The sequence below is a fragment of the Empedobacter sedimenti genome (assembly GCF_030005555.1).
Lineage (GTDB): Bacteria > Bacteroidota > Bacteroidia > Flavobacteriales > Weeksellaceae > Empedobacter > Empedobacter sedimenti.
In genome coordinates this window covers 57,672-288,357 of sequence record NZ_JASCQG010000002.1, presented here as the reverse complement: position 1 = coordinate 288,357, position 230,686 = coordinate 57,672, and the positions used below count along the sequence as shown (strand labels likewise).

Here is a 230,686-nt window from a genome sequence, read left to right as displayed (position 1 = left end):
AATTTTTATCTGTAACAACATCTCCAGCTTTATACGTATAAACACCACGCAATTTTTTTGGTAAACCACCATCAAATGGTAACCCAAAACGAGTAGACTTAAGAGGATTGAAAATATTTAGTTTAAAAGTTCCAATAAATAAATTTCCTGCTGCAATAGGATTTCCCATACTCTCTCCCATTTTATCTGTATATACTGTAACCATCTTTACAGCTTTTCCTCCTTTTCTACCTTGCGTTACAGATGTAGGATAATTTTCTGGTGGCGTACTTCCTGCAATTGTAGCGTATCCTTGATTACCACTATCCCATTCATAAATTTTATTTCCATTTGCCCCAACTTCATAAAAACGATAATAGCGGTCTCTATCTGTTAGTTCTGCTTGATTGAAATTATAATAATGGTTAAGATCATCTACTGTAAAATTAACCGAGTATACTTTTGACCAACGCATATCTTCTGCTGTTACAGTAACATATTGTGTTTTACTATAATCCCTTTCCGTTCCATTTACAGGAGAAATTGTTGCATTAGGAGAAATAATAAATATTGGTGATTGTTTTGTCAAATCTATAGTCGATTTTACTTTAAATTCTACAGAAGTATTCGTTATAATCGGCTCTGTTTTTAAATATTCTGAAGGAATCTGAGCTTCTAAAATATCAGCATCAGTATCCGCTGCCTCATCTTTTATACAAGAAGTAAACAAAAGAGATTGAGCTAATAATGTTGATACGAACAATTTCGTATTAAAATACATAAAAATAATTTTTCTTACTTCAAGATTATTAAAACAATTGATCATTGAAGTTATTCTTAAATACTCTAAAAATAATAAAATATAATGTATAAAATCAATATGTTATTTAATTTTTAATTAATTAAAATCAAATATCTATTTATACCAACTACTATACATCAAATAATTATTAGCAATACGTTCTATCTCACCTTCTTTTAGACTCTGAGGAACATCTTTTATTTTCTTTGCCGGAATTCCTGCCCATAATTCACCTTCTTTTACGTGCGTTCCTTTTGTTAAAATTGCACCTGCAGCTATTAACGAGTTAGATTCTACAACACAATCATCCATCACAATTGCGCCCATACCTACCAAAACATTATCGTGTATTGTACAACCATGTACAATCGCATTATGCCCTATCGAAACATTGTTCCCAATAACTGTGGGTGATTTTTGATACGTTGCATGGATTGTTGCATTATCTTGAATATTCACTTTATTTCCCATTTTAATAAAATGTACATCTCCACGAACAACAGCAGAAAACCAAATAGAGCAATCATCTCCCATTTCTACTTCTCCTACAATCACTGCGTTATCCGCTAAAAAGCAGTTATTACCGAACTTCGGTGCATGCCCATTTAATTCTTTAATTATCGCCATAACAAAATCTATAATTCTGATGCTAAAGATACATTTTTATAGTGTATTTTTGTACTATTATGAGAGTACAAGAAGAAATTACACCCAATAATAATGTGATGAAGTTCGTTTGCGACGAGACTTTAACACAAGGTGGTGTAGAATTTGACAAAGATTCTACAGCTGCCGAATCTCCTTTAGCACAAGTTTTATTAACGATACCATTCATCAACAAAATTTTTATCACAGCAAATTTTGTTGCAATCGAAAAAATTGACGGTATTGAATGGGCTGATGTTGTAGAGGATTTGAAAGAGATTATTAACGATCATTTAGAAGAAAACGCAATTTTAGCTCCGATGAAAAAAGCGCCAGTTTCTATTTATGCAGAAATGACGCCAAATCCTGCTGCGATGAAATTTGTTTCGAATACAATGTTAGCGCCAGAGATTATCGAAATAAAATCGAAAGAAAAAGCTGCTGGAGTTCCTTTAGCTGTTGCACTTTACCAAGAATATCCTTTTATCGAAGAGGTTTTTATTGTTGATAATTATGTTTCGGTTACAAAAAACGAATCAGAAGATTGGTCACTTTGGATGATGGATGTTCGATCATTTATTACCAACTATTTACAAGCTGGTGGTCCAGTTTTTGAAGAGTTTTATGAATTTACAACTGAAGCTCCTGAGCATGTTGTTGTAAAATCTGCCGAAGAATTTTCTTCTGTAGAACAACAAATCAAAGCTATTTTAGACGAATACGTTCAACCAGCTGTTGCAAATGATGGTGGAAATATCGAGTTAATCGAATTTGATGAAGAAACTCGCACTGCAAAAATGTTATTACAAGGTGCTTGTTCTGGTTGTCCTTCTTCTACAGCAACATTAAAAAATGGTATTGAAGGAATTTTGAAACAAATGATGCCTGATGTTGTTGACAATGTAGAAGCTGTAAATGGATAAAATTGAAATAATTTTAATCAAAAAAATAAAAGCCTTTCAAAAGAAAGGCTTTTATTTTTTATCATATTACTCATCAAAAAAATCGATAGTATAATCGGCAAAACGAAAAATACATTTTTTCAAAACAAGTTTAATGTATAAATCGCAAAACTTTTTACAAAATTAAAGCCGTTTAAAATAGATTTAAACGGCTTTAATGTTATCCATGTTGAAAGAGTTTATCAGGTAGTTGCTTCTCTACTCAGACGTGTGGTTACGTGCGGATGTCAATACGATAACTTATATATCAATTCCATTTCAACTCTACAAATATAATCAAATAAATCATATAAAGAAGAAACGTAAAAGGCTATTAAACGCAGTCTAATAGCCTTTTCATTAGAATATAGCTGAAGTTTTGGATGTAGGGATTTTCATGTTTGCAACCACGCAGCTTTTAACCCGTTTACTTATACTCAATCACCTTACAAAAATACTCAAAAAATATCACTTTTTTACACTTATTTATTTGGTCAAATCACTATTAATCACTAACTTTATATAGTAATTGGGATGTTATGTTTACAATTCGCTAATAAGGGCTTGAAGTCTTAATTTTAGAAGTGATAAATTCCTTTTCCATTCGATAGGTTCTTGACCTTTCTCATATATTGGATAGGGTTCTTGTTTAAATCTAAATGTTACTTTTTTATCCAATGGATAGATATATCGGTATGTTTTTACACGGAATACTTCCCAATCTTCCAATAAAAAGCCAATATTACCACGTATAAAACGCTTTTTAGATGTGCTATTTGTGAAATTCTGTTCGTGCGAAATTTCACCTGTTATTTTATGTTTTAGAAACCTTGTAAAATGATAGCCATAATACTTAAAGTTTGACGCTTTATATATAGTTCCACAGCCTAACCGTCCATCTGCAAATGATTGAATAGCTACGACATTTTTATCTAATTGTTTTATCATTTTGATGGAATGAGCAATTAAAAGACTCTCTGCATTATGACCTAAACTATCATCTATCCACATTCTATTTAATTCAATCATCCAAGCATCAGGGTTTGGATGAGAAAACAATTTAGCTTTTAAATTCTTCATATATCCATATACAGCACAACCAAGGCATTTTTCAGGATTTTCAAAATCAAAAATCCCAATATTAAAAACTCCAAAACCGCCATCATTCCACTTATGAGAATAATGATTTTTAATAATTAATTCTTTAGCTATTTGTTTTTCAATTGGTTTAATAATTAATTTCCCTAAATTCTTTGTTTCTATTATTTTCTCCATTTTTTTATTAAATTTGTATTCTCACTTTTCAATTATAAAAACCCCTACAAAGAAGGTTTATGTCCTCCGCTGTAGGGGTTTTTATACGCTAAAAATTGAAAGGTGAGATATTTAATTTTTGCGGAGGACTTTTATTTCACTCCAAAAGCGATTACTTTATTTATATAGTTTTTAATTAATATTGTTATCCAAATAAGAAAAATAACCAAACAGAGGACACAACCAATAATCACGTAAATCCAAATTGATATATCTGTTTTATCCTTTTCGGTATTTGATTTAAAATGATCTAAAAACAATTGATCTCGTTGCATTTTATTTTGAGCTAACTCAAATTTTCTGAGACTATCATAAATCAATAAAAATTCTGACTTTGTTAAATTATACGTTTTTTCGGATTGCTCATTATAGTTCGCTTTACCTTTACCTGAAACATTTAACTCAGTACCGTTTTCTGTTCGATTTAAGATAACTTTCAAATCATTACCTTGTTCGCCATCATATTGAACATTAAGAGCTTTTAGAACGCTTTCAAACTCGTTAAAAGTTTGATTCGTTTCAAGTTTAGAAACTTTTGATTTCAATTGGAAAACAGAATCGTTATTTATAAGATTTTCTGTCTTGATTTCCGTTTTCTCGACCTCCTTTGTTTTTCGCTTCGTTGCACACGCAAGAAGTAAAAACACTACACTAAGAAAAATACAAAGCTGCTTCATCTTTTCTACGTTTTACAAGTCCATTAAATTTTTTACCACCAGCATTCACCCATTGCATAAATTCATTTGCAATAGTTGGATCATTTGGATTTTTATTGACTTTTTTTAATAAAGTAGATTTACTCAGATTAGTCGCTCCGAGATTGTATGTAAAACTTACCAACGCATCAAATTGATTTTGATTGATTGGTTTTGTTACCAATAATGCAACTTGGTTCTCATACACTTTCAACATCTGAACTAATAAGTCAGATGCTTCTTTTTCTGTCAACGGCTTATCCTTCATTGTTACTTTTACTTTGTTTGGATAATAAGTCGCACCGTACCCAATGGTTGGGATTCCAATAGGGTCTAAGTAAGGTTTTGCAAAAAAACCTTCGTATTTCTTGATTAGTTCAAGTCCTTTTTTTCCTGTATTCATACCTTAAAATTTTAAATTAGTTATCCTGCTCGTGTAAAACTACACGTGCTTTAAATTGATTTTAAATACTGTTTTAATGTTTATTTTTCTGTGAAGTTGAATGATGAAGCGCCGAAAATTCTCACTCCTAAATAGTAGAGTTGACAAAGGAATAAGAACCAAATTCTACTGAATGTTTTACGGTTATGAAAATATTCATTAACTGCGATTCTCATATTTTTTAATAAAATCAAATCTGCTATTTTTCTATCGATTCTTATTCCTCCAAGATTATACGCTTCATCATGTTGATTGCATTGTACTTTAAAGAATTGGTGATGCGGTGGCTTGAACCAACTCCAAAAGCCATTGCAAGCCCCGCAACCGTTTATGCCGTTAAGTCCCATTTACCATCGTTATCGTTTTCCAAAATATACGCTTTCAACACATCATAGGAAATAGCATTCATACTGTCGAAAACACCCATGATGTAATCAAAAGCAGGTAATAAAATAAAATTACCTTCATCATCCAATACAGGTTCGAAATTCTCATCTCGTTGTTGGATCATTTCGCTATTATTGATGTACCAATCGTATGATGTTTGGTTTTTAAACAAATGCGAAACATCTACACCATCACGAGTGTATGAGATAAAATAATTGACATAAAATTGCTCGTAATTCCCGCCATCTATATGCGCTTGCATTACATTAACCGTACGCTCTATATCTTCAAATCCTACTTCCTTCAGATTTGAAATTTGCTGTTTTAAAAGTATTCTTCCTTTCACGTTATCCATTGGTAGTTTTTTATTAATTAAAATGTTTGATAGGTATTTGTAAATAATAATTCTTGTACAGTTCCATTGATTTGAATTGCACTATCCGCATTACTACCTATGAATGTAGAGTAGAAATACATTTTCTTATTTAATTGTTCAAAAGAGAACGTATTAGTTAGAATCTTACCATCTGCTTTACTATTTACAATTACAGTAGCTAAACCATTTTTAACTACTATATCAATATCATAAACAGTTGGTGCATTTATTATTGGAATATTTAAAGTTTTAGTCCCTACAGTTATAACTCCTCTAAAGAATGATACTAATATTTCAGGAACAATAGTTCCATTAACAGGTTTATCATAACCTAAACCAAAATTAATTGCCGAACGCCAAGTAACATTACCTAATTCAGAGCCAGCAGGTGTAAGTTTATATGTGAAATTTATTCGAAAACCATTGATAACATCTTCCTCTAAAATTATAAAGTGTTTAACTTGTTGTTCCAAAATATTACCTCTGTTAGTTGTATAAGTTTTCTTAATTGAAGTAGGACTAACAATTAAACTTGAAGCATCATAAGGTGTATAAACCTCCCAATTATCTAATACAATAGGTTTTGTTGTTACTTGCGTAGTAACTAAAATGTCAGAAGTACCGATATTTTCAAAACCATTGTGCACTACTTTTACTTTATAATAACCTGTCGGAAATAAACTATAATCAATACCAAATGAAAGAATACTTTGATTTGTTTGATAAACTTGATAGTTATCAATAATATGTGTTTCTTCAGGTATTAATTGATTATTAATATCTTTATATCTAATTATACTAACTGATGCTGTTGAAGGGTTTGAATTATTAACAAATAAATTAAGACCCACTAACGTTACATATTGAATATAATCTTTGGTATTATCAATTACAGGTGGTAATATAGTATCAACACGTGGTTGACCTGTACTATAAGTTTCACCACTTTTTCTACTTGCAATTCTAAAAGCATCTTTCTGTGCATCTGTTGATTTTACCATCGCATTAGTAACAGCGTTTAAACCAACTTTAGCTACATAACCATTGCTATCTACGCCTAATAATTGATTATATGTTGCATCTGCTGATTTATCTAATATTCCTGAATATCGAATACTTGAATTTGCAAAATTCCACGGAATACCTGAAATATCAACACGCCCATTTTCATTGGCTTTTACACCATTAACATACGTAACTGGATATACTTTTTCCTCTACATTTTTTACCAATCTTTTAGGGAATAGAATTTCTTGAAATTTATATGCAGCATCAGGAACCAAGTTATCAACATAAATACTTGTAGTTCCAAAAGTAGCTGTAATACCACCTTTAAAAACTTTAACTCCATTCACATCAACACCAATTGAAGCACCATCAACTTGATGTAAATCAAAACCAGCCTCAACCTCGTTACTTTCAGATTTTCGAACCGCACCTAATTTTACATCTTTATTTTCTTCGGGTTCGATGCCGTCAATCGTATCTACTTTACCAAAATCAGTTGCGTTTCGTCGTGCTGATTTACCTTCGTTATCTATTACAACAACATACGGATGACTATTTTCAGTAGCATCTTCTGTTGGAATTACTACATAATCTAAATCGTTTATTCCTAATTTATTTTGCCATTGTGTAATATTTTGCGCCGTTAACGATGTAGCATCATTTTTTGCGTATTCTGAGTGTGTATGTTCTGTCTCAGCTTTACCATCAATCAAATCACCAAGCCCCGAAATAGAACTAATTGGCAAACTTTCTGACTTATGCCAATAGCTATCAAACCATTCCCAAAATTGCGCTTGTTTTGGTTTATCTAAACGCTTAAACCAATTTTTAAGTGTGGTTTTATCTGTGTAAACTAATTGTGTGTTATTATCTAATGCCATAGTTATTGTATTGGTTTAATGAAGATGACAATGCGGTAAGGATTCATTACATCCAACTCAACACCATTACCAAGATTATCAGTTGTTGCATTTCTATAGAATAATCTGTTATTATCATTATCAGATTTATTCGAACCGAACTTATTTTCACCAACGTAAATAGTTCCATCCAATCCTCCATTTGTTGCATTTTCGATGTAATACGCATCTTTATAGGCGACACCTTCAGCAGGTAAATTGCTTTTATAAATTGCTTTTGTTTTTGAGCCTCCTAAGAAGTTTTCTAAAACTGATGATAAATTTGCATCGTCAGGATTTTGTCCAATTGGCATTCGACCACGTAAGTCTGTTACCTCTTCCCAACCTTCAGGAATTTCATTCGCAGGACGCAGAAATAAAACCGCTCCAAAACCACTCGAAAACGGACGTGCAAAAACTTCGAGCTTTTTTACACGTGTTACAATATTATCTAAAGTTGCTTTTTCAGCTTTTTCGGCTTCTAATTGTTGTAATGTTTTTGGTCGATGAAAGTCAGACCAAGGATAATTCGTTGTTTGTACACTTGATCCAAATGTTGCATAACGTGTACGATAAACTAATTTGTTTTCGCCATTCTCAAAGTTTTTGTTTTGCGTTTCTTCTCGAATAATAACTGTTGCGCCCGCTTGTCCACCACGAAATTCTACTATTTCACCATTGATATATACCACACCATTTGCAACGCTATTTCCTAAAATTTCGCAACCTTTAATAATGGCTAATGGAGCAATGATATTTCCTAATGAATTAAAGATATCATAGGTATTTTGCATTGCATTTAGCGTGTCTGTTTCAAGTGGAAAACCTCCTGTTTGCTGTATATTTATTCTATTCATCTATCCTAAATTTATTACGTTAAATCGTGTCCCTTCTAACTTGTAAAATTTTACCTGTGCTTCTATATCATATATATTCGCACTTACGCCATTCATATCGACGCTAAAATCAAAACTATCATCTCCATAATTAGAACTTGGGCGGATGTAAATTGTACCTAAATATTTAGGCTTCTTTTCGCCTTCTGTATAAATGTATTTTCTTTGGTATTTATCGCATTCGATAATCTTGATTCGTCTTTCCGAAATATCAAATTTATCGTTCAATACAGCTTCTAAATAGCAAACTTGCCAATTATGATCTAACTTATAATGATCATCCAAACGTCGTTGTAAAAATTCGTAATGAATATTAATAACTGGGGCAATTGCCGAACGTAAATAAGCGACGATTTTGGGTTGACGCATAAAAGTCGGCAACAGCAGAACCACGAGCTTATTAAAGTCTATATTATACTTCATAGCTTATTCCGTTATAGTTTTCAATCGTGAAATAGCCACTTTCGGGAATCCTCCGAACATCGATCGTTGTCCAATCGCCGTAATCGTTATTATCAGCATCTATCCAACATGATTGTGCTAAATCAACCGAAACCAAATTAACCCCTGTAATCGCTTCCAACTTATTTGCTAAATCTTGAATCCTTAACTCTCCATTAAATGGAAGCTCTTTCATAAATTCTTGTAACGCTTCTTGTACAGGATATTTAGCTGAAGTAATATCCATTCCATTAGCGTTAATCACCAAAGGATCACGAAATACACGAATATTCAATCTCAAACGATCAGGCAAATAATTGATGATTATGTACGGAACACCTCCTCCTTTTACACGCTTTGTATACTCGTAAATCGCTTCTATTTTATCAGCTTCCAACGGCGATAAAACATTATCTTTTTCAGTAGCTATTTTAATGATGATTTCACGCTCAGTTGAACTTTCGTTGACTGCACAATATTTAATAATTTTTGAAGCTTCGATTTCTTCATCGGTTGCACCAGTATTATCAAACAAATCTTTTTCTTTGATTAATTCAAAACCATATTGAAAATTCAAATACAAACTTTGAATCCACGGCAAACGATGTGTTTTTTGTGTTGATATTTTGACATCAGTTTCGGAGCGATGCAAAGCAAATAATTGTGCAATTTGTTCAACAGAATACGCCATGATGTACAACATCATTCGCCAAATAGACGTTTTGGATGTAGAAGTCAAACCTTCTAAACTTTTATTGGCTTCTTTTGCCAAAATCATTTCTCTTTGATAATTTTCTACACTCATAATTTATTGTACTACAAAATCTACCTCAATCGCCCAGTAATCAATACCGCTTGGCGTTTCTATTTCTTTCTCAATTGTTGTGATGCCTGTTGCAGGTTTCAATCCTTTATTTTGGAAATATTCTGCGATTAATCTTTGTTCAAAATCACTATTTACAGGAACGTTTAATATTTGTCCGACCTCCAAATCGTCCGTTAAACTGATGTCATTCGCAATTGCCAAAGACATTGCTCCAATGGCAGTTCCAAATAGATAAATTGAAATATCTAAAAGCGTTTGATTATGTAGGACTTTGATTTGCATGTTTCGTTTGTTTTTCAAGTTCTGCAATACGTTTTCGCAACTCGATATTTTCAGTTTTTAGCATTTTGATTTTTCGATTTAACATTGAAATTTCTTCTTTCAAAATCTTCTCTTTTGATTGCATCAATGCTTCATATTCTTGATACCTATCTTCATATCGTTGTTTCAAATCGTCTAAGATGTCTTTATAATGATTGGATAGTTTTACGTCATTATCAATTTTAGAAGCTTGTACACTTTCTAAAACTGCTGATACTTCAGCATTAAATTTTCTTCGTTCTAAAAACCAAAAAACTAAACCTCCCGCACCCAATAAGTATCCTAAAATCGTTACGAATATTTGTGTCCAATCCATTAAATTGTAATTTGTGTATTTTCAATACCGTTTGTTGTGTCAATAGTAGGATTCGAGTAATTGTCGTATTCTAATTGTATTCTTAAATCTCTTTCAAATTTGTAAGGAGAAATAGTAGTTTTTAAATAATTTATTGCACCAAATCCAAGCTGTGGAAACTCTTTAAATTCTCCTTTCTGAGCGATGAAAATATCTTCGATATGTTGTTGATCACTTTCATCAATCACAAAGTCACCATTTATGATTTCTAAGTCTTGTTCATCTGTGCGTTTAAAATCTTTCATTATTCTATTTTTCCTTGTCCTGTAAAAGCTCCTTGGTTTGATGTTCCCGTAATTTGAATGACTGATGACATTAAATAATTTTTGATTGCTAGCATCAACTTTTCAGCATACATACGTTTACTTTCTTCGTAATTTTCTGACTGAATCATTTCGTCTTGAATCGAAATAATATCCTGTACTAATTGTTCGTCATTTAAAGCCATTAGAATAAAAGTTTATCAATTTGTTGATTTAAAGATTTGAATTTTTGTTTATTCAAATCAATGAATTTACCAGCTCCACTTGGCGTCTGAATTATTGCATTTTCGAGAGTAGAAAACAAATCGTTTAAAACAGTTTTAAGATTGGTTTCAGCATTTAATATTCTGAATTTTCCATCTTTCATTTCAAAGATTTGTTTATCCATTTTGATAACAATTCGGTCTATTTCTGAGTATTTCAATACAAATAAATCATCCGTATCATTCAATCGTCCATAAATGATTTTAGAACCTATCTTTGGATAAATAGCAATTTTAGAATCTAATTCTGTATCAATTGCGTTTAATCGAATATCATCAACACCATCAGAAGTTGTACAGGTTGTTTCAGTAACCTCTGTAACTGTTTCTGTCATCAATGGGAACCGTTTAACACCTTTTTTATTTGCTTTTTTTACAGCAGATTCAAAGATTTCTCCTAATTCCATAACTACAATTTGTAACTGATTTTTAAACTTCTTTTGATCCCAAATGATTCGTCAATATTGATTGTAACACTTTCAACAAAGTATCGTCCGTCTTGATGTTTATCTTCATAAAAAGGACGCACTAAATCTGCAGCATCACCTTCTTTGATTAATGGATAACACCACGTATCAATCGTTCCTTCAAATCCGTCAAAACTTTTTGATTGATAGTATTTTTTAATAAAATCATTCAGTTCAGTTTTTGAAAGCCCGGGCATTTGAATTGTCATTTCATTTTCGCCTTTTTCTCCAAGAGATTTTTCGATTGTTGAACCATCTTTTTGTAATGATTTAACCGACAAGTAAAGCGATTTACTTTCTTTTCTTTCAAACTTAATATCAGAACCACGGCGTATATTTTCAGAAAAATTTAATTGATGAACTCTTCGAGGTTTAAAATCAACCAACATTCCAACGTTTAATTTTCCATCATAACCAAACCATGCTCTAATCGATGCTTTTTCTTTCAGTTCTTGTAATACTTCATAAGGTGTGGCATCTTCAATTTTCCATTTTCCGATAAAATAATCAGCATCATAAATGACATCATATTTCGCTGGAATAACTGCTTTTAAAATATCTTTTACGCTTCCTGTTTTAAAATATCCTGAATAACGTTTAGCAGATTTAAGCATAAACATTTCATCTTGACATTCAATCTCTAAAGGAGCATCTGCACCTATTTTAGTAATATAACCGACAAATTCTTTAGAGAAATGCCCATCATAACCGAATGAAATTTCGACTTTATCTTTTCGTTTAATGAAATCTAAAATCGATTTTCCATGTAAATCAACTGCGTTTCCGTTTTCATCAATCGCATTTCGATATTCACGAGGTAAAATGATTTTAGCTGTATTTATCAAAGTCTGAACGCTTCTTTCTATTTGGATAGATTGACAACGATAAAACTCAACTCGTTTACCGATTTTGATTTTCAGGTTGATATTGTAATACAAATAATTCATAATCAAAAAACTGTTCCGTCTTCTTGAGATACTTCTACTGATCCGAAATCAAATTTCACATCTGGTTTACCAAGTGTAAAAGAAACTGATTTTATACTATTTGCCTGTGCACTAAATTGTATAGTATCTTGAAATCCTTCTAATGGTGTAAACTCAATACTTTTGAAATAAATAGCATCAATTTGGCGTTCTTCAAATTGTAATCCTGACACTACAATTATTGTATTTTTCGACCAAAATGTATTTAATCTTTTAATTTCATCACTTGGATAAATGCGATTATCCAAATCAATCAACAATCCTTTTATTTCAATATTCCAAGGTTTAGTACCCCAACGTTCAATTACAACTGCATCATCATCGTTAACCTCTGTTTCAATTAATGATTTATCTTGAGAAAAATTAATCATCAATGGAGGTGCGAAAATATTACCTTGTTCACCTTTTAATACAGAAGAAAACTCAAGCTTTTCATCATAACGTTTCCCGTCTTTTTCAGTTAAATTAATTTCGAAACTTACTTTTTCAAAATCTGAACTACGTTCCTGATAATAATCTACGTCATACATTTTTTTTGGTTTCAATTCTTTTTTGACAACGTCAACCAAAGAAGCTACTCCAAAAGCAGCTGCATAACGAGCGGAAAGGTTTATTTGAGTTTTCTTCATTTCTATTCTATTTCTTTTTTACTCAAAGACAAAATGCCTTTATCTGCTAACCATTTCACTTGTGCCCATTTTATCGCCCAAGTATCATCATCCAATTGTTCAGGAAATGGTATGTGTAGAAAATGAGAGATATAAGCATTGATTTTAAAAATTTGATCATACCCATCATCTTCTATCAGTCCTGTACAATCGGTTAATACTTTTCCACTTTAGCAGTTCCCAATGGCATGATCTCAGCAATACCAGCTACAGCAGATAAAAACAATAAATCATCTGATTTAACCAAATCTTTATCTGTAAGCAAGGATTGATTAATCAAGATTTCTTGTGCTTTAGTTGGATTAACATTAGCAAATTTTAAATATTCACCAATGGTTGTTCTACTTGGAACTTTTGCAATTACTTGAACTTCGTTATCATTAGAATCTACTAATGTTAATCGACGTAAATTATTTTCTCCACCTGCTTTTTCAATTTGTTCAGGTGTTAATTCTTTTTGATTTTTTGACATTTTAAAATGTATTTAAAAAGGGTTTAAAACTATGCTTTCATGTTAAGGTCTACTTTCAAAGCAAATAATGGATAATCCATTTTAAGCCCCATTTCGCCTGTAACTTCTCGACCTTCTTTTGTAAATTTTACCAAAAGACGATCTACTACAAGTAAATTGTATTCGTTTGTAAAAGAGACAATCAAATAAAATGGTTTGATGTCTAAAATACTTCTACCAATCATTGCAGTTTCTAATGGTGTAATATCGTGCATCATTACTCCCATAGAAGCGTTAGGCGTTCTTTTACCTGTACTCCAAGAGGTTGCTTCTGATGAACCAAGCGTCCAATTTAATTGATGTTCTTGCTCATTTCCGTATGTTAATGATGTTACTTCAATATCAACACCGTTGATGTTACACTTTACATCAACACTATCGTATGACTTTCCGTTTCGTGTAATTTTTGCCATTATAAACTATTTTTAATGTTAATAGTTCCTGTAATTTCTCCAAGTGTTCCCATTGGTACAATCTTGTAACTTACAAGCAATTCTTTTTTTACGAGTAAATCACTATCAGGGTCAATTGTTGTTTTTCCAAGTGAAAGCTCATTTGCATTTTGCATTTCATCAAAAACATCATCGCCAATTTGTTCTAAAGAAACTAAAGCACGAGTTAATAATTTACCTTCTTCATCAACTGGATAAGTCTTTTTGATTTTAGGTAAAAAAACTGATCGTAATTGTCGAATTGCATCATCCATTACACGTCCATAAGCAATTGTATGCTCATTCATATTACCTTCTTGGTCAACAATAATTGGAGCGCAAACATGATCGTTATTTATACGAATACCTGCTAAACCAGCATAAGACAATCCGAAAATATATCCTTTATCTTCAAAGGTTTGAAGCTGTGAATAGATTTCTGTATTCTTTTTATGATTAGATAATCCTGCAATCATCCAAGCATCTTTTGTTGAGTCGTTCAAATCAAATGCTTCATTGTCGCCAATGTTTTGAGCAATGTTAGCAGATGAACAAACACCTAAAACAGTTCCGACATCAGCAAAATTTTGTGCTAAACCTGTTTTAGAATCTGCATATTTCCAATCTTGACCAATTACTACAGAAACCTTTGTCGCTTCTACATTTTCAATTGCTCGTAAATCCTCCACAACATTTGAATTTCCATCTAATCCGTAACCTTCTAAAAAGATTTGACAAGGCATATTTTGCTCAAATGCCCAAACTGCTAATGCTTGTGCCAATGGAATTGCTTCAATAACATCGGTTGGCATTCCGTCAACAACTGCTGGTGCTTCTGTAGGATTAAGAGCAAATGCAATTTGACGAATTTCATAATCTGCATAAGCCAATAATGTTTTTACGCTTTCAGATTGAACTAACGTTTTAAGGTTTGATGATTGCTCAACTAACATAAAATGTAATTCAGTACCTGCGCCAGCCATTCTGTAGAACTCCGAAATATGACGGTAAACATTAACATTATTTGTTTTGTCAAAATCTGCATCTAAACCATATTGGTCTAAATCTTCAACATTGTAAATGGTTACAGGTGTATTGAACCCTAAACCTGCCAATACAACCGATGCAATAACTAATCCTGAAACAGCACGTTCGTTATTGGTACGATTTGCACCAACTTTTCCTTTTTTAGTAGTAACTCCATTAAGATTGCTCATTTGCTTTATCTTTTGAATCTTCCTTTACTTCTTGTTTTTCAGACGCTTTATCATCACGTTTGAATGAAGTCAATTTTTGACCTTTATTTAAACTCAGTTCAGCAAGATTTTTTGAACTGAAGAACTCTCCTGATGGGTTTGCCCAAAGCTCATCATGTGAGCTTTGAGAAAATATTTTTTTGGCTTGATCTTGTAATTTCATAGTTAAGCTTTTGTAGTTACTAATGCAGCCATTGCACGGTCTTTTTTAGGTGCTACTAAATAATAGTGTCTAAAATTGACTGCTGATGATTGAGTTTGTGTATCAGGTTCATCGAAGTACATTTTCGTTTTACCTTCTGCTCTGAACATATCAGGTGCATAAAATGCAATAGACGCTTTACTGTGAGTAGCATCGTCATAAACAGCTCCGTAACTTGCTTTTGTAGTTCCTGCATAAAAAGGATTGTTTCCGTACGAATACACTTTGAAACCATATAACAACGGCAATAATTGACCAGTAGCTACATTGACATAATTTTTATACAGGTTTGTATCTTCTTTCAGAATATCAAATAAATGCGAATCGTCTAAAACTAAAATTCGTTTACCATCATTTGGTACACCTGCATCAGTCATTGCTTTTGCCAAATCAATAATATCTTTCAAAGTCGCAACTTTTTTTCCAGCTTCTGTTGCACCAGACGTTCCAATTACAGGTGTATCGATTGATTTCGATTTTGGTGCAATTGCATGAATAGCTTTACCAAATTTCTTTGTTAGAATTGCCAAACGATGTTTCTCGTTTACTTTTGCAATTTTATCGTAAGTAATAGCATACAACTCATCATCTGTCACTTTTGTAGCTACTGTTTGATACTTATCTAAATTGAATGCGATGTCGCCATCTTCTAATTCAGAGTAACCGATTGGATAAGCAGTATTGTTAATTAATACCTCAGGATCAGCACCAATATCAACTAAATGAATTACCTCATTTTCTCCATTTCTTGAACTTGTAACAAATTCAGAATAGTCAGTAATGTTGATTAAAAATGATGCGTCAACAAAAGGTCTAAACCCTTCGACTAATTCGCCTGTCCAAATTTCTCTATATACTCCAGCCATTATTTTGTGTATTTAGCGTTAAACAATGTTTTAAATTTTTCAGGATCTGATTTTGCCAAAGCTTCAAAACCTCGTGGGTCTTCTGTTTGCCATTTATCAAAATCCCAACTTGCTCTGTCTAAATTAGCGTCTGTTCCACCGTTAATTTGACCAGCAATAGGTTTACGAGTGTTCATATTTGCAAAAACTGTTTGCAAAGCTTCTATTCCTGATGTTTTACCAATAGCCTCATAAGTTGGCTCATCTTCTTTTTTGATTTTACCAGCTTTTACAGCTTCAGCAATAATAGATGCAACAGCTCCATTTGATTGTTCGTCAAGTTTTGCTTGTAAATCAGCAAGTTCTTTTTTATAATCTTCATCTTTCTTTTCTAAAGCTGAATATCTCGTTACGAGTGCCTGAATTACTGCTGTATCTGAACTGTTTTCGTTCACGCCTTGTAAATTCATAGCTTCAATGACTTCTTTTTTCATTTCGTCTGTTTCAATTTTATTATTAGTAATATTTGGAATATACAAGGCTGCATAACGTGCATAAACCTCGTTTTCGTTTTCTATTTCTGATGGGTCAAATCGGTCAACCTCTGTTTCATTTTCAATAATCCCATCAATTAAGTTTTCTTTCAATGCCTGTTCCGCAGAAAACCAATGATCAGAACCATCTAACCAATTTTCTTGAATCCATTTTGTAGTTTTTCCAGTAGTTGCACTCAAATCATTACAAAAGTTTTTCTCCATTTGTTCCAATAGATTTACCGTTGCTTTTAAATCTTTTGCAGTACCGTTAGCATAGCCCGATGGAGGATGAATCATCATAAATCCATTTCTAACCATATAAACATTTTTGCGAGATTGACTGATTATCGCTCCCATCGATGCAGCTATACCAATAATTTCAAGTCGTTCAATTTTTGTAGATGCATTACATACATTATAAATCAAGTTTCCATCGAAAACACTACCTCCGAAAGTGTGGAGTTTGATAACTATATTATTGTGTAATCGTTCAACTTCATTAAGTACACGTGTGAAGTAAACACCGTCACCTTCCCAAATAATACCTATTGCTCTAATTACATTATCATCTACTGCTAAAATCACTTTTTTGAAATTTTATTGAGCAAATATTTAAAGGTTTTCGGGTCTTTCCTAAATCTTCGGCAAGGCTTTAGGGTTTATTAGATTATCACTTGATTATCAAAGAATTTTGTTAATAAAAGCCAATAAAATGGAGGTAATTAAAGGAGGTGGAAATATCAATAACAAAGCAAAAAAAGAGCTTGCAGAAAAACTATTTATAGAAGATGGACTAACTGCAAAAGAAATATCTCCATTGGTTGGAGTTTCTGAACAAACGCTTTCACGTTGGCGCAAAGAAGGGAACTGGGATAATAAACGAAATGAATTTTTAGCAGCTCCTCATAAGATTAAAGAAGTCTTGATGAAAGAGCTAAAAAGTATTGCAAGTGGAGAAAACTCTACTATTGACGCAGATGCTTTGGCAAAAGTTAGTAAAGTAATTGAAACCCTTTCATCTCGTACCTCTGTACAAGTCATTTTTTCGGTTTTCAAAGAGTTTGATAATTGGATGGCAGACCAAGAACCACGCTTAGCAATTGAATTTACAGAATGGCATAAACGCTTTTTACAATACCGAATTAATCAAGAGGAATAATGACAAAAAGTTTTGAAAAAATACTTAAACAGTATGAGGAACATTGTCGGAAAATTGAGCAATCGGCAACTGTCAACATCAATGAAACGCCAAAAGAAAAAATCAAACGAATCAATGAACTTGAAAAGGATTATGTCGCTTGGTTTGAATATCATTTTCAAATGTATGCTAAATCAAAATGTGCTTGGTTTCATAAGAAGTTAGCCAAGTTAATTATTGATAATCCTGAAGGCTCATTATTAGGTGAAATCTATCGATCAGGTGCTAAATCCGTGCATTTGGATATGGGAATTCCTTTGTATTTGTATTTAGTGAAAAAGGATTTGTTTTTCATGTTATTGATTGGTGAAACCGTTGATAAGGCAAAAAAACTGATTTCAGATATTCAAGCTCAATTACAGCATAATCCAAGATTAATCAATGATTACGGTAAACGCTTTAAGTATGGAGATTGGGCTGAGGGAGATTTTTCTACCATTGACGGTGTTCGTTTTGTTTCTCGTGGTTTTCGTCAGTCGGTTCGTGGACTTCGTGAAGGTGCACAACGTCCAGATTATATTGTGGTTGATGATGTTGACACGAAGAAACTATGTAACAACGAGAAATTATCTCGTAGAGCTTATGAGTGGGTTTGGGAAGATTTACAAGGTACTTTTGATGAAGGTGCGAAAAGAAAACGCTTTGTTGTAGCAAATAACAATTTCCACAAAAACACAATTATCAACCAGCTTAAACAAGAATTTAACCGTATCAACGAAAAAGCAAAACAAGCTGGTCGAAAGGTTAAACATTTTATATTAACAGTTGCAGCTGTAAAATCATTAGTAACATTTGAACCGAATTGGAAAGAAAAAACATCAGCAGAATATTGGCGACAAAAGTATGATAATACACCGTACCGCTCATTTATGCGTGAGTATATGCACAAACATATACAAGATGGTGAAATTTTTAAACCTGAATTTATCCAATACAAAAAACGTTTACGGTTCGATCAGTATGATGCGCTTTGTTTTTATGGCGATTTATCCTACAAAGACGCAGGAGATTACAAAGGAATGGGATTAATTGGGCGAAAAGACAAAGAGTATCATTTAATATTCTGTTTTCTTAGACAATCTACTCGTAAAGCAGTTGCAGAATGGCTTTATGATTTATATGAGAAACATAATCTTTCAAAATACAACATCAAATATTTGATTGAAGGACTTTTCGCAATGGATGAGTTTGTTAACGATTTTGACTTAGTTGGAGAGGAACGAGGTTACTACATTCCTGTAGTTGCTGATAAGAAATCAAAGATTAATAAATATGACCGTATCGAATCGATGGCTGGTTTCTTCGAAAGACTAAATGTATTCTTTAACGAAGAATTTAAAGAGTCCAACGATTACGCTACAATGGAAGATCAATTGTACGCATTCGAAAAAGGTAGTACAGCAAATGATGACGGACCCGATTTTTTACAATCAGGAATGGCAGAAGTTAATAAAGCATCATTTATTGAAAAATTCAAGGCTCGTACTGTTTCAAGAAAAAAGATAAACCAACGCAAAAAAAACAAATTTTAAAATGAGTTTTATTAATGAAGATGATTACAGCGTTTTAATTCGCAAAGAAATCAAAGGAATATTAGTTGAAAATTATTCTGATACAAAATTAGCTGGTGCAGAACAAATGGCGATTGATCAAATCAAAAATTACATCAATGGTTTTTATGATACTGTAAAAATCTTTTCAGCGCAAGGAACAGAAAGAAATTCATTTATTGTAATGATAACGATTGATTGTGCTTTGTATCATTTGTACACAAGTTTAGCTCCTAATAAAATTCCTCAACATCGTTCAGACCGTTATGCTGATGCATTGGAATGGTTAAAATCTATATCAAAAGGAGAAGCAAGTGCAGATTTACCAAAAATTGTTGATGAAGATACAGGCAAGGCTAAATCAAGCATTCGTATTGTGAGCAGATACAAACAACAAAATCATAAGTATTAATAATTGTTTAAACTGTGTTTAAACTCGCTTTTAAGCTATTCTAAAAATTTTAACGATGAAATTATTTAATAATTTATTTAACGCGTCAAAAACGCCTAAAAACATAGCTTCAACTATTCCACGAAAAAGAAGTGGAAAAAACCAAAATATTGATCGTGTAATCGACCAAATTGCAAAATCATTCAAAGATATATCTCGAAAAGATATTGATAAATGGAGACAGTCTTTAATGCTTGTAAGTTTACACGAGCATCCGAGATTTAATACTTACGCCGATTTGATTGATGATTTAGGTATTGATGCAACATTGAAAGCACAAGAACAATTGCGTTATTCTGCAACTTTAAGTACAGGTTATCAAATAAGAAATAAACGAACAGGCGAAATAAACGAACAAGCGACTGAATTATTTCAACAAAAATGGTTTTTTGATTATCTGACTTTATACACAACCGCAATAGTAAGAGGTGCAAAAGTTATCGAATTTCAGAATTTTGATGGACATAAAATTGAATTTAGAGAAATTCCAAAACGAAATACAGCAACTAATTATAAACGTATTTATCCCGATTTAAATTCTCAAACATTTATTGACTACACAGACCCAATGCATAAAAATTGGGTTTTACAATTGGGTGATGATGATTTAGGATTGATTAATAATATAATTCCGAACATCATTTGGAAAAGAAATGTTGCGCAATCATGGGCAGAGTTTTGCGAAAAATTTGGAATGCCATTAGTTTCTGCAACAACTAATCGAAGTGATAACGAGCATTTAGATAAAGTTGAAGAACAATTATTGGCATTAGCAGAAGCAAGTATCGGAGTTTTTCCAGAAGGTACAACCATCAAATTTGATGAAGCCAATAGAACCGATGCTTACAATGTTTATTCAAAATTCATTGAACAAAACAGTAATGAGATTTCTGCTGTAATTGTTGGATCAAATACATTAACAGCAAATGCAGCGAATCGTTCGCAAACAGAAGTACACGAAAGATCGTTAGATTTCAAAATATCACAAGCAGATAGACGTGATATATCTTTCAATGTAAATGATGAGTTAATTCCATTATTAATTGCACAGGGATATTCTGAATTATCTAACGATGATGTTTTAGAATGGATAGAATCGAAAGAGGAAATCGACTTGCAACAATATTGGAATATCGTTCAAGGAATTTTACAAGATCATGAAGTAGACCCTGAATGGCTATCTACAACTTTCAATGTGCCAATTACAGGTAAAAAACAACGCCAAATCATCACTAATCAAAATAATCAACAAGATGAAGAAAACAACAATCCCAAGCAAAAGAATACAGGTAAAACTGTTGCAAGTTGGAAACGTCCCGACTATTCATAATTGTTGTGGAACTCATCCTGTAGCGAATGGCGATGAACCTTCGTTTTTGGATAGACTGAACGAAGAGCTTGCAAAACAAACTTATAACGATGAGGATAGTTTAGGCACACAAGGGCGATTGATTGCAAAAGAAGCCTTGCATTTAGTAGAAGGTTTAAAACAAGGTTACGGCGTTACTTCGGGTTGGAACACTCCCGATACTTTGGCGTATCAAATGATGGAGTTCAATTTGTTTGAATTTGCTGAAAGTAAAACCGAGGCTCGTTTAGCTGCAATGACAGATTTACTCATTGATAAAGAGAAGTTGCAAATCAGGTCATTTGAGGATTTCAAAAAATTAGCTTTAAAAGAAACATCCGAATTTAACGAAGAATGGTTATTAGCTGAATATAATCTGTCTATTTCGGTAGGACAAAACGCAGCTGCATATAATAAATTTATGTCAGAAATAGATGATTTTCCTTTTGTACAATATCAGACTGTTGGAGATTCAAGAGTTAGAAGTCAACATCAAAAATTAGAAGGGTTAGTTTTTAATTTAAGTGATAAAAAAGCAATGAAACTTTTTCCACCGAATGGTTACGGTTGTCGTTGTGAAATGATTCAATTGCCAAGTAAACCAGATCATGTGACATCAGGAAATGAAGCTGTAGAAAAAATGATGCGTTCAGATGGTAAATGGAAGGATTCTCAATTCGCTATAAATAGAGGTGATCTAAGAAAAGTATTTACAACTGAACAATTTTATGCTGATATAAAAGGAATGTCAAAAAAAATCAATGATATGTCTTTTGATAAATATCACTTAGAAGCTTATGATAAGTTTAAAAAAGATTTAAAACCAATTAAACTGGACAAATCAATTACAGAAGATAATGTAAGTGAATTATTCAAAGTAACAGGAAAAACTAAAGGAAATAAAAATTTCATGGGGTTTGAAGATTATTTTGAACGAAAATTAATTCTTCCTGAAGAAGTGTTTAAAAGACATACTAAAGGACATTATATCAAAGAAGAACGTCATCAATTAGTTCCTCATATTAAAAATATAATTTCTAAACCTGATGAAGTTTGGTTAAGTAGAGAAAATAACAAAAAAAATCAAACCTTAAGATACATTAAGTTTTATAAGAATAAAACAATTGTTGTTTTATGTGAAATGAATAATACAAATCTTGAAATAAAAACATGGTTTGAAATGAAAGAGGAAAAAACTACAAGAAGCGGATTATTAATAAAAGAAAAAGGTTAAACCCCAACGGTGAAGACTTTGCAAGCAGTGAGCCTATCGGGTTTAACCTTTTCTTGATACAAATATACAAAATAAATTAATATGGCAGGTAGAAGTAAATTAGAAATATTATTAGAACTATCTGATAGACTGTTTAATAATGCGCTGAGTAGAGCACAAAACAGAATTAATTCTACAGTTAATTCGGCACAACAAAGATTAAACTCGTTACGATTACCAAATATTGATACATCACAAATTGAAAATTTAAACAATAGTTTCAATTTTGGCTTAGGTGCTGGTATAGGTATGGAAGTTATGTCGATGGCTGTTAACGGAATTAAAGAATTGAGTGGCGAAGCTATTGATGCAGTAGATTCATTAACCAAGTTTGAACAAACTATGCAATTTGGTGGGTTCAATTCATCTGCTATTGCAAAAGCTCGTGGCGAAGTAAAAAAGTATGCGGATGATACGGTGTACGATCTGCAAACAATTGCCAATACAACAGCACAATTAGCTGCAAATGGTGTACAAAATTATTCAGCTCTTACACAGGCAGCAGGAAATCTGAATGCGGTTGCTGGAGGAAATGCTGACACCTATAAGTCGGTTGCATTAGTTTTAACCCAAGCCAATGGAGCGGGTAAATTGGTTACTCAAGATTGGAATCAGTTAGCAAATGCTATTCCAGGAGCGAGTGGAAAAATACAAGAAGCTTTACGGAAAAATGGTGCATTTACTGGTAATTTTAGGCAAGCAATGGAAGAAGGTCAAATATCAGCAATCGAATTTAATAAGGCTTTGTTAGATTTAGGAACTGATCCAATTGCTGTAGAGGCTGCTAAATCTACTAAAACATTTGAGGGAGCTCTTGGACAATTAAAAGCAGGTATAGTTGATAGTTTTTCTAATCTTATTCAAGCAATCGGAATGGATAATATAACAGCATCTATAATGTTTTTAGCAGATGTTACAACAGGGATGATACAACCGTTTATTTGGTTTTTTACTGAAATTAGAAATGGAAATCCCTATGTCTCTATTTTAGCAACATTAATTTTAGGTTTGGCTACAGGTATTGGAACTTATAATGCTGTAATGGGAATAGCTACGTTATTAACAAAAGGCTGGGCTACAGCTCAAACTTTACTTAATGTTGCAATGTATGCTAACCCAGTTGGATTGATTATAGCTGCAATTGTTGCTTTAGTTGCTTTGATAGCAATAGCAATTTACAAATATGACGAATGGGGAGCAGCATTGTTACAATTTCTCGGTCCGATTGGTTGGGTTGTAAATGGATTTATGGCTATAAAGAACAATTGGGATAGTATTGTAAATGCTTTTAAAACTGATGGAATAATTGGAGGTTTAAAACGTATAGGTGTTGTTTTAATGGACACATTCTTAAAACCATTGCAACAGATTTTTGAAATGATTTCTGAATTTGATCCAACAGGAATTGCAGATTCAGCTTTGAATAAAATCAAATCGATTAGAGATAATAACAATCTTGTAACAATTGATGAAAAGACGGGAAAAACTAAACCTATGTTGGCAAAAATACTCGAAGATCAACAAAATAGTGCAGGATTTAAAGCATTAGCAGAAAAAGCAAGTTTATATCAACCAAAACCTTTGGGAGGTTCTACTGATGCAAATGGCAAAAAATTAGGTAAAGGTTCTAAGAAAACAAAAGACGATATTAACAAAGTTGCTGGTTCTGCTAATCAAGTGAAGAAAATAGACATCAAAATTGATGCATTTAGCAAAGGTGATGTTCATATTAAAAATGAGAGTGGCAAAGGAATGACAAAAGACCAATTTGAAGCTTGGATGAAGGAAATGTTTATGCGATTGATTATTGATGCTGAAAACGCCTAATTATGTCGGATTATCTAAGAAAATTAAAAGCCTTAGGGAAACTTTACGAGAAGTTTCCCAACATGGTAGCTATCGAAGCGGTTAACTTTTCTAAAGAACGATTTGTACAGAAAAACTGGGTTGACCGCTCTCGTGTAGCATGGAAAAAACGAGAGCGAAAAGACAGAGGTTCGTTAATGACAAAATCAGGACGTTTAAAACGATCTATTCGTAAACTAAGTTATACTCGTAATTCTGTAACCATTGGTACAGATGTCCCGTATGCACAAATACACAATGACGGTGGTACGATTAATAAAACTGTACGAGTTAAATCTCATACACGAAAAGTAACCAAACGTGCAAGAAGCGAACGTACAGGACGTGTACTGAAAAAACGAGTTTCTAATGGGACGACAACTGTTAAGGCACACACTCGTAAAATGAATACGACTTATCCTCAACGTCAATTTTTAGGAGAGTCTGCTTTATTAATGCGAAGAATTGAACGTTTAACACAACGTGAAATCGACAAAATTCTAAATAGTTAAACAATGTTTAAACACCATTTAAAATGAAAGATTTTTATAATAAAATAACTGCAAAATTCGAATCTGAATCAGTTTTAGATGAATTTATAAAAGAAGGTGTTTCGCCACCAAAATACATTGATATTTATGCAGGTCAAGATTTGGACGAAGATAATTTTGATTTGTTTGGAGATAATTCTCTTTTCGTTGATTGGGATATTGATCATACCACAGAACCTCCAACAGCTACTGTAACTTTTCGTTTGGCTTATGAGCAATTACGAGATACATCAAACATTTCTCTTAACCGAGAATTAGGTTTAAAATTCTTGAATTACATCAACCAAGTACATACTGTTTTAGATGGTTTTGAGAGCGAACATACAGGAAAATTAGAATTGACAAAAGAGGGATTTAATAAAATGGATTCGATTGTCGACATCTATATTTTAGAATACGAATGCTCGTATATGGGACGAAAAAACCCTCAAAGAAATATCCATGAGGGTTTGTATGACAAAGTGCGACTTTCAGGTAATTTGGTTGAAAGAATTGATTATGACGTTTAACGTTTATTCAATTTTATTTCATAAGTTTTTTCATCTTTAATTGTAATTGTCTTAACATAAACTGCAAAATTTCCATTTTTATCCTGTTTTGCTTTTTCTACAATTAACTTTTTTAAAACTTCATCAGTAGGTTCTTCTGTAAATTTTATGATAGAACCTACTTTTTTATAAAAAAACATTCCAACGGATTCTTTAGGCATAGATGCTTTAATTTCTATATCTCTAATTGAATCTTGTTTTCTTTTTTCAATTTTATTTTTATAGTACTCTTCGTAATCCTTTTTCTGTTGTATCAGAGCCAATTCATATTCCTTTTTTTCCTTTTCTAATTCTGAATCATAAGCTAATTTATCAACTTTATACTTGTTTTTTCTTATTTCAAAATCATTTTTAAAATCAGATATAGTTTTAAATAAATCATTTTTAATAACAATTTTATTATCATTTAAATTCAAAACTGCACGATCTTGTGCAAAATCTTTACTAAAAGTTTTAGATGTCAATTTGTGTAAATCAACATTATATAAATAAGCAAATAAACTTATTAATGAAGCTTGACTTCCTGTAATTTCAATTGAACTGACTACATATTTACCATAATAAGTAAAAATATTATATTTTACAGATAATTTATCAATTGTACGTCCAGATAATGATTTATATACATCCGTTGATGAACTTTCTTTTAAAATTTGTTCATCATTATTAAATCTTAATTTTAAACGTTTTTCAATCAATCTACGTAAATTATTTGCTACCCAATTCAATTCATAATATGTATTTTGAGTAACTAAATATTTTTCAGTAAACACAGGTAATGTTTGAGGAAAAAAAGCACTAATTGGTTGGTTATAATCGTAATTCCAGTCAGGTTTTTCTTGAGCAAAACTATTTACTGATAAAAAGGCAATTAATATGAGTAGTATTTTTTTCATTTTCAAATTTTTATAAAATTAGATATTATTTTAATTAATTTTCTTACTGTTTCCCGTAAAAACAAAAAACACTCAAATTAATGAGTGTTTTTACATTTAATAAGCTATTCTAAAAACGTCTTTAGATAAACTAGCTTTATTAAATTCTTTAGTATCAGTATTAAACCAAACTACTTCAAGCTCATTTCCTATAATATCGGAAACTACAAATTGAGGGTGATAACCACTTAATGTTGATTTTAATTCTACAACATTTCCAATCTTAAACTCTACATCTGCCATATTAAGTACATTTAAATTTTAATAAAGTTACATTTTTTTTCATAAACTACTTGTTGTATAACAATTGTTGATATACTTTACTGCAATATTTTATTTGGTGCATACAATCAAATAACGGATTGTGTTTTGTACCTACAAAAGGTTCATTTTCTTTGATTGTAGGAATTAAATCTGAAAGTGTACGTACATCTCGCTCGTTGTAAAATTCCCACGGTAATTTCAATTTACAAGCTTTGTAAGCACTTCGTAAAATAACCAAATCAAAGGTTGCTCCATTGCTCCAAACTTTGTCCGTTTCTAAAATAAAATTGGATAAATCTTTTAAAGCATCTTTAATGTTTTTTCTATTTACAGTAGATAAAAACTCTTGTCGTGCTTTATCTTCTTGTTGCATCCACCAATCTACTGTTTCAGGATTCATTTTTAGATTAAAATCAATACAACTTTGTTTATCAACTTTGGTGTAAAAATTATCTTCATCTTTTATTCCTGTACTTATATCAAAACGGACAGCTGCAATGGATAAGATTACAGCGTCAAATTCTGTTGAAAGCGTTTCGATGTCTATCATTATGTTATTCATAATCTAATATTTTATTCGTGTCCAATGAATAATAAAACCCTCATATGATCCGTTTATCATTTTTTGTTTAAAATAGGTTTTAAAGGCTTCTAAACTTTCAAAACCATCGTTAATTGCCAATTGCTCTATTAAAGCATCATTTCGGATAATTCCGTCAATATTTACCGTAAATCCAAAGCCTTCTGGTTCGTCTATCATCCAAATTTGCTGGATTGAATGGACATAAAGTGTCGGCGAAAAAGTAAATTCCTTTGGAGTTCCTTTGTTGATGACTAATTCGAGTTCGCAATCTTCTGTCAACAATCCTGTTTTAGAACGTATTGTATGAAATTTAGGACAACTCAATAAATTATCCTCATCCATATTATCCCATTCTTTGCCAAATTGTAACTGATAACCGTCTAAAAATTGATTGTAATAATAGTCGCATCTTGCAATATTATTACGGAAAAAGCCTTCCCAAATTTTATAAATAAAATAGGAAGGCTTTTCGTTTAATGTTTCTGTGAAATCTATTTTTTGCATATTAAAAATTACATATACAGTTGTCTTCAATAGTTTCAAAATCCATCTCTAAAGTTTGAGGATATTGAGATAATCGAACTAAATCATTTATAGATTTTCGTTCACGAAATGAAGTATTATGATACATTAATTCATGAGTTTTAAACCAATCAATAAATCTTGTCCCATATTTTATTGCTTCAATTAAGTTTTTATCAGATTTTTTCCAACACAACTCACAATTTCCTAGCTTACTATGTAACTCTAATTTGAATGGTTGGAGGTCAAAATAATTATTTAAATCTCTTTGAGAAATCGGCGCATAAAAATCTGTGATTAATGGAAAAATACGTTTTTTATCTTCTAATATTTCAGCCCAACTAATCCTTTTTGGCATATCCTCTTTCCTAAATCCAATTGCTTTAATATAATTGTTTACTCCAAAAATATCATCGCATAGTTTTTTTGATGGAATAGTTTTCATCATATCACTACAATATGGTGCTTCTGAGTTTGGTAAACCTTCATATTTACCTTTGTTTTTATGTTTAATAGCTTCTGAAAATGGCGTAGCATTCATATTTAAATCATTCCATTCGACAATTCTATAACCAACGCCTTTTCCCATTTCTTGAGAATAAATACCTTCTATTTTTATTAAAGGTATTTTCCAAATTGATTCTATTTTTTTTAAGAAATCAATTGTTTCTGGACGCTCCATACCTGTGTTACAAAAAACAAAAATCTTTTCAAAATTTTTATACTTTTCAGAAGTTTGAATATGACGAGCCATCATTGCTGAACTTCGTCCACCTGAAATGGTTACCATTAAATTTTTCATCTTATTTGTAAATTTTGAGTTAAAAACTGATCTAATTCTGCATAGAAATTGAGCACTTTAAGACTTGTATAATTGGAGACTTCCAAAGTGTGCGAAATTTTACCGATTTCATCATGTAATAAATACGCTTCGTGGTATTTTAAAGTCAAATTTTTAAGATTTAAAGCCACCGATTTTTTCGATAACATAACAAATAGATCAGCTTTAACTGATTGTTTAAATTTTTCTTCCTGATTGTCAATGAACGGCGCATTTAGACCGTTAATAGTAATGTTGAGTAACGCTCTTAGGACGTCATAATCAACTTTTAACTTTATTTTTCTCATTCAAACAGCGTTATTTGGTTTGTGTTTTCAATTTCTTCAAACTCTCGGAGCTGTTTTTTAGCATTAACGCCTAAATAATTTTCATAAGTTCTTTGGCAGATATTAAATTGACTTTCAATGTGTAAATGAAATATCTCTTTAAAATATAACCCTTGGGCACGATGCTCAAGGGTTATTTTCTGAACCTTGAGAACTCTTTTTAAATAGTTTTTGCGATTATATGCCATTGTATGAGACGTTTTTTAAAATATCTTTGCCGTGGTCAATGGGGCTTGGGATATGTTGCGTCTCAAGTCTTTTTTAATTCTGACTTAATGGTTGGAACTTATTTTTGTGCATCCACGCTTTTGTTCCTGTTTTATTCGCTGACTTGCGATAATTGGCTTCTAAACCTCTGAATTGTTTGATAAGCTTATCTAATTCGTCTGAATTGTATTTGTGAAGCTCTTTTTTTAGCACACTACTATTCAACATCCAATTATTAAACTTAATCCAACAATCAGCATCTTTGATACCTGTTCTTGTCGCAATCGTCAAAACAATACTCCGTTTGTCTCTCAAATTCATTTGATATTCATAAGTGTTAAACATAATTATATGGTTTTTGGTTTGATTGTTCCTGCCGAGGACTCGAACCTCGGAGTTTGCCGATCAGGATTTGATGATTCTTGTTTTTTTAGAGAACCATTTTTGATTTTGACGCTCGTTTAAACTCGGTTTAAACTCAGTTTTAATACTATTTCTAAGTTTTGATGATACAAATATTCGAGGTTTGAAATTTTCATTAGTTGTAATATAAAAACGTCTGTATGCTCTATTTTTACGTGATTTGTTACGGTAAAGGATTTTCATATCAACTTCAATATTTAACACTTTACTAATGAAAATTGCAACCTCTTTCATCGATTCAAATTTTAGCTTTTCGTTTGTCAAGTCATCAATTACGTATATTTCGGTTAATGTTAATGGCATGAACTTTATTCTTTTCGTTGAACAAATCAGCGTTTAAACGCTGTTTAAATGCGGTTTCTTCCTTTGCATTTAGTTTTTCAATTTGTGGTTTCCATTTAAAATTTTCCAACAACATTGATTTTCCATTTACGATGTACATTTCGCTTGATACTTTTGTAATTTCAACACTCATATTTTGTCATTTGCTTTGTTAGAAAAATAAACCACTACACCAAGGATTGACAGCATTCCTAATGCAAACAATCCGAATAAAATATTTACGATCATAGACTTGAAAAATTTAGCGTTATATCATTCCATTTCTTAGTTTCAGCGTCTTTTGTATATACTCGGATATATTTAGCAGAACCAACCACTTTTTGACAATCTGTTAGTTTATCAAATTCAGAAATCAACTCTTCGTCTCCGATTTCTTTCACTTGTCTGCGTGCTTTTGTCAACAATTTTGGATCATATTCTCCTTTTGAATTTTTCATCAGAATACCATCTAATAAATTGTAAAAAGCTTTGTTTCTTCCTTCAAACTTTTTACGGAAAATATCACGAATTGAGTTGATGTGAACGATTGCTTCATCTGTGAATGAGAACAATTCTTTTTCCTCAACCATTAATCGAACAGTTTCATTTTCTAATTTGAACGATTTAGCGTCTTTTACTGCCTTGTTTTCAATTTCGTACATTAAACGATTGAAGTTTTCGGCGTGTGTAATCGCTTCTTTTTTCAAACTTTTCAAAATGTCTTGTACTTCTTGATATTTAGCTACAACATCGTTCAGAAAGTTGTTTTTATCTGCGAAATAAGCGTCTTTACGCTGTTTTGCTTGTTTCAATTCAGCTTCTTGCTTTTGGTTTGCCAATGCCAATAATTCGTCTACTGACATTTCACTTGCTGGCTTGTTCATTATTGATGCTTCCATACTGTTATTTTATTGTTTTTTACCACCAAAAGCGGGTTTTATCCCGCTTATTTTATTCTATTGTTATTTTTCTACATTTACAGGCTCTTCGCCAATCATATCAAAAGCAAATTGTCCTGTGTAAACTTTTGTTATTCTGCCGTTTTCGTTGCGATAAACAAGCATCATTTTAGATAAATAAAGTGTTCCCATTAGTTTGCAAATAATTCGTTTAACATTTCCGTTGTAATTGGTTCCTCGCTTTTTTCGTGCTCGATTAATACAGCAGTTATGATATTTTCTAATGAACCAAAATCACGAACACGAGCTTTTAACCAGTTCACAACTGTTTTGCGTTCTATACCTACTAATTCGCAAATATTTTCGATGTCCTCTGTAATATCTTGGTTAAAAAATGTCCAACCGAAAGACCAACGACGATTAACCTGTATGAAACCTTGTTTCTCTTTTTTAGCTGCATTAGAAAGCATTTTTTCAACATCAATACCCAACACTACGATTGGAACAACACCTTCTAATTCATCTGCCAAATACTTGATTACAGGGATAATTCCTTTTTTAGAGTTCTCAAACTCATCAATCATCAAAAACGCTTCATCTTTCGACTTTAATTTCTCAACAACTGCTTTCAAAATTTTGTGTTTTGTTCCGAAAGTTGGTACTTCTAATTGTTCTGCAATTGAGATAACAAACTCTTTTGTATTAGCAATTTCATCACATTTTACTAAGGTTACAATTGCTGGATATTTCTTTTTGAAAGCAGTTGCAGCGTACGTTTTTCCAAGACCTGTATTACCATCAATACCTCGACGTTCTTTGTTTTTACGAGCGTTTTCAAACGTTAAAATTGCTTGTTTAAAATTGAACGTATTAAAGTGTTGCCAATAGGCTTTTTCTAACTTCAACCCAATTGCATTCGCAATTTGTTTATAGTATTTATCAGAAATACGAGTATTTCCGTTGAATTCAATACCACGAGAAATTAAATTAACTGTGGCTTTGTTTACACCTGATAATTTTACGATTTCAGGCTGTTTTACACCTCTTTCGTCCAAAAAGCGTTGCATTGCTTGTGGAATGTCGGTTGTTCTCTGAATTTGTGTTAAATTTGTCATACTTATTAAAGATTTAACTAAGACCATTCGCTTTCGTTGAAGTCGCGGTCAACTCGCTGTTTGGTTTTAGTTTGTTTATTATTGATTTTTTTCGTTTCTGTTTCGATTTGAGAGCCGTTGTAACTTTCTTTATTTCCACCAAATGCCATTGATTGGCTATAGCCTAACTCTTGAAAAGCATCATTTAAAGCCATTTCAAACTCATCTATTGCTTTTGTTTGTGATTTTTTTCGTCCTAATTGATGATCTAAACCATTTGCAAATTCATCTGTTAATTCTGCATGAGATTGAACTGATTTCATCGCTGGTAAACAAGTCATAATGTATTTACCATCCAACGTGTATAAATCGGCTTCATTTTCGTCCCAAATCACTTTTACTTTTGCATTATTTGTATAACCTAATGCTTTTGCTATTTGCTCAGTACCATCAGCACCATAATTTGGAATTTCGAACTGATACACTTTAGATTCGTTGTAGCCTTTTGTTTTGTAAACATTTACAAATCCTCTCATGTAACGCAAATCAACTTCAGTACGATTTGCAAATAAGTATCTTAATACTGTATCGCTAATAGGTTGACAATTTGGGTGAATGCTGTGCGCATATCTTTCATTTGGTGTCACCTGATCTCGTAATTTTGTTTCATTCCAACGTTTTATAAGGTTATGCATCATAATACAAGCATCCTCATAGCTTGGTAAATCATCAATTTTGATATAATCTGCATTGGCTTGACCTTCAATTCCTGCATTCCAAGAAGTAGAAATAAAAGATTGTATGTCTTTTAAACTACGTTTAAACAATCTAAACTGCGTTTCTGCTGGATTAGCTTGTGAGTTACCAGCTTCTATGGTTCTAACTCGGTTAAATACCATATTCAAGAAACTTTTACTTTCAGCAGATGTAAATGCTCCGTGATTATCCGAAATGAATTCAAACATCGTTTGTTGCCCTGTATTTTCAATCGCCATTTTCACAGCTTCAATTGTCATTTGTGGCGTTTCTTTGTGTGAACCTTTTATAGATGGAGCCCAACCCACAATTTTTTTACTTGCAACATCTGTAATTAAGATGACGTATAATTTCATCGTGTTTTGTTTTCCTTTTTTATCTACATAAGAGTAGTTAATAGTTCCTGAACCATCGGCACAAAATAAAGAGTGTGAATATTTCAGCTTTTCAGCAGTTACATAGGTTTGAACATTCTTTTTATAATGTTCTACACCGTGTCGTTCTCTTGCTGTTTTTATTTCGTTATTAAAGCGCGATAAGTGGTGGCAAAATGTACGATAAGCAACAGGTTGCATTCCAAATTCTACAATGTCATTGCAATATTTATCCTCCCAAAGAGAGTGTAAATATTCTTTTGATGCAGAACCAGGATTCATGTATAAATTAAACATGATTGCTTGATGGATGTCAAACTGGAATATTTCGCCTGTTTCTTCGCTAAATATTGGATATTTACCAACTACTAAAGCATTTTGATTTCCGTATTTATCCGAAATAAAGAAGTTTAATTGTTCTAAAATATTCTCTTTAGGAAATTTGTACAAAACAGTATTACGTAAGTATTCTGCTGAACTAATTTTGAAACCTTCAAGATTTAAAGGCGATAAAATCTCTGTACAAATAGTAAAGAAATCTTGTTTTTTCGTTATGCCAAGTAATTTGAAATTATCATTTTCCATTTGTTTAGTCATCCAAATACACCAAGCCTTAGCTGTAGCCATTTGTTCTGCCTGTTTACGTGTGAACGTTACAGGAGAATCGTACATATAGTAAAGAACATCATTATTATTAACTGATAATGCTACTTGTCCTATAATACTATTCGTAACTAAATCTTGTTTATTACTTTTATTAGCACTTAGCAGAGCTTCATACGCTTGTAAAAGCTCATGCTTTGTGCCTAATTTACTTCTATAGTGTGTAGGTTTACGATCTGCAATTCTATCATAATCATAATAAAATTGACCTTTTACTTTTGCCCAACGCCACGCTTTGCCTGTGTCAGGTAAAAAATCACCGTATTTGTAACCTTTAGCAATTGAATCTTTAAATAAAGTTCTATTTCTTCTAAAATGTCCTTCTGATATTTGACAAACTTGCATTACAAAACGTTGAGAAACCCAAAGGCTCTCCTCGTCTTTATATTTGCGTATGATTATGTCGTTATTCAGTAAATTCATTTCTATAAGTTTGATTTAAACTTTGTTCCTGCCAAGGACTCGAACCTTGGAGTTTGCCAATCAGGATGATTATTTTTCGTTGTTAATTTCCTTTACTAATTCTTTGAAGAAATCTTTTAATACTAATTCTATATTTAATTGTTGCATGGTTCAAGTATTTCTGCTATTTCATTAAATTTTTTAAGAATCATTTTTGCTCCTTTTGATTTTTTTTCTCGATCTCCAGTTACTACTTTTTTGCAGTAAGAAGAACTAAATCCTGTCGCCTTATGTAATTGATACCAAATCTTATTACTTCGTGCATTTTTTATTATACTGCTCATATTTAATTATTTTGCTTACTTTTGTGATGTTCTAACAGGACAAATATACGCAAAATGCGTAATAAAACAACAAAACGAGTAAATATTTACGCAAAATGAGTAAAGATATTGATAAACGATTCATTTTAAACACTATAAAAGAACTGTATAGCTTTAGTACAGATACTGAGTTTGCTAAATTCTTAGGAATTAAGCCACAAACTTTGTCTTCTTGGTATAGTAGAAATACGTTTGATATAGATTTGCTTTACGCAAAATGCGTATTAGTTTCAGGAGAATTTTTATTAACTGGAGATAAAAACTTTTTAAAACGAAATGTGCAAAATTTGTTACATAACAATAGTGTAACAAATAGTGTAACATTTTCAGAAGAAACGAAAAGTGCAAAAAATGTTACTCTTTCAAAAGAACCAAAAAAAAACTACTTTCATGCTCCAAAAGTTGTAACTGTAGATAAACAAGGAAAGGACAATGTTGTTTTAGTACCCAATAAAGCAGCTGCTGGTTATCTTGGAGGTTACGGGGACGCTGCATTTATAAAGACTTTACCTACTTATAATTTACCTAATATAAGTAATGGTACATTTCGTATGTTTCAAGTTGCAGGAGACTCAATGGAGCCAACAATACAGAATCAATCTTATGTTGTAGGCGAGTGGAAAGAAAATTGGAACGAGGATATAAAAGATGGTAGAGTTTACATTTTTGTTATACAATCGTTTGAATATGAAGGTATTTTAGTAAAAAGAGCATTGAATCGTATTGACAAATACGGAAATGTCCTTTTGAAATCTGATAACAGAATTTATGGAACTAAGACTTTCACGCCTAAAGAAATAAAAGAGGTCTGGGAAGTTAAACTTTATTTATCGTTCAATATTCCAGACCCAGCGACCATTTATGATCGTATGAATGATTTAGAAGCTCGTTTAATTGAATTGGAACAGCCAAAGAAGCGCAAAAATTAAACTTATAAACTTCACAGGTTTAATTTTTGTTAATTTCAATTCAAACCAAATCACGCAAAATTCAATTTATTTTTAATTAAAGCCTTTATTTTAGGTATACTTTTCATTTAGCCCCTCATAATAGAACGTCTGTAATTATATAAAATCAATCTGCGACGAGCTTCCAAATCATTTACTCTAATTGAAGAAACATCATCAATCTTAAAGTATAATGATCCTTCATCCGTACCTTCTGCTCCAACACATTTTAACTCAAAATCTTCTTCTGTTAAATTACGTATAAAACCTGAAAAACGGCTATCATTATTGAGCTGTAATCTCGAAACATATTCTGTTTGATCAGCAATCTGCTTCAAAAATTGATTCATCCAATTTTCCTCAGCTGTTGTAGTAAAAGAAATTGTATTTTCTTTATTTAGTTCTTCTTGATGCTCTTTCAAGTAATTAAGACACTTACAATAATCATCAACATCAATTCGGTTTATCGTAAAAAATGGTTCAATTAAGATTCCATCTTTATGTCCAAATTTTGAAATATGTTGCATTGTAAAAAATTCGTCATTGAAATCAAGAATATAACCTGCCCAAAAATTATTGCTTCCAACATCGTTATAAATTGCAATGATGGATTGATTCTCTTTAGAATGTTGTAGTATTTTATAAAAGTTAGTGTTCATTTTTTGTAGTTAAAAGATTGAAATTACAATTCTTTTGGGATAAAAAAAAGGTTCTTCATTTTCTGAGAACCTTCTTTTAATTTTAATTATTTTTTTTGATCAAAATTGCTTCGTAATTCAATGATTTCCAATCACCTTTTTGTAAATTATCTAATTTTAGTTTCTTTAAAATATTTTCTTCTCCTGCAATAGACATTGTAAATTGAGAACGATCCATTATATTTTTCTCAGACAAAACATAACTAATATCAAATTTTTTCTTTGTTACTTTCTCAATCATCGGACGTAAATATGCATCGATAGCTTCTGGGCTTTTGAATTGCTCATTCTTAGGAAATTGCACATCAAAATAACCTTCATAAGTAAAATCTGGCTCAGTAATAATCAAATTGTAAGGATCTGCAAATAACGCTTGACGTTGCTTTTGATATTCTTTTTCAGATTTAAACGATTTAATTTCCTCCTTATAAATTAACGGATGTTTTTCTGCAAGTGTAGACAACTGATCTGCATTATACGAAAACGCTGCTCCATCATGAAAAACATTGTAAAATGCTGGATTTACCAACCATTGATCTACAATTTTTTTATCTTTTACTATGTAAATCATCAATCCGTTGTCTTGCGCTTGTACATTCGTTACCTGATAACCATACTCTAATAATGGCTTGGCTTGCTGAATTGCAGATGGATTTTCTAATATAAAATTATATTTATCGTAGGTTTTATTTGTATCTGTTAAAGGTGCCATTCCGTAAACTTTTGTGCTTTGATCAACATTTTTATCGTTGATCATAGAAGTTACCTGAGCAGACACTAAAGTTGATAAAGTAATAGTTGCAGTAAGTAAAACTTGTTTTATCATGATATTATTTTCTATTTTTTTAAAATTATAAAGATTTCAAATTTATTGATAAATTTCGATAAATATCTTACCAGATTGTGTAATACTTCCGCGATACATTCCAGCCGTATTAAAAGGGAAACTTGCTTGACCATTTTTATCTAAGACAATCATTCCGCCGTCTCCGCCCATTTCGCCTATCTTTTTGATGACTTCTTTCCCAGCTTCTTGAGAAGAAACTTGTTTATATTTCATTAATGCTGCAACATCATAAGCCGCAATTGCCTTAATAAAATATTCGCCCCAACCTGTGCAAGAAACTCCAACTTCGTTGTTCGCGTAAGTTCCCGCACCAATAATTGGTGAATCTCCTATTCTACCATATCGTTTATTGGTCATTCCACCAGTTGATGTTCCTGCTGTGATATTACCTTTTGCATCTAAAGCTACTGCACCAACTGTTCCAAATTTTTCATCAACAAAATTGAAAGGTACATAGGCTTGCGTCTTTGTATCGTGGTCTAATTCCATTTTTTCTTTGTCTTTTTCAAGCACTTTTTGCAAAGAATTCCAACGATCTTCTGTTCTAAAATAACTAGGATCTACAATTTCTAAACCTTGTTTTATGGCAAATTCTTCTGCTCCTTTGCCAGCCATCATTACATGAGCAGAATTATTCATCACAGCTTTAGCTGCCAAAATAGGATTTTTGATTGTTGTTACACCAGCTACAGCACCGGCTTGCATTGTTTTACCTTTCATGATCGAAGCATCCATTTCATTTTTTCCTTCATGTGTAAAAACAGCGCCTTTACCTGCATTAAACAAAGGCGAGTTCTCCATTACTTTAATTGCTTCTATAACTGCATCTTCACTTTCTCCTCCATTTTTGATGACTTTATAACCATTTTGCAATGCTTCTTGTAGCACTAAACGATACGCTTTCTCTTTTTCTGGAGACATATTTTCTTTTAAGATTGTTCCAGCTCCTCCGTGTATCACCAAAACAACCTTTTCATTCGATTTCTGAGCATTCGCTAACATTGCTAAAAAAATGAAAGCTAAGCCAATTACTTTTCTCATGTGTAAAATTTTAACAACATTAAAAGTAATAAAGAAAGTTGATTAAAAAATATTTTGCAAAAAGTTTAAATAAAATCATAAAATTCACGATTTTTAGCATTGATTTTGATACAAACATAACAATCAATATACGTTATTAATAAACCTAAATAAACAATATGAATAATCATAAACATTACATCTCCAATAATGTCCTATTACAACTTGCTTTTATTGCAATTATTTTGATTGTTTTTGGACTTATCACTAAAAATCTATTAGGTTTTTTCCCTGGCTTTCTTGGTGCAATATGCCTTTACGTTTTGTTACTAAACCCTTTGCAGTGGATGGTAAAAACAAAAAAATGGAACAAACTAGGGAGCGTCATCGGGCTTATGATTGGTAGTGCTATCCTAATTATAGGACCTCTTTATCTATTAATCCAAATGTTGACTAACAAAGTTTTGGTTCTATTAAACGATACTGAACAAATAAAAACGGATGTCAATAAAATTATAGAAATGTTGCAAACAAAGTTTCATATTGACATTTTTAGCGCGACTAACATCGAAAAAATAACACAAGTTGGTGGAAAATTAATTGAAAAAACGTTGAACGCCTCAATGGATATGACGGTACAATTAGGTGTTGCTTTTTTAATTCTTTACTTTATGTTGATGAATCATTACAAATTAGAAAATTGGTTCTACAAAACAATTCCTTTAAGAACAAGTAATCTAAAAAAGATGAATACAGACCTAAAAGATCTTGTCATATCAAACGCAGTGGGTATGCCTTTAACAGCTTTTATACAAGCAATAATTGCCTACATTGGTTATCTTATTTTTGGTGTTGACGATGCATTTACTTGGTTTATATTAACCATATTTGCAGCTATGTTACCTGTAGTTGGAGCAGCACTAATCTACGTTCCTTTAGGCCTATTTTTATTGGCAAAAGGCGAAACTGGACATGCTGTTGGTTTATTAATTTATTGTTTTGTAGTTGTCGGACTTTCTGATAATATTATTCGTTTAGTTTTACAGAAAAAAATGGCTGATGTTCATCCATTAATTACTATTTTTGGTGTAATCGTTGGTCTTAACTTATTCGGATTCATTGGAATTATTTTTGGACCAATCTTATTTTCAGTTTTCTTTTGGTTAGTAAAATTGTATAAATACGAATTTATTGACCCAAATCCTGAGGATCAATCATCAATATAAAAACTATAAAATATGAGCTTAGATAAATTTAAATTCTTCAAAACCTTGGAACCTCGTTGGAGTGATTTTGATCCAATTGGACATGTAAACAATGTCTTTTATTTTGAATATTTTCAGATCGGACGCGCTTATTATATGATGGCTTCTAGCAAAAAATGGCAATGGACAAGACATATGTTTGTTATAGCGCACATAGAGGCTGATTATCAAAAAGAATTACGTCCTAATGCAAACGAGCCTCGCATCGGTGTTCGTGTTTCTAAAATTGGCACAAAAAGTTTTGATTTTGAATACATTGTAACAAGCAAATCAGACGAAGGCGAAGATATTATCCATTGTACAGGAAAAAGTACACAGGTAATGTATGATATGATTGATAAAAAATCGATGGAATTGCCAGATTGGGTAAAAAATGACTTTACGAATTACGAAAAGTCAATTTAATACAATTTAGATTAATCTATAATAGGAGAATTTACCTATTTCGTTTCAATAAAAATTTATCAGTAGTTAAATAAATCAATTCATTTTGATTAAATTTAACTACTGTTTCTTTTTAATTCAGTTAGTATGAAAAATCTATTTTTAATGCGTCATGCAAAAAGTCGTTGGGACGAAAATGTTTCGGATCAATATCGTTCAATTACCGAAAATGGAATTCATAAAACTGAAAAAGTAGCACATTTTCTGAAAAATAATTTACATATTAAGTGCGACAAAATCTATACAAGTAAGGCAACAAGAGCAAAAGAAACTTCACATATTGTTCAGAAAATTGCTTTTCCAAATCATGAAATAGAAATTGTAGATGAGCTTTATACCTTTTCGCATTTTTTATTAGATAATTGGATTCAAAAATTAGATAATCAATTACAAAATGTTCTTATTTTTGGACACAATCCTGCTTTTACTGAAGTTGCAAATGAATTTGGAAACGAATTGATCTACAATCTTCCAACATCTGGTTTTATTTGGATTCAATTCAAATCTGATCATTGGAAAGAGATAAAAAAAGGAGAAACAGTAAAAATTATTTTACCAAAAGAAATCAAATGAAAAAATATATCAACCGAGAAATCAGCTGGTTATCATTTAATGCAAGAGTTTTACAAGAAGCTTCTGATGAAACGGTTCCGCTAATTGATCGTATTCGTTTTTTAGGCATTTATTCTAACAACTTAGACGAATTTTATTCTGTAAGATATTCTACAATTTTACGTTCTATACAGTTGAAAGATGTCGAAAAAGTTTACAATAATATCGATCCCAACCAAACGGACGAAGATTTGATTGACGAAATCAATGAAATTGTACGTCAGCAGCGTGTGCATTACGATGAATTACATAATCAACTATTCAAAGAACTTGAGTTATACAAAATATTCGTAGTTGATGACACTTCTATTCCTGAAAGCTATTTGGAATATATCTCGGAGTATTTTTACAATGAATTTATTCATACTGTTGGTGTTTTTATTTTAGATGATATCAAAAAAGCACCGCCATTGCGAGATGGATCGTTTTATTTGGCTGTAAAAATGCAACTAAAAGACAAAGTGCAATATGCTTTGTTAATTGTACCTACACACTTATTTCAGCGTTTTATTGTTCTACCAAAACGAGACGAAAATACATATGTCATGTATTTAGAAGATATTATTCGATATCATTTGAAAGACATTTTCAAAATGTTTGATTTTGAATCAATTGAAGCTCATTCAATTAAAATTACGCGTGATAGCGAATTAGATTTTGATAATGATCTAGAACATAGTTTATTAGAAAAACTTATTCATAGTCTAGAAGGAAGAAAAAAAGGAGTTCCTGTTCGTTTAGTATACGATGCTGAAATTGCACCTGACACCTTGAAATTCTTTTTAAAGAAATTACGCTTAGACGAATATGATAGTATAAATCCTGGTGGTAAATATCATAATAAACGAGATTTGATGAGTTTTCCTAATTTCGATATTCCAGGTTTAACCTATGAAAAGATAAAACCAATTATACTTAAAACACCATTTAAGTATAAAAGTTATTTTCAGGCATTTACAGAGAATGAAGAAATTATGATGGCACCATATCATGATTATTCTTTATTACTTAAATTTTTACGTGAAGCTGCGATAGATCCTAAAGTAACTAAAATTAAAATTACTATTTATCGCGTTGCAAAAGATTCTCAAATAATGCATTCGTTAATTAATGCTGCAATGAATGGGAAAGAAGTAACAGCAGTTTTAGAACTTCGTGCTCGTTTCGATGAATCGAACAACGCAATGTGGTCAAAAAAATTACAAGAAGCTGGTGTAAATGTAATATTTGGTGTTCCGGGACTTAAAGTGCATTCAAAAATAGGCTATATCGAGCGTAAGCCTGAAGGTAATTTAGCCGAAAAATATGTTTTTGTCAGTACGGGTAATTTTCATGCTGGTACCGCAAAAATATATACAGATTATACTTATTTTACGACTAATCCTGGAATTACTAAAGAAGTTGAACAAATTTTTAAATTTTTCGGAGCCAATTATCTTAACCAAAGTTATAGTCATTTATTGGTTTCACCTTACGGAACGCGCCGTAAAATTGTAAAAATGATTAAACGAGAAATTAAAAATCACCAAGCTGGATTACCTGCTGAAATTAATTTCAAATTAAATAGTTTAAGCGACAAACAAATCATTGATTTGTTGTACAAGGCTTCGCAGAAAGGAGTTAAAGTTCGCTTGGTTATCAGAGGAATTAACTCATTGATACCTGGTGTTAAAGGTCTTTCCGAAAATATTGAATGTGTAAGTGTGATTGATAAATTTCTTGAACATCCACGAATCTATTGGTTCAAAAATGCAGGAGATGACAAAGTTTACATTTCTTCTGCTGATTTGATGGAACGAAATTTAGATAGTCGTGTAGAAGTTGCTTGTCCTATTTACGATCATAAATTACGCAAAATTGTCATGGATACATTTGATATTAGCTTTAATGATAATGTAAAAGGACGCCAAATTACAGCTCAATCTGCCCTAGAATATAAAAGAAATAATGAACCTCCAAATAGATCGCAATACACTACTTACGACTATTTTAAAGAATTAAACGACGAAGAAAATGAAGATTAGAAAACTGGGAGCAATAGACATAGGATCTAACGCTATGCGCTTATTGATAAACTATGTATACGAAGAAGAAGGTAAAGCACCAATTTTTAACAAAACCAGTATTGTGCGTATGCCTATTCGTTTAGGTCATGATGTTTTTATTGATGGAGAAATCTCTGAGAAAAATATTGATCGTATCTGTGATGCTATGTTGTCGTATGCATTAATGATGAAAGTTTATGATGTAGAAATCTATAAAGCTTATGCAACTTCTGCAATGCGCGAAGCAATTAATGGGAAAGAAGTTGTCAAAAAAGTAAAGAAAAAAGCTGGAATTAATATCGAAATTATTGATGGTAAAATGGAAGCCGAATTGCTTTTCAATACCGAGTTAGGCGATTTTATTAAAGATCAAAAAACATATTTATATGTAGACGTTGGTGGTGGTAGTACCGAATTAACATTACTAAAAGATAGTAAAGTTTTTACTTCGAAATCATTTGAGGTAGGAACTGTACGATTATTAGAAAATAAAGTTGAACCGCATACATTTGAAAACATGAAAAAATGGATTCAAGAAAACATTGGTCATGATGAGGTCGAATTAATTGGTTCGGGTGGAAATATTAACCATGTCTACAAATATTCAGGTGTAAAACTTGGTTTACCACTTGGCAGTTTATATGTAAAAAAACATTATCAAATTTTACAAACCATGACTGCAGAAGAACGTATGCAAATATTTAACATGAAGCCTGACAGAGCAGACGTTGTAGTTTATGCGTTAGAGATTTATAGCAATGTGCTAAAATGGTCTCATGCAAAAAAAATCCACGTACCTAAAATAGGTTTATCTGACGGTATTATACGAAAAGTATACGCAGACCTCAATAAATAATATATTTTGTAATTTTGTAGTTAATATTGCTTTAAAATGTTAGGATTAAAATTATTAACAGACCCTCGTTGGGCTGATATTGCGGAAAGAAATTTAGAAGAAATATTAACCGATCATGCTTGGTGCGAGCAAAAAGCGGCAACCAATGCCATTACAATGATTGCGTACAACTCTGAACACGATGAGTTTGTACAAGAAATGTCTGACATTGCGATAGAAGAAATGCAACATTTCAAAATGGTGGTCGAAATTATTCAAAAACGTGGTTATGTTTTAGGACGCGAACGCAAAGATGATTATGTAGGACAACTAATGAAATTCTGTAAAAAAGATGGTTCTCGTAATATGGCTTTCGTAGATCGTTTACTATTTGCTGCAATGATTGAAGCAAGAAGTTGTGAACGATTCAGAACACTTTCTCAAAATATCAATGACGAAGAATTAGCTAAATTTTATTACGATTTGATGGTTTCTGAAGCCAATCATTATACAACTTTCTTAAATTTTGCCCGTAAACTTTCAACTGATGTTGATGTTGACAAACGTTGGAAAGAATGGTTAGATTTCGAAGGGAATCTAATTCAATCATACGGAAATAAAGAAGCTATACACGGCTAAAATGCCTTAAATAATACAAAAGGGTTAATTCGGTTAAATTTGAATTAACTCTTTTTCTTTCATAACCTATGTCAATCCAAATCTAAAATTGTCTTCGTAAATTTGAGTAAATCTAAAATATTATGGAATTAGGAATAGGAATGTTTGGCGATCTACATATTGATCCTAAAACAGGGTATAAACAGACGCCTCAACAACGAATGACAGAAATTATTGAGGAAGTAAAACTGATGGACGAGGTTGGGTTGGATTTCTTTGGAATTGGAGAACACCATCGTCCTGATTATGCCGTTTCTTCTCCAGAAATTGTTCTCGCTGCTTTATCTTCAGTTACCAAAAACATTAAGTTAGGAAGCGCCGTTTCAGTTATCAGTTCTACAGATCCAGTAAAATTATATCAAGATTTTTCTACTGTAGATAATATCTCAAATGGTCGTGCAGAAATAATGGCTGGACGTGGTTCTTTTATTGAGTCTTTTCCACTTTATGGTTATGATCTAAATGATTATGACGCGCTGTTTGATGAAAAACTTCGTTTGCTTTTAACTTTAAATGAAAATGATGTAATCAATTGGCGTGGAAATTTTAGAATGCCGATTATTAACCAAAGCGTTTATCCAAAACCTGTACAAGAAAAACTACCTATTTGGATTGCTGTCGGTGGAACTAAATCTTCTGTAGTTCGTGCTGCTACACTAGGTTTACCAATTATTTTTGCAATTATTGGAGGAAATCCTGCTGATTTTAAATTTCTTTTTGATCTATACAAACAAGTTTATACAGAGAATGGTCATAACATCAATCACATGCAAATAGGTGTACATATGCATTCTTTTTTTGGAGATGATAGCGAACAAATAGCAGAAGACTACTTCCCTATTTATGGAGCACAAATGGATAGAATTGGAGCAAGTAGAGGTTGGCCAAAATATACAAAACCACAATTTGATTATGGACGTTCTACAAACGGACATTTAGTTGTAGGCGATTCTTCTTTAGCTGTTGACAGAATTTTAAAATACCAAGAAATGTTTGGTTTAACACGTTTTTCAGCTCACATGGATGTTGGAGCGCCAGATCATTTAAAAATGATGAAATCTATCGAGATTTTTGGAAAAGATGTTTTGCCAAAAGTAAAGGAAGCAACAAAATAAATTTTAAATATACTGACAAAAGACACGATTCGTTATCGTGTCTTTTTCTATTTTCGTTAAAATGGAAAGTATGAAGAAGATTTTAGCCAGTTTTATTATTTTAACAAGTATCGTTTTACAAGCACAAGAAAGTGATTTCAGAATTTGGAATTCGTTAAATATCAATCAAAAAATCAATCAAGATTGGTCATTTCAATCCGATATTCAATACCGAACATACGAAGATTTGGATCAATTGAATCAATTGTTAATTCGAGCAGGAATTGGATATAACTTAACAGAAAATAACAATACAGTGTTAGCTGGTTACGCTTATATTCAGAACAGAACGCCTTCTGTTGATGATAATTATGCACATAATCACGAACACCGATTATACCAGCAATTTACCACAAAACATACTATAAATCGCTTTAATTTTGCACATCGTTTTCGTACCGAAGAACGATTTTTAGAAAACGATACTCAATTTAGATTCCGATATCAATTAACAGCAACCGTTCCACTAAATAATCCTAAATTAATTAAAAATACATGGTATTTAAAAGCATATGATGAGCTTTTTCTACAGGCTGTTAAAGACAAAACCTTTGATAGAAATCGTTTGGGACTGAGTTTAGGTTATGTTATTTCACCAACATTTAGTTTAGAAGCTGGTTATATGTTACAAAGCCAGAAAAAATCGCATACTGACCAATTGATGATTGGTTTGACGATTAATAATCCGATATAAAAATTGTAGTTAATCTAATGATATGCAATTCTGAAACGAGTTCAGAATGACAATAAAAAAATCCACTCAGTTGAGTGGATTTTTTATTTAAGCTATTTTTTTATTACTAAATTCAATTAAATCTGTTAGTTCAGAATCCGTCATTACTCTTAAATTTTCATTAATTACATATGACTTAAAATCAACTAATAGTTTTGGATATTTGAGATTCCACTCTATAAGTAATGATTTGTGAAATGGGTTATCTTCTTTTATATCTTTCAATAAAATTTTACCATTTTTACCACTTCCTTTAATATTAGATTTAACTTCATTATCATTTATAACAAAGTTCTTTATAGCAAATCTATAAAAACAACCAAGATTACCATTGGTATTTCTTTCTGAATTCACTATTCGTTTTGGTACTAATATTATTGGCTTGCCATTATAGTGGGGTAATAATACTTCTTTCTTAACCCATTTTAAAGTTTTTTCATCAAAAATATCATCTTGAAAAGACATAAACATAGGTATATTATGAATAAAACATTGATTTTGAGTAAAACTAATTAAATCATCTTTAATTAATTTCGTTGTTATATCAGATATTCTATCACTACTTATATCTTTTACAAAAAAATTTATATCTGAAAAATCATTTAAAATCCCTGTTTTAATTGCTTTATTCTCTATAAAAGATTTGATTAATTTTGATTTTAAAATATTAGCTATAGAATTACCATAAGAATCAGAACCATAGCCTAATTTTGTTTCTTTAGGCTCTTTAAATCCAGAAAACATTTTAGTCAAGTCTCTTAAATTATTATTTTTAATAAGTCCTATAATTTTTTTCCAAAAAATAGAAATTTTTATTGAATAATTTAAAAATTCTTCTTGTAAACCAATTAATCTTGGATCTATGAATAGTTTATTATTTCTATTCAAATTAATATCAACGAAATCTAATTCATTTTGGTGTTTATTTAAATTATTATATTGTGAAAACAACATCGTTTAAAAGTATTTTTTATATTAATAAATAGTTATGACCAATCCTTTTAAAAGGTTTGGTAAAATTTAAAATGCTATAATTGAATACTGTTAATAACTTTTTATGTTAATATTATAAATATCTAATAATTTATATATACTTTAGTTAAGAATATTTCCCCAAATATTTAACTAAGTATTTATCTGATTTCTAATCTTCAAGGTAGTAAGCCTCTTGATTCAATAAGATGATAAATAAAAAATATTTTTAAAGTGCTACTAGTAATGGTAGCATTTTTTTTTAAGATAAGACACACTAATCCTAAAGCTAACTATTTGCCAGCTTTAAGATTAATATTATTTTTTCAGATTTACATTAAGCCTCACAAGAAGAACAAGAAACTAAATTAGCCACTAATTCTTTTGATACTGATTGAGAACGCTGATAGTACAATGTTTTAACTCCTAATTGCCACGCTTCGATCATCAAACGGTTAACTTCTTTTACCGGTAAATCTGGTGGAATATTTAAGTTTAATGATTGTGATTGATCCACATATTTTTGACGAATCGCTGCTTGTTGAACAATTTCTAATTGAGAAATTTCTTTAAATGTCTTGAAAACATCTTTCTCTTCTTGCGTTAACTCAGCAACATGTTGTACAGAACCACCATTCAACATAATTCCGCGCCAAACATCTTCATTATCCAAGCCTTTTTCTTGTAATAATTTTGTCAAATATTTGTTTTTACGCATAAAGTTACCTTTCGATAAACCTGCTTTATAATAGTTAGATGCAAATGGCTCAATTCCAGGAGATGTTTGTCCCAAAATAGCCGAAGAAGACGTAGTTGGCGCAATAGCACAAGTTGTTGTATTACGACGTCCGTAACCTTTTAACACTTCTGGCTCACCATAAATACGTGCTAATTCTTCCGTTGCTCTATCTGCTTTTGTCTGAATGTGTTTAAAAATTTCTGTTGTGCGTAATTTCGCTTCCATTCCTTCGAAAGGAATCATGTTGCGTTGTAAATAAGAATGCCAACCTAAAACACCTAAACCTAAGGCACGGTGACGTTTTGCGAAACGATTAGCAGAAGCTAAGTAATGGTTTCCTTCTGTTTTCTCAATAAACTCTTGTAGTACTGCATCTAAGAAGAAAATAGCTAATTTAACAGCTTCAGTATCTTTCCATTCATCATATAACTCTAAATTCATTGATGATAAACAACAGATAAATGATTCGTCCTCATTTGATGGTAGCATAATCTCTGAACAAAGATTAGATGCGTTAATACGCATTCCTAAATCCTTATAAACCTGCGGTTTATTTTTATTCACATTATCTGAGAAGAATAAATAAGGTAACCCTTTTTCTTGACGTGACTCTAATACTTTTGCCCAAACTTGACGTTTATCTGCATCACCATCAATCATTTCTTGCATCCAATAATCTGGTACACAAACTCCGTAAAATAAATTTTGAATAGAACTTCCGATTGATTTAATCTTTAAGAATTCTTCAATATCTGGATGATCAATATCTAAATACGCTGCAAAAGCTCCACGACGTGTAGAACCTTGCGAAACAACATTCATAGCAGAGTTAAACAATTCCATAAAAGATACTGCTCCACTACTCTTTCCATTATCTGTAATTGCTGCACCACGCTCACGTAACTCTCCAAAATAACCAGAAGTTCCACCTCCAATTTTTGTTTGCATAATTACTTCACCTAATTTGTGTGTAATTCCTTCTATACTATCCGGAATATGAACATTGAAACATGAAATTGGTAAACCACGTTCTGTTCCCATATTTGCCCAAATTGGAGAAGACAAACTCATCCAACCTCTTTCAATCATTTCTTTGAAAGACTCTTGTAATTCTGGTTTATATAAACGTTTTGCTGCTGCTGCTGTTATACGGTCAATTGCTCCTTCTACCGTTTCACCTTTTAATAAGTAACCTCTATTCAAAATTTGTTCAGATTCTGAATTCTTCCACCATAATTTAGGTGTTTCTCCGTCAAAAAAAGTATTTTGAACTTCGTCATGTGGTATCGGATTGTCCATAGTTTTAGAATTTATGTGTGTTGTGATATTGTTAAATAATTTATTTTATAGTTGTGCTTTTGATGAAAAGTTTGGTTTTAGAATAAATCGTCAGCCGAAATACTTTTATCGTGTTTTGTATAGTCTACAGGTCTTTTTGCAAAGAAATCGTCTAAACTACTTGCAAAAACTTCTTCTTCAAACCAAGCCATTGGCTTATATTGCTCTTGCGAAATATGAAATATTTTTTTGAAACCAATTTTTGCAATTGCTTCATCAATACGATATTTCATGTAGTTTAATAAATCTTCTTTTGTGTAATAACCAAATTCTCCTTTCTCGAAAATCCAGTTCAACATATTTTCCTCTTGATCAATATAACCTCTAACAGCAGTTTCTACCCAATTTTGGTCTAATTCTGCAGGTAATAAACCTTCTTCTCTAATTTTATTGATTAAATAAATACCTGCGTTTGCGTGAATTTGTTCATCTGTTGATGTCCAAGCAATAATATTCGCAGTATTCTTCATTAATCCATCAAAACGTGTAAAAGCTAAAATGTTAGCAAATTTTGAGAATAATGAGCTATCTTCAATCACCAATGCAAAGAATAATAATTTCTCTACAATAGATTTATTTTGGTCGCGCATTATCTCACCAACAAAGTCATTATAACTTTTGAAGATTGGATTTTGTAAAGCAATACTAAACTCGTCTAAATAGCCATTTACTTCCAAAATTCTTGAGTAAGCTTCACTATGTCTAAATTCACATTCTGCGAAAGTAGCTCCTAAACCATTTAATTCTGGTTTCGGAAAATAGTGATACAAATCTCCCCAAAAACCTTTTACAGTAACCTCAACTTGCGCAATTGATAAAATAGAACGTTTATGAATTTCTCTTTTTACTTCATCTAAATTAGCATGATAGTCTTGAATATCTGAAGTAAAATCAACTTCTCCATGTACCCAATATGCTTTTTGAATAGCTTCCGTGAAAGTTAAAATTTCAGGATATTCAAATGGTTTATAGTTTACTCTTTTATCAAAAATTGACATGTTGTTTTGGTCTTTTAGTATTATTAGTTTTTCGTAAAAAGCAAGTTAAATTGATTTCTAAAGCAAGTTATGCATTTGTAATTTATTTAATAATTGACTCTCAATAGAGTTACAATTTCGCTTTGATTACTTATCGATTCTTTCAAAATTAAGATAAGATTTTACAATTAAAAATTTTGGCCTCTTAAAAATTGAAAAGGTTATTAACAAGGTTATCAACAATTATACAACAACTTAAAAATCATCTAGTTATTTATCAAAAAGTTCATCTATTAATATAATCATTTTTACTAAAAATAACAACCAAATTGGATTATTTTATTGTAAAAAAGAACAAAAAAATAGGCAAGCCTTGTTATAGACTTGCCTAAAGTATATGATTAAATTCTAAATTTTATCTTGCAATATTTACTGCTCGTGTTTCACGAATTACAGTTACACGAACCTGACCTGGATAAGTCATTTCATTCTGAATTTTGTCCGAAATTAAGAAAGATAATTCAGCTGCTTTTGTATCATCAACTTTATCACTTTCTACAATCACACGCAACTCACGACCCGCTTGTATCGCATATGCTTTTTCTACACCATCAAAATTAAGTGCTGTAGCTTCTAAATCTTTTAGACGTTGCATATAAGATTCTACAACCTGGCGACGAGCACCTGGACGAGCACCAGAAATAGCGTCGGCTACTTGTACAATTGGCGAAATTAAAGATGTCATCTCAATTTCATCGTGGTGAGCTCCAATCGCATTAATCACGTCAGGATGCTCTCCATATTTCTCTGCCCATTGCATTCCCAAAATTGCGTGAGGCAATTCTGATTCTTGTTCTGGAACTTTACCAATATCGTGTAATAAACCTGCACGTTTCGCTAACTTAGGATTTAAACCTAACTCCGCAGCCAACGTTCCTGCTAAGTTTGCTACCTCGCGAGAGTGTTGTAATAAATTTTGACCATAAGAAGAACGATATTTCATACGTCCAACAATGCGAACCAAATCTTTGTGTAAACCGTGAATTCCTAAATCTAAGATTGTTTTCTTACCAACTTCGATAATTTCATCCTCAATTTGTTTTGTCGTTTTAGCAACAACTTCCTCGATACGAGCAGGGTGAATACGTCCGTCTGTTACTAAGCGATGTAATGATAAACGAGCGATTTCACGACGAACAGGATCAAAACAAGAAAGGATAATCGCTTCTGGAGTATCATCAACAATTACTTCAACTCCTGTAGCTGCCTCAATTGCACGAATGTTACGTCCTTCACGGCCAATAATACGTCCTTTAATTTCGTCAGACTCAATGTTAAATACAGAAACTGCATTTTCAATAGCTTGCTCTGTACCAATGCGTTGAATAGAAGAAATCACAATTTTACGCGCTTCGTTTTTCGCATCTAACTCAGCTTCTTCCATAATTTCTTGGATATGAGCTTGAGCTTTCGTTCTTGCTTCATCTTTTAAAACTTCTATCAATTCAGCTCGAGCTTCATCTGCAGAATAATTCGAAATTTTTTCAAGGATTTCTACTTGTTTTTTGTGCATCGTATCCACTTCTTTTTGCTTAATATTAAGCTTTTCTGTACGTGCTTGTATATTTCCTTTCTCAGATTTAATCTGATCTTTTTGTTTCTGAATTTCTGATAAATCTGACTTAATGCGTTCTTCGCGTTCTTTTACTTTAAGTTCAGAGTCTGCTACTTTGCGTTCGCGTTGGTTTACGACTTCTTCGTGTTTTGATTTTAACTCTAAAAATTTTTCTTTAGCTTGAAAAATTTTCTCTTTTTTAATGGCTTCACCATCTTTTTCAGCATCATTAATCAATGTCTGTGCTTTGCGAGTTGCCTCATCTATCAGTTCTTGATTTTGCTTATCAACTGATTTTTTAGATAAAAAATATCCCACTGCCGCACCTACGATTAATGTAACAATTGCAACAATTATTGTCATTGGTTCCATAGATTATGTAATGTATATATATAAAAAAACCTACACTAGTAAAGTATGTTTTGAGTTAACTCCTGTAAACAGGATTTGAGTTAGTCCGTCAGTCAAGTATCTGCTGTCAATAAATTGAACCAAAAGGTTGCAGCCCGCTTTCCGAACGGTGTTCACTCGGTAACAAAACTAAATGTTGAGTTAACCAAAATAGCTAGAACTAATGTAGGAATATTGTTAAAGGACAGCTTATTTGCTGCCAGAACTTCTCGTTTTTATTTTGTAATTGATTGATCTATCAATTCTAATAATTTAGAAATGCGCTCTGTTGTCATTTCTTCATTGTCTTTCACTTGTTTTTTCAGTTTTGCTTCACGTAAAGCTAACTGAATTGTCACCATAGCAAGTGCGTCTTGTTTGTCAGAAACAGCGTATTTTTGTTCAAATTGTTTCAAAATCGTATTTATCTCATCTGCACAAGCAAGTAACATTTCTTCCTCGTCAGCATTAATCGTCATTGGATAATGACGTGAAGCAATTTTTATCTCAATTCGTTGAGTTGACATTCTTTTTTAATTATTAGTTTTAATTTGAGCGATGCACGTATCGACTTCTTTTATCAATTTATTCATTCTTTGCTTCATCATTTGTTTATACTCCTGATTTCCGCTCATTGCATTAACGACTTTTAATCGTTTTACCTCTTCATTTAGATTTAAGTTATTCGTTTGCGAATCTCTCAATTTATTTTTCAATCGGGCATTTTCTTCTTTCAAAGTTTCGATCTCTTTTCTCAAAACATCGAATTCTTTTTCAGAATTTTCTGCCAGTCTCAATATATCTTTATTCTTCTCTAATTGGCTTAAAACGCTTAAAACTTTGTTTTCAAGTTCATTAAATTTTACCATTTTTTCCATCTTCAGAGATTTCAATTATTCTAGCTTCTATTGCAAAAATAGCATTTTTTTGTATCTAATCAATATAAAAACCTAAATATTATCAGTTTTTTCTTATCCATTTGACAAACAAACTTTTACTTAAGCTTTTGGTTTAGTTTCTCTGTTTTTCACTAATCTTACAATATACTTCACGATAAAAAACAAAAACAATACCGAAAAAATGGTTGGCAGAAACTGAAAAACAAAGATTAAGAGCGACTTGAAATAATATACGCCATCTTGCCAACTTTTCTTTAACTCATACCCTAAGTTGATTTCGTTATAAACTTTGATTTCATTTTGCGGTAAAATTGACGTTACAATATGTGGTTCTTCTGACAATTGGTAAGCAATCGTTGCATAAGTCGTCGCATCGTTAATCAGTGCTTTATTTACTTTATTCTCTATTTGTTTAGAAATTTTTGTCGATTGATTTTGTTCATTTTTCAGATCATTTTCATATTTCTGAAACGTCATTTCTTCGTTATTAATCAAAATATGATTGATAATAATTCCTTTTTCTACTGCAAATTTGACATGCTCGCGCAAATGTGTTGACGGAACTTTAAGTTCAATAAAATTCGTCTGCTGTATTTTTTCCATTTTCTTTACTTGTTCATCCGAAATAGAAACCTCATCTGCATCTAAAACCACATTATTTAGTTCGCTATTCAAAACAAAACCTTTCAACTCAATTGCATTTTGCTCTATTTGTTGTGCATCTTTCATCACATTAGCAACTTTCATTTCAATCATTGCATTAGATTTGAAAATCTTGCCTTCCACTTCTGGATTTGCAGCATTAGAAACTGCTGCATCAGCACTTGTTTCTGTACTTACTTCAGCTTCATGTTTTCCTTCATACTTACTACAACTTGCAATAAAAATTAGTGTAAGAACGGTAACGATTAATTTTTTCATATTGTTATTTTTTAAAGTTTGATTTAAAATTAGCTTTCACTTTCATAACAATTAAGAACGAACACTTTTCTAACTCTTGTTTTTTATTTTACAATTACAAAATATTTAAAATCAATTATTTATATTTATTTTACAAAGATTTTATTTGAAATAATTTTCAGATATTCAAAAGTTTAAAGAAGTTTGTAAAAGATTTGATTTATTTTTAACAAGTTGCGAAGTAAAATTTTTCTTAATTGTTAGAACTTAATAAATAGAATCATCAACTTTACCTACAAAATACATATAGAAAGAACGAAATAATGAAAGTGATCAAACCAATTTTACTAAACTTAATCCTTACTTCAGTTGCATTTGGACAAAGAGCAGAACAACCAAAACCCGAAACATATCCAAAAAACGCGTTTCAAAATCCTTTAGAAATCACCAATTATTTAGCAGGAAACTTTGGCGAATTACGCGCTAATCATTTTCATGCTGGTTTAGATATAAAAACTCAACAACGTGAAGGCTTGAAAGTAAAAGCTGTTGGAGATGGATACATTTCGAGAATTAATGTTTCTCCTACAGGTTATGGAAATGCTATTTACATTGATCATCCAAATGGCTACACATCTGTATACGCTCATTTGAGAGAGTTTTCTCCAGAGATTCAAGCTTATATCAGAAAAGCTCAATATACTAACGAAACATTTAAAATAGAGGTTAATCCTAAACCATCTGAATTTCCGATCAAAATGGGTGATATTATTGCACTTTCAGGAAATTCTGGAGGATCTGGTGGACCTCATTTACATTTTGAAATTCGAGATACTAAAACAGAAGAACCAATAAATCCTTTTTACTTTGGTTTTGATTTACCTGACACAAGAAAACCTTCTATTTTAGGTTTATACGCGTATCCTATTTATGGTGATGTTAATCAAAAAACAAGTCGAATTGTTGTGGCAAACGGCGGAATACTTTCTGCTTCAGGCGCACTTGGTTTTGGCGTGAAAGCTTATGATAAGCAAAATGGATCTGAAAACAATAATGGTATTCATCAAATTAATATTTACGCCAACGATGAACCAATCTATACATTTACAGCAAATCGTTTTTCATTTGGTGAAGCACGAGCGATAAATGCAACATGTGATTATGGCGATATTCAGAAAAATAATAGTTGGGTATATCAAGGTTTTGTAAAAGAAGGAAACCCGATTAGAGTATTTTCTAACTTAAAGAATAATGGTATTTTAGAAATTAAAGATGGTGAATCGTATAAAATAAGAATTGAAGTAACTGATTACGCAGGAAATTCTTCTACACAATCTTTTACTGTAAATGGAAAAGAATATATAGATTCTGCCAAACTTCCTGAAACAAATCCGATGTTGTGGAACAAAGAAAATCATTTCAAATCTGATGGAATCGAAATCTTTTTCCCAAAAAATATTTTCTACGAAGATTTTGATTTAGCATATAAATTCTCGAATAATAAACATTGGGTTGGCGATTATTATATGCCTATTCATCAATCGTACACCTTAGCAATAGAACCAACTGCTGATATACCGACTGCACAATTAGACAAAGCCATTATTGTTCGTGAATATCAAAAAAGAGGCGCTTGGAAAAAGGATTATTTAACAACAGAGCTCAAAAATGGAAAACTAGTTGCTAATCCAAAAGATTTTGGTGTTTTTTCTATTATGATTGACAATACTAAACCAACAATTACTCCGTTAAATAGCAAAGCAAATAGCCAATTCTCGCAAACGAATGGCATCATTAAATTTACAATTCATGATGAACATTCTGGAATTAATAGCTACAATGCATATATCGATGGAAAATGGGTTTTAGCCGAATATGATCAAAAAATTAAACGATTATCAATTAATCTAAATAAAGAAGAAATTTCGGTTGGCGACCATCAATTAGAATTAAACGTGAAAGATGAAAAAAACAACACAGCAACCTATACTACAACATTCAAAAAGATTTCTTAGTACCATAAGTTTATCTCTTTTGGGTGGAATTTTATATGCTCAAACTGCACAAATTAATGGTAAAGTTGTCGACGAAAATAGAATTCCAATTAGTAAAGCTGAGATTATTGTCAACAATCAATCTTATTTTACGGATCAAAATGGTAATTTCAAAATTGATATTCCATCAAATTCTTCCATTACCGTAACTTTTAACAACAGTGGTTATCATTCGTTTGCACAAACTTTTACGCTAAAAGATAAAAACAAGAAAGAAATTTTTGTTCAATTAGTTCCAGATCAAACCAACGCGATCGAATTAGGTGAAGCAACAATTTCTTTTCAATCCAATAAAAATAAACCTTTGCAAAGTACTGTTTTGAGTGCTGCGCAAATGCAACAAGGACCAAATTTGACTGGCGGAGTTGCTGATCTATTGAAAACATTGCCTTTCGTAAACTCGAATACTGAATTGAGTTCGCAATACATGGTTCGCGGAGGAAATTATGACGAAAATTTAATTTACGTTAACGGAATCGAAGTTTACAAACCTCAATTAATTCGTTCTGGCGAACAAGAAGGTTTAGGCTTTGTAAATCCTGCGATGACGCAATTTATCAACTTTTCTGCTGGTGGTTGGGAAGCCAAATATGGAGACAAAATGTCTTCTGTTTTAGATGTCACTTACAAACGTCCAACAAAATTTGAAGGTCAATTAGAAGCTAGTTTAATGGGCGGAAGCTTGACATTAGGCGGAGGTTCTAAAGACAAAAAACTTTCGGCAATTGTTGGAGCGCGTTATCAAAACAGAAATTTAGTATTAAATACCTTAAAAGGTGATACCAATTTCAATCCTGAATATTACGATGTGCAAGCCAATATCAATTATAAATTAAATGATAAATGGAATGTTGCATTTTTGGGAACAATGTCGCGTTCGCGCTACGAAATGTTTCCTATAAAACGTGAAACTTATATCAATACAATGGATACTCCCTTGTTGCTAACTGTTTTTTATGACGGAAAAGAAGATGATAAATTTGCGACAGAAACAGGAAGTTTATCGTTTACGTATCAACCAAATTCTAAAGTAGATTTAGGGTTAGATGTTTTTGCTTACCATTCGAAAGAACAAGAATATTTTGATATTCAAGGTTCTTATTTTATTTCAGAAGTTGATGCTGACGGAAATACTACTTCTACTAATGATGTTGGAACGCAGACCGATCATGCACGAAATAATTTCGATGCATTAGTTGCCGGAATTCAACACAAAGGAAAATATAAAATAAACGGAAACAATGATATTGAGTGGGGTGCAAAATTTCAACAAGAAGATATTCGTGATTTATTAAGTGAATGGCAAGCAATCGATTCGACAGGATATGTTGTGAATCCAAATCCAGGAAATGGTTTGAATTTAAGTTATTATGTTAACTCTAAAAATAACTTAAAAACCAATCGTATTTCTGGTTATGCACAATACACGAGCAAATTTATGTGGAATGGTGCGAAAGTGATGTTCAATGCTGGTGTACGTGCGGCTTATTGGGATTTCAACGAAGAAACAACAATTTCGCCTCGCGCTCAAATCGCAATCAAACCAGATTGGGAAAGCGATATGTTGTTCCGTTTTTCGACAGGTGTTTATTATCACCCCTCCTTCTATCGCGAAATTCGTCGTTTAGATGGTTCTTTGAATGATAAAGTAAAATCGCAACAATCGATACATTTTATTCTTGGAAACGATTACGAATTTAAATGGATGGATCGTCCGTTCAAATTAACAACTGAGGTTTATTACAAAATCTTAAATGATTTGAATCCGTATTATGTGGACAATGTGAGAATTCGATACACGGCAGACAATAACTCAAAAGGTTATGCGTATGGACTTGATATGCGCTTATTTGGACAGTTTGTTCCTGGTATAGATTCTTGGTTCTCTGCTTCGTATGCGCGCGCTTATCAAAATATTGATAACAAAGGTAATATTCCATTACCAACAGATCCGCGTTTCAAATTATCGGCATTTTTCCAAGATTATATGGAGTTTTTACCATCTTTTAAGGTAAATGTAAATTTGATTTATGCTTCTGGATTACCTAACGGAGCGCCACAATTTGCAGATCCATATCAGTATCAAACAACGCTGACAGATTATAAACGTGTGGATATTGGTTTTGTGAAAGAATTAATCAATCAAAAAGAATTGAAACCATCAAAAGGAACATTTTGGAGTAATTTCAAAGAAATTTCGATTGGTGTAGATGTCTTTAATGTGTTTGATATTAAAAACGAAATCAGTAACTCATGGATTCGCGACGTAAATTCGAGCGCAGTTTATACAATGCCAAATTATTTGACAGGACGTTTCTTGAATGGAAAAATTAATTTTAAGTTTTAAGATAAAACATTATTGAATATGAAATTCAAATACAACTTTATAACATTTTCAATATTTTTCTATTCAATAATAGCTTTGACTTATGGTGTTAATTATGAACCATATTTATTAATAAGAGTTATCCTTCCCTTAATTTTTATTTTTCTCTTTTTGTATAAAAATAAATTTACTTGGATTATTTTAATTTTTTTATTAGCTATAAGTATAATAACATATACATTACCCTGTAGATATCCTATTACTAGTTATATATACAGTTATTTATGTGCTTCAAGACCTTTCGAAGTTTATATTTATTTATCAAGATTTATTCCTTTAGAAGTAACTTCATTTTTTTACAAAATGATTTATTTATTATATTTATTTTCAGCTTTAATAATACTAAGTTTAAAAAAATACAGAAATATGTATGGATTTAAACAAAAGAAAAGTTTTCATAATTTCTTAATGTAAAACTCAAATCAAAAAACTTTATACATTTACCGAAGCACTTCTCGCGACAGAAGTGCTTCTTTTTTATTTAAAATCTGACAAAACGACACATAATGGGCATTGGCAAACTATTTGATTCAATCAGAAACAAAAAAACGAATAAGAATATGTCTGACCAAAATATACACGAAGAATTAGAGAACGAGAATCTTCAAGATCACGTTCAGGAAGCAGAAAATCAATCAGAAGAAACTGTAGATAACAGTGGTAAATCTGAATTAGAAATTGTTAAAGAACAATTAGCAAAAGAAAAAGATCAATATCTACGTTTATTTGCTGAATTTGACAACTATAAAAAACGTACTTCTCGTGAACGTACGGACATTTTCAAGACAGCAAATAAAGAAGTAATCACTTCATTATTACCTGTTTTAGATGATTTTGGACGCGCTTTAAATCAAATTCAAAAAGATGGTGATGATAGTCTTTACCAAGGTGTTGAATTAATTAATAATAAATTAGTTGAAACATTAAGAAGTAAAGGTTTAAAACAAATGGAAATTAAACCTGGTGACGATTTCAACACAGATTTCCACGAAGCAATCACTCAAATTCCTGCACCAACAGAAGACTTAAAAGGTAAAATTGTTGACGTTGTAGAAACAGGTTATTTATTGAATGACGTTGTTGTGCGTTACGCTAAAGTTGTTGTTGGATTATAATTTAGATTAAGAAGATGTCATCAAAAAGAGATTATTATGAAATATTGCAGATAGAAAAATCTGCAACTTCTGAACATATTAAGAAAGCTTACCGTAAACTTGCCATCAAATATCACCCTGACAAAAATCCTGGTGACAAAGAGGCAGAAGACAAATTTAAAGAAGCTGCAGAAGCTTACGAAGTTTTAAGCGACGACAACAAACGTGCACGTTACGATCAATTCGGGCATGCAGGAATGGGTGGAGCTGCTGGCGGAGGATTCGGCGGTGGTGGCGGAATGAATATGGAGGATATTTTCTCTCATTTCGGCGATATCTTTGGAGGCGGAGGATTCGGTGGAGGATTTGGAGGTCAATCTCGTGGTCCACGTCGAATGAAAGGTTCTGATTTGCGTATTCGCGTAAAATTGAACTTAGAAGAAATGGTGAACGGTTGCGAGAAAAAAGTAAAAGTTAAACGTTTCAAACAAGCAGAAGGCGTAACATCTAAAACATGTCCATCTTGTGGCGGTTCAGGACAACAAGTTCGTGTAACCAATACATTTTTAGGACAAATGCAAACAGCTACAACTTGTTCAACTTGTCAAGGAGTAGGAAAAGTTGCAGATAAAATTCCTTCAGGAGCAAATAATCAAGGATTAATCAAAGTTGAGGAAACAATTGATCTTAAAATTCCAGCTGGAGCAAGAGAAGGAATTCAATTGCAAGTTCGCGGAAAAGGTAACGATGCTCCTTTTGATGGTATTCCTGGAGATTTACTTGTTTTGATTGAAGAAGAAGAACATGAAACATTAAAACGTGACGGAAATAATATTCATTTCGATTTATATGTTTCTGTTCCAGATGCTGTTTTAGGTTCTTCTAAAGAAATTCCGACAGTTAACGGAAAAGTTAAAATTAAAATTGACAAAGGAACTCAATCTGGAAAAGTATTACGTTTAAAAGGTCAAGGTTTGCCTGATTTAAATGGTTACGGAAAAGGAGATTTATTTGTTCACGTTAATATTTGGACACCTACTCATCTAAACAAAGAACAAGAAGCTTTCTTTGAGCGAATGAGAGACGATGATCATTTTTCACCAGAACCTTCGAAAAATGAGAAATCATTTTTTGAACGTGTAAAAGATATGTTTCAGTAATTGAAATTTAATAAAAACAAAAAAGTCTTAGATGTAAAAACTTCTAAGACTTTTTTTTATATCTTGTTTTTAACAATCATTACCTTTAACTATCTAAACATGAAATCATCTGTCATCAAACTCTCCTTATCTCTCATTCTTCTTTTTTCAAAAGGATTTTTTAAGAACATTATTTTTGCTCAGGAATTAATTCCTTTTGAAAATGAAAAACTTTATGGATACAAAGATCAAAATGATAAAGTCATTATAAAACCTCAATATCAATACGCAGATAAATTTATCTCGAATTACGCCAGAATTACTCAAAATGATAAAATTGGAATTATTGATAAACAAAATAATCTGATTATTCCACCAAAATATGAATACTTAAAACAAATAACAGAAAATCAATTTGTTTTTGGATTTAGAACTAAATACTACGGAGAATACAAAACAGGAATTATTGATGATAGAAATCAAATTATAATTCCTGCAGAATACTATAGTATAAGTTTTTATAATAATTTTTATTTTGTCAATAAACAATCATATCAAACTACTAATGACAATTCAATTTATGAAGTAAGAGCCGTTACTAATAAATATGGAATTTTTGATAAATCTGGAAAAATAATATTAGAACCTAAATATTCTTACATAAATTCTTTAAATAACGGATATTACAGTATTAATATTGATTTAAATGGTAATCATGCATTGTTTGATGATAAATTTAAAAGATTGACTGATTTCAAATATATGTTTATTGATGATTTTTATGATGATTTAGCTAAAGTAAGAGTAAACAATTTATTTGGTTACATTGATTTAAATGGAAATGAAATCATTAAATGTCTATATGAAATGAATTATAATTTTATAGATGGTCTTGCTCTAGCGAAAAAAAATAATAATTGGGGAATTATTAATACAAAGAATGAAACAATTTTAGACTTTAAATACAATACATTAGGTATTCCATTCAAAAATCAAGTAAATGCTAATTACAATGATAAATGGGGCGTTGTAAATTTAAAAAATGAAATCTTACTTGATTTTATGTTTGACCAAAAAATAAGCGATTCTAAAGGTATTACTGCTTTCAAAAAGGATAGCAAATGGCAAACATGGGATTATGAAAAGAAAAAAATATTCCCAGAAAAATATGATAGTATTATATTAATAAACCGAAATGAATATAATATTCTCACTTTTTATAAAACTCGTTCACCAGAGACGATAAAATTATTAGCGATGGTAAAAAAGGATGACAAATGGGGTTTTATTAACGAAAAAGGCGAAATCACTCTTCCTATAAAATACGATTTAGAAGAACTCTATAATAGAATACCGGATTAAAAAAGGGATTTCAAATTGAAATCCCTTTTTAGTTTTATTAATGTTGATGATTACTATGATCCTCTTCTTTCTTCGGAGAAGTTTCTGTAATATGTTCTCCTTCTGCTTCTTCACGCTCATACAAACAACAAGAATGTAAATTTTCGTACACTTTATCATCTGCACGTTTAGCATTTGTATCATGTCCAACCGCTACTATAGCATCTTCTACAGCATCAACTTTATTTTTAGTTTCGTTCAAAACGATATGTAAATTGTGCGAATCTACATCCCAAGTAGCCACTTTTACACCTTTTACACCATATGCAGCTTTCTCTATACGTTCTTTACATTGCTCACAATTTCCCTTTACATGTAAATCGTGTTTTGCATTTTTATTTTGTGCTTGTGCGCTAATTCCTAAAGTCGCAACCAAAGCAAAGGCTAATAATTTTTTCATTGTTTTATATTTTTATGATTTTTATTTTAAACTAAATCTTAATCCAGCATAATACATTTGTCCAAAAATTGGCGCATATACTACTGAACTATCGAAATTTGAACCAAATGGATCATCCGCTCCTAAAATTACACGATGTTGCTGATAATTCGTTACATTTTCACCTCCGACATACACTTCAAAACGTTTTGAGAAAACACGCGTAATCTGGAAATTCATTGTTCCAAATGGATTCGAATATTCATTCAATTGATTTTCTGGTAAATTATCCGACGTATTTGGCAAACGTTGTTTTCCAATCCAATTGTAAGTTACATCAAAACGCCAATTTCTTCCATTTCTTTCATGTGTTTCATATTCAAGATTGGTAAAGAAACGATGTTTCGCTTGTAATGGACGCTCTAATTTTCCGTTTTCATAATCAGTTGCTATATCATAATATTTGTATGATGCTCTAATTTTGAAATGCGTAAATGGGTTATAATTAAAATCAAATTGGAACGAATTTGCATAAGAATCACCTTCTAAATTATAAAATCTAACCTGACGAGCCGAATAATCGATATCTGTCACGATTTGATTTTGAAAATCTGTTCGATAAAAATCTGCTGTAATATCTGCATTTTTACCAAACAATTTAAATTCTTGCGTTACGCTAAATCCATAATTCCATGCAACTTCTGGATCTAAACCATAAATTTTTCCATTTCCATCGCCCAAAATATTAAATTGACGAGAAGATGCAAATAAATTCTGATTTTCTGCAAATATATTATTGATTCGTTTTCCTCTACCAACCGACGCTTTTATCGTTGTTCCTTTTACAGGCGTGTAACGTGTATGCAAACGCGGCGTTAAGAAAAATCCCATTCGGTTATGATAATCTCCACGAAGCCCAGCAATCATGTTGAAATTCTTCATATTATCATACGTATATTCAAAAAATGCTCCAGCAGAATTATCAATTCGATCATAATTTGCATCAGTTGGTAACGCTACAAATTCCTTGAATTTATCGTACGTAAAACTCGCTCCTGTAGAGAATTTATTTTTTGTATTACTGATAATTGAACTAAAAATATAGTTTGCATAAAAACTTTGTTGTTCGATATCATATTGATTCAATCCGAAGTAAGAATCTTGTTTATGATAACTAAACGCCGTTTGCAAGCCCATTGTTTGGTAAGGCATTTCTGGAAAAACATAGCCAATTTTTGACGAAACATCCACACGATTCGTGTTAATTTCTGATCCCCAATAATTAGTTGTTAATTTATCGCGATCTTTATCAAATTCTACTTGTCCTGCTTGTTTACGATCATTCAAATATCGCGCAGACAAAAATCCAACCCAACCTTTTTCTAAGTTTTGATATTGCCAACGATTCATCACATTAACTTGGTGTCCAAGCGGATTATCCAAGAATCCATCATCGTTCATATCATTTTCCGAAACACGCGCATTTCCGTGTAAAAAAAGAGAAGAACTCCATTTATCATTCAATTTTTTATTCAAATGTACATTTCCTTCGAAACGCGAATCTGTCGAACCATAAAGATTGACAAACAATGGAATATCATCTGCGGGTTTGATTAATTCGGTATTTATTTGCCCCGAAATACTTTCGTAACCGTTAATTACTGTTCCCGCACCTTTCGTCACCTGAATACTTTCCACCCAAGTTCCTGGCGTAAAACTAAGTCCGAAAGCTTGCGAAGCACCACGTACATTTGGAATATTTTCTTCTGCAATCAAGATATAAGGAGAAGTTAAACCCAACATTTTTATCTGTTTATTTCCCGTAACAGCATCCGAAAAATTGACATCGATAGAAGGATTTGTTTCAAAAGATTCGGCTAAATTACAACAAGCGGCTTTCAACAATTCTTTGCCTGTCATTGTCGTCATATTCGTTGCAAACTTCGATTTTTTAAGCGAACTACTTGTATCTTTTACCACAACTTCGCCCAAAGTTGTATCTCCGAAATGATCTTTTACGTTAATTGTTATGTTTTGAAATTCATCTTTTAATTCCTTAAAAGTTGTCGTTTCATTCTCATAAAAAACGCCTAAAATTGATGTTGGTTGATAGTTTTCGATCTCAAAATTTCCCTTTTCATCAGTTATTACAGAAATATCTGACGATTGCCAAAAAACTTCTGCTCCAACAATTGGTTGTTGATTTTGATCTGTAATTTTCCCTTTTAATATAGATTGTGCGTAAGTTAACGCAGCACTTAGTATGAATACTGAAGTGAATATTTTTTTCATTTTTACGATTTAAGGCATAAAGCCTATTTATATTGTGTATTTGTTGATTAGATTTTCATCAAATACTTTAATATTCAAATAATAGCGTTTAGATTTCTGATTGATTTAATCAAAAAAAACGGTATTATCCTTCGTAAAATGTTAATTGAGAATTGAGTATATAATTTGGCGGCGCATTTGAAGCGACATAAAAATCAAGGAAATTTGACTGATTATGCACTTCTTCATTCATCAAAGGAATTTGAATTTGAAGAACTTCTGCAGCAATAAAACTAATCGGAACAATTTTTTGAATCTTAACTGTTTGTTTGTCTACAACCTTGTCCGAATACGAAATATCCTTGCAACAATCGTCTTCTTTCTTATTATCACCTTCTGGAATTTCGCAATGCGTTGGATCTTCTTTTGGAGGACAACAAGATGTAGAAACCTCCATTTCGCACGAATTATTATCCAAATGATTCAACTTTACTTGCTCCACCACGCCTTGACAAAAGTGCATAGAAAATGCGTAGCTAAGATTTGAGAAAATCAAAACCAACGACAAAACATACTTTATGTAATATTGCATTTTCATTTTGACAAAAATAAACAAAAAAAATTAATCAAAACAAACAGAAGATATCTATCATTTTCTCACTCGTTGATAGAGTTTCATTATATCAAATTATCTTTTCGATTGTTTATTGGTTGGTATATTTATAATTCCTGAACCGTCAACTAACGTTTTATTAGTTTCGTTAACAACTTTCACAACGACTTCAAAATCTTGCCAATCTATTCCTTGCAAAGTCACCAAACCCGTTGCTTTATCAATCGATTTTATTTTGAATCCTTTATCAGGAAAATCTTGTCCATCAACAATCGGATCAAAGCCCAAGCCTATTTCAGGTTCTACTTTATAAGCAGAATCTTGCACAAATTTGTATCGATCTTTATAATTTTTTGTCAACAATTCATTTTGCTTAATGTATTCATCCACATTAATTTTACCAGTTGGACTCATAATATATTTACAGTAATTATTTATGAAATCTGCAGAAACTCTATAATTTATTTCAGAATGGTTGATTGAATCATTCGTGTTTTTTGTAACTAAATTATCTTTAGATTCTTTCTTTACAAAATCACAGCTCGTAAAAAGCAATAACATTAATAATGGTATGATGAACTTTTTCATGCGAATTATATTTTTGAATATTCTAAATTAATAAAAATACTAAGGTTTCGAATTCACTATAATCAGTGATTAAAATATTAATAATAACTTTTAATTTTATTAAAAAAAAATAATGAACTTTGATAATTTCTTACTATGGGGTATTTTATTTAATTTAATATTCTATTTAATTATAAAAAATTTATATTTTATTTTTAGATATACAAAACTATCTAAAAACCCTTCTCATATTAATATACTTTATTCTTCTTTATTTCAAGTAGGATCATACTTTATTCCTTACATAGTGATGAGAATGACTTTTGTTAAAAATGATGATTTATTCCTTTATATTCTTTTAGAATATTTTTTTAGTATAATCTATAGTATTTCTTTATTAATTGAATCAATCATATTTTTTGTTAAGAAAAGAAGCGTCAGAATCCTTTTTTCTGATTTATTAGTCCTAGTTATAATTGTAATATTTTCGTGCGGAATGATTATTTATGATGAAAGTCAAAATACAGAATCTTTTAATTTTATTCAATAAATAATTCTTATTTTGATTTCAAAAAATGAATATTCTGAATCAATCCTTTTCTTTAGTCATCAAAAATCACTAAAATTGCACTTTAAATTGAACACACATTTATTATGTCAGAAGATATTTTCAAGAAAGTAATTTCACATGCGAAAGAATATGGTTTTATTTTTCAATCAAGTGAAATTTATGATGGATTATCAGCCGTTTACGATTATGGTCAAAATGGAGCTGAGCTAAAAAATAACATCAAACAATATTGGTGGAAAGCGATGGTACAAATGCACGAAAACATTGTCGGCATTGACTCTGCTATTTTTATGCACCCAACAACTTGGAAAGCTTCGGGCCACGTTGATGCGTTTAATGATCCTTTGATTGATAACAAAGACTCTAAAAAACGTTACCGTGCCGATGTTTTAATTGAAGATCATTGTGCAAAAATTGAAGGTAAAATAGAGAAAGAAGTTGCGAAAGCTGCAAAACGTTTCGGTGATGCTTTTGATAAAGATCAATTTGTTGCAACAAATCCTCGAGTTTTAGAATATCAAACTCAAATCAATACAATTTTAGCTCGCATGGGAAAATCTTTAGAAAACGAAGATTTAGACGATGTAAAAGCTTTGATTGAAGAATTAGAAATTGCTGATCCTGTAACTGGTTCTAAAAACTGGACAGAAGTTCGTCAATTCAATTTGATGTTCGGAACAAAATTAGGAGCAACAGCAGATCAAGCAATGGATTTATATTTGCGCCCAGAAACCGCTCAAGGTATTTTCTTAAACTACTTAAATGTACAGAAAACTGGACGTATGAAATTACCATTCGGAATTGCTCAAATTGGTAAAGCTTTTCGTAATGAGATTGTTGCGCGTCAATTTATTTTCCGTCAACGTGAGTTTGAACAAATGGAAATGCAATTTTTCGTAAAACCAGGAACTGAATTAGATTGGTACGAGAAATGGAAAGAAACGCGTTTACGTTGGCACCAAACATTAGGTTTAGGAAATGACAATTATCGTTTCCATGACCACGAAAAATTAGCACACTACGCAAATGCTGCTGCTGATATTGAGTTTAAATTTCCATTCGGATTCAAAGAATTAGAAGGAATTCACTCACGTACAGATTTCGATTTGAAAGCTCACGAACAACATTCTGGTAAAAAATTACAATATTTTGATAATGAAACAAACGAATCGTACACTCCTTATGTTGTAGAAACATCTGTTGGTTTGGATCGTATGTTCTTAGCAGTTTTCTCAAACTCATTGAAAGAAGAAGTTTTAGAAGATGGATCAGAACGCGTCGTATTAGCTTTACCTGCTGCATTAGCACCAATCAAAGCAGCTATTTTACCATTAGTTAAGAAAGATGGCTTACCAGAATTTGCAGAACAAATTGTAAAAAAATTACGTTTGGATTACAATGTAATTTACGAAGAAAAAGACTCTATCGGAAAACGTTATCGTCGTATGGATGCGATCGGAACTCCTTTCTGTATCACAGTTGACCACGATTCGTTAAACGATAATTCTGTTACGTTACGTCACCGTGATACTATGGAACAAAAACGTGTACATATTGACGAATTAGCTACAATTGTTGATAAAGAGGTAAATATGAAATACCTTTTCGAAAAATTATAATTGTAAAACAATTACATACTTTTTTAAAAGCTTGGTTTTAGCCAAGCTTTTTTTGTGCTATAAACTATGTTAAAAAAAAGTCAATATAAATTACGCAAAAACATTAATTTGGCAGAACTTTTGCAACCTTCAGATTATTAACAAACTTTTAAAATATAATTATTATGGGCTTTATTATTAACCTTCTAGTCTCTGCTCTGGTAGTTTTCGGCTTAGCGAATGTATTGCCAGGTGTATCTGTAAAAGGATATGGATCAGCGATTATAGTTGCAATTGTTATTGGTTTATTAAATGCAATTGTAAAACCAGTACTAAAATTCATCAGTATTCCTGTAACTATTCTTACTCTAGGTTTATTCTCTTTTGTAATTACCGCAATCATTATATTGTTGGCTAGTTCTATTATGGGAGATAGCTTCCGTGTAGATGGTTTTTGGTACGCATTATTATTTGGTGTTGTTTTAGCTATTGTAAACTCTTTAGTTGGAGGAATGATGGGAGATTAATTTTTACAAATTATTATAACATATAAAAGGCTCTTCACAGAGCCTTTTTTTTATTTCTTGTAATTTTCTAACGCTTTTTCTAATCGTGTTTTGATTCTTTTTTTCACTAATCTTGGCGCAAGAATTTCTATTTCTTCTCCAAATCCTAAAAGCTCTCGTTCCAACTCAAAATTATGTACAACTTCTATCGAAAATAAAGTTCCTTCGTCCGTCACTTCCAACACTTTTTGCGTCGCATGAATTGGTTTTGTCACCACATAAGGCGCCAATTTTTTATTCACACGAAAAACAACGCGCTGCTCTCTTTCTTTCACACTTTTCGTTACACCAATCGCATTGTTGTAATATGTATCAAAATTAATTTCTTGCTCATCGACAAACGGTTCATTTGCTAACTCATAGAATTCAACTATTCTATCCAAAGCAAGTGTATACAAATTTTTATCTTTTCTCGATTTAGCCAATAAAAACCAACGATTTCTGTATTCTTTCAACAAATAAGGATAATAAACTTGTTGTTTTGGCTCTTGATTTTTTGCCTTGAATGATTGATATGAAATCAACAAAGGTTGCTTCTTTACAATTGCTTGATACAACCGATTCAAATACTCCAAACCTTTTAATAAAGGATTTTCCTCAAACTGAATATAATTTGGTTGTTGATGAGTTTGTTTGGATAAATTATTTTCGAGACGCGTAATAATCTCATTCATATCATCAAAATAATTAAAACCATTCAATTGTTTCATCACCGAAATCACTTCTTTCATTTTATCTAAATCTGCAGACGAAACAGGCGAATTATGAATCGAATAATCATGCTCTTCATATTCATAAAACTTTTTTTCTCGAACAACAATTGGCGCATTATAACCCAATTTATCACTACGCATCACTTGTAAATCGCCCTGAATTGTACGTTTCGAAACACCAGAAGTTATTCCTTCATATTCATACAAAGCTTCCGAAACTTTTTCTATCAAATCTTCTAAAGTCCATTTTCTGAAATGATTTTGAAGACATTTATCAATCGTTTGATAACGAATTAATGCAATTTTATTGGTTGCCATGGTTGATTTCTTTGTTCAATACTACAAATTTCAATTCAAAGTACGCAATCTATTTGCGTAGAAATTTTTATTTCAAATTTTATTCAAAATATTTTCAATATAAAACCCTCTATTCATCATCCTTTACAAATTATTTTTAAAAAATATTCTATTACGCAATTCATTCGCACACTTCTACTCCAACTTTGTCAAAGGTTTAACAACCAAACGATTTTAATTGTTCCTTGACAAATGTTTCAGTATAGCATTGTAGTAGAAAATGTTTCATTACTTCTATTCTGAATAATTAAAATCTCCAGCGGATGGGTCGTAGGTTCGATTCCTACTTTCAGTAAACTGAAATAGCTCAGTGGGTAGAGCAATTCACACAGACTTTTAATCTGTATTTATCGCCCGAAAGGGCACCATTGGAAACAAAAAGCTAAAAAGTTTTCTTTTCGAATAGAGAATTTATTTCGTAGAGATGAATTTGAAATAAGATTAAAAACTTGCTTAAAACCTGATTTTGAAACTTTAGTTGATGATTGATTTCAAAAGTTTAAACTAAATATCAAGTCAAAATGATTTGATAAAAATTGTAAAAACAAGAAATCAGAATAAGCTGCTCAAACTTCAAATTCCGTTTTGAAAAAGGAAAATGATTTAGCTTTTTTAATTAAAAAATTTAGAAAAAGATTCTTCTACAAAGGAGAAATATATAAAATAGTAAAAACCTATAAAAAATAATAAAATGAAAAAATTAGCAATTAACAACCAAGAAATTGGAATCTATATCAAAAACAACGAAATCGAAAAAGTTTACACAAAAGGAAACTATTGGATTTTGTTCAATAAAAACATCGAAAAATTAAACATCAACGAAATAATTGATGAAAAATATCACACACTGTTTTTAGAAAATGAAACATTGAAATCAATGATAGATTTTATCGAAGTATTACATAACGAAGTGTTGATTATTTACAAAAACAATCAATCATACGATTCATTTTACAATAAAAACGTGATGATTTGGAAAAATTCAGCTCAATTAAAAGCTATAAAGTTTGATTTGAATTCTACTGAAGAAATTAATAATTTAACAAAAAGAGAAATTGATATTTTGAGAAAATCTGGAGCAATTCGTATCATTTCTGTTGCGCCATATTTTGAAGGAATTTTGTTCAAAGACAATGAATTTGATTCAGTTTTAAAAGCTGGTGAATACCAGTTTTACAACAACGAAACAAAAATTTCGATGGTTTCTTTTGATATGCGTCCGCAAACAATTGAAATTTCTGGACAAGAAATTTTAACAAAAGATAAAGCGCAATTGCGAATCAATTTTATGGTAAATTATCAAATTACTGATTTGCTAAATGCTTATCAATCGAACAAAGATTTCGAAAAAATGATTTATCAAGCGATTCAATTAGGTTTGAGAGAATTTATTGGAAACATGAATTTTGATGATTTGATGTCGGATAAAAATTCGGTAACGAATTATATCATTCAAAAATATCAAGCTCAATTCCAAGAAATTGGTCTAAAATTGATTGACGCAGGTATGAAAGACATTATTCTTCCAGGAGAAATAAGAGAAATTATGAACCGCGTTTTGATTGCCGAAAAAACGGCTCAAGCCAATTCCATTACGCGTCGTGAGGAAACTGCTTCTACAAGAAGCTTGTTAAACACTGCGAAATTGATGGAAGAAAACGAAACGTTATGGAAATTGAAAGAAATGGAATACATCGAAAAAATTGCCGATAAAGTGGGAGAAATCTCAATTTCTGGTGGATCAAATGTATTAAATGAACTAAAAACAATGTTTACGAAATGAAACCAGTCATTATAAATAAATTAAAAAAAATAGAAGATAAATATAACATCGAAATTCTTTTTGCTGTAGAATCTGGGAGCCGCGCTTGGGGCTTCCCATCTACTGACAGCGATTACGATGTTCGATTTATTTACAAACGAAAAATCGAAGATTATCTAAAAATTGATTCAATTGATGATTTTATTGATTTAGAAATTGTAGATGAACTGGATTTTAAAGGTTGGGATATTCAAAAGGTTTTGCGCTTAATGTTGAAATCAAATTCGAGTATTAACGAATATTTACAATCTCCGATTCATTATATTTCTAATGAAATTTTCGAAAAAGAATTGTTTGATTTAGCTGCTTCACAATTCAATTCTCAAAAAGTTGCCATGCATTATTTAGGAATTACAACAAAGCGATTGATTGAAATGGAACCTCAAAATGAAATTAAACTAAAAAGTTTGTTTTATGCTTTACGTTCGGTTCTTTCAGCAAAATGGATTGTAGAAAATAAAACAATTCCTCCGATGGAATTTGAAAAATTAAAACATTTAATCGAAGATAAAACAATCGAAAATAAAGTAGATAAATATCTTGCAATCAAAGCTAATGTTGATGAAAGTTTTAAAATTTCGAAGAATGATAAACTTTTCAATTGGTTAATTAATTTGAAATCTGAATTAAAAATTGAATCTGAGAAATTATCGAGAATTGAATTTGATAAAAACAAAATCAATGCATTTTTCATTAAAACCGTAACAAAATGAAACTAACAATAGAAGATCTAAAAAGTCAAAACTTAATATTATTTGAATGTATAAGCGGAAGCAAAGCCTATAATTTGGCAACTAAAAGCTCGGACACCGATATTCGTGGCGTTTTTTATTTGCCTAAAAATGAGTTTTATGGTTTTGAATATCAAGCACAAATTAGCAACGAAACCAATGATATTGTGTATTACGAAATTGGTCGATTCATTGAATTATTATTAAAAAATAATCCAAGTTGTTTAGAAATTTTAGCGACTCCAGAAGAATTTGTTCTATATAAATCGCCTTTGTTAGATGAATTAAATTACAAAGATTTTATCACTTCTGAAGTTGAGAAAACATTTGTTGGATATGCATTGAGTCAAATCAAAAAAGCAAAAGGATTGAACAAGAAATTTCTAAATCCAATAGATGAAACTAGAAAAACAGTTCTTGATTTTTGTTATATTATTGATGACAACAAAACTATTTCTTTCGCTGATTGGACGATTTCAAATTCTTACAAACAAGCGTTTTGCGGACTAAGCAAAATCAATCATTCAAAAGATTTATTTGCGTTTTATTACAACGAAAAATCGAATTACAAAGGAATCGTAAAAGATGAAAATAATGATGATATTCGCTTGAGTGAAATTCCAAAAAATGAAAAACCAATTGCCTATTTCATTTTTCAAAAAGACGAATATTCCAATTATTGCAAGCAATACAAAGAATATTGGGATTGGATGAAATTGCGAAATAAAGATCGTTACACAACAAATATTGCACATGAAAAAAATTACGATAGTAAAAATATGATGCACACGATTCGCCTATTAAAAGTTGCGAAAGAATTAGTGGAAACTGGAAATCTAAATGTAAAGCGAACAGAAGATCGCGACGAATTATTGGCAATAAAAAACGGAGATTTCTCTTATGAAGAAGTAATCGAAAAAGCTGAAAATTTACAACGAGAAATTGAAGAAAAGTCAAAACTAGAATTTCTTCCAACCGAAATAAACTCTTCGAAAATAGAAGAATTTTTAATCAACCTTAGAACTAAATTATATGAAAACAACTGAACAACAAAATAAACCAATCAATGGAAATGATTTGATTACCTTGGGTTATCCTGAGAACGAAATTTTAGGAATCGCCTTAAAAATCAACAAAAAAAGAAATGGTTATACAAAAGCCGAAATGTTGGATAAATATGCGCAAGTTTTATCATCGCCACAAGATTTTTTAGAAGATAAAATTTTCAAAACACTTGCAAAAGGTTTTATCGATGGAATTCATTTACCAAAACAAGATGAAAACTTGATTGAATTAAATGAAAATCCAACCGATTTTAAAATTTATGGTGCGGAAAAAATTGAGGACGGCGCTTTAGAACAAATGAAAGTTGCCATGAAACTTCCTGTTACCGTTGCTGGCGCGATTATGCCAGATGCACATCAAGGTTATGGTTTGCCGATTGATGGAGTTTTAGCAACAAAAAATGCGATTATCCCTTATGGCGTTGGCGTTGATATTGGATGTAGAATGGCTTTATCGATTTATGATTTGCCTGCTTCTCATTATTTTGAACATCACGATTCGTTAAAAGAAACTTTGATAAAAAATACAAAGTTTGGTGCAGGGCATGGTTTTCATGGGCAATACAAAGCTGAACATCAGATTTTGGATGATGCAAAATTCGAGACGAATTCATTTATTCAAAATTTAAAGGATAAAGCGTGGTCGCAATTAGGTTCTTCTGGAGGAGGAAATCATTTTGTAGAATTTGGTTTGATTGATTTCAAGGAAGATGATGAAAAATTGAACATTAAAAAAGGTTCATATTTAGCTTTATTAACGCATTCTGGTTCGAGAGGTTTTGGTGCTACAATTGCTGGACATTATACTAAAATCGCTAAAGAAATTTGTAAACTTCCGTATAAAGCACAAAATTTGGCTTACTTGGATTTGGATTCTGCAGAAGGTCAAGAATATTGGATTGCGATGAATTTGGCTGGTGAATATGCTTCGGCTTGTCACGAAATTATTCATCAAAAAATTGCAAAATCTATCGGTGCTGAAGTTTTAGCAAAGGTAGAAAATCATCATAATTTTGCTTGGAAAGAAATTTACAATGGCGAAGAAGTAATTGTTCATCGAAAAGGTGCAACGCCAGCTTCTAAGGATATAATGGGAATTATTCCAGGTTCTATGACTGCGCCAGGATTTTTAGTTCGAGGTAAAGGAGAAGAAAATTCTATTAATTCTGCTTCGCATGGAGCTGGTCGTCAAATGAGCCGAACACAAGCAATCAAATCATTGTCTCAAAATAAGATAAACGATTATTTGAATGATTTTGGAATTACATTAATCGGTGGTGGAAAAGATGAAGCACCGATGGCGTACAAAGATATTCACGAAGTAATGGCTGCGCAACAAGATTTGGTAGATGTTGTGGCTACTTTTACGCCTAAAATGGTCAGAATGGCTGATGATGGATCGAGAGAAGATTAAAAAAATGCCTGAACAATTGTTCAGGCATTTTATATTTTATTGATTAAATCCAAATCATCTATTGGTTAATAACACTTTATCTTTCTTTACAGTCAATTCGTTATTAATAACTCGATTATTAAAAGATTGAATATAAGCTTTGATAAAAAGCTCCATTTCATTCTTTTTTGAAATATTCTTAAGAGCTAAATTATCTTTTAACAATGGATCAACTTTCCAATTATACAATCCTAAAGATTTTGTACCATCAAAAGCTAAATAATAATCTCCTTTTTCTAAATTATAAATATTATCAAGATAATTTACTACGAAATCTTGATTCGATTTGTAAGACTTTCCATACGATATAATTTTTCCATTAAGTTGTAAATAATCCATCAAACTAGGTAAAATATCAATTTGTTGAAAATTCTTTTCATCCTTTGCAATCATAGTTGGATCATTTGGCACATAAAACATAATCGGTATTCTAAATTTACCAACATTATTCTTGTAATTCGGTTCTTCGCCAGAAGACGAAGTATGATCTGATGTTAAAACAAAGATTGTATTATTGTACCAATTCGTTTTCTTAGCAGATTCAAAAAACTTCTTCAAGGCATAGTCAGAGTATGCAATTGATTCATGAATTTCAGTTGATCCTTTAGGGAATTTACCTTTATACTTTTCTGGAATTGTAAAAGGAGCATGAGATGAAATCGTAAATAATGTTGAAAAAAATGGTTGGTTAAAAGTGCTCAATTTTTTACTGAAATATTGTAAAAAATCTTCGTCAAAAACGCCCCATTTTCCATCAAAAGATGCCGGTCCTTCATATTCGTTTTTCCCATAATATTGATCAAAACCAGCTGCTGTTGTATATTGATCAAATTTCTGACTTCCGTTAAAAGCGCCATGAAAAAAAGAGGTTGTATAACCATTATCTTTCATAATTTTTGGTAAACCATAAATATCATTCAGCGCATAACTTGAAGTAATAAAACTCTTATTCATCAAACTAGGAACACTCGAAATTGTAGATGGAACAGCGTCTATAGATAACTTCCCATTCGCGAAACCATTCTCAAAATAATAACTTTTTGTTATCAAAGAATCTAAAAAAGGTGTTTGTCCTCTTTGAATATTCTCCTTACCAAAACTTTCTAAAATTAAGATGACAACATTCTTTTTATTTGACTTTTGGTAACGAAATTCTTGAACAGGATTGAAAATTTTATTCGCGACCTCTTCATCAAAATAATTTATTTCTTTCAAATCCCCTTTTTTATTTAAAGTCTTCAATACAGTAAATGGCGTATTTAGGACTAAAGCAGAAGTTCCTATCGGACCATACTTTGAAGCGTCAACGATAGAAATTGGTTTTTTGGCTATTCCTCTTCCTCCTAAAAATAATACTATTACCATTACAACTAATGAAACTACTGAAGAAAATGGAGATAATTGTTGAACAGATTTGTATGAAATTTTACGCAACAAATACCAAAAAACACTACATGTTAAAATAATGAGAAGAGGTATTTGCCAATAATCAAAAAGATAAGATTTTATTAAACCTCCGATTTCATTAGTCATTCCTTCTGCTGTAATCATGCTGAATGAACTTCTTCTGCCTACAAATCGAAAATATTCGTAATCAACAAAGTTTAAGCTTAAAAAAAGTCCATTTACAATAAAAAAACTATAGAAAAGAAATTTTTGATACGATTTATTAAGTTGAAATTTCCCCGGAAATAAGTGTAAAACTGCAAAAATCAGATTAACATAACCTATCACTGAAAGGTCAAAAATTAAACCACCTAAAAAAGAAGATGCATTAACTTCTGTAAAAAAAGATTTATTGTAAAAATAAAAACCAATGCGAACAGCTTGATATAAAAGGATTAATAAAATTATTCTCTGAACGAAAATAATCAACTGGTTTTGAGATATTTTCATAAGTGTTAGTTAAACGCGCAAAATTGAATAATTAAAATGATTTAACCAAAACTTAACATTAAAAAAACGACTTCCTAAACTAAGAAGTCGTTTTAAATTTTATATGAATGCTATTTTACAATCTAAACTGCAACATTATGCTCACGCAATGCATCATTTAATGAAGTCTTTTTATCTGTAGACTCTTTACGTGTTCCGATGATTAATGCACAAGGAACTTGATACTCACCTGCAGCAAATTTCTTTGTGTAAGAACCTGGAATAACCACTGAACGAGCAGGAACATAACCTTTAATTTCAATTGGTTCGTCACCTGTTACATCAATAATTTTAGTTGATGCTGTTAACACAACATTCGCTCCTAAAACAGCTTCTTTTCCTACGCGAACTCCTTCTACAACGATACAACGAGAACCGATAAATGCATTATCTTCGATAATTACTGGCGCAGCTTGTAATGGTTCTAAAACACCACCAATTCCTACACCACCAGATAAGTGAACATTTTTACCAATTTGCGCACAAGAACCTACAGTAGCCCAAGTATCAACCATTGTTCCTTCGTCCACATACGCACCAATATTTACATAAGAAGGCATTAAAATAACTCCTGAGGAAATATACGCACCATAACGAGCAACCGCATTCGGAACAACACGAATTCCTTTTTCAGCATAGTTACGTTTCAATTCCATTTTGTCGTGGTATTCAAAAATTCCAGCTTCTAAAGTTTCCATTTTCTGAATTGGGAAATACATTACAACTGCCTTTTTTACCCATTCGTTTACTTGCCAATCCTCTCCTACTGGTTCTGCACAACGTAATTGTCCGTTATCAATTAACTCAATTACTTCGCGAATTGCAGCTTGTGTTGCGTCTTCTTGTAACAATTCTCTATTGTCCCAAGCTTTTTCTATGATTTGTTTTAAATTCTCCATCATTATTAATAATAGCCACAAATATAAAAATTATAATCAAGGGATTTCATAGAGATTATTTATTATTGAATCGTTTTTTTAAATTTGCCAAATGTCAAGAATAGTAGCTTTAGATTACGGAGGAAAAAGAACAGGTGTTGCAGCAACAGATGAAATGCAAATTATCGCTTCACCAGTTGATACAATAGAAACATCTAAATTGATGGATTTCTTGAAACAATATATTGAGAAAGAAAACGTTTCTGACCTTGTTGTCGGATTATCAGTACGTTTTTCAGGTGAATTAAATGAGATTGAAAATCAAATTCAACCTTTTTTGAAAAAGTTTTCTGAACAATTTCCGTTGATTAAAATTCACCGCGAAAACGAAATGTTTACCTCAAAAATGGCTTCTCAAGCTATGTTTGAAGGAGGTATGAAAAAGAAAAAACGTCAAGAAAAAGGAATGGTTGATAAAGTGAGTGCTGTAATAATTTTACAATCATTTTTATCACATAAACTATAACAAATTGTATCTTTGCCGTTAAATTAATAAAAAAAGATCAAAAATGGTATTACCAGTTGTAGCTTACGGAGACCCTGTCTTGCGTAAAGTTTCACAAGAAATAGATCAAGATTATAAAAATTTACAAGAACTGATCGAAAATATGTTCGATACAATGTACGACTCTAACGGAGTTGGTATCGCTGCTCCACAGATCGGAAAAGATATACGTTTATTTATTGTAGATTGCTCGCCTTTTGAAGAAGATGAGGATTATGAAGATGTAAAAGATGAATTGAAAGATTTCAAACGTGTTTTCATTAACCCAAAAAAAATTAGTAGTTCCGAAGGTGATGAATGGGCTTTTACAGAAGGATGTTTGAGTATACCTCACATTCACGAAGATGTAACACGTCCAGAATCGGTAACTTTAGAATATTTTGATGAAAATTGGGTGAAACATACCGAAACTTTTTCGGATATTCGCGCTCGAGTTATTCAACACGAATACGATCATTTGGAAGGAAAGCTTTTTATTGACTATATTTCGAGCTTTAAAAAGAAATTAATAAGTAATAAATTAAAAAATATAACAAAAGGGAAAGTAAACACGAGTTACAAAATGAAATTCCCTTCATAGACCCTTAAACATAATAGAATATGGATTTATCAAGAGTTATCGCAATTTCAGGAAAACCAGGATTATACCGTTTAATTTCTCAAACAAGAGGTGGTTTTGTTGTTGAAGATTTAGAAAAAGGTAAAAAAATCTCAATCGCATCTAACTACAATGTTAGTTTATTAGACAATGTTGCAATTTATGGTGTATCGCAAGAATATCCTTTAGCAGAAGTTTTCTTCAGAATTTACAAAAAAGAAAACGGAGGAGAAACTATCGATCACAAATCTTCTGGAGCAGAATTGCGTAAATATATGGAAGAAGTTTTACCAGAATATGACGATTCAAGAGTTTATGATTCTGATTTAAAAAAATTATTCCAATGGTATAATATCTTACACAAAAACGGATTATTAAACATCGACTTAGCTGCTGTAGAAGCTGCAATGGCTGCTCAACAAGCACAAGAAGCTCCTGTTGCTGAAGTAGAAGCGACAGAAGAAGTTGCTGTGGAAGAAAAACCAAAAAAGAAAGCTCCTGCTAAAAAGGCTGCTGACAAAAAAGACGCTGAAGAAAAACCAGCTAAAAAAACTGCTGCTAAAAAAACAACAGCAAAAAAAGATAAAGACGCTGAATAATTAGAGATGAATACACGTAAAGATCAATTACAGGCTTTCGAAAGATTGTTGGATATAATGGATGAATTACGTGAAAAATGTCCGTGGGATCGTAAACAAACAATGGAAACGTTGCGTACGTTATCTATCGAAGAAATTTATGAACTTTCGGATGCTATTATCGAAAAAGATTCGGATGAAATAAAAAAAGAACTAGGTGATGTTTTTCTTCACCTAGTTTTTTATTCTAAAATCGCATCAGAACAAAACAACTTCGATGTTGCTGATGTTTTAAATGGTATTTGTGACAAATTAATTCATCGTCATCCTCATATTTACGGCGATGTAGAAGCAAATACAGAAGAAAAAGTGCTTCAAAATTGGGAACAAATCAAGCTAAAAGAAGGGAACAAATCTGTACTTTCTGGCGTTCCTACTTCTCTCCCAGCAATGGTAAAAGCGTACCGAATTCAAGACAAAGTAAAAGGTGTTGGATTTGAATTTGAAAATTCTGATCAAGTTTTTGATAAAATTATCGAAGAAATTAATGAGTTTAAAGAAGAACAAAATCCAACAGATAAAGAAATGGAGTTTGGTGATATTTTGTTTTCTTTGATTAATTATGGACGATTTAATGGCATCAATTCTGAAGATGCTTTAGAACGATCGAACAAAAAATTTATCACACGATTTCAGAAACTAGAAGAAATCGCGAAAGAAAATGGTCAAAACTTAACTGATTTAACCATTGCCGAATTAGATAAATTATGGAATATAGCGAAAATTCGCTAGTGTAACATTGACACTATAAAATAAACTTAAACGCTACAAAACGTTTTAATCAATAGGTTTAACACTATTATAGATATCTTTTATCGACACCAATAAAACAAAGTATTATTATTTATTGTGCACGCACAAAAAACCGACCTATATTTGCAATGGTTATAGCGGGCAATAGCTTGTAATAATGGAAGGAAGTTTGTTTACTAAGTAAACAGTTTTCTCATTTTTTTGTGGTTTTGATGAAAAGGTGACTTAAAGTCGCCTTTTTATTTTTTATCAACTTTCCTTATTTCTCCATTCTCAATCTTTCTATTTTTTGTCTTATTTTTTTATAAATTTGTAAGATGCAATTTCAACTAAATTCTGAATTCGAACCAACTGGTGATCAACCAAAAGCTATCCAAGAATTAACGGATGGAATCTCTAATAATGATCGTTATCAAACACTTTTAGGTGTTACCGGTTCTGGTAAAACATTTACTATTGCTAACGTTGTACAAGAAGTTCAACGTCCTACTTTAGTTTTAGCTCACAATAAAACGTTAGCTGCGCAATTGTTTATGGAATTCAAAGAATTTTTTCCGAATAATGCAGTCGAGTATTTCGTTTCATACTACGATTATTACCAACCAGAAGCCTATATTCCTTCTTCTGGAACATATATCGAGAAAGATTTATCTATAAATGAAGAAATTGAAAAACTACGTTTAAGCACAACTTCTTCCCTTCTTTCTGGACGTCGTGATATTTTGGTTGTAGCATCAGTTTCATGTTTATATGGTATTGGAAATCCGAATGAATTTCATAAAAATGTGATTCAGATAGAAAATGGACAAATTATTTCGAGAACAGCATTTTTACATAAGCTAGTTCAAGCTTTATATTCGAGAACAGAAGGAGATTTTCAACGCGGAAATTTCAGAATAAAAGGTGATACATTAGATATTTTCCCAGCTTATGCGGATGATGGAATCAGAATTAATTTCTTTGGTGATGAAATCGAAGAAATCTCTGTTTTTAATGTAGATACTGGTAAAACAACCTCAAAATTAGATAAAATCAATATTTATCCAGCCAATCTTTTTGTAACTTCTAAAGATACATTAAATGGCGCAATTGCTGATATTCAGTTAGATTTAGGAAAACAAGTTGAATATTTTCATGAAATCGGAAAACATCTCGAAGCAAAACGTTTGCAAGAACGTACCGAATTCGATTTGGAAATGATCAAAGAATTGGGATATTGTTCAGGAATCGAGAATTATTCGAGATATTTAGATGGTCGCGATCCAGGAACGCGTCCGTTCTGTTTGTTAGATTATTTTCCTGAAGATTATTTAATGGTAATTGATGAGTCGCACGTTACTGTTTCGCAAGTACATTCGATGTATGGTGGAGACCGCTCGCGTAAAGAAAATTTGGTAGAATATGGTTTCCGACTTCCAGCTGCAATGGATAATCGTCCGTTAAAATTTGAAGAATTTGAAGCTTTACAAAATCAAGTGATTTATGTTTCGGCAACGCCAGCAAATTACGAGTTAGAAAAATCTGAAGGTGTTGTTGTGGAACAAGTTATTCGTCCAACAGGATTATTAGATCCAATTATTGAAATTCGTCCAACACAAAATCAAGTTGATGATTTGATGGAGGAAATCAATAAACGAGTTGAATTAGACGAACGTGTTTTAGTCACAACTTTAACCAAACGAATGGCAGAAGAGTTAACAAAATACCTAACAAAATATGGTGTTCGATGTCGTTACATTCACTCCGATGTTGATACGTTAGAACGTGTTCAGATTATGGCAGATTTACGTGCTGGCTTATTTGACGTTTTGGTTGGGGTTAATCTTTTGAGAGAAGGTTTGGATTTACCAGAAGTTTCTTTGGTTGCAATTTTAGACGCTGATAAAGAAGGTTTCTTGAGAAGTCATCGCTCATTAACACAAACAGTTGGTCGTGCTGCACGTAATGTAAATGGTTTAGCAATAATGTATGCGGATAGAATTACAGACAGTATGCAATTAACGATTGATGAAACAAATCGTCGTCGTGAAATACAAATGCAATACAATAAAGATCATAATAAAGTACCACAAGCACTCAATAAAAAAATCACGAAATTGAGTATGGCCGCAGCAAATTTTGAAGAAAATCCATACGAACAAAAAAGTTTAATAAATCAAGCTGCAGAAATCAACGAAAAATATTCTGTTGAGGATAAAGAAAAATTGGTACAAAAGTTGCAGAAGGAAATGGAAAAAGCAGCAAAAAATTTAGATTTTATCAAAGCTGCTGAATTACGAGATCAAATAAAAATACTAAGCCCTGAATAGACATAAAAGGGTTTTTATCAAATAATGAAATACTATATTACACTAATAATATTACTTTTTATTACTATTGTCGCCTGCAATAATCAGCTACCAAAATCATCTACCAATGACGAATTAATTGATAACGAAAGTTATGAATCGATTATTCATACAAAAGAGTTAAATATTTTTTCCAAATTTAACACGCCTACAAACTACAAACGTTCTACCATTACAACTGATTTTGGTAAATGGTTAAATAATATTTCATTAAAAAACAATAATGTCCCTGTTTATACTTTTGATGGAAAACGTAAGGCGAATCCTAATGTATATGTTGGTGTTTTAGACTTAGAGCAACCCAAAAAAAATGTTCAATTTAATTCAAATGCAGTTCTTAGCTTACGTATAGAATTTTTATATCGCTCAAAAAAATACGCTGAGTTAGATAAATTAGTTGATTTTTATAATAATCTTACGCCTTACACAAAATATGTTAAAGGTGATTATTCCTACTCAAAATACATGGAGTATTTAACTTATTTCTTAGAAAATACTACTCCAAATACCTTAAAAGAATTTTTGAAACCAGTTTCTATAAAAGATATTCAGATTGGAGATGTACTCTTTCAAAGAGGAAATACAAAGAGTCATGCAGTAATTGTGATGGATCTTGCACAAGATGAGATGGGAAATAAAATCATTATTTTAGCACAAAGTTATTACCCTAGTCAGGATATCCAAATCGTTACAAATCCTAGCAATGATTTTATTTCTCCTTGGTATAAAGCTACGGAAGGAGTTATTTTAACACCAGAATGGCGATTCTTATCTTCGGACTTAATGCGTTTTAAATAACAATTTACTTTTTCAATCATTTCATTTTACTTAAATTTGTTGTTCAAAACCTCAATTTAACAACAACACAGTATAAAATAATCGATAATGCAAAGAGTATATTTAGACAATGCAGCAACAACAGCTATTCGTCCTGAAGTAGTAGATGAAATGGCTAATGTGATGAAAAATGTTTTTGGAAATCCATCTTCTACACACGTTTTTGGTAGAGAAGCAAAAGCATTAATTGAGATGTCTAGGAAAAATATTGCTCAACTATTAAACGTTTCTCCTGCAGAAATTTATTTTACTTCTTGTGGTACAGAATCTAACAATACAATTATTCGTTCTTGTGTGAATGATTTAGATGTTACACGTATCATTACAACTGATATGGAACACAAATGCGTACAAGAAAGTGTAAAAGCAGTAGAATATAAAGATAATGTTGAAGTAATCAGATTGAATATCTTTAAAAATGGAAACATTGATTATACTCAATTAGAAGAGCTTTTAAAAGATCAATCTAAAAAAACTTTGGTTACATTGATGCACGCAAATAATGAAATTGGAAATTTAACTGATGTTAAGCACATTTCTCAACTTTGCCAAGCTAACAATGCTTTATTTCATACAGATACAGTGCAAACTGTTGGTCATTACGAATTAGATTTTCAAGATTTAGGGATGGATTTTGCTTCTTGTTCTGCTCATAAAATTCATGGTCCAAAAGGTGCAGGATTTTTATATGCTAAAAAAGCGTCTCACATCAAACCTTTGATTGCTGGAGGTGGACAAGAAAGAGGATTACGTTCGGGAACTGAGAATGTATACGGAATTGTAGGTCTTTCAAAATCGTTAGATTTAGCTTTAGATGAATTAGACACACATATTAATCATATCAAAGAAATTAAACAATATACAATTGATCAATTAAAAGAAGCTATTCCCGGCGTTGCATTTAATGGCTTGTCTGAAGATTTAGACAAAAGTTTATATGCTCTATTAAGCATTAAATTACCTTTTCATGATACATTAATTGGATTCGAATTAGAATTAGCTGGCATCGCTGTTTCACAAGGAAGTGCTTGCAGTTCTGGCGCAGCAAAAGTATCATTAGTAATGCAAACATTGTATACAGAAGAAGAAATTGATCAAATGACTCCATTACGTGTTTCATTCTCATACGAAACAACAAAAGAAGATATTGATGTATTGATTAATACGTTGAAAAAAATCGCTGAAAAGCATCAATTACAAAACGCTTAATGACAGATTTTAATCAACTTGATATTCTAATTTTAATTGCATTAGCGGTTGGTGTAATAAACGGTTTTTTCAAAGGTTTTATCTCTCAATTAATTGGTTTAGTCGGTTTTTTCGTAGCCATTTGGTTAAGTTTTAAATTCTACCAAATCATCGAAGTTTATGTAGACTCATACAATATTGTTGCAGATAGTTTAACCTCTATTGTTTCCTTAATTTTGACTTTTGCAATTGCTTATTTCACAATAAAATTAGCCTCAAGTCTTACTCAAAAAACAGTAGAAGCTGTTGGTTTAGGAATCGTCAATCGATTTGGAGGCGCAGCTTTAGGTTTGGTTATTTCACTTTTATTGTGTTCGAGTATTTTGTATTACGTCGATCCAATTTTAGAGTTAGGTTTTAAAGAAACAAAAGACAAAAGCCAAATTTTACCAATTTTGAATGAAAGTTCGCAAATCATCAAAAATTCTATTTTCGAGACAAAAGATAACTTAAGAAACGAATCGCAAGATTCTATTCAATAAATACAGAAAAGGGTTTACAGATGTAAATCCTTTTTTTATATATTTATTTTATGTTAAAAGTACATTGTATTCCTAATAAAACAAACTCTATAAATGCATATATTATATATGTAGAATTATTAATGAAACTTAAAAAAAATAAGGATTCATTCTTTATAAAACTAACTAGTTTTCTTTCTTTAATATCATTTATTTTAGCTGTATTTTTTAAATCTATTGTTTTAACCGAATTCGGAATTGTATTCTTATTATTAATTCTAGGACTGAATATATATTATTACTTTACAAAAAATAAATTAATTTCTAATTTTAAAAAACATGTTAATTCAATTCCTGAAGAAGAGTTCAAAAAAGAATTCGATATAATTTTCGAAGAAGATGGAATAAAAATTGACACTTATTTATTAAATTACAATGAATTAAGAAATTTTGTTAGATATAAGCATTTATTATTCATTGAAAAAAACGATAATTCTCTTTTTAACGTTATTTTTTCTAATAAAGAAATCGATCATGAAACCTATGATAGAATATTAGATGTCCTTGCTAATAAAGATATTAAAGAATTTAAACATAAATTCACTATTTAAACGACACTTTATGTCGTATAAAATCGTTCCTTTGTTTAAATTTTAAGATTATGAACAGCGCAATCATTCTCACAGCCCTACTTTTCTTTATCATTGGTGCAGTAATTAGTTTTTTGTATTCAAAATCAAAAGCAAACTCTACAAACATCGGAAATGAAATTAAATATCAAGAACTTCAGAAACAATATGATTCATTAAAAAATGAATTTTTAGAAATTAAAGATGATGCTAATTTCAATTTAGATCAATGGCAAAAAGAACGTGAGAAAAATACGGAATTAACTGTTCGTCATCAAGAAGCGATAAAGGCTGTGGAGCAACAAAAGTTATTTATGCACGAAACGAATGAACGATTGAAAGAGCAATTTGAAGCGCTTTCTGCTCAAGTTTTGAAAAATAATAACGAACAATTTCTTGATCTTGCAAAAACAACATTAGATAAACATTTTTCTGATTCGCAAAATGATTTAGAGAAACGTCAACAAGCAATCGATTCGTTGATCAAACCATTGAATGAAAGTCTTTCAAAATTTGATGGAAAAATCTCTGAAATAGAAAAAGCGCGCGAAGGAGCTTATACAGAAATCAAAGTATTTTTGGATGCGATGCGTGGTACAACAGACAAATTGCAAAAAGAAACTAACACATTGGTTTCAGCACTTAAAACTTCACATACACGTGGAAAATACGGGGAAATTGGTTTACGTCGTGTAGTAGAATTTGCAGGAATGTCGCCATTCTGTGATTTTGAAGAACAAACTTCTGTTCAATCAGAAAATGGAATTCTTCGTCCAGATTTAATCGTTAATCTTCCAGGTAAAAGAAAAGTTATCGTAGACTCTAAAGTTCCGTTAAACCAATATATGCAAGCTTTCGAAACTGAAGATGAACAACAACGTCAACATCATTTACAAATGCACGCAAAAGCGGTACGTGAGCACCTAAAGAATTTGAGCTCTAAGGCTTATTGGAATCAATACGCAGATGCGCCAGATTATGTTGTAATGTATTTACAGATTGAAAGTTCTTTTGGTTCTGCACTAGAAATGGATCGAACTTTGATAGAAGATGCACTAAACAATAGAATAATTATTGCAACACCAACTACTTTGATTACGATGCTTCGTACGATTGCATTTAGTTGGCAACAATTAAATGTTGCCGAAAATATATATCAAATGCGCGATGCTGGGATAGAATTATACAATAGAGTAAATGTTTTGATTCAACATTTTGCTTCGGTTGGTCATAATCTAAATCAAGCTACACAAAGCTATAATAAAGCAATTGGTTCGCTGGAAAATCGATTTATTCCTCAAGTAAAAAAACTAAAAGAAATTGGTGGAACCTTGATGGAAAAAGAAATTTCAGAAACTAAGCCAATTGATACAATGATTCGTTCAATAAATCCTTTGGATATTCAATAATCATTCTATATTTGTACAACTTTTAGAGAGAATGAGAACAAGCCTATTTACCTTGATTTTAATGTATTCTCCTGTCATTTTTGGACAGGTAAATTTTGACGAAAAATCAGTTCAGGTAAAACCGAATTTAGAATTAAATAAAATTTATAAATATTCTTTTACAGATCGTAACTTTTCGATTTCTGTAAATGATACTGTGTCTAAAATTATTAATCAATCCGAAAAAACAATGGAATTGATTGATAAAAATGATTTTGCCAACAAATTTGAATTTGTAAATGGTAAAAATGAATCGAATGATCCAGATGATTTTTACAGAGATTTTATTAATAATTCGGACGGAATTAAGTATCAATTTACGACAAATCCTTCTGGCGAATTTTTAGAATTATTAAATACATCCGAAATTGAAGGTAGTTTACTTAAAATCACAGATAAATTAGGTAAGCAGCGCAAAAAGTCTGAAGAATATAAAGCTAATATTACTCACATCGAAGATATGATCAAATCAAAAACATATGTACCGTATGTTTTTGAGCAAGAAGTTCATGTGTTTAATTATTTTAATGGTCAATATTTTAGATTAGGCGAAACATATGAAGGTAAATCTGTACAAGAAAATATTTTTGGATTTCCTATTTCCTCTACAACAAATACATATCTAAAAGAGATTAATCAAGCAAATGGCACTTATACAGTTGTTTCTGATCAGAATTTGAGTAAAGATGATTTCGAAAAATTGTGGGAAGAAATGGCGTATTATATGTTAAATGATGCAAAATTAAATTTATCTCAAGAACAAGTAAAAAAAGAAATCAAGAAATATTCAGAAACTGTTCAACTTAAAGTTTCTTATAAAAATACTTATGATTTGAATTCTATTTTACTAAAATCTGACTATTTTTTCAGTTTAAATATTGGCTCAAAAAAAACAGTTAATCACCTTAGTATAAATTTATTAAATGATTAAACTTTTATTTTCTAACTCAATCAAGCATTAGTTTAAATAATTTAGTCTATTTTTGACTGACAATGTTTGATGATTAATGAAACTTAAGTTTACATATTACCTTTTATATTTATTTTTTTCAGTAAAAGTCTTTGCTCAAACTCTAGCAAAAGACACTATTTCTAAGATTATTGCAAATGACACAATCGCTCATATTGCTGCGGAGGATAGTATTGTTTTTCCTAAAACATATTGGAATATTGGAGATGAAAAACGCTATCAGGTAACTACTAGCGAAATAAAATTAGAAGGAGATACTATTGCAAACCAAGAACAATACACTTATAATGTTATTGTAGAAGTAGAAAACATTTATCAAAATGAAACGGTTATTAAGTGGAATTTTAGAAATGTACAATTCAACTCAAAATCCTTTCTAAACAATCCGTTTGCTTTAGCTAATAATGTTTCGATTTCGTTCAAAATTGACCAAGACGGACGTTTTTTGAATTATACTAATCTTGAACAAACAATCAGACAGCTGCAACTTTCTTCAGAAGATTTAGAAAACAAATATTTAGATAATCCTACTGCAATTGCTACAATCAAAAAGAATGTACAATTCTATGCAAATGCAGAAAACATCATCAAATTATTTGATAAAGATATTCGTCAATTTCATCACTTTTATGGTAAAAGCAATTTTACGTTGACTAGTGATCCTTTTGTTTATCAATCTTATTTAGATAATCTATTTAGCACTTCTCCTACTCCAGCTACAACTGAAATTAAGCTGAATGAAATTGGTTCATCACACACCAACTACATTATGGGGAGCATGCAAGAAGCGGACAAAGAATGGCTTGCAAACTCTTGGTATTCTTATCTGAAAGATTTGGCAACCAAATTAGGAACGGAGCAACCTTCTGAAAGTAAATTGAAAGACGATATAAAGTATTATGTAAAAACGACTTCTCGTATCAAAGACAATGGTTGGATTTCGTATAGTATCGAAACCAAAAAAGTTAAATTTCAAGACACAGATTATACGTTAGAGCGTCGTTTTGAGTTAGTAGACTAAAACTCGCTTCAATACTGATTATTCTTACTATTATTAAATCATAAAAACTTCGTGATTCAAGATTATTTTTCATAATTTTGCATTCATTTTATTAAAAACATATTCACTATGCAATTGTCTGAACAAGAAATTATTCGTAGAGAAAAACTACAACAATTAAGAGACTTAGGCGTTGAGCCTTACCCTGCCGAAGAATTCGTGGTAACTTCTAATTCGAAAGAAATAAAGGAAAAATACGAAGAAGGTAAGGTTGTCAAGCTTGCTGGGCGATTGATGAGTGTTCGTGTAATGGGGAAAGCGTCTTTCGCAGAATTACAAGATAGCGAAGGTCGTATCCAAATTTACGTTTCTAGAGATGATATTTCTTCTTCTGAAGAAGGAGTTGAATACAATACAATTTTCAAAAAATTAATGGATATCGGTGACTTTATCGGTATCGAAGGTTACGAATTCAAAACTAAAGTTGGTGAAATTTCTATTCACGTAACGAAGTTAACAATGTTATCTAAAACATTACGTCCATTACCTATCGTTAAAACTGACGATGAAGGACACGTTTTTGATGCATTTACAGATCCAGAATTACGTTACCGTATGCGTTACGTTGATTTAGTTGTGAATCCTCAAGTTAAAGAAATCTTTATTAAAAGAACAAAATTGTTCACAGCAATGAGAAACTTCTTTAACGACCGTGGTTACATGGAAGTTGAAACACCTGTTTTACAATCTATACCTGGTGGTGCTGCGGCTCGTCCGTTCATTACACATCACAATGCATTAGACATTCCATTATATTTAAGAATCGCAAACGAATTATACTTAAAAAGATTAATCGTTGGAGGTTTTGAAGGTGTTTACGAATTCTCTAAAAACTTCCGTAACGAAGGAATGGATCGTACTCACAATCCAGAATTTACAGCAATGGAAATTTATGTAGCATACAAAGACTACAACTGGATGATGAATTTTACAGAACAATTGTTAGAACATTGTGCAATCGCAGTTAACGGAACTTCTGAAGCAACTTTTGGTGAACACAAAATTGATTTCAAAGCGCCTTACAAACGTGTAACAATGCGTCAATCGATTATAGATTTCACTGGATTTGATATTGATGGTAAATCTGAAGCTGAATTATTTGAGGCTGCTAAAGGTATGGGCATCGAAGTTGATGAGACAATGGGTAAAGGAAAATTAATTGATGAAATTTTTGGTGAAAAATGTGAAGGAAACTACATTCAGCCAACTTTCATTACAGATTATCCAAAAGAAATGTCTCCATTAACAAAACAACATCGTGATAATGCTGATTTAACTGAGCGTTTCGAATTAATGGTTTGTGGTAAAGAAATCGCAAACTCATATTCAGAATTAAATGACCCAATTGATCAACGCGAGCGTTTTGAAGAACAATTAAAATTATCTGCAAAAGGAGATGATGAAGCAGGAGAATTTATTGACGAAGATTTTTTACGTGCTTTAGAATTCGGAATGCCTCCTACAGGTGGTTTAGGAATCGGTATGGACCGTTTGATTATGTTCTTAACGAACAATCCATCAATTCAAGAAGTTTTATTCTTCCCTCAAATGCGTCCAGAGAAATCTGCACCATCTTATGAGTTAACTGAAGAAGAAACTCAAATTATCGAAATTTTAAAAGCAAACGAAAATATTGATTTAAATGAATTAAAATCTCAAGCTGGATTAAGCGGTAAAAAATGGGATAAATCAATGAAAAATTTAGCAAAATATAACTTAACTAAAGTAACTTTAGATGGCGATGCCAAAACAGTTGCATATTTAGGAGAGTAATTTAATACCCTTTCATCTATATTTTAAAAGCTCAACAAATGTTGAGCTTTTATTTTTTCTAAAAAGGATTATTTCCTCTTGTTTTTAACCATCCTGTGATACTATATCGTGGTCGGTTTACTTTTTTTACTTCGTGCGGAATTGTTTTACTATCAAATACAGCTAATCTCCCAGCCAAAGGCAAAACATTCAATTCACTTTCTGTTCCATCATCTTTGGGCAAATAAAGTGCTAATTGTCCTCCGAAATCATCATTCCATTCTTCGTCATTCAAATATAGTACAATTGACAAAGTGCGGCGATCATCATTTTTGAATGCATCTATATGTTTTTGATAAAATGTACCTATTGGATAAATTGCATAATGAAATTCACTTTCTTCAATTCCCATGTAACATGTTTGATTAAGATAATCGATAAAATGATTAATTTTTGAGAAAAAGACTTCTTCTGTTGCTGTTTTTTGACTTTCATCAATCCATCTAATTTTATCTCCACGAACAGATTTTACAATTTGTTCGTTTTGAGCATTTCCGATTGCTGCTTGATGAAAATCTTGACTATTATCTTGTTGAATGATTGATTCGCGAAGTTGTTTTGTTTCTTCTTCAGAGAAAAAAAAATCCGAAATAGAATATTTTTGATTCAATAAATCATCAATTATCTTTTCGTAAATTGGGTTTAATGTAATATTACTCATTCATTGTTATGAAAACTTCAGTAAAAGTAATTTATATTACGAAAAACATAATCATAATTTTAAATTTATTTCAAAAAAAAGACAGAATAAATTCTGTCTTTCCTTAAATATTTTAGCTTTCAGTTATTTAAACCAATTCTCTTTTCTCATTTCATACACAAAATTAAGTTTTGGCTCTTCTCCATAATAAGCAACCAATTCTTCATCTATTTTAGTACAACCTAAGCGCTGAACTGCAATCTGAGAGCGAACATTATCAGCACCAACATGCAAATAAATTTTATCTACAAACTGAAAAATATAATCAAACATCAACTTTTTAACTGAGGGATTGATTCCTTTTCCCCAAGAATCTGTCGAATAAAATGTGTAACCTACAATAATTGAAGCATCTTTTTCATCATAATCATAAAAGCGTGAACTCCCAATGACCTGATTAGTTTCTTTATTAATAATCTTAAAAGCGCCTTTACTCTGAATTGCTCCATCAAAAAAAACCTGGAATACTTCTCTTTTGTAACGATTTTTGTTTGGATGTTGCTCCCAAACTTTAGGATCTGCTGCTGCAGAATACAAATCTTCGAAATCGTTTGTATCTAGTGGTTCTAAAATCACTAAATCATTTTCTAATTGTGTTTGAATATTTATCATCAAATTAATCGTTTAATACAACACTAATTTATCTAAATCTAACAACAAATAATTAATATTTTGATTAATTGTTCGTGTTGCAGATTGCATTTGATTTAACATAGAAGTACGATTATGTAGATCATCTGCTAAATATTCGCCACCATCATGAAAGTTAACAGATTTGTTTGCTTGATCTATATTATTATCAAAATTAAGTTGTAACCAACGTTTCTTTATATTCTCTATGATAGATAAACCACCTGTATAATTCGAAAATTTTTTCTCTGTATACATATACCAAACAAACGGAGGAAAATTTTCTGATTCCAATTTTTGATTCCAAATATCCCGCAAAATGTTACGCTCATGTATAAATTCTACTTTTTTCCCTTTCGGATTAAGTGTTGCAAATCCCAAACCAGCACCCAAAACACCTCCAGTTATATCTACAGCGCTTCCCCAGCCATCACTTTTTATGATTCCGCCAGCAACAGAAGCTGCTGCACCAGCAACAATAGAATAGATTATCAATTTATTGTTCTTATTATCATTTAAGTTATCTACATAATTTGCCATCTGCCCTACTCGTTCGCCTTCGCAATCAAATTCGGCAGCAACAGCATCTAATTCTGTCATTGCAATTGTAATTTTACTATTGATAGAATTTTTAAGTTCTAAAACTTTTACACGAGATTCTAAAGACGAGTCTTTCTTTAATTCAACAATTTTTTCAACCTCATCAATTGTTCCCAATGCATTAAGAATCAAAATACTTTGATCTGAAAACTTATCTTTTAAATCTTTATTCTCATTAATTATAGAATCAGAATTATAAGAAGGTAGCTTTTTATCATAATTATAATGATAAGGAGCTTTGCAGTAACTATTTTTGAGAGAAAGAATGTTTTCTTGTATAACTTTATTATGTTGAGATACACATGAAGTTAAGATTATTGTAACAAATAAGAGATAAAAAATTTTCGTCATTTGAAGATGATTTAGATTAGTTTGTCTACAAATTTAAAGGAAATCACAATTAATATGACTAAATTGAGAAACAAAATAGATAAAGAAATGTTTGTAGATTTTGAAAATAAACAGGATTTGATTGATCGTTTAAATAAATTACCTGTCAATCAAAAAGCGAATTGGGGAATTATGACGCCTCAACATATGGTAGAACATTTGATTGTCTCTACAAAAATGTCAAACGGAGGATTACATATTCCTTGTAGATTACCTGCAGAAATGATACCAAAGTATAGAGCTTATTTGTTAGAATCTGATGGAGAAATGGAACAAGGAATAAAAGCTGGAGGTGTTGATGGATTATTGGATTTGAGATATCCATCACTTGAAGCAGCAATTGAAAAATTAGAAAGTGAAATTGATAAATTTCACGCTTATTTTGAAGCTAATCCTGATGCAAAAATTGAAAATCCGGTATTAGCCGAAATTGGATACGAGGATTGGAAAACTTTTCATAAAAAACATTACACACATCACTTCAAACAATTTGGATTAATTTAACCACACAAAAGGCTTTTCCTTATAAGAAAAGCCTTTTTTTTTAGCAATTCACAGATTTAAATATCTCTACAAACACTCCTAAATAAATAAAACCTTTATTTATTATAATTTTTAACCAAAAATTAAACTACAACAAAAAGGAGTTTATTTAGAATATTATTCATTTATTAAATACTTAACATATTGTAATTATCATTATCTAAATAAAACATAACTATTTTTGCTAAAATCATCTAAAACACATCTCTACCTGTACAAAAAACTTAAAAAAATGTTAAGTTTATACTAATTAATATTAAAATAGGAATTAGATCATAATTAATTAACATTTTAAAAACTCATGAGAAACAAATCTAAAACTCTTTTAGGTTGTATTAAACTAACTACTACTGTCATTTTACTTGTTGGAAGCCAGTCTGCTTTAGCCCAAAATACACCGGAAGAAACAAAAGACTCTATTCAAAATCAAGTACATGAAATTGATGAAGTTGTCGTAATTGGATATGGTACGACGAAGAAAAAGAGCGTGACTGGTGCAGTAACTTCTGTAAAAATGAAAGACTTATCTGCTGCTGCAAATAGTAACTTTGCGCAAGCACTTGCAGGGCAAGCTGCAGGTGTTACAGTAATGCAATCGAGTGGACAACCTGGAGCTGGAATTAATTTACGAATCAGAACTAATGCTTCGAATGCATCTGGAGGTGTATTATATATTGTAGATGGTGTTGTAATCAACGATTCTGCTTATGATCCTTCTGGTAATGGAAACGCAAGATCTGGATTAAACTTTATTAACCCAAATGATATTGAAACGATTGACATCTTAAAAGATGCTTCTGCTACTGCAATTTATGGAGCAAGAGCTGCTGGTGGTGTAGTTTTGATTACAACAAAACGTGGTAAACTAGGTAAACCTACTGTACAATATGATTTTAGTAATTCATTCCAAGAATCAATTGATTGGTATACATTATTAGATACAAAAGATTATATGTTACAACGTAACAAAATCTTATACGAAAAATGGATGTATGATAACAGACAAGGTGTATATGCAACTGTACCAGGAAAACCAACAGTCTCTGTTTATACACCAAAATATACGGATGATCAAATCAATAAACAAGCAATGTTGCCAAGTGCAATAGACGCTATTTTGCGAACTGGTATTACGGAACAACATAATATCTCTGTTGCTGGAGCCGCAGATAAAACACGTTATTTAGTTTCTGGTAATTACTTTAATCAAAAAGGTGTTCTACGTGGAACTGATTATAGACGCTACTCTGTCAGAATGAGTTTGGATCAAGATCTTTCATCTAAAATTAAAGTTGGAGCTAATGTTGTTTTAACAAATGAGTTAGCTAAAAATGGTAACATCGGAACTGGTCAAAATGAAACTTCTGGTATGATTGGAGCTGCTTTTTACCATCCTGCTAATTTACCATTTAAAGATGAAAATGGAAACTGGATTATTAATCCAGACTATAAAAATACGCCAAACCCATTATCTTTTTTAGATGTGAAAGATAATACCAAGAGCTCTAGAATAATGACTTCTGGTTATGCGGAATGGAAAATTATAAGTGGTTTAACAGCAAAAGCTTTATTCTCATATACTCAAGATTCTAGAAAAAGAAGCTATTATCAACCAAAATCCTTTCTATTTGGAGCAAGATCAGAAGGTTCTGCTGGTATATCTCAAGATTCTAACGAAACGATTCAATATGATTATACGTTAAACTATGCCAAAACTTTTGGAGGAAAACACAATGTTAATATTCTTATTGGACATACTTATCAATTAGTTGATAGAAATGGATTTAGTGCTTACAATTCTAAATTTCCTGTAGAAGATTTTGGTTATAACGATCTAGATTTAGGTAACGCAGAAAAACCTACCGCAAGTTCTTATGCAGATCCATATAGAATTTGGAAGTCTTACTTTGCTCGAGTTACGTATGAATTCGATAAAAAATATGTTTTATCAGGAACTTATCGTAGAGATGGTGCATCTCACTTTGGTCCAAATGCAAAATGGGCTAACTTCGTTGGTGCTTCTGGAGCATGGATTATTTCTGAAGAAGAATTTTTAAAAGATTCTCAAACAATTAATTTATTAAAATTAAGAGTAGGTTATGGAGAAGTTGGTAATGCATCATTCTCAGGTGCATATTCTTACTATAGTAGTGGATACAACTTTAACTTTGGAGGAATAAACAATACAGGTGTAAGATTAAGTACATTAGGTAATCCCGATTTAACATGGGAAACACAAGGAGAATCAAATGCAGGACTTGACTTTGGTCTTTTCAAAAACAGAGTTTCTGGATCATTTGATTATTACATTAGAACTTTTTCTAATCTATTAACTTCTACTCCATTACCTATGGACAAACAATTAGGATCTATTGCAGATAATGCAGGAAAAACAAGAAGTAAAGGTTTCGAGTTTAACATTAAAACACTTAACATCGATACGCCAGATTTTACTTGGTCAACAAACATCAACTTTACACACTTTAATAGTCATTGGGTAGAAAGATCTCCTGCATCTTTAAAAACATTAGCTAAATATATAGGATTAAAAGATCCTTTCTTAGTTCGTTATGGATATTTATCTGACGGAATTTATAATCCTAATACTATGACAGCTCCTAGTTGGATGCCAGGTATTTTACCAGGGGAAGTTATCATCAAAGATATTGATGGATATGATGCAAATGGTAACTTAATGGGTAAACCTGATGGAAAAATAACAAGTGCTGATATGCGTATCATTATGAAAAATAGCGAAACTGCCCCAAATACTACATTTGGTATTGGAAATGAATTTAGATACAAAAACTTTGATTTATCAATTTTTGCTTATGGTGCATTCATGAAAAAATTCAACCAAGATTATGCTGGTAATGTTAATGGACATGCTAAAATTGGCTTATTTGGATGGAATTTATTAGATAAAACAAAAGATCGTTGGTCATACGACAACCAAACAGGGAAATATCCACAAGCTTTATCTGGTCCATATCAAAATCAAGGAGCGAGTTCTGATTTCTGGGTAGAAGATGCTAGCTTCTTAAGAGTAAGAGATATTACACTTGGATATACGATTACAAATGATATGATCAAAAATCAAAACGTTTTTAATAAAGTTAGAATTTATGTAAGTGCACAAAATCCTTTTATCATTACAAAATACAAAGGTATTGATCCAGAATTACAAAATTACTACTCATATCCTATTGTAAAATCAATTATCATGGGAGCTAATATTACATTTTAATTAACTGAAAACAAGATGAATACAATTACTAAAAATAAATTTATAAAAAATCATAGTTCAAATAAAACTACGTATTTTTTTAAAGTATTAGCCCTTGCGATGCTAACTACTTTTGCCTCTTGTGAAGAAAACTTGGACGAAATCCCAAAGGATAAATTCGCAGAAACTAATTTCTTCACAAAACCTGAACACGCTTTACTAGCTTTAAACTCAACATATAGATATTTAAGTCCAGATGGAAGTACAGTATGGGGAGCAGCATATACTGGTATTGTAGCTCAATCAAGTGCAACAACTGATGAAATGGTCGTTTCATGGGGAGATGCTGTATGGCCTAACCTTGCTCAATTAAACTTTAGTGAATCTTTCCCTTCTGAAGCATTATACGTTTTCTATAGGGCATTAATGCCAGCTGTTACAACATGTACAATAAATATTGGCAAGATTGAAGCGATGACAAATCTTTCTGATGCAGATAAAAAAAGTTATATAGCTCAATTAAAAGCTTTAAGAGCACATTATACATGGATTTTATATAATCATTATGGTGGTGTTCCAATTAGAGTAGATTACAAAGAGGCAATTAATATTAATGCTGCTCCGATCCCAAGATTAACAAATGAACAAACTTTTGCTCAAATCGAAAAAGATTACAAAGAAGCAATTGCAGATCTTCCTACTTTAGCTGCACAAGCGGGTTCTGATTACGGAAGATTTACAAAAGATGCTGCTTATATGGGATTAGTTAAATTGTATATGCATGATAAAAAATGGAATGATGTTATTACAACTTCAAGAATCATCATGGGTATGGGACACTCATTACAAACTAACTATACCGACTTATTCTCTTTTGCAAATAAAGGTAATAAACAAGAAATATTATTTGCTTTATCAACTAAGTTTAATTCTACTCCAACCAATATATGGTTAGCTCATGCATTGCCTGGAAACTATGTTGGAAATTATTATGATAAAGATGAAAATAGAAATACTCTTACTCAATGGGGAGGTTATAAAATGCCATGGTCTACTTACGATAAATTTGATAAAACAGATAAAAGAACAGCACGTTTATTAGCTAAATGGTTAATTGAAGATCCAAATGATAAATCTCCAAAACCTAAGTTAATAGAGTTCGATGCTAGAGCTAACAAATATATAGGAGCAATTCCGATGAAATTTAATGTAGATCCTACAGGAACTGGATATGGTCAAGGAACTGATGTAGTTATTTGGAGATATGCAGACGTCTTATTAAGTTTAGCAGAAGCAATTAACGAAACATCTGGACCAACAGCAGAAGCTTACGACTTAATTGGTCAAGTAAGAAAAAGAGCTGGTTTAGCAAATATTCCTGCCGGACTATCTAAAGATCAGTTTAGAGATAAATTAATGGATGAACGCCTTTTCGAATTTTGGAACGAAGGTGGTATCCGTCGTGAAGATTTAATTCGTTGGGGAAAATATATTCAATTTGCTAAAGACAGAGGTTCTGCTTTTGCTAAAAATGAATTTGTTCTTTTACCTATTCCACGAGCAGCAATTGATGCTTCTGGAGGAGTAATTAAACAAAACCCTGGTTACTAATCTCTTATTTTTTGTTACAAATCCTCATAGTTTTAAACTATGAGGATTTTTTAATGATAATTTAGGAAAGTTCATTTAATCTTTCCATCTTTGGCAATAAATGGGGTGCTAATTTTTTTGGCTGAGAATATACCCAAGAACAATTTTGTTCTACACCTGATCCAGATAATGCTGGCGGAGGGATTGATGTTAGCAATAACTTCATCTCCTCATCAAAAAACAAATTTAATGATGAAGGAAATTATTTCACAAACGTCTTGGCAAGAATGGCTAGGCGTACTTTTTTCAATTTTTCAAGTTGTATTAGCCCGATATAACAATCCAAAAAATTATTTATTCGGAATCGCAGGAATTACACTTTCACTATTTGTAATGTTTAATTCTAAACTTTATGCAGAATTTACGCTTAACATTTACTATTTAGTCATGAGTATTTATGGTTGGTTGTATTGGAAATATGGACAACAAAAACATGAAATTGAAATCTCTAAAACAAATAACGTAGAATGGCGTTTTGTTGTAGGAATAGTCTTAGTTAGTTTCACTATTTTTTATTTAGCCTTAACTCATTTCACAGATTCTGATGTACCTATTTGGGATTCTTTAGTCAGTGCGTTTGCATGGGCTGGAATGTGGCTAATGGCTAAACGAAAACTAGAAAATTGGATTTTATTGAACATTAGTAATATCATCTCAATTCCATTAATGATTCATAAAAATCTCTATTTATACGCAATTCTTTCAGCTTTACTTTTTACAGTTGCGATTTCTGGATACATGAATTGGAGAAAAATCATAAACGAAAAAAATGCTTAATACTGATTCTATTCGCAAACAATTATTAAATGTAGAAACCTTCAATTCGGAGATTTTACAATTAATAGAAAGTCAAAACTGGTTAAACATTTGGGTTCCTAAGCAATATAACGGACTTGGCTTAGCTTTTTCTGAAGGATTGCAGATTCTTCAAAAAACGGCTAAAATAGACGGAAGTTTAGGCTGGTTGGTGACTTTATGCAGTGGTGCAAATTATTTTTCACGAAATTTAAAACCAACTATTGCGCATCAATTATTCTCTTCTCAAAAAACATGTTTTGGTGGAAGTGGAATGCTAGGTGGAACAGCAGAGAAAAATGGCAGTTATTACACTATAAATGGTTTATGGCATTATGCAACTGGCGCTCCTTACCTTACCCATTTTACGCTGAATGCGAAATTAATTGAAAATGGAAATGAAATTTTAGATGAACATGGCGAGCCAAAATTTTTGTCATTTATACTTGACAAATCACAAGTAGAATTAATTCCGACATGGAAATCTATGGGAATGATTGCCACATCTTCACATAGTTTTGAAGTTCTAAATCAAAAAGTACATCAAGATTATAGTTTTATTTACAACGAATTTTATTCGGATGATTTAGTCGAAAAAATTCCATTTCGAGTTTTTGCTGATTTAACATTATTGGTCAATTATTTAGGAATGGCTGAACACTTCCTTGAAAAAAGTTTAGAATTATTATCATCTAAACTTCAAACAGATTTTGGAATTCTATTGAATGAAAGTACCTCACAAACAATTCGTTTTTCGATCAAAGTAGAAAATTTACTAAGTAAAAACGAAGTAATCACAAACGAATTAGAAACTGAAATTCATCAATTTGGAGAAAATTCAATCGAACAAATCACCAATTACATTATTCAACTTTATCCACATTTGGGTATTAAAGCTTCAAAAACAAATGAAGAAATTAATCAAATTTTCCGAGATTATTTTACCGCAACACAACATCGAAATTTCAGAAAAACACTTTAACTAATCTCTCTATTTATCTATATTTGCAAATCAAACCTTGGCTGCGTAATTTAATGGATAGAATATCAGATTCCGGTTCTGACAGTATGAGTTCGAGTCTCATCGTGGTCACTATTTTTTTTAAATAAATACAAAGAGTTCTTTTTTCTAGCTATACCTTTGCCAAAATTTACTCAGTTTTGGAATTCGAACTTTTATTTTATTTATGTACAGCCGCTTTTGTCGCTGGTTTCATAGATTCTATTGTCGGTGGAGGCGGACTTATACAAACGCCTTTATCATTAGCTTTTTTACCACAATTACCAGTTTCTACAGTTATCGGAACCTTAAAAATACCTGCATTTAGTGGCACTTTATTAGCAACTTCGCAATACCTAAAAAAAGTAAAAATTGATTGGAAATTATTTGCAATCATGGCAATATGCGCTTTTATATCAGCATTTTTAGGCTCTCAATTATTGACTGTCGTTAGCAACGATTTTATGAAACCCGTTTTGCTAATCATCCTAATTATTCTGGCTATTTATACTATTTTCAAAAAAGATTTTGGTCAAGCAGAAGAACGCAAAATTCCTTATCGCATCGCTATTATAAACGGATGTATTGTAAGTATTGTAGTTGGTTTTTACGATGGTTTTATTGGTCCGGCAACAGGTACTTTTTTTATTTTAGGGTTTGTTACACTTCTTGGAATGGATTTTTTGAAAGCAAACACCAATGCAAAACTGATTAATTTAGCAACCAATTTTGGTTCTATTTGTTTGTTTTTGCTCAAAGGCAAAATCATTTGGTCAATTGCACTACCAATGGCTGTTTGTAACGCTTTAGGTGGTTTTATTGGCGCGAAATTAGCCATAAACAAAGGAAATAAATTTATTCGTTACATATTTATTTTGGTAATCCTTATTTCAATTTGTAGATTTGGTTACGAAGTAATTTTCAAGTAGATGAAACCATTTTTTTCAATAATTCTTCTTTCTATTTTCAGTCAATTAACCAAAGCGCAACAGTTTGTTTTGGTCGATTCTATTGAGATTGAAAATAAAGCGATTACAACAATTGAAACTGACCTTAATAATTCACTTTACTTGATTTCGGATTCTAAAGTTGAAAAACATTTTCAACAAAAAAAAACAAAAAGTATTGATTTCAAAAACATTATAACTTCCGTAGACTCTAATAATCCGTTGAGATTTTATCTTTATTCAAATTTTAATCGATTATCAATTTTGGATGAAGATCTCAACCCTATACAAGATCCGATTACCATTTCCTCTACCAATTTTATGCCTTCTGCATTAAAGGTTGTTGACAATCAGTTTTGTTGGTTTTATGATTTGATTGGTAATAAAATTGTTTACTACAATTATCAATTACAAAAAACAATCATCAACTCTAAGCAAGTTTATCTAAAAAATAATGATCAAGCGATAGAGAATATTCATGTTTTCAAGAACCTTGTTTATTTAAAAGGCGAGCAAACAATTTATGTTTACGACGATTACGGAAATTTCAAAACCAATTTCTCTATAGATATTGAAAATTCTCCATTCAAGTTTTATAAAAACACATTGTTTTATTCAAAAAACAATAAACTATATTCTATAAATTTAGAAAATCAGATTATTTCATCTTTACTTGATTTGAATGATTCGAAAAGTATTACGATGAATGAAACTACTTTTTATTCATACAATAATAACAAAGTTTACATATACTCTATTAAGTAATTATAATTTTCTGATTTACAAAATATTAAATCATTCTTTTTATTAGACATAGCTCAGATTAAGTATTTATTTTTTACCAGAAGATTCAGAAATCATCTTTGAATAATTTTTTTCTAAAAAAGATTTTTCTATGAAGCTCAACTTCAAATTTTGTTTAGAGAATTAAGGTTTAGTATATTTGCAGACGTTAAAATAATTGGAAAAATGCATATCGCCATCGCCGGAAATATTGGAGCAGGTAAAACTACTCTAACAAATCTTTTAGCAAAACAATACAATTGGACAGCTCAGTTTGAGGATGTTGAAACTAATCCATATTTAGATGATTTCTACAATGATATGGAAAAATGGGCTTTCAATCTTCAGATTTACTTCTTAGGAAGCCGTTTCAATCAAGTGAAAGAAATCAGAGAAAGTGGTCAAAACATTATCCAAGACCGTACAATTTATGAAGATGCGCACATTTTTGCGAGCAACTTAAATGATATGGGACTTTTATCTACACGAGATTACAATAATTATTTACGTGTCTTTAATTTGATGACAACTTTTGTCGAAGCGCCAGATTTATTAATCTATCTTAAAGCTTCTATCCCTACATTGGTTTCTCAAATTCAGAAACGTGGTCGTGATTACGAAAACTCGATCAGTATTGATTATTTGAGTCGTTTGAATGAAAAATATGACAAATGGATTTCTAATTACAAAGAAGGAAAAGTATTAGTAATCGACGTGGACAATTTAGATTTTGTTGAAAATAAAGAAGATTTAGGATTCATTTTCAACAAAATAGAAGGCGAAATAAACGGACTTTTTTAGTCGAAAAAAATAAAGTAACTTGCACGGCTTGATTTTAAATGAATCAAGCCGTTTTTGTGCTGAATTATTATGGAAAATAAAAATAATATGTTGAAGGGTGTCTTGTTTGTTGCAATGGGAGCTAGCTTCTACGGAATGTTGGCTACTTTTGTTAAAGTTGCATACGACCAAGGTTACACAACTGCCGAAGTAACAGCTTCGCAGTTTGTTTTAGGAATTATAACTTTATTAATTATCAATTTTATCATGGGAAAAAAGAAGAAATTAACTTCTGTTTTACCAAAAGATAAGAAAAAATTGATGTTGGCAGGAACATCTTTAGGATTCACAAGTTTGTTTTACTATTTGGCAGTACAATACATCAATGTTTCTATTGCGATTGTCTTGCTAATGCAAACCGTTTGGATTAGTATTTTGGTAGAAAGTATAATGAACAAAAAATTTCCTTCTGCTCAAAAACTAATCGCAACAATATTGGTATTGGGAGGAACTGTTTTAGCTACAAACTTAATCAATCAAGATGTAGAACTTAATCCAAAAGGTTTATTTTGGGGATTTTTGGCTGCTTGTTCATTCACTACAACCATGTTTACCTCAAATAGTATGGCTAATTATTTACCACCTTATCAAAAAAGTTTATATATGCTTTATGGTGGTGGAATTATAGTTGCCTTATTTGTCTTTTTTAGTCAATTAGGACCATATTATTTTGATGGATTAATGAGTTTTTATAGAATTTTCTCTGATGATGTAGCTGGTATTCATCCGCTTAATATGCATATTTTTTATACCTGGGGAATTATTCTTTCGTTATTTGGAACAGTGTTACCTCCTATCTTACTAAACAAAGGTTTTCCACACACAGGCTTAGGCTTAGGAAGTATCGTTTCTTCGATAGAGTTACCTGTTTCTGTAACCATGGCATTCATCGTATTGCAAGAACAAGTTCTCGCCATACAATGGACCGGAATAGCAGTGATAATTTTTGCAATCATCATTTCTAATCTGAATTTTAAGAAAAAATAAATTCAAAATCCTCAACACTTGTTGAGGATTTTTTTTGGATCAATGATTTTTTTGTACATTTAAAAGACAACTCAACAATACAATTTAAACTATGGGAAAATTCTTACTTATCACTTTTGCATTTTTTGGTGTTTTATTTTCATGCAACAATGACGATGATAACACACAAAACAATGAAAAACATCAATTAGAAAATATGCTAAAGGAAATTACAACTTTGTCTTTAAGTGAACAATGTACTGATGCTTCAAAATGGCGTTTCGTTGAAATTGGAGCTAAATCATGTGGAGGACCTTCTGGTTTTATTGCATATTCCATTAATATTGATACAACACAGTTCTTAAAAAAAGTTGCAAATTACACAAAAGCTCAAGATGATTATAATAAAAAATGGGGATCTGTAGGTGACTGTTCAATTATTAAACCACCTAAAAAGATAAATTGTAAAGACGGTATTCCAACTTTTGAGTATTAAAAAAGCATCTAACCAAGGAAAGATGCCTTTTATACTATAAAATGTAGACTATTTCACCAAAATTTTATTTGCTAATTGATTTGTTCCATCAATTTTTTCTTGAATTGGCAAACCTAATAACTTCGCAAGCATTGGATAAATTTGTGTGTTTGGAAAAACTTTAATCTCTTTACCAGACTTAATATTTGGTCCCCAAGCCATAAAAGTCGCTTTCATTTCTGGCGTTTCTTTTACATAAAAACCATGCGAACCTTTTGGTGCATTTTTGTTAGAGAAATAATTTGGCGCATGCGCAATCAAAATAATATCTCCAATACGATTGTGTCGATCATTCTTCGCATCAAAATGATATTTAGACGGAACACTTGTTGTCTTATAAACATCAAACGTACTATTTTCAGTCGCTTTTATCTCTTTATAAATAGTTTCAATATCCTTTTTATCTTTTACAAATAAACTAACATAAGATCCGTTTGAAGCCACATCAACTTTCGATTCATCAATTTTGATAGGTAATTTCAAAGGATTTTCATCATCAATTCTTGTCATTCCGTGATCAGAAACAAATACAAAATTCACTTTCAAACCAGTTTTTGCAACCTCATCATTCAATTTCTTGATTGATTGATCTACAAACTGCACAGCTTCCTTTGTTTCAGGCGCATCAGGTCCAAAAGAATGCCCCGCATGATCTACTTCCGGAAAATAGAACGTAATCAAATGCGGACGTTTCTCTGCAGGTAATTCTAACCAATTTACCACTTGCTGAATACGATAATCTATTGGTGATTTCTCCGAGTATTTGTACGAATACGTTGGAAACATACCATTAATAGGCGCTTCCGATCCTGGCCAATAATAACACGCTGACAACATTTTATTTTGTTCAGCAAGATTCCAAATTGGCGTTCCTCCGTACCATTTCGGATTAATGACTGCATTACGATTTCCTAATGAATAACGATCACCTACTTCTCTATCATACATGTTATTCCCTACCAAACCGTGATGAATTGGTGTTAATCCTGTTACAATTGTATAGTGATTTGGGAACGTAACCGATGGAAAAGACGGATACATTGCATCTGCTTTTACGCCGTTTTTAGAAAGTTCTAATAAATTTTTAGCATCATGTTTTTGAGCATAATCATAACGAAAACCATCTGCCGAAATCAAGATAACATAAGGTTTATCTTGTTGTTGAACATCATTCACACGATTTTCTACTACAATTTGTTCTTCGATTCCTTGTGCATTTGCTGAAACTGAGAACGTTAAAACAACTGCAGAAAATATACTAAGTATTGATTTTTTCATGCCTCAAATTTAGAAAGTTTTACGCTTAGAATGAATTAAAAAAATATCAAATCTTGAGAGATAATTATTCTAAATTCTAACTCTTTTTTATCAATAACTTCTGAAATTCTTTTCCGATAAATGGATTGACAATATGCTGAAAACCTTTTTGTAATGTAAAAACCGTAATCGTCGCATCAGATTCTGGCGAATAAATCACATCTGTTCCCCACCAACCTCCGTGATAATAGGCGTTAAATCCTAAATCAAAATGAAAAATTCCTAAACAATATTTAGATTGGTCTGAAGGTAAAACATAAGTCGACATCGAATCCAAAATTTGTTTATTCTGAATAATTTTTCCTTCAAACAAATACTGAAAAAACAAAGCTGATTCTTTAGCAGTCGAAGCAATTCCTCCACCCCCATACAAATCCCAAGATGGATTCAAATCATACGAATCCCACTTATATTTATCAGCATATTGATGTGCAAGTGGAAGTGTTTGTTGCGGATATTTCTCCAAATCGATAAACCACGTTTTTGTCAAACCTAATTCTTTGTATTTTAACAAATCTCGCATTGCTTTGTAAAATGGTTGATGCGTTTTTTGCTCAATAATTTCTGCTAAAAGCAAATAATTGATATCGCCATAACTAAATTTTTCTCCAACTTTTTGTGGACTTCCAATTTCCATTGCACGTTTGATCTGTTCCGTCTTCGTCCATTTATATTTCGGACGCGTATTCACTAACTCAAAATACGCGTCATCTACATAATCCTGTATTCCAGAAGTGTGAGACAATAAATGTTTGACTGTTATCGTATTCAAATCATAACCATCTTTTTCGAGCAATTGACGAGTCTTGTTAGACAATAAATTCTTGATTGACTGATTGATTGTAACTTGACCTTTTTCTACCAAACGCAAAATTGCAGCAGCTACATAAGGTTTGGTATTACTTGCAATCAAAACCGGTTGTTGGTTACTTAAAACTTCATTCGTTTTAATATCCGAAACGCCTTTTGCATAACTCCACGAAATGTTTTGTTTTGGTGCTTCAACGTGAACAATAATTCCCACAGCATCTTTATTTTTCTCGTAAATCGAATCTATTTTAGATTGAAAAATGGTTTGCAATTGCGCAACTCCGATAAAAGGAATGAGTATAATATTGAGTAGAAGTGTTTTCTTCATTTAGTGTTATTTTGATTTAAAGATAAATAAAATCTTGATATGAGATGTTGAAACAAGTTCAACATGACAATTATAATGTGATCCTGAAACGAGTTCAGGATGACTCTCCTCTAAAATACTACGGTCTGTCAAGCTGAATTTATTTCAGCTTCGCATCCTTATAAACTTTATTATAATTAAAAGATACCTCGATAAGTTCGGTATGACAAGTCGTTACAATTATATAGACAAAAAAAAGAGCTGAGGTAATTCTCAGCTCTTTTTAGATTTATTAATTTGAATTGATTATTTAATCTCAACACGAATTCCTTCGCTTTGCGCACTCAATTCTGGTGCATACATATTTTGCATAGATGTAATTCCGTTCGAGAAATTACCTGCATTATTCGCTTTCAAATCATATTCGAAAACGTACGTTCCTTTTCTCATATAATCCGAAAAGAAATTCGTAGCTGCATCGCGCGTGCTTTCGTAATACCCAAATTCTCCTTTCCATTTGTAACCAGAAAGTACATTCACAGGCTCGAAACCACTTGCTCGCATATCTTTAATATGTACAAATTGCATGTTACGATCAATAGAAATCTCTAATCGAACCGTTACAATATCACCAACTTTTATCGGTGTTGACGTTGTAATTTCTTTCAGAATTGGACCATTTGTTGAATTTTGTTTGATGAATAATTTCTTGTTGAACTTGATTCCTGTTTCAGCAGATTTTATTTTATCCAAATCTTCAAAATATTGCCAATACATTGCTCCCCAAGCAACACCTGGAGAAGTTTTTGAAACCTCAACTTTACCCATATTTGGTTTTATTTCTTCCTTGTTCCAAGAAGTTTTTACATAACCCGAACCAGCTTGCGAATTTTTATCTAAATCAAACTTTTGATTTCCGATCTTTACATCAATTCCTTTGTCAGCATCTATCCAAGATTTCCCAAAATTCATTAAAGCATAAACCGCTTTCGTCGTTGCTTTTGTTGAATTCCACTGATTTGTTTGACGATTTTTCAATAACCAAACTTTCATTTCTTCTACAGATTTTTCGTCTTTTGTCACTTCATCAAACGCTTCAATTAACAACGATTGTGTTTCAACAGGCGCTTGATACCAAAACCAACCCGGTTGATTTTCTTTCCAATACATACCCATTTCGTCTGATTCTACTGCTTTTTCTTTGATCGAATTCACAACAATTTTAGCAGCAGATTGCATTTGGAAACGATTCATCACAATTGCAGCCATTGCCTTTTGTTGCAACGACAACTCTAATTTTGTATCATTCAAATTCTTTATCATCGCTGTTTTCATTTCTTCCAACTCTTTCGACATTGGATAATCTTCTAAGAAGAAAGAACGCGCATATAAATAATGTAAACCGTCTGAATACGTAACATCCTTGAATGATTTCTGATCTATTTTGAACTCTTTGAAACGTTTTAAATTCTCATCATCAATAAACTGAATTGCTTTCTTAATTAAAGGATTTACATCAATTTCAAATGCTTTGAAATTAACATCCATTTTCTTCATATTTCCGAAACCAGCAACGATATGCGTTGTGATATATTCGTTTGGGCGACCGCCATCAAACCAAGCAAAACCACCATTTGATTGTTGTTTATCAGACAATTTTTGGAAAGCTGATTTCATTTCCGTTTGCATTTGATTCAATTGGAATAAAACCGCAATTTGCTTCATTTGCTCTTCTTCACTTTCCGCATTTTTCACCCAAGGTGTTTCTTCTAAAATGATATTTTTCAATTCTTGGTTCAATTGTAATTTCGATTTCAATTCACCTTTTTTGTTCCAATCATCAAAAACAGTTTTAATTTTTGGATTCGAATTAATCACTTTTTCCGAAATCATATTTCCATATAAACGCGAGAACACTTGCTCAGCGCATTCGTAAGGATATTCGCGCAAATAAGGCAACGAGAAAATCGCGTACCAAATTGGATTCGTTGTCATCTCAAACGTTAATTTGAAATTATCCAAAGAAGTCGATTTATTGTTAATCATATTCTCAAATTGGAACGATTTCTTTTGACCTTCTTTCACGTAAATAGGCAACGTTTCTGTCACCATCATACGATTTGACAGAATTGGTAAAGCCGATTCCTCTCCATCAGAAAAATCTCCAGCCGAAGCCACGACACGATAAACAACCGCTTGTACATTTTTCGGAACATCAATTGTCCATGTTACTTGATCTGAGCTTCCTTTTGCTACATTGAACTTCTGAATTGCATTTGTCAACTTAAATTGCGCATCAATTGGTTGATTGGTAAACGCATCAAAGAACATCAACTTCGCAGATCCATTTAATACTTTATCTGATAAATTATTAATCTTAGACGAAACCGAAATCTGATCGCCTTCGCGTAAAAAACGTGGCATATTTGGTACAACCATCAAGTCTTTTTGGGTGCGAACATTTTGTTCTAAATAACCTGTTTTAAGGTCTGGCGTATGCGCAATCGCCATAAATTTCCACTCTGTTAAACTTTCTGGCGTTGTAAATTCTATAATTACGTTTCCGTTTGCATCAGTTTTTAAGTTTGGATAAAAGAACGCTGTTTCATTTAGATTTGTACGTGCTTTTACATTATCTAAAGTTGCATTAGCAGCTTTTTTGGTAATTATAATTACTACTCCATTTGCACCTCTAGATCCATATACCGCTGTTGCTGCGCCATCTTTCAATACATTAATTGATTGAATATCATCTTCTTTTAAATCACTTGGCATTTTATCATACACCACTCCATCTACTACAAATAACGGATTATTATCTGCAGCTAAATTTGATAATCCTCGAATTGTTATCTCTTGAGAAGCATACCCAAGCTCTTTTTTATCTCTGGTAATTCCCATTGCCGTTACAACTCCTCCTTCTAAATCGACATTATCTGCTTCAACCTGAACGCCAGCAACACTACCTGCTAACTCATTCGATACATTTGCAGTAGGTGCAGCAACTTTCATCATTCTACGATTCATGCGATATTGATTAAATCCAAAATCAAAAAGATCAAAACTTAAACCTGCATATCCTCCTGAATAAAAATCATAATAACGATTATTATAAATAGCACTTGAGCCATTTACCAAATAAAATTGGTATAAATTGAATGAACGATTAACACGACGATTCGTAATATTATAGACATTAAAATCTAACGAATTTGACGCAAACTGATCTAAAGAAGCATCATACATACTTGCCAAAACCTCAGCAGAAAATTTGTCTTTGTTTGGTCCTTCAATTTTTAATTGCCATTTTTCTTTTGCGCCAGGCGTCAATTTATCACGTAGAACCTCCGCTGTAACTTTCAAGTTTTTGTTACTAAAAGGAACCATCAAATTAAGTGTTCCGGTTTGTGAATCATTAAATTTCGTCATCACATAATTCACATAAATTCCGCCACGGTATTCCTCTTTGATCGGAATTTCGATTGACGATTTTTTGTTCAAATCCAAGAAACCTTTTTCGATCACTTTCTCGTTTGCCTCAATTTCATAGTAAACTGATGCATCTTTAGCACCAGATTTAAAATTAATCTTCGCAATTTCATTTGGTTCGAATTGATTTTTATTTGCCGTAACATTCAAAAGTGTTTTGATACTTTCTGCTTTTTTCTCATTCGAGATATAAATCAAACGATCAACTTCTACTTTTTGTGTTCCATCCAAAACATAACCTTTTACAACATAATAACCTTCTGCTAAATCTGTTACTTGATTAAATTTAATTTCATTTGAAATTTTTGTATCAAAATCAGCTTCGAAAACTTTCTTATTTGTTGTCCAAGTTTTTGGATTCATTTCATCTCCAAAAGGTTCATTTGGAAACAATTTCTTGAACTCTTCTTTTGTGTAAAAATTGTAATCTGTTGTAAATTTTTGACGACGAACAATTTCTTTTGGCGCATTTAACGTATAAATTTCAAGATGACCTTTGCCATCTAATTTTTCATCATTCAGATTTTTTACATCAACTTTAAATGTTTTCAAATCTTCTGCTTTCGCTTTATCAGATATTCCAACAGTTAATACCATTCGTGTATCACCAACTTTTACAGAAGACGATGTCACTTGAGTTTCTCCATTTACATCTGTTACTTTAGCCTCAATAAAATAATTGTAAGTTCTTATCTCATCTTTCTTCTTCTCAGAAGCTGGTTTTGCAACAAAATCAAATGTAAATTTACCTTCAGCATCCGTTAGTGTTTCTCCGAAAGTAATTTCTTCGCGCTCGCCACGACCTGCTGGAATTGAACGATACCAAGGCCAAAATGTAAAAATCTCTTGACGATAAACACGATAAGTTACATTTGCATTATCGATATTTGCACCAGAAAAAGCTACAGCTTTTCCGTCAACTTTTACTTTATCATTTAAGCTATAAACACCTTTATTTTTCTCAATTTCGACTTCAAATTTTGGACGTTTATATTCTTCAACTTTAAATGAATAATAACCTTCATTATTTATTGGTCTTATTGTAAAATTACCTGTTAGTCCAGAGTTTGGTAAAACAAAACTTCCGTTTATTGATCCAAATTCGTTTGTAGTTAAATCAATTTTCGAAATTTCTTTACTATTTACATCATACAAACCAATTGTCAATTTTGAATTCGGAACTACTTTTCGCTCTTTTTTATTAGAACTGTATAAAATTCCTTTGAAATAAACCGTTTGTCCTGGACGATAAATTGCACGATCTGTGAAAATCTTGACTGATGATGTTCTTGTTTCCGAATATCTTCCACCTTCATAATAATAAGATGAATAAATGGTATGCTCATCTTTTACACGATACTCAAAATTTCGCCAACCAAGAGGAAATTGAATCATCCCATTTTTATCTGAAACAAAAGTTTTTAAAGTATTCTTTTCATAATATGAGCGATCAATAAACTCTACCGAAACATTAGCTTCTGGTTTTCCTGATTCGCGATTTACAACAGAAACCTTTTCATTAAGTGGATTAATTGCATATTTAGAAACCATTATATCTAAATAATCAATTTCATCTTTTTTGTTGATTTTAAATTCTGACGAATTTGAAAATAAGACAATGTAACGACCACTTTTTAAAGGATTTAATTTCACAATTGTTGAATGAAACTGGTAATCATCAAACGATTTTACATCAAGTGTATATTGCTCAACAACTTTTAAGCTATTCAAGAAATTTTGCGCATCTACAATTCTTTCGTCATTGTAAACATTAAGTACTTGTTTCTTGTCGTCATCATCAAAACCTGCATTATAAGCCAATACTTTTACAAAAACTTTGTTCAAATTCTTATGCGAAAGTTTGATTGGTGTATTCTGATTTTCATTAATATACTTTTCTCCTTCAATAATAATTTCTTGCGATTTTATTTTTGAAACCAAAGAATCAATTGTCTTTCTTTCTTCAGAAGTTGGATAGAGTTTTGATACTTTTTGCTGAATGTCAAAAATCTTGTTTGTGTTTGCTAATTTATCTTCTTGCAAATTGTACAAATCCGTTGCTAAAGTTGCATAAACGTATGCAGAATACCATGCTTTAGAATATTTTGTTGTTAAAGCTTCTTTTTGTTTAATGAATTCAGAATTTTGAAGTTCTTCGCGTTTACCTTCTAACAAAATCAATTCATTGTACAAAACAGCATTCTCAATTTGCTTTTGTTTATTAAGCTGAATCAAATCGTTTCGTAACTGATCAGCTTTATTTTTTTCGTCATTCTGACTTAAAAAAGCAATATATTCTGTCACTAAAACATCATAAATTGTTGGCGACAAATCAGTTTGCTGTTGTATTGATTTAAGGTCTTCGCTAAACGTCAATATTTTCTTGAAATCAGTTGGTTTCGCATTTATTAATTCATTCTTTGGTTGAATCGATTTAACAAAATAATCGTTAATCGTTTTCTTAAATGTTTCTTCTGTCCAAAATCGTACATCACTAGATGATTGACTTTCTACATTTGTACGACTATTAATTTTGTAACGGTTTTCGTTGTAATAAACTTGGTACAATTGCGCTAAATACGAGTTAACAATCGCATCATTTATCGCAGACTTTCCACTCAGCTCTTTCTTAAAATTATCAAATACAAAATTAACATCATCTGTTTCATCAGACGTTGCAACTTTTACTTTTGCATCATAAAAAAGTGCTTTTACAAGACTTTGATGATCATTATCTTTACGCGAAAGCTCTTTGATTTCGTCAATTTTTGGTTGTATGGATTTAAATTGACCATTTTGAATTTCTTTGTCAATCTCTCTCCACTTTTGATCAATCGTTGGTGATTGAGCCATAAGCAGTGTATTGGTTAAGATGGTTAATAAAAACAAGAATTGTTTCATAGATGTTCTTTTATGAGTAGATGCAAGTTACGGAAAAAAGGTTGTTTGGGAAAATGAAAAAAACATCAAATACCTGATTATTAGGCATAAAAAAATCTGAATGTTGCCATCCAGATTTTTGATATATAAGTGTTGATTTCTATAAATCGTCTACGTCTAAATCTTCATCAATTTGAAGATCATTTAATTCTGCGTCTTCTGCAAAATCTATATCCTCGTCTTCTTCTAAATCTACCATTAAGTCTTTCTTCGGTGCTTTAAGAGGCATTGATCCAAAACGATAAACAGTCAAAGGATAGTTAAGAACTGCTGGTTTGTCTTCTACAGAAATTAATTCTGCAACAAACGTCCACATTTCCATAAAATCATATACAAAAGCCATACGATCTCCTTGATTAACAAAAGCTTCTTTGATATAAAAATCTGCCATTGTCTCATCTGTACCATCATCGGACATATCCTCTAAAGGAATTTCTTTTGTTTGGTTTCCATCTTCATCTAATTCATAGAATGATGCTAACTCTTCACCTTGTAAACTAAAAGCACTAATGATACCTTTGTATAATGTGAATAAAGTTTGCTTCTCTTTAATTTCTATGTCTCTAAATACATCCTCTTTTGCATCAAGGAATACACGAATTTTATATATCACTTTCTAAATATTTTTCGGTTCCAAATTTAAATCTTTTCCCATATTAATTACAAATTCTAAGGCAGAATTATAATTATTTTCTACTTCGCCTTCAAGAATTGCTTCTTTTATGGCATTTTTTAGAATTCCAATTTCTTTTCCAGGTTGAATACCAAATATTTCCATAATTTGTTCACCTGAAATTGGTGGTTGAAAATTACGAACTTTATCGCGTTCTTCAACATCTTTTATTTTTTGTTCTACAACTTCAAAATTTTGCTTGAAACGTCTTTGTTTCTTTTCATTTTTGGTTGTAATATCTGCTTTACAAAGCGTTATTAAATCGTCAAAATCTTCGCCAGCATCAAATAATAAACGACGCAATGCAGAATCTGTAGCATCATCTGTTACTACAGCTATTGGGCGAGAGCTCATCATAACCAACTTCTGCACATATTTCATTTGATTACCTAATGGTAATTTAAGTCGTCTAAACAACTTAACTGTCATTTTAGACCCAACAAACTCGTGCGAATGGAACGTCCAGCCTACTTTTTTATCAAAACGCTTTGTTACAGCTTTTCCTATATCGTGTAAAAGTGCAGCCCAACGCAACCAAACATTGTCTGTATTTTCAGAAATATTATCCACAACTTCTAACGTATGATAAAAATTGTCCTTGTGTTTTTGACCTTCTACTTCTTCAATTCCTTTTAATGCAATTAACTCTGGTAAAATATGTTGTAACAATCCTGATTGCTCTAACAACAATAATCCTACCGAAGGTTTATCTGTCATCATAATCTTTTGAAACTCGTCCATTACACGTTCAAAAGATACAATATTTATACGATCCGCATTATCAATAATTGCTTGAAATGAATCTTTTTCGATCTCAAAATTTAATTGTGCAGCAAAACGAATAGCGCGCATCATGCGCAAAGGATCATCAGAATAGGTAACATTTGGCTCTAATGGCGTTTTGATGATTTTATTATTCAAATCTTCCACTCCATTAAAAGGGTCGATTAATTCGCCAAAATTTTCTTTGTTCATTGATATCGCCAATGTATTGATTGTAAAATCACGACGTTTTTGATCATCTTCTAATGTTCCGTCTTCTACATGTGGTTTTCGACTATCTTCAGAATAACTCTCTTTGCGAGCTCCTACAAACTCTAATTCTGTTTGTTCGTATTTGAACATTGCTGTACCAAAACGCTTAAAAACAGAAACCTGCGATGTGTTTCCTAATTTATTTGATAATTCTTTGGCTAATAAGATTCCGTTGCCAACGGTTACAAAATCGATGTCTTTTTTTTGACCACGATTTAATAAATAATCGCGTACAAATCCTCCAACTACATAAGTTTCCTGATTGATATTATCAGCAACTTCTGCTACATGATTAAAAATTGGATTTGATACGGCTTCTAAGATTTTCATTCTGCAAAAGTAAACGATTTGATGAAAAAAACTACTCTCTAATAACTTTTACTTCGTTATCTAGACCTAATTTAATTATGGTAGATGCAGTGAACTGAGGTACAAATGTTTTAGTTTCTTCTGGAATAAAATCAACTCCCTCAATCACAGTTTTATTTACCTCCGAAAATACTTTTGGCGAAGGTTCTCCTGATAAATTAGCAGATGTAGAAACAATAGGACCACCTAATTTTCCGATGATTTTTTTACAGAATAAATCATCTGTCAACCGAATAGCAATTGTATTATCTCCTGCTACTAATGATTTTGGTAAACCTTTTGGATTATCATAAATAATTGTAATAGGTTTTTCGTTAAATTCTATTAAATCCCAAGCTAATTCTGGTACCTCTACAATATCTTGTAACATACGAGGCGAATCAACCAAAATAATCAACGATTTTGAAGATGGTCGATTCTTTATCTGATAAATTTTCTCAATTGCAGCTTCGTTCTTTGCATCGCAGCCCAATCCTAAGATTGTATCTGTTGGATAAAGCATCGTTTCGCCTTGTTTTAGTTTTGCTACAATCTCGTTTATATCTGACATTTTAAATTTATTTTAATGTATTTGAGTGCAAAGGTATTGTAGGAAAATCTACATTAAAAATATTTACTCCAAAATTTATAAGCTTTGGGTTGATTAAATCGATGACAAGCCATTGGTAGTTGATTGTTGTTGAATTTAAGTGATAATTCTGGCTTCCTATCAATACAAAAATTCAGCGCTTCTTTCCAATCAGGAATTTTATAATCAGGATAGTTTTTAGGTACACAAAGTGACCAAAAAACATCTTCGATATGATACTCTGATGCAGGTTTAACAGCCAAATAATTTTTGATAGGAACCTCCATATCCTTAGTTATTTCAATAAACTTTTCAACATTCCTAAGAGAAAAACCTCCATTACCTACTTTAAAAAGTCGCTCAATATTCTGCGGCGTTTTACCTTTCAGTTTTCTAGTAACTTTATTAATTCGTTCAAAAGTTAAGTTAATAAAATTACGCTTGCTACCAGTCCAAGGAGCACCAACGTAGTCGTATCCTTTGTTTATCCAATCTAATAAATCATTCCTAAACACATATACATCTAATTGACAAATTAATATATATTTATAATTAGAAAAAATAGAATAAAAATTAAAATCTAATAAAAGTTGATTATACGCATCAATTGATTTGAAGCAATCTTGATTAAAATTAACAACTCTATAATTATTTAACTGCGAAAAATACGATTGGTAACTCTTGAAAGTAAGGTTCTCTGGAGCTGCAAAAACTATTTCAAAATCATTAAAATGTCGAATTATGCTATTAATCGATTCTTGCTCATATTTGTCCAAAAAATCTCTGTAAATTGGAATTACAATAGCTATGTCGGTAGAATTATTCATTAAAAATGTCTACAATTTAAAGCAAAAATAAACATATCTTTGACACATCAAAGTGAATAATAGATTAATTCTATTATAATCATAAGATTTAATAAAAATGATGCAAAAAATTGTCGTAAATAATAATTATAAGACTACCGAAACCGAAATCAAATCAATTATTGAAAACTTTGATTCAATAAATGATTATTTAGCGAAAGGGACACGAAACTCGATCAAAAAGGTAGTTTTAGAGAATAAAAAGACTGCAACTATAAAATCATTTAAAATTCCGAATGTTGTCAATAAATTTGTGTACAAATTTTTCAGAAAATCAAAAGCTGAACGATCTTATAGATACGCTCTAAAATTAATTGATTTAGGTTTCAAAACGCCTACACCGATTGCTTATGTTGAAAACACTTCTTCATTATCATTTTTGAAAAGCTATTACTTTTGCGAATTGGTTTCGAGCGAAATTACATTCAGAGAATTAGTTCAAGATATCAATTATCCAAATCGTGAAGAAATCTTGAAACAATTCACCAAATTCACTTTTGATTTGCATGAAGCTGGAATTGAATTTTTAGACCATTCTCCTGGAAATACACTAATAAAACAAGTTGGAGAAAATCAATACGAGTTTTATTTAGTAGATCTTAATCGTATGAATTTTCATGATTCAATGAATTTTGATCAACGAATGAAAAATTTCTCTCGTTTATCTCCACAAAAAAATATGGTAGAAATTATGGCAAAAGAATATGCCAAATTAAATCATAAAAATGAGCAAGAAACTATTGATAAAATGTGGTTTTATACGGAAGAATTCCAGCAAAAATTTCATTTAAAACAAGCGCGTAAAAAGAAATTAAAAGCCTTAATTGGAAAAAAATAATTTACAATAAAATCATCTCACGAAAGGGTACAATAATATTGTATCCTTTTTGTTTAAAATACTCTTCGAAACCTTCTCTTTTTGTAATCAATACAAAATCTCCACCCCAAGCACCAAGACTTTTTACAATTCCATTATAATCCGGAAAATACAAATCTTTTGCTTTAGGTTGCTGCATAAAATCGGCTAATTGATCTTGATATTCATTCATTATACTCTCAAAGTCTGTAATTGAATTCACTTTAGTTGTTTCAATAACTAAATCAGAAAGATGATGAACTAGATTCCAATCTTTTGTTTTGTTTTTATAATGATTCCCTACAACTGCCTGTGTATCCTGCTTTTGATTAAGATAAACAAAATATAAATCATCAATAAAATTCCAATTCAACGCTAATTCTTTAACTTCAATTGGATTATTTGAATATAAAATTGGTTGATTATGATGCGCACAAGCAATATCATAACCGCTTGTGTTAAAAGTTAATTTATTTAATTCAAACGGATTAATATCTATCCATTGACTTATCAAATCAATTAACGTAGAACTACTTCCAAGTCCCCACTCTTGCGGATATTCTAACTTTGTTTCACAGTTATAACCTAAATTAGATTCGAAAAAAATAGGATTTAAAGACCTTGCCAGAAATAAAATATTTTGCAGCGATTCGCTCAACTTTTGATTGGTTGAAGAAATAATCTTGAGAGAATTTAACTCAAATTGAGCCTCAAACCAAAGCGAATCATCGTGTTTTTTTGCTTTCCAATTAACTGTATTACTTTGTGTTAGATTTCGCTCTACAAAAAGACACTGCCCATATTTTGTGGGCAGTGCAAATGCTTTTGCGCCATCCATTACAACATATTCCCCGATAAGGAATAATTTACCATTGGAACGGAATTTTTTCATGTTATGCGCCTGCAGAAGAAGTAGAAACTTCTCTATTTATTTTTTTCACTAAACCTTGTAAAGTATTACCTGGGCCAACCTCAATAAATTCGGTTGCACCATCAGCAATCATATTTTGTACAGATTGCGTCCATTTTACAGGAGCTGTTAACTGAGCAATCAAATTTTTCTTGATTTCAGCTGGATCTGTAACTGCAGTAGTTGTTACGTTTTGATAAACTGGACAAACTGGGGTATTGAAAGTTGTTTCTTCAATTGCTTTTGCTAATTCTTCTTCAGCTGGTTTCATTAAAGGTGAGTGAAAAGCTCCACCAACTGGTAAAACTAAAGCACGCTTTGCACCTAATTCTTTCAACTTTTCGCAAGCTAAATTAACAGCTTCAATTTCTCCAGAAATTACTAATTGACCTGGACAATTATAATTTGCAGCAACTACAACTCCATCAATTTCTGCACAAGCATCTTCGACAATTTTGTCGTCTAAACCTAAGATTGCAGCCATTGTAGATGGATTAGCTTCGCAAGCAGCTTGCATTGCTAATGCACGTTTGTAAACTAATTTCAATCCAGCTTCAAAATCTAACGTTTCGTTAGCAACTAAAGCAGAAATTTCTCCTAAAGAGTGTCCCGCAACCATTTCTGGTTTAAAATCTGGTAAAGTTTTAGCTAAAATAACTGAATGTAAGAAAACAGCTGGTTGAGTAACTTTTGTTTGTTTTAGATCTTCCGCAGATCCTTCGAACATGATTGAAGTAATATCGAAACCTAAAATTTCGTTTGCTTTATCAAATAATTCTTTTGCTATTGTAGAATTTTCGTACAAGTCTTTTCCCATTCCTGAGAATTGAGCGCCTTGTCCTGGAAAAACATATGCTTTCATGCTATTATTTTTTATCTAACACAAATGTATAACAAAATCTTAAACTTCCTTATTTAACGACGTTTTTAGATTTTCTTCTTGATAAATTTCGTCTAAATATTTGTATCGGTTTGCTACGGATATTGCGTGAAGTTTTGCTATCGTAAATCCTTCTTTTCCATCTAAAAAGCCAAATCTTAATATAAAATAATTGAAGAAACGATAAGCAGGTTTTATTTTATGATGAAAAAATGTCGGAACTAAATTTTTCAATTGTAATTCTTTTGCTCTCAGTTTAGAGTAATTATTTAATTTATCTAAATAATATTCTTCGTCAACAAAAGTATGATGTTTTACTTTTTGATTTAAAACGCCTATTTCTCCATCACAATCAAGTAGCTCATGAACCATCAAACCTTCCTTGTAACGACATTTTGATTTCTTGAAAAGGCGTACAGCTCTTACATTTTGTTGTCCAGAAAAATGAATCTTTTTGTTCTTAAAGTAAAAATAATGATAAGCCATATAAGCTACATTATTTGATGTTGAATTCACTTTGTTTTGCATTTCCTCTATCAAGCTCGAAGAAAGTTCTTCATCTGCATCAAAAAAAGTAACCCAATCGTGTTGAGCAAGACTTAAAGTATAATTTTTTTGGTTTGTAAAATTATCAAACGCTCTTTTTATAAATTTAACTTTTGGATGTTTAGTTGCTATTAACTCCGTTTTATCTGTGCTATACGAGTCTACAATAATAATTTCATCAGCAAATAATTCAACATTATCTAAATAACGTTGTATATTATTTTCTTCATTATAAGTAATCAGTAGAGCAGAGATTTTGTTGGGCATTATTTATTATAAACTATAATTATAAGAACTAAAATTTTCTGAATTTATTTTAAAAAAGTTGATAGAAATTTTTCTAATTTATCTTTAAATAATTCAAATTTGAACATAGAATAGAAATCATCTACTTGTTTTTTTATTGCTCGATTATTTAATCCTTCAAATTTTGCTGGATAATAATCTTTTAAATGAACACTCGTATGGTTAATTCCGTCCTCAAAAGTTGCCCAAACATTTTTATCAATCCAAGGCGAAAAAATAATAAAAGATTTCTTCCCTACAGCCTTTGTCATATTAATCGCTCCACCATCATTTCCTACAATCAAATCACATTTATTTGCTATGGCGATAAATTGACGTAAATCTCCTCCTAATAATTCAAAGTAAACTTTAGATTGAGCTTCTTTTGATAATTGATTATATACTTCTTTAGCCTGAGCTATTTGGTTCGGAAAATAATTAAACAAAATATTGACATTATAATGTTGACCAATAAAATTGATCATTTTTGCCATTTCATCTAAGGGATAAGTTTTAGAAGGGTCCGAACCAAGTAAGCTCACCATAACTGTTTTACGAGATTCATCAACATGATGATCTGTAAATACTTTATTCGCAAAACTAATTTCATCATCACTCAAATACAACTTTGGTTCAGTAGCCAAAGGCACTTCTATTCCCAAAGGTTTCAATAAAGCTAAACGATGCTCTATCGCCAAACCTAAAAATGAATTAGGCTCATTATGTTTTACGACATTATCTGTATACAAAAAAGTACGACCAGATTTTTTGTATGATATTTTTTTGGGCGCGTTATTTATCCAAACATCAACCCAACTCTGAATTTTAGAATAAGCATCAATTACTACATCATATTTATTTTGGTTAACTTTTTTAGAAAACTGAATTAATTTCATTAATCCTTTATTTTCGTTTTCATTAAAAACTATTTTCTGATCAATAAATGGATTATTTTCTAAAATTGGTAAAGTATTACTATTAATTAAATAGTCAACTGTAGCATCAGGAAATGCTTTTTTGATATTCTCACACAACAAAGAAGTTATTAAAACGTCTCCTATCATTTTGTGTTGTATAATCAAAATCTTCATAAAACTTAGTTATACAACAAAACTACTAATTATTGTCCGATAAATAATTTGATGCACTCATTTCTTTCTTAACAAAAAATTATTATAAAAAACATTTATCTAAATATTAATACAAATCAAATAAATCTATAATCAATCTCAAGCAACAAATCCTAAAATAAAATATCAAAACAATAATAATCAATATTTTATTCGATAATAATTGATTTAACCTTTTCAATAACACATAAAACAATAGACAATCAAAAAAGTTATTAACAAAATTATCCACAATAAAAATGTTTACATACATTTGCAAAAGAATTATACAAAAAAGTACACACAGATGTCACAAAACGGAATACCATCAGTTAATCTTGCCGATTTTTTATCTGAAGATTCATCAAGAAAACAAAAATTTGTCAATGAAATTGGTAAAGCATACGAAGAAATTGGATTTGTAGCTTTAAAAGGACATTTTTTATCTGACGATTTGGTAGAGAATTTATATAAAAACGTTCGCGAATTTTACGCATTACCAACAGAAACTAAACGTAGTTATATTGTTGAAGGAATTGGTGGACAAAGAGGATACACAGCTTTTGGTCAAGAACATGCAAAAGATAAACCTGAAGGTGATTTGAAAGAATTTTGGCACTTTGGACAATATGTAAACGAAGAAGATAAAGCAAAATACAATTATCCTGAAAACGTTGATGTAAAAGAAGTTGCAGAATTCAATAAATACGGAGAAGAAACATATAAACAATTAGAAAAAACGGGTATTTATGTACTTCGTGCATTAGCAATTTTCTTAGGATTAGACGAATTTTATTTTGATAATAAAGTACAAAACGGAAATTCTATTTTAAGAGCTATTCACTACCCTCCTATCACAGAAGAACCTAAAGGTGCTGTACGCGCAGGTGCTCATGGTGACATTAACTTGATTACTTTATTAATGGGAGCGCAAGGTCGTGGATTACAAGTACAAAAACATGACGGAACTTGGGTTGATGCAATTGCAGCTGATGACGAATTAGTAATTAACGTTGGTGATATGTTATCAAGACATACAAACAATCGTTTAAAATCGACTATTCACCAAGTAGTTAATCCTGAAAAAGAATTATGGGGAACGTCTCGTTTTTCTATTCCATTCTTTATGCATCCAGTTTCTGAAATGGATTTATCTGTTTTAGAGAATTGTATTACGGAAGAAAATCCAAAACAATTTGAAGATATTACAGCTGGAGATTTTTTAACACAGCGTTTAAGAGAAATTGGTTTAATAAAATAAACCATATTTAATCTATTTATTTCACATGAAAAGAGAGCTGATTATTCAACTCTCTTTTCTTTTTTACATACCTTTTACGTACATATTATAATTAAAAATATCTAAACAAAGTAAAGTGTATTTGTAATCGTTTTTATTGATATTCACTTCCAAAACAGGATCAGAATTATAAAACCTAATTTTGAGATTATCGTTCTTATCTAATAACAAATAAATTGATGAAATAACAGGTCTTATTTCACTCATCCAACCTCTTATTAAGTCTGTTGAATCTTTTATCAACTCAAATCGCTGAAAAGAGTCTTCAAAAAACTTTTCCAAACGTTGTACTTGTGTCAAACGATCTAATTCTCGGTACAAATCGATGAAAACACATAATTTTTCTCGCTTCGGACAAACACACGGATAAGGATGTTCGTCATTATAAAACCAACGTTGCCATTTTTTACAAGAAGTTTCGTCAATTGCATTCTTAAACTCGTCCTCATACTTCAAAAGCCACCAATTCATTCGGCAAATTCTAAGATTACCTTTTGAAAGTTGTAACAACTCATCAATATACGAACTTACATTTAACATTGGTTTTTATTTGATTTACATTATTGCTAATTTACGATTTTTTAGGACTGAATATTAATGTTTTAGAAATAATTTTTCAAATTTCAGAATCTTAAAGCGTTCATCAAACTTCAACTGATAAAAATAAATTTGCTCTTTCATCTCCTTCTCACTTATCCAAACATTTCTTACCGGAATTACTACATCAAACTGGAAAGCTCTATCTTTCTCAAAATGTTTTACCATCGAAAAATAAATCAAATTATACCAACTATCTAAGGGCGCATATATTCCATAAAAATCTTGATGAATTGCATCTTTTTGATCTTTAAATACATTCACTATTTTATATTGATCTATCTCAAATTTTGTAACACATTTATATACAGAAGTTTTTGTACAAAACTTTAAATTCTGATCATATTTAACTGAATCTAATTTTACGCCAAATTCATCTAATTTATAATCACCAAACTTATTAATAGTAGGATCTATAACAATTTGTTTGTTTATCGAAGCTAATCTATGTTTATTGATATCATTTACAATCGTATCATAAATTTTAACACGAACTTGATCCGGATTAACATTCTGTGCATGAATACTTAATGATAAATTAAACAATAGAATTAAAAAAATATTTTTCATTTAACTAAATTTGGTTTAGAATTTGTAACGATCAAAGCATTTTTAAACTTTAATTATTTTTTCAAATTTAGTTTAAAGAATTAATTTACAAATACTCTACTAGCTAAGAATTTTAAAAGTTAATATTATGTTAAAATATAACTTTTAGATTATTCTTCATACTCTTATTGTCTTTACTCAAAACCTTTTCAATACAAGTTTATAACCGATTTTAATCAATTGTTATAAATTTAAACTATTACTATCATAGATAAAATCTTTTCATATTGTTTCAAATCAGACAAAAAAATTAGACATTTGCAGAGTCAAATAATTTATTCATAGATAGTAATACAGAGAGTATTAAACGAGTAAAATGAAATGGAATCATGAAGTTGAACTTACTCGCAACTCTTTTTTACTTTTTAGAGTTTTTTATAGTAGTTTAGGTTGGTTAGTAATCCGTTCTTTCAGAACGGATTATTTTTTTTTTATAATACATCTATGAAATCTCTTAGTAAATAAAAGACTTTTTCTGAATAGCTTAAATCTAAATTTACTGCGGTATCATTAGGATCATGATAAAAACCTTTTCCTCCTAATGTATAAATAAAAAAAGACGGAACACCTTTTAAATAAAAAGGACAGTGGTCAGAATTACACGATTCTCCCCTATTTTTAACTTCTCTAAGATAATTATTTTTTGAATTTATCGCAACGAGTTTATTAAATTTTGCCGGGAAAACTTTACCATTTACGACTTGAATTCCTTGATCGCCCGCTCCCATAATGTCTAAATTGACTAAAAATTTGATTTGCTTCAAATTAAATAAAGGATTGGTTACAAAATAATCTGAACCTATAATTCCGGCTTCTTCACCTGCAAAAGCCATAAAAACCATTTTATAATTAGGTTGATGCTTCGAATAATACGTCATCAACGTCATCATCATCGCCGTTCCGCTTGCATTATCACTCGCTCCAGGAAAAATAGTTTTTCCAACTTTCCCTAAATGATCGTAATGTGCAGAAATCACAATTACGCTATCATTATTCTTTCCGTCAATGTAACCAATTATATTATTTGCTTCGAATGAATTATTTAATTCAGTTTTTATAGAAAAATCATTGATATTCATGTTTTTCGAATAAAATTTATCCGAAATAATAAACTCAGAAATCGAAGATTGTCTCTGACTAAGGCTCGATGTTAATTTATCTGAAGTAAATCGAAAAATTGCACGATCTTGATTATCATCTTTCTCATAAATATTCGCCCATTGTTTGTAATATTTCTGAATAGAATCGACAGAAGTCATTAAAGGCGGCAAAATAACATTTTTCCTTTTTTGTAATTCATTATCTTTTACAATAAAATGTCTCGTTTTATCATTCGATTGAAAAGATTCTACATATTCTTTAGTATTTAAAGTATAAAATGCGAGCTTAGACTCGAAAACTGATTTAGAACTTGGTTTTATAATAAAATCAATTCCATATTTCAATTCTTTTCCATTAATTTTCAGTTTTGCATCTTTGATTACATTAATCGGAAAAGTAAAAGTCTGTTTATAATTAGAGGAAAAAGAGCTCAAGCCATTTTTTTTGAATTCAGTTTGTAAATAACTCCCTGCATTTGTCATTCCATTATCTACATAACCTCTCCCAGCAAACGAATTTGATGTAAGTGAATCTAAAATTGTTTTAAAATATTTTTGATCAAAGGTTTGCGCATTTCCGATTGCAATTGCAAAACATGAAATCAAACCAAATAATATCATTTTTATCTTCAGCATTTTAATCATTTTATCATCCAAAAAATATTCTATTCTAAGATAATTATCATTTTAACAAAAAAAATCAATTATCTGTATTAAGTCAATAACAAATTTAAAAAATCTTTAAAAAGTAAATCAAATTAATACTACTATAAATTTTATATCTTGCATTATTAAGTTATCATAATAAAAAACAAAATCACAATTAAATGAAAGAAGTCGTAATAGTTTCAGCTGTTCGTACAGCAATGGGATCTTTTTTAGGAAGTTTATCTAACGTTCCTGCTACAGATTTAGGCGCTACAGCTATTAAAGGAGCTTTAGATAAAATCAACTTAGACGGAAATCTAGTTGATGAAGTATATATGGGAAATGTATTGCAAGCTGGTGAAGGACAAGCGCCTGCTAAGCAAGCAATGATAAAAGCAGGTTTACCAAATACGATTCCTGCAACAACGGTAAACAAAGTTTGTGCTTCTGGTATGAAAGCTGTAATGTTTGCTACGCAAGCGATTCGTTTGGGTGATGCAGATGTTGTAGTTGCTGGAGGAATGGAAAACATGTCTATGGTTCCTTTTTATTCGCCAAATGCAAGAACTGGAAATAAATACGGAAATACTGTTTTGTTAGATGGAATTGTGAACGATGGTTTGCAAGATTACTACAGCAAAGAAATGATGGGACTTTTTGGAGATACTTGTGCAACTGAGTTCAATATTTCTCGTGAAGAACAAGATGAATTTGCGATCAATTCTTACAAAAAATCTTCTGCAGCTTGGGCTGCTGGAAAATTTGACAACGAAGTTGTTCCTGTAGAAATTCCTCAACGCAAAGGAGAACCAGTTATTTTTAAAGAAGACGAAGAATATAAAAATGTAAACTTTGATAAAGTTCCAGGTTTACGTGCAGTTTTCTCTAAAGACGGAACTGTAACTGCTGCAAATGCTTCAACAATCAATGATGGAGCTTCTGCTTTAGTATTAATGTCTTTGGATAAAGCAAACGAATTAGGATTAAAGCCTCTTGCAAAAGTTATCGCTTATGCTGATGCTTCTCAAGAACCTTCTAAATTTACAACTGCGCCAGCTAAAGCGGTTGAAAAATTATTGAAAAAAGCTAATATGACAGCTACTGATGTTGATTTCTGGGAATTCAACGAAGCGTTTTCAGTTGTTGGAATTGCAAATACTAAATTATTAAACTTGGATGCTTCTAAAGTTAATGTAAATGGAGGTGCGGTTTCTATTGGTCACCCACTTGGAAATTCTGGATCAAGAATTTTAGTTACATTATTAAACGTTTTAGAGCAAAACGGAGGAAAAATAGGAGGTGCAGCTATCTGTAATGGTGGCGGTGGAGCATCTGCAATGATTATTGAAAAAATGTAATATTCAAAATATAGAAGTAAAAGCGTCTACTACTTTAGCAGGCGCTTTTATCTTTTGAAATTGAATGAATTGAAAAAAATATCTAAAACATTCTACATTTATTTATAATTGGCTAAAAAACCTTTTCTATATTTGTTGAATTGAACAAACACTTTTGTATGGAATATTTAGAATTTGAACAACCTATCAAAGATTTAGAAGAACAGTTAAAAAGCTGTCAAATCGTCGGAGAAGGAAGCGGTGTTAATATCAAACAAGCTTGTGTTGAAATTGAAATTGCAATTGAAAATAAAAAGAAGGAAATCTATGGTAATTTAACTCCATGGCAACGTGTACAATTATCTCGTCACCCTTCTCGCCCTTATACTTTAGATTACGCATACGCAATTACTGATAATACATTTATCGAAATTCACGGAGATAGAACTTTTGCTGATGATAAAGCAATGGTTGGTGGAATTGGAAAAATCAATGGTCAGTCTTTTATGATTATTGGGCAACAAAAAGGTAAAAACACAAAGGAAAGACAATATCGTCGTTTCGGAATGTCTAATCCTGATGGTTACCGCAAAGCTTTACGTTTAATGAAATTAGCAGAAAAATTTAATATTCCTGTTATTACATTAGTCGACACTCCTGGTGCATATCCTGGTTTAGAAGCTGAAGAAAGAGGTCAAGGAGAAGCTATTGCGAAAAACATCTACGAAATGTTGAAACTAACTGTTCCTATCATTACAATTGTAATTGGTGAAGGAGCTTCAGGTGGAGCATTAGGGATTGGAGTTGGAAACAAAGTTTTCATGTTAGAAAACACTTGGTATTCTGTAATTTCACCAGAAAACTGTTCGACAATTTTATGGAGAAGTTGGGATTACAAAGAGCAAGCCGCTTCGCAAATGAAATTAACTGGTCCTGATATGTTAGAATTAGGATTAATTGAAGATATTATTCAAGAACCTCTTGGTGGAGCACATTACAAACCAGAAGTTGCATACACAAACTTGAAAAATAAAGTTTTAGAAACATACAATGAATTGAAAAAACTTTCTCCAAAAGAATTACAAACACAACGTCAAGAACGTTTCATAAAATTCGGAGAATTTTCAGGATAACACACTTTTACAATACTAGTTATTGTAGAATATAACAAATAAAAACGAGATATAAAATTAGTTATATCTCGTTTTTTTCTTTAATTTTGAACCTCTTATGGAACAAGCAAATTATAATCAAGAACATACAGCTAACCAGCGCAATACCATTGGTTTAGAGAAAGGAAAACTTCCTCCTCAAGCCGTTGATTTAGAGCAAGCTGTACTTGGTGCGATGATGATTGATAAGAAAGGTTTAGATGAAGTAATTGACATCTTAACCCCTCAAGTTTTCTATCGTCCAGAGCATCAAGCGATTTATGCTGTCATTCAAAAATTATTTAACGATTCAGAACCAATTGATTTATTAACGGTTTCGAATGAGTTGAAAAGTGATGGAAAATTAGATCGTGTTGGAGGTGATTATTATTTGATTCAATTAACGCAAAAAGTTTCTTCTTCTGCACACGTGGAGTATTATGCGCGTGTTATTCAAGAAAAATACATTCTTCGTCGTTTAATCGAAATTTCGAATCAAGTAATCGAAAAATCATACGATGACACTGCCGATGTATTTGATTTATTGGATTATTCAGAATCGAAATTATTCGAAATCACAGAAGGTGGAATCAAACGTAGTTATTCGGAAGCAAGAGATTTGGTAACCGAAGCGATTGACAAAATTAAAGCTCAATCTACCAAAGAAGGAATGTCTGGTTTATCTTCTGGATTTACAGAAATTGACAAAATTACTTCGGGTTGGCAAGAATCGGATTTGATTATATTAGCCGCTCGTCCTGGTATGGGAAAAACCGCTTTTATCCTTTCTATGGCGAAAAATATGACGGTTGATAAAAATATTCCGGTTGCGGTTTTCTCATTAGAGATGTCTTCTGTTCAGTTGATTACGCGTATGATTTCGGGTGAAACTGGAATATCGGGTGAAAAATTGCGTAAAGCAAAATTAGCTGATCACGAATGGAAACAATTATATACAAAAGTAAAAGGTCTTGAAAATGCACCGCTTTACATTGACGATACGCCTGCCCTTTCTATCTTCGATTTAAGAGCAAAAGCGCGTCGTTTAGTTTCTCAACATGGTGTAAAAATGATTTTGATTGACTACTTGCAGTTGATGACTGCTGGAGGAAAAGCAAATGGAAACCGTGAGCAAGAGATTTCGATGATTTCACGTTCCCTTAAAGCAATTGCAAAAGAGTTAAGTATTCCTGTAATTGCTTTATCACAGCTATCTCGTTCGGTAGAAACTCGTGGAGGAAGTAAACGTCCCTTACTTTCGGATTTACGTGAATCTGGAGCGATTGAGCAAGATGCTGATATCGTTTCGTTTATTTACCGTCCTGAATATTATAAATTGGAATATTGGGATGATGAAAGTGAGCCTTGTGCTGGTCAAGCCGAGTTTATCATTGCAAAACACCGTAATGGTGCGTTAGAAAATGTACGTTTACGATTCATTAATGAGCAAGCTAAATTTACTGATTTGGAAACTTCATATGGAAGCGATTTCGAAATTCAAAGTTCGATGAACGATGGTTCTCAAGAAATGAATAGCGCTATGAATTTATCTGCCATTGATCCTTCTGATGCTTTTGGAGATTTCGGTGGAGAATTCACAAGTTCTATGAACAACGATGACGATAATTTACCATTTTAGAAAATAATTTTCATTAATTAATATTACGTCAAGCTGTGTTTATTTCAGCTTCTCATCATTGTAAACTCTATTATAATTAATAACTTAAAAGATATCTCGACAAAATCGGTATGACAACTCGTTATGGCTTTTAATTTATTTTATTAATGCATTTATTGATCATGTAATTCTGAATCAAGTTCAGAATGACGCTTTCTTTAATTCATTATCTTATCAAACCTATCAAGAAATCTAAATCTTTGAACATTTCGAAAAAGAAAAATTTCTTAATTGAGTAAACAAATTATCTAACTCAAATTAATATAAAAACTAAACAATCAACTACATTTAGTTTTATTCAACAAACTATCAGTTTTATTTATCCTAAAAGTTTTGTTAGGAACGAGAATTGCTACAACTTTGTATACATTAAATAAAGAGTGAAATGGCAAGTTCAATCAGAACATTAAATCCTGCTACAGGTAAAATCGAAAAAGAATTTCAAGCCTACACAAGCGAAGAAATCAATCAATATATAGACGACGCAAACGAATTATATCAAACATGGCGATTCGAATCTTTCGAAGAAAGAAAAGCTGTAATGAAACGTGTTGCGAACGAAATGCGTAAACAAAAAGCTCGTTTAGCTGCTTTGATTACAACAGAAATGGGAAAACCATTGTATGAAAGTGAAATCGAAATTGATTATAGTGCTAATATTATCGAATATTATGCTGATAATGCAGAAGAATTCTTGGCAAATGTTCCTTTACAAACAGAAAAAGGCGACGCTTATGTGGTTTCAGAACCTATTGGTGTACTGTTAGGTGTTATGCCTTGGAATTTTCCTTTTTCTCAAATTGCACGTTTTGCTGGTCCTCATATTATGGCTGGTAACACTGTCGTTTTGAAAACAGCTTCTAATATTCCACAATGTGGAATCGCTTTCGAAGAAATGTTTACAGCTTCTGGTGCTCCAAAAGGTTTGTACAAAAACTTGTTGATGTCAGGAAAAGATACAGATGCAATTATCAATAATCCAAAAATTGTTGGTGTTTCTTTAACTGGTTCCGAAGCCGCTGGATCTCAAGTTGCTAGTTTAGCGGGTCAATTAATCAAACCTTCTGTTTTAGAACTTGGAGGATCTGATCCAATGATTGTTTTGAATGATGCGGATATCGAAAAAGTAATGAACGGAACAATTAATGGGCGTTTACGTAATGCTGGACAAGCCTGTACTTCTTCGAAACGTATTATTGTACAAGAAGGTATTTACGACGAATATTTGAAAAAAATTACGGATTATGTAAATGGAATGAAAGTTGGTGATCCTACACAGGCAGATACCAATATGGGACCTGTAAGCTCGGAAAGTGCATTAGAAAAATTAGTTGAACAAATTAATGATTCAGCAGATAAAGGAGCAACAATTGTATCAGGAGGAAAACGTATCGATCGTGATGGTTTCTTTTTGCAACCAACAATTTTAACAGATTTAAAACCTGGAATGAAAGCTTATGACGAAGAAGTTTTTGGTCCTGTGGTTTGTATTTGGAAAGTGAAAGATGTAGAAGAAGCAATCAAAATTGCGAATGATACACCTTATGGTTTAGGTGCTTCTATTTACACAGAAGATGTTCCAAATGCAGAGAAAATAGCTCGTAGAATAGATTCGGGAATGGTTTACGTGAACAAACAGGTTTCTTCAAGTCCAGATTTACCTTTTGGTGGAGTAAAACATTCGGGTTACGGACGCGAACTTTCTAAAGCTGGAATTATGGAGTTTATCAATAAAAAATTAATTATGATTGCGAAATAATTTTTCAATCATATCTAAAATAATACAAAAAATGCAACTTCATAAAAGTTGCATTTTTTTATTGAATAAATCCTTGTTTTTGTTCCATTTGGTCAATTTTGAAAAGAATTAAATCACGCATAATTTTAGCTCTATTTTTAGCTTCATTTGCTATTTCTCCTTTAAATTTTTCGTCAATTATTCCGTACCACAATTCAATCCAACGTTCGAAATGGTGTGGTTTTAATTTTTCTTTCTGACTCAAAACCAAATGTGTACGCATTGGCCAACCTTCAAAAGTTGCTTTGCCTAACAAAACAGTTTCCCAAAACTGAATCATATGTGGCAAATGTTCGTCCCAATTTACCTTTGCAACTTCTGAAAAAAAGTAACCAATGACATCATCTTTTTGCACTTTATCGTAAAACATATTTACCAATAAAGCAACATCTTTTGAAGTTTCGATATCTTTTTTCATAGAAACAAATTTACAAAGAAGTTGAATTGTAACCTCAATGTTTTTAATCACGAAAAAATGCAGTAATTTTACGGTCTCATAAAAATGAATAGAATTGGATAGCAATAGACAACAAAAAGTAAGTAAATTATTTCAAGAAGATTTAGCAGAAGCGTTCAGAAAATGGACTGTAGAAGAATTTCCTGGTAATTTAATAAGTGTAACAGAAGTGAAAGTAACACCAGATTTAGGAGTTTCAAAAATCTATGTAAGCATTTTTCCTAATACGCAGAAAGACGAAATTTTTAAAGCAATCAAAGAAAATATTCCCTTCTTTAGAGGAGTTTTATCAAATGGAGCTTCAAAACAAATGCGTATTACACCAGAATTAATCTTTATTTTGGATAATTCGTTAGACGAAATTGATAAAATAGACAAAGCTTTAAAAGGAGAAGGAAATAATCCAATCTTGTAATGAAAAACATTTCACTTTACATTGCGAAACGCTACATTTTCTCAAAAACGAATACAAACGCTGTAAACATTATTACATCGATTGCAGTTGGTGCTATTTTGGTAGCGACATCTGCTTTATTTATTATTTTGTCAGTGTTTTCGGGTTTAGAAAAAATGAATCTGAAATATTATAGTAATGTAAATCCTGAAATCAAAATTTCTCCAGCCAAAGGTAAAATTTTAGACAGTACAAACTTTGTAGTCAATCAACTAAAACAACAAAAAGATGTCAAAGCTTTTTCGAAAATAATTGAAGAAAAAGTATACATCGATTATCGAGGGAAGCAAGATATTGCTTATTTGAAAGGTATTGACGAAAACTTTACCAAAGTTACTCGTTTAGATACTGTTGTTTATGGTGGACAATATTTAGATTTTAATCGAAATGATAATTTTATCGTTTCTGCCGGTATTGCAGAACGTCTTCAGCTTTATGTAGATCCTATAACACCAGCAGATTTGATGATGCCTAAAGCAGGAACTGGACTTATAAAGCAAGAAAGTGATGCTTTTACACAGAAAGAAGCGTATAGCTCTGGTGTTTTTATGTTGAACGAACAATATGACAAACATATTTTCACAACATTAGGTTTAGCTCAAGAATTATTACAATTAAAAGAGAATCAATATTATGGGATTGAAGTAAAAACAACGGGTAAAAAATCGCTTAATGAAGTAAAAGCTGAGTTACAAAAATCACTTGGAAATCAATATAAAATTGAGACAAGACAAGATTTAGATTCAGCCTTTCTGAAAGTAATGAACATGGAAAACCTAATCAGTTACCTCATCTTTACTTTGGTGATAATTATTGCTTGTTTTAATCTTGCCGGAACAATTATTATTTTGATTTTAGATAAAACCAAGGAAATACAAACCATGTATAGTTTTGGTCTTTCTCGTAAAAAAATTAGAAACATCTTCTTTTTTACAGGGTTTATTATTACATCAATTGCCATGATAACTGGATTACTGATTGCATCTGTAATTGGTTTATTACAAATTAATTTTGGTTTAGTAATGGCATCTCCTACTATTCCATTTCCTTTCTTATTCTCGATACAGAATTTTATCGCTGTAATTGTGACAGTTTTAGGATTAGGAAGTTTAGTTTCGTGGGTTGTATCACGACAAGTGAAGTAAAATCATCAATAAAATTCAATCAAAAAGCTCGAAGAAATCTTCGAGCTTTTTATATTTAATCCCAACGATTCCAACGAATGTAATTTGGTTTAGAGAAATCAAAATCCATCATTTGGTAATCTCGGTTGTCAATCAAATTTGTTTTGATTAGATTTTCTCCCTGACCAGGAATATTTGGATAATACGATAACGAAAAACGAATATTGTTAAACACAAAATAGTCATTCGTCAACATTACGCCCAAGCTAAACCGCGTATAAATAGGATTACTATTAAAAATAAATTTCTTATTATCTCCTATTGCAGCTGCCATCGCATTGAAAAAAGGTGAAATACGGAATCCTAAAAATTGATAAGGTGGATAAGATTGCAATTGATATTCAAACATCAGCTTTTGTTGTCCCATAAGCCCTCTATCTGATTTAAAACCTGCCATTCCCAAATAATCATGCTCGTGTAAAGTTAGCTGGTCTGCAGGCGAATCAAGACGGCTATCACCATATAAATAATTTGTTTTCGCAAAATTTCTGAAACGCCATCTTCCCCATGAAGATAATTTTGACATATATTGCAATTCTAACGAAAGTGTTTTCTGTTCAAATTTACCTCTATTAAAAAAACCACCATATTCGGCACTTATCCCCCAAAATCCTGAATTAATAAAACCACCAATAGAAGCTTTTCCTCCAAGATAATAACGATTTGTATGACGTATATTTTGCTGACCAAAAATCAATCCTGCAGATTTACCTATCGCAATATCTTCGTCAATATCATAATTAAAAATGAATCGTGTTTTCTCATATCGGCGAGAAGAAATACCAAGTCCTACCATATAATTGGTCTGATCAGAAAAATATTGTGCTGGATCATTTTCTAATGATGGCGTTTCTTTAAAAGTGCGATCATAAAATCGAGCAGAAACAATAAAGTTTGTAATTTTATCTGAAGCAAAATTATTGATCTTAAATGCTCTTGCTAACCAATAATCTTGATAATTATATTTAAAACTATTCATCTCCAACACAGGTTTGTTGTAATCTAAAGAATCTCTAAAAAAGACTTGCCCTACGGAAACTCCTCCTGCGTAATGAGCTAATGGTGAATAAAATGGACGAACAAAACTTAACGATTTTGTATAATGATTGTCTTCGTTTTTAAAATATCGAATATTTCCTATAATTCGGGTTTGCGCAATATTGGGAACAGTATAATTGAATTGATATAGTGAATTACCTGTTTTATAATTGTGTCGATAACGATTATCCAAAATATGTCCTATTCCTAAAAAATTACGCTCTCTGACACGAATTCCTACTTTAGAACTTGATAACGAACCGGTAATAAACATGCTCCAAGAATCAATCGAATTAACATAAATATCAACTGAATCATTCCCTACTAAATTCCCTTTTATTTCTACTCTACGAATAGAACGATTGGTACGAATTAAACGTTCTGATTCTGAAACTTTAATCGAATCATATTTTTCGCCTTTCTTAAAAAGTAAATTTTGCCGTAAAACAAAGTTCTTTGATTTTCCATGTAACGTATTTCCAGCACGCTCTAACCATTTTGTAGGGCGCTTTGTGGTATCATTTAACGAATAACCAAAAGGATCTTGCGTTTTGTAGTAAATATTACGAATAATTTTTCCTTCATAAAGATCTTCGTCACGATAATTTGGCTGAATCGGGAAACTTGTTTTTTTCTTCTTGAATAGTATTCGTTCGTAGAATTTTCTGAACTTCGAATGCTCTTTATTTTCAATTTGAACAGTATCTATCCTTACACTATCTACTTGAGCTTTTGCAAGAAATGATACGAAAAAAAATATACCAAAAAGGAATAATATAGAAGGTCGAAATTTTATCACGTTTCAATTTATAAAAGTCTGACGGCTTTTACAAATCTAGTTTTCCAATAATTTTCGTCTAATGAAGAAATCATGACACCTTTTGAAGTGGAAGAATGAACAAAACTAATTGATCCATCGTGACTTATGCTTTCTACAATCCCTACATGAGAGATTGAATTTCCTGAAGTGTTAAAAAATATTAAGTCTCCAATTTTAACATTTTCGACATTTATTTCTTTTCCATAACCAGCTTGATCGCTTGATCTGCGAGGAAGTTCTATATCCATTTCTTTGAAACTGATGTAAACTAAACCAGAACAATCAAAACCAGAAGACGTCGTTCCACCATATTTATATGGAGTTCCTATATAAGATTTTGCTGTTTTTAATATTTTACTAATTCCTCGTGGAGCAGAATCATCAGCATTAACTGATCGAAAAACACTTGAAGAATTTTCTTTCTTTGAACTTTTAGATGAAGTGTAAACTTTTTTTGAGCCTACTTTTTTATATGAAGTTACTTTACTACTACCACAAGAAGTTAAAATTAAACTTCCTAATAATATCATCACTATGTAAACTCTTTTCTCCATCGTTCATCAAATTTGAGTAACTTCTAATTAAACGTTTAAAGTAGTTAATTATTATTTTGCATCACCTCCATTAACAATTGTTTGGCACGTAAAAGTCGGACTTTAACATTTGCTAAAGATAAATTGAGTTCTTCTGCAATCTCTTTGTAAGTTTTATCTTCCAAATAACGTAACTCTATAATTCGTTGATAAGGCTCTCTAAGTTGAGCAATTGCTGTAATTAGTTTATCGTTATCTTGTTTCAAAATTAAGTATTCTTCAGGAGAAGGTTGATCTTCTAGTATTTCTAGAAAATTTGTGTCATCATCTAAAGAGATATTCAACTTAGGCGATTTTCGGATATGATCTATCATCGTATTATGCGCAATAGAAATAACCCAAGTCGTGAAATCAAAATCTTCGTTATACAATTTTAGTTTAGTAAAAACCTTCGTAAACGTTTCAATAGCGATATCTTCTGCCTCTTCTTCATTTCTGATTTTCCCAAAAACATAATTGTACACTTTATTCCACAAAAGTTCAATCACTGCATTCTGAGCGTTACGTTTACCTTTTTTAGCTTCTAAAATTATATTTTCTAAAGTCATTTTAAATTCAACTATTATAAATATAGCAAAATTGTACGAATAAAAAAAGCTTCAATAATACTATTGAAGCTTAGAAATCTGTAGACCCACAGGGATTCGAACCCCAACTAGCGGCACCAAAAACCGATGTGCTACCGTTACACCATGGGTCTGTCCATGATTATTATATAAAATTGAAAAGAAAAATTGTAGACCCACAGGGATTCGAACCCCAACTAGCGGCACCAAAAACCGATGTGCTACCGTTACACCATGGGTCTGACTAAATTTTATTTCAATTTTTGCAATTATTTATTAACTAAGTTAGATAAAAATGCCTCAACAATTGCTTATCGAGGCATAAGACTTTTGTAGACCCACAGGGATTCGAACCCCAACTAGCGGCACCAAAAACCGATGTGCTACCGTTACACCATGGGTCTATGTCTTAATTGCTGTGCAAATATAGAAAGGTTTTTTAATTCTCCAAAACTAATTTTACAAGTTTTTAGCTAAAACAGACGTTTGTTTTGATAATGTATTGAAAATGAATTTTAAAAAATGATTAAATTTTTCAAATTATTTTTATCAAAGCTTCATTCTAGCTATTTCGCTCTTAAATTTACGTTTCAAATCTTGTCCACAATCAAAGATCATTTGTTCATTTGACGGAAATGGAACTGGTCTTCTACCAATCATATTCAAATAATCCCGATCCAAAGAACGTCGATCACCTTTATAAGTTCCGTAAGAATCTGTAAAAATAAATTGACTCACCAAATTTTTAGATTCTAACGTTTGCTCTCTCTGATTATCTACTAAAAAATATCGCGCTGTTATTGCTGCTTCTTTGATTCGCTGCATTTCTTCGAAACGGCTTTTCACAGTGATATAACGATCCACCATTACTGGTTTTCCGTCTTTGTCTTTTACCACTTCTCCATTCTGTACCAACTCTTCTTTTCCGTCTACAATTCGTTTCTCAAAGTTGTGCACTTCAATTTTTTCTCGTTCTGGCGAAACATTAATAGTTTCAAAACTTAGCTGAATCACATAATCGTACGAACTATTTAATTTTCCTGAATAAAATTCGGTCCATCTTGAGTCTAATCCATACGAGTTAAAATCTAATAAATCTTTCTCTAACATTTTAGGAATTACAACTTCTGTATTATTAATTAATTGTACCAAAACCTTGTACATTCCATTTGCTCGTGCAGTATTCATCAAACTTCTTGTATCCTTAAAGTTAGAATAAACAGTTTCTAAAACTTCAAACTTTTGAAAAGCAGTTTGCGCATTCAATTTTCCACCTTGATTAAGAAAAGATTTTCCATCATCGTATAAAAATTGAGCATATTTTTCTTGAATCGTTTTATAAGCTGCTGAATAATCTTTGATTTTGAAATTATAATTCTTTCCATTTACCATTCGCCCATTAATACCCGAAATAGTCTTTTGTCTGTCTTGTAACCTATTGATTACCTGATAAGCTTCTTGATATTTTGATGGATTTGTCAAAGTTTCAATCTCTTTCAAGCGATTTTCATCAGCTTGCTGTCCTTTATGATAAGCTTCAAAAATTAATGGAACATATTTGATTCCATTTTTCTCCGATGGATTTTTGAAATAAGCTTGTGTAGATTGCTCAAAAGCTTGCTGAAAGTTACCAGAAACTAATGCTGTATTAGCAGATTTGTACGAATTGCAAGCTGTAAATAGTAAGATTGTAAGTGTTAAAGCAAGTAATTTTATTTTCATATGCGTCTAAATATGGTTTTTCTTAAGCAAAAAGAAAGCCAAAACAAATTGGCTTTATTACTTATATATTATTCTTCAAAAATGACTGAATTATCTCCTAAAGATTTTAGTCTTACTAAAGATTCAACTCTGATGTTTTCATTCAATAAACGATCGCGACCTTCTTGAAAAGATTTTTCGATGATAAATCCCATTCCCAAAAGGTTTGCTCCTGCTTGTTTAATCAAATCCTCAACACCCAAAGCTGCATTTCCGTTCGCTAAGAAATCATCAATAAAAATAACATTATCCTTTTCATTCAGAAATTGACTGCTTACACAAACATCATATGTTCTGTCTTTTGTGAATGAATATACTTGTGATGCATAAAAATCAGCCATAGTTTTAGGCTTAGCTTTTTTTACGAAAACAACAGGCAAATTCAATTCTAGTCCAACCATAATAGCTGGTGCAATACCACTCGCTTCGATTGTAATAATTTTATTAATATTTAAATCCGAAAATCGTTGAACAAATTCGGAAGCAATTGCTTTCATCAGAACAGGGTCCATTTGGTGATTGATAAAACTATCAACTTTTAGAATTCCACCATCGAAACTTTTTCCATCCTTCAGAATTCTTTCTTTTAAAAGTTCCATTTAATATTTAGTTTTTTAAAGTTTACATAGAAAAAAAGCCAGCACATTGGCTGGCTTTGATATATTTTTTAGCTTATTCCCACTCGATAGTTGCTGGTGGTTTTGAGCTGATATCATAGGCTACACGGTTGATTCCTTTTACCTCATTGATAATTCTGTTCGAAACTAATTCTAAGAATTCATAAGGTAATTTAGACCAAGTTGCTGTCATAAAATCAATCGTATTTGCTGAACGAACAACCGCTGTATATTCGTACGTACGCTCATCTCCCATTACTCCAACAGATTTTACAGGTAATAACACCACGAAAGCTTGAGAAACTTCGTCGTATAAATTATGTGCATAAAGCTCATCAATAAAAATTTGATCAGCTTCTTGTAAAATACGTACTTTTTCTTCGTCAACTTCTCCTAAAACACGAATTCCTAAACCTGGTCCTGGAAATGGATGACGGTAAACTAATTCGCGAGGAATACCTAATTCTACTCCAACTTTACGCACTTCATCTTTGAATAATTCGCGTAATGGTTCTAACAATTGAAGTTTCATATCTTCTGGTAATCCACCAACATTGTGGTGAGATTTAATAGTTGCAGAAGGTCCTTTTACAGATTGCGATTCGATTACATCAGGATAAATAGTTCCTTGCGCTAAGAATGCTGCATCTTCAAATTTATTTGATTCTTCATCAAAAACAGCTACGAAATCTTTACCAATTGATTTACGTTTTGCCTCTGGTTCGTCGATACCTTTCAAGTTTGTTAAGAAACGTTCTGAAGCATCCACCATTTTGATGTTCATGTTGAAGTGTTTTCCGTAATTTTCCATTACTTTTTTCCCTTCATCTTTTCTCAATAAACCAGTATCAACAAAAATACAAGTTAATTGATCGCCAATTGCACGATGAATCAAAACCGCAGCAACAGAAGAATCTACACCTCCAGAAAGTCCTAAAATTACTTTTTTATCACCAACTACTTCTTTTATACGAGCAATTTCTGTTTCGATAAAATCTTTTAAAACCCAATTCTTTTCAGCCTGACAAATATTAAAAACAAAGTTCTCTAACATTGTTGAACCATATTCTGAATGCGTTACTTCTGGGTGAAATTGTACTGCAAAAATCTTTTTATCTTCGTTTGCGATTGCCGCAATATCTATGTTTGATTTTCCTGAAATTGTAAATCCTGTTGGCGCTGTCATCACTTCGTCAAAGTGGCTCATCCAAACTGTAGATTGTTCTGGAACACCTGCGAATAAACTGTTTTGTGCTAAAACTGTTAATTCCGATTTTCCATATTCTCCTTTTTCACCTTTTTTTACTTCTCCTCCTAATAAGTGCGAAATCAATTGCATTCCGTAGCAAATTCCAAAAACAGGAACGCCCATTTCGAATAATTCTTTTTCTACCAAAGCAGCTTCATCTCCAAAAACTGAAGAAGGTCCTCCTGATAAAATAATTCCTTTTGGATTGTGTTTTTTGATTTCTTCGATTGAAGTGTTGTAGGGAATAATTTCTGTATAAACTCCAAATTCTCGAATTCGGCGCGCGATTAACTGATTGTATTGCGAGCCAAAATCTAAAATAATAATTCCTTGCGTCATTGTGTTTGTCTTTGTGCAAAATTAAGGGAAATTCGTCTGAATCGCAATTTTATTCGATCCAAAATTTACTGCTTTTCGACAGATTTTGATGATTTTTTGACTTCTTAATCTTTAGGTAACCTCCAAATCCTCTAAACAAAATAATTTTACTCCGAAAAAAATAATTCATCATGAAAAAATTTATATTTACTGCCTTAACAACCTTTATGCTTACAAATATGGCAAATGCTCAAAAAATTATTGCTCATCGCGGTTATTGGGACACCGAAAATAATGCGAAAAACTCGGTCAAATCTTTAAAATCTGCTCAAGATATTAATGCTTATGGTTCTGAATTTGATGTTTTGATTAGCGCTGACGATGTTTTGATGGTAAATCATGATGATCATTACCAAGGTCATACTATTGAAACGACAAATTCTTCTCTTTTGAAAACCTTAAAATTGGCAAACAACGAAAATATGCCAACTTTGGAAGAATATTTTGAACAAGGAAAAAAGAATAAAAATTTCAAATTAATTTTCGAATTAAAACCTCATTCATCAAAAGCAAACGAAGATCGTGCAGTAAAAAAAGCAATCGAAATCATCAAAAAACATAAAGTTGAAAAACAAGTAGAAATCATTTCTTTTAGCCAAAATATTTGTGATGAATTTAAAAAATTATCACCAAAATTACATGTTTCTTATTTGAACGGTGATTTGTCTCCTAAAGAAGTAAAAGCGAAAAATTGGAATGGAATTGACTATAATTATAAAGTTTTTCAGAAAAACCCAACTTGGGTAAAAGAAGCAAAAGATTTGGGTTTATTGGTTAATGTTTGGACAGTTAACGAACCTAAAGTAATGCAAGAAATGATAGACTTAAAAGTAGATTATATTACAACCGACAAACCTTTGATTTTAAAAGAAATTTTGACTAAATAATTTTAGTATATTTAGCGGAATAAGAAATCATTTCATGTCTAAACTTAACTCATTCGAAATCTATTCGTTTACAACATTAAACCAAATTCATAAAGATTATATTTTTAAAATTTGGAACAATGAATATCCTATTAATTTGGCTTTTGAGAGTTTGAATGATGCCGAAAATTACCTGAATAGTTTGATTGACGCGAAACATTTTTTTGCTGTAGATGAAAACAATCAAATGCAAGCTTGGGCGGTGATTTTTGAAAGAGATTATGAAAAATGGTTTGCAATAATTGTTGATAGGGAATTACATCAAATTGGTTTGGGACGTAAAATTCTTAATCGATTGAAAACATTTTCGACAGAACTAAATGGTTGGGTAATCGACCACGATAAAGATACAAAAGCGAATGGAGAGCCTTATCGTTCTCCATTGTCTTTTTATATGAAAAACGATTTCAGTTTACTTCCTGAAACTCGATTGGAATTGGATAAAATTTCTGCGGTTAAAATTAATTGGAGAGAATGATAAAATAAAAAAGCTTATTAACTTCTCTTTTCTATTTTATTTCCCTAAAACTTTTTCCAAATCAGCCCTTCCTTGTATATTTCGCATTTGTCGCTCGATATGACTGGCACGTCTGCTGATAAAAGATGAAGGCGGATTTACATTATATTTTCGTGGTAATGGCAAAGCTGCTGCAATTCGAGCCGCTTCATTTTTGGTTAAATCTTTAGCAGGTTTATTAAAATAATATTCTGACGCTGCTTCAACACCAAAAACACCAATTCCCATTTCTGATGTATTCAAGTACATTTCTAAAATTCGCTCTTTACCCCAAATTTTTTCGATCATAAACGTAAAATAAACTTCTAATCCTTTTCTCAACCAAGATCTACCTTGCCACAAAAACACATTTTTTGCTACTTGTTGAGAAATCGTAGAACCTCCACGAAGTTTTTTACCTTCTTTATTTTTTTCGATTGCTTCTTGTATTCCGTCCATATCAAATCCGTTATGAACAGGAAATTTTTGATCTTCGGAACCAATTACAGCCAATTTTATATTTCGTCCCATTTCATCATAGGCAATATAATCTCGTTTAAATTTTCCTTGTTCAAACCCTTGTTGAACTTGTGTTATTGTAAATGGAGGATTAATCCATTTTAATGCAACAATGTATACTAGATGAGCTACAAAAAGATAAAGTAGAACCTTACGAATAGATTTAAACATCTTATTTCTTTAAATTATGAAAGCAAAGTTATACGATTTATTGAATTTTGGAAATAAAAAAACTCCATTTTACATTGGAGTTTTTTTATTCTTTAATTTATCTTAAACTCTTTTGATACGAGTCTATATATTTTTGCAATGTAATTTCGGTTTGAAGAATATCTTGAAGAATCATTTTAAATGTTTGTTTCGTATTTCTATCTGTTGCATTTATATTGTTATATAAAAAACTCATCAAAAAATCAACTTTATTATTCAATATTGTTTTTAAATCTTCAATATTAGAAAGTGCATTTATTTTTTTATACTCTATTAAATCAATTTTGGTATTGGAAACCGATTTCCATGCATTAAGCTTTATTTGAGGCATAAATATTCCTTTAGAATTCATTACAACATTCATAACTTTCATATTTGGATTATCCGATTCTTTTTCAAATGCATCAATCAAAGCTTCTTGTTTCGGAATATTTTCATCAATCGCCGTTTTAGTATCTTTTAATTCATTATTGATTGTTATAAACACTTGATCAATATACATTTTATCTTTTCGTGAAGAATTCCAATTATCAATAAAAAGTGCGATTAAAATTCCCGCAATTACAGGAATTATATCTTTGATAAATTTCAAACTATAACTTACAATTTTTTCTTTCATTCTTGTATTCTAATGGATTTTTGTACAATATAGATTTCTAAGAAATAACTATATACTCGCACTAAAATAAAACTTCTTCAAGAAAAATCAAATGTGTTGAATATATTTCTTAAAATAAAACCTCCATTTTACAATAGAGGTTTTATTTGTAATCTTTATTTTTTCTCAACTATCGCCGAACCAGTCGCTGGAACTAATTTATCTTTTGCAACGTCTTTTACACTTTTCAATTCTACATCAACAGGTTTAACCAAAGATTTTGTTGGACTTTCGTTTCCTCTGTGACACATAACACATGTTACAACATTTATTTGTTCAGGATTTTTGGCATTTTCCCAGTTGAAATTTTTCGCATTTATATCACGTGTCATTACAATCATGTGTCGTGCAAATTCTTTCTCTTTTTTTGCATCACTTGCAAAATCCATCTTCTTTGTTTCAGGATTATTTGCGTGACAGAAATTACATTTCACTCCTAATGCATCATTATATCCTCTCATCAAACCTTTCAGACTATCTTCCGAGATATTTTGCGGTAAAACTTTTAAATTTTTCCATTCAGATGCAGAAACTTCTTTTCCCAAATCAATTTTATGAGAAGTTGTAAATGAAAAAATGCTAAATAATAATGCAACTACACCTAACGATGCTATAATTCTTTTCGATTTCATATTGAGTCTTTTTTTATTATACCCAAGGTAAAACAATAATTAATCCCAAAAATTACTCCTTAAAAATTTGGAATAATTTTAAATAACTCATTTACAAATCTTACTTACAATCGTTTAAAAACGCCATACTAGCAAACGTGAAACTTTGTTTCCTTGTTGCATATTTATTATTTTGTATTCTCTTACTTTTTCACGTTTCAAAACGCTTTCAAGAATGCGAAGATTTTCTTTACGAGAAACTAATGTTGTAAACCATTTTACTTGATGTTTAAATTCAACACTTTCTTTGATCATTTTTGTGATAAACAAACGTTCTCCACCTCTACACCAAAGCTCTGAATTATTTCCACCAAAATTCTGAATCGGTTTTTGATCCGATTTTTGACCCAGATTTCTTAATTTACGCATCGTTTGTTCCATCACTTCTTGATTCGATTTAAAGAATGGTGGATTACAAATCGTGATGTCAAATTTTTCTCCTTGTTTAATGATATTTTTGAAAATATTATTTGGATTAAACTGCATTCTGATCTCTACTTTATTACGTAATCTCGCATTTTTACGCACAATTTCTTCTGCATTTTTGTGCGATTCATAATCTAACTCAGCTCCAACGAAATTCCAATCGTATTCATAATTTCCTACAATTGGATAAATACAATTTGCTCCAACGCCAATGTCTAAGACTTTTACATCTTTTCCACGAGGAATTACACCATCAAATTTTTCGCCTAACAAATCAGCAGCATAATGGATATAATCAGCACGACCAGGAATCGGAGGACATAAATTATCCTTTGGCAACTCCCAATAATCAATATCATAATAGGTTTTTAATAAAGCTTTGTTTAAAGCTTTTACAGCTTCGCGATCAGAAAAAGTGATCGTTGGTTCGTTCTCTCTATTTGGTTTAATATATTTAGAAAGTGGTGGATAAATCGCACACAATTTTTCGAAATTATAGGGCGCCAAATGACGATTACGCGAATGTAATTTTTTGATATTGGTCTTCTTTTCAGGAGTACTCATTGGAAAAATATTTGTGCAAAAATAAGACAACCTTTGCAGTTTAGTGCAAAGGTTGTTTTGGTTTTGATTATTTAATTTGTTTTTGTAATACTTCAATCTGTTTCAAAAGATGACTAATCACTTCTAATCCTTCAAGGTTTACACCTAATTCGTAATGAAATTTGATGTAACGTTCTACATTTGTTAAATCATCTTCTTCGATGAAAAATTCTTGATTACGTTCGTGTAAAACAACTAATCCGTTTTGATATAAATCTAGTACAAACTGAGGTTCAATCTGATGATATTGACTAAACTGAACAACTGATATCGTTATATTTTTCATGGTTTAAGCTTTTTTAATTGAACGTAATTTTTCAAACAATTCTTTTTCTTCGGCAGATAAGTTGGTTGGAACTTTAATTAAAAATGTGACATAAAAATCTCCAAACTGCTCTGCTTTTTTATAAATTGGTAAACCTTTTCCTTTCAATTTTACCTTTTTATTATTCTCTGTTCCTTCTTTAATCGGAACTTTTACTTTACCAGAAAGCGTTTCAATTGTAACTTCTCCTCCTAGAATTGCATCGTACAAATCCACTTCAACTGTTGTAGATAAATCCGCTCCATTTATCTCAAATTTTGTGTTATTATTGATATGAAACGTAATGTATAAATCTCCATTAGGACCATTGTTGTAACCTTGACCACCATGCCCTTTTATTTTGATCGTTTGTCCATCTTCTACACCGGCAGGAATTGTTATTCTGATGTTTTTACCATTTACAGTTAACGTCTGTTTTTGATCAACTAAAACATCAGTCAAATTAAGCGTTAAACTTGCATTAACATCTTGTCCTTTATAACCAGTTGATCTACTACGCCCTTCTCGTCCAAACATAGATCCAAAAAAGTCTGAATAACCATCAAAATCTCCGAAACCTTGTGCTCCATCAAAATCTGAATACGAATGTTGTTGTTGCTGATTTTGACGAGCTTTCTCGTACTCTTCACCATGTTGCCAGTTTTCACCATACTTATCGTATTTTTTACGTTTTTCAGTATCGCTCAAAACTTCGTTCGCTTCGTTCAATTCTTTGAACTTTTGCGCAGCTTCTTCGTTATTTGGATTAAGATCAGGATGATATTTTCGTGCTAACTTTCGGTAAGCTTTCTTTATTTCTTCTTGTGTTGCCGTTTTTGGCAAACCTAATATTGTATAGTAATCTATAAAAGCCATAATAATTTATAAATTTTTCATTCTAATTTAATCAAAATCAAGACCATTCTATAATACATTAACGTAAAATATTCGTTTTTTATCTGAAGCTGACATTTTTTCATAATTCTTTCCAAAATGAATAAAAAATCTGACAATCTATCCAAAATTTTTAAACATAAAATAAAATAATTCAAACAAATACATTATTTTCAACTCATAAAAATTGGTTAATGAGTAGTAAAAATTTTTCAAAAAACATACTGATTGGTGCTTCTGTTGGTGATGCATTAGGAGTCCCTGTTGAGTTTAAAAGTAGGCAACATTTAAAAACAAATCCAGTAACAGATATTATGGGTTTCGGAACTTATGATAAACCTGCTGGTACTTTTTCTGATGATAGTTCGATGATGTTTTGTTTAGCAGAATCGTTGGTAGAGGGATATGATGTAAATGATATTGCTGAAAATTTTCAGAAATGGATGCACGAAGGTTATTGGACTGCGGACGGAGAAGTTTTTGATGTAGGAATTGCAACTAGAAAAGCAATTAATCGTTTACGAGTTGTTAAACATCCTACAGAAGCGGGTTCTACAGCTGAAAGAGATAATGGTAACGGATCGTTAATGCGTATTTTACCATTGGCTGTATACGCAAAAGATTTATCGATTGAAGATCGTTGCGAAATTGTAAAACAAGTTTCTTCAATTACGCATGCACACAGCCGTTCGGTATTAGCATGTATCTATTATATTGAGTTTGCATTGAATATTTTGGAAGCTGAAACTATTGAAGAAGCCTACTTAAATACCAATTTTTGGTTAAAAATATATTTAGAAGAAAATACTGAATATCAAACAGAATCAATCTTTTTTGAAAGAATTTTAAACGGAAGTCTACTTGACTTGTCTGAAAACGAAATCAAATCTTCTGGTTATGTTATTGATTCTTTAGAAGCTGCAATTTGGTGTTTACTACACTCAAATACATACGAAGAATGTATTCTAAAAGCTGTAAACCTTGGCGAAGACACGGATACAATTGCATGTATAGCAGGTGGAATTGCGGGTATTTTTTATGACGTAAAAACTATTCCAGAACATTGGATAAATCAATTGGCAAGGAAAGAAGATATTTTAAATTTAGCGAATAGATTGAATGAAAAATATGAAAAAGAGAATTGAGTAATCAATTCTTTTTTGTTTTATAATTATCCTATATTTTTGTAAAATAACACTACTTAATGAAACATTTTTTACTTTATACTTTACTTTTAATCTCTTCTTTTTCTAAAGCACAATATAACAAAGGCGAGAATCTTGTAAACGTTATACCATATTGGAATAAAGGTGCTGTATATGAATATGAGGTTACTGAAACTAAATACGATTTTAAAAGATATGATACTATCAATCGGAAAACAACTAGTTATGATTTAAAATTAACTATTATTGATTCTACTGAAAATTCTTATACAGTGGAATGGAAAACTAAAATTAATATGCCAACTGAGAATCCTGAAATAATAAAAATTATTGAAGAACATTTTAAAGATCTCGGCGACTATAAAATCTTGTATAAAACAAATGAGTTAGGAGCAATTCAGGAAATCACTAACCAGGATGAAGTAAAAAAGTACTATACAAGACTAATGAATATTGCAACAAAGGATTTAAATTTAAGTGAAAATGAAAAAAAACTTTTTTTCCAATTCATTGATAATGATGAATATTTTAATACATTTTTGTTGCAAGATTTAAATCAATTTCATCAATTCTATAGTTATCAATTTACAACAACGCCTATAATAAATGAAATAGAGTATACGAATCCATTTACAAATACACCTATTCAGTTAAAACAAACGTATAAACTAAATCAATATGACGAAGAAGATGAAACCTATTCGCTAAGAATGGATCAATATGTTGATGAAGAAAAATTTTTAAATGATATCAAAAAAATCATAACAAAGAAAAAAGATGATACACTAAAAGATATGAATGTTTGGGTTTCTTTAGAACAAGTTTTACACAATTCTGGCATTCTCTTGTACTCAAAAAACACAAAAGTTGTTGATGTAGATGGTACATCTAAGAGTGTAATAAAAGAATTTATTTTAAAATAGTAATTGAACATTTTCGTAAATTTGCTGAATGGAAAGTCAAAAAAATAATCCATTACACGGAAAACGTTTAGACGATATTATCGAAGAATTAGTGATTTATTATGGCGGTTGGGAAGGTTTAGGAAATCAAATTAACATCAAATGTTTTAATGATAATCCAAGTTTGAAATCGTCGCTAAAATTTCTTCGAAAAACAGATTGGGCGCGTACAAAAGTAGAAGAATTGTACATCAAAAAAATTGCAAAATAATGAGTGCAACCATTCTTGAAGAAAAGATTTTTATTGATTCTGAGCTTTTAACCAATATCGAAGAAGAAAGTCAAGTTATTATACATTGTTGTATGACAGCCGACGAATATGCAAATGCTGCACGTATTTGGCCTTCTACTTTTATTATTGATAATCAATCAGGAAAACGTTGTCAATTGGTTTTTGCAGACGGAATTACGATGTATCCAAATTGGACGTATATCGAAGAAGGTTCGTCTCTTCATTTCACATTAATTTTCAATGGTTTGCCAAAAAGTTGTCAATCATTTGATTTGGTCGAAATTATTCCGCAAGCTGGAGGCTTTGAATACCGAAAAATAAATCGAAATAAAAGCGATGTTTATCACGTCGAATTTTCAGAATAAATTAAAAAAAATGCGTTTCAAATGAAACGCATTTTTTAATAATATAAACTGTATTTTTTATTGAATTACTCCAATATCATTTCGATAATATTCGTAATCAAAATGTACTTTCTTGATGTTTTCGTAAGCTGTTTCACGCGCTTCTTCTAATGTATTTCCTAATCCAACTATGTTGATTACACGTCCACCAGAAGTCAAAATTTGTTCTCCTGATAATTTTGCACCTGCAATAAAATTAGGACAAGTTACATTTTCTAAACCACGAATCTCAAAACCTTTGTCGTAATTTCCTGGATATCCTCCCGAAACCATAACCACACAACACGCATGTTGATTTTTGAAAGTCAAATCAAAATCTTCTCCTTTGATTGCTTTATTTACAACCTCAGCCAAATCATTTTCTAACAAAGGTAAAGTTGTTTGCGTTTCTGGATCGCCCATTCTTAGGTTATATTCCAACAAATAAACTCCTTTTGTCGTAATCATTAATCCAAAGAAAATAACACCTGCAAATTCTAATCCTTCCTTGATTAAACCACATTTTGTTGGCTCCATAATCTCTTCTTCGAACATTTTGAAATGCTCGTCTGTAAACAATGGATTTGGAGCGATAACGCCCATTCCACCAGTATTTAAACCAGTTTCTCCTTCTCCAATTTTCTTGTGATCTTTTGCCGAAACAAATGGAACGATTTTTTTCCCGTTAAAGAAAGACAAAATAGAAGCTTCAAAACCTTCTAAATATTCTTCGATAACCACTTCGTTTCCTGCATCTCCAAAGGTTTTATCTTCCATGATATCCAAAACAGCTTGCTTCGCTTCTTCGAAATCTTGGCAGATAATCACTCCTTTTCCAGCCGCTAAACCAGAGGCTTTCACTACAATTGGATACTCTTGTGTTTTCAAATAATCAATCGCCAACATTGGTCCTTGAAAATTCTTATATTTTGCTGTTTTCACACCGTATTTATCCATAAAATCCTTCGCAAAAGCTTTAGAAGCTTCCAATTGCGCAGCAGCTTTATGAGGTCCGAAAACGTTTAAATTCTCTTTCTGAAAAATATCAACGATACCTTCTGATAACTCAGCTTCTGGTCCAACAAAAGTTAAATCGATTTGATTTTCTTTCGCGTAATTTTTCATTTCTTCAATCGAAGAAACCGAAACATTAGTTCCAATTTGCGCTGTTCCTGCATTTCCTGGAATAAAGAATAATTCTGCTTCTTGACCTTTTTGTTTGAAGTCCTCAGCAAATTTCCATCCGATTGCGTGTTCGCGACCACCTGAACCGATTACTAAGATGCGATTCGCGGTTTGCGATTCGCGGTTTGCGCTATTATTTTGTTCCATTGTTTTTCTTTGTTAAATAGTTTTGAAAATTTTGATTCATTCTACAATAATGATCAATTAATTCTAAAGCTTCATTTAATTCTGATTCTGTTATATAATTCAACTCAAAAGCTATTATTAATTGAGCTTCAACTTCAAAAGCAGAACCTTTTGAAATAGATAGAAAATTAATCATTTGCTGATTTGAATTTCTTCCAGAACCTTCTGCGATATTTGAAAGAATTGAAACAACTGCTCTTTTTATTTGAACAGTTAATCCATACTTTTCTGATTCTGGAAATTTATTAGAAAGATTATAAACCAGTCTTAAAATTTCCAAACTTTTTTGCCATATGTCTAAATTTCTATAACTTCTCATTTACATTAAGTTAATCTTAAATTCCAACATCGCAAAACGAATATCGCATATCGAATTTTAGTGCATAAAATGTCTCATTCCTGTGAAAACCATCGGAATTTCGCGTTCGTTACACGCATCAATAGATTCTTGATCTTTAATTGATCCACCTGGTTGAATAATTGCTTTAATTCCATTTTCAGCAGCAAAATCTGCTACATCACGGAAAGGGAAAAATGCATCTGAAGCTAAAACTAAATCTTCTTCCACTTTTTCTTTTGCACGTGCAATCGCTTGTTGAGCAGCCCAAATACGGTTTGTTTGGCCACCTCCGATTCCGTAAGCTTGACCATTCGTCGCTACAACAATCGCGTTAGATTTTACCCATTTAACAATTTTTTGAGCAAAAACTAAATCTGTCATTTGACGATCTGTTGGTTGAGCTTCAGTTACAACTTTAAGATCTGTTGAAAACTGATTATCTGTAGACTGAACAATTAATCCACCATCAACTTTTACATAAGTTACTTTATCCGAAACAGGATTTTTCACTTTGATGATACGTAAGTTTTTCTTTTGTTTGAAAATTTCTAACGCTTCTTCTGTAAATGAAGGCGCGATGACAATTTCTAAGAAAATTTTATTTAATTCAACCGCTGTTTTTCCATCAACTTCTCTATTGAAAGCGATAATTCCACCAAAAATTGACATTGGGTCACATTCGTATGCTTTTTCATAAGCAATTAATGTTGAATCTCCGATTGCCACTCCACAAGGCGTTGAATGTTTCACAGCACAACACGTTGTTTCTTCGAATTCTGAAACTACTTTATAAGCCAAATCCATATCACGAATATTATTGAAAGAAAGTTCTTTTCCTTGCAAATATTCGAAATCTTTCATTGCGCCATTTTTCGTTTTATCAACGTAATAAGCCGCTTTTTGATGTGGATTTTCTCCGTAACGTAAATCCATCACTTTCTCGTAAGAAGACTCTAAAAATTGAGGAAAATCTTCTCCTAAAATGTAAGTAGAAATCGCGGCATCGTAAGCAGAAGTTAAGTTGAACACTTTACCAGCACATAATTTACGTGTTTCGATAGAAGTTGAACCATTCTCACGAATTTCATTCATCACCACTTCATAATCATTCACATCCGTTACAACCGTTACATCATAAAAATTCTTTGCAGAAGAACGTAACATTGATGGTCCTCCAATATCAATAAATTCAATCATTTCTGCTTCAGAAAGACCTGTATTCATCTTTTCGAAAAATGGATAAAGATTTACAATAACGATATCGATTGGGTTAATTCCGTGTTCTGCAATCGTTGCCATATGGTTTTCGTCCGAACGACGCGCCATGATACCACCATGAATTGCAGGATGTAAAGATTTTACGCGACCATCTAAGATTTCAGGAAAACCAGTTACATCTTTTACTTCTGTAACTTCGATTCCATTGTCTTGTAAATGTTTGTAAGTTCCTCCAGTTGATAAGATTTTGTAATCTTGTTCAACCAAGAATTTTGCAAATTCTAACAAGTTCGACTTGTCCGAAACACTGATTAGCGCTTGTTTTTGCATTGTGTTTAGTTTTTAAAGTTTATTGTTTGTTTACTATTTTATTGGAAATGAAAAACCTCAATGTACACGACATTGAGGCATTTTATATTTATGCTTCGCTGATTTGCTTAATTGCCTTGATGTAGATTTCACTTTCTACCTCAGCAACTTTTCGTTGTAAATCTGCTACTTCATCACCTTCTTCGATTTCAAAAGTCCCTTGACAAATAATTTGTCCTTCATCTACACCAGCCGTCACAAAATGTACGGTTGCTCCTGATGTTTTTTCACCAGCTTCTAAAACCGCTTTGTGAACCTTTGCTCCATACATTCCTTTTCCACCAAATTTTGGTAATAATGCAGGATGAATATTAATCATTTTCGAGCCCCATTTCGAGGTAAATTCTGGAGATAATATGGTTAAAAAACCTGCCAAAACAATTAAGTCGATTTCTTCTCCTTCTAAATTATGTTCGGCATCTTCCGAAAAAGTTTTTCGGTCTAAGACATACGTTCGGATATCTTTATCCAACGATCGTTCTATTGCATAACAGTCGCGGTCTGCCATTACCATCGAAATCTCGACATTTGGTAACGTTCCGTCTTCAACTGCATCAATAATATTTTGAAGATTTGTTCCGCCACCGGAAACAAATACAGCTATTTTCATGTTTGTTTGTAAGTAATCTTGTTTGTTTTACAAAGATAAGATTTTAGTTGAAGCAAGCCGAAAAATATAACTTGGATTTAATCTATTTATTAATGATTTATTCACAATCAAAAACAAAAAAGGCTATCTCTTATCGAAATAGCCTTTTGAAAATATTTTTTAGTGACCTTGTGTTCCGTCAACTCCATGTGCGTGTCCGTGAGATAATTCTTCCTCAGTTGCTGGACGAACATTTAAAACTTCAACTTCAAATTCTAATGTTTTTCCTGCCATTGGAGGATTCAAATCTGCAATTACAGCTTCTTCTGTTACCTCTACAACTGAAGCACGGAATTGATTTCCTGCATCATCAGTCAAAGGTAAAAGCGCTCCAACTGGTGGTAATCCAGATTCTTTGAACATATCTAAAGGCAATTGAGCAACAGCTTCTTCTACTCTTTCACCATATCCTTCTGCTGGAGTAATTACGAATGATTTTTTATCACCAACTGTTAATCCTTTTAATTCTTCTTCAAATTTTGGAATCATCATTCCAGCTCCGAATAAAAAAGTTAATGGCTCTTCTGCATTTGATTGTTCTACAAATACTTTTTCACCATTCGCTTCGATGGTATGTAATGAGTAGTTTACTGCAACTACATTGTTGTTTTCTATTGACATAAATTGTAAGTTATGGATGCTTAAAAAAGCGTTCATTTTTAATACTTATGTTTTAACAACAATTATTCCTTTCGAATAATTTGACCAATTTTGGCAGTTATTTAAATTTTCGGACTGACAATTTTTATTTAATCAATAAAAAGTAATGCTTTTTTGATGTCTTCATAACCGATTTCACCATTGAAATAATCATAAATTGGTTTTAAAACTTTATTCTCTTCAAATTCGATTTCGCTATAAGCCAATCGAACTTTACCAATAATTTTATCAGAAGGTTTAAATTTTGAATAATCCAAATCAGGCTCACTTTCTTTGATTTTACCAATATGATCGACAATTGCTGAAGTAGTTAAACCTCTTTTTTCTGCGATTTGATCCAAAGTCAACCCTTCTTTTACATATTCTAATGTGATTTCGTAAGTCGATTTTTTTTGACCTTTTTCTTTGGTTTTATTCTTTTCTATATTCTTCGCAATTTGCTTTTTATCCAATGTTCCGCCAGAATATCTGATGAAAGCCGCCCAAGAATCTTGCAATTCTTTTTCGTCTAAAAAATCATCCACCTCATTCGATAAAACCTGAAAACGTCTATCAGCCTTCATCGCCAGCGAATCGATTTCTAAAGCAGTTTGATTAAGACCATGTAACATCAACGAATTTAAATCTCGCAAACGCGAAAGCGCAACATACCCTTGTCCTTTTTCGAATGCTTTCGACAAATCTATAAACGCAGAATCTAACGTCATTCCTTGTGATTTGTGAATTGTAATCGCCCAAGCCAAACGCAACGGAACTTGTGTGAATGAAGCCAACGCTTTTCCGCTTTCGTCTTCTATCGCCCAAGTTTCTGGTTTTGCAACATAAAATTCTCCATCCAAAGTTTTGATAATTGGCTCATCTTTTTCGGTATAACCTGATACATTTCCAAGCGTTCCATTTACAAAACCAACTTCGAAATTGTTACGAACAAACATTACTTTCGCTCCAATTTTCAGTTCTAAAATTTCTTCTGCTAAAACAGATTTTTTAAGAACCTCAACCAAAGCTGGATTTCCCGCAACTTTTGCTTCAAAAGTTTTGGAAGAAGAATCAATATTAATCAATTGACCTTTATTGATACGATCCACATCCATATTATGCGTGTACAAACGAGTTTGCGAATCTATTTCATCTGGAAAATATTCGATTCGAGATTCTAATAAATCAACCGTTTTTTGCGAAATATTTCCCGAACGAATTTCATTCAAAATATCATTCAACGCATTATTTTGTTGACGATATTGCTCTGTCAAATAGCAAATATGCACTTTTGATTGCACCCAAGCATCTGACATAAAACAAAATTTATCTTTCGATTCTTCCCATTCTTCACCAATTGGTGGCAACTGAAAAAAATCTCCCGAAAAAATGACTTGAACACCTCCAAAAGGTTCATCATTTTGTTTGAAAAATTTCAATACATAATCAACTGCATCCAACTGATTTCTGTGCAACATCGAGATTTCATCAATAATCAAGACTTTAACTTTGTCCATCTTATCTCTGAAATATTTCTTGTCCCGAAGCGAAGCTAAGTATCGATCTGAAACATAATCTTTTATTCCAATTCCAGCCCAAGAATGTATCGTTTGACCATTCATATGCGTGGCTGCAATTCCCGTAGAAGCTGTTATAGCAACAGGAATGCCGTGTTGTTTAAGATACTGAATGTATTGATTTAACACATAAGTTTTTCCGGCACCCGCAGAACCTGTTAAAAATACATTTCGACCAGATTTTAGAATTGCCAAAGCCTTAGATTGTTGCATAACTTATGAGTGAATTTGGAGTTTTTGAATGAAATGCAAAGATACAAAGATTGAATGAAGTAAGGAAATGATATATTTTGAGTCATTAAAAAAATGATGTAAATATTAATTATTTTTTTATACTTTAGATTCTCAACTTAATCAAGCTAAATCAATACAAATGATGGATTTTTTCAAAAAAATAAAAGGTGAATTTATCGATATTATCGAGTTTTTAGATAATAATCAAAATACAATCGTTCATCGTTTTGAACGTTATCAAAACGAAATAAAAAATAATGCAAAATTGGTTGTTCGCGAAGGGCAATTAGCTGTTTTTATTAACGAAGGACAATTGGCAGACGTTTTTTCACCTGGAACTTATACCTTAAACACTCAAAATCTTCCTATTTTATCGACTTTACAAGGTTGGAAATATGGTTTTGATAGTCCTTTTAAAGCTGAAGTTTATTTTGTTAGTACAAAAACTTTTCTGGATCAACGTTGGGGAACAAAAAATCCGATTATTCTAAACGATCCACGATTTGGAATGATTGAAGTTAGATCTTTTGGAACATATACTTTTAAAGTTTCGGATGCGGGGAAATTTATCAAAGAAATTGTTGGTACAACAGGTTCTTTTACAACAGATCAAATCAATGAGCAATTGCGAAGCGTGATTGTTACTCGATTTACAGATTCTATTGGAGAAGCAAATCTACCAATTGAAAATTATGCTGCGAATTTGAATGAATTATCCGAAGCAATTTTCAATTATATGAAAGATGATTTTGGTGCATATGGAATTGATGTAACAAAATTTTTGATCGAAAATGTATCAATGCCAGAAGAAATTAAGAAGGAAATCTTCGAATTAAGTCGTTTGGATAAAATAGATTTGAACAAATTTGCTCAATTAAAAGCTGCAAAAGCAATGGAAGCTGCTGCAAATAATCCATCTGGATTGGCTGGCGCTGGCGTTGGAATGGGTGCAGGTTTTGCAATGGTAAATCAGTTTTCGCAAGGTTTTGCTCAAAATAATAATCAATCAAGCCAAAATCAAACTCCTCCTCCAATTACACCAACTTCGGTTTCATTTTTTGTTGCAAATAATGGTCAACAAACTGGTCCGTTTGACTTAATGACTTTAAAGCAAATGATTGCTAACGGACAATTGACAAAAGATACATTAGTGTGGAAAGCAGGAATGGCAAATTGGGAAAACGCTGCTAATCAGAGCGAATTAACCTCATTATTTGGTCAAACTCCTCCTCCATTACCACAAGCATAATTCTCAACTAAAACAAGAAAACTTGGCTACCGAAGAAAATTATAAAGCAAATAATACCGCTTCAACTTCTTGTAAATCCTGCGGAGCTCCAATGGTTTACAAAGCGGGTACGAATTTGCTTGTATGTACCTATTGCAACAGCACGCAAGAGATTACACAAGAAGATTTTGTATTAAATGAAATTGATTTTGAAAGCTTTATCAAAACCTACGAAAAAGAAGAATTTAATACAACAAAAGTCATTACTTGTGATAATTGTAAAGCTACGCCAACTGTAGATGAAAACCTTCGGTCAATGATGTGCCCATATTGTGGATCGCCATTAGTTGAAGAAAATATACATGAAGAACGTTACATAAAACCTGGCTACGTATTACCATTTAAAGTTGATCATTCAAAAATAAATGATATTCTAAAAAATTGGGTAAATGGTTTTTGGTTTGCACCAGATAACATCAAAAAAGCAATTTTAGAATCTGATAACATAAACGGAATTTATTTACCTTTTTGGACTTTTGATACCTTAACACACACAAATTATAAAGGAGAACGTGGCGATGCTTATTACGTTACAGTTGGTAGTGGAGATAAAAGAAGAAGAGAAAGACGAATTGATTGGTCTTTTGCACAAGGTAATATTGAAAACTTTTATGATGACGTTTTAGTTTCTGGTAACAAGACTCTTCGACGCGATATTCTAAGCAATATACAACATGGTTGGAATACAAAAGCTATTGTAAAAATAGACGACAAATATTTAGAAGGTTTTATTACCGAAAAATATCAAGTTGATCTAAAAGATAGCTTCGAACAAGCTAAAACTATATTTATTAATTACGAAGGAGAAAGTGTAAAAAGACATATAGGAGGCGATGAACAACGAATTACTGATATGTACACTGATTTTGATCGAATAACGTTCAAACATATTTTAGTCCCAATTTATGTCAGCTCTTTCTTATACAATAACAAAAACTACACGTTCTACATCAACGGAATGACAGGTAGCATTTCGGGTGATAGACCTTATAGCACTACAAAAATAGTATTTGCAGTACTTGCAGCATTTATCATTGTGGTATTGATACTAATGATTATGCGATGACAAAATCAACAATATTTAGCTAAAAATAGTGAGTTTTTTTGAGTGATTATTTCACAACTTTGTGAAACAATCACTTAAAAAGTAATACATAAACTATAACCACTAAAAACTAAATATTATGAAAACTATCGGAACTTACATGGCTATTTTTGGAATTTTGGCAATCGTATTAAACTTTTTCAATGCCGTTCCTCGTCTTTTAGCTTGGATTTACAATTGGGGCGAAGGTGTTGCGTGGGGAATCAAGATTGTGTTCGTTGTTATTGGTGCTGCTTTATATTTCATTGGAAAAAATCAGCAAGAAAAAGTATCAAACTAAAATGATATGAACGATGAAAAGCCAAAATTATCATTGATTGAAAAACTGAAAATTCAGGCAGAAAGTCAAACAAATCTTGGAGGCGACTTCCTCAACAATCAATCTAAACTTGCTACTATAAATTGTCCGAATTGCGGTGCTGGTCGTGCAAAACAAGATGGCGTTACCAAATGTGCGTATTGTAATCACCAATTTATTAGTACAAAATTGGACGACGGAATACATCTTAAAACCACTGATAATTCTGGTAAATAATGGACTATAATTTTGTAGAATTAGAGAACTTAATTCTCCGTTTCAAGAACTTTTTATTGAAATTGGAACAACGTGCTTTAGAATTAGAAACTGAAACGATAGAAGCTGGTCAACAAATAAATGATCAAGATGAAATTCGATTTATTCATTTCAAAGCAGGAATTACAGGGCAATACGACACCTTAAAAGTTAAAGCCAAAGAGGTTTTTAAAGAGCAAATCGAGAAAAAATCATATTCGTATCATTATTCTGATGAAGATGTAAGAGCACATGATTATATGTATGCGCACGATGCAAAAATATACGAAGCTTCGCATTTATTAGATGTTTTTGATGATAAAATTGATTCAATTTTGGGGAATATTTTTAGTCAAGTAAAAGTTGAAAGTTCAGAAGATAAACTCAAGAAATTATTAGACGAATACGAAATCACGAAGAACAATTTCTGTTGTACACAATGTGGTGCAAATTTAAAAATCGAGAAAGTCTATTTTGTTTCTGCTTATATCACATGTGAGTTTTGTCAAACACAAAATACATTTGTTCCATCAACAAGAATGTCACTTTTACCTGATTTGGTAAGAGCAATAGCAACAGAAAAAACGGGGATTTTAGATTATCCAATTCCAGGAAATTCAGTTTTCGAAAAATTTTTGAACAATGAAAAACATGCAAGACAACAATTCTTTATCAAAAAGAATCTAATTCCAGAATTAAGCGATTCTTACAAAGAAGTTTATAAAAGGGAAATCAGTGATTTTGTACAAACTTTTCAGCATGAAACGGAAACAGAATCAGCATTTCATCAAAACATTATCGATCAATTTGGAACAAAATTTATCAATCAAAATTCGACTATAAATGATTTAGAAAAAATAGATCAACTTGCTTTTGAAACACTTTTAAACAAAGAATTACTCAGTATGAATTTCATGAAAGAAGCTGTAGAAAAAACTACAATTCTGACTGATTTAGAAACCTATTATCAAGCATTAAAACAATAAAAAATCAATAACAAAAAACTCAAAACTATGTTCGGAAAATTAAAAAACATTTTCAATAAAGCAGAAGAAGCAATTGAAAATTTACAAGAAAGTAATACAAATCAATCATCAAATTCAGGAGAAGAACCTGTTCAAAGTTCTTATCAAGCAGAACCGATTTATTTTGAAGATTACATCGATTATAGTAACATCATTCCAGAAATTGATGAGCATTATGTAGACAATTATAAGAATTTTTACAATGCTTTGAATTCTAATAATCGTCAAAAAGTAGAAAAAGCAATTTCAATTTGGAAAAGCGATCTTGAAAAATATAAAGAGCAAGTGCGTAAAATGGGACCTTACGAAGGCGATGATTCTTTACAACAACATGCTATTGCATATTTTGATGATAAAATAAAAAACATCGAAAATGATTTTGAGAAATATGCAGAAGCCTTTTTAACGGATGCCCCAAATCAACAAGAGTTATATGACAGAGCTGAAAACAATAAAATGGCTTTGTATGATCGTATTAATGATCAATTAGAAAAATTTGTTCAGAAATATGAAGATAAAAATTCGGACATTGGAATAGAACAAATGTATCAACAACATGATGCAAAAGTGCTTGAAGATTCAAAAGACAATCCTTTGTTAGAGCCGATTCATGGAATTTCTTTGTACGATTATGCTGCAGGAGTTGTGAAAATTGGTTCTAATGTACCTGAAACTGAGGTTTTGAAAGCTTTGGGAGTTGATAAACCGCAATGGGACGAAGCTGGATTAATTTGGAATCAACGTATGGAACAAGATACAGAAATGACTGTGATGACGTTGTACAGCCAATATTTTACAAAAATTGACGAGCACCCAACATTAGGAAGTAACGGAAATTTTGCTGCTGATACAGCTTCAAATCCAAACTTAGAACGTTTGAAAACAGACGAACATTTCTTCTATGATTTAGCTGCCGAAAGAGATGCTGCAATAGAAGTTGGAAAAGATGGCGCGCAATATATTCTGGATAAATACGGAATTGGGATTGTTGATTTCCAAGCTCAAGCTATAGATTGGACACGATCAGGAAATTATTCGACGATGATTACATACCAATTCGAGAAGAAAGACGAATACTTAAAGAAATTTCAAAACGAAATGGGCGGAACTATCGCTGATGATATTGAGTTTTAATATTCTACCTAAAACAAAAAAACCGGATAAGAAATCTTATCCGGCTTTTTTAAACTATTTAATCTACTATTTCAATATAATTTTGTCAGCACTTTCTTGAATTTCTCCAATTACAGCACTTCCATCAATAATATTCAATACTTTTTCAGCGTCAGTTTGGTCAACGATGACAACCATTCCGACACCCATATTAAATGTTCCAAACATTTCGTTTTCTGCAATTCCTCCGCGTTTTGCTAATTCTTGCATCACTGTTGGTACATTTATTTTTGCTTTTTCTATTACAGCCGTCAAACCGTCATTTATAATACGAGGAACATTCTCGATTAATCCACCTCCTGTAATATGAGCAATTCCAGACATTTCGATTCCTGCATCTTTGATTTTGAAAATATCATTTTGATATAATTTTGTTGGAACTAATAATGTTTCAAACAAAGGTTTACCTTCAAATTCTTCGTTAAAATCTGGAAAAACTTTACGAACCAAAGAGAATCCATTCGAATGAAAACCACTTGATGGTAATGCAATAATTACTTGTCCAGCTTTTATTTTAGAACCATCGATAATTTCATCACGCTCTACAACTCCAACACAAAATCCTGCAACATCATAATCACCAACTTGGTACATTCCTGGCATTTCTGCTGTTTCTCCACCAATTAATGCTGTTCCAGTTTCTTTACACGCTTGTGCAATTCCACCTACAATTTCTGCTGCGATATCAGAATCTAATTTTCCACAAGCTAAATAATCTAAGAAAAATAACGGTTTTGCGCCATGACACAAAATATCATTTGCACACATCGCGAAACAATCAATCCCAACTGTATCGTAAACTTTAGAATCTAAAGCCACACGTAGTTTAGTACCTACACCATCGGTTCCAGATACCAAAACAGGATTTTTGTAACCTCCTAATTGGTAAAATGCACCAAAACTTCCAATTCCATTCAACACGTTTGCATTGTGTGTTGCTGCAACTGCGTCTTTAATTTTCGATACCGTTTGATAACCTTCTTCCTTATCTACTCCGGCTTGTTTATATGTATTGCTCATTTTTTTGTTGTATTAGTGTAAAATGTAACAAGTATTAAGTACATTTTACATTAGACTTTTTACAATTTACAATTATAATTCTATCCTAATCTATATGCAAAGTTTTTACCTCTTTACATTCTTCATCAGTATAATTTACGGGATATTTTTCTGTAAAACATCCAAAACAATGTTCTTTACTTCCTAACAAATCAATCAGATTATCAACTGTTAAGAAATCCAACGAATCGACATTCAAATACTCCTCAACCTCTTTAATTGACTTATTTCCTGAAATTAAATCTGCTTTAGAAGGCATATCAATTCCTAAATAACAAGGCGCAATAATTGGAGGCGAAGCAGAACGGAAATGAATTTCTTTAGCTCCCGCTTCTTTTAAGATTTTGATTAATAATTTCGAAGTTGTTCCACGTACAATCGAATCATCTAAAACAACCAAACGTTTTCCTTTGATTTTATTTTTGATGGGATTCAATTTTAAATTTACCACTCGCTCACGCATTTCTTGCGAAGGCACGATAAACGAACGAGACATATAACGATTCTTAATCAAAATTGGTTCGTAAGGAATACCCGAAGCTTCTGAATAACCAATTGCAGACGGAATTCCAGAATCTGGAACACCAATCACAATATCGGCATCAACAGGAGATTGTTCGTATAATTTTCGACCAGATTCTACACGTAAATCGTAGATTTCATTTCCTTCTATATTCGAGTCAGGACGTGCAAAATAAATGTACTCAAAAGCACAAATATTGCGTTGCGTTGGTTGATTTAATGAGTAAGATTTTAAACCTTCTTCATTTACTACAATTAACTCTCCTGGTTCTACATCGCGGATAAATTCAGCTCCTACAGCGTCTAATGCACATGTTTCTGAACAGAAAACATAGGCATCATCCAATTTACCTAAACATAAAGGACGAATACCATTTGGATCGCGAAAAGCTGCCATTTGATTATTCGCTAATAATAAAACCGAATAAGCACCTTTCACCTTTTCTGTTCCTTTCTGAATAGCTTCTACAATGTCTAAATGTGAGTATTTTTGAATCGAACGTAATAAAACCTCTGTATCCGAAGTCGCTAAAAATGGTAGACCTTCAGCTTCTAATTCTGCTCTCAATGCTTCAACTTCAATTAAATTTCCGTTGTGTGCAATAGAGAAATGAGGTTTTCCGTAAATATTGTACGTGTAAAGTGGCTGAATGTTACGACGACTTCCTCCACCAGCAGTTGTGTAGCGTGTATGTCCAATCGCAGCATTTCCTTGGTATTCTTCAATTTCAGCTTCCATTGTTTTGAAAACGTCCAATACCAAACCTGTTTTTTTCACCGTTTTGATGTTTCCATCTTTCAAGAAAGAAACACCACACGCTTCCTGTCCACGGTGTTGAAGCGCAAATAAACCAAACTGCGCAATAGAATACGTGTTAATATTATTTGGAGAATAAACCCCAAAAATACCACATTCTTCGTTTACACTATCTACAGTATCAGCTGCATATTTTTTCAATAAATTTCTTTCGTAGAAATTCGTTAAATACTCAGCTTTTAATTGGCTCTTATGTAATTTTTTATCAATCATTATAGAAAGAAAAAAATGTTTATTTTAAAACTTCTGTCAAACGATTAAATACTTCGTGATAAGCTTCTGAAACATCACCTAAATCACGACGAAAACGGTCTTTATCTAATTTTTTACCTGTTTCAACATCCCATAAACGACATGTATCTGGAGAAATTTCGTCAGCTAAAATGATATTACCATCAACATCTTTACCAAACTCGATTTTGAAATCAGCTAAAATTAATCCAGCTTTTATGAATAATTCTTTCAACGCTTCGTTAATCACTTCAGTTTGAGTGTACATTTCATCTAGCTCATCATACGTTGCAGCTCCTAATAAAACTGCGTGATGATCATTGATTAATGGATCTCCTAATTCATCTTTTTTGTAACAGATATCGAAAATTGTAACTGGAGACTTCGCTCCTTCTTCTAATCCTAAACGTTGAGCCATAGAACCGGCAACATAGTTACGTACAACCATCTCAATTGGAATAATAGATACTCTCTTCACCAATTGCTCGCGATCATTCAACTGCTCGATAAAGTGAGTTTTAACTCCTTTTTCAATCAAATAGTTGAAAATTAAAGTCGAAATTTTATTGTTCATTTCTCCTTTGTCCTCAACAGTTCCACGTTTTTGAGCGTTGAATGCTGTTGCATCATCTTTGTAGTAAACAATTACTTTGTCAGCTTCCTCAGTAGAGTAAACTTGTTTTGCTTTTCCTTCGTAAATGAAGTCTTTTTTTGTTAAGCTCATCGTTGTTTGTTTGTTTTTTTCGAAGCTCGATTTTCGAAATTCGAAGTTAAAATTTATCTAACTTCTACTTTCTAGTTTCTAACTTCATTACATCGTTTTTTTTGTTTTGTTTGAAATGAAAAAGTCCACTTCGTTTGTTTGTTTTTGAAAATTAACTTGTTCAAGGTTAACTTTCGAAATTAATTTCGATTGGTTCAGGATCGAAATTGATATTTGTTTGTTGTTTGTTTCTTTTTAGTATTTAGATGTTAGATATAAGTATTTAGACTTTCTAACTTCAAAATTCCTTATTTTTATTCAATGTCAAGCTGAATTTAGTTCAGCTTCTTACTCTTTTAGGATGAGTTCCTGAAACAAGTTCAGGATGACTCAAACTTTATTTTCAATTATCATTCTGAATGAAGCTTTAGCGTAATGAAGAATCTTTTTAGATTCCTCTACAAGCTCGGAATGACATTTTCTATTTAATTTTTAAGAGTTAAATTATCTCAAATCTAACTTCCAATATCTCAAATCTATATTTTACCCTCTAAAATATTCTACCGCATTTTTGAAGATATTCATATATCCATTTCCTGGAATGTTCTTGAATAATCCTTCTTCGTAACGCTCTGGATGTCCCATACGTCCATAAACTTTTCCACAAGGCGATACAATTCCTTCTACCGCAAACGTAGAGCCATTAGGATTATAAGGCATTTTTCCAGCTAATTTTCCGTCCAAATCTACAAACTGAGTAGCGATTTGTCCTTTGTCAATTAACTTTTCTAATTCAACCTCATTTGCTACGAAACGCCCTTCTCCATGCGAAAATGGAATCCAGAATTCTTGTCCTTCCATTCCTTTTAACCAAGGTGAATGCGATTTATTCACTCTCACTTTCGCTAATTGTGTAATGTGACGACCAATTTCATTAAACGTTAATGTTGGTGTATCATCTTCTAAATCTTGAATTTTACCATAAGGCAATAATCCTGATTTAATCAACGCTTGGAAACCATTACAGATTCCTAAAACCAATCCATCACGCTCTAATAAATTGTGAATTGCATTTTTGATTTTCTCATTACGTAAAACCGTTGCAATAAATTTACCTGATCCATCTGGTTCATCAGCAGCTGAAAATCCTCCTGGGACAAAGAAAATATTGGCTTGATTGATTTCATTTACAAAAGCATCTACCGATTCTTCAACATCTTTTTGCGTTAAATTACGGAAAGGCAAAGTTGTAACTACAGCTCCTTCTCTACGGAACGCTTTTGCTGAATCATATTCTGAATTTGTTCCTGGAAAAATTGGAATAAAAACTTTCGGATTCTCTACCTTATGATCTGCGAAAGAAAAACAAATTTGTTCTGCTTTCAAATCTTTTTCTTCAACAACTGTTTCAGAAGTTGATCTATATGGAAACAATGAATTGAATGTTTCTTTCCATTGTTGTTTCAATTCAATCAAATTAATTTCATCTCCATTAAATTTAAATGAAGTTGAATCATTTGTTTGACCTAAAACATGGTAATTTTGAGCAATTTCAGTAGGAATATTTAATACTTCTGAATGTTCAATAATAATCGAACCTGGATAATATTTAGCTAAATCTAAATCAGTTTTAATTTCAAATCCGATTTCATTCCCAAAAGCCATATTTGCTACAGTTTCGGCAATTCCACCAAATTTAACTGTCATCATTGATTGTACATTTTCTCCATTGATAGAAGAAATAAAATCAAAAATAGCTTTTGTATTTGTTTCGTCTATTAAATAATCTTCAGTCAATTTTGGAATAAAAACAGAAAGTTTAGAATTCTTTTCAACTAAAGTTCCTTGTACAATTTTTTCAGCCTTAGAAGGCGCAACTGCAAAAGAAATTAACGTTGGCGGAACATCAATATCTTGGTAAGAACCCGACATCGAATCTTTACCTCCAATTGCAGGTATTCCGAACTGTTTTTGTGCTTCAATCGTTCCTAATAAAGCCGCAAATGGTTTTCCCCAACGCGTAGCTTCATCACGTAATTTTTCAAAATATTCTTGAAAAGTTAAACGAATATCAGCGTAATTTCCACCAGCAGCAACAATTTTTGTCATCGAATCAATTACCGCGAAATAAGCTCCGTGATAATTTGACCAACGCGAAATTGTAGGATTGTAACCAAATGAAGCAATAGAAACTGCATTTGTAAATCCATCTGTTGGGAATTTTTGTACTGAAACATCTTCTGGCGTATCCATTGTTTGTCCACCAAAAGCATTCAAAATAGTAGAACGTCCAACGTTGTTATCAAACATCTCTACCATACCTTTTTGAGACGCATGATTTAACTCTTGCATCATAGAAATAAACGCTTCTTTATTGAAGGATTTATTCTCAAAAGGGTTTGTATATTCTTCGTCAGTAACTTCGATTTTAGCTTGTTTACGAACGCCGTTTGTATCTAAAAATTTACGGTCTAATTCAACAATCTTCGTTCCTTTCCAAACCAAAGTCATTGTATCATCTCCCGTTACCTCAGCAACACAAGTTGCATCAAGATTTTCTTCTTTTGCTAATGCGATAAATGTTTCCACATCTTTTGCCTCAACCGCAACAGCCATACGTTCCTGAGATTCAGAAATCGCTAATTCTGTTCCGTTTAATCCAGCATATTTCAATGGAACTAAATCTAAATTAACATTAATTCCACGTGCAATTTCACCAATCGCAACAGAAACACCTCCTGCTCCAAAATCGTTACACTTTTTGATTAATGCTAAGACATCTGGATTACGAAATAAACGTTGAATTTTACGTTCAACAATTGCATTTCCTTTTTGTACTTCTGCTGATAAATCGTCTAATTTTAAACCATCGTGTGTTTTAGATGAGCCTGAAGCTCCTCCTACTCCATCACGACCTGTTGCTCCTCCTAATAAAATAATTCGGTCACCTGCAACTGGTTCTTCACGACGAACATATTCTTTTTTTACAGCTCCAGCCACAAAACCAACTTCCATGCGTTTTGCTTTGTACCCTTCGTCATAAATTTCTTTCACAAAAGTTGTCGCTAAACCAATTTGATTTCCATATGAACTGTATCCGTTTGCTGCTTCTTTAGAGATTTTACGCTGTGGTAACTTACCTGGTAACGTATCTTCAATTTTTTCTAAAGGATTTGCAGCTCCTGTAATACGCATCGCTTGGAAAACGTAAGAACGTCCACTCAAAGGGTCGCGAATTGCTCCACCAACACATGTCGAAGCTCCACCAAATGGTTCCACTTCTGTTGGGTGATTATGTGTTTCGTTTTTAAATTGTAATAACCATTCTTCTTCAACACCATCTACATCGATTGGAACGACAATAGAACATGCATTGATTTCTTCTGAAACATCAATATTTTTTACAACTCCTGTACGAGAAAGATATTTCCCCATCACAGTTGCTAAATCCATCAAACGAATTGGTTTTGTAGTTCCTAATTCTTGACGAACTTGTTGATAATAATCGAATGTTTTTTGAAGTGTTTCGTTAAATTTAGAATTAAATTGAACATCTGTAATCTCCGTCTCAAAAGTTGTATGACGACAGTGATCAGACCAATATGTATCTAAAACTTTTAACTCAGTTTCTGTTGGATTACGATTGATTGATTTGAAATAGTCTTGAATAAAAACTAAATCATCCATTTCTAAAGATAATCCGAATTGGTTGTAAATGTCTTGTAGTTTATTTTCGTCAGCAGAAATAAAACCTTCAATAATTGGAACTTCTGTTGCTTCTGGATTAGCTGGAATTTCCATTTTAGAAAGATCTTTCTCACGCGACTCAATTGGATTGATTAAGTAATCTTTTACTTTCTTTAAATCTTCCGCAGACAAATCATCATTGAAAACATATAATAAACCAGATTTTACGGTTACATTTTCAACATTCATCAACACTAAACATTGTTCCGAAGAATCATCGCGTTGATTATATTGACCAGGTAAAAATTCGGTTGCAAAATAGTTTTTTGTGTAAGGAATACTTTCGTTAACTGCATCTTCTACGTATTTGAAAACAACGTCTGTCACAGGATCAACAAATACCTTATTTTGAACCTCTTGTAACTGGCTTTCTTCTATGTTAAAAAGATCATAAATAACAAAAACCTTGCACACAATTGTAGGTACAAGGTTTCTGAGTTCTATTGTAGTCTTCTGACTGATAACGTCAAAATTCGATTTCTTCTGAATGAAAAGTCTGTGGTTCATTATTTTGTTTGCTGTACTATTTGGTTTAATGTGTTTAAACCATTTGTATCTACATCAACAAACTGTTTTTCCCCTGAGTGATTCATAACTCAAAATTAGGATGAAAAAAAATTTGTAGTGGCAATTTTTTATGGTCTGCCGTAGAGACGCTCAACCTTATTATGAGCTATACAAATGTTGTAAACTTTAAAAACTAAATCACCTTTAAAAGTGAATTGCAAAATTAAACATTTTATTACTAAAATCAAATCTAAATAAACAATATTTTAGTTAATTATTAGATTAAATAAAAACACTTAACTTAATCTATGATTATCAACTAAATGTAATAATCTTAAACAAGAAAACCTTATCATATTGATAAGGTTTTCTTGTTATCTTGTAATCGTTAAATCGTAATCATTGTCTGATTCGTCGTACTTATATGATAATTTCATATTAAAATCTTGCATAAATTTTTTACAAAAAGTTTCAATACTTAAACTCTCAGGAAAAGTAGATTTATTGACTGTCATGAACAAAGTTGTCCATGTTGTGTTAACCTCAAAAATAGTTTTAAATCTTTGTTCCCAATAATTCAAAAATTTCGCTTCCTTTTCATTCACTAACACATCTTCCATACCATAATTTTAAAAGTACCAACAAATTTACGATTAAATCTTTTCAAAAAATATTTTTGGGAGATTATTAACGTTTCTCTATATTTATCAATAATTCATTTTAGCCAAACTTAAGATTCGCTTAAGAATCACTTACACATTGCTCATAACCAATCCTTCCGTTCTAAATTTGCACTATTAAAATTATCATAAAATGGTACTAGATAAACTAAAAGGACGATATAGTATTTTACTATTTTTCAGTACATTATTTATTTTCATTTCGTTTGTTTTACGAATTGTATTTGCAATTTGGGTGAAAGGCGATTTCAATTGGAATATAAGTGAATTGTTTCACACACTTATTTATGGGTTAATCTACGACATTAGTGTTGTGAGTTGCTTTACGCTTTTCCTTACATTCTATTTTATGATTTTACCCAATAAATTTGTCAACTCACTATTTGATCGAATTTTTGTGTATTTCGTTTACACGTTGTATTTGGTTATCATTTATTTTACGTTTTTTGCGGAAGTTACTTTTTGGGACGAATTCAAAAGTAGATTCAACTTTATTGCTGTAGATTATTTAATTTACACATACGAAGTTGTCAAAAACATTCAAGAATCCTATCCTTTACCTTTATTAATTGGTGGAATTGTCTTAATTGTTGGTATCACTTTATTCATCACAAAAAAAGGTTATTTCTTTTACAATACTTTTCATACAAAACCAAAAACAGCACAAAAAATCGGAGTATTTGCATTCAATTTACTTGTTGCAATCGTTTCTTTATTTTTACTGAATAATGATACAAGCTCAACTTCTGAAAACCGTTACAACAACGAAATCTCGAAAGCTGGAATTTTTTCATTCTTTTCTGCATTTAGAAATAATCATTTAAAATTTGACGAACATTATAAATCTATTCCGATTGAAGAAGCGTTTGCTGTAATGAAAAATGAATTACAAGATTCGAAAACAGTTTTTGATCAACAATTCAAAAATCCATTGAGAAGAACCATTTTAGCTCCAAATCCTTCACAAGAAGAGCAAAAACCAAATGTAATTTTTGTTTTGATGGAAAGTATGAGTTCATCTTTTATGCAAGAAGAATACAAGGGCAAATCGATAACTCCAGTTATGAATGATTTAGCTAATAATAGCATTTATTTCTCTAATATGTTTGCAAACGGAACACGTACTGTACGCGGAATGGAAGCTGTAACGTTATCAATTCCTCCAACTCCAGGAAATAGTATTGTGAAACGTGTAGATAATCAGAATTTGTATACAATTTCTAACGTTTTCAAAGCAAAAGGATATCACAACATGTTTTTCTATGGTGGCGATGGTTATTTTGACAATATGAATGCTTTTTATGGCGGAAATGGATTTGATATCTACGATCGTGGTCGTGGAAGTGTTTTGAGTGATAAAATCAATACCAATCGATACAATATCAATGATGATGAAGTAACTTTTGAAAACGCTTGGGGAATTGCTGATGATGATATTTACAATAAAGTATTGAAAGTTGCAGACGAAAAATACAAATCAAAACAACCGTTTTTTGCTTTTGTAATGTCAACATCAAATCACAAACCGTACACTTATCAAGATGGAAAAATTGATATTCCTTCTGGTACAGGTCGTCCAGGAGCTGTAAAATATGCGGATTATGCAATTGGAGATTTAATTACAAAAGCCAAAACAAAACCTTGGTTTAGTAATACTGTTTTTGTATTTATTGCCGATCACTGCGCAAGTAGTGCAGGTAAAGACGCGATTGATGTAAAAAATCATCATATTCCGGCATTTATTTACAACTTAAAATCACATGCAAACGAAAATGTTTCGAAAGAAGTTTCTCAAATTGATATTTTTCCAACGCTTTTCTCTTTATTAAATTGGAAATATACATCTCAATTTTACGGAAAAGACATTTTTGATCCGCAATATCAATCACGTTCTTTTGTTGGAACATATATTAAATTAGGAATGAAAAAAGGTGAAGATGTATCGATTCTATCAGATCAGAAGAAAATTAATCAATACAAATGGATTGATAAAAACTTGATCGATACGAAAATTGACCCCATTTTTGAACGTTCTATTATATCAAATTATCAAACTGCTGATTATTTATTCAGTAATCATTTATTAGATGAAAAATAAAATCATTTTTATCATCAATCCTATTGCTGGTAAAGGAAAAGGAAAAATTGTTGAATCACAAGTTCAGCAATTTTTCAGTAAAAAAGAAGTCGATTTCAAAACATATTTGACTGAATACAATGGTCACGCCACACTTTTGACAAAAAGTATTTTAACTCAAAAACCAACAATAGTTGTGGCTTGTGGCGGCGATGGAACAATTAACGAAGTTGCACAAACCTTGATTGGAACGGATATCGCTTTAGGCATTATTCCGATTGGTTCTGGAAACGGATTAGCAGCAAATCTGCATATTCCAGCTGATTGTGGAAGGGCTTTTGAAGTAGTTTTAAATGCAAACAAATCGAAAATTGATGTTGGAAGAGTAAATGAAAATTACTTTTTTAGCAATATGGGATTAGGCATTGATGCAGAAGTTATTCATCAATATTCTCAGAAAACGACGCGTAATTTTTTAGGATATGTTTCGGCTTCTTTAAAATCTTTGCTACAATATCGTCCTAAAAAATTCAAAATCGAATTGAACGATAAAGAAATCATCGAAGATGATTTTTACTTTTTGTTATGTTCTAATTCTAACGAAGCAGGTTATGGAATTTCATTTACTCCAAAAGCAAAATTAAATGATGGAAAATTAGACTTTGTTGCTGTAAAAAAGATTAATTTTATACAACAAATTCAGTTTTCGACTTTAGTTTTAGGAAAATGTATCGAAAAAATGAAACAAGCTAAGGTTGTGCAAATAACCAACGCGAAATTTCATACAAATCAAGAAAAAACGATTGCGCAAATTGATGGAGAAGCTGTTTTTATACATGACAAAACAATAGAAGTTTCCGTTTTACCAAACGCCTTAAATGTTATTATACCGAATTAGAAAATGAATCAAGCGAAGATCTTAATTGTAGAGGACGAAATTGGAATTGCCAATTTTATGATACAAGGTTTACAAGAAGAAAATCTGTCAACTTCTCATTGTATGAGTGGTGAAGATGCTTTGCTTAAAATTAATCAAGAACAATTTGATGTTATTTTATTAGATTGGATGATTCTAAATCTATCAGGATTAGAAGTTTGTAAAGCAATCCGAAACTCTGATAATCCCAACCAAAAAACACCAATTATTTTTATCACTGCAAAAGATACTGTTGACGATACAATTGAAGGTTTGAATGCTGGAGCTAATGATTACATTAAAAAACCATTTGATTTCAACGAGTTAGTTGCTCGTATAAATGTTTATCTACGTCAGAATCAAAAAGATGAACTTTTAAATTTCGGAAATATTTCAATCAACCCAAAAACGCATCAAACATTTCTTGAAAATCAGTTAGTTGACTTAACTCTGAAAGAATTTCAATTACTTTCTTATTTATTTAAAAATAAAAACCGAATTTGTACTCGCAAAGAGATCATTGAAAACGTTTGGAATATTCATTTTGAATATGATACAAGTGTAATTGATGTTTTTATTAATGCAATTCGTAAAAAATTAAACTTAAAAAAAGACGATCCTCGTTTACATACAATTCGTGGCGTAGGATATATTTCTAAAGATGTTTAAAAATCTATCTGTAAAAAATAGAATCGCAACCTTTTATAGTATTTCATTTTCTGTAATTCTGCTGATAATTTTCGGTATGATTTTCTTTATCGTAAACAGAGGAATCAACAAAACAATGGAAGAAACGTTGGAGGAAGAAATTACCAGCCATGTTGATTACATATTACACGAACCTGTCTTAAAAAGTTTTGTACAACCGCGAGAGTGGGAAGAAGTAGAACATACAGATATTTCTCTAAATCCTGTGTTTATAGCGATTTATGACAAGAATTTCAAGTTAGTTGAGAATTCTCCGAATCTGGTTCAAAATAAGTTGGAATGGCATCCAAAACAAGGAGAAAATACCACTTTTTATGCAACTTACGATTCTATTAAACTATTGTTATCCCAAGCAAAACTGATTCACCATGGTGAAGTTGTAGGATATATTGTTGTGGGCGTTTCTACAAAACACAATCAATTAGCTTTAGAATATTTACAAACTGCATTGTTGATTATTTTCCCCATATCGTTCATTATCATCTTTTTATTAGCTCGATTTATCGCTTCAAAATCAATAAAACCTGTATTTAATGTTATTGAAACGGCTCAATCAATTACAGAAAATAATTTAACAGAACGTATTAATTTACCTAAAAATAAAGACGAGTTGTATCAATTATCATTGACAATTAACTCGCTTTTGGATCGATTAGAATTTCAGATTATTAAAGCCAAACAGTTTTCTGCAGATGCTTCGCATGAGTTACGAACGCCTTTGGCTATTATAAAAGGAACTTTAGAAATTTTGATCAGAAGAGAAAGAACCAAAGAAGAATACAACGAAAAAATTAATTATACACTGAAACAAGTGGATCGATTGTATAATTTGGTGGAACAGTTTTTACTGATTTCTCGAGTTGAGAATAATAGTTTGGATTTAAAAAAATCCATTTACAACATAAAAGATCAAGTTGAAAATTCGATTGAGCGTTTTCAATTACTACTGAATGAAAAGCAAATTAAGGTAGAAACAGCTCAATTACAAACTCAAATCGTTGAAAATTATCAAGAATTTACCGATATTATTATCGACAACATTATATCAAACGCCTTAAAATACGGGCATCTTAATGGAGAAATTAAAATTTATTCGGTTACAGAAAAAAACTTCTATCATTTAATTATTGAAGACAATGGAATTGGGATGAATGATGAAGATTTAAAGTTTATACAAGATCGTTATTTTCGAATTCAAAACGAGTCGACATTGCATATTTCGGGAAGTGGATTGGGCTTAAATATTGCTACAAAGCTTGCCAAACTATCCGATGCTACAATTGAAATAGAGAGTAAACAAGGAAAAGGAACTAAAGTAATTTTAACATTAATAATTGAATAATTTTGTTTAACTTAACTAAAAATCAACCAAAATGAGTCAACACGAATACACAAATGGAGATGTTACGATAATCTGGAAGCCAGAAATATGTCAACACTCAGGAATTTGCATTAAAACATTACCAAAAGTATATCGTCCAACAGAAAAACCTTGGATAAAAGCAGAAAACGCAACAAGTGAAGACTTAATTGACCAAGTAGCTAAATGTCCATCAACTGCATTGAGTATAAAAAAATAAAAAAACCACTTTTGTAAATCTACAAAAGTGGTTTTTTTTTAAGCTTTATTGATCTCAATTGCTCTGAAACCTTTCTCAGAAACTTCTTTCTTATACTTTACTTTATCGTATTTTTTCACCTCTTGTTTTAACTGACTTTGGTGAAAGAAGATACTTTCATTAGAACCATCTTCGGTAATAAATCCAAAACCTTTTTCGTTCATCGAATTAATTACACCTGAATAAATTTTTGCAGGATCTACTGCTTCATTTGGATTCTCTTTACGACTTAACAAATCCTCTTCTCTATTTTGCAAATGAGGCGGAACATCTGTTAAATTTCCATTAATATCAACGTAAGCAATCATATCTTCTAATGATTTACCTTTGTTGTTATTCGTTTTACGCTCTTCTCTTTGAAGACGTTTTTCTTCTCTTTTCTTTTCTTTTTTCTTAATATTCTCTTTTTTAGAATAAGAATCTGCCATATTAAATATTTTTTATTTTTTCTTGTTTAGGAGCTGACTTAGGTTTTAGATGTACCTTTTCCACCTTAATTTTAGCTCCAATTAATTTTTCTATGTTTCGTAAATCTTTCTTTTCTTCATTCGAACAAAAAGATCTCGCTACTCCTTCTTTACCTGCACGTCCTGTTCTACCAATACGATGTACATAGGTTTCAGGAACATTTGGCAACTCAAAATTGATTACATTAGATAGCATATCAATATCAATTCCTCTTGCTGCAATATCAGTTGCAATTAAAACTTGAATTTTATTATCCTTAAAATCATTCAATGCTTTTTGACGGGCATTTTGTGTTTTGTTTCCGTGAATTGCTGCCGAAAGAATTTTAGATTTATCTAATTTCTTTACCAAACGATTTGCTCCATGTTTTGTTCTCGTAAAAACTAAAGTTCTGTCCGAATTTTCCTTCAATAATTTGACCAAAAGTAATTCTTTCTCAGGTTTTTCTACAAAATAAACAGATTGCTGAATTGTTTCTGCTGTTGAAGAAACTGGTGTTACATTAATCTCTTTTGGTTGATGAAGAATTGTGTTTGCAAACTTTCTGATCGATTTTGGCATTGTAGCAGAAAAAAACAATGTTTGTCTTTTCTCTGGTACTTTTTGTAAAATCTTTTTAATATCATTTACAAATCCCATATCCAACATACGATCCGCTTCATCAAGAATCAAAATCTCAATTTGATTAAGCTTAATTATTCCTTGCGACATCAAATCTAACAAACGACCAGGAGTTGCAATTAATACATCTACTCCATTTTTAATGGTTCCCACTTGTTTATTTTGAGAAATACCACCAAAAATTGCAAAGCTTTTGATTGGTAAATTTTTACTATATAATTTAAAATTATCTTCTATCTGAACAGCTAATTCACGCGTTGGTGTAATAACAAGTGTTCTGATTCCTTTTCCTTGTTTTGGTTTTTCTTGCAACAATTGTAGAATTGGAATAGCAAATGACGCTGTTTTTCCAGTTCCTGTTTGTGCACAACCAATCATATCGTTTCCGTCTAAAACAAGAGGTATTGACTGACGTTGAATTTCGGTTGGGCTTTCATAACCAGCCTCATCAATCGCTGACAATATAGGTTGTATGATATTTAATTCTGAAAATTTCATTTCTTTTTTATGTGATTATTGAAAATATTTTTCGTACAAAAATTGTTCAAAAAGATATTCTCTAAAAAAAGAATGTAATAATCTAAAAAATTGTACGAATGATCATAAATTTTGGCCGCTGAAAAGCGAAAACTGGAGAATTAACTTGAACAGTAAAAAGCAGTTGTTAAGAAGCCTCTATTTGATAATATAATGCAAATATACAAAAAATAATTGAGTATTATTTTATTGTAAAACAATCACATCTAAATAGATAAGTATTTCACGTTTTAAAAAATCATTTTATAACTCACTTTATTAAAATAATTTCAACTTACAAGTGCTCAAAACAATTATCAATAGTTGCATATATTTCATTTTATTCGCAAATTAGAGCTCACTTAACTACTAACCAAAAATATATGAAACTAATCGGAAAACAGTTTATTTTTTTGTTTGCTTTTTTGATAACCTCTTCACTTGTTATTGCTCAAAACAATATCGATTTTACGCAATACAATTCATTAAACAAGGCTAAAGAATTCTTTAATTCTAAAACAAATAAGTCTGATTTTGCTTATGGTAATTATAAAACATATGAAAAAGGATTTTGGAACGGAATTCCGATTGAAGAAATTGTCCTAAGAGAAAATCAATTGTCTTTTTCTGCTTCAAAATCGATTAAAAATTCGACAAAAAGAATCATAGAATATTTAGAAAAAAAATATCCGATTGATTTAACTATGGATAAAGAATGGAGTTCGACTACTTATAGTGCAAACTCAGAAGATTTTTCTTTAAAATTAGTTGTTGATATTAATGAAGATAAAAAAGTTGAAGAAAACACAAAATCAGATGTTACAATTACTTTCAAGGAAGTAATCAATAATCCTTTAGCTAAAATATCGACTCAATTAAAAAGTAACCCTAATGGAATTGATTATTATGTTGATTTATATTACTTTCAAGTTTCTCCAAAGATTTTAATTAACGGGATTCCTATTTATACAGAAATTGGAAAAAGTCGTTATATTAATGAAAATACAATTTATCTTAATCCATATATTCTCAATTCAAAATCACCTGTAACACTGCAATTTATAGTAGACCCGGGCTTAGATGAGAATAAAAATCAATTGAAAAGTATTCCGAAACAATCTTATTTTGGCGCACTTCTCATTACACAAAATGCTAAAGGAGACGAATTAAAAACCGAAAAAATATTCAATAATCGAGAATATGTAACTGATACAATAACAGAAAATGGAGAAACACGTTATTCTAGTTATCCTGGAACATCAAAATATGGTAAGAAAAATATTGTTTTTGATTACACTTTCAATCCAGAAGTTAATTACGACATAAAAGGTTGGAACAATGGAAAGGATTTGCGATTAGAAAAGGATTTAGAACAAAAAATAAAAACCTTTTACCAAAATTTCAGTGATTATATTCTCGCAAAAAAAATCGAAAAAATAAGTAACTTACTTTATGATAATTATTTTGAGTATTACACTTTTACTTATAATATGGGTAAAAATAAATCTTTTGATGATTATAAAGAATGGGCGACTGCAGTAGAAAGCAGTTTCAAAACTGTTGTAGCAGAGCAGACAAAACTTCACATCAGCACAGATGGTAAATTAGCTTATTTGGAAGCAATTGATAAATCGAGTTATCTAAAAGCTGTCGGAAAAAATTATTCAAAAAATATAGAATTCACTTTTTATATCGATAAAACTACTAACGAACTAAAAATAATTAGATGAAAAAATATATAAACTTTGCATTTTTAATTTGTCTTTCACAATTAACTTTTGCACAATTCGAAGGTTACGAAAAAGCAACTACCAATAGCGAATTGATTGCAAAACTGGAAGATGATATGAATACATTTGATCGTTTTCTGAATTTTTTTGAAATGAAAAAAGAAGTAAGAAAACCTGATAAAGTAAAGGCTTTACAATTTAAGTTTAATCAAGCCGAATTTGATAAAGATATTGACGAAAAAAGCCATTACAACTTCACTTTTTCTAATGTAATTGATGATGATAAAATAGAGCTTTTCATTTACAAAGATCCCAAAGTATATTACTCATTAGACGAACTTAATGCTAAAATTAATCCGACAAAAGTTTATTATCATGATGGATCAACCGAAATGATTGATAAAAAAATTAATTTAAACACTCGTTTTTCAAATGATCTTAATCTAAAAAAAGCAGTCAAACAATTTGATGCAGAGTTACTTTTCAGTTCGCCAAAGCAATTGGATAGTATTATAGTTCCTGCAAAAGACAAATTAGTAACCAAGAGCAAAGATTTTACTTTTGAGATTATCAAGCAAGATAATCAATCAATTGTACTAAAAACAACTGCAATAGACTTAGATTTTATCGAAATACAAGCAAAAACGAAAGAAAATATGCGAATTTCTAATTATGGATATTCACGCTCTTCTATTCATCCAGATATATTTAAAACATCCATCAACAAACTGATTACTCAAGTAAATGAAGTACTTGCTATTGCTAAGAAGGACTCATTAATGGAACACGAAAAATTTAAAACTAATTTCTTTTCTAATCTTAATAATTTAAAGAAAAATGCAGAGGATATTTTTGATAAAGAATCAAATGAAGTTTATATAAAATATGAATTTGGAGTACCTATTAAAGAATTAATTTTATACTATAATGACGGAATTTATGAGCGAAAAGTTAACTCAACATTTACTTTAAAAAATAATCAAACACTACTTGATGGGTCTAATAATCAAAACACTTCCATCTACGACCTTGATAAAAAATTAATTCTAAAATTAGACGGTTCTTATTATTCTATCAACGAGTATTTTTATGAAAGTGTAGATCGATACTATTATTTTGATAAAAAGCAGCGAAAAATGACTGCACTACCCTATTATAAAATTGAAGCCCTTACCAATAATTTTATTTTAGCACAAAATGATGACGAATCTGATTTTGAATTAATTGACTCCAACAATCAAAAAATAATGAAAGTGGATCAATATTATTTTGATAAAGAATTTGATGTTGCTCTACTCAAATCTAATAACCATTTTTATATCTTAAATAACACTCAACCTCAACCAATTGAACTGAAAAATGTAGACGAATTAAAATATGCAGAAAAAGGTTTTTTTATTGCGAAAAAGAATGATAAACATGGATTTTTTGATCAAAATGGTAAAAACATTATTCCTATAGAATACGATGATGTAATTGATTTTGATGATTTTGTAGATCTTACTTATCAAGATTATTTATTTGGCGTAAAGAAAAATGACAAATGGGGTTATGTAAATTCTGACAACAAAACGATTATTCCTTTTCAATACAGTAATTTACTCGGTCCTTTTTCTTACGGAATTGCACCAGTATATTTTGAAGGTAACTTAGGTTTGATTAACCTTAAAAATCAAAAACTCACAGAATTTACTGGAAGTAATTATTCGAGTTCTTCTAATTTTGGAAGAAGAGCTTTAAGTTTATCTGACGGATATTATAATTATAAAGGAGAGTTAGAAAAAAAATAAAAAAATCCCGAAACGATGTTTCGGGATTTTTGGTTTATAAATTTGTCCCGTCCAGAAATAAGTTTACGCAAAACTATAATCTATTCTAAGATTGTTTGTTGATATTTGTTATAATTATAGAAAATATGGCTTTATTTATAACGCTTGAAAATGTTTATAGTTTATATAATCTTGATGCTACAAGTAAAGTAGAAGGTATCGTTGTTTTTCATCAACACAATAAGGAAAATCAAAATTACAAAAAACATAGCCGTTTATTTGAAGGTTTATTAATAGGTGTTGTATTAAAAGGATCAATGAAAACTCAAATTCATTTTTCTGAATATGAAGTACAAGAAGGCGATATTGCAATTGTACCTCCACAAATTATGATAGAAACAAAGTCTTTGAGTGAAGATGCAGAAATAGTTACGATAGGGCTTTCTTTAGATTTTATATCAACATTTCCAATCTTAAGAGAGTTTGTAATGAATGATCAGATTCGTTGGCAGCCGATAATTAGGTTGGATCAGGAAGAACTTCTTTTACAGGAAGAACTCATCAAGCTTATTGAAAAAGTATACGACAAGAAACAAAGTAGTCATAAAACAGAAATGCTCAAACATCTTGTGATGAGTTTGATTCATTTGATTACTGAAAAGTATCAGAATGTACCTTCACTTAAAAATCAAACAAAGAATCGAACACATGAAATTATCGATAACTTTTATTCTTTAGTTTCTAAATATGCGCACAAGCAACGAAATGTACAGTTTTATGCAGATAAACTACATTTAAGTACGCAGTATCTTTCGTCTTTTCTGAAACAAAATACTGGAAAATCTACTTTACAATGGATAGATCATGTACTCGTGTTGCATGCAAAAACATTACTCAAATCTTCAAACTTATCGATAAAAGAAATTAGCAATGAATTAGAATTTACAGATACGAGTGTGTTTTGTAGATATTTTAAACGGAATACAGGTATGTCACCAAAGTTATATCGAGAGGAGGAATAATATATTGAGATAATGTTTGTGCTTTAATTTAATCCAAAAAGACCTTAGAAATAGTACTTAAAACCTCTTAAATCGTCAATTATCTGTTTGGCAAGGTTGTCTACTTTTATCCCATGAAAAAAACAGATAAAAAAGCAGCAGTTGGATTTGTATTTATTACACTGTTATTAGATATAATAGGTTGGGGAATCATACTTCCTGTTGTTCCGAAACTGATAAGCGAACTTATTCATAGTGACATTAGTGAAGCAGCAAAATATGGAGGTTGGCTTGGTTTTGCCTATGCATTTACACAATTTGTATTTGCACCTATAGTTGGTAATCTTAGTGATAAATATGGGAGACGTCCGATTTTATTAATCTCTCTTTTTGGTTTTTCTATCGATTATATTTTGTTAGCTCTAGCACCTTCTATAGGATGGTTATTTGTAGGTCGTATTATTGCAGGACTAACTGGAGCTAGCATTTCTACAGCAAGTGCTTATATTGCTGATGTATCAACGGATGAAAACAGAACAAAGAATTTCGGATTAATTGGAGTTGCATTTGGTTTAGGATTTGTAATAGGTCCTGTTTTGGGAGGTTTATTGGGGCATTATGGAGCCAGAGTGCCTTTTTATGTAGCAGCACTATTATGTCTGCTGAATTTCTTCTATGGATATTTTATGCTTCCTGAGAGTTTAGATAAAAGTAAAAGAAGACCGTTTGAGTGGAAGCGTGCAAATCCAATAAGTTCGCTTCAATTTTTATTTAAGCATCCTAAAATTTCTAATCTAGTTTTTGCTTTAGTATTCGTTTATCTTGGACTTCATGCTGTTCAGAGTAATTGGCACTTCTTTACCATGTACATGTTCAATTGGACAGAAAAACTAGTAGGAATTTCTTTAGGAATTTTAGGGTTATGCATTGGGTTAGTACAGGGCGTATTGATTCGATGGAGTGCTCCCAAATTAGGAGAGCAAAAAAGTATCTACTTAGGATTATTATTTTATGGATTAGGACTTTTATTATTTGCTTTTACAAATCAGGGATGGATGATGTTTATTTTCCTAATACCTTATTCTTTAGGTGGAATTTGCGGACCTTCCCTTCAATCTTTAATTAGTAAAAGTATACCTCCGGATCAACAAGGAGAATTACAAGGAGCATTAACAAGTTTAGTAAGTGTAACTTCTATTATTGGACCTCCTCTTATGACTAATTTATTCTATTATTTCACTCATGAACATGCACCTTTTGAGTTTTCAGGCGCTCCATTTTTCGTAGCATCAATATTGATGTTTATAAGTATTGTGTTTATTTATTTTAGTTTTAAAAAAACATAAAAAAAAGGGATCCTAAATAATAGAATCCCTTTCAGCGGAGAGTGAGGGATTCGAACCCCCGGAGGTGTGACCCTCAACAGTTTTCAAGACTGCCGCATTCGACCACTCTGCCAACTCTCCAATAACAGCATCTAGTGCGTTATTGCGAGTGCAAATATATAGAAAGTAAAATGTAAATTCAAAATTAAATTTAAAAAAATACAATCTTTTTATCTAACAATTTCATTCTCTTATAAGTATGTTTTCTTTATTGCTTTTTCTTTAAAACTTAATCAATATAATTAACGAAAACATTTTCGTTAATTAAACTATTTCAGGTTAAACAATTAATTATCAATAAATTTAATGTTATTACATTTTATAATTAGCTATTTATTGTTAACAAAGTGTACTTAATTTCATTTTACGAAAATGTTTTCGTAAAAATACATTTATTAAAAACATCAATTATTATAAGAATTGAACACTTAAATTTCAATATAGTTTAAACAATATATTAAAATCAATTTATTGATTTTCAATTTATTGAATCTAACTTAATCAAACTTGATAAAGATATTAACTTAAAAATAATCATCTACAACAACTTAATTTTAGAAAAAATATTTACGAAATCGTTATAATTGATTACTTTTGTCCAACATTTAATTATAAACACAACAAAAACATTATCTAAAATGAGCAATGTATCGTATGATCAACAACTTACATCATTCAATGAAATGAGTAAAAAGGTTGTTGAGTTCATTAAAATAGTTTCTGACTTATGGTATGATCAATCTATTGAATTGGTAATTTTCCGTAATCAATTGGTTGACAAAAACGTAAGTGATATTGTTAATTTACACCAATATGCTGAAGAATTCGTAGAAAAAAAGATTTCTATTGATGATACTTTAGCTATTGCTAAAGCAATTTCTGAGGCTAAATTACCAGCTTCAAGATTAGATATTGGTAAATTGGCTAAAGAGTATACTTCAGGAAATTACGAGTCTCCTCAGGCTTTTGTTGAAGAAAAATTAGGTGATAGTAGAACAGTAAAAGCTGTTGAACCTAAAGACGTTGTATTGTACGGTTTTGGTCGTATCGGACGTTTATTAGCTCGCGAATTAGCTTCACAAATGGGTAAAGGTCAACAATTAAGATTACGTGCAGTAGTAACTCGTGATAAAAACGATCCTGTTTTGTTAGAGAAACGTGCATCTTTATTACGTCACGATTCTGTTCACGGAGATTTTGATGGAAATGTAATTGCAGATCATGAAAACAACGCTTTAATTATCAATGGAGTTACAGTTACGATGATTTCTGCTGCTCAACCAGAAGATATTGACTATACAGCTTACGGAATCAACAATGCGTTGATTATTGATAATACAGGAGTTTTTAAAGATGACGTGGCTTTAGCTCGTCATTTAAAATCTGTTGGTGCTGATAAAGTTTTATTAACAGCTCCAGGTAAAGGTGTACCGAATATTGTTTATGGTGTTAATCACGAAGAATATAGCCCAGCTGATGTAAATATTTTTTCAGCTGCATCTTGTACTACAAATGCAATTACGCCAATTTTAAAAGTTGTTGAAGATAGTTTAGGAGTTGTGAAAGGTCATTTAGAGACAATTCACGCTTATACAAACGATCAAAACTTAGTGGACAACATGCACAAAAAATACCGTCGTGGACGTGCTGCTGCATTAAATATGGTAATTACTGAGACTGGTGCTGGAAGCGCAGTTGCAAAAGCATTACCAAGTTTAGCAGGTAAATTAACTTCAAATGCAATTCGTGTTCCTGTTCCTAATGGATCTTTAGTTGTATTAAATCTTGAAGTTGGTAAAAATACTTCTGTAGAAGATTTAAATAACATCATGAAAACTGCAGCTTTAGATGGTGAATTAGTAGAGCAAATTAAATATTCATTAAACAATGAATTAGTTTCTTCTGATATCGTAGGAACTTCTGCCCCATCTATTTTTGATAGTAATGCGACAATCGTTTCTGCCGATGGTAAAAATGTTGTAATGTACGTTTGGTACGATAACGAATATGGATATAGCCACCAAGTAATGCGTTTAGCTAAGCATATTGCTGGTGTAAGAAGATATACATACTATTAATAGTATTTTTTCCCTTTATTTAAAACAATCCTTCAACCTTTATTGGTTGGAGGATTTTTTTATTTGATTTGTTCTAGACTTTCTGTAATTGCTTTTTGCAGTATTTCTCCCATTTTACCACATTCTTTGTACGAATCGTTTTTATAAAACTTTGCAAAACCAGTTCTTAGTTGTTCTACATTTTCAGTTTTAGATATAGTATCATTTTTCATGATCTTCATCAAATCTCGAAAACGTTTGTAACTATTCGAAATACGTTTCGAAATTAATGATTTAACTTCTTTACGATATTGATCAACCGAGTTTGGTCGTAAACGATTGTTTACCATCTCAACCATTACTTTGTTTTCTTTAAAATATTGTGGACGATATATTTTTAAATTTCCTTCATAACATTGTTGATCAAAATCAATTGCTCTTATTCGATAAATAACTTGATCAAAATCGTGAATTGGAATCACCACATAATTATATGAACGCATATCCCCCAAAAGCCCAATAAAACATCTTTCATTAAATTTTACAAACTCTTTTGCAATTTGATTTTTCTCTAATTCATTGCATTTATCCAAGTATTTTTTAATAAAAACATCGCCCGGAATTCCTAAAATATGTTCTTCGATTAAAGTGTTTTTATAAACCAAAAAATTGACACGATGTGGAGATAAAATATCTTCTAATTCTAACCCATAAATACGTGAAGCATCTGCTTTTTTAATGTAAAAATTGGTGTAATTATCGTTCAAAATATTTCTAACCCGTATTCTAAATGGCTTCGAATTACCAAACGTGCAATAATCAATAGAGTCCACAACCAAGTAAGGAAGCGAGTCTTCATCTCCGTCCGAATGTAAATAGGTGTAAATCCTGTTCAAACTATCCTGAATTTCCTGATGTTCCGAATCCGAATAATAAACACCTAACCAATGTGTATCATTTCCTTCTTTGTCTTCGAGCGTTACACAGCCAGAAAAACGCATCAAATCTTCGTATTCCAAATTCGCCTTTGTTGTACGATGATATTTTTCTAGATAATGATGCAATTCCTCATTAATTGGATAAATCGGTTTTTTGAATTCTATTTTGACATCTTTCATTTGACGGAAATTAATAAATCATTTTACGAATATACCTCTAAATTAGGCTAAATAATCTTTCTTGGATTAATATTTGCTACTAAATTTAGACAACTAAAACTTTTAAAAATGAATATTCAGGTCAGAAATTTGACGCTTGAAGATTATAGTGATTTAACTGAATCGACAAAAGAGGCATATCATAATCAACTAGGTACTTGGACAGTTGACGAAATAAAAGAATTGTTAGCTCTTTTTCCTCAAGGACAGCTTTGTATTGAGGTTGATGGAAAAGTTGTAGCTTCTGCATTAAGTATTATTGTAAATTCTAAGAAAACCAATCTTGAATCTGACTATGATACAATTACATCGAATGGAAAATTCTTAAAACATGATCCAGAGGGTGATGTAATGTATGGTATTGAAGTTTTTGTTCACCCTAATTACCGTCAACTTCGTTTAGGAAGAAGGTTGTATGATGTACGAAAAGAATTGTGTGAAGAAATGAATCTTAAATCGATTGTTGCGGGCGGTAGAATTCCTCAATATCATAAATATTCTCAAGAACTATCTCCAAGACAATATATAGAAAAGGTAAAAAGTAAAGAAATTTACGATCCGACTTTGGCTTTTCAGATTTCGAATGATTTTAATGTAAAAAAGATCTTGAAAAATTATTTGAAAGATGATAAAGAGTCTTTAGAGTATGCAACCTTGCTACAATGGAATAATATCTATTATGAATCTGAATTAAAGTCAAATTCGCCAACAAAAAGAACAATCCGATTAGGTTTGGTACAATGGCAAATGCGTTTGTTTAATGGTTTGCAAGATTTTTATGATCAAATTGAGTTTTTTGTAAACACGGTAAGTGATTATGGATCAGATTTTATCATGTTTCCAGAGTTTTTCAATTCGCCATTAATGAGTCCGTACAATCACTTGAAAGAAATTGAAGCCATGCATCAATTAGCAACAATGACTGATGATATTGTTAAGAAAATTCAAGAGCTTGCCATCACTTACAACGTCAATATAATTAGTGGTTCTATGCCTCATTTAAAAGACGGTAAATTGTATAATACGTCTTTTTTGTGTCATCGTTCGGGTAAATTAGATTCGTATAGTAAAATTCATATCACACCAAACGAGTTTAAATACTACGCATTGAATGGTGGTGATGAAATAAAAGTATTTGACACTGATTGTGGAAAAGTTGGACTTCTGATTTGTTATGATGTAGAATTCCCTGAGTTAAGTAGAATTCTTGCAGACCAAGGCATGGAAATTCTCTTTGTTCCATTTATGACTGATACGCAAAATGGTTATACACGTGTACGTAGTTGTGCACAAGCCAGAGCGATAGAAAATGAGTGTTATGTTGCTATTGCAGGATCTGTTGGTAATTTACCTCGCGTAAACAACATGGATATTCAGTATTCGCAATCTGCTGTTTTTACACCGTCAGATTTTTCGTTTCCTAATAATGGCGTAAAAGCAGAAGCTACACCAAATGCTGAAATGGTATTAATTGCTGATGTTGATTTGTACTTATTGAAAGAATTACATGAATATGGAACAGTAAAAACCATGAAAGACAGACGTCATGATTTGTATCAAGTAAAAATGATAAAATAAAAAAAACCTCCTTTTTTAGGGAGGTTTTGTTTTAGTTCTTATCCTATTGGTTGGTAAAATAAGAACTGGAAAATCTAACCTCTTTTTAAGTATAGATTTTAGGTTCGGTTAAGTATATATCTTAAAATTTAAATTTCAAACAATAATTTTAAATTTCTTTAAATTTTAACATTAACTAATTACGAATAGTATTTTCTAAAAAGAAGATTTGAATGTAAAATTCGTTGTTTTGATGTTGAACAAATTGATTAAAATAGATTTTTTTTCCGTTTAAAGAAAAATGAGGTATTCCTGTTAACTTATTATTGTTATTTAATGAATCATAGATTATTTTTGAAATTTTATTAGATAAATCAGAAACAAAAATTTTATCATCGGAAAAGAATACAGCGTACTTTCCATCTTTCGAAATATTGAATGGAGAATTAATATTATTTTCTAAAAAAGTATATTGCGTAATATTGGTCGAATTTATTTCTACTCCAAAAATTTGAGTTACTTTATTCAGATCTTCCATTAAAAAATAAATAATATTTCCGCAAGGAGAAGATCGCAGCCAATGCCTAAGGTTGCTAATCCCATTCTCTGTAAAAGTGATTCGCTTCTGAGAAATACATTGCGGAACTTCTGGTAAAGTTGTATTTGTTCCTTTTAAATTATCATTCTTATCAAAATTAATCTGAACAGGTATTGAAACCACGAAAATATCTGTTTGTAATTTTCCGTTTTCATCACGAACATGTCCTTGAAAAGCAATGTTATTTGTTCCGTTTATCCAACATTCATCAAAAGCTTTTTCGATTTCATCACTTCCATTTTTAGCATGGTTTACTACTTTAGATACGATAATAGAAAACATTTTTCCATTATTATTTTCAAAATCATTATCCAAAGGAACTTCTACATCTTTAGGAAACATCATTCCAACAACTCGCTGATCTTTAATAAGAGGATTTTTTTTAGATTCCTCTTCTAAAATATAATCATTGTAGGTAAAACTAATCCACTTTCCGTTCTCGTGCCATGAATGAGAATGTGTACCACCACGAAGCGCACCTGCAGTAAATGGCGAGTAAATGTTTCGTGCATCCATAAAAACGGCTTGATTAGGATAATCAAGTTTAACCGAAACACCAGTTCTTCTTGTTGCTGAATATGGTTTGTTTTCGTCAGAATTTCTGATTCCATGTATGAAAATTACATTATTTTCTTTCGGAGAAAAGGTTGCTGCACCAACTCCAGGACCAAATTTAGATTGATTGTCAGTTGAGTACAATGTAAAAATCTCTAATGTATTTAAATCAATGATTTTTATAAATTGAGTTTCTCCAATTTTAGTATCATCATTTCTCGTGTCAAAAACTAATAAATTCTCGTCAAATGATTCAATCTGATCATGATGCAATGTATGACCGTGATCTTTAAAAGTTAGTTGAGTTGGTATATTAAACAGATTTTTCATGAAGAATTTTGAGTAGTAAAAATAAAAAAAATCCTTCATCTAATGATAAAGGATTTTGAAGCGGAGAGTGAGGGATTCGAACCCCCGGAGGTGTGACCCTCAACAGTTTTCAAGACTGCCGCATTCGACCACTCTGCCAACTCTCCAATAACAACATCTAATGCGTTATTGCGAGTGCAAATATAGAACGATAATTTGAATTACCAAACACTGATTTAAAGTTTTTTTAAACTTAAAAGTTAGTTTATTCAGTATCAAATAAATATTTTATAAATTTCAAGAAACAATCACTAACAAAATCTGAATTACAAAACCTATTGTAAAAAATAAAGCTGCATATTTTAGCAAAGTAAAGCGAAACGTATTATTTAAAATTAGCTTATCAATCAATGGTTTTGATATTTTTTCGTCTAAACTCTTTTCCATTTTTTTATAGAAAATCAACATTATAGCGACAAGCATTACTACAGTTGCAAAAATTAAAGTAGAGCTCATCGAATGATAAAACATCATTCCTGAAACAATCCCAATTATACCTAAAATAAGTTGAGGAATTTTAGCTATCGCTAATCGTATCATAGTTTCAGTACGCTTAAGCCAATCAACGCCTAAAATCTCTGGAGCAGCCATCCAAAATGCTAAAAACTGTAGAACTAACCCTATTATTGTAAATATCTTTATCATTCAGCAAAATAATCAATTATGGTTAAAGATAAAAAAAACCGTTTAAAATAAATTAAACGGCTTTCATATTATTCTTTCTAAAAAGATTATGCTTCCTCTTCTTCGTCTTCTTTCATTGTATGATAAACGTTGTTTACGTCTTCATCTTCATCAAATTTCTCTAACAATTTCTCGATGTCGGCTTTTTGTTCTTCTGTTAATTCTTTTGTAGTTTGTGGAATTCTTTCAAACTCAGAAGAAATAATCTCATAACCACCTTCTTCTAATGATTTATAGATTGTTCCATAATTTTCGAAAGGAGCAATTAATACAATTCCATCTTCGTCTTCAAAAATTTCTTCTACTCCAAAATCAATCATTTCAAATTCTAATTCTTCCATATCAACACCTTCTGGTTTCTGAATTTTGAAGTTAGAAATATGATCAAACATAAATTCTACAGATCCTTGCGTACCTAATTGTCCGTTACATTTACTGAAATATGAACGTACATTAGCTACTGTTCTGTTATTATTATTTGTAGAAGTTTCAACTAAAACAGCAATTCCGTGCGGTCCGTAACCTTCGAAAATAATTTCTTTATAGTTTTCGGTATTTTTATCAGATGCCTTTTTGATTGCACGTTCGATGTTATCTTTCGGCATATTTACCGCTTTAGCATTCTGAATTACAGCACGAAGGTGAGAATTTGAATGCGGATCTGGTCCGCCAGCTTTTACCGCCATTACGATATCTTTCCCAATTCTTGTAAACGCTTTAGACATTGCCGCCCAACGTTTCATTTTACGCCCTTTTCTAAATTCAAAAGCTCTTCCCATTGATACTTAATTTTATGGTGCAAATTTATTCATAAAACGAAAAAAATCCAAGAACTATGTCTTGGATTTTTAAGTTGTTATTATTTTAGATTAATTATTTCAATCCGTGGTATTTTAACATTGGTTCAATAGATGGATTTTTACCTCTAAAATTTTTGTAAATCACATTCAAATCATCCGAATTTCCTTGAGAAAATACTTTATCTCTCAAAATCTGACCATTTTTACGTGTCATTCCTCCATTTTCTATAGTCCATTCATAAGCGTCATGATCTAACATTTCTGCCCAGATATACGCAAAATAACCTGCTGCGTATCCTCCTCCAAAAATATGGCTAAAATATGTAGAACGATAACGTGGCGGAACTTGAGATAGATTTGTTTTATTATCAATCAACGCTTGTTTTTCAAATGCATTAACATCTGTAATTGCTTGATCATCAGAAACTGTATGCCAAGACAGATCTAAACTTGCAGCCGACAACAACTCCGTTAAAGTGTAACCTTTATTAAAATTTGATGCTTTTTTCATTTTAGCTACTAAAGCATCTGGAATTGTTTCTCCTGTTTTATAGTGTTTTGCATAACTTTTTAACACAGAAGGCTCTGTTGCAAAATGCTCATGAAACTGAGATGGAAACTCAACAAAATCTCTCGAAACACTTGTTCCAGAAAGTGAAGGATATTTCTGATTTGCAAAGAAACCATGTAAAGCATGACCAAACTCGTGAAAAGTTGTAATCACATCATCATACGAAATTAACGCAGGTTGTCCGTTAGCTGGTTTTGTATAATTTCCGACATTATATATAACAGGTTTTGTACCAAATAAATGAGATTGCTCTACGATATTGCTCATCCAAGCTCCCCCTTGTTTAGAATCTCTTTTGAAGTAATCTGTGTAAAATAATCCCAATTGCGATCCATCTTCATTAAATAATTCATACACTTTTACATCTTCGTGCCAAGTCGGAATATCAGTACGTTTTTTGAACGTAATTCCATACAATTTTGTAGCCATATCAAAAATACCATTCTCTACAACTGAGTCTAAAACAAAATATTGTTTCATCTCGTTCTCATCCAAATCATATTTTTCTTTGCGTACTTTTTCAGCATAATAATTCCAATCAGCTGCAGTTAATGTATTTGACGGATTCTCTTTCTTCGCTAAAGCTTCAAATTCTTTTGCATCTTTTTGAGCCATTGCTGTTGCAGCCGGAATCATTTGATTTAAAATACCTTTTGCCGCAGTTGGAGTTTTTGCCATTTGATCCTGCAAATTCCATTCTGCATAATTTTTATAACCTAACAATTTCGCTTTTTCAGCACGTTTTTTAACTAAAGCTAAAATCGTAGCACGCGTATCGTTTTCGTCATTTTTTTCTGTTCTAATCCAAGCAGCATCAAATAATTTTTTACGAGAAGCTGCATTGGTCATATTTTGTAATTCAGGTTGTTGCGTTGTATTCAATAAACTAATTAAATATGTACCATCTGCTTGCTTGAAAGCTTCTAAATCAGCATCACTCAATCCAGCTAATTCAGCTTTTGTAAATGTAATACCTCCAGATTTTGTACCTTTCAGTAATTGATTAGAAAATTTTGTTTCTAACGAAGCAATTTCTCCATTCAATTTCTCTAACTGAGATTTTTGCTCTTTAGATAAATTAGCTCCAGCTAATTCAAATCGTTGATAGTAAACATCTAATAAACGAGATGACTCTTTATCTAAATTCAATGATTTTTTATTGTCATGTAAAGTTTTTACACGCTGAAATAATTTATCATTCAAGTAAATTGCATCGCTATGCGCTGCAAATTTAGGTGACATCTCCTCCTCTACTTCTTGTAAAGTTTCGTTGGTATTTGCACCAGTCAATAAACCAAAAACATGATTAACTCTTGTTAATAATTGCCCAGACTTTTCCATTTCTACCAACGTATTTTCAAAAGTTGGCGCAGCAGAATTATTAGCTATTTTATTGATTTCGACTAATTGCTCAGCCATCCCTTGCAATAAAGCTGGTTTGAAATCTTCATTTTTAATTTTTGAGAAATCAGCAGTGTGGTAAGGCAATTTGCTAACTTCAAAAAAAGGATTTTTATCGTTCCACATACTATTTGTTGACTTTTGACTGCATGATGTGGCTAATATTGAAGAACCAACCATCATTCCGAAAAAAAGTTTTTTATTAAACATTTTATTATTTTTTGACCTAACGAAGTTAAAACTTAAATCTCGAAGTTTCAATTTTATATTTTAAAAACACATAATCAATTAGTAAACAAACAATTAAATCGCAAAATAAGAACATTTGATAAGTTTTGTACGAAGTAGATATAATTTTTAGTTGAAAAAATAAAGAATTACATACATTTGCTGCTGTTTAAAAACAAGTAAAAACCTATGTATTTGCCAATTAGACTAAAAAATATATACATTATCTCAATATTTATTCTAACATGCCAAAATAGTTTCTCTCAAACTACGCAAGATTTTAATAAACTTTACGAAAATACAGCTAATTTAATCGATCAAGATAATTACAAAAAAGCATTTGATCAAGCATTAACACTAGAATCAATTGGATCTGACAATAATGACAATACTCAACTTACGCAAGCTGATTATTTGTTAGCTAAAATATACAAAAAGCAAGAAAACTACTTACAGACAATAAAATATGCTACAAAATCTATTGAAGCTGCTAAAAAAGAAGATGATATAGAATATGAGATCAAATCAAGTGAGCTATTGGCTTGGGGTTATGTTTACATTGGTTTTTTAGATGAAGCTAAAGAGGTTTTAGACCATATAGATAATTTATTATCAAAATATAACGGAAAACATAAACACTTTTTTAATTACAAGAAATTATATCGTGAAGCTTCTTTGATGAAAAGAAAAGAGGAAAAACCAAAACAAATTCTTCAGATTTATTTTCAAGCACTGAAAGAAATCAATCAATATCCTTTCAAGAAAGAGTATCAAAAAAATGAAAACTTCCTATCGCTTTACAACAACATAGGATTAATTTATAAGGATATTAATGTTGATTCCTCATTTGTTTATTTTCAGAAAGCGTATCAATTTAGAGATAATTTTGATGAAAGAGGAAAAGCAAATTTAGATACCAATATTGCTTCCTATTATGTCTCAAAAAATAAAAACCAAGAAGCAATCGATCTTTTATCTCAGTCAATTCCTACTTTAATAAAAAGTGATCATAAATTTTTAACTTCAGAAAGCTATAAAGTTCTCTCTGATGCATATAAAAATGAAAACAATCAAATAAAAAGCTTAGAATACAACACGCTATATTTAACATATAAAGATAGCTTAAATCTTAAGCGCAATCAATCCGTTAATGAAGCGGTAGAATATGTAAAAAAACTGAACAAAGAAAATCAAAACAATAAAGAGAATACGACTTACATTTATATAGGATTAGGTCTTATTCTACTAATTGTGCTTGTCTTGATTTTTAAAAATAATAAACGCAAAAGTTAATTAAAAACTTATAATTGGTTAACTTTGGAAAAGAGTGAGTAATCGCTCTTTTTTAATACCTAAAATAATTTACCTTGTACTTAGATTTAGACGAAATAAAATACCTGCTTGCAGAAAGCATAGAGCCACTTCCGTCATGGGACTCTCATCAAAAACTTTCTCCACCATATCGCCAAAAATATGATTTAGAATTCATCAAACGAACTAATCCAAAAACTGCGTCTGTGATGATTTTGTTATATCAAAACGAATTTGGAGAAATTCAATTCCCTGTTACAATGCGTGTTTCATATGATGGCACACATTCGCATCAATTTTCTCTACCAGGAGGTCAATTTGAAGAACAAGATATTAGTTTTGATGAAACTGCTGTCCGCGAAACGGTTGAAGAATTAGGAGTTGACTACGAAAACATTGAAGTGATTAAGCAGTTAAGTGAAATATATATTCCGCCAAGTAACTTTTTAGTGTATCCATACATTGGTATTTACCATGGCGAACCAAACTTTCAGCCAGATGAACGAGAAGTACAATATGTTATTCCATTAGATCTGGAAGCTTTTATGAATGCTGATCACGAAGTTTTTGAACGAGAATTCTCAGGTCAAACTGTTGAAATACCTGGTTATAATATTGGGGACGAAGAATTTCTTTGGGGCGCAACAGCAATGATTTTAGAAGAATTTAAAGATTATCTAAAAATCGTATTAAATTTGTAACTTAAATAATTAAGAACTCGTGTCTCAAAAAGCAAAGAAAAAGAACGCATTTCGCGATTCATTTGGACATTTATATTTCCTAAAAAGAACTTTGATTTTCTTGTTAGGATCTTTTACATATAACCGTTACAATGGTTTTAACAAACTAAAAGTAACAGGTACAAAAAACTTGGTCAATTTACCATCACAAAATGTATTATTTGTTTCGAATCATCAAACTTATTTTGCAGATGTTTTTGCGATGTATCACGTTTTTTGCAGTGTAAAAAATGGTTTTACTGATACTATCAAAAATCCTATTTATTTACTTAATCCTAAGATTGATTTTTATTACGTTGCCGCTGAGGAAACAATGAAAGATAATCTATTGACAAAACTTTTTGCTTACACAGGAGCTGTTACCGTAAAAAGAACATGGCGTGCAAAAGGCGAAAATGTAAATAGAAAAGTTGACTTAAACGAATTAAATAACATTGATATTGCGTTACAAAGCGGATGGGTTGTTACTTTTCCACAAGGAACTACGACTGCATTTGCGCCTGGTCGTCGAGGAACTGCGCATTTAATCAAAAAAAATAAACCAATTGTAATTCCAGTTGTAATTGATGGCTTTCGTAGAGCTTTTGACAAAAAAGGTTTGCGTATTAAGAAGCGTGGTATTAACGCTACAATGACTTTTAAAGAACCATTAGAAATTGATTACGATAATGAGTCTAGCGATGCTATTATGCAGAGAATCATGAATGCAATTGAGCAATCGCCTGAGTTTAATAAAGTTCGTCCAGTTGATGAAATCCTTGCAGAAAATCGTGAAAAATCTTTGGACGATTATCTTAACGAAGATGACGAGGAAGAGTTTGACGATTTCGAAGAGATGGGTTACGACGAGGAAAATAAAAAAGATTAAAAGAATACAACATACAAAATGAAAAAAGTTCATTTTATTGCAATTGGTGGTAGTGCTATGCACAATTTAGCAATTGCTTTACACGAAAAAGGATATCAAGTTACAGGTTCTGATGATGCAATTTTTGAACCTTCAAGAACTCGTTTACAACTTCGTAGAATTTTACCAGAAGAAATGGGTTGGTTTCCTGAGAAAATTACTGAAGATTTGGATGCTGTAATTTTAGGAATGCATGCTCATGCTGATAATCCTGAAATGTTACGTGCGCAAGAATTGGGAATTAAAATCTATTCGTATCCAGAATATTTGTACGAACAATCAAAAGATAAAACGCGTGTTGTAATTGGTGGCTCTCACGGGAAAACAACGATTACATCAATGATTTTACACGTTTTACATTACCATAATATTGACGTTGATTATATGGTTGGCGCACAATTAGATGGTTTTGATGTAATGGTAAAGTTAACTGACGAAAACGAATTTATGATTATGGAAGGTGACGAATATCTATCTTCTGCATTAGATCGTCGCTCAAAATTCTTATTGTATCAACCAAATATTGCATTAATTTCGGGTATTGCTTGGGATCATATCAATGTTTTCCCAACGTTTGCAGATTACACTTCTCAATTCTCAAAATTTGTAGAATCTATCGTTCCTGGTGGAGCTTTAATTTACAACGAAACTGACGAAGAAGTCGTAAAAGTTGTAAATGAAACAGAAAAAGCAATGAAAAAATTCCCGTATCAATTACCTGAACATTTTATTGATAATGGAATTACCTATATCGAAACTGAAGACGGCCCAATTCCGTTAGAAGTATTTGGTAATCACAATTTAATGAATTTAGAAGGAGCTCGTGCTATTTGTAAACAATTAGGTGTTATGGATGATGATTTTAACGAAGCAATCCAATCATTTAAAGGTGCATCAAAACGTTTAGAATTAATTAATCGTACTTCAGATTTTGTTGCATACAAAGATTTTGCACATGCTCCAAGTAAAGTAACTTCAGTTACAAACGCAGTGAAAGAGCAATATACTGACAAAACAGTTGTGGGATGTTTAGAAATACATACCTATTCGTCTTTAAATCCTGAGTTTTTAGTACAATACAAAGGTGCTTTGGACAAAGCTGATATCAAAATTGTAATGTATAGCCCAGAAGCTTTAGAGATAAAACGAATGGAAATGATTTCGCCAGAGGATATTAAAAAAGCGTTTGGAGACGAATCTATTTTAGTTTTTACAAATGGTGAACAACTGAAGGAATATATCGAGAGTTTAGATAAAAAAGATAAAGTATTTTTGATGATGAGTTCGGGTAATTTCGGAGGAATTAATTTGAACGAATTATTTAAAGCATAAAAAAAATCCACTTAGTTAAACTGAGTGGATTTTTTATGTAATATAAATACTATTCATAAAAAAAGAGAACTTCTTTTAATTGGTTCTCTTTTATTTTATCATCAGATCAATATAAAGCGTTGTTTAATTTTACTTCTTTTCAATATTAGTAAACTTAAGAACTATTTTAAACTTTTTTTTTCGGAACTATTAATTTTTAAAAACATTTTAATCTCGAATGAAAAAACAGAGATGATACCATTTTATAGCAATACAATACTCTACTCACTTTTGAAGGCGCATCGTCTAATATCACCTCAGTTTTTCACACTAGAAAATTATAGTGACCCTTTTGATATCAACAAATTTGCAAATAAAAATGCGCTAAAAAAGTTTTAAATGTAGTTTTATGATGTTTAAAACGGAAGTTATTGCTGTGATTTTCTAAATTTCGTGGGACTCATTTTCAAATGCTTTTTAAAAAAATTACCAAACGAGTATTGATCAGAGAAATTTAACTCATGCGAAATCTCAGAAATTGTCTTTGTAGTTTCTCCCAAAAGTATTTTCGCTTCCTTTATAACAGCTGTACTAATCAACTCTTTTGTCGTTCTTCCTGTGATTGATTTACAACATTCTGTCAAATATCTTACAGTAATATTAAGTTGATTTGCATAAAATTTTGCATCACGATTATTTCTGTAATGAAGATTTAAATCTGTTAAAAACAAATTAACAATTTCGTCTTTTCGTGTCCCTTCTCGTACAATAATCGTTTGTTGTTTAGACAGTTCACTAAACGCTGTATAGACAATAGCATAAAATAAATTGTACTGAATATAACGCACAAACTTGGTAGATTTTTCTTGCAAACGCAGCTTTAATTGTAGCAACAACTCCACTAAAGAAGAAAATTCTTGTTCATTAAAATTATAAACATTAATTCTATTTGGACTGAAAAAATGATTGTATTCTTTTCCACTCAAATCAATAATCGACGTGTCTAAAATTTTCTTTGTTAAAGCAAGATTCAATAATCTAACATCATCAGATTTTTCTTTTAGTTGATAAATCTTATCAGGTTCTGGAAAAAAAATATCATGAGATTTTAAAACGATTTCATGTTCATTTTGCAGAATTTTCAGACTTCCTTTGATCACAAAAATAGTCTGGATCAATTCTTTCTTGAAATAAGATTCTTTATCAATCATTTCAAAAAACTCTACTTCATTAAAAACATTAAAATCTTCCATTAATCGATTATTTCGTTTGTATTAATTTGAAACAAATTTTAATCCAATTATCGAACAAATAAGTGTTGTTAAGAAGAATACTCTCCAAAAACTTGCTGGTTCTTTAAAAATAAAAATCCCTACCAAAACAGTTCCTACAGCTCCAATTCCTGTCCAAACTGCATAAGCAGTACCAATTGGTAATTCTTGCGTTGCTTTGACCAACAAAATCATACTTATTGTTAAAAATACTAGAAACCCTCCGTACCATAAATATGTATCATTACCAGAAGCTTCTTTTGCTTTACCTAAACAAGATGCAAAACCAACTTCACATAAACCTGCAATAATCAATATAAACCAATTCATAAATTGTGAGATAAAAATTACAATAGATAATAAAAAAGCTACAAAACTGTAGCCTTTTTATCTTATTATTGTTATTATTTAATAATTATTTTCCAAAACTATCACTAAATTCTACTTGCCCTTTGATATGAACTTCGCTCCAAGTTTTTGAAACACCATCCGCACCTTTGTGCAATTCTAAACAAGCCTGATTTAATGCTTCTAAAGCTTTTCCTGCATTAAAATCCATTAAATCTACAACTGCATCTATTGTATAAATATTGTTCTCAAAAGTAGATTTTACCTCATATTCTTTTGAAGTATTATTTAGAGTTAAATTTAAAAATGTTTTTCCTTCTCGGAAATGTAACTGACCTTTAATTTCAGTTGTGTTTGTCATTGATCCAAACAAAATATCTTTCAATTTTTGATCACGATCAATATTATCCGAATTAATCGTTGGTATCGATGCTAAAATATCAGCTCCTTCCAAAACTTGTTGTGGCGTTTTTCCATCTTCTTTCGCATTTTTTACCAAAACAACATCAAAATGTCCTGTTACAGCAACCTTTTCTGTCGTTTTATAAGCCGTCCACTCTACTCCAGACTTACGAATTACACCTTCTACAATCTCCGAAGGTTCTTCTACAGTAGGATTCTGTACAGTATTTTCGTGTGGAGTTTCTACTTTTTCTTCTGCTTTATTGTTGCAACTAGATAAAGACATTGCTAAGCAGACAGCAATTGCCATATTTAATTTTTTCATTAGTATCTTTTATCGTGCAAAAATACAACAAGCAAAATCGAATACATAATTGATTTATAACATATTCTAAAAAAACTTATCTTTGCTAAATGATTAAGAATCTGCTAAATACTTGTTTGATTATCATTTGTTTACCTTTTATTTTAGGATATGAGATATATTGTTCTTTAGTAAAATACAGAAAATAATTGGTTAACTTCGCTCATAAATTAAGGCAAAAAATGAGCGAAAGAATTATCGGAATTATGGGCGCTATACCACAAGAAATAAATGGTGTAGTTAGCTTATTATCAAATAAAAAAGAATATAAAATAGGTAAAAGAAACTATTTTACTGGCGAATTAAACAACCAAAAAGTTGTCGTAGTTTACTCAAGAATTGGTAAAGTTGCTGCTGCTACAACTGTTTCTACATTAATTTTAGAATTTAAGATTACAGCATTAATTTTCACAGGAGTTGCGGGCGGAATTCATCCAAATGTAAAAATTGGAGACATTGTTTTAGGTCAAAGCTTAATTCAGCACGATATGAATGCGCAACCTTTATTTCCTGCTTATGAAATTCCACTATTAGGAAAAGCGTATTTTGAAGCTGAACAATCACAAATAGATGTTGCTACTTCAGCAATTTTAGAATTATTAGAACAACAACATTTACACAATGTTATTTCTGAACAAGATTTAAATAAATTTAATATTCATCAACCTCAACTACACGTTGGATTAATTGGTTCAGGAGATTTATTTTTCTCCACAAACTCTCAAAAAGAAAAATTACAACAAAATTTACCCGAAATTCTTTGTGTAGAAATGGAAGGAGCTGCTGTTGCACAAGTTTGTTATGAATTTAGGATTCCTTTTACGGTTATCAGAACGATTTCTGATGATGCAGATGATCATTCGACTGTTGATTTCAATAGTTTTATTGAGAAGATTTCAAATGTATATTCAATAGAAATTATCAAAAACCTCATCAAGTAAAAGTCCTTAATAAAGGGCTTTTTTTGATGGTCACATTAATAAATCAATCATAGAATTGATGTATTGTCTTTTCTATTAAAATAATATGGAAAAAATTGTGGGGAGAGCAGGATTCGAACCTGCGAAGGTGAAACCAACGGATTTACAGTCCGTCCTCGTTGGCCGCTTGAGTATCTCCCCAACCTAATAAAGTATTCTTCAAAAAAGAGAGCCGATGGAGGGATTCGAACCCACGACCTGCTGATTACAAATCAGCTGCTCTGGCCAACTGAGCTACATCGGCTTGTTATTTTTGTTTTGAAAGTAAAATATAAACTTTTTGGAGCCGATGGAGGGATTCGAACCCACGACCTGCTGATTACAAATCAGCTGCTCTGGCCAACTGAGCTACATCGGCAATATTGTGGGGAGAGCAGGATTCGAACCTGCGAAGGTGAAACCAACGGATTTACAGTCCGTCCTCGTTGGCCGCTTGAGTATCTCCCCGCCTTATATTTTCGCTGAGCCGATGGAGGGATTCGAACCCACGACCTGCTGATTACAAATCAGCTGCTCTGGCCAACTGAGCTACATCGGCAAAAATATTTCTTTTTTGAAATGTCAAATTGAAAACAAGAACATTTAAACATTTGTTATTAGCTGTTCCTTTTTCGTGGTGCAATATTAGGGCAGTTTTTCGAATCTCGCAAATGTTTTTTCAAAAAAAAGTAGAAGTTTTCACTATTTTTTTACTTCAATTTTGAAAATCAGAATTTTAGATTTCAAAAAAAATTAAAACTTTTTTTCAATAAAACATAAAAAGATAATATTCTATTTACATAAGAGTCGCTAAATTTGTGGTCAATTAATATTAAATGCACCTTTTTATACAGATAATACAACTTTTCGGATCAATTGCTTTATTTATTTTCGCCATCAAATTACTTAGCGAAAATTTACAAGCTTTATCTGGATCAAATTTTAAACGCACCTTAAATAAACTTACCAAGAATAATTTTTCTACAATTGTAACTGGGACATTTTTTACAACTGCAATACAATCATCTTCTGCTGCAAGTGTGTTTATATTAGGATTTGTGAACGCTGGATTGATTAACCTGAGAAAAGCTTTTGGCTTAATCTTAGGTGCAAATATCGGAACTACACTTACATTGTGGTTGGTTTATTTTGGAATGAAGTTCGATTTAGTTCAAATCGCTTTACCAATGATTTTGGTCGCTTTTCCTTTTTATCTATCAAAAAAGAGAAATCAACGCAAAATTGGGGGAATTTTATTTTCACTTTCTCTATTATTTCTTGCTTTGTATTTTCTTAAAATATTTTTACCATCAATAGAAAATCATCCTGGTGTTCAAGATTTTTTTACTCATTTAGCTAATTATGGTCTATTAACCAATATATTATTCATTGTTTTTGGAATAATCTTAACAATTATCGTCCATTTCTCTACAGCTTCCATTACAATTGCCGTTTTATTGGCAAGTAAAGGTTTACCGATAGAATTGGCAGCGATGATTGTCTTAGGAGCAAATATCGGAACTACTTTTACCGCACATTTAGTTGCTGCAATAGGCGATAAATACACAAAAGTTGTTGCTGCATTTCATACTTTTTTTAATGTTATTGTAGCTATCATTTTTTTATTCTTAGGAAATTTACTTTTAAAGTTTATTGGCACTAATATCTCATCTAACCTTGCAGTACAATTAATTACATTTGATACGATTACCAATATTTTTGGCGTTTTATTATTTTTTCCATTTACAAACAAACTAGCATTCTATTGTCAGAAAAAATACTTTTCTACACGACAAGCTGATAAAAAATTAGAATTTTACGCTATTCCATTTGGTACAAATTCGGATCTATATAAAAACGAAGCCAACAAAAAACTTCTAAAATTAGCTACAACAACCAAACAGACGATTTATACACTTGGACGAATGATTACTGAAAGTGATGAAGAAAAGATTTTGGTTTTCCGTGAGCGAATTTTAGAACTTGAAAAAGAAGGTGATCAATTAGAGCGCGAAGTAAACGAGTTTTTGAATGAAATTGCTGATTTAGATTTACCAAACGAAAACACATTGGCTATTCATCAGTTAATTACACTTTGTCATCACTTAGAAAGTGTGGGCGATATTGCCATTAAAATTTCGTCTATACATCGTCGTCGTAGAATGACTAATAGTTATTTTACTCCTAAAATGCGTTCGTACTTAGTCGATTTTCAAGATAATTTGGATCAGACAACACGTATTTTAAATCAAAACTTAAACGAAACACAAGAAGAAGTTTCGAGTAAACAAGCTGAATTTATTGAGAAAACGATCAATACAATTTACAAAGAAGCCGAAGCTAATTTGATGAAAACCATCGAAAAAGAAAAGCTTTTGACTACAAGTGCGCTTTTCTACAAAGATTTGATTCAGAATTACGAAATTCTTGGCGATCATATCTATAAAGCTAACGTAACAATTGTTAAGCTAAAAAATCAGTAGATTTATTTATATTTACTTCATGCAAAGAAGTTTATCTGAAAAAGTAAATTATGATTTGGAGCAAGGTCGAAAGTACAAAGCAACTTTACGACTAAGAAACCATATTAATGAATTTCCAAATGATTTGACTTTAAGAAATAAACTTGCAATAATTTATTATGAAAGTGGCTTTTTAGATGAAGCCGGAAAATTTTGGATTTTATCGGAAGAAAGAAATCCAGAAATTGAGCGATGTATCGAAATTTACAAAAACTCTGTCAATAATTCTGGAAATCAGATTTTGAAAGACATTGTTTTCCGTGGAGATAAAACTAAATTATCATCTCATCTACAATCAATTTTAAACGAATTAGAAAAAGATAGTTTCGAAAAGACTAAAAATATTCCAAATTTTCTACCTAAGAAAAATTATCGTGAGGAAAATAATTATAAAGAAACCTTTAAAGATAAACTTATAAAATATTTATTTTTTGGATTTCTAATTTTTATAGTTCTATTGATAATTCTTGGATTTATAAAATTAATTGAATGGTTTTAACTTGTAAATTCGCTCACTTCTACTCTATTTTGTAATTTTGCAAAATGTTTGATTCAAAGCAAATTTTTTCTATTCAATCCGAAGAAGATTTCCAAAACGTAGCATTGGAAGTTTTCCGTTATCAAGCGCAAGAAAATGAAGTGTACAAAAACTTCTTAAATTTCTTGAAAGTTGATTATTCTACTGTAAAACACACCAACGAAATTCCTTTTTTACCAATTCAGTTTTTTAAAAAATTTGAATTGATTTCGGGAAACCGTGAAGTGGAAAAGATTTTTACAAGTTCGGGTACAACTGGAATGGCGACGAGCAAGCATCTGGTAACGGATTTGGCATTGTATCATTATAGTTTAGAAAAATGTTTTGAACAATTTTATGGTCCACTTTCCGATTACACTATTTTCGCACTTTTGCCTTCGTATTTAGAGCGCACAGGTTCGTCTTTAATTGATATGGTGGAGTACTGGATTGAGAAATCTGAAAGCGATAAAAGTGGTTTCTATTTGTACAATCACGATGAATTGTATGATAATCTCATCGCTCACGAGAAAACAGGTAAAAAAGCAATTTTAATAGGTGTTTCGTTTGCTTTGTTAGATTTCGTAGAAAATTATAAAATGAATTTGCAGCATACAATTGTGATGGAAACTGGCGGAATGAAAGGTCGTAAGAAAGAAATTACCCGCGAAGAATTGCATTCAATTTTGAAAGATGGTTTCGGAACAAATGAAATTCATTCGGAATATGGAATGACGGAGTTGCTTTCGCAAGGTTATTCTCGAGGAGATTTGACATTTAAATCGCCTAATTGGATGCGAATTATGATCAGAGAAACAGAAGATCCTATAAAATATGTCGAAGAAGGAAAAACAGGTGGCGTAAATGTGATTGATTTGGCAAACTACAACTCAATTAGTTTTATTTCAACTGATGATTTAGGTAAAAAAATATCCCACAATCAATTTGAAATCTTAGGCCGTTTTGATCATTCGGACGTAAGAGGTTGCAATTTGATGGTAATTGAATAATAAATAAAATCCCGCACTGAAAAATTCAGAGCGGGATTATGCTTTATTTCTTTTTCTTCATCAAAATTTCTTTCGCAGATTCGGATTTTATCTTTTCAAAAAATTGTTTGAGAATATTGTATTTATCCGCTTCATAAACACCTTCTGGTAAAAGAAATTGAACAGAAATAACCATAGCATTATCAACCAATTTTACTCCTTGATAATATTCTAAACCAAGCTCCGTTTTATGATGAGCATTATATTTTTCGTCAATTACAACTTCATAACCTTCTGGAATTTTAGCTTTTACTTGAATATTGTATAGATAAGGAAACTCAAACTCAATTTTACGTTGACGCTTTTGATCATCAAATGTGTAGCGTTTCAAAAAATCTCGTAACGGATTGATGAATGTGTAAAACGAAGCATTAGGATTATTACTTTTAGATTTATAATTTTTTGTATAAAATCCGTCATTGTAAGTTAATTTATCTTCGACTTCAGTATCTAACTGCATTTCTAAAGACTCTGTAACATAGCGTTTTATTGCATTTTCCTCTTTTACTCTATCATCGTAAAAATATCCATTGAAACGATCTTTTCGATTCAGAATAACTTTATCCTTAGTAAATTGATAAAGCATTGTTTCTTCGTACGTTGACAATAATTGATTTAATTTCACAAAAGATGGTTCTCCACTTTTTATCACTACTCCGTGATAATTAAACACATCTATTGGTCCAAACTCTATTTGTTCTTTATTTAACTGCGAAGCATCTAAAATAATATTTTCTCCGTTCTTAAATTTTGCAACTGTAACAACTGAGTTAAACTGATTAACCAACGGATAATTTAACAAAATCTGTCCATGTCTACGCGTACTATATAAAATCATGTAAGAATCAAAACCTTTTGCAGTTAGCAATTCATTAAGCAATAAATTCAAATCTGCTGTAGAACCAGCTTTATCTTTCAATAATCCTCTGTTCGAAATTTTTGGAATAATCGAATAAAAGTTGTTCCATTTCACATTTTCTTGCACATAATGTACAACATTTCGCAATGTTTCTTTTTCGTTAGCGCCATTCGGAATAGTTTGCGCAATATCTTTCATCACAGATGGATTTCTGAAATCATTGTAATCACTATTCAAATCATTGATTAACTTTTTCCAGGCTGCTAAGGTATTTTTTGTACCACCTTCTGTATGATAATTATCTGCCTGCAACTTTATTCGTTCACTTTGATCTTCGGGATTGTAAACGTATTTTAACTGATTAAAACTTGGTAAATTAGTTAAAAACCAACTTCCTGAACTCGAGTTTTTATATTTTGCATTAATATCGTCGCCAATGGTTATAATAGAATAACTTGCATAAGACGAATTATTCAGTTTAAACTCACTATATAAAGTTGGAATTTCATGTTGAAAATTCCAAGCATCAATCGAAAAATTATGTTCGCTACCTTTACGATATGTATACTCGATAATAGAACCAACTTTTACATTAGGAAATGTAAATCGTTTTGCAGAATACAATTCATTTATTTTGATTTCAAAAATTTCTTTTTCGTCAATTGGTGTTACAACAGACTGTCCGTTCTCGGTATTGATTGTATTTCCTGAAATATTGATGATTGATTCGCTTCTATTTTTGCTGTAATAACTTAACTGAATATTAGCTTCATCAATTCCTTTTTCGTTTAATATTTTGATTCGGCGCTTTACAGTTAAATAATAATTAGATTGAGATAAATCCAATTTACCTTCTTCGTAAAGTATAACTGCGTTTGCACTCTTCTCAAAAGGAACTTCGGTTAATTTTATTTCATTTTCAGAAACTTTACCAAATTTGAAATCTTTAATTTGAGCATAACTTAGGGTAAACGTAAAAATAAAAAGTAGTAAAAGTATTTTCTTCATATCTGTTAATTATTGACACAAATATAATCGCAATAAACTTTATGCAAGAATAAATTTAAATTAAATCATCTAATGCTTTATCCAATGTAGGAAACTTAAACACAAATCCATCTCTTTGTATTTTAGAAGGATTGATGCGCGAACCTTTCAAAACCAAATCGCTCATTTCTCCTAAAACTAACCTCATCATAAAACTTGGAATGTTGGGCATAAAAAAAGGTTTATTTAATTTTTTTGCTAACAAATGATTAAACTCCGAATGTGATAAATTCTCTGGCGAAGAAGCGTTATAACTTCCATTCATTTCCAAATTATTTACTACATCAACATACATTTGTACCAAATCATCCAAATGTATCCAAGGCAACCATTGTTTTCCATCACCAAGATTTGCACCTACACCTAACTGTATCGGTTTTTTCAACAATCGAAATCCGTCTCCGTTTTTAGCCAAAACAAGAGAAGTCCTCAAACAAACTACTCTAGCACCCAATTCTTGGAATTGTTTTGCAGCATTCTCCCATTCTACACACACTTTTCCAAGAAAATCGCTGTAAGATGAATCGGTTTCCTCAAATATTTTATCCGAAGTAATTTGACCATAATACGCTGTTCCAGAAGCAGAAATAAAAAACTTAAGATTGCTTTGGTGTTTTTTGACATACCGAAACAACAAGTTTGCAGTATCTACACGACTGCTCAAAACCTCCTTTTTGTATGATTTTGTCCATCTTTTAGAAATTGAAACTCCAGCTAAATGAATGATTCCATCAAGATTTTCAAATACTTTGTCATCAATTCTATCTTTATTCCAATGATAAAATGGATGCTCTATCTCTTTTTCTCTTGTCAGAATACGAACTTGATGACCATTTTCTATTAATTTTTCTGTTAATTCTGAACCAATTAACCCACTTCCTCCAGTAAGAAGAATATTCATACTATTTTTTTTTCTAATTTAGCCTATTCCAAATTATAAACCAATGTTTAAAGGTCGATTTCCTTATTTAACAAAAATGGATAGGGACGAAGAAAATAAGTTAAAGCAAAATATCTTTGATGTTATTTTTGAAGCAAATACACCCTATGGTAAATTATTCGATATAGTATTATTGCTTCTAATCATGACTAGTGTAAGTTTGGTTATGTTAGAATCTATTCCTGCTATTAATGCGCGTTACCATACTACCTTAGTTACTCTTGAATGGATTTTGACCATCCTTTTTACATTAGAATATTCACTTCGTGTTTATTGTGTCAAAAATCGTTGGCGATATATCTTTAGTTTTTACGGTATTATTGATCTATTATCAATTCTTCCGTTCTATTTGGCTTTATTTTTACCAGCAAGTAAATATTTATCAAGTGTTCGTATTTTAAGATTATTGAGAATTTTCAGAATCTTTAATTTAACACGATTTACACACGGAAAAAACGTTTTAGTTGTTGGTTTACAACAAAGTAAGGATAAAATTATTGTATTCTTATCTTACGTTATTCTAATTGTTGTTGTAATTGGATCTATTATGTTTATGGTAGAACATGATCATCCCGAGTCTGGTTTCACAAGTATTCCTATTAGTATTTATTGGGCAATTGTAACTTTAACAACAGTAGGTTATGGCGATATTTCACCTGTTACTGGTTTAGGACAATTTTTAGCTTCTTTAGTTATGATTATAGGTTATGGTATTATCGCCGTACCAACAAGTATAGTTACAATGGAAATGAACAAAGCATCAAAAGCAGATATACCAAAAAATACAGAAAAATGTAGAAATTGTGGTGATGACTATCATTTAGATGGATCTAAATACTGCAAAACTTGCGGTCATCTACTTAATGAATAATTAATTCTCTAATTCTTTATCCAAGTTAATGTATCTTTTACTATCAATATGACTAACATGTTCGTAGTTTTTGGTATAATTTATAGACATATTAAGTTCATATCCAACCAACATCAAAATAACATTGATGTAGACAAAAATCATCATAATCATAACTAAACCTAATGATCCGTATAGTAAATCTATATTAGTAAAATAACTTAAATACGAATTAAAACCAATAACGGTTAATAAGAATAAAACTGATGTTAAGATTGCACCTGGTAAAACTGTACTTCTTGATTTTTTATGGTTTGGACCAAAATAATACAACATACACATCGAAACAAAATAGAACATAAAAACGGTGAAGTAATTGATTAAATAAGAGAATCTTCCTAATTCTGTTAAAAATTTGACGTGACTTAAATATTTCCAAATAACAGAAGTTGAGTATGAAAAAAATACTTGCAACACGATAAAAGCTGTAAAAAACAAGGTTAAGATTATAGAAATTATCCTCGATTTAGAGTTTTTACGTTTTACATAAACATCTTGATAAGACACATTAAATCCATTAATTATTCCCTGTATTCCGTTAGATGACATAAAGATGGTTACCATAATCAACAACCAATTTACCTTACGCTTTCCTTGTAAAGCCGTAGTACTATCGATGTAAGAAATCACTTCATTACTCACATGTTTAGGTAAAATCTGAGGTAAAAATTCTGTAAACAATAATTTCTTTATCTCTTCGTAATAAGCCAAATGTGGCAAAACACTAAACAAGAAAAGTAAAAAAGGAAACATACTAAAAAACAGAATCCAAGAAACCGCTGCAGAACGAAGCGGAAAATTTCCTTTCATCACACGAATCCAAAAAACTTTTAAAAAATCATACACCGTAATACCCGTTTTTTTATTCATCAAAGTAGCCTTAGACCACTCTCTAAAATAATTTATTCCAGTATATGTTTTAAAATCTTGCAGAATGCGCATATTTTTGCCTTATATAATTTTATTAAATGAATATTACGACGATTTGTATTGGTAAAACTGACGAAAAAGCCATCGAGAACCTCTTACAAAAGTATGAAAATCGGTTGCCTTCGCACATTAATTATCAAAGAATTGAAATTCCTGATATTAAAAATCGTAAAAATTTGTCAGAAATTCAACAAAAACAAAAAGAAGCTGAACAAATTTTAGCCAAAATCATCAACACAGATTTTGTAATTATTTTGGACGAAAAAGGAAAACAACCAACTTCAAAACAGTTTGCAGATGATATTCAGAATTATATGAATCAATCTGTCAAAAATTTAGTTTTTGTAATTGGCGGACCTTATGGTTTTGACGAGTCTGTTTACAATCGCGGAAACAAAAAAATGTCTTTATCCAACATGACATTTACACATCAAATGGTTCGTTTATTTTTAACTGAACAAATATACCGCGGATTTAGTATCTTGCAGGGTAAACCTTATCACCATGAATAATATTTCTCCTTTTGAAGAATTTGTTCCGAAACAAGAAAATAAACTGAGTTTCGGAATTGGGAAAGCTATTTTATATAGTTTAGTTGCAGTAATTGTTTGGCAAATAGCTGGGGGAATTATTTCACTCCCTGGTTTTTTCTACAAACCTTTAAACCATATCACATTACCTTTAGGTTTTTTAGGAGGAACTGTTACGGCTATCATCATTTTATTGATGTTAACACAAACAAAGTTTGCAGTAATAATAAAATCCATCAAACATAAATTCACGCTAACTCAGCTTGTTTTAGCCATTTGTTGTTGGTTTCTATTTTTACCAATGGCAGAGTTTTTCACTAGTTTAATTCCTACAAAAGGACCTTTAGAGCAAGTTTACAAGCTTTTCGAAGAATCTTTTGAAATGATGTTAGATTACAAAATCGCTGGTTTTATCATGATTTGTCTTTTAGCTCCAATCTTCGAAGAAATTATTTTCAGAGGAATTATTCTAAAAGGCATGTTGAATTTCAATGTAAATCCAACAGTAGCAATTCTACTTAATGGTTTTATCTTTGGCTGCGCGCACATGAATCCTTGGCAATTTATTGGTGCTGGAATTTTAGGCGTAATTTTTGGATTTGTGTATTATCGTACAAAATCATTGTTTTTACCTATGCTTCTACATTTCCTTAACAACACTCTTTCTTACTCTATCATGCTTATTCAGGGTGATATGGAAGGAGAAGTATTTGTACAATCGGATTATTTACTATTAATCGGATTAACCATTTTAGGAATTGGAAGTATGTTTTTTCTTTACAAACAAACCGAACAAAAAACAATCTAATGGAATTAATTTTTGCAACACATAACAACAATAAAGTAAAAGAAGTTAGTCAAATATTACCTTCTTACCTTTTGATGAAATCTTTGACAGATATTAATTTTTTTGATGAAATTGAAGAAACTGGAGAAACTTTCGAAGAAAATGCACAACTAAAAGCACAAACCATTTTTGAGAAAACGGGTAAAAATATTTTTGCTGACGATTCTGGATTAGTAATAGAAGCTCTTAATGGTGCACCTGGTGTTTACTCTGCAAGATTTGCAGGTACAGGAAAAGACGAAGATAATATTACGAAAGCGTTGAAGGAATTAGATGGAAAAACGAATCGAAAAGCTTATTTTATTTCTGTTTTCTGTTTAATTTTGAATGGAGAGAAACATTTTTTTGAAGGTAAAATAAACGGAACTATTTCTACTGAAATTTTAGGTGAAAATGGTTTTGGATACGATCCTATTTTTATTCCAAATGGTTTTTCTAAATCATTTGCACAAATGTCTGCAGACGAAAAAAATGCAATTAGTCATCGAGCAAAAGCAGTAGAAAAATTAAATATTTTTTTAACAAACCTAAACGAAAATTGAGTTTACAACTTACCATATTAGGATTTAATTCGGCATTACCAACAGCATTTACACATCCGACGGCACAGTTATTAAATATAGCCGAACGCTATTTTTTGATTGATTGTGGCGAAGGAACACAAGTACAATTACGTAAAGCGAAAGCAAAATTTAACCGAATTAATCATATTTTTATTTCACATTTACATGGAGATCATGTTTTTGGATTGATCGGATTAATTTCTACTTTACAATTATTGGGCAGAGATACTCCTTTGCACATTCATGGTCCAAAAGGAATTGAAGAATTCATCACAACGCAATTGCGCCTAACAGAATCGAATAATTCGTACGAGATAATTTTTAACGAGTTACACACCAAACAATCAGTCTTAGTTTTTGAAGATGATAAAGTCGAAGTTTATTCTATTCCACTTAATCACCGAGTTTACACCAATGGTTACCTTTTTAGAGAAAAGCCAAAACCTAGAAAACTAAATATTGATACGATAAAAGAGTTTCCGGAAATTGAAGTTTGTGATTACCAGAATTTAAAAAATGGAAAAGATTATGTTCTAGAATCAGGAAAAATTATACCGAATGATTATTTAACGTTCGAATCGCAAAAATCATTGAGTTATGCTTTTTGTTCGGATACAAAATATAAACCAGATATTATTCCACTTATAAAAAACGTTGATTTACTATATCACGAAGCAACTTTTTTACATGAACTAAAAGATTTAGCGACTTATACAGGTCACACAACAGCCAAAGAAGCTGCTACGATTGCAAAAGATGCTAATGTAAAAAAACTAATTATTGGACATTTTTCTAATCGTTACCATGACTATAACGTGCTATTAGATGAGGCTAGAGAAGTATTTCCGAATACATATTTACCTGAATTACTAAAAGACGTAACAATAAAAGAGCATTAAAATCTTTCAACAATAAAAAAATCCGTTCAATAATTTGAACGGATTTTTTATTATAAAAATGTTTTATTTTTAAGGATTTTGTACTAAAACTCCTTTAGAAACAATAATTTGTTGCTCAGGGATATATTCAATAACAGCATTTGATGTAGCTGGAATAGTATATAAAGGTGTAGTTCCAGATAAATGTGTACCAGGGTAACGTCTATCCATTGTTAAACCATTACGATATACATCAAATTTACGATGACCTTCTAAATTTAACTCCAATTGACGTTCTTGCATTACAACATCTAACACAGAAAGTGAACCTAAATTAGCCGTTGTCCATAGACCTGCTGTTGGAATACCTGCTCTTGTTCTAATTACATTAACATCTGCTAAAGCTGCTGTTGTATTTCCTAATTTAGCATTTGCTTCAGCACGAATTAAATAAATTTCACTTAAACGAGAAATAACTGGCGACCATAAATGTGACTGACCTTCTTGACCAGAACATTTTAACATATAATATTTTAAATATCCATTACGATCAGCTAATTTCTTATCAACTAAAACCGTTCTTTCTTTTCCTTCAATATTAATTGAGTATTGAAAAGAACCTGCTCCATTCGATTTTTTAATCAACGTTTTTGTAACTCCTGATTCTGTATAATTATAATCAGTTCCCGACTTAGTTACAATTACGCTACCGTATTTATAATCATCTTTTACATAGTAAGCATGTAATTCGTTTTCGTTAGCTACAACAGGAGAAATTAATGAATAACGAACATCTTCTGGGTATTTGCGGATTAACTCTAAATAAGATCTTGATGCATACATTTCTCCCCAACCAGAACCATTAATATTTGCATACATTGATCCAATTGTATACCAACCATCACTTGCGTAATCAGTATCTTTCAAGAATTTAATAGAAAAAATATTTTCAGGATTATCTTCTGGTTTACTTACTGTAAAGTTCTTGTAGTTTGCTGTTGCCAATAAACTAAACTCTCCAGAATCAATTACTTTATCTGCATATTCTTTTGCTTTTGCATTATCTCCCATATATAAATAAACACGAGATAATAAAGCATAATTAGATTGCTTAGAAGCGTAAATCTTATTACGGCTTTCATTATTAAATAATGTTTCCGCTTTTAATAAATCTTTTACAATTTGATCGTAAACTTCTTTAACTGTATTACGAGGTAAATTCTCTAAAGGGTCTGATGATAATTTTAAAGGAACAGCTAAATTTGTTGCTGCACCTTGATTATAAGGTCGACCAAATACATTTGTTAAATAGAAATAAACCATACTTCTTAAGTATAAATTTTCAGCAATCATTTGATCATCTGTCTTGTTTACACCTTCTTTTACTTTTGATAAAACTACATTCGTTCCAGCAATAATTTTAAAAGAATAAGAATAATATGTATTTACACGACCATTATTTACTAAACGATTATAATTATAATTGTTCATAAACGCATCTGTCGTTGTTCCACTTAAAGCAACATTATCAGAAGGATATTCAGTAATACGGTGCCAGTTTTCTACCCATGGTTTTAGTAATGAGTAGTTTCCTGAGGTAATATTTTCAGATGAACCCTCTATTTGATCTAATTTAGAATCAGACAAACTTGAGTAAGGTTCGTAATCTAAATCACATGAAGTAAAACTCAATGCAATTAAAGATGCGATTAAATATATTGATTTTTTCATCTTTTATTTATTAAAATGTTAAGTTAACACCAAACGTAAAACGTTTTGGATTCGGATAGTTATTCGTTCTGTCTCCAGAAATTACAGCCTCGATATCAGCTCCAGTATATTTTGTAGCTGTCCATAAGTTATCACCCGAAATGTAAAGCCCTAAACCTTTCAATCCGATTCTTTCGATATCTTTTTGATCAAAGTTATATCCTAAACGAACAGATCTCATTCTCAAGAAAGATGCATCTTCTAAATAACGGCTCGAAATTTTATTTGCATTTGAAGTGTTATTGAAGACTAACTCTGGATGAGTTGCATTATTAGGATCAGCTGCTGTCCAACGTTTCCAACCGCTTTGCATTCTCATTTGGTTATAGTACGGATATGCTCCATCAGAATCAAATAAACTACGTCCAATGTTATATGCTAAACCACCTTTTGAATAAACAAAATCTGCAGATAAAGTAAATCCTTTGTATGAAACAGATGTTGCGAATCCTCCATTAAAATCTGGTGTTGTATTACCAATAAATTGTAATGTTGCACTATTGTAATTTGATACTTGTGTAATTTCACCTGTTTTCGGATCAACTCTTTCCCACAATGGTTTACCGTTTGATGCATCAACACCAGCCCATTTACGCATATACCAAGAGTCAATATCATGACCTTCTGCAACACGTTTTAAACTACCTTCTGCAATTCCATCAGCATTGATTGTTGTATCGTTGTATAAATCTTTAACAACATTCTTGTTCTTTGCAATATTGAAAGATACATTCCACTGTACTTCGCTTGATTTTGGTAAGATATCTGCATTAATAGAAAACTCAATTCCTTTATTGTTTACTTTACCAACGTTATCCCAATATCCTGACCAACCTGATGTATTAGGGAATGTTACGAAATGTAATAATCTATCTGTATTTTTATCATAAACATCTAATGACATGTTAATACGATTGAATAATCCTAATTCTAAACCAATATTTGAATCCTTTGTTTCTTCCCAAGATACATTAGGGTTATTATATTGACCTTGCGTAACTGCTGGTTGTCCATCATATTGACCTGATAATCCGTATAGCGAATATTGTCTGTAGTAGTTTCCATCATCACCACCAGCATTACCAACAACCCCATAAGAAGCTCTTAATTTAAGATTAGAAATAACTTTAGAATCTTTTAAGAAAGCCTCATTGTTAATATTCCAACCTGCACTAAATGCATAAAAATGAGCATATTTGTTATTTTTCCCAAAACGAGATGACCCATCTAGACGGTAAGAAGCTTGAAAATTATAACGATTATCATAACCATAGTTAAATTGAGCTAAACCTGCTTGGTAGGCATAATCATTCTTCCCTCCATTTGCTGAAATAGTTAAAGCTCCATTATTCAAGATTTCAGAACCTGGTAAAATTCCTCTTCTTGTACCATCCAAACTTTCATATTTATAATCACTATATTCATAAGCCACATATCCTGCTAAACTATGTAATCCTATTTTTTTATTATAACGTAACATTTGATTAAATAATCTAATCACACGTTTATCAGAACTTTGGTAAATAGATCCTTTTGGATTAGTAGACATCCCCGAAATAGAATTAGGGTCTGTATATGATAAACCTGTTGTTGTATAATATTGTACGTTATTTGTAGATTCAAACGTTAATGAATTAGAGATTTTCCAAGCAAAATCTAAATTAGCTTGAATATCAAAGTTCTCACTTTTACTATAATTTGTTTGTAAATCATAATAGTAGTTAGAATAATCTCTTCCATACCATTTATCAATTACTTTATTATCTTCATCTTCACGTGGATTAACAGGTTTACCATTCGGTAAAAACGGATTATCCCATGGCATATTCATATACATATTATACAAAGAATGCTCTCTATTATCACGCGTTGTATACGTTGCATTTAACTTTGGTTTGAATGATAAACGATCAGACAATTTTTGATCAAGATTAATTCGGGCAGATAATCTCTCATATTCATAACCTTTTACAGTTCCTTCTTCATTATAATAACCAATAGAAGAGAATAGTTTTGTAGATTCCGAATTAGAGTTTATGCTTAAATTAGCGTCTTGTACAATTCCAGTTTTAGTTCCATTCTTTACCCAGTCATAATTTGTTGTAGCTAATGAAGGAGGTAATACTGGAGCGCCTTTCATATTTTGAAATAAAGTGTATAATTCACTTCCACTCATTACTTCAAACTTTCCAGAATTAAAACGATTATAACTTGTAGAATAATCTGCATTAATCACTAATCCATTTCCTCTCGCTCTTTTAGTCGTCACTACAATAACTCCATTTGCTCCACGAGATCCGTATTGTGCTGTAGCAGCTGCATCTTTTAATACAGAAATTGTTTCAACATCATTTGGATTAATATTAGGTGTACCATGATAAATCACTCCATCAACTACCCATAAAGCAGCAGTACCAGAAGAAATACTTGTTTTTCCTCTTAATCTTAATGAAGCAGTAGAACCTGGTTGTCCAGAACTACTTGTAATTCTTAGACCTGCAACTTTACCTTGTAATAAGTTTGTAATGTTTGGAGACTTACTATCTACCAAATCTTTAGCGTTTACAACACTTACCGCAGCAGTCACCTCTTCTTTACGTTGCGTAGAATATCCTGTTACAACAGCAGTAGTTAAATCAATCGAATCATTCTTTGCTTTAAAATAACTTGATAAATCACCTAAAGTTTCAGAAGTTACTGTAATCTCTTTCCCTTTGATTAATAAAACATCACCAATTTTTGCATCAATTGTAAAGTTTCCATCCTCATTTGTAAAAGCTGTTTTATCAGATCCTTTTATTTTTACTTCAACATCTGCTTCAGGAAAACCATCAGAATCTGTTACAATTCCAGTAGTTTGAGCATAAGCTAAAGAACCAAATAAAAAAAATAAACCAAGAATACTTAATTTTTTCTTTCTCATCTCTTATGTTAAATTTTGTTAAAATAAAAGTATTAAAAACATTCTATAAAACAGACTTGTTTTTTTCGATAAGAAAATATTTCTTTTTTTTAACTTAATAATAGAAAAAAATTTACATACATATACTTATTAAGTATTTTTAACTATAAAACAACTATAAACTAGGATACAAAAATGGTCAAAATAAGTCTTTACTTAATAATTAAGTTAATATTTATTAATAAATCGTTAACTTTTTAAAGAAAAAACAAAACAAATGTCATAAAAAACAAAAAAATCCGCTCGAATAATCGAACGGATTTTTATTTTTTCTAAAAAAGTACTTCTTAGTAAGCTGCGTCTTTGATACGAGCTTTTTTACCACGTAATGCTCTAAAGTAGAAAATACGTGCTCTACGAACTTTACCTTTCTTGTTCACTTCAATTTTTTGTAAAGCTGGCATGTTAACTGGGAAGATACGCTCAACACCAACATCTCCAGACATTTTACGGATTGTGAAAGTTTCTGTAGTTCCTTGTCCTCTTCTTTGGATTACAACCCCTTTAAAAAACTGAACACGAGTTTTTCCACCCTCTGTAATTTCTTGATAAACAGTAATAGTATCACCTGCTGCGAAAGCTGGGAACTCTTTTTTAGCTACGTATTTTTCTTGTACGTATTTTACTAAATTTTCCATTTTAATAATTTCAATTTATTTAAATTGAGCAACTTAAACGTCTTTCGTCAGAGGTTGAACAATGTGGGAGCAAAATTAATCAAAAATCTTGATTATACAAATGATTCTCTTACTTTTAAGAATGTTTTTTTACAAACTCATGCTCAAAAGTTGTATTTTCCAATTTTGATACGATGGATTTCATTGCTAAAATTCGTGCATCTTGTTTATCATCTGTTATAACTTCTATCCAAGGTGAACTTTCAGTTCCAGTTTGCTCATACATTTTATCAATATAAGTCGTATAAACATCCCACAGCTCTTGCGCTTTTTGATCCAAAGATCCCAATTTCCATTGCTTCATTTCATCTTCTTTACGCTCTTCCAGACGATCAGCTTGTTCTTCTTTGGAAATCGAAAGAAACAATTTTATCAAAATAATACCATCATCTTGCAAAAGTTGTTCAACTTCTACAACTTGTTTAATGAATTTTGCATATTGCTCTTCAGTACAAAACCCGAAAACAGGCTCTACAACAGCTCTATTATACCAAGAACGATCAAAGAAAACAATTTCTCCAGCATTAGGCAACTCTTTAAAATAGCGTTGAAAATACCATTGTCCTTGTTCTACTTCTGTTGGTTTGGGTAAAGCTTCTACTCTATATTTCTTTGGGTTCAAAAATTGAGTTACTCTTGAAATAGTTCCTCCTTTTCCTGCAGCGTCACGACCTTCGAAAATAATTAATACTCGTTTATTCTCCTGAATAATTGTTGATTGTAACTCTAACAATTTTTCTTGAAGTTCTTTTAACTCCTTTTCGTAAGCAAGTTGTTCTTTAAACTTCTTTTCCTTAATTATATCATGATCGACCAAAAAATCGATAATTTCTTGCTTGCTATTTATTTTTTCTAAATCGCTTAAATCAAATTCAGCCATAATTTTAGGTTTGATAATTAATTTTCTTCTTCTAAATTTTGATGTTCTTAAACACATTTATCTTTGTCAACATATGGTATTCTAGATAAAATATATTCCATCGCTTCCACTCTTGCTTTGTATTTTTTGTTTGCATCAATTACTTTCCAAGGAGATATTTCTGTATTCGTTTTCTCAAACATTACATCTTTATATTTAGAATAAACCTCAAACAAATCTTGCGCTTTTTGATCAACAGAGCTATACTTCCATCGTTTTGTTGGAGAATTTATAATATCTGCAAAACGCTTTGCTTGTTGCTCTTTTGTAATCGAGAAATAAATTTTGATCAGAAAAATGCCCGAATTGATCCACATTTTCTCAACATCATTTACTTCATTCATAAAAGTTTCGTATTCTTCTTCTGTACAAAAACCATTTACAGGTTCTACAACAGCTCTATTGTACCAACTTCTATCAAAAAAAACAATTTCACCAGCACGAGGTAATTGACGAACATAGCGCTGAAAGTACCATTGTCCACGCTCAACCTCATTAGGCTCTGGTAATGCAACGATACGATGCTCTCGAGGATTTAGATGCTCTACAATTCTACGAATAGCACCACCTTTTCCTGCAGCATCACGTCCTTCAAATAATACAACAACTTTCTGATTTGTTTCGTTTATCCAAGATTGTAATTTAATTAACTCTTCTTGTAATTCTTCAATACGTTTCTCGTATTTCACAGTACGCAAAGCTTTCGCAAAATTTAAATTCCCATGATCTGATTGTAAAAGGCTAATTAAACCTTTCTTCGTTTCGATTAATTTTAAATCTTTCGGTTTTAATTCTATTGTCAAGTTACTTAAAATTAATGATTTATTTCTTTTACCATTCTATAATAACGTTGAATGATGTTTGGATCTACCATTAAATCTGTTTCAGAATCAACTTTTCCTTCATAACTAAACAAGGATAAAACATATCGTATTGACTCTAACCGCGCACAATTTTTATCATTTGCATTTACAATAATCCATGGAGCAAAAGAGTTGTGAGTTCTCGTAAACATTTGGTTGATATAATGCGAAAATTCGTCCCAAAGTTCCTGTCCTTTTGCATCAACTGGACTATATTTCCATTGTTTTAATGGATTATTCAGCCTCGAATCAAAACGTGCTTGTTGTTCTTCTTTTGTAACCGAGAACCATAATTTAATAATATATGTTCCAGATTCGTATAACATATGTTCAAATTCAGAAACTTGTACCATAAACTGCTCATATTGTTGCTCGGTACAAAATCCCATAACCGGCTCTACAACAGCCCTGTTATACCAACTCCTATCAAAAAAAACAATTTCGCCAGCATTTGGTAACTCTTTGATGTAGCGATTAAAATACCACTGATTTTGTTCCACTTCAGTTGGTTTATTTAAAGCTACAACACGCATAGAACGCGGATTTAAGTGTTCGCGAAAACGACGAATTGTACCACCTTTCCCTGATGCATCTCTTCCTTCAAAAATAATTGCAACTTTTTTCTTTTCTGTCGAAATCCAATTTTGGAGATTCACTAGCTCTGATTGTAGTTTGAATAACTCGTTTTCGTAATCAAACTTTTTTAAAACATTTTTATATAATGGATTTTTATGTTGATGCTCAACTAAAAAATTCCTCAGTTCTTCTGCGGTTGTAAAATCTGAAATCTTCGTATTTTTCATAAATAATTTTAGATAGTAAATCGTTTTTGAAGATAAACCTTTTCAGATACATAAAAGTGAAATTATTGATAAAACTTCAATTCAAAATCATAAACTTTATCATACTCTACATCAATCTATTTCAGTAATTTTGTAGAATAATTATATCTCTTGAGATTCTTTTTTTTCATAACAGTTTTACTAACAATTGCATTTCGACCATTAATGCCAATGATTGATTATGCTCTAAATTACGAAAAAATTGTAGATGAGCTTTGTGAAAACCGCTCTGAACCTGAAATTCTTTGTAACGGTTTTTGTTATTTGAAAAAAGAGGTAAACAAAACAGAGAAAAATCAAAAGGAGAATCGTTTTGTCAAAAACCAAGTAAAAATATTAGATGCAATTGTTCCTAAAAAACAATTCATTTCTAATCAAACTAATATCGATGATACAACATCCGTTACGTTTGATTCATATTTAGCTTCTAATACAAATCAAATTAAAATTTCAATTTTTCATCCTCCAATTGTTTAGTTTTTATTTCTAGATTTCGATGAATAAAACCTTCAATTCGAATAGAATTAATCTTAATTCTCGATACAATTTTTAGAAATACTTGTACTTAGTTTATCGAAATAATATTTCTAAAAATCACTCGAATTGACGAATTTTAATTTAATTAAAAATAAATAAACAATTTAAAATGAAAAACTTAAAAAACATATTCGCATTAACATTATTAGGATTTGCTTTATTTTCTTGCGACAAAGAACAACCAAAACAAGAGAATTTTGAAGTAAAACATGTTTCTCATGAAGAGATGAAAGCTGCTACAAAATTGGATGTTGCTGTTGTAAATGAATTTGATCCTATTTGTGGAATGAAAACTGCGGATCATTTAAGTGATACAGCTACTTACAACGGAAAAACGTATGGTTTTTGTTCGACAATGTGTAAAGAGGAATTTCTAAAAAATCCAGAAAAACATATTCATGAATAAACAATTAATAGCCGTAATTGTGATTATTTTGGGTGTTATTGGAACGGTTATTTGGTTAAAAAACAAACCAAAAGACGAATTATACTCCGTTATGAAAGTTCCCGAATTTTCGATGACAAACCAAAATAATCAAACGATTACAAATCGTGATATGTTAGGAAAAGTCTACGTTGTAGAGTTTTTCTTTACAAGTTGTCCAACAATTTGTCCAGTTATGAGTAATAATTTGCGTTCGATAGAAGATGAAATTAACAATCCAAATCTTGGTTTTATCTCAGTTACAATAGATCCAAAACGTGATACACCAACGCGTTTGTTAGAATACGCAAAACAAATAGGTGTTAAATCGCCGAATTGGCATCATCTAACATCAGACCGGGAAACAATTGAGCAATTATCTGACAAATTCAATATTTATGTTGGAAAAGATGAGACAACTGCCGAAGGATTGAATCATAGCGGAAAACTTGCTTTGGTTGATAAACAAGGAAATATCAGAAGTAGATATGATAAAATGGGTGTTCCGATGTTGTTTTATTCGGGGCTAAACTACAAAGATCCGGAAGGTAAAGATCCTTCTTTAGCTGGAAAATATCATCCTGAAATAGAATTTTTAAAAGAAGATATCAAAAAACTTCTTGCAGAATAAAACTTAAAACCCTCCTAAAATGGAGGGTTTCATTTTTTATAATAGCTTCTAAATCGTTATTAGTTCTTGCTCTACCTCAGCTTTTAAGAATGATTTGTATTCCGTTTCATACGCTTGAATACGTTCTGGCGTTGCATTTTTTTCGATATCATGAAAATGAAAACTATTCAGTCTTGTCATTCCCGTAAATTCATTCATTTTATGAAATCCAAACAAAACACCTTGATCAACAGATTTTTGCTCAAAAAACTCTCCTTCTAACGTAAAAGCTTCTTCTGGAGCATTCCAAGAACTTGTTACCATATATTTCTTTCCATGCATCAATCCTCCTTTTCCGTAATTAATTGCAGGATTTTTATGCGAACGTCCGTCACTTGCATACATTCCATTGTTGTGTCCGGCTGTAAAAACATCATCAATATAGAATTTTAGACGAAAAGGGACTTGAAACCACCAAATTGGCACATGATAAATAATCAAATCTGCCCATTTATAATTTTTTACTTCTTTCTTTGGGTCAAATTCGTTGTTAATGTCCGTTATACGGATATTCAATCCTAAATCATTCAAAACGTCTTCCGACCAATTTGTAATAGAATGGTTTAACTTTCCGCCTGAATGCGCATATTTAAGACCTCCATTTATTATAAAAACATTTTTCATTGTAATTTTCTTTTTTGATGAGACAAAATTCCGACATGTTTTTCTATTATTAAAATAATTTAAATTATACATTTGTATTATAATTATTATACAATAAGAAAACAATATCATTTTAGAACAATTGATAATAAATTATATGCTTGGGATGTAGACAATCTAATTTCTCTAACTAAGGAATTAAAGATCGAAAACATTGATTTAAGCAAAATAAAAGAGTTTGAAGAGACCTATTGGTACAACGAAGAAGGGGATTCTCCTACCTGTAAATCTATTACAGAACATATAAAATTGGTGAATGAAGCAGATTTATCATACCCGATAATCCTTTGTCCTGATGGAAAATTGATAGACGGAATGCATCGTGTTGTAAAAGCAAATTTATTGGATTTGAAAACGATAAAAGCGTATCGCCTTGCCAAATTACCTCAACCAGATTATATAAATGTAAATCCGGACGATTTACCATATAACTAAAATTAACTATCGAAATTATGCAATCAAATCTTGAATGGTTCAGAACGTTTAAAGCAATATACGAAACGGGAACATTATCTGCCGCAGCACAACAATTATTTATTTCACAACCAGGCGTTAGCTTACATCTCAACTCATTGGAAGCCTATACAGGATACAAATTATTGATCGATCAGCACGAAAAATGGTACCGACTGAAAAAGGAAAAATTCTATATAATTTTATTTTAGAACCAATTCAGAAATTAGAATCTGCGGAGCAACATTTTCATAAACGTGCAGAAAAAGATCGTGCAACAATCAGTATCGGAATGTGTTTTGAGACTTTTCAATATACATTAGAAGAACATGTTTCAGATCTAGATTTCAACTTAATTATCAAATTTGGAGATTATAAACTAATGCATCACGATTTGGATAACGGTTTATTAGATATGGTTATAACTCCACAAAAAAGTACTCACAAAAACCTTTGTTATCATCCTTTTTCAAAAGAAAGAATTGTTTTGATTGCTGGAAACAATACAGATTTAACTTCTGTCCAAAAAGATTTAAACAATAAAGATTATCAAGCTTTAAAAAATGAATTAAAAAATAATCTCTGGTATAGCACAGCTGCAGACATGGAGCATTTGAAACATTTTTGGATGGAAAATTTTAATGAACATCCTGATTTTAAACCTAATTACATTGTTCCAAATATTAGTTCGATTATTCGTTGTTTGAGTGATGGAAATGGATTCTCTATTGTTCCTGATTTTTTATGTCAAGAAGCGCTAAATTCTGGTAAAATACAATTGGTTTGGCGTGGTGAGAAACCGTTGGAAAATACACTTTATTTTGGATCACGAAAAAACACGATTTATGAAAAAGAAATTGAGCAAGTACAACAAATTTTCGTCAATAAAATGGTGTAAAGATTTGGGTTAAATACTTCCCAAATCTTTGAAAAACGCAACCAATTGATGATTACTTGTAATTTGTAAAGACTCTTTTAATGAGCCCAATCGCTTTTCTACACTACTTTGACTGGCTGGTCTGACATTATTTTGTTTTAAATGACTTGGAATATCTTTTAGCAAAATTCCATTCGAAAGTAGCGAAACTATCGTAACGTCATACGAAGTAATTTCATACGTATTTTTTTGCTTGATACTACGTTTCATATCCAATTCCAAATGCATTCCGCCCGCAAAAACAGTTTGTATCGCTTTTTTCAACTCTTTCGAATCCTCTCTTCCTTTCGCAACAAAGCCGTCAATATGATACTCTTTGAAAAGATTATCTACCATATCTGCCTTCTTTTCTACCGAAAAAACAATCACTTTCAAATTTGGCTGAATCGATTTTACAGCTTCGATTAAATCTCGTCCGCTTTTCAAATTTTGATCGCGGTGATCTTCTTCAAAAGACAAATCAGAAATCAATAAATCATAAGGTTGATCCTCGTTCAATGCTTTTTTTACTTTCAAAAATGCATCATCACAATAAAAAGCATAATCAGGATTCTCAACTTGTAAATCTTTTAAAACCTTCTGAATCGAAATATTAAAACTTTCAAAATCTTCTGCAATTAATACTTTTTTAAACATACTTTTTATTTAGGTTGTTGAATAGGAAAATTGATCTTAATTTTTAAACCTTTTACATTTTCAGTTTCAAAAATAATATCTCCGTTTAGATTGGAAATACGTGAAACCGTATTTTGCAAACCATTTTTAGGTTTCAGATCAGAAATTCCGATTCCGTTGTCAGAATAATTAATGAAAATTTGTTGATTTTCTTGTTTAAAATTTAGAATAACTCGCGAAGCTTCGCTATGTTTTTTCATGTTTGTCAACAACTCTTGCATCACCAATAAAACTTCTGTTTTAGAAATCGCACCAACGTTCTCCCATATTTCTTTCTCGTTTCCAATCAAAAAGATTTCAACCTCTTCCGAATCATAAGAACCTAATAATTGAGATAGTTTTTCTGCAAAATTTTCTTGTTGATTTTCATCAATTCTATCATAAGAAATGTCGCGCGAAATTTCATAAACGGCTTCCAATTTATCTAAAATTTCATCACGATTAAACTCTGATTTATTCTCGATATCTGACATCACATGATAAATTCCGTTTGCCACTTTATCGTGTACTTTTTTAGAATATTTAAGTTCTGTGTTCTTAACTTCTAAACGTTTTTGTTCTTCAAGTTTTTGCTTTCTACGTTTGTACCAAACGTAAAGACCAATCAGTCCAAAACACAATAAACCGATTAGAATATAAAGTTTTAAAATATCATTTTTCTTCTTTTCGTTTTCTGCTTCGGCTTTCAAAAAATCTGCACGATTTTTCTCCGAATCATAACGCACCAGCGCAAATTGATTTTTCGCTCTGTTACGTTCTAACTGAATACTATCATTTAGCTTTTGGTAGTCTTCGAAATATTGTTTTGCATTTGTAGAATTTTCTAATAAAATAAGTTGTTGGTAAACTTCTAATTTATCATCTACACTCTTATTTTCAAAAGCAATTTCTTTTCTTTTATAAGCATACTCTAATGCTTTTTTATGATCCAAATTTGAAAAATAATCTGTTAAATGCGCATAACTTGCATTTTGTCCCCACAAATCATTTTCCTTTAATCGAATATTTAACGCTTTATTTAATTCATTTACAACATTCGATTTATTGTCTTTTAACCATTTGGTATATGCTAAATTATCAGTAATTCGCGCATATTCTTTTGGATTTTCAATTGTATTCTTATCTTTTAATAATTCTTGATAAATCTTTATCGCTTCATCATACTGCTTATCATAACGATAACTATTTGCAATATTATTTTGATTGATAATATAAACATCTTTTTCTGTAGAATATTCTATTGCTTTTTTATAATAATTTATGGCTTCTTTATAAATTCCTAATTCATGTTGTGTTTGACCTAAACTTGTACAAGCACTGGAAAAAGTTTCTTTTTCACCTTTTATTTGAGGATTTAATAATTTAATTCCCTCTATATTTAATTCCTGACTACCAAACCAATCTCCTTTATAATGACTTATATAAGCCATATTTATCAAACATTTTGCGGCTTGATGTTTATTGTTCTGTTTAATAAATTCAGAATAAGCTTTATTAAAATAATAATAAGCACTATCATCTTCTTGCTTCTCATAAAAATCCCATGCGACATCATATGCTTTATCATCAAAATTATTTTGTTCAATCTCTTTATTTTTAGATTGTTGACATGAAGCTATTAAAAGTATAATACCAAAAAATAAAATTTTTCTCAAATCATTGTATTTACTCAATAAAGCTAAAGAAAAAACACCCTACATACAAGATGAAGAGTGTTTTTGTTGTTAGAAATGATATGTAAAATTTAGAAAATTTTAAAAAGAATACGAACACTAAATGTGATTACTAAAAAGGCTACAGCCAAAATGGCAACTTTTTGAGGAATTTTACCTGCTAATTTTGCTGCAATTGGCGCTGCTAAAGCTCCTCCAATAATTAAACCTGCAATAATAAATCCGTGACTTACACCTAAAGCTGCAAAAAATGTTAAGGATGCAGAAAGCGTTACGAAAAACTCTGCTAAACTAACTGTTCCCACTACTAAGTTTGATTTTTTTCCTTTTGCTAATAAAGTTGATGTCACAACTGGTCCCCAACCTCCACCACCAAAAGCGTCTAAAAATCCTCCAGCAAATCCTAAGTATCCAACTCGTTTTACTTTTTTGCGTTCAATTTTTTTTCTGAATGCTAAAATGATTAATCGAATTCCAATGATTAATGTATACGAAGCCAAGATTCCGTACGTAATGGTTTCATATTTATTTCCTAAATAAACCAATAATAATGATCCTGAAACTGCACCAATAACGCCAGGAATAGCCAAAGCTAGTAGTAATTTTTTGTTTACGTTTCCAAATCTATAATGTGAAAAACCACTAATCCCGCTCGAAAACATTTCGGCTGTATGAATACTTCCACTTATCGAAGGCAAGTTTACACCAAACAACATCATACTTGTAGAACACGTTACACCATATCCCAAACCAACAGCTCCGTCGACCATTTGCGCAAAAAAACCAACAGCCAACATAATGTAAAAAACATTAGGAATATGAACAACAAAGTCTTTCGCTTCCGAAAAACTTACAAAAGATGACAACGCATAACCCAAGAACAATGCAAAGAAAATTAGTGTAATTTCTGTTACTAAACGTTTGTATTTTTTTGTCGATTTTTTCCCTTCGAATGAAGAGGTTAATTCATTTAAATCGCTTAATTTTTGACTAAAATCTCCCTTATGATTGTTTCTTATTTTATTTAAACTTTCAATGTTTTCATCAATTGAATCTGGAATAACATCAGAAAAATATTCTCTCAAACGTTTTGCCATTACAGGAGATTGTCCATTTGTAGAAATCGCAATTTTAAGATGTCCTTTATTCACAATTGAGCCTAAATAAAAATCGCACAAATCTGGTTGATCAGCCGCATTTACCAAAATTCCTTTTGCATTTGCTTTTTGTTTCACTTCCTGCGAAGTCTCTTTGTTGTCAGTCGCAACAATCACCAAATCCACATCTTCCAAATCACTTGTCTCGAATGCATGAGTTTCGTGTTTAATTGATGGATACTTCAAAAAAATATCTTTCAATTCTTGTGTAAATTCTTTTGCTACAACTTTCAAATTAACCGAAGGATTTTGTTTGATTAGTGTCGAAACCTTTTCTAATCCAACATTTCCTCCGCCAACAATCAGGAAGCGCAAATGTTCTGTTTTTAAAAATATCGGAAATAAATTATTTTTCATTTGATTAAAGCAATTTGACTAATTAATTGAAAAATATTTTCGATAAGTGAAATCTCCGAATGTTTCATTGTCAATTTTTTCTTTTGTATAACTTTCGAAAACCTGGTCTAATTCGTTCAAAATCTCTGTTTCATTGACTTTTTCTTTATAAATTTTATTCAAACGAACACCATATCGATCACCTCCCAACATCAAATTATAATGTCCAGCAGAAGTTCCTACAAAACCAATCTCCGAAACATACGAACGACCGCAACCATTTGGACAACCCGTCATACGAATCGAGATATCATCATTCTGCAATTGATGTTTTTCTAGCAAAGGCTCTATTTTAGTTACTAATTCGGGTAAATAACGCTGCGCTTCTGCCAAAGCTAATGGACAAGTTGGTAAAGCCACACACGCCATCGAATTTTTTCGAAGCTCACTAATATCTTTGTGAATAGAATATTTTTCTAAAAGCTGTTCAACTTTCACTTTATCTTCAGTCGAAATTTCACCTAATAATAAATTTTGATTCGCTGTAAAAATGAAATTATTGATATTTAATAAAGCCAATTCATGTAAAAATGCTTTCTGATTAGGCTGAACAACTCCATTCTCTACAAATAAAGTGTAATACCATGTTCCGTTATTTACTTGTCTCCAATCATAAATATCCGAACGTTCAGTAAATTGGTATGGTTGAAAAGGTTCTAATTTAAATCCTACACGTTTTTCTAATTCAGACTTGAAACCATCAACCGTTAATTTATCAACTGTATACTTTAATCGCGCTAATTTTCGATCGCCACGATTCCCAAAATCGCGCTGAATTGTCAACACTTCATAAGCCAATTTCAACACTTTTTCTTCAGAATCAACAAAGCCAATTTCGGTTGCTAAACGCGAATATGTATTTGGATTTCCGTGTGTTGTAGACAAACCTCCACCAACAGCGATATTGAATCCTTTCAATTCATTATTTTCGATAATCGCAATCAAACCCAAATCATTTGCAAAAACATCTACATCATTGGTTGGTGGAATAGCGATTGCAATTTTAAATTTTCGAGGTAAATAACGGTCTTCGTACAAATCATCTTTCTCAGTTTCGCGCTCATAAATCTTTTCATTATCCACAAAAATCTCATAATACGCTTGCGTTTTAGGCAACAAATGTTTTGATAATTTATCTGCATACGCATGAATTTGAGCGTGAATAGGTGAAACCAACGGATGCGAACTCGCAATTACATTTCGGTTTACATCGCCACAAGCCGCGATAGAATCTAACTTTGCTTGGTCAAACGATTGTAAAGTTGGACGCAATTGGTGTTTCAAAATTCCATGTAATTGAATAGTTTGACGCGTTGTAATTTTCAAAACGCCTGTTCCGTATTGTTCAGAAGTTTCGTGAATTGCCAACCACTTATCAGCGTCAATAATTCCTCCCGGAATACGCAAACGAATCATAAATGAATACAATTTGTCCAGTTTTTTTTCTGCGCGTTCTTCACGTCTATCACGATCATCTTGCACATACATTCCGTGAAATTTCACCAAAGCCTCGTCGTCTGTACGCACATTTCCGGTGTGATTATCCAGCTCTATACTTTCTTTTAACGTACCACGAAGTCCGTCACTTTTTATTTTAATTCCTTCTATAGGAGATTGTTTTTCTGTACTCATTTTTTAGTTGTTGGTTAATTAGTAAACATCTTTTTGGTAGCGACCTTCTTCTTCTAATTGTTCTAGAAAATTTTTCGCTGAAACCTCATCTTGATTCGATTCTTTTGCAATTAATTCGATCAAAGCACTTTCTACATCTGTACTCATTCCGTCTTTTTGTCCGCAGACATACAAATACGCACCATCGTTTAACCAATTATAAAGTTCTTTTCCATGCTCTTTCACTCGATCTTGTACATAAATTTTATGCTTTTGATCTCTCGAAAAAGCGGTATCTAATTTGCTCAAAACTCCTGTCGAAAGCCATTCCTGAATTTCAGTTTGATAATAGAAATCCGAAACAAAGTGTTGCTCACCAAAAAACAACCAGTTTTTACCTTCCGCTCCAATTGCATCTCGATGTGTCAAAAAACTACGAAAAGGTGCAATTCCCGTTCCTGGACCAATCATAATCACCGCTTGATTTTCATCTGGAAGTTTGAAGTTTTTATTCTTGTGAATGTAAAATTCTATGGATTTATCTTGCTCAAAATCTGCTAAAAACTGAGAACATAATCCAGTTTTTTGTTGATCTGAAACTGAAAAAGTATTCAGACTAACTGTTAAGTGAATTTCATTATCATGCGCTTCGTTCGATGATGAAATCGAAGTACTAATTTTCCTTGCATTGCAAACTCAATCATCAAATCGTTGATGTCTTTTTGAGGCGTATGAATTCCTTTCGAACATTGTTTTCCGACATAAATTATCAATGCATTTTTAGACGCATATTCGTCGATTAACACTGGAGAAACCAAGCGATCTGTCAAAATAACATCCGCTTTTTTGATATAATTTAATGCTTTGAGCGTCACCAATTCTGGATCTCCAGGACCAGCTCCCGCTAAAATTACTTTTCCTATTGTTGTTTGCATGTTTGTAATAAATTAGTTGATTGATAAGATTGAGTTGATGTTTTGAAACTTTTATATTTTAGATAATTTTATCAATGAAACCGTCAATTCGAGTGGAATTCTGTAAGAATTTTGTATCGAGAATAAGGTTTTTGAAGATAATATTCATCTTAGTTCTCGATACAATTTTTATAAATATCACTTCTAAAAATCACTCGAACTGACGAATTTTACTTAAAAAAATTAGTCAATAAACATCAAAGCTGCGACTGTATTTTTCGTTGTTTCGTCAATCAAAATTGCATTTCCTGTATGAATATTTTCTTTGAAAGAATAGAAAAATAAAGGCTGATTTGTCTTTAAAACCACTTGTCCAATATCATTTAACTTGATTTCATCAGAAGGAATAAATTCCCAATTATTGATGTCCCATTGCTGATCGATTGTTTTGATTTTTGCACGAACCGAATGAAAACGATGTTGCAACACATACGTTTTTCCTTGTTGTAACGCATTATTGTCTAACCAACAAATCCACGCCTTTGGCTCATTTGTCGTTTGCGGCTCTTCAGAAGTTTTTACAATTGTATCTCCTCTACTTATATCTATATTATTTTCGAGATGAATCACAACATTTTCTCCTGCTTCAGCCTGATTAACTTCTTCTAAATGACGTTCTATTTTAACAATTTTTGATTCGATATTTGATGGATAAACCTTGATAGAATCTCCTACTTTGTAGACTCCACTCAAAATTTGTCCCGCATAACCTCTGTAATCGTGATGCTCTTCATCTTTTGGACGAATTACCCATTGAACCTGAAAACGAGCTGCTAAATTTTTATCAGTTTCAATCGTAACTGTTTCCAATTGATGCAATAATGTTTCACCATTATACCAAGGCGTTTTCGCAGATTTTTCGACAATATTATCACCAACCAAAGCAGAAACTGGAATAAAAGTCACTTCATCATAATTCAATTGATCTTGAATTTGTTGAAAATCATTTTTTATCGTTTCAAAAATATCTTGTGAATAATCAACCAAATCGATTTTATTAATCGCAATAATTGCTTTTTTAATTCCCATTAACGAACCAATACTTGCATGGCGTTTTGTTTGAGAAGTAATTCCTTTACGCGCATCAACCAGAATAATAATCAACTCCGAATTTGAAGCACCTGTAATCATATTTCTCGTATACTGCTCATGTCCAGGCGCATCTGCAATAATAAATTTTCGTTTTGCTGTCGAAAAATATTTGTACGCTACATCTATTGTAATTCCTTGTTCACGCTCAGCACGTAAACCATCAGTAATCAAAGACAAATCAATTTCATCATCTTCGTTTGATTTACGTTTTTCTAAAACACCCAATTGATCGGTGTGAATACTATTCGAATCGTAAAGTAAACGTCCTATTAAAGTACTTTTACCATCGTCTACGTTTCCTGCTGTTATAAATTTTAATGTATTCATTTTACTTAATTTCTATAGATATTATAGAGTTTTGTTTAAAAAAATTTTGACTTAGAAATAACCTTGTTTCTTGCGGTCTTCCATTGCTGACTCTGACAATTGATCGTCCAAACGAGTTTGTCCTCTTTCGCTGATTCTTGTATTAATAATATCAGTAATAATATCGTCAATCGTAGAAGAATCCGAAGGTACAGCCGCTGTACACGTCATATCACCAACCGTTCTGTAACGCACTTTTTCTACTACAACTTTGTCATCAGCATTTGGCTGAATAAAATCTGAAGTCGCAATTAATTTATCATTGTAAACAATACATTCGCGCTCGTGAGCAAAGTA

General features: G+C 31.3%; 225 protein-coding genes, 11 tRNA genes, 1 pseudogene and 1 riboswitch (2 of these 238 only partly in view). Of the genes and pseudogenes, 102 read left to right on the top strand and 135 right to left on the bottom strand.

Features of this window, described 5'->3' with window-relative positions:
* Positions 1-760: the 5' portion of a PCMD domain-containing protein gene (locus tag QHG34_RS03715; protein ID WP_282628817.1), read on the bottom strand. The gene continues 329 nt to the left of window position 1, outside the view; the window shows 760 of its 1,089 coding nt (coding positions 1-760); it begins with the start codon at positions 758-760; the stop codon falls past the left edge of the window.
* Between the two features lie 135 nt (positions 761-895).
* The gene (locus QHG34_RS03710; protein WP_282628816.1) at positions 896-1,408 is read right to left on the bottom strand and encodes a gamma carbonic anhydrase family protein; all 513 of its coding nucleotides are present in this window, start codon (positions 1,406-1,408) and stop codon (positions 896-898) included.
* A gap of 56 nt (positions 1,409-1,464) precedes the next feature.
* On the opposite strand from QHG34_RS03710, the gene QHG34_RS03705 reads away from it, so the two are divergent.
* A complete protein-coding gene (locus QHG34_RS03705) occupies positions 1,465-2,349 on the top strand; it encodes a NifU family protein (protein ID WP_407080898.1) in 885 nt (294 codons plus the stop codon).
* Positions 2,350-2,910: 561 nt separating this feature from the next.
* Here QHG34_RS03705 and QHG34_RS03700 read toward each other — a convergent pair.
* From QHG34_RS03700 to QHG34_RS03595, 22 genes are all read right to left on the bottom strand, one after another.
* Positions 2,911-3,642: a Mom family adenine methylcarbamoylation protein gene (locus QHG34_RS03700; protein ID WP_280062290.1), complete on the bottom strand. Its 732-nt coding sequence runs from the start codon at positions 3,640-3,642 to the stop codon at positions 2,911-2,913.
* A 131-nt stretch (positions 3,643-3,773) separates the two neighbouring features.
* On the bottom strand, positions 3,774-4,358 hold the full coding sequence (locus QHG34_RS03695; RefSeq protein ID WP_282628814.1) for a putative periplasmic lipoprotein: 585 nt from the start codon (positions 4,356-4,358) through the stop codon (positions 3,774-3,776).
* Entirely contained in the window at positions 4,333-4,779 is a 447-nt protein-coding gene (locus QHG34_RS03690) for a lysozyme (RefSeq protein WP_282628813.1), read from the bottom strand. Before QHG34_RS03690 ends, QHG34_RS03695 begins: the two co-directional genes overlap by 26 nt.
* An 80-nt stretch (positions 4,780-4,859) precedes the next feature.
* Entirely contained in the window at positions 4,860-5,165 is a 306-nt protein-coding gene (locus tag QHG34_RS03685; RefSeq protein ID WP_282628812.1) for a hypothetical protein, read from the bottom strand.
* Entirely contained in the window at positions 5,147-5,560 is a 414-nt protein-coding gene (locus QHG34_RS03680; RefSeq protein WP_282628811.1) for a hypothetical protein, read from the bottom strand. The genes QHG34_RS03685 and QHG34_RS03680 overlap by 19 nt, the downstream gene beginning before the upstream one ends.
* A gap of 17 nt (positions 5,561-5,577) precedes the next feature.
* Positions 5,578-7,470, bottom strand: a complete 1,893-nt coding sequence (locus QHG34_RS03675; RefSeq protein WP_282628810.1) for a hypothetical protein — start codon at positions 7,468-7,470, stop codon at positions 5,578-5,580.
* A gap of 2 nt (positions 7,471-7,472) precedes the next feature.
* Positions 7,473-8,345 (bottom strand): hypothetical protein, encoded by an 873-nt coding sequence (locus tag QHG34_RS03670; protein WP_282628809.1) that lies wholly within the window; start codon positions 8,343-8,345, stop codon positions 7,473-7,475.
* Positions 8,346-8,807 carry a hypothetical protein gene (locus QHG34_RS03665; protein WP_282628808.1) on the bottom strand — a complete coding sequence of 154 codons (462 nt, stop codon included), beginning with the start codon at positions 8,805-8,807 and terminating at the stop codon, positions 8,346-8,348.
* Entirely contained in the window at positions 8,797-9,630 is an 834-nt protein-coding gene (locus QHG34_RS03660; RefSeq protein WP_282628807.1) for a nucleotidyltransferase, read from the bottom strand. The genes QHG34_RS03665 and QHG34_RS03660 overlap by 11 nt, the downstream gene beginning before the upstream one ends.
* A gap of 3 nt (positions 9,631-9,633) precedes the next feature.
* Positions 9,634-9,933 carry a hypothetical protein gene (locus QHG34_RS03655; protein WP_282628806.1) on the bottom strand — a complete coding sequence of 100 codons (300 nt, stop codon included), beginning with the start codon at positions 9,931-9,933 and terminating at the stop codon, positions 9,634-9,636.
* Positions 9,911-10,288 carry a hypothetical protein gene (locus tag QHG34_RS03650; protein WP_282628805.1) on the bottom strand — a complete coding sequence of 126 codons (378 nt, stop codon included), beginning with the start codon at positions 10,286-10,288 and terminating at the stop codon, positions 9,911-9,913. The genes QHG34_RS03655 and QHG34_RS03650 overlap by 23 nt, the downstream gene beginning before the upstream one ends.
* The gene (locus QHG34_RS03645) at positions 10,288-10,572 is read right to left on the bottom strand and encodes a hypothetical protein (RefSeq protein WP_282628804.1); all 285 of its coding nucleotides are present in this window, start codon (positions 10,570-10,572) and stop codon (positions 10,288-10,290) included. The genes QHG34_RS03650 and QHG34_RS03645 overlap by 1 nt, the downstream gene beginning before the upstream one ends.
* The gene (locus tag QHG34_RS03640) at positions 10,572-10,775 is read right to left on the bottom strand and encodes a hypothetical protein (RefSeq protein ID WP_282628803.1); all 204 of its coding nucleotides are present in this window, start codon (positions 10,773-10,775) and stop codon (positions 10,572-10,574) included. The genes QHG34_RS03645 and QHG34_RS03640 overlap by 1 nt, the downstream gene beginning before the upstream one ends.
* A complete protein-coding gene (locus QHG34_RS03635; RefSeq protein WP_282628802.1) occupies positions 10,775-11,260 on the bottom strand; it encodes a hypothetical protein in 486 nt (161 codons plus the stop codon). Before QHG34_RS03635 ends, QHG34_RS03640 begins: the two co-directional genes overlap by 1 nt.
* 2 nt (positions 11,261-11,262) lie before the next feature.
* On the bottom strand, positions 11,263-12,267 hold the full coding sequence (locus tag QHG34_RS03630) for a hypothetical protein (protein ID WP_282628800.1): 1,005 nt from the start codon (positions 12,265-12,267) through the stop codon (positions 11,263-11,265).
* Positions 12,268-12,269: 2 nt separating this feature from the next.
* Positions 12,270-12,935, bottom strand: a complete 666-nt coding sequence (locus tag QHG34_RS03625) for a DUF6046 domain-containing protein (RefSeq protein WP_282628799.1) — start codon at positions 12,933-12,935, stop codon at positions 12,270-12,272.
* Positions 12,936-13,128: 193 nt separating this feature from the next.
* Positions 13,129-13,446, bottom strand: a complete 318-nt coding sequence (locus QHG34_RS03620) for a hypothetical protein (protein ID WP_280063210.1) — start codon at positions 13,444-13,446, stop codon at positions 13,129-13,131.
* 29 nt (positions 13,447-13,475) lie between these two features.
* Positions 13,476-13,898, bottom strand: a complete 423-nt coding sequence (locus QHG34_RS03615; RefSeq protein WP_280063209.1) for a hypothetical protein — start codon at positions 13,896-13,898, stop codon at positions 13,476-13,478.
* Positions 13,898-15,133 (bottom strand): DUF2586 family protein, encoded by a 1,236-nt coding sequence (locus QHG34_RS03610; RefSeq protein ID WP_282628798.1) that lies wholly within the window; start codon positions 15,131-15,133, stop codon positions 13,898-13,900. The genes QHG34_RS03615 and QHG34_RS03610 overlap by 1 nt, the downstream gene beginning before the upstream one ends.
* Positions 15,120-15,335: a hypothetical protein gene (locus QHG34_RS03605; RefSeq protein WP_280063206.1), complete on the bottom strand. Its 216-nt coding sequence runs from the start codon at positions 15,333-15,335 to the stop codon at positions 15,120-15,122. Before QHG34_RS03605 ends, QHG34_RS03610 begins: the two co-directional genes overlap by 14 nt.
* Before the next feature lie 2 nt (positions 15,336-15,337).
* On the bottom strand, positions 15,338-16,240 hold the full coding sequence (locus QHG34_RS03600) for a hypothetical protein (protein WP_280063205.1): 903 nt from the start codon (positions 16,238-16,240) through the stop codon (positions 15,338-15,340).
* Positions 16,240-17,340: a Clp protease ClpP gene (locus tag QHG34_RS03595; RefSeq protein ID WP_280063204.1), complete on the bottom strand. Its 1,101-nt coding sequence runs from the start codon at positions 17,338-17,340 to the stop codon at positions 16,240-16,242. The genes QHG34_RS03600 and QHG34_RS03595 overlap by 1 nt, the downstream gene beginning before the upstream one ends.
* A gap of 127 nt (positions 17,341-17,467) precedes the next feature.
* On the opposite strand from QHG34_RS03595, the gene QHG34_RS03590 reads away from it, so the two are divergent.
* From QHG34_RS03590 to QHG34_RS03555, 8 genes are all read left to right on the top strand, one after another.
* Positions 17,468-17,914 carry a phage terminase small subunit-related protein gene (locus tag QHG34_RS03590; protein ID WP_280063202.1) on the top strand — a complete coding sequence of 149 codons (447 nt, stop codon included), beginning with the start codon at positions 17,468-17,470 and terminating at the stop codon, positions 17,912-17,914.
* Complete coding sequence (locus tag QHG34_RS03585; protein ID WP_280063201.1) at positions 17,914-19,485, top strand: hypothetical protein; 1,572 nt, start codon at positions 17,914-17,916, stop codon at positions 19,483-19,485. Before QHG34_RS03590 ends, QHG34_RS03585 begins: the two co-directional genes overlap by 1 nt.
* Before the next feature lies 1 nt (position 19,486).
* Positions 19,487-19,915, top strand: a complete 429-nt coding sequence (locus tag QHG34_RS03580) for a phage protein Gp36 family protein (protein WP_280063200.1) — start codon at positions 19,487-19,489, stop codon at positions 19,913-19,915.
* Positions 19,916-19,970: 55 nt separating this feature from the next.
* The gene (locus tag QHG34_RS03575; protein WP_280063198.1) at positions 19,971-21,284 is read left to right on the top strand and encodes a phage portal protein family protein; all 1,314 of its coding nucleotides are present in this window, start codon (positions 19,971-19,973) and stop codon (positions 21,282-21,284) included.
* Complete coding sequence (locus QHG34_RS03570; RefSeq protein ID WP_280063197.1) at positions 21,208-22,536, top strand: PBECR2 nuclease fold domain-containing protein; 1,329 nt, start codon at positions 21,208-21,210, stop codon at positions 22,534-22,536. Before QHG34_RS03575 ends, QHG34_RS03570 begins: the two co-directional genes overlap by 77 nt.
* Positions 22,537-22,617: 81 nt before the next feature.
* On the top strand, positions 22,618-24,402 hold the full coding sequence (locus tag QHG34_RS03565) for a tape measure protein (RefSeq protein WP_282628796.1): 1,785 nt from the start codon (positions 22,618-22,620) through the stop codon (positions 24,400-24,402).
* 2 nt (positions 24,403-24,404) lie between these two features.
* The gene (locus QHG34_RS03560; protein WP_280063195.1) at positions 24,405-24,932 is read left to right on the top strand and encodes a phage virion morphogenesis protein; all 528 of its coding nucleotides are present in this window, start codon (positions 24,405-24,407) and stop codon (positions 24,930-24,932) included.
* A 23-nt stretch (positions 24,933-24,955) separates the two neighbouring features.
* The gene (locus QHG34_RS03555) at positions 24,956-25,480 is read left to right on the top strand and encodes a hypothetical protein (protein WP_282628794.1); all 525 of its coding nucleotides are present in this window, start codon (positions 24,956-24,958) and stop codon (positions 25,478-25,480) included.
* On the opposite strand, the gene QHG34_RS03550 is transcribed toward QHG34_RS03555, so the two are convergent.
* The 15 genes from QHG34_RS03550 to QHG34_RS03480 all read right to left on the bottom strand — a co-directional run bounded on the left by QHG34_RS03550 (position 25,477) and on the right by QHG34_RS03480 (position 34,473).
* Entirely contained in the window at positions 25,477-26,415 is a 939-nt protein-coding gene (locus tag QHG34_RS03550; RefSeq protein WP_282628793.1) for a hypothetical protein, read from the bottom strand. The genes QHG34_RS03555 and QHG34_RS03550 overlap by 4 nt on opposite strands.
* 96 nt (positions 26,416-26,511) lie before the next feature.
* On the bottom strand, positions 26,512-26,697 hold the full coding sequence (locus QHG34_RS03545) for a hypothetical protein (RefSeq protein ID WP_282628792.1): 186 nt from the start codon (positions 26,695-26,697) through the stop codon (positions 26,512-26,514).
* A 46-nt stretch (positions 26,698-26,743) separates the two neighbouring features.
* Complete coding sequence (locus QHG34_RS03540; protein WP_282628791.1) at positions 26,744-27,280, bottom strand: 3'-5' exonuclease; 537 nt, start codon at positions 27,278-27,280, stop codon at positions 26,744-26,746.
* Positions 27,281-27,283: 3 nt separating this feature from the next.
* Positions 27,284-27,805, bottom strand: coding sequence for a hypothetical protein (locus tag QHG34_RS03535; RefSeq protein ID WP_282628790.1), 522 nt, complete (start codon positions 27,803-27,805; stop codon positions 27,284-27,286).
* 1 nt (position 27,806) lies between these two features.
* Positions 27,807-28,625 carry an adenine nucleotide alpha hydrolase family protein gene (locus QHG34_RS03530; protein ID WP_282628789.1) on the bottom strand — a complete coding sequence of 273 codons (819 nt, stop codon included), beginning with the start codon at positions 28,623-28,625 and terminating at the stop codon, positions 27,807-27,809.
* A complete protein-coding gene (locus tag QHG34_RS03525) occupies positions 28,622-28,951 on the bottom strand; it encodes a hypothetical protein (protein ID WP_282628788.1) in 330 nt (109 codons plus the stop codon). Before QHG34_RS03525 ends, QHG34_RS03530 begins: the two co-directional genes overlap by 4 nt.
* Positions 28,948-29,178: a hypothetical protein gene (locus tag QHG34_RS03520; protein WP_282628787.1), complete on the bottom strand. Its 231-nt coding sequence runs from the start codon at positions 29,176-29,178 to the stop codon at positions 28,948-28,950. The genes QHG34_RS03525 and QHG34_RS03520 overlap by 4 nt, the downstream gene beginning before the upstream one ends.
* A gap of 73 nt (positions 29,179-29,251) precedes the next feature.
* Positions 29,252-29,542: a hypothetical protein gene (locus tag QHG34_RS03515; RefSeq protein WP_282628786.1), complete on the bottom strand. Its 291-nt coding sequence runs from the start codon at positions 29,540-29,542 to the stop codon at positions 29,252-29,254.
* A 60-nt stretch (positions 29,543-29,602) separates the two neighbouring features.
* Positions 29,603-29,923: a hypothetical protein gene (locus QHG34_RS03510; protein ID WP_282628785.1), complete on the bottom strand. Its 321-nt coding sequence runs from the start codon at positions 29,921-29,923 to the stop codon at positions 29,603-29,605.
* Positions 29,889-30,095: a hypothetical protein gene (locus tag QHG34_RS03505; RefSeq protein WP_282628784.1), complete on the bottom strand. Its 207-nt coding sequence runs from the start codon at positions 30,093-30,095 to the stop codon at positions 29,889-29,891. The genes QHG34_RS03510 and QHG34_RS03505 overlap by 35 nt, the downstream gene beginning before the upstream one ends.
* 91 nt (positions 30,096-30,186) lie before the next feature.
* A complete protein-coding gene (locus QHG34_RS03500) occupies positions 30,187-30,840 on the bottom strand; it encodes a DUF3164 family protein (protein WP_282628783.1) in 654 nt (217 codons plus the stop codon).
* Between the two features lie 63 nt (positions 30,841-30,903).
* The gene (locus tag QHG34_RS03495; protein ID WP_282628782.1) at positions 30,904-31,032 is read right to left on the bottom strand and encodes a hypothetical protein; all 129 of its coding nucleotides are present in this window, start codon (positions 31,030-31,032) and stop codon (positions 30,904-30,906) included.
* Positions 31,032-31,955, bottom strand: a complete 924-nt coding sequence (locus tag QHG34_RS03490; RefSeq protein WP_282628781.1) for an AAA family ATPase — start codon at positions 31,953-31,955, stop codon at positions 31,032-31,034. The genes QHG34_RS03495 and QHG34_RS03490 overlap by 1 nt, the downstream gene beginning before the upstream one ends.
* Before the next feature lie 17 nt (positions 31,956-31,972).
* A complete protein-coding gene (locus QHG34_RS03485) occupies positions 31,973-34,150 on the bottom strand; it encodes a hypothetical protein (protein ID WP_282628780.1) in 2,178 nt (725 codons plus the stop codon).
* A 134-nt stretch (positions 34,151-34,284) separates the two neighbouring features.
* Entirely contained in the window at positions 34,285-34,473 is a 189-nt protein-coding gene (locus QHG34_RS03480; protein ID WP_282628779.1) for a hypothetical protein, read from the bottom strand.
* 95 nt (positions 34,474-34,568) lie between these two features.
* On the opposite strand from QHG34_RS03480, the gene QHG34_RS03475 reads away from it, so the two are divergent.
* Positions 34,569-35,441, top strand: coding sequence for a LexA family transcriptional regulator (locus QHG34_RS03475; RefSeq protein WP_282628778.1), 873 nt, complete (start codon positions 34,569-34,571; stop codon positions 35,439-35,441).
* Positions 35,442-35,548: 107 nt separating this feature from the next.
* Here QHG34_RS03475 and QHG34_RS03470 read toward each other — a convergent pair whose 3' ends face one another.
* The 3 genes from QHG34_RS03470 to QHG34_RS03460 form a co-directional block, all read right to left on the bottom strand.
* Entirely contained in the window at positions 35,549-36,118 is a 570-nt protein-coding gene (locus QHG34_RS03470) for a hypothetical protein (protein WP_282628776.1), read from the bottom strand.
* 82 nt (positions 36,119-36,200) lie between these two features.
* Positions 36,201-36,983 carry a hypothetical protein gene (locus QHG34_RS03465; RefSeq protein ID WP_282628775.1) on the bottom strand — a complete coding sequence of 261 codons (783 nt, stop codon included), beginning with the start codon at positions 36,981-36,983 and terminating at the stop codon, positions 36,201-36,203.
* A 42-nt stretch (positions 36,984-37,025) separates the two neighbouring features.
* The gene (locus QHG34_RS03460; protein WP_282628774.1) at positions 37,026-38,045 is read right to left on the bottom strand and encodes an isoaspartyl peptidase/L-asparaginase family protein; all 1,020 of its coding nucleotides are present in this window, start codon (positions 38,043-38,045) and stop codon (positions 37,026-37,028) included.
* Positions 38,046-38,203: 158 nt separating this feature from the next.
* Between QHG34_RS03460 and QHG34_RS03455 the strand changes: the two genes are divergently transcribed.
* From QHG34_RS03455 to QHG34_RS03420, 8 genes are all read left to right on the top strand, one after another.
* The gene (locus QHG34_RS03455; protein ID WP_282628773.1) at positions 38,204-39,250 is read left to right on the top strand and encodes an AI-2E family transporter; all 1,047 of its coding nucleotides are present in this window, start codon (positions 38,204-38,206) and stop codon (positions 39,248-39,250) included.
* 12 nt (positions 39,251-39,262) lie between these two features.
* Positions 39,263-39,694, top strand: coding sequence for an acyl-CoA thioesterase (locus QHG34_RS03450; RefSeq protein ID WP_282628772.1), 432 nt, complete (start codon positions 39,263-39,265; stop codon positions 39,692-39,694).
* A gap of 126 nt (positions 39,695-39,820) precedes the next feature.
* Positions 39,821-40,306: a phosphohistidine phosphatase SixA gene (sixA, locus tag QHG34_RS03445; protein WP_282628771.1), complete on the top strand. Its 486-nt coding sequence runs from the start codon at positions 39,821-39,823 to the stop codon at positions 40,304-40,306.
* The gene (gene ppk1, locus QHG34_RS03440; protein WP_282628770.1) at positions 40,303-42,369 is read left to right on the top strand and encodes a polyphosphate kinase 1; all 2,067 of its coding nucleotides are present in this window, start codon (positions 40,303-40,305) and stop codon (positions 42,367-42,369) included. Before sixA ends, ppk1 begins: the two co-directional genes overlap by 4 nt.
* Entirely contained in the window at positions 42,359-43,246 is an 888-nt protein-coding gene (locus tag QHG34_RS03435) for a Ppx/GppA phosphatase family protein (protein ID WP_282628769.1), read from the top strand. The genes ppk1 and QHG34_RS03435 overlap by 11 nt, the downstream gene beginning before the upstream one ends.
* A gap of 36 nt (positions 43,247-43,282) precedes the next feature.
* A complete protein-coding gene (gene miaE / locus QHG34_RS03430) occupies positions 43,283-43,864 on the top strand; it encodes a tRNA-(ms[2]io[6]A)-hydroxylase (protein ID WP_282628768.1) in 582 nt (193 codons plus the stop codon).
* 122 nt (positions 43,865-43,986) lie between these two features.
* Entirely contained in the window at positions 43,987-45,018 is a 1,032-nt protein-coding gene (locus QHG34_RS03425) for an LLM class flavin-dependent oxidoreductase (protein WP_282628767.1), read from the top strand.
* A gap of 70 nt (positions 45,019-45,088) precedes the next feature.
* Positions 45,089-45,751, top strand: coding sequence for a DUF2490 domain-containing protein (locus QHG34_RS03420; RefSeq protein ID WP_282628766.1), 663 nt, complete (start codon positions 45,089-45,091; stop codon positions 45,749-45,751).
* Between the two features lie 87 nt (positions 45,752-45,838).
* On the opposite strand, the gene QHG34_RS03415 is transcribed toward QHG34_RS03420, so the two are convergent.
* The 7 genes from QHG34_RS03415 to QHG34_RS03385 all read right to left on the bottom strand — a co-directional run bounded on the left by QHG34_RS03415 (position 45,839) and on the right by QHG34_RS03385 (position 53,641).
* A complete protein-coding gene (locus QHG34_RS03415) occupies positions 45,839-46,744 on the bottom strand; it encodes a hypothetical protein (RefSeq protein ID WP_282628764.1) in 906 nt (301 codons plus the stop codon).
* A gap of 355 nt (positions 46,745-47,099) precedes the next feature.
* Positions 47,100-48,800, bottom strand: a complete 1,701-nt coding sequence (locus tag QHG34_RS03410) for a ribonucleoside-diphosphate reductase subunit alpha (RefSeq protein ID WP_282628763.1) — start codon at positions 48,798-48,800, stop codon at positions 47,100-47,102.
* Between the two features lie 77 nt (positions 48,801-48,877).
* Positions 48,878-49,837, bottom strand: coding sequence for a ribonucleotide-diphosphate reductase subunit beta (locus tag QHG34_RS03405; protein ID WP_282628762.1), 960 nt, complete (start codon positions 49,835-49,837; stop codon positions 48,878-48,880).
* A 394-nt stretch (positions 49,838-50,231) separates the two neighbouring features.
* Entirely contained in the window at positions 50,232-51,803 is a 1,572-nt protein-coding gene (gene rny, locus QHG34_RS03400) for a ribonuclease Y (protein ID WP_282628761.1), read from the bottom strand.
* Between the two features lie 254 nt (positions 51,804-52,057).
* Entirely contained in the window at positions 52,058-52,348 is a 291-nt protein-coding gene (locus QHG34_RS03395) for a cell division protein ZapA (RefSeq protein ID WP_282628760.1), read from the bottom strand.
* A gap of 6 nt (positions 52,349-52,354) precedes the next feature.
* Positions 52,355-52,699, bottom strand: coding sequence for a hypothetical protein (locus tag QHG34_RS03390; protein ID WP_282628759.1), 345 nt, complete (start codon positions 52,697-52,699; stop codon positions 52,355-52,357).
* A gap of 120 nt (positions 52,700-52,819) precedes the next feature.
* Positions 52,820-53,641, bottom strand: a complete 822-nt coding sequence (locus QHG34_RS03385; protein WP_282628758.1) for a hypothetical protein — start codon at positions 53,639-53,641, stop codon at positions 52,820-52,822.
* Between the two features lie 302 nt (positions 53,642-53,943).
* Here QHG34_RS03385 and QHG34_RS03380 point away from each other — a divergent pair, with 302 nt between their 5' ends.
* From QHG34_RS03380 to QHG34_RS03360, 5 genes are all read left to right on the top strand, one after another.
* The gene (locus QHG34_RS03380) at positions 53,944-55,635 is read left to right on the top strand and encodes a M23 family metallopeptidase (protein ID WP_282628757.1); all 1,692 of its coding nucleotides are present in this window, start codon (positions 53,944-53,946) and stop codon (positions 55,633-55,635) included.
* Complete coding sequence (locus QHG34_RS03375) at positions 55,583-58,021, top strand: TonB-dependent receptor (protein WP_282628756.1); 2,439 nt, start codon at positions 55,583-55,585, stop codon at positions 58,019-58,021. The genes QHG34_RS03380 and QHG34_RS03375 overlap by 53 nt, the downstream gene beginning before the upstream one ends.
* Before the next feature lie 599 nt (positions 58,022-58,620).
* Entirely contained in the window at positions 58,621-59,175 is a 555-nt protein-coding gene (locus QHG34_RS03370; protein ID WP_282628755.1) for a nucleotide exchange factor GrpE, read from the top strand.
* Positions 59,176-59,189: 14 nt separating this feature from the next.
* On the top strand, positions 59,190-60,314 hold the full coding sequence (gene dnaJ / locus QHG34_RS03365) for a molecular chaperone DnaJ (protein WP_282628753.1): 1,125 nt from the start codon (positions 59,190-59,192) through the stop codon (positions 60,312-60,314).
* Positions 60,315-61,655 carry a WG repeat-containing protein gene (locus QHG34_RS03360; protein ID WP_282628752.1) on the top strand — a complete coding sequence of 447 codons (1,341 nt, stop codon included), beginning with the start codon at positions 60,315-60,317 and terminating at the stop codon, positions 61,653-61,655.
* A 37-nt stretch (positions 61,656-61,692) separates the two neighbouring features.
* On the opposite strand, the gene QHG34_RS03355 is transcribed toward QHG34_RS03360, so the two are convergent.
* The 4 genes from QHG34_RS03355 to QHG34_RS03340 all read right to left on the bottom strand — a co-directional run bounded on the left by QHG34_RS03355 (position 61,693) and on the right by QHG34_RS03340 (position 65,545).
* Complete coding sequence (locus QHG34_RS03355; RefSeq protein WP_282628751.1) at positions 61,693-62,094, bottom strand: heavy-metal-associated domain-containing protein; 402 nt, start codon at positions 62,092-62,094, stop codon at positions 61,693-61,695.
* A gap of 21 nt (positions 62,095-62,115) precedes the next feature.
* Entirely contained in the window at positions 62,116-64,365 is a 2,250-nt protein-coding gene (locus tag QHG34_RS03350; protein WP_282628750.1) for a TonB-dependent receptor, read from the bottom strand.
* Between the two features lie 124 nt (positions 64,366-64,489).
* A complete protein-coding gene (locus tag QHG34_RS03345; RefSeq protein ID WP_282628749.1) occupies positions 64,490-64,936 on the bottom strand; it encodes an HYC_CC_PP family protein in 447 nt (148 codons plus the stop codon).
* Between the two features lie 96 nt (positions 64,937-65,032).
* Positions 65,033-65,545 (bottom strand): hypothetical protein, encoded by a 513-nt coding sequence (locus QHG34_RS03340; RefSeq protein WP_282628748.1) that lies wholly within the window; start codon positions 65,543-65,545, stop codon positions 65,033-65,035.
* 633 nt (positions 65,546-66,178) lie between these two features.
* Here QHG34_RS03340 and QHG34_RS03335 point away from each other — a divergent pair.
* Together QHG34_RS03335 and QHG34_RS03330 are read left to right on the top strand one after the other, a co-directional pair.
* Positions 66,179-67,714 carry a glycine--tRNA ligase gene (locus QHG34_RS03335; protein WP_282628747.1) on the top strand — a complete coding sequence of 512 codons (1,536 nt, stop codon included), beginning with the start codon at positions 66,179-66,181 and terminating at the stop codon, positions 67,712-67,714.
* Positions 67,715-67,878: 164 nt separating this feature from the next.
* On the top strand, positions 67,879-68,220 hold the full coding sequence (locus QHG34_RS03330) for a phage holin family protein (RefSeq protein ID WP_282628746.1): 342 nt from the start codon (positions 67,879-67,881) through the stop codon (positions 68,218-68,220).
* A gap of 50 nt (positions 68,221-68,270) precedes the next feature.
* Here the strand turns inward: QHG34_RS03330 and QHG34_RS03325 are convergent, their stop codons facing one another.
* Positions 68,271-69,290 (bottom strand): helix-turn-helix transcriptional regulator, encoded by a 1,020-nt coding sequence (locus QHG34_RS03325; RefSeq protein ID WP_282628745.1) that lies wholly within the window; start codon positions 69,288-69,290, stop codon positions 68,271-68,273.
* Positions 69,291-70,020: 730 nt separating this feature from the next.
* Here QHG34_RS03325 and QHG34_RS03320 point away from each other — a divergent pair.
* Genes QHG34_RS03320 through QHG34_RS03305 form a run of 4 tightly spaced genes read left to right on the top strand, consistent with a single transcriptional unit; the run spans position 70,021 to position 74,360 of the window.
* A complete protein-coding gene (locus tag QHG34_RS03320) occupies positions 70,021-71,112 on the top strand; it encodes a slipin family protein (RefSeq protein WP_282628744.1) in 1,092 nt (363 codons plus the stop codon).
* On the top strand, positions 71,109-71,864 hold the full coding sequence (locus QHG34_RS03315; RefSeq protein WP_282628742.1) for a nucleotidyltransferase domain-containing protein: 756 nt from the start codon (positions 71,109-71,111) through the stop codon (positions 71,862-71,864). Before QHG34_RS03320 ends, QHG34_RS03315 begins: the two co-directional genes overlap by 4 nt.
* Positions 71,861-72,928 (top strand): DNA polymerase beta superfamily protein, encoded by a 1,068-nt coding sequence (locus QHG34_RS03310; protein ID WP_282628741.1) that lies wholly within the window; start codon positions 71,861-71,863, stop codon positions 72,926-72,928. The genes QHG34_RS03315 and QHG34_RS03310 overlap by 4 nt, the downstream gene beginning before the upstream one ends.
* Positions 72,915-74,360 carry an RtcB family protein gene (locus tag QHG34_RS03305; protein ID WP_282628740.1) on the top strand — a complete coding sequence of 482 codons (1,446 nt, stop codon included), beginning with the start codon at positions 72,915-72,917 and terminating at the stop codon, positions 74,358-74,360. The genes QHG34_RS03310 and QHG34_RS03305 overlap by 14 nt, the downstream gene beginning before the upstream one ends.
* A 54-nt stretch (positions 74,361-74,414) precedes the next feature.
* Here QHG34_RS03305 and QHG34_RS03300 read toward each other — a convergent pair whose 3' ends face one another.
* Entirely contained in the window at positions 74,415-76,295 is a 1,881-nt protein-coding gene (locus QHG34_RS03300) for an LTA synthase family protein (protein ID WP_282628731.1), read from the bottom strand.
* Between the two features lie 122 nt (positions 76,296-76,417).
* Positions 76,418-77,233 carry a 2,3,4,5-tetrahydropyridine-2,6-dicarboxylate N-succinyltransferase gene (locus QHG34_RS03295; RefSeq protein ID WP_038333520.1) on the bottom strand — a complete coding sequence of 272 codons (816 nt, stop codon included), beginning with the start codon at positions 77,231-77,233 and terminating at the stop codon, positions 76,418-76,420.
* A gap of 91 nt (positions 77,234-77,324) precedes the next feature.
* On the opposite strand from QHG34_RS03295, the gene ruvX reads away from it, so the two are divergent.
* The 13 genes from ruvX (at position 77,325) to lysS (ending at position 90,540) form a co-directional block, all read left to right on the top strand.
* Positions 77,325-77,738, top strand: coding sequence for a Holliday junction resolvase RuvX (ruvX, locus tag QHG34_RS03290; protein WP_282628729.1), 414 nt, complete (start codon positions 77,325-77,327; stop codon positions 77,736-77,738).
* A 43-nt stretch (positions 77,739-77,781) separates the two neighbouring features.
* Positions 77,782-78,357 carry a peptide deformylase gene (gene def, locus QHG34_RS03285; protein ID WP_282628728.1) on the top strand — a complete coding sequence of 192 codons (576 nt, stop codon included), beginning with the start codon at positions 77,782-77,784 and terminating at the stop codon, positions 78,355-78,357.
* Positions 78,358-78,377: 20 nt separating this feature from the next.
* Positions 78,378-78,974, top strand: coding sequence for a DUF5606 family protein (locus tag QHG34_RS03280; RefSeq protein WP_282628727.1), 597 nt, complete (start codon positions 78,378-78,380; stop codon positions 78,972-78,974).
* A 6-nt stretch (positions 78,975-78,980) separates the two neighbouring features.
* Positions 78,981-79,745, top strand: a complete 765-nt coding sequence (gene mazG / locus QHG34_RS03275; protein ID WP_282628726.1) for a nucleoside triphosphate pyrophosphohydrolase — start codon at positions 78,981-78,983, stop codon at positions 79,743-79,745.
* Between the two features lie 338 nt (positions 79,746-80,083).
* Positions 80,084-82,075: an excinuclease ABC subunit UvrB gene (gene uvrB, locus QHG34_RS03270; RefSeq protein WP_282628725.1), complete on the top strand. Its 1,992-nt coding sequence runs from the start codon at positions 80,084-80,086 to the stop codon at positions 82,073-82,075.
* A 24-nt stretch (positions 82,076-82,099) separates the two neighbouring features.
* Positions 82,100-82,912, top strand: coding sequence for a DUF4846 domain-containing protein (locus tag QHG34_RS03265; protein WP_282628724.1), 813 nt, complete (start codon positions 82,100-82,102; stop codon positions 82,910-82,912).
* Positions 82,913-82,999: 87 nt separating this feature from the next.
* Entirely contained in the window at positions 83,000-84,160 is a 1,161-nt protein-coding gene (locus QHG34_RS03260; RefSeq protein WP_282628723.1) for a cysteine desulfurase family protein, read from the top strand.
* Entirely contained in the window at positions 84,160-84,681 is a 522-nt protein-coding gene (locus QHG34_RS03255) for a CvpA family protein (RefSeq protein ID WP_282628722.1), read from the top strand. Before QHG34_RS03260 ends, QHG34_RS03255 begins: the two co-directional genes overlap by 1 nt.
* A 50-nt stretch (positions 84,682-84,731) precedes the next feature.
* Positions 84,732-85,271 carry a hypothetical protein gene (locus QHG34_RS03250; RefSeq protein WP_282628721.1) on the top strand — a complete coding sequence of 180 codons (540 nt, stop codon included), beginning with the start codon at positions 84,732-84,734 and terminating at the stop codon, positions 85,269-85,271.
* Between the two features lie 50 nt (positions 85,272-85,321).
* Positions 85,322-86,698 (top strand): DNA recombination protein RmuC, encoded by a 1,377-nt coding sequence (rmuC, locus tag QHG34_RS03245; RefSeq protein ID WP_282628720.1) that lies wholly within the window; start codon positions 85,322-85,324, stop codon positions 86,696-86,698.
* A 31-nt stretch (positions 86,699-86,729) separates the two neighbouring features.
* Positions 86,730-87,668, top strand: a complete 939-nt coding sequence (locus QHG34_RS03240) for a hypothetical protein (protein ID WP_282628719.1) — start codon at positions 86,730-86,732, stop codon at positions 87,666-87,668.
* 76 nt (positions 87,669-87,744) lie between these two features.
* Positions 87,745-88,728: a hypothetical protein gene (locus QHG34_RS03235; protein ID WP_282628718.1), complete on the top strand. Its 984-nt coding sequence runs from the start codon at positions 87,745-87,747 to the stop codon at positions 88,726-88,728.
* 108 nt (positions 88,729-88,836) lie between these two features.
* Positions 88,837-90,540 carry a lysine--tRNA ligase gene (lysS, locus tag QHG34_RS03230; RefSeq protein ID WP_282628717.1) on the top strand — a complete coding sequence of 568 codons (1,704 nt, stop codon included), beginning with the start codon at positions 88,837-88,839 and terminating at the stop codon, positions 90,538-90,540.
* A 58-nt stretch (positions 90,541-90,598) separates the two neighbouring features.
* Here the strand turns inward: lysS and QHG34_RS03225 are convergent, their stop codons facing one another.
* From QHG34_RS03225 to QHG34_RS03215, 3 genes are all read right to left on the bottom strand, one after another.
* Positions 90,599-91,240 (bottom strand): 2OG-Fe(II) oxygenase, encoded by a 642-nt coding sequence (locus QHG34_RS03225; RefSeq protein ID WP_282628716.1) that lies wholly within the window; start codon positions 91,238-91,240, stop codon positions 90,599-90,601.
* Between the two features lie 123 nt (positions 91,241-91,363).
* Positions 91,364-91,891 carry a GNAT family N-acetyltransferase gene (locus QHG34_RS03220; RefSeq protein WP_320416880.1) on the bottom strand — a complete coding sequence of 176 codons (528 nt, stop codon included), beginning with the start codon at positions 91,889-91,891 and terminating at the stop codon, positions 91,364-91,366.
* 12 nt (positions 91,892-91,903) lie between these two features.
* A complete protein-coding gene (locus QHG34_RS03215; protein WP_282628713.1) occupies positions 91,904-92,860 on the bottom strand; it encodes a hypothetical protein in 957 nt (318 codons plus the stop codon).
* 54 nt (positions 92,861-92,914) lie between these two features.
* Between QHG34_RS03215 and QHG34_RS03210 the strand changes: the two genes are divergently transcribed.
* The 11 genes from QHG34_RS03210 to QHG34_RS03160 all read left to right on the top strand — a co-directional run bounded on the left by QHG34_RS03210 (position 92,915) and on the right by QHG34_RS03160 (position 104,145).
* Entirely contained in the window at positions 92,915-93,403 is a 489-nt protein-coding gene (locus QHG34_RS03210) for a hypothetical protein (RefSeq protein ID WP_282628711.1), read from the top strand.
* 340 nt (positions 93,404-93,743) lie between these two features.
* Positions 93,744-96,689 (top strand): SusC/RagA family TonB-linked outer membrane protein, encoded by a 2,946-nt coding sequence (locus QHG34_RS03205; RefSeq protein ID WP_282628710.1) that lies wholly within the window; start codon positions 93,744-93,746, stop codon positions 96,687-96,689.
* 15 nt (positions 96,690-96,704) lie between these two features.
* The gene (locus QHG34_RS03200; RefSeq protein WP_282628709.1) at positions 96,705-98,279 is read left to right on the top strand and encodes a RagB/SusD family nutrient uptake outer membrane protein; all 1,575 of its coding nucleotides are present in this window, start codon (positions 96,705-96,707) and stop codon (positions 98,277-98,279) included.
* A gap of 228 nt (positions 98,280-98,507) precedes the next feature.
* Positions 98,508-99,095, top strand: a complete 588-nt coding sequence (gene pnuC / locus QHG34_RS03195; protein ID WP_282628850.1) for a nicotinamide riboside transporter PnuC — start codon at positions 98,508-98,510, stop codon at positions 99,093-99,095.
* Entirely contained in the window at positions 99,088-100,095 is a 1,008-nt protein-coding gene (locus QHG34_RS03190) for an acyl-CoA dehydrogenase family protein (protein ID WP_282628708.1), read from the top strand. Before pnuC ends, QHG34_RS03190 begins: the two co-directional genes overlap by 8 nt.
* Positions 100,096-100,134: 39 nt before the next feature.
* Positions 100,135-100,206, top strand: a tRNA-Arg gene (locus QHG34_RS03185).
* Between the two features lie 68 nt (positions 100,207-100,274).
* Entirely contained in the window at positions 100,275-101,042 is a 768-nt protein-coding gene (locus tag QHG34_RS03180) for a sulfite exporter TauE/SafE family protein (protein ID WP_282628706.1), read from the top strand.
* Positions 101,043-101,825 (top strand): hypothetical protein, encoded by a 783-nt coding sequence (locus tag QHG34_RS03175; RefSeq protein ID WP_282628705.1) that lies wholly within the window; start codon positions 101,043-101,045, stop codon positions 101,823-101,825.
* Positions 101,826-102,029: 204 nt separating this feature from the next.
* Positions 102,030-102,644 carry a deoxynucleoside kinase gene (locus tag QHG34_RS03170; protein ID WP_282628704.1) on the top strand — a complete coding sequence of 205 codons (615 nt, stop codon included), beginning with the start codon at positions 102,030-102,032 and terminating at the stop codon, positions 102,642-102,644.
* Positions 102,645-102,713: 69 nt separating this feature from the next.
* Entirely contained in the window at positions 102,714-103,670 is a 957-nt protein-coding gene (locus QHG34_RS03165) for an EamA family transporter (protein ID WP_282628703.1), read from the top strand.
* Positions 103,671-103,761: 91 nt separating this feature from the next.
* A complete protein-coding gene (locus QHG34_RS03160) occupies positions 103,762-104,145 on the top strand; it encodes a hypothetical protein (protein WP_282628701.1) in 384 nt (127 codons plus the stop codon).
* A 48-nt stretch (positions 104,146-104,193) separates the two neighbouring features.
* On the opposite strand, the gene QHG34_RS03155 is transcribed toward QHG34_RS03160, so the two are convergent.
* The 7 genes from QHG34_RS03155 to QHG34_RS03125 all read right to left on the bottom strand — a co-directional run bounded on the left by QHG34_RS03155 (position 104,194) and on the right by QHG34_RS03125 (position 116,519).
* Complete coding sequence (locus QHG34_RS03155; protein ID WP_282628700.1) at positions 104,194-105,462, bottom strand: alkaline phosphatase family protein; 1,269 nt, start codon at positions 105,460-105,462, stop codon at positions 104,194-104,196.
* 76 nt (positions 105,463-105,538) lie between these two features.
* Positions 105,539-106,639: a serine hydrolase domain-containing protein gene (locus QHG34_RS03150; RefSeq protein WP_282628699.1), complete on the bottom strand. Its 1,101-nt coding sequence runs from the start codon at positions 106,637-106,639 to the stop codon at positions 105,539-105,541.
* Between the two features lie 285 nt (positions 106,640-106,924).
* On the bottom strand, positions 106,925-112,960 hold the full coding sequence (locus QHG34_RS03145; protein WP_282628698.1) for an alpha-2-macroglobulin family protein: 6,036 nt from the start codon (positions 112,958-112,960) through the stop codon (positions 106,925-106,927).
* Positions 112,961-113,147: 187 nt separating this feature from the next.
* Complete coding sequence (locus tag QHG34_RS03140) at positions 113,148-113,660, bottom strand: IS1096 element passenger TnpR family protein (RefSeq protein WP_282628697.1); 513 nt, start codon at positions 113,658-113,660, stop codon at positions 113,148-113,150.
* 3 nt (positions 113,661-113,663) lie between these two features.
* The gene (locus QHG34_RS03135) at positions 113,664-115,085 is read right to left on the bottom strand and encodes a CCA tRNA nucleotidyltransferase (RefSeq protein WP_282628696.1); all 1,422 of its coding nucleotides are present in this window, start codon (positions 115,083-115,085) and stop codon (positions 113,664-113,666) included.
* Between the two features lie 31 nt (positions 115,086-115,116).
* Complete coding sequence (locus tag QHG34_RS03130; RefSeq protein ID WP_407080896.1) at positions 115,117-115,674, bottom strand: L-threonylcarbamoyladenylate synthase; 558 nt, start codon at positions 115,672-115,674, stop codon at positions 115,117-115,119.
* 53 nt (positions 115,675-115,727) lie between these two features.
* On the bottom strand, positions 115,728-116,519 hold the full coding sequence (locus QHG34_RS03125) for a DUF5672 family protein (RefSeq protein ID WP_282628695.1): 792 nt from the start codon (positions 116,517-116,519) through the stop codon (positions 115,728-115,730).
* A 97-nt stretch (positions 116,520-116,616) separates the two neighbouring features.
* Here QHG34_RS03125 and QHG34_RS03120 point away from each other — a divergent pair, with 97 nt between their 5' ends.
* The gene (locus QHG34_RS03120) at positions 116,617-117,396 is read left to right on the top strand and encodes a lipopolysaccharide kinase InaA family protein (RefSeq protein WP_282628694.1); all 780 of its coding nucleotides are present in this window, start codon (positions 116,617-116,619) and stop codon (positions 117,394-117,396) included.
* 1 nt (position 117,397) lies between these two features.
* Here the strand turns inward: QHG34_RS03120 and QHG34_RS03115 are convergent, their stop codons facing one another.
* The 4 genes from QHG34_RS03115 to QHG34_RS03100 are packed head-to-tail and all read right to left on the bottom strand — an operon-like array spanning position 117,398 to position 121,099.
* Positions 117,398-118,306 (bottom strand): GYDIA family GHMP kinase, encoded by a 909-nt coding sequence (locus tag QHG34_RS03115; protein ID WP_282628693.1) that lies wholly within the window; start codon positions 118,304-118,306, stop codon positions 117,398-117,400.
* 1 nt (position 118,307) lies between these two features.
* Positions 118,308-119,186 carry an ACP S-malonyltransferase gene (fabD, locus tag QHG34_RS03110; protein ID WP_282628692.1) on the bottom strand — a complete coding sequence of 293 codons (879 nt, stop codon included), beginning with the start codon at positions 119,184-119,186 and terminating at the stop codon, positions 118,308-118,310.
* A 39-nt stretch (positions 119,187-119,225) separates the two neighbouring features.
* Positions 119,226-120,017, bottom strand: coding sequence for a glycosyltransferase family 2 protein (locus tag QHG34_RS03105; protein WP_282628690.1), 792 nt, complete (start codon positions 120,015-120,017; stop codon positions 119,226-119,228).
* Positions 120,018-120,061: 44 nt separating this feature from the next.
* Positions 120,062-121,099 carry a glycosyltransferase family 9 protein gene (locus tag QHG34_RS03100; RefSeq protein WP_282628689.1) on the bottom strand — a complete coding sequence of 346 codons (1,038 nt, stop codon included), beginning with the start codon at positions 121,097-121,099 and terminating at the stop codon, positions 120,062-120,064.
* 352 nt (positions 121,100-121,451) lie between these two features.
* Here QHG34_RS03100 and QHG34_RS03095 point away from each other — a divergent pair, with 352 nt between their 5' ends.
* A complete protein-coding gene (locus QHG34_RS03095) occupies positions 121,452-122,405 on the top strand; it encodes an isopenicillin N synthase family dioxygenase (RefSeq protein ID WP_282628687.1) in 954 nt (317 codons plus the stop codon).
* Between the two features lie 63 nt (positions 122,406-122,468).
* Here QHG34_RS03095 and QHG34_RS03090 read toward each other — a convergent pair whose 3' ends face one another.
* From QHG34_RS03090 to QHG34_RS03080, 3 genes are all read right to left on the bottom strand, one after another.
* The gene (locus QHG34_RS03090) at positions 122,469-122,984 is read right to left on the bottom strand and encodes a hypothetical protein (protein WP_282628686.1); all 516 of its coding nucleotides are present in this window, start codon (positions 122,982-122,984) and stop codon (positions 122,469-122,471) included.
* A gap of 54 nt (positions 122,985-123,038) precedes the next feature.
* Positions 123,039-123,611, bottom strand: a complete 573-nt coding sequence (locus QHG34_RS03085; RefSeq protein ID WP_282628684.1) for a hypothetical protein — start codon at positions 123,609-123,611, stop codon at positions 123,039-123,041.
* A gap of 470 nt (positions 123,612-124,081) precedes the next feature.
* Positions 124,082-125,386 carry a M28 family metallopeptidase gene (locus tag QHG34_RS03080; protein WP_282628683.1) on the bottom strand — a complete coding sequence of 435 codons (1,305 nt, stop codon included), beginning with the start codon at positions 125,384-125,386 and terminating at the stop codon, positions 124,082-124,084.
* A gap of 191 nt (positions 125,387-125,577) precedes the next feature.
* Between QHG34_RS03080 and QHG34_RS03075 the strand changes: the two genes are divergently transcribed.
* The 4 genes from QHG34_RS03075 (at position 125,578) to QHG34_RS03060 (ending at position 131,323) form a co-directional block, all read left to right on the top strand.
* Positions 125,578-126,756, top strand: a complete 1,179-nt coding sequence (locus QHG34_RS03075; protein ID WP_282628682.1) for a thiolase family protein — start codon at positions 125,578-125,580, stop codon at positions 126,754-126,756.
* 158 nt (positions 126,757-126,914) lie between these two features.
* Positions 126,915-127,868 (top strand): acetyl-CoA carboxylase carboxyltransferase subunit alpha, encoded by a 954-nt coding sequence (locus QHG34_RS03070; RefSeq protein WP_282628681.1) that lies wholly within the window; start codon positions 126,915-126,917, stop codon positions 127,866-127,868.
* Between the two features lie 97 nt (positions 127,869-127,965).
* Positions 127,966-129,525 carry a replicative DNA helicase gene (dnaB, locus tag QHG34_RS03065; RefSeq protein WP_282628680.1) on the top strand — a complete coding sequence of 520 codons (1,560 nt, stop codon included), beginning with the start codon at positions 127,966-127,968 and terminating at the stop codon, positions 129,523-129,525.
* 424 nt (positions 129,526-129,949) lie between these two features.
* Positions 129,950-131,323, top strand: coding sequence for an NAD-dependent succinate-semialdehyde dehydrogenase (locus tag QHG34_RS03060; protein ID WP_282628679.1), 1,374 nt, complete (start codon positions 129,950-129,952; stop codon positions 131,321-131,323).
* Positions 131,324-131,381: 58 nt separating this feature from the next.
* Here QHG34_RS03060 and QHG34_RS03055 read toward each other — a convergent pair whose 3' ends face one another.
* Positions 131,382-131,780 carry a group III truncated hemoglobin gene (locus tag QHG34_RS03055; protein WP_282628678.1) on the bottom strand — a complete coding sequence of 133 codons (399 nt, stop codon included), beginning with the start codon at positions 131,778-131,780 and terminating at the stop codon, positions 131,382-131,384.
* A 94-nt stretch (positions 131,781-131,874) separates the two neighbouring features.
* On the opposite strand from QHG34_RS03055, the gene rbfA reads away from it, so the two are divergent.
* Positions 131,875-132,234, top strand: coding sequence for a 30S ribosome-binding factor RbfA (rbfA, locus tag QHG34_RS03050; RefSeq protein ID WP_282628677.1), 360 nt, complete (start codon positions 131,875-131,877; stop codon positions 132,232-132,234).
* Positions 132,234-133,418: an ABC transporter permease gene (locus QHG34_RS03045; protein WP_282628676.1), complete on the top strand. Its 1,185-nt coding sequence runs from the start codon at positions 132,234-132,236 to the stop codon at positions 133,416-133,418. Before rbfA ends, QHG34_RS03045 begins: the two co-directional genes overlap by 1 nt.
* A 55-nt stretch (positions 133,419-133,473) precedes the next feature.
* Here QHG34_RS03045 and QHG34_RS03040 read toward each other — a convergent pair whose 3' ends face one another.
* The 9 genes from QHG34_RS03040 to guaA form a co-directional block, all read right to left on the bottom strand.
* Positions 133,474-135,294 (bottom strand): BamA/TamA family outer membrane protein, encoded by a 1,821-nt coding sequence (locus QHG34_RS03040; RefSeq protein WP_282628675.1) that lies wholly within the window; start codon positions 135,292-135,294, stop codon positions 133,474-133,476.
* 8 nt (positions 135,295-135,302) lie between these two features.
* Positions 135,303-135,869 carry a C40 family peptidase gene (locus QHG34_RS03035; RefSeq protein ID WP_282628674.1) on the bottom strand — a complete coding sequence of 189 codons (567 nt, stop codon included), beginning with the start codon at positions 135,867-135,869 and terminating at the stop codon, positions 135,303-135,305.
* A 44-nt stretch (positions 135,870-135,913) separates the two neighbouring features.
* A complete protein-coding gene (locus QHG34_RS03030) occupies positions 135,914-136,456 on the bottom strand; it encodes an RNA polymerase sigma factor (RefSeq protein ID WP_282628673.1) in 543 nt (180 codons plus the stop codon).
* Between the two features lie 81 nt (positions 136,457-136,537).
* Positions 136,538-136,608, bottom strand: a tRNA-Gln gene (locus QHG34_RS03025).
* A 37-nt stretch (positions 136,609-136,645) separates the two neighbouring features.
* Positions 136,646-136,716, bottom strand: a tRNA-Gln gene (locus QHG34_RS03020).
* Between the two features lie 91 nt (positions 136,717-136,807).
* Positions 136,808-136,878: transfer RNA gene (locus QHG34_RS03015), tRNA-Gln, on the bottom strand.
* A 145-nt stretch (positions 136,879-137,023) separates the two neighbouring features.
* Entirely contained in the window at positions 137,024-138,196 is a 1,173-nt protein-coding gene (locus QHG34_RS03010) for a hypothetical protein (protein WP_282628672.1), read from the bottom strand.
* Between the two features lie 68 nt (positions 138,197-138,264).
* Positions 138,265-138,834 carry a xanthine phosphoribosyltransferase gene (gene xpt, locus QHG34_RS03005; RefSeq protein ID WP_282628671.1) on the bottom strand — a complete coding sequence of 190 codons (570 nt, stop codon included), beginning with the start codon at positions 138,832-138,834 and terminating at the stop codon, positions 138,265-138,267.
* A 73-nt stretch (positions 138,835-138,907) separates the two neighbouring features.
* Positions 138,908-140,440, bottom strand: coding sequence for a glutamine-hydrolyzing GMP synthase (gene guaA, locus QHG34_RS03000; RefSeq protein ID WP_282628670.1), 1,533 nt, complete (start codon positions 140,438-140,440; stop codon positions 138,908-138,910).
* Positions 140,441-140,610: 170 nt separating this feature from the next.
* On the opposite strand from guaA, the gene QHG34_RS02995 reads away from it, so the two are divergent.
* Both QHG34_RS02995 and QHG34_RS02990 read left to right on the top strand, forming a co-directional pair.
* Positions 140,611-141,366, top strand: a complete 756-nt coding sequence (locus QHG34_RS02995; protein WP_282628669.1) for a glycerophosphodiester phosphodiesterase — start codon at positions 140,611-140,613, stop codon at positions 141,364-141,366.
* Between the two features lie 34 nt (positions 141,367-141,400).
* Positions 141,401-141,883 (top strand): N-acetyltransferase, encoded by a 483-nt coding sequence (locus QHG34_RS02990; RefSeq protein WP_282628668.1) that lies wholly within the window; start codon positions 141,401-141,403, stop codon positions 141,881-141,883.
* A 36-nt stretch (positions 141,884-141,919) separates the two neighbouring features.
* Here QHG34_RS02990 and mtgA read toward each other — a convergent pair whose 3' ends face one another.
* The 6 genes from mtgA to QHG34_RS02960 form a co-directional block, all read right to left on the bottom strand.
* Positions 141,920-142,591, bottom strand: a complete 672-nt coding sequence (gene mtgA / locus QHG34_RS02985) for a monofunctional biosynthetic peptidoglycan transglycosylase (protein ID WP_282628667.1) — start codon at positions 142,589-142,591, stop codon at positions 141,920-141,922.
* A gap of 97 nt (positions 142,592-142,688) precedes the next feature.
* Positions 142,689-143,249, bottom strand: coding sequence for a hypothetical protein (locus QHG34_RS02980; RefSeq protein ID WP_282628666.1), 561 nt, complete (start codon positions 143,247-143,249; stop codon positions 142,689-142,691).
* Between the two features lie 155 nt (positions 143,250-143,404).
* Positions 143,405-143,920, bottom strand: a complete 516-nt coding sequence (locus QHG34_RS02975) for a c-type cytochrome (RefSeq protein WP_282628665.1) — start codon at positions 143,918-143,920, stop codon at positions 143,405-143,407.
* 114 nt (positions 143,921-144,034) lie between these two features.
* A complete protein-coding gene (rlmF, locus tag QHG34_RS02970) occupies positions 144,035-144,949 on the bottom strand; it encodes a 23S rRNA (adenine(1618)-N(6))-methyltransferase RlmF (RefSeq protein WP_282628664.1) in 915 nt (304 codons plus the stop codon).
* A 67-nt stretch (positions 144,950-145,016) separates the two neighbouring features.
* Positions 145,017-145,274 (bottom strand): chaperone modulator CbpM, encoded by a 258-nt coding sequence (locus QHG34_RS02965; protein WP_282628662.1) that lies wholly within the window; start codon positions 145,272-145,274, stop codon positions 145,017-145,019.
* A gap of 3 nt (positions 145,275-145,277) precedes the next feature.
* On the bottom strand, positions 145,278-146,168 hold the full coding sequence (locus QHG34_RS02960; protein WP_282628660.1) for a DnaJ C-terminal domain-containing protein: 891 nt from the start codon (positions 146,166-146,168) through the stop codon (positions 145,278-145,280).
* A 212-nt stretch (positions 146,169-146,380) separates the two neighbouring features.
* On the opposite strand from QHG34_RS02960, the gene QHG34_RS02955 reads away from it, so the two are divergent.
* The 4 genes from QHG34_RS02955 to QHG34_RS02940 are packed head-to-tail and all read left to right on the top strand — an operon-like array spanning position 146,381 to position 148,911.
* The gene (locus QHG34_RS02955; protein ID WP_282628658.1) at positions 146,381-147,331 is read left to right on the top strand and encodes an ADP-ribosylglycohydrolase family protein; all 951 of its coding nucleotides are present in this window, start codon (positions 146,381-146,383) and stop codon (positions 147,329-147,331) included.
* A 59-nt stretch (positions 147,332-147,390) separates the two neighbouring features.
* Positions 147,391-148,275, top strand: coding sequence for a hypothetical protein (locus tag QHG34_RS02950; RefSeq protein WP_282628657.1), 885 nt, complete (start codon positions 147,391-147,393; stop codon positions 148,273-148,275).
* 28 nt (positions 148,276-148,303) lie between these two features.
* Complete coding sequence (locus QHG34_RS02945; RefSeq protein ID WP_282628656.1) at positions 148,304-148,525, top strand: VF530 family protein; 222 nt, start codon at positions 148,304-148,306, stop codon at positions 148,523-148,525.
* The gene (locus QHG34_RS02940) at positions 148,525-148,911 is read left to right on the top strand and encodes a hypothetical protein (RefSeq protein ID WP_180904866.1); all 387 of its coding nucleotides are present in this window, start codon (positions 148,525-148,527) and stop codon (positions 148,909-148,911) included. Before QHG34_RS02945 ends, QHG34_RS02940 begins: the two co-directional genes overlap by 1 nt.
* Positions 148,912-148,968: 57 nt before the next feature.
* Here QHG34_RS02940 and purD read toward each other — a convergent pair whose 3' ends face one another.
* The 6 genes from purD to QHG34_RS02910 form a co-directional block, all read right to left on the bottom strand.
* Positions 148,969-150,261: a phosphoribosylamine--glycine ligase gene (gene purD, locus QHG34_RS02935; RefSeq protein ID WP_282628655.1), complete on the bottom strand. Its 1,293-nt coding sequence runs from the start codon at positions 150,259-150,261 to the stop codon at positions 148,969-148,971.
* On the bottom strand, positions 150,248-150,619 hold the full coding sequence (locus QHG34_RS02930) for a four helix bundle protein (protein ID WP_282628654.1): 372 nt from the start codon (positions 150,617-150,619) through the stop codon (positions 150,248-150,250). The genes purD and QHG34_RS02930 overlap by 14 nt, the downstream gene beginning before the upstream one ends.
* A 57-nt stretch (positions 150,620-150,676) precedes the next feature.
* A complete protein-coding gene (gene purH / locus QHG34_RS02925) occupies positions 150,677-152,188 on the bottom strand; it encodes a bifunctional phosphoribosylaminoimidazolecarboxamide formyltransferase/IMP cyclohydrolase (protein ID WP_282628653.1) in 1,512 nt (503 codons plus the stop codon).
* An 88-nt stretch (positions 152,189-152,276) separates the two neighbouring features.
* The gene (gene purN / locus QHG34_RS02920; RefSeq protein ID WP_219034718.1) at positions 152,277-152,837 is read right to left on the bottom strand and encodes a phosphoribosylglycinamide formyltransferase; all 561 of its coding nucleotides are present in this window, start codon (positions 152,835-152,837) and stop codon (positions 152,277-152,279) included.
* A gap of 159 nt (positions 152,838-152,996) precedes the next feature.
* Complete coding sequence (locus tag QHG34_RS02915) at positions 152,997-153,497, bottom strand: FKBP-type peptidyl-prolyl cis-trans isomerase (RefSeq protein ID WP_282628652.1); 501 nt, start codon at positions 153,495-153,497, stop codon at positions 152,997-152,999.
* 128 nt (positions 153,498-153,625) lie between these two features.
* Complete coding sequence (locus tag QHG34_RS02910) at positions 153,626-155,305, bottom strand: AAA family ATPase (RefSeq protein ID WP_282628651.1); 1,680 nt, start codon at positions 155,303-155,305, stop codon at positions 153,626-153,628.
* A gap of 163 nt (positions 155,306-155,468) precedes the next feature.
* Here QHG34_RS02910 and QHG34_RS02905 point away from each other — a divergent pair, with 163 nt between their 5' ends.
* From QHG34_RS02905 to QHG34_RS02880, 6 genes are all read left to right on the top strand, one after another.
* Positions 155,469-156,575 (top strand): SPFH domain-containing protein, encoded by a 1,107-nt coding sequence (locus QHG34_RS02905; RefSeq protein ID WP_282628847.1) that lies wholly within the window; start codon positions 155,469-155,471, stop codon positions 156,573-156,575.
* Between the two features lie 22 nt (positions 156,576-156,597).
* Complete coding sequence (locus tag QHG34_RS02900; RefSeq protein WP_282628650.1) at positions 156,598-157,680, top strand: hypothetical protein; 1,083 nt, start codon at positions 156,598-156,600, stop codon at positions 157,678-157,680.
* A 118-nt stretch (positions 157,681-157,798) separates the two neighbouring features.
* Positions 157,799-157,999 carry a hypothetical protein gene (locus QHG34_RS02895; protein WP_282628648.1) on the top strand — a complete coding sequence of 67 codons (201 nt, stop codon included), beginning with the start codon at positions 157,799-157,801 and terminating at the stop codon, positions 157,997-157,999.
* A 6-nt stretch (positions 158,000-158,005) separates the two neighbouring features.
* Positions 158,006-158,254: a hypothetical protein gene (locus tag QHG34_RS02890; RefSeq protein WP_282628647.1), complete on the top strand. Its 249-nt coding sequence runs from the start codon at positions 158,006-158,008 to the stop codon at positions 158,252-158,254.
* On the top strand, positions 158,254-159,258 hold the full coding sequence (locus QHG34_RS02885; RefSeq protein ID WP_282628646.1) for a hypothetical protein: 1,005 nt from the start codon (positions 158,254-158,256) through the stop codon (positions 159,256-159,258). Before QHG34_RS02890 ends, QHG34_RS02885 begins: the two co-directional genes overlap by 1 nt.
* Before the next feature lie 27 nt (positions 159,259-159,285).
* On the top strand, positions 159,286-160,431 hold the full coding sequence (locus tag QHG34_RS02880; RefSeq protein ID WP_282628645.1) for a DUF6620 family protein: 1,146 nt from the start codon (positions 159,286-159,288) through the stop codon (positions 160,429-160,431).
* Positions 160,432-160,497: 66 nt separating this feature from the next.
* Here the strand turns inward: QHG34_RS02880 and purM are convergent, their stop codons facing one another.
* From purM to QHG34_RS02855, 5 genes are all read right to left on the bottom strand, one after another.
* Positions 160,498-161,490, bottom strand: coding sequence for a phosphoribosylformylglycinamidine cyclo-ligase (gene purM / locus QHG34_RS02875; RefSeq protein ID WP_282628644.1), 993 nt, complete (start codon positions 161,488-161,490; stop codon positions 160,498-160,500).
* Between the two features lie 85 nt (positions 161,491-161,575).
* Complete coding sequence (gene purF, locus QHG34_RS02870) at positions 161,576-163,081, bottom strand: amidophosphoribosyltransferase (protein WP_282628643.1); 1,506 nt, start codon at positions 163,079-163,081, stop codon at positions 161,576-161,578.
* 19 nt (positions 163,082-163,100) lie between these two features.
* Complete coding sequence (purC, locus tag QHG34_RS02865) at positions 163,101-163,823, bottom strand: phosphoribosylaminoimidazolesuccinocarboxamide synthase (protein ID WP_282628641.1); 723 nt, start codon at positions 163,821-163,823, stop codon at positions 163,101-163,103.
* A 522-nt stretch (positions 163,824-164,345) separates the two neighbouring features.
* Entirely contained in the window at positions 164,346-168,056 is a 3,711-nt protein-coding gene (locus QHG34_RS02860; RefSeq protein WP_282628640.1) for a phosphoribosylformylglycinamidine synthase, read from the bottom strand.
* Positions 168,057-168,151: 95 nt separating this feature from the next.
* A riboswitch (purine riboswitch) is annotated at positions 168,152-168,250 on the bottom strand.
* Positions 168,251-168,430: 180 nt separating this feature from the next.
* Positions 168,431-168,676: a hypothetical protein gene (locus QHG34_RS02855; RefSeq protein ID WP_282628639.1), complete on the bottom strand. Its 246-nt coding sequence runs from the start codon at positions 168,674-168,676 to the stop codon at positions 168,431-168,433.
* A 193-nt stretch (positions 168,677-168,869) separates the two neighbouring features.
* On the opposite strand from QHG34_RS02855, the gene QHG34_RS02850 reads away from it, so the two are divergent.
* The 5 genes from QHG34_RS02850 to QHG34_RS02830 are packed head-to-tail and all read left to right on the top strand — an operon-like array spanning position 168,870 to position 174,017.
* Positions 168,870-170,834 carry an LTA synthase family protein gene (locus QHG34_RS02850; protein ID WP_282628637.1) on the top strand — a complete coding sequence of 655 codons (1,965 nt, stop codon included), beginning with the start codon at positions 168,870-168,872 and terminating at the stop codon, positions 170,832-170,834.
* The gene (locus QHG34_RS02845) at positions 170,824-171,711 is read left to right on the top strand and encodes a diacylglycerol/lipid kinase family protein (RefSeq protein ID WP_282628636.1); all 888 of its coding nucleotides are present in this window, start codon (positions 170,824-170,826) and stop codon (positions 171,709-171,711) included. Before QHG34_RS02850 ends, QHG34_RS02845 begins: the two co-directional genes overlap by 11 nt.
* A gap of 3 nt (positions 171,712-171,714) precedes the next feature.
* Positions 171,715-172,398, top strand: a complete 684-nt coding sequence (locus QHG34_RS02840; RefSeq protein ID WP_282628634.1) for a response regulator transcription factor — start codon at positions 171,715-171,717, stop codon at positions 172,396-172,398.
* Positions 172,391-173,779: a sensor histidine kinase gene (locus QHG34_RS02835; protein ID WP_282628633.1), complete on the top strand. Its 1,389-nt coding sequence runs from the start codon at positions 172,391-172,393 to the stop codon at positions 173,777-173,779. The genes QHG34_RS02840 and QHG34_RS02835 overlap by 8 nt, the downstream gene beginning before the upstream one ends.
* A 31-nt stretch (positions 173,780-173,810) precedes the next feature.
* On the top strand, positions 173,811-174,017 hold the full coding sequence (locus QHG34_RS02830; RefSeq protein ID WP_282628632.1) for a (4Fe-4S)-binding protein: 207 nt from the start codon (positions 173,811-173,813) through the stop codon (positions 174,015-174,017).
* 38 nt (positions 174,018-174,055) lie between these two features.
* Here QHG34_RS02830 and QHG34_RS02825 read toward each other — a convergent pair whose 3' ends face one another.
* Both QHG34_RS02825 and QHG34_RS02820 read right to left on the bottom strand, forming a co-directional pair.
* A complete protein-coding gene (locus QHG34_RS02825; RefSeq protein ID WP_282628631.1) occupies positions 174,056-174,484 on the bottom strand; it encodes a cold shock domain-containing protein in 429 nt (142 codons plus the stop codon).
* Between the two features lies 1 nt (position 174,485).
* The gene (locus tag QHG34_RS02820; protein ID WP_282628630.1) at positions 174,486-175,643 is read right to left on the bottom strand and encodes a DEAD/DEAH box helicase; all 1,158 of its coding nucleotides are present in this window, start codon (positions 175,641-175,643) and stop codon (positions 174,486-174,488) included.
* Positions 175,644-176,044: 401 nt separating this feature from the next.
* Here QHG34_RS02820 and QHG34_RS02815 point away from each other — a divergent pair, with 401 nt between their 5' ends.
* The 4 genes from QHG34_RS02815 to QHG34_RS02800 all read left to right on the top strand — a co-directional run bounded on the left by QHG34_RS02815 (position 176,045) and on the right by QHG34_RS02800 (position 181,507).
* Entirely contained in the window at positions 176,045-177,391 is a 1,347-nt protein-coding gene (locus QHG34_RS02815; protein WP_282628628.1) for a hypothetical protein, read from the top strand.
* Entirely contained in the window at positions 177,388-179,181 is a 1,794-nt protein-coding gene (locus QHG34_RS02810) for a WG repeat-containing protein (protein ID WP_282628627.1), read from the top strand. The genes QHG34_RS02815 and QHG34_RS02810 overlap by 4 nt, the downstream gene beginning before the upstream one ends.
* Positions 179,182-179,306: 125 nt before the next feature.
* Positions 179,307-180,182: a helix-turn-helix domain-containing protein gene (locus QHG34_RS02805; RefSeq protein WP_282628626.1), complete on the top strand. Its 876-nt coding sequence runs from the start codon at positions 179,307-179,309 to the stop codon at positions 180,180-180,182.
* 113 nt (positions 180,183-180,295) lie between these two features.
* Positions 180,296-181,507 carry a TCR/Tet family MFS transporter gene (locus QHG34_RS02800; RefSeq protein WP_282628625.1) on the top strand — a complete coding sequence of 404 codons (1,212 nt, stop codon included), beginning with the start codon at positions 180,296-180,298 and terminating at the stop codon, positions 181,505-181,507.
* Between the two features lie 35 nt (positions 181,508-181,542).
* On the opposite strand, the gene QHG34_RS02795 is transcribed toward QHG34_RS02800, so the two are convergent.
* Positions 181,543-181,627, bottom strand: a tRNA-Ser gene (locus QHG34_RS02795).
* A 557-nt stretch (positions 181,628-182,184) separates the two neighbouring features.
* On the opposite strand from QHG34_RS02795, the gene QHG34_RS02790 reads away from it, so the two are divergent.
* Complete coding sequence (locus QHG34_RS02790; RefSeq protein WP_282628624.1) at positions 182,185-183,624, top strand: glyceraldehyde-3-phosphate dehydrogenase; 1,440 nt, start codon at positions 182,185-182,187, stop codon at positions 183,622-183,624.
* Positions 183,625-183,683: 59 nt separating this feature from the next.
* Here the strand turns inward: QHG34_RS02790 and QHG34_RS02785 are convergent, their stop codons facing one another.
* Positions 183,684-184,721 (bottom strand): hypothetical protein, encoded by a 1,038-nt coding sequence (locus QHG34_RS02785; protein ID WP_282628623.1) that lies wholly within the window; start codon positions 184,719-184,721, stop codon positions 183,684-183,686.
* Between the two features lie 108 nt (positions 184,722-184,829).
* On the opposite strand from QHG34_RS02785, the gene QHG34_RS02780 reads away from it, so the two are divergent.
* Positions 184,830-186,338: a carbon-nitrogen hydrolase family protein gene (locus QHG34_RS02780; RefSeq protein WP_282628622.1), complete on the top strand. Its 1,509-nt coding sequence runs from the start codon at positions 184,830-184,832 to the stop codon at positions 186,336-186,338.
* Positions 186,339-186,513: 175 nt separating this feature from the next.
* On the opposite strand, the gene QHG34_RS02775 is transcribed toward QHG34_RS02780, so the two are convergent.
* The 5 genes from QHG34_RS02775 to QHG34_RS02755 all read right to left on the bottom strand — a co-directional run bounded on the left by QHG34_RS02775 (position 186,514) and on the right by QHG34_RS02755 (position 191,505).
* Positions 186,514-187,800: a DUF3748 domain-containing protein gene (locus QHG34_RS02775; protein ID WP_282628621.1), complete on the bottom strand. Its 1,287-nt coding sequence runs from the start codon at positions 187,798-187,800 to the stop codon at positions 186,514-186,516.
* A 61-nt stretch (positions 187,801-187,861) separates the two neighbouring features.
* Positions 187,862-187,946: transfer RNA gene (locus QHG34_RS02770), tRNA-Ser, on the bottom strand.
* Positions 187,947-188,076: 130 nt separating this feature from the next.
* On the bottom strand, positions 188,077-188,484 hold the full coding sequence (locus QHG34_RS02765; protein WP_282628620.1) for a hypothetical protein: 408 nt from the start codon (positions 188,482-188,484) through the stop codon (positions 188,077-188,079).
* Positions 188,485-188,570: 86 nt separating this feature from the next.
* Positions 188,571-189,302: a YebC/PmpR family DNA-binding transcriptional regulator gene (locus QHG34_RS02760; RefSeq protein ID WP_282628618.1), complete on the bottom strand. Its 732-nt coding sequence runs from the start codon at positions 189,300-189,302 to the stop codon at positions 188,571-188,573.
* 94 nt (positions 189,303-189,396) lie between these two features.
* Positions 189,397-191,505: a M3 family metallopeptidase gene (locus tag QHG34_RS02755; RefSeq protein WP_282628617.1), complete on the bottom strand. Its 2,109-nt coding sequence runs from the start codon at positions 191,503-191,505 to the stop codon at positions 189,397-189,399.
* Between the two features lie 213 nt (positions 191,506-191,718).
* On the opposite strand from QHG34_RS02755, the gene QHG34_RS02750 reads away from it, so the two are divergent.
* The 4 genes from QHG34_RS02750 (at position 191,719) to QHG34_RS02735 (ending at position 195,813) form a co-directional block, all read left to right on the top strand.
* Positions 191,719-192,816 carry a hypothetical protein gene (locus QHG34_RS02750; protein ID WP_282628615.1) on the top strand — a complete coding sequence of 366 codons (1,098 nt, stop codon included), beginning with the start codon at positions 191,719-191,721 and terminating at the stop codon, positions 192,814-192,816.
* A gap of 74 nt (positions 192,817-192,890) precedes the next feature.
* Positions 192,891-193,535 (top strand): NUDIX hydrolase, encoded by a 645-nt coding sequence (locus QHG34_RS02745; RefSeq protein WP_282628614.1) that lies wholly within the window; start codon positions 192,891-192,893, stop codon positions 193,533-193,535.
* A gap of 19 nt (positions 193,536-193,554) precedes the next feature.
* Entirely contained in the window at positions 193,555-194,442 is an 888-nt protein-coding gene (locus QHG34_RS02740) for a lysophospholipid acyltransferase family protein (protein ID WP_282628613.1), read from the top strand.
* An 18-nt stretch (positions 194,443-194,460) separates the two neighbouring features.
* Positions 194,461-195,813, top strand: coding sequence for a UDP-N-acetylmuramate--L-alanine ligase (locus tag QHG34_RS02735; RefSeq protein ID WP_282628612.1), 1,353 nt, complete (start codon positions 194,461-194,463; stop codon positions 195,811-195,813).
* Positions 195,814-196,220: 407 nt separating this feature from the next.
* On the opposite strand, the gene QHG34_RS02730 is transcribed toward QHG34_RS02735, so the two are convergent.
* The 3 genes from QHG34_RS02730 to QHG34_RS02720 all read right to left on the bottom strand — a co-directional run bounded on the left by QHG34_RS02730 (position 196,221) and on the right by QHG34_RS02720 (position 198,138).
* Positions 196,221-197,045, bottom strand: a complete 825-nt coding sequence (locus QHG34_RS02730) for a helix-turn-helix domain-containing protein (protein ID WP_282628611.1) — start codon at positions 197,043-197,045, stop codon at positions 196,221-196,223.
* Between the two features lie 21 nt (positions 197,046-197,066).
* Positions 197,067-197,393, bottom strand: a complete 327-nt coding sequence (locus QHG34_RS02725; RefSeq protein WP_282628610.1) for a DMT family transporter — start codon at positions 197,391-197,393, stop codon at positions 197,067-197,069.
* Positions 197,394-197,478: 85 nt separating this feature from the next.
* Complete coding sequence (locus tag QHG34_RS02720) at positions 197,479-198,138, bottom strand: hypothetical protein (RefSeq protein ID WP_282628609.1); 660 nt, start codon at positions 198,136-198,138, stop codon at positions 197,479-197,481.
* Between the two features lie 221 nt (positions 198,139-198,359).
* Between QHG34_RS02720 and QHG34_RS02715 the strand changes: the two genes are divergently transcribed.
* Positions 198,360-199,118 carry a 5'-methylthioadenosine/adenosylhomocysteine nucleosidase gene (locus QHG34_RS02715; RefSeq protein ID WP_282628608.1) on the top strand — a complete coding sequence of 253 codons (759 nt, stop codon included), beginning with the start codon at positions 198,360-198,362 and terminating at the stop codon, positions 199,116-199,118.
* Positions 199,119-199,216: 98 nt separating this feature from the next.
* Here the strand turns inward: QHG34_RS02715 and QHG34_RS02710 are convergent.
* The 5 genes from QHG34_RS02710 to QHG34_RS02690 form a co-directional block, all read right to left on the bottom strand.
* Positions 199,217-199,298, bottom strand: a tRNA-Tyr gene (locus QHG34_RS02710).
* A gap of 29 nt (positions 199,299-199,327) precedes the next feature.
* A tRNA-Thr gene (locus QHG34_RS02705) sits at positions 199,328-199,401 on the bottom strand.
* Between the two features lie 37 nt (positions 199,402-199,438).
* Positions 199,439-199,515 (bottom strand) — tRNA-Thr (locus tag QHG34_RS02700).
* A 7-nt stretch (positions 199,516-199,522) separates the two neighbouring features.
* Positions 199,523-199,604: transfer RNA gene (locus tag QHG34_RS02695), tRNA-Tyr, on the bottom strand.
* A gap of 17 nt (positions 199,605-199,621) precedes the next feature.
* Positions 199,622-199,695, bottom strand: a tRNA-Thr gene (locus QHG34_RS02690).
* 277 nt (positions 199,696-199,972) lie between these two features.
* Between QHG34_RS02690 and QHG34_RS02685 the strand changes: the two genes are divergently transcribed.
* From QHG34_RS02685 to QHG34_RS02675, 3 genes are read left to right on the top strand one after another with little or no spacing between them, the layout of a single operon-like run.
* A complete protein-coding gene (locus tag QHG34_RS02685; RefSeq protein ID WP_282628607.1) occupies positions 199,973-201,619 on the top strand; it encodes a Na/Pi cotransporter family protein in 1,647 nt (548 codons plus the stop codon).
* Positions 201,620-201,638: 19 nt separating this feature from the next.
* Positions 201,639-202,157, top strand: a complete 519-nt coding sequence (locus QHG34_RS02680) for a DUF6584 family protein (RefSeq protein WP_282628606.1) — start codon at positions 201,639-201,641, stop codon at positions 202,155-202,157.
* A gap of 44 nt (positions 202,158-202,201) precedes the next feature.
* A complete protein-coding gene (locus tag QHG34_RS02675) occupies positions 202,202-203,185 on the top strand; it encodes a LuxE/PaaK family acyltransferase (protein ID WP_282628603.1) in 984 nt (327 codons plus the stop codon).
* Between the two features lie 43 nt (positions 203,186-203,228).
* Here QHG34_RS02675 and QHG34_RS02670 read toward each other — a convergent pair whose 3' ends face one another.
* Together QHG34_RS02670 and QHG34_RS02665 are read right to left on the bottom strand one after the other, a co-directional pair.
* Positions 203,229-205,091: a DUF3857 domain-containing protein gene (locus QHG34_RS02670; protein ID WP_282628602.1), complete on the bottom strand. Its 1,863-nt coding sequence runs from the start codon at positions 205,089-205,091 to the stop codon at positions 203,229-203,231.
* A 55-nt stretch (positions 205,092-205,146) separates the two neighbouring features.
* Entirely contained in the window at positions 205,147-206,031 is an 885-nt protein-coding gene (locus tag QHG34_RS02665; protein WP_282628600.1) for a TIGR01777 family oxidoreductase, read from the bottom strand.
* 43 nt (positions 206,032-206,074) lie between these two features.
* On the opposite strand from QHG34_RS02665, the gene QHG34_RS02660 reads away from it, so the two are divergent.
* Positions 206,075-206,941, top strand: a complete 867-nt coding sequence (locus tag QHG34_RS02660; RefSeq protein WP_282628599.1) for an ion transporter — start codon at positions 206,075-206,077, stop codon at positions 206,939-206,941.
* Here QHG34_RS02660 and QHG34_RS02655 read toward each other — a convergent pair whose 3' ends face one another.
* Entirely contained in the window at positions 206,942-207,922 is a 981-nt protein-coding gene (locus tag QHG34_RS02655) for a YihY/virulence factor BrkB family protein (protein WP_282628598.1), read from the bottom strand.
* Positions 207,923-207,948: 26 nt separating this feature from the next.
* On the opposite strand from QHG34_RS02655, the gene rlmH reads away from it, so the two are divergent.
* The 4 genes from rlmH to QHG34_RS02635 are packed head-to-tail and all read left to right on the top strand — an operon-like array spanning position 207,949 to position 210,749.
* Positions 207,949-208,422, top strand: coding sequence for a 23S rRNA (pseudouridine(1915)-N(3))-methyltransferase RlmH (gene rlmH / locus QHG34_RS02650; RefSeq protein ID WP_282628597.1), 474 nt, complete (start codon positions 207,949-207,951; stop codon positions 208,420-208,422).
* Entirely contained in the window at positions 208,415-209,248 is an 834-nt protein-coding gene (locus QHG34_RS02645; protein WP_282628596.1) for a CPBP family intramembrane glutamic endopeptidase, read from the top strand. Before rlmH ends, QHG34_RS02645 begins: the two co-directional genes overlap by 8 nt.
* Positions 209,248-209,829, top strand: a complete 582-nt coding sequence (gene rdgB / locus QHG34_RS02640; RefSeq protein ID WP_282628595.1) for an RdgB/HAM1 family non-canonical purine NTP pyrophosphatase — start codon at positions 209,248-209,250, stop codon at positions 209,827-209,829. Before QHG34_RS02645 ends, rdgB begins: the two co-directional genes overlap by 1 nt.
* Positions 209,826-210,749 (top strand): ribonuclease Z, encoded by a 924-nt coding sequence (locus QHG34_RS02635; RefSeq protein WP_282628594.1) that lies wholly within the window; start codon positions 209,826-209,828, stop codon positions 210,747-210,749. The genes rdgB and QHG34_RS02635 overlap by 4 nt, the downstream gene beginning before the upstream one ends.
* A 69-nt stretch (positions 210,750-210,818) precedes the next feature.
* Here the strand turns inward: QHG34_RS02635 and QHG34_RS02630 are convergent, their stop codons facing one another.
* The 6 genes from QHG34_RS02630 to ppk2 (QHG34_RS02605) all read right to left on the bottom strand — a co-directional run bounded on the left by QHG34_RS02630 (position 210,819) and on the right by ppk2 (QHG34_RS02605) (position 218,722).
* Positions 210,819-212,459, bottom strand: coding sequence for a RagB/SusD family nutrient uptake outer membrane protein (locus QHG34_RS02630; RefSeq protein WP_282628593.1), 1,641 nt, complete (start codon positions 212,457-212,459; stop codon positions 210,819-210,821).
* Positions 212,460-212,469: 10 nt separating this feature from the next.
* The gene (locus tag QHG34_RS02625; RefSeq protein ID WP_282628592.1) at positions 212,470-215,421 is read right to left on the bottom strand and encodes a SusC/RagA family TonB-linked outer membrane protein; all 2,952 of its coding nucleotides are present in this window, start codon (positions 215,419-215,421) and stop codon (positions 212,470-212,472) included.
* 326 nt (positions 215,422-215,747) lie between these two features.
* Positions 215,748-216,098 (bottom strand): 50S ribosomal protein L19, encoded by a 351-nt coding sequence (rplS, locus tag QHG34_RS02620; protein WP_019975296.1) that lies wholly within the window; start codon positions 216,096-216,098, stop codon positions 215,748-215,750.
* Between the two features lie 115 nt (positions 216,099-216,213).
* Positions 216,214-217,017 (bottom strand): polyphosphate kinase 2, encoded by an 804-nt coding sequence (gene ppk2, locus QHG34_RS02615; RefSeq protein ID WP_282628591.1) that lies wholly within the window; start codon positions 217,015-217,017, stop codon positions 216,214-216,216.
* Between the two features lie 47 nt (positions 217,018-217,064).
* The gene (gene ppk2 / locus QHG34_RS02610) at positions 217,065-217,853 is read right to left on the bottom strand and encodes a polyphosphate kinase 2 (protein ID WP_282628846.1); all 789 of its coding nucleotides are present in this window, start codon (positions 217,851-217,853) and stop codon (positions 217,065-217,067) included.
* Between the two features lie 17 nt (positions 217,854-217,870).
* Positions 217,871-218,722, bottom strand: coding sequence for a polyphosphate kinase 2 (ppk2, locus tag QHG34_RS02605; protein WP_282628590.1), 852 nt, complete (start codon positions 218,720-218,722; stop codon positions 217,871-217,873).
* A 150-nt stretch (positions 218,723-218,872) separates the two neighbouring features.
* Between ppk2 (QHG34_RS02605) and QHG34_RS02600 the strand changes: the two genes are divergently transcribed.
* From QHG34_RS02600 to QHG34_RS02590, 3 genes are all read left to right on the top strand, one after another.
* Positions 218,873-219,238: a hypothetical protein gene (locus tag QHG34_RS02600; RefSeq protein ID WP_282628589.1), complete on the top strand. Its 366-nt coding sequence runs from the start codon at positions 218,873-218,875 to the stop codon at positions 219,236-219,238.
* Between the two features lie 169 nt (positions 219,239-219,407).
* Positions 219,408-219,704, top strand: a complete 297-nt coding sequence (locus QHG34_RS02595) for a YHS domain-containing protein (protein WP_282628588.1) — start codon at positions 219,408-219,410, stop codon at positions 219,702-219,704.
* On the top strand, positions 219,697-220,353 hold the full coding sequence (locus QHG34_RS02590) for an SCO family protein (protein ID WP_282628587.1): 657 nt from the start codon (positions 219,697-219,699) through the stop codon (positions 220,351-220,353). Before QHG34_RS02595 ends, QHG34_RS02590 begins: the two co-directional genes overlap by 8 nt.
* Positions 220,354-220,401: 48 nt before the next feature.
* Here the strand turns inward: QHG34_RS02590 and QHG34_RS02585 are convergent, their stop codons facing one another.
* Complete coding sequence (locus QHG34_RS02585; RefSeq protein WP_282628586.1) at positions 220,402-221,016, bottom strand: NAD(P)H-dependent oxidoreductase; 615 nt, start codon at positions 221,014-221,016, stop codon at positions 220,402-220,404.
* 72 nt (positions 221,017-221,088) lie between these two features.
* On the opposite strand from QHG34_RS02585, the gene QHG34_RS02580 reads away from it, so the two are divergent.
* Both QHG34_RS02580 and QHG34_RS02575 read left to right on the top strand, forming a co-directional pair.
* Positions 221,089-221,490: a hypothetical protein gene (locus QHG34_RS02580; protein ID WP_282628584.1), complete on the top strand. Its 402-nt coding sequence runs from the start codon at positions 221,089-221,091 to the stop codon at positions 221,488-221,490.
* A 17-nt stretch (positions 221,491-221,507) separates the two neighbouring features.
* Positions 221,508-222,406 (top strand): annotated as a pseudogene (locus QHG34_RS02575) (LysR family transcriptional regulator).
* 9 nt (positions 222,407-222,415) lie between these two features.
* Here the strand turns inward: QHG34_RS02575 and QHG34_RS02570 are convergent.
* From QHG34_RS02570 to cysD, 8 genes are all read right to left on the bottom strand, one after another.
* Positions 222,416-223,081 (bottom strand): response regulator, encoded by a 666-nt coding sequence (locus QHG34_RS02570; RefSeq protein WP_282628583.1) that lies wholly within the window; start codon positions 223,079-223,081, stop codon positions 222,416-222,418.
* Positions 223,082-223,086: 5 nt separating this feature from the next.
* Positions 223,087-224,775 carry a tetratricopeptide repeat-containing sensor histidine kinase gene (locus QHG34_RS02565; RefSeq protein ID WP_282628582.1) on the bottom strand — a complete coding sequence of 563 codons (1,689 nt, stop codon included), beginning with the start codon at positions 224,773-224,775 and terminating at the stop codon, positions 223,087-223,089.
* Positions 224,776-224,864: 89 nt separating this feature from the next.
* Positions 224,865-226,307, bottom strand: coding sequence for a TSUP family transporter (locus QHG34_RS02560; RefSeq protein WP_282628581.1), 1,443 nt, complete (start codon positions 226,305-226,307; stop codon positions 224,865-224,867).
* A gap of 18 nt (positions 226,308-226,325) precedes the next feature.
* Positions 226,326-227,978 carry an NADPH-dependent assimilatory sulfite reductase hemoprotein subunit gene (locus QHG34_RS02555; protein WP_282628580.1) on the bottom strand — a complete coding sequence of 551 codons (1,653 nt, stop codon included), beginning with the start codon at positions 227,976-227,978 and terminating at the stop codon, positions 226,326-226,328.
* Between the two features lie 18 nt (positions 227,979-227,996).
* On the bottom strand, positions 227,997-228,428 hold the full coding sequence (locus QHG34_RS02550) for a flavodoxin domain-containing protein (protein ID WP_282628579.1): 432 nt from the start codon (positions 228,426-228,428) through the stop codon (positions 227,997-227,999).
* A gap of 152 nt (positions 228,429-228,580) precedes the next feature.
* The gene (locus QHG34_RS02545; protein ID WP_282628577.1) at positions 228,581-228,892 is read right to left on the bottom strand and encodes a uroporphyrinogen-III C-methyltransferase; all 312 of its coding nucleotides are present in this window, start codon (positions 228,890-228,892) and stop codon (positions 228,581-228,583) included.
* Positions 228,893-229,114: 222 nt separating this feature from the next.
* Positions 229,115-230,350: a sulfate adenylyltransferase subunit 1 gene (locus tag QHG34_RS02540; protein ID WP_282628576.1), complete on the bottom strand. Its 1,236-nt coding sequence runs from the start codon at positions 230,348-230,350 to the stop codon at positions 229,115-229,117.
* Positions 230,351-230,401: 51 nt separating this feature from the next.
* Positions 230,402-230,686, bottom strand: partial view of a sulfate adenylyltransferase subunit CysD gene (cysD, locus tag QHG34_RS02535; protein WP_282628575.1) — the final stretch only. Its footprint extends 624 nt past the window's final position; the window shows 285 of its 909 coding nt (coding positions 625-909); the start codon falls outside the window, past its right edge — the gene reads right to left on this strand; its stop codon occupies positions 230,402-230,404.

Excerpts from the sequence above, each read along its gene's own strand:
- QHG34_RS03310 (WP_282628741.1), top strand. The coding sequence starts at position 71,861 with ATGAAACTAACAATAGAAGATCTAAAAAGTCAAAACTTAATATTATTT.
- QHG34_RS03560 (WP_280063195.1), top strand. The coding sequence starts at position 24,405 with ATGTCGGATTATCTAAGAAAATTAAAAGCCTTAGGGAAACTTTACGAG.
- QHG34_RS03500 (WP_282628783.1), bottom strand. The coding sequence starts at position 30,840 with ATGGAAGCATCAATAATGAACAAGCCAGCAAGTGAAATGTCAGTAGAC.
- uvrB (WP_282628725.1), top strand. The coding sequence starts at position 80,084 with ATGCAATTTCAACTAAATTCTGAATTCGAACCAACTGGTGATCAACCA.
- QHG34_RS03315 (WP_282628742.1), top strand. The coding sequence starts at position 71,109 with ATGAAACCAGTCATTATAAATAAATTAAAAAAAATAGAAGATAAATAT.
- rplS (WP_019975296.1), bottom strand. The coding sequence starts at position 216,098 with ATGGAAAATTTAGTAAAATACGTACAAGAAAAATACGTAGCTAAAAAA.
- QHG34_RS02965 (WP_282628662.1), bottom strand. The coding sequence starts at position 145,274 with ATGAAAAATATAACGATATCAGTTGTTCAGTTTAGTCAATATCATCAG.
- QHG34_RS02590 (WP_282628587.1), top strand. The coding sequence starts at position 219,697 with ATGAATAAACAATTAATAGCCGTAATTGTGATTATTTTGGGTGTTATT.
- QHG34_RS03395 (WP_282628760.1), bottom strand. The coding sequence starts at position 52,348 with ATGTCAACTCAACGAATTGAGATAAAAATTGCTTCACGTCATTATCCA.
- QHG34_RS02730 (WP_282628611.1), bottom strand. The coding sequence starts at position 197,045 with ATGGAAGATTTTAATGTTTTTAATGAAGTAGAGTTTTTTGAAATGATT.
- QHG34_RS03710 (WP_282628816.1), bottom strand. The coding sequence starts at position 1,408 with ATGGCGATAATTAAAGAATTAAATGGGCATGCACCGAAGTTCGGTAAT.
- QHG34_RS03335 (WP_282628747.1), top strand. The coding sequence starts at position 66,179 with ATGTCAGAAGATATTTTCAAGAAAGTAATTTCACATGCGAAAGAATAT.
- QHG34_RS03600 (WP_280063205.1), bottom strand. The coding sequence starts at position 16,240 with ATGGCTGGAGTATATAGAGAAATTTGGACAGGCGAATTAGTCGAAGGG.
- QHG34_RS03465 (WP_282628775.1), bottom strand. The coding sequence starts at position 36,983 with ATGATAAAACAAGTTTTACTTACTGCAACTATTACTTTATCAACTTTA.
- QHG34_RS03405 (WP_282628762.1), bottom strand. The coding sequence starts at position 49,837 with ATGTCAATTTTTGATAAAAGAGTAAACTATAAACCATTTGAATATCCT.
- QHG34_RS03220 (WP_320416880.1), bottom strand. The coding sequence starts at position 91,891 with ATGATAAATATTCAAACACAATTAGAAAATGATTTAGTGATTTTAGAA.
- dnaB (WP_282628680.1), top strand. The coding sequence starts at position 127,966 with ATGGAACAAGCAAATTATAATCAAGAACATACAGCTAACCAGCGCAAT.
- QHG34_RS02980 (WP_282628666.1), bottom strand. The coding sequence starts at position 143,249 with ATGAAAGAAAAAATTGTAAGTTATAGTTTGAAATTTATCAAAGATATA.
- QHG34_RS03495 (WP_282628782.1), bottom strand. The coding sequence starts at position 31,032 with ATGGGAACACTTTATTTATCTAAAATGATGCTTGTTTATCGCAACGAA.
- QHG34_RS02585 (WP_282628586.1), bottom strand. The coding sequence starts at position 221,016 with ATGAAAAATGTTTTTATAATAAATGGAGGTCTTAAATATGCGCATTCA.
- QHG34_RS02800 (WP_282628625.1), top strand. The coding sequence starts at position 180,296 with ATGAAAAAAACAGATAAAAAAGCAGCAGTTGGATTTGTATTTATTACA.
- QHG34_RS02930 (WP_282628654.1), bottom strand. The coding sequence starts at position 150,619 with ATGAGAAGTTATAGAAATTTAGACATATGGCAAAAAAGTTTGGAAATT.
- QHG34_RS03670 (WP_282628809.1), bottom strand. The coding sequence starts at position 8,345 with ATGAATAGAATAAATATACAGCAAACAGGAGGTTTTCCACTTGAAACA.
- QHG34_RS03625 (WP_282628799.1), bottom strand. The coding sequence starts at position 12,935 with ATGAAGAAAACTCAAATAAACCTTTCCGCTCGTTATGCAGCTGCTTTT.
- QHG34_RS02995 (WP_282628669.1), top strand. The coding sequence starts at position 140,611 with ATGAAAAAATTTATATTTACTGCCTTAACAACCTTTATGCTTACAAAT.
- QHG34_RS03645 (WP_282628804.1), bottom strand. The coding sequence starts at position 10,572 with ATGAAAGATTTTAAACGCACAGATGAACAAGACTTAGAAATCATAAAT.
- QHG34_RS03060 (WP_282628679.1), top strand. The coding sequence starts at position 129,950 with ATGGCAAGTTCAATCAGAACATTAAATCCTGCTACAGGTAAAATCGAA.
- QHG34_RS03190 (WP_282628708.1), top strand. The coding sequence starts at position 99,088 with ATGCTTAATACTGATTCTATTCGCAAACAATTATTAAATGTAGAAACC.
- QHG34_RS03300 (WP_282628731.1), bottom strand. The coding sequence starts at position 76,295 with ATGAAAATATCTCAAAACCAGTTGATTATTTTCGTTCAGAGAATAATT.
- QHG34_RS02665 (WP_282628600.1), bottom strand. The coding sequence starts at position 206,031 with ATGAATATTCTTCTTACTGGAGGAAGTGGGTTAATTGGTTCAGAATTA.
- QHG34_RS03205 (WP_282628710.1), top strand. The coding sequence starts at position 93,744 with ATGAGAAACAAATCTAAAACTCTTTTAGGTTGTATTAAACTAACTACT.
- QHG34_RS03155 (WP_282628700.1), bottom strand. The coding sequence starts at position 105,462 with ATGAAAAAATCAATACTTAGTATATTTTCTGCAGTTGTTTTAACGTTC.
- QHG34_RS02735 (WP_282628612.1), top strand. The coding sequence starts at position 194,461 with ATGAAAAAAGTTCATTTTATTGCAATTGGTGGTAGTGCTATGCACAAT.
- QHG34_RS02855 (WP_282628639.1), bottom strand. The coding sequence starts at position 168,676 with ATGGAAGATGTGTTAGTGAATGAAAAGGAAGCGAAATTTTTGAATTAT.
- QHG34_RS03480 (WP_282628779.1), bottom strand. The coding sequence starts at position 34,473 with ATGAGCAGTATAATAAAAAATGCACGAAGTAATAAGATTTGGTATCAA.
- QHG34_RS03085 (WP_282628684.1), bottom strand. The coding sequence starts at position 123,611 with ATGAAAAATATTTTTTTAATTCTATTGTTTAATTTATCATTAAGTATT.
- QHG34_RS03665 (WP_282628808.1), bottom strand. The coding sequence starts at position 8,807 with ATGAAGTATAATATAGACTTTAATAAGCTCGTGGTTCTGCTGTTGCCG.
- QHG34_RS03420 (WP_282628766.1), top strand. The coding sequence starts at position 45,089 with ATGAAGAAGATTTTAGCCAGTTTTATTATTTTAACAAGTATCGTTTTA.
- QHG34_RS03080 (WP_282628683.1), bottom strand. The coding sequence starts at position 125,386 with ATGCTGAAGATAAAAATGATATTATTTGGTTTGATTTCATGTTTTGCA.
- QHG34_RS02555 (WP_282628580.1), bottom strand. The coding sequence starts at position 227,978 with ATGAGTACAGAAAAACAATCTCCTATAGAAGGAATTAAAATAAAAAGT.
- QHG34_RS03685 (WP_282628812.1), bottom strand. The coding sequence starts at position 5,165 with ATGGGACTTAACGGCATAAACGGTTGCGGGGCTTGCAATGGCTTTTGG.
- QHG34_RS03095 (WP_282628687.1), top strand. The coding sequence starts at position 121,452 with ATGTCACAAAACGGAATACCATCAGTTAATCTTGCCGATTTTTTATCT.
- QHG34_RS03450 (WP_282628772.1), top strand. The coding sequence starts at position 39,263 with ATGAGCTTAGATAAATTTAAATTCTTCAAAACCTTGGAACCTCGTTGG.
- QHG34_RS03350 (WP_282628750.1), bottom strand. The coding sequence starts at position 64,365 with ATGAAAAAAATATTCACTTCAGTATTCATACTAAGTGCTGCGTTAACT.
- purN (WP_219034718.1), bottom strand. The coding sequence starts at position 152,837 with ATGAAAATAGCTGTATTTGTTTCCGGTGGCGGAACAAATCTTCAAAAT.
- QHG34_RS03200 (WP_282628709.1), top strand. The coding sequence starts at position 96,705 with ATGAATACAATTACTAAAAATAAATTTATAAAAAATCATAGTTCAAAT.
- purF (WP_282628643.1), bottom strand. The coding sequence starts at position 163,081 with ATGATTGATAAAAAATTACATAAGAGCCAATTAAAAGCTGAGTATTTA.
- QHG34_RS03355 (WP_282628751.1), bottom strand. The coding sequence starts at position 62,094 with ATGAAAAAATTATTAGCCTTTGCTTTGGTTGCGACTTTAGGAATTAGC.
- QHG34_RS02675 (WP_282628603.1), top strand. The coding sequence starts at position 202,202 with ATGTTTGATTCAAAGCAAATTTTTTCTATTCAATCCGAAGAAGATTTC.
- QHG34_RS02895 (WP_282628648.1), top strand. The coding sequence starts at position 157,799 with ATGAAAACTATCGGAACTTACATGGCTATTTTTGGAATTTTGGCAATC.
- QHG34_RS02780 (WP_282628622.1), top strand. The coding sequence starts at position 184,830 with ATGAATATTCAGGTCAGAAATTTGACGCTTGAAGATTATAGTGATTTA.
- rmuC (WP_282628720.1), top strand. The coding sequence starts at position 85,322 with ATGAACAGCGCAATCATTCTCACAGCCCTACTTTTCTTTATCATTGGT.
- QHG34_RS03135 (WP_282628696.1), bottom strand. The coding sequence starts at position 115,085 with ATGAAAATCTTAGAAGCCGTATCAAATCCAATTTTTAATCATGTAGCA.
- pnuC (WP_282628850.1), top strand. The coding sequence starts at position 98,508 with ATGATGAAGGAAATTATTTCACAAACGTCTTGGCAAGAATGGCTAGGC.
- purH (WP_282628653.1), bottom strand. The coding sequence starts at position 152,188 with ATGCAAAAACAAGCGCTAATCAGTGTTTCGGACAAGTCGAACTTGTTA.
- QHG34_RS02845 (WP_282628636.1), top strand. The coding sequence starts at position 170,824 with ATGAAAAATAAAATCATTTTTATCATCAATCCTATTGCTGGTAAAGGA.
- QHG34_RS03490 (WP_282628781.1), bottom strand. The coding sequence starts at position 31,955 with ATGACAAATTTAACACAAATTCAGAGAACAACCGACATTCCACAAGCA.
- QHG34_RS03555 (WP_282628794.1), top strand. The coding sequence starts at position 24,956 with ATGAAAGATTTTTATAATAAAATAACTGCAAAATTCGAATCTGAATCA.
- ppk1 (WP_282628770.1), top strand. The coding sequence starts at position 40,303 with ATGAAAAAATATATCAACCGAGAAATCAGCTGGTTATCATTTAATGCA.
- QHG34_RS02805 (WP_282628626.1), top strand. The coding sequence starts at position 179,307 with ATGGCTTTATTTATAACGCTTGAAAATGTTTATAGTTTATATAATCTT.
- ppk2 (WP_282628591.1), bottom strand. The coding sequence starts at position 217,017 with ATGGCTGAATTTGATTTAAGCGATTTAGAAAAAATAAATAGCAAGCAA.
- QHG34_RS02825 (WP_282628631.1), bottom strand. The coding sequence starts at position 174,484 with ATGGCAGATTCTTATTCTAAAAAAGAGAATATTAAGAAAAAAGAAAAG.
- QHG34_RS02885 (WP_282628646.1), top strand. The coding sequence starts at position 158,254 with ATGGACTATAATTTTGTAGAATTAGAGAACTTAATTCTCCGTTTCAAG.
- dnaJ (WP_282628753.1), top strand. The coding sequence starts at position 59,190 with ATGTCATCAAAAAGAGATTATTATGAAATATTGCAGATAGAAAAATCT.
- QHG34_RS02775 (WP_282628621.1), bottom strand. The coding sequence starts at position 187,800 with ATGAAAAATCTGTTTAATATACCAACTCAACTAACTTTTAAAGATCAC.
- QHG34_RS03410 (WP_282628763.1), bottom strand. The coding sequence starts at position 48,800 with ATGGACAATCCGATACCACATGACGAAGTTCAAAATACTTTTTTTGAC.
- QHG34_RS03620 (WP_280063210.1), bottom strand. The coding sequence starts at position 13,446 with ATGTCAAAAAATCAAAAAGAATTAACACCTGAACAAATTGAAAAAGCA.
- QHG34_RS03010 (WP_282628672.1), bottom strand. The coding sequence starts at position 138,196 with ATGAAAATAAAATTACTTGCTTTAACACTTACAATCTTACTATTTACA.
- QHG34_RS02835 (WP_282628633.1), top strand. The coding sequence starts at position 172,391 with ATGTTTAAAAATCTATCTGTAAAAAATAGAATCGCAACCTTTTATAGT.
- xpt (WP_282628671.1), bottom strand. The coding sequence starts at position 138,834 with ATGGAACTTTTAAAAGAAAGAATTCTGAAGGATGGAAAAAGTTTCGAT.
- QHG34_RS03565 (WP_282628796.1), top strand. The coding sequence starts at position 22,618 with ATGGCAGGTAGAAGTAAATTAGAAATATTATTAGAACTATCTGATAGA.
- QHG34_RS03150 (WP_282628699.1), bottom strand. The coding sequence starts at position 106,639 with ATGAAGAAAACACTTCTACTCAATATTATACTCATTCCTTTTATCGGA.
- QHG34_RS03235 (WP_282628718.1), top strand. The coding sequence starts at position 87,745 with ATGAAACTTAAGTTTACATATTACCTTTTATATTTATTTTTTTCAGTA.
- QHG34_RS03255 (WP_282628722.1), top strand. The coding sequence starts at position 84,160 with ATGACAGATTTTAATCAACTTGATATTCTAATTTTAATTGCATTAGCG.
- QHG34_RS03415 (WP_282628764.1), bottom strand. The coding sequence starts at position 46,744 with ATGTTGTTTTCACAATATAATAATTTAAATAAACACCAAAATGAATTA.
- ppk2 (WP_282628590.1), bottom strand. The coding sequence starts at position 218,722 with ATGAAAAATACGAAGATTTCAGATTTTACAACCGCAGAAGAACTGAGG.
- rdgB (WP_282628595.1), top strand. The coding sequence starts at position 209,248 with ATGGAATTAATTTTTGCAACACATAACAACAATAAAGTAAAAGAAGTT.
- QHG34_RS02630 (WP_282628593.1), bottom strand. The coding sequence starts at position 212,459 with ATGAAAAAATCAATATATTTAATCGCATCTTTAATTGCATTGAGTTTT.
- QHG34_RS03055 (WP_282628678.1), bottom strand. The coding sequence starts at position 131,780 with ATGAAAAAAGATATCGAAACTTCAAAAGATGTTGCTTTATTGGTAAAT.
- QHG34_RS03690 (WP_282628813.1), bottom strand. The coding sequence starts at position 4,779 with ATGAATACAGGAAAAAAAGGACTTGAACTAATCAAGAAATACGAAGGT.
- purD (WP_282628655.1), bottom strand. The coding sequence starts at position 150,261 with ATGGAACAAAATAATAGCGCAAACCGCGAATCGCAAACCGCGAATCGC.
- QHG34_RS03550 (WP_282628793.1), bottom strand. The coding sequence starts at position 26,415 with ATGAAAAAAATACTACTCATATTAATTGCCTTTTTATCAGTAAATAGT.
- QHG34_RS02950 (WP_282628657.1), top strand. The coding sequence starts at position 147,391 with ATGAAACATTTTTTACTTTATACTTTACTTTTAATCTCTTCTTTTTCT.
- QHG34_RS03535 (WP_282628790.1), bottom strand. The coding sequence starts at position 27,805 with ATGCAAAAAATAGATTTCACAGAAACATTAAACGAAAAGCCTTCCTAT.
- QHG34_RS03075 (WP_282628682.1), top strand. The coding sequence starts at position 125,578 with ATGAAAGAAGTCGTAATAGTTTCAGCTGTTCGTACAGCAATGGGATCT.
- QHG34_RS03485 (WP_282628780.1), bottom strand. The coding sequence starts at position 34,150 with ATGAATTTACTGAATAACGACATAATCATACGCAAATATAAAGACGAG.
- QHG34_RS02840 (WP_282628634.1), top strand. The coding sequence starts at position 171,715 with ATGAATCAAGCGAAGATCTTAATTGTAGAGGACGAAATTGGAATTGCC.
- rlmH (WP_282628597.1), top strand. The coding sequence starts at position 207,949 with ATGAATATTACGACGATTTGTATTGGTAAAACTGACGAAAAAGCCATC.
- QHG34_RS02820 (WP_282628630.1), bottom strand. The coding sequence starts at position 175,643 with ATGAAATTTTCAGAATTAAATATCATACAACCTATATTGTCAGCGATT.
- QHG34_RS02880 (WP_282628645.1), top strand. The coding sequence starts at position 159,286 with ATGTTCGGAAAATTAAAAAACATTTTCAATAAAGCAGAAGAAGCAATT.
- QHG34_RS03390 (WP_282628759.1), bottom strand. The coding sequence starts at position 52,699 with ATGGAAAAAATGGTAAAATTTAATGAACTTGAAAACAAAGTTTTAAGC.
- QHG34_RS02815 (WP_282628628.1), top strand. The coding sequence starts at position 176,045 with ATGAAACTAATCGGAAAACAGTTTATTTTTTTGTTTGCTTTTTTGATA.
- def (WP_282628728.1), top strand. The coding sequence starts at position 77,782 with ATGGTATTACCAGTTGTAGCTTACGGAGACCCTGTCTTGCGTAAAGTT.
- QHG34_RS03035 (WP_282628674.1), bottom strand. The coding sequence starts at position 135,869 with ATGGAGAAAAGAGTTTACATAGTGATGATATTATTAGGAAGTTTAATT.
- QHG34_RS02890 (WP_282628647.1), top strand. The coding sequence starts at position 158,006 with ATGAACGATGAAAAGCCAAAATTATCATTGATTGAAAAACTGAAAATT.
- QHG34_RS03090 (WP_282628686.1), bottom strand. The coding sequence starts at position 122,984 with ATGTTAAATGTAAGTTCGTATATTGATGAGTTGTTACAACTTTCAAAA.
- QHG34_RS03320 (WP_282628744.1), top strand. The coding sequence starts at position 70,021 with ATGAAAAAATTAGCAATTAACAACCAAGAAATTGGAATCTATATCAAA.
- QHG34_RS02720 (WP_282628609.1), bottom strand. The coding sequence starts at position 198,138 with ATGAAAAAATTAAATATGGCAATTGCTGTCTGCTTAGCAATGTCTTTA.
- QHG34_RS03630 (WP_282628800.1), bottom strand. The coding sequence starts at position 12,267 with ATGAATTATTTGTATTACAATATCAACCTGAAAATCAAAATCGGTAAA.
- QHG34_RS02755 (WP_282628617.1), bottom strand. The coding sequence starts at position 191,505 with ATGTTTAATAAAAAACTTTTTTTCGGAATGATGGTTGGTTCTTCAATA.
- QHG34_RS02570 (WP_282628583.1), bottom strand. The coding sequence starts at position 223,081 with ATGTTTAAAAAAGTATTAATTGCAGAAGATTTTGAAAGTTTTAATATT.
- fabD (WP_282628692.1), bottom strand. The coding sequence starts at position 119,186 with ATGAAAGCATATGTTTTTCCAGGACAAGGCGCTCAATTCTCAGGAATG.
- QHG34_RS02725 (WP_282628610.1), bottom strand. The coding sequence starts at position 197,393 with ATGAATTGGTTTATATTGATTATTGCAGGTTTATGTGAAGTTGGTTTT.
- QHG34_RS03145 (WP_282628698.1), bottom strand. The coding sequence starts at position 112,960 with ATGGCTCAATCACCAACGATTGATCAAAAGTGGAGAGAGATTGACAAA.
- QHG34_RS03700 (WP_280062290.1), bottom strand. The coding sequence starts at position 3,642 with ATGGAGAAAATAATAGAAACAAAGAATTTAGGGAAATTAATTATTAAA.
- QHG34_RS03615 (WP_280063209.1), bottom strand. The coding sequence starts at position 13,898 with ATGGCAAAAATTACACGAAACGGAAAGTCATACGATAGTGTTGATGTA.
- QHG34_RS03695 (WP_282628814.1), bottom strand. The coding sequence starts at position 4,358 with ATGAAGCAGCTTTGTATTTTTCTTAGTGTAGTGTTTTTACTTCTTGCG.
- QHG34_RS03380 (WP_282628757.1), top strand. The coding sequence starts at position 53,944 with ATGAAAGTGATCAAACCAATTTTACTAAACTTAATCCTTACTTCAGTT.
- QHG34_RS03575 (WP_280063198.1), top strand. The coding sequence starts at position 19,971 with ATGAAATTATTTAATAATTTATTTAACGCGTCAAAAACGCCTAAAAAC.
- lysS (WP_282628717.1), top strand. The coding sequence starts at position 88,837 with ATGCAATTGTCTGAACAAGAAATTATTCGTAGAGAAAAACTACAACAA.
- QHG34_RS03470 (WP_282628776.1), bottom strand. The coding sequence starts at position 36,118 with ATGAACACTAACTTTTATAAAATACTACAACATTCTAAAGAGAATCAA.
- QHG34_RS03030 (WP_282628673.1), bottom strand. The coding sequence starts at position 136,456 with ATGACTTTAGAAAATATAATTTTAGAAGCTAAAAAAGGTAAACGTAAC.
- QHG34_RS02660 (WP_282628599.1), top strand. The coding sequence starts at position 206,075 with ATGTTTAAAGGTCGATTTCCTTATTTAACAAAAATGGATAGGGACGAA.
- QHG34_RS03590 (WP_280063202.1), top strand. The coding sequence starts at position 17,468 with ATGGAGGTAATTAAAGGAGGTGGAAATATCAATAACAAAGCAAAAAAA.
- QHG34_RS02625 (WP_282628592.1), bottom strand. The coding sequence starts at position 215,421 with ATGAGAAAGAAAAAATTAAGTATTCTTGGTTTATTTTTTTTATTTGGT.
- QHG34_RS03330 (WP_282628746.1), top strand. The coding sequence starts at position 67,879 with ATGGGCTTTATTATTAACCTTCTAGTCTCTGCTCTGGTAGTTTTCGGC.
- QHG34_RS03250 (WP_282628721.1), top strand. The coding sequence starts at position 84,732 with ATGTTAAAAGTACATTGTATTCCTAATAAAACAAACTCTATAAATGCA.
- QHG34_RS02595 (WP_282628588.1), top strand. The coding sequence starts at position 219,408 with ATGAAAAACTTAAAAAACATATTCGCATTAACATTATTAGGATTTGCT.
- QHG34_RS03375 (WP_282628756.1), top strand. The coding sequence starts at position 55,583 with ATGAAAAAAACAACACAGCAACCTATACTACAACATTCAAAAAGATTT.
- QHG34_RS03215 (WP_282628713.1), bottom strand. The coding sequence starts at position 92,860 with ATGACGAAAATTTTTTATCTCTTATTTGTTACAATAATCTTAACTTCA.
- QHG34_RS03170 (WP_282628704.1), top strand. The coding sequence starts at position 102,030 with ATGCATATCGCCATCGCCGGAAATATTGGAGCAGGTAAAACTACTCTA.
- QHG34_RS03660 (WP_282628807.1), bottom strand. The coding sequence starts at position 9,630 with ATGAGTGTAGAAAATTATCAAAGAGAAATGATTTTGGCAAAAGAAGCC.
- QHG34_RS03455 (WP_282628773.1), top strand. The coding sequence starts at position 38,204 with ATGAATAATCATAAACATTACATCTCCAATAATGTCCTATTACAACTT.
- QHG34_RS02560 (WP_282628581.1), bottom strand. The coding sequence starts at position 226,307 with ATGAAAAATAATTTATTTCCGATATTTTTAAAAACAGAACATTTGCGC.
- QHG34_RS02850 (WP_282628637.1), top strand. The coding sequence starts at position 168,870 with ATGGTACTAGATAAACTAAAAGGACGATATAGTATTTTACTATTTTTC.
- mtgA (WP_282628667.1), bottom strand. The coding sequence starts at position 142,591 with ATGTTTAAATCTATTCGTAAGGTTCTACTTTATCTTTTTGTAGCTCAT.
- QHG34_RS02550 (WP_282628579.1), bottom strand. The coding sequence starts at position 228,428 with ATGATTGGTCCAGGAACGGGAATTGCACCTTTTCGTAGTTTTTTGACA.
- QHG34_RS03605 (WP_280063206.1), bottom strand. The coding sequence starts at position 15,335 with ATGAAATTACAAGATCAAGCCAAAAAAATATTTTCTCAAAGCTCACAT.
- QHG34_RS02785 (WP_282628623.1), bottom strand. The coding sequence starts at position 184,721 with ATGAAAGATGTCAAAATAGAATTCAAAAAACCGATTTATCCAATTAAT.
- QHG34_RS03120 (WP_282628694.1), top strand. The coding sequence starts at position 116,617 with ATGATGCAAAAAATTGTCGTAAATAATAATTATAAGACTACCGAAACC.
- QHG34_RS03225 (WP_282628716.1), bottom strand. The coding sequence starts at position 91,240 with ATGAGTAATATTACATTAAACCCAATTTACGAAAAGATAATTGATGAT.
- QHG34_RS02545 (WP_282628577.1), bottom strand. The coding sequence starts at position 228,892 with ATGCAAACAACAATAGGAAAAGTAATTTTAGCGGGAGCTGGTCCTGGA.
- QHG34_RS03370 (WP_282628755.1), top strand. The coding sequence starts at position 58,621 with ATGTCTGACCAAAATATACACGAAGAATTAGAGAACGAGAATCTTCAA.
- QHG34_RS03340 (WP_282628748.1), bottom strand. The coding sequence starts at position 65,545 with ATGAAAAAGTTCATCATACCATTATTAATGTTATTGCTTTTTACGAGC.
- QHG34_RS02955 (WP_282628658.1), top strand. The coding sequence starts at position 146,381 with ATGAGTAGTAAAAATTTTTCAAAAAACATACTGATTGGTGCTTCTGTT.
- QHG34_RS02860 (WP_282628640.1), bottom strand. The coding sequence starts at position 168,056 with ATGAACCACAGACTTTTCATTCAGAAGAAATCGAATTTTGACGTTATC.
- QHG34_RS03530 (WP_282628789.1), bottom strand. The coding sequence starts at position 28,625 with ATGAAAAATTTAATGGTAACCATTTCAGGTGGACGAAGTTCAGCAATG.
- QHG34_RS03510 (WP_282628785.1), bottom strand. The coding sequence starts at position 29,923 with ATGCCATTAACATTAACCGAAATATACGTAATTGATGACTTGACAAAC.
- QHG34_RS03105 (WP_282628690.1), bottom strand. The coding sequence starts at position 120,017 with ATGCCCAACAAAATCTCTGCTCTACTGATTACTTATAATGAAGAAAAT.
- QHG34_RS02760 (WP_282628618.1), bottom strand. The coding sequence starts at position 189,302 with ATGGGAAGAGCTTTTGAATTTAGAAAAGGGCGTAAAATGAAACGTTGG.
- guaA (WP_282628670.1), bottom strand. The coding sequence starts at position 140,440 with ATGACGCAAGGAATTATTATTTTAGATTTTGGCTCGCAATACAATCAG.
- QHG34_RS03045 (WP_282628676.1), top strand. The coding sequence starts at position 132,234 with ATGAAAAACATTTCACTTTACATTGCGAAACGCTACATTTTCTCAAAA.
- QHG34_RS02990 (WP_282628668.1), top strand. The coding sequence starts at position 141,401 with ATGTCTAAACTTAACTCATTCGAAATCTATTCGTTTACAACATTAAAC.
- QHG34_RS02960 (WP_282628660.1), bottom strand. The coding sequence starts at position 146,168 with ATGGCTTTTATAGATTACTATACAATATTAGGTTTGCCAAAAACGGCA.
- QHG34_RS03635 (WP_282628802.1), bottom strand. The coding sequence starts at position 11,260 with ATGGAATTAGGAGAAATCTTTGAATCTGCTGTAAAAAAAGCAAATAAA.
- QHG34_RS03385 (WP_282628758.1), bottom strand. The coding sequence starts at position 53,641 with ATGAAAAAATTAATCGTTACCGTTCTTACACTAATTTTTATTGCAAGT.
- QHG34_RS03325 (WP_282628745.1), bottom strand. The coding sequence starts at position 69,290 with ATGGCAACCAATAAAATTGCATTAATTCGTTATCAAACGATTGATAAA.
- QHG34_RS03345 (WP_282628749.1), bottom strand. The coding sequence starts at position 64,936 with ATGCAATATTACATAAAGTATGTTTTGTCGTTGGTTTTGATTTTCTCA.
- QHG34_RS03655 (WP_282628806.1), bottom strand. The coding sequence starts at position 9,933 with ATGCAAATCAAAGTCCTACATAATCAAACGCTTTTAGATATTTCAATT.
- QHG34_RS03175 (WP_282628705.1), top strand. The coding sequence starts at position 101,043 with ATGAAACCATTTTTTTCAATAATTCTTCTTTCTATTTTCAGTCAATTA.
- purC (WP_282628641.1), bottom strand. The coding sequence starts at position 163,823 with ATGAGCTTAACAAAAAAAGACTTCATTTACGAAGGAAAAGCAAAACAA.
- QHG34_RS02905 (WP_282628847.1), top strand. The coding sequence starts at position 155,469 with ATGGATTTTTTCAAAAAAATAAAAGGTGAATTTATCGATATTATCGAG.
- QHG34_RS02680 (WP_282628606.1), top strand. The coding sequence starts at position 201,639 with ATGCAAAGAAGTTTATCTGAAAAAGTAAATTATGATTTGGAGCAAGGT.
- purM (WP_282628644.1), bottom strand. The coding sequence starts at position 161,490 with ATGAGCAATACATATAAACAAGCCGGAGTAGATAAGGAAGAAGGTTAT.
- QHG34_RS03165 (WP_282628703.1), top strand. The coding sequence starts at position 102,714 with ATGGAAAATAAAAATAATATGTTGAAGGGTGTCTTGTTTGTTGCAATG.
- QHG34_RS02655 (WP_282628598.1), bottom strand. The coding sequence starts at position 207,922 with ATGCGCATTCTGCAAGATTTTAAAACATATACTGGAATAAATTATTTT.
- QHG34_RS03640 (WP_282628803.1), bottom strand. The coding sequence starts at position 10,775 with ATGGCTTTAAATGACGAACAATTAGTACAGGATATTATTTCGATTCAA.
- QHG34_RS02685 (WP_282628607.1), top strand. The coding sequence starts at position 199,973 with ATGCACCTTTTTATACAGATAATACAACTTTTCGGATCAATTGCTTTA.
- rlmF (WP_282628664.1), bottom strand. The coding sequence starts at position 144,949 with ATGAGTACTCCTGAAAAGAAGACCAATATCAAAAAATTACATTCGCGT.
- QHG34_RS03305 (WP_282628740.1), top strand. The coding sequence starts at position 72,915 with ATGAAAACAACTGAACAACAAAATAAACCAATCAATGGAAATGATTTG.
- QHG34_RS02765 (WP_282628620.1), bottom strand. The coding sequence starts at position 188,484 with ATGATAAAGATATTTACAATAATAGGGTTAGTTCTACAGTTTTTAGCA.
- QHG34_RS03650 (WP_282628805.1), bottom strand. The coding sequence starts at position 10,288 with ATGGATTGGACACAAATATTCGTAACGATTTTAGGATACTTATTGGGT.
- QHG34_RS03435 (WP_282628769.1), top strand. The coding sequence starts at position 42,359 with ATGAAGATTAGAAAACTGGGAGCAATAGACATAGGATCTAACGCTATG.
- QHG34_RS03520 (WP_282628787.1), bottom strand. The coding sequence starts at position 29,178 with ATGGCATATAATCGCAAAAACTATTTAAAAAGAGTTCTCAAGGTTCAG.
- QHG34_RS03280 (WP_282628727.1), top strand. The coding sequence starts at position 78,378 with ATGGATTTATCAAGAGTTATCGCAATTTCAGGAAAACCAGGATTATAC.
- QHG34_RS02830 (WP_282628632.1), top strand. The coding sequence starts at position 173,811 with ATGAGTCAACACGAATACACAAATGGAGATGTTACGATAATCTGGAAG.
- QHG34_RS03265 (WP_282628724.1), top strand. The coding sequence starts at position 82,100 with ATGAAATACTATATTACACTAATAATATTACTTTTTATTACTATTGTC.
- QHG34_RS03115 (WP_282628693.1), bottom strand. The coding sequence starts at position 118,306 with ATGAAAAAATTCCGTTCCAATGGTAAATTATTCCTTATCGGGGAATAT.
- QHG34_RS02940 (WP_180904866.1), top strand. The coding sequence starts at position 148,525 with ATGAGTGCAACCATTCTTGAAGAAAAGATTTTTATTGATTCTGAGCTT.
- QHG34_RS03545 (WP_282628792.1), bottom strand. The coding sequence starts at position 26,697 with ATGGCAGATGTAGAGTTTAAGATTGGAAATGTTGTAGAATTAAAATCA.
- QHG34_RS02910 (WP_282628651.1), bottom strand. The coding sequence starts at position 155,305 with ATGCAACAATCTAAGGCTTTGGCAATTCTAAAATCTGGTCGAAATGTA.
- QHG34_RS03160 (WP_282628701.1), top strand. The coding sequence starts at position 103,762 with ATGGGAAAATTCTTACTTATCACTTTTGCATTTTTTGGTGTTTTATTT.
- mazG (WP_282628726.1), top strand. The coding sequence starts at position 78,981 with ATGAATACACGTAAAGATCAATTACAGGCTTTCGAAAGATTGTTGGAT.
- QHG34_RS02715 (WP_282628608.1), top strand. The coding sequence starts at position 198,360 with ATGAGCGAAAGAATTATCGGAATTATGGGCGCTATACCACAAGAAATA.
- QHG34_RS03295 (WP_038333520.1), bottom strand. The coding sequence starts at position 77,233 with ATGGAGAATTTAAAACAAATCATAGAAAAAGCTTGGGACAATAGAGAA.
- QHG34_RS02790 (WP_282628624.1), top strand. The coding sequence starts at position 182,185 with ATGAGCAATGTATCGTATGATCAACAACTTACATCATTCAATGAAATG.
- QHG34_RS03570 (WP_280063197.1), top strand. The coding sequence starts at position 21,208 with ATGAAGAAAACAACAATCCCAAGCAAAAGAATACAGGTAAAACTGTTG.
- QHG34_RS03240 (WP_282628719.1), top strand. The coding sequence starts at position 86,730 with ATGAGAACAAGCCTATTTACCTTGATTTTAATGTATTCTCCTGTCATT.
- QHG34_RS02670 (WP_282628602.1), bottom strand. The coding sequence starts at position 205,091 with ATGAAGAAAATACTTTTACTACTTTTTATTTTTACGTTTACCCTAAGT.
- QHG34_RS03680 (WP_282628811.1), bottom strand. The coding sequence starts at position 5,560 with ATGGATAACGTGAAAGGAAGAATACTTTTAAAACAGCAAATTTCAAAT.
- QHG34_RS03505 (WP_282628784.1), bottom strand. The coding sequence starts at position 30,095 with ATGAGTGTTGAAATTACAAAAGTATCAAGCGAAATGTACATCGTAAAT.
- QHG34_RS02945 (WP_282628656.1), top strand. The coding sequence starts at position 148,304 with ATGGAAAGTCAAAAAAATAATCCATTACACGGAAAACGTTTAGACGAT.
- QHG34_RS02810 (WP_282628627.1), top strand. The coding sequence starts at position 177,388 with ATGAAAAAATATATAAACTTTGCATTTTTAATTTGTCTTTCACAATTA.
- QHG34_RS03515 (WP_282628786.1), bottom strand. The coding sequence starts at position 29,542 with ATGTTTAACACTTATGAATATCAAATGAATTTGAGAGACAAACGGAGT.
- QHG34_RS03130 (WP_407080896.1), bottom strand. The coding sequence starts at position 115,674 with ATGTCAGATATAAACGAGATTGTAGCAAAACTAAAACAAGGCGAAACG.
- QHG34_RS02975 (WP_282628665.1), bottom strand. The coding sequence starts at position 143,920 with ATGAAATCGAAAAGAATTATAGCATCGTTAGGTGTAGTTGCATTATTA.
- sixA (WP_282628771.1), top strand. The coding sequence starts at position 39,821 with ATGAAAAATCTATTTTTAATGCGTCATGCAAAAAGTCGTTGGGACGAA.
- QHG34_RS02645 (WP_282628596.1), top strand. The coding sequence starts at position 208,415 with ATGAATAATATTTCTCCTTTTGAAGAATTTGTTCCGAAACAAGAAAAT.
- QHG34_RS03475 (WP_282628778.1), top strand. The coding sequence starts at position 34,569 with ATGAGTAAAGATATTGATAAACGATTCATTTTAAACACTATAAAAGAA.
- QHG34_RS03425 (WP_282628767.1), top strand. The coding sequence starts at position 43,987 with ATGGAATTAGGAATAGGAATGTTTGGCGATCTACATATTGATCCTAAA.
- QHG34_RS02915 (WP_282628652.1), bottom strand. The coding sequence starts at position 153,497 with ATGTCAATAGAAAACAACAATGTAGTTGCAGTAAACTACTCATTACAT.
- QHG34_RS03460 (WP_282628774.1), bottom strand. The coding sequence starts at position 38,045 with ATGAGAAAAGTAATTGGCTTAGCTTTCATTTTTTTAGCAATGTTAGCG.
- rny (WP_282628761.1), bottom strand. The coding sequence starts at position 51,803 with ATGGAACCAATGACAATAATTGTTGCAATTGTTACATTAATCGTAGGT.
- QHG34_RS03580 (WP_280063200.1), top strand. The coding sequence starts at position 19,487 with ATGAGTTTTATTAATGAAGATGATTACAGCGTTTTAATTCGCAAAGAA.
- ruvX (WP_282628729.1), top strand. The coding sequence starts at position 77,325 with ATGTCAAGAATAGTAGCTTTAGATTACGGAGGAAAAAGAACAGGTGTT.
- QHG34_RS03260 (WP_282628723.1), top strand. The coding sequence starts at position 83,000 with ATGCAAAGAGTATATTTAGACAATGCAGCAACAACAGCTATTCGTCCT.
- QHG34_RS03585 (WP_280063201.1), top strand. The coding sequence starts at position 17,914 with ATGACAAAAAGTTTTGAAAAAATACTTAAACAGTATGAGGAACATTGT.
- QHG34_RS03125 (WP_282628695.1), bottom strand. The coding sequence starts at position 116,519 with ATGAATAATTCTACCGACATAGCTATTGTAATTCCAATTTACAGAGAT.
- miaE (WP_282628768.1), top strand. The coding sequence starts at position 43,283 with ATGTTAGGATTAAAATTATTAACAGACCCTCGTTGGGCTGATATTGCG.
- QHG34_RS03070 (WP_282628681.1), top strand. The coding sequence starts at position 126,915 with ATGGAATATTTAGAATTTGAACAACCTATCAAAGATTTAGAAGAACAG.
- QHG34_RS02540 (WP_282628576.1), bottom strand. The coding sequence starts at position 230,350 with ATGAATACATTAAAATTTATAACAGCAGGAAACGTAGACGATGGTAAA.
- QHG34_RS03540 (WP_282628791.1), bottom strand. The coding sequence starts at position 27,280 with ATGAATAACATAATGATAGACATCGAAACGCTTTCAACAGAATTTGAC.
- QHG34_RS03525 (WP_282628788.1), bottom strand. The coding sequence starts at position 28,951 with ATGAGAAAAATAAAGTTAAAAGTTGATTATGACGTCCTAAGAGCGTTA.
- QHG34_RS03610 (WP_282628798.1), bottom strand. The coding sequence starts at position 15,133 with ATGAGCAATCTTAATGGAGTTACTACTAAAAAAGGAAAAGTTGGTGCA.
- QHG34_RS03210 (WP_282628711.1), top strand. The coding sequence starts at position 92,915 with ATGACTAAATTGAGAAACAAAATAGATAAAGAAATGTTTGTAGATTTT.
- QHG34_RS03675 (WP_282628810.1), bottom strand. The coding sequence starts at position 7,470 with ATGGCATTAGATAATAACACACAATTAGTTTACACAGATAAAACCACA.
- QHG34_RS03100 (WP_282628689.1), bottom strand. The coding sequence starts at position 121,099 with ATGATAGGAGACGTTTTAATAACTTCTTTGTTGTGTGAGAATATCAAA.